231 protein-coding genes, 2 tRNA genes and 1 other RNA gene (1 of these 234 cut by a window edge) are annotated in these 230,181 nt (G+C 49.1%); 135 read left to right on the forward strand and 99 right to left on the reverse strand.

All coding sequences use genetic code 11. The features are described 5' to 3' along the window. The 3 genes in view from EV12_RS10790 to dnaK are tightly spaced (at most 51 nt apart) and all read right to left on the reverse strand, a layout consistent with a single transcriptional unit that may run on beyond the window. Window positions 1-27, reverse strand: the start of a protein-coding gene (locus EV12_RS10790) for a DUF3110 domain-containing protein (RefSeq protein ID WP_036915189.1). 384 nt of this gene lie to the left of the window's left edge; the window shows 27 of its 411 coding nt (coding positions 1-27); its start codon is at window positions 25-27; its stop codon lies off the left edge, out of view. A 51-nt stretch (window positions 28-78) separates the two neighbouring features. Further along, entirely contained in the window at window positions 79-981 is a 903-nt protein-coding gene (locus tag EV12_RS10795) for a DnaJ domain-containing protein (RefSeq protein WP_036915191.1), read from the reverse strand. After that, window positions 965-2,959, reverse strand: coding sequence for a molecular chaperone DnaK (dnaK, locus tag EV12_RS10800; protein ID WP_036915193.1), 1,995 nt, complete (start codon window positions 2,957-2,959; stop codon window positions 965-967). Before dnaK ends, EV12_RS10795 begins: the two co-directional genes overlap by 17 nt. A 147-nt stretch (window positions 2,960-3,106) precedes the next feature. On the opposite strand from dnaK, the gene pstC reads away from it, so the two are divergent. The 3 genes from pstC to pstB all read left to right on the forward strand — a co-directional run bounded on the left by pstC (window position 3,107) and on the right by pstB (window position 5,869). Beyond that, window positions 3,107-4,060, forward strand: coding sequence for a phosphate ABC transporter permease subunit PstC (gene pstC, locus EV12_RS10805; RefSeq protein WP_036915195.1), 954 nt, complete (start codon window positions 3,107-3,109; stop codon window positions 4,058-4,060). 1 nt (window position 4,061) lies between these two features. Next, window positions 4,062-4,982 carry a phosphate ABC transporter permease PstA gene (pstA, locus tag EV12_RS10810; RefSeq protein WP_036915197.1) on the forward strand — a complete coding sequence of 307 codons (921 nt, stop codon included), beginning with the start codon at window positions 4,062-4,064 and terminating at the stop codon, window positions 4,980-4,982. Between the two features lie 68 nt (window positions 4,983-5,050). Next, entirely contained in the window at window positions 5,051-5,869 is an 819-nt protein-coding gene (pstB, locus tag EV12_RS10815; RefSeq protein ID WP_036915199.1) for a phosphate ABC transporter ATP-binding protein PstB, read from the forward strand. A 362-nt stretch (window positions 5,870-6,231) separates the two neighbouring features. Here pstB and EV12_RS10820 read toward each other — a convergent pair. Then, window positions 6,232-6,318: transfer RNA gene (locus EV12_RS10820), tRNA-Ser, on the reverse strand. 238 nt (window positions 6,319-6,556) lie between these two features. Between EV12_RS10820 and EV12_RS10825 the strand changes: the two genes are divergently transcribed. The 9 genes from EV12_RS10825 (at window position 6,557) to EV12_RS10865 (ending at window position 15,318) form a co-directional block, all read left to right on the forward strand. Next, on the forward strand, window positions 6,557-7,444 hold the full coding sequence (locus EV12_RS10825) for an inositol monophosphatase family protein (RefSeq protein WP_036915201.1): 888 nt from the start codon (window positions 6,557-6,559) through the stop codon (window positions 7,442-7,444). A gap of 22 nt (window positions 7,445-7,466) precedes the next feature. Further along, entirely contained in the window at window positions 7,467-8,645 is a 1,179-nt protein-coding gene (locus EV12_RS10830; RefSeq protein ID WP_036915203.1) for an ATP phosphoribosyltransferase regulatory subunit, read from the forward strand. A gap of 35 nt (window positions 8,646-8,680) precedes the next feature. Then, a complete protein-coding gene (locus EV12_RS10835; protein WP_036915204.1) occupies window positions 8,681-8,905 on the forward strand; it encodes an indolepyruvate ferredoxin oxidoreductase subunit alpha in 225 nt (74 codons plus the stop codon). Window positions 8,906-8,995: 90 nt separating this feature from the next. Beyond that, window positions 8,996-10,906, forward strand: coding sequence for a molecular chaperone HtpG (htpG, locus tag EV12_RS10840; RefSeq protein ID WP_036915206.1), 1,911 nt, complete (start codon window positions 8,996-8,998; stop codon window positions 10,904-10,906). 66 nt (window positions 10,907-10,972) lie between these two features. Continuing rightward, the gene (gene rpmB / locus EV12_RS10845) at window positions 10,973-11,209 is read left to right on the forward strand and encodes a 50S ribosomal protein L28 (RefSeq protein WP_011130073.1); all 237 of its coding nucleotides are present in this window, start codon (window positions 10,973-10,975) and stop codon (window positions 11,207-11,209) included. Window positions 11,210-11,406: 197 nt separating this feature from the next. Beyond that, window positions 11,407-12,675 (forward strand): ABC transporter substrate-binding protein, encoded by a 1,269-nt coding sequence (locus EV12_RS10850; protein ID WP_036915207.1) that lies wholly within the window; start codon window positions 11,407-11,409, stop codon window positions 12,673-12,675. After that, entirely contained in the window at window positions 12,672-13,538 is an 867-nt protein-coding gene (locus EV12_RS10855; protein ID WP_036915208.1) for a carbohydrate ABC transporter permease, read from the forward strand. Before EV12_RS10850 ends, EV12_RS10855 begins: the two co-directional genes overlap by 4 nt. Then, window positions 13,535-14,353, forward strand: a complete 819-nt coding sequence (locus EV12_RS10860) for a carbohydrate ABC transporter permease (protein WP_036915209.1) — start codon at window positions 13,535-13,537, stop codon at window positions 14,351-14,353. Before EV12_RS10855 ends, EV12_RS10860 begins: the two co-directional genes overlap by 4 nt. Then, window positions 14,350-15,318, forward strand: coding sequence for an ABC transporter ATP-binding protein (locus EV12_RS10865; protein WP_036915211.1), 969 nt, complete (start codon window positions 14,350-14,352; stop codon window positions 15,316-15,318). Before EV12_RS10860 ends, EV12_RS10865 begins: the two co-directional genes overlap by 4 nt. 109 nt (window positions 15,319-15,427) lie before the next feature. Here the strand turns inward: EV12_RS10865 and csaB are convergent, their stop codons facing one another. Beyond that, the gene (csaB, locus tag EV12_RS10870) at window positions 15,428-16,492 is read right to left on the reverse strand and encodes a polysaccharide pyruvyl transferase CsaB (RefSeq protein WP_036915212.1); all 1,065 of its coding nucleotides are present in this window, start codon (window positions 16,490-16,492) and stop codon (window positions 15,428-15,430) included. Between the two features lie 72 nt (window positions 16,493-16,564). Between csaB and EV12_RS10875 the strand changes: the two genes are divergently transcribed. The 3 genes from EV12_RS10875 (at window position 16,565) to psaK (ending at window position 17,531) form a co-directional block, all read left to right on the forward strand. Then, entirely contained in the window at window positions 16,565-16,867 is a 303-nt protein-coding gene (locus EV12_RS10875; RefSeq protein ID WP_036915213.1) for a DUF2499 domain-containing protein, read from the forward strand. Beyond that, window positions 16,864-17,202 carry a DUF3593 domain-containing protein gene (locus EV12_RS10880; protein WP_036915214.1) on the forward strand — a complete coding sequence of 113 codons (339 nt, stop codon included), beginning with the start codon at window positions 16,864-16,866 and terminating at the stop codon, window positions 17,200-17,202. Before EV12_RS10875 ends, EV12_RS10880 begins: the two co-directional genes overlap by 4 nt. Window positions 17,203-17,270: 68 nt before the next feature. After that, a complete protein-coding gene (gene psaK, locus EV12_RS10885) occupies window positions 17,271-17,531 on the forward strand; it encodes a photosystem I reaction center subunit PsaK (RefSeq protein ID WP_011130065.1) in 261 nt (86 codons plus the stop codon). Between the two features lie 21 nt (window positions 17,532-17,552). On the opposite strand, the gene EV12_RS10890 is transcribed toward psaK, so the two are convergent. Further along, window positions 17,553-18,770, reverse strand: a complete 1,218-nt coding sequence (locus EV12_RS10890) for an NAD(P)/FAD-dependent oxidoreductase (protein WP_036915737.1) — start codon at window positions 18,768-18,770, stop codon at window positions 17,553-17,555. 4 nt (window positions 18,771-18,774) lie between these two features. Beyond that, a complete protein-coding gene (gene dxs / locus EV12_RS10895) occupies window positions 18,775-20,709 on the reverse strand; it encodes a 1-deoxy-D-xylulose-5-phosphate synthase (RefSeq protein ID WP_036915217.1) in 1,935 nt (644 codons plus the stop codon). 117 nt (window positions 20,710-20,826) lie between these two features. On the opposite strand from dxs, the gene ilvA reads away from it, so the two are divergent. Genes ilvA through EV12_RS10910 form a run of 3 tightly spaced genes read left to right on the forward strand, consistent with a single transcriptional unit; the run spans window position 20,827 to window position 23,268 of the window. Continuing rightward, window positions 20,827-22,371 (forward strand): threonine ammonia-lyase, biosynthetic, encoded by a 1,545-nt coding sequence (gene ilvA / locus EV12_RS10900; RefSeq protein ID WP_036915218.1) that lies wholly within the window; start codon window positions 20,827-20,829, stop codon window positions 22,369-22,371. Between the two features lie 37 nt (window positions 22,372-22,408). After that, the gene (gene scpB, locus EV12_RS10905; protein WP_036915219.1) at window positions 22,409-22,942 is read left to right on the forward strand and encodes an SMC-Scp complex subunit ScpB; all 534 of its coding nucleotides are present in this window, start codon (window positions 22,409-22,411) and stop codon (window positions 22,940-22,942) included. A 26-nt stretch (window positions 22,943-22,968) separates the two neighbouring features. Beyond that, window positions 22,969-23,268: a YggT family protein gene (locus tag EV12_RS10910; RefSeq protein ID WP_011826175.1), complete on the forward strand. Its 300-nt coding sequence runs from the start codon at window positions 22,969-22,971 to the stop codon at window positions 23,266-23,268. Here EV12_RS10910 and EV12_RS10915 read toward each other — a convergent pair. Both EV12_RS10915 and EV12_RS10920 read right to left on the reverse strand, forming a co-directional pair. Continuing rightward, a complete protein-coding gene (locus tag EV12_RS10915; protein ID WP_036915220.1) occupies window positions 23,259-23,807 on the reverse strand; it encodes a hypothetical protein in 549 nt (182 codons plus the stop codon). The genes EV12_RS10910 and EV12_RS10915 overlap by 10 nt on opposite strands. Then, window positions 23,804-24,133 carry a nucleoside triphosphate pyrophosphohydrolase family protein gene (locus EV12_RS10920; protein WP_036915221.1) on the reverse strand — a complete coding sequence of 110 codons (330 nt, stop codon included), beginning with the start codon at window positions 24,131-24,133 and terminating at the stop codon, window positions 23,804-23,806. The genes EV12_RS10915 and EV12_RS10920 overlap by 4 nt, the downstream gene beginning before the upstream one ends. Before the next feature lie 79 nt (window positions 24,134-24,212). On the opposite strand from EV12_RS10920, the gene pyk reads away from it, so the two are divergent. The 3 genes from pyk to ftsH all read left to right on the forward strand — a co-directional run bounded on the left by pyk (window position 24,213) and on the right by ftsH (window position 29,462). Further along, window positions 24,213-25,997, forward strand: coding sequence for a pyruvate kinase (gene pyk, locus EV12_RS10925; protein ID WP_036915738.1), 1,785 nt, complete (start codon window positions 24,213-24,215; stop codon window positions 25,995-25,997). A gap of 6 nt (window positions 25,998-26,003) precedes the next feature. Next, window positions 26,004-27,233, forward strand: coding sequence for an ABC transporter permease (locus EV12_RS10930; protein ID WP_036915225.1), 1,230 nt, complete (start codon window positions 26,004-26,006; stop codon window positions 27,231-27,233). A 312-nt stretch (window positions 27,234-27,545) separates the two neighbouring features. After that, complete coding sequence (gene ftsH, locus EV12_RS10935) at window positions 27,546-29,462, forward strand: ATP-dependent zinc metalloprotease FtsH (RefSeq protein ID WP_036915227.1); 1,917 nt, start codon at window positions 27,546-27,548, stop codon at window positions 29,460-29,462. A gap of 256 nt (window positions 29,463-29,718) precedes the next feature. On the opposite strand, the gene clpP is transcribed toward ftsH, so the two are convergent. Beyond that, window positions 29,719-30,441, reverse strand: a complete 723-nt coding sequence (gene clpP / locus EV12_RS10940) for an ATP-dependent Clp endopeptidase proteolytic subunit ClpP (RefSeq protein WP_413350112.1) — start codon at window positions 30,439-30,441, stop codon at window positions 29,719-29,721. Here clpP and psb29 point away from each other — a divergent pair. Further along, the gene (gene psb29, locus EV12_RS10945; RefSeq protein ID WP_036915229.1) at window positions 30,394-31,122 is read left to right on the forward strand and encodes a photosystem II biogenesis protein Psp29; all 729 of its coding nucleotides are present in this window, start codon (window positions 30,394-30,396) and stop codon (window positions 31,120-31,122) included. The two genes, clpP and psb29, sit on opposite strands and share 48 nt — an antisense overlap. Here psb29 and EV12_RS10950 read toward each other — a convergent pair. From EV12_RS10950 to petN, 3 genes are read right to left on the reverse strand one after another with little or no spacing between them, the layout of a single operon-like run. Then, the gene (locus tag EV12_RS10950) at window positions 31,089-32,549 is read right to left on the reverse strand and encodes a hypothetical protein (protein ID WP_036915231.1); all 1,461 of its coding nucleotides are present in this window, start codon (window positions 32,547-32,549) and stop codon (window positions 31,089-31,091) included. The genes psb29 and EV12_RS10950 overlap by 34 nt on opposite strands. A 31-nt stretch (window positions 32,550-32,580) precedes the next feature. Further along, window positions 32,581-32,733, reverse strand: coding sequence for a hypothetical protein (locus EV12_RS14300; protein ID WP_193742235.1), 153 nt, complete (start codon window positions 32,731-32,733; stop codon window positions 32,581-32,583). Between the two features lies 1 nt (window position 32,734). Beyond that, window positions 32,735-32,836: a cytochrome b6-f complex subunit PetN gene (petN, locus tag EV12_RS10955; protein WP_036915232.1), complete on the reverse strand. Its 102-nt coding sequence runs from the start codon at window positions 32,834-32,836 to the stop codon at window positions 32,735-32,737. A gap of 73 nt (window positions 32,837-32,909) precedes the next feature. On the opposite strand from petN, the gene clpS reads away from it, so the two are divergent. The 3 genes from clpS (at window position 32,910) to EV12_RS10970 (ending at window position 34,307) form a co-directional block, all read left to right on the forward strand. Further along, window positions 32,910-33,206 carry an ATP-dependent Clp protease adapter ClpS gene (gene clpS, locus EV12_RS10960; RefSeq protein WP_036915234.1) on the forward strand — a complete coding sequence of 99 codons (297 nt, stop codon included), beginning with the start codon at window positions 32,910-32,912 and terminating at the stop codon, window positions 33,204-33,206. Then, the gene (locus tag EV12_RS10965; RefSeq protein ID WP_036915235.1) at window positions 33,200-33,379 is read left to right on the forward strand and encodes a hypothetical protein; all 180 of its coding nucleotides are present in this window, start codon (window positions 33,200-33,202) and stop codon (window positions 33,377-33,379) included. Before clpS ends, EV12_RS10965 begins: the two co-directional genes overlap by 7 nt. A 637-nt stretch (window positions 33,380-34,016) precedes the next feature. Beyond that, window positions 34,017-34,307: a DUF2103 domain-containing protein gene (locus EV12_RS10970; protein WP_036915740.1), complete on the forward strand. Its 291-nt coding sequence runs from the start codon at window positions 34,017-34,019 to the stop codon at window positions 34,305-34,307. On the opposite strand, the gene ssrS is transcribed toward EV12_RS10970, so the two are convergent. The 3 genes from ssrS to EV12_RS10980 form a co-directional block, all read right to left on the reverse strand. Continuing rightward, window positions 34,302-34,485: non-coding RNA, 6S RNA (gene ssrS, locus EV12_RS13280), on the reverse strand. The genes EV12_RS10970 and ssrS overlap by 6 nt on opposite strands. Before the next feature lie 6 nt (window positions 34,486-34,491). After that, on the reverse strand, window positions 34,492-35,673 hold the full coding sequence (locus EV12_RS10975) for a 5-(carboxyamino)imidazole ribonucleotide synthase (RefSeq protein WP_241466607.1): 1,182 nt from the start codon (window positions 35,671-35,673) through the stop codon (window positions 34,492-34,494). A 57-nt stretch (window positions 35,674-35,730) separates the two neighbouring features. Next, the gene (locus tag EV12_RS10980) at window positions 35,731-36,639 is read right to left on the reverse strand and encodes a carbohydrate ABC transporter permease (protein ID WP_036915236.1); all 909 of its coding nucleotides are present in this window, start codon (window positions 36,637-36,639) and stop codon (window positions 35,731-35,733) included. Between the two features lie 84 nt (window positions 36,640-36,723). Between EV12_RS10980 and aroB the strand changes: the two genes are divergently transcribed. Further along, window positions 36,724-37,842 (forward strand): 3-dehydroquinate synthase, encoded by a 1,119-nt coding sequence (gene aroB, locus EV12_RS10985; protein ID WP_036915238.1) that lies wholly within the window; start codon window positions 36,724-36,726, stop codon window positions 37,840-37,842. On the opposite strand, the gene EV12_RS10990 is transcribed toward aroB, so the two are convergent. Continuing rightward, window positions 37,835-39,052 carry a class I SAM-dependent methyltransferase gene (locus tag EV12_RS10990; protein WP_036915240.1) on the reverse strand — a complete coding sequence of 406 codons (1,218 nt, stop codon included), beginning with the start codon at window positions 39,050-39,052 and terminating at the stop codon, window positions 37,835-37,837. The genes aroB and EV12_RS10990 overlap by 8 nt on opposite strands. A 31-nt stretch (window positions 39,053-39,083) precedes the next feature. On the opposite strand from EV12_RS10990, the gene EV12_RS10995 reads away from it, so the two are divergent. Then, complete coding sequence (locus EV12_RS10995; RefSeq protein WP_036915242.1) at window positions 39,084-39,893, forward strand: TPM domain-containing protein; 810 nt, start codon at window positions 39,084-39,086, stop codon at window positions 39,891-39,893. Window positions 39,894-39,905: 12 nt separating this feature from the next. Here the strand turns inward: EV12_RS10995 and EV12_RS11000 are convergent, their stop codons facing one another. The 3 genes from EV12_RS11000 to EV12_RS11010 all read right to left on the reverse strand — a co-directional run bounded on the left by EV12_RS11000 (window position 39,906) and on the right by EV12_RS11010 (window position 42,876). Beyond that, window positions 39,906-40,682, reverse strand: coding sequence for a glycoside hydrolase family 24 protein (locus EV12_RS11000; RefSeq protein ID WP_081939942.1), 777 nt, complete (start codon window positions 40,680-40,682; stop codon window positions 39,906-39,908). A gap of 278 nt (window positions 40,683-40,960) precedes the next feature. Beyond that, the gene (locus EV12_RS11005) at window positions 40,961-42,037 is read right to left on the reverse strand and encodes a hypothetical protein (protein ID WP_036915245.1); all 1,077 of its coding nucleotides are present in this window, start codon (window positions 42,035-42,037) and stop codon (window positions 40,961-40,963) included. Further along, window positions 42,031-42,876: a TIGR04168 family protein gene (locus EV12_RS11010; protein WP_081939941.1), complete on the reverse strand. Its 846-nt coding sequence runs from the start codon at window positions 42,874-42,876 to the stop codon at window positions 42,031-42,033. Before EV12_RS11010 ends, EV12_RS11005 begins: the two co-directional genes overlap by 7 nt. A 64-nt stretch (window positions 42,877-42,940) precedes the next feature. On the opposite strand from EV12_RS11010, the gene nadA reads away from it, so the two are divergent. After that, on the forward strand, window positions 42,941-43,915 hold the full coding sequence (nadA, locus tag EV12_RS11015) for a quinolinate synthase NadA (protein WP_413314799.1): 975 nt from the start codon (window positions 42,941-42,943) through the stop codon (window positions 43,913-43,915). 89 nt (window positions 43,916-44,004) lie between these two features. Here the strand turns inward: nadA and EV12_RS11020 are convergent, their stop codons facing one another. After that, window positions 44,005-44,730 carry an esterase/lipase family protein gene (locus EV12_RS11020; protein ID WP_036915249.1) on the reverse strand — a complete coding sequence of 242 codons (726 nt, stop codon included), beginning with the start codon at window positions 44,728-44,730 and terminating at the stop codon, window positions 44,005-44,007. A 921-nt stretch (window positions 44,731-45,651) separates the two neighbouring features. Between EV12_RS11020 and EV12_RS11030 the strand changes: the two genes are divergently transcribed. After that, entirely contained in the window at window positions 45,652-46,461 is an 810-nt protein-coding gene (locus EV12_RS11030) for an ABC transporter ATP-binding protein (protein ID WP_036915252.1), read from the forward strand. Window positions 46,462-47,057: 596 nt separating this feature from the next. On the opposite strand, the gene EV12_RS11035 is transcribed toward EV12_RS11030, so the two are convergent. Next, a complete protein-coding gene (locus EV12_RS11035) occupies window positions 47,058-47,369 on the reverse strand; it encodes a thioredoxin family protein (protein ID WP_193742220.1) in 312 nt (103 codons plus the stop codon). 527 nt (window positions 47,370-47,896) lie between these two features. On the opposite strand from EV12_RS11035, the gene EV12_RS13290 reads away from it, so the two are divergent. Next, window positions 47,897-48,598 carry a response regulator transcription factor gene (locus EV12_RS13290; RefSeq protein ID WP_036915253.1) on the forward strand — a complete coding sequence of 234 codons (702 nt, stop codon included), beginning with the start codon at window positions 47,897-47,899 and terminating at the stop codon, window positions 48,596-48,598. 613 nt (window positions 48,599-49,211) lie between these two features. Then, window positions 49,212-50,186, forward strand: coding sequence for a DUF7005 family protein (locus EV12_RS11045; protein ID WP_036915744.1), 975 nt, complete (start codon window positions 49,212-49,214; stop codon window positions 50,184-50,186). Window positions 50,187-51,320: 1,134 nt separating this feature from the next. Here EV12_RS11045 and EV12_RS11050 read toward each other — a convergent pair. Further along, complete coding sequence (locus EV12_RS11050) at window positions 51,321-53,072, reverse strand: ABC transporter ATP-binding protein (RefSeq protein WP_036915254.1); 1,752 nt, start codon at window positions 53,070-53,072, stop codon at window positions 51,321-51,323. Between the two features lie 500 nt (window positions 53,073-53,572). Here EV12_RS11050 and trpD point away from each other — a divergent pair, with 500 nt between their 5' ends. The 8 genes from trpD (at window position 53,573) to EV12_RS11090 (ending at window position 63,720) form a co-directional block, all read left to right on the forward strand. Next, entirely contained in the window at window positions 53,573-54,628 is a 1,056-nt protein-coding gene (gene trpD / locus EV12_RS11055; RefSeq protein WP_036915256.1) for an anthranilate phosphoribosyltransferase, read from the forward strand. Between the two features lie 30 nt (window positions 54,629-54,658). After that, a complete protein-coding gene (gene carA, locus EV12_RS11060) occupies window positions 54,659-55,798 on the forward strand; it encodes a glutamine-hydrolyzing carbamoyl-phosphate synthase small subunit (protein WP_036915258.1) in 1,140 nt (379 codons plus the stop codon). Between the two features lie 73 nt (window positions 55,799-55,871). Further along, window positions 55,872-56,228, forward strand: a complete 357-nt coding sequence (locus tag EV12_RS11065; RefSeq protein ID WP_081939940.1) for an STAS domain-containing protein — start codon at window positions 55,872-55,874, stop codon at window positions 56,226-56,228. Next, window positions 56,225-56,632, forward strand: a complete 408-nt coding sequence (locus tag EV12_RS11070; RefSeq protein WP_036915262.1) for a Mini-ribonuclease 3 — start codon at window positions 56,225-56,227, stop codon at window positions 56,630-56,632. Before EV12_RS11065 ends, EV12_RS11070 begins: the two co-directional genes overlap by 4 nt. Window positions 56,633-56,646: 14 nt before the next feature. Next, complete coding sequence (gene rlmB, locus EV12_RS11075) at window positions 56,647-58,290, forward strand: 23S rRNA (guanosine(2251)-2'-O)-methyltransferase RlmB (RefSeq protein WP_036915264.1); 1,644 nt, start codon at window positions 56,647-56,649, stop codon at window positions 58,288-58,290. 44 nt (window positions 58,291-58,334) lie between these two features. Then, entirely contained in the window at window positions 58,335-58,631 is a 297-nt protein-coding gene (locus EV12_RS11080; protein ID WP_081939939.1) for a DUF1816 domain-containing protein, read from the forward strand. Window positions 58,632-58,667: 36 nt separating this feature from the next. Continuing rightward, window positions 58,668-60,128: an Asp-tRNA(Asn)/Glu-tRNA(Gln) amidotransferase subunit GatA gene (gene gatA / locus EV12_RS11085; RefSeq protein WP_036915266.1), complete on the forward strand. Its 1,461-nt coding sequence runs from the start codon at window positions 58,668-58,670 to the stop codon at window positions 60,126-60,128. 76 nt (window positions 60,129-60,204) lie between these two features. Further along, window positions 60,205-63,720, forward strand: coding sequence for a DNA polymerase III subunit alpha (locus tag EV12_RS11090; protein ID WP_036915268.1), 3,516 nt, complete (start codon window positions 60,205-60,207; stop codon window positions 63,718-63,720). Here EV12_RS11090 and EV12_RS11095 read toward each other — a convergent pair. From EV12_RS11095 to ruvA, 3 genes are read right to left on the reverse strand one after another with little or no spacing between them, the layout of a single operon-like run. Further along, on the reverse strand, window positions 63,709-64,194 hold the full coding sequence (locus tag EV12_RS11095) for a PAM68 family protein (protein ID WP_036915270.1): 486 nt from the start codon (window positions 64,192-64,194) through the stop codon (window positions 63,709-63,711). The two genes, EV12_RS11090 and EV12_RS11095, sit on opposite strands and share 12 nt — an antisense overlap. A gap of 36 nt (window positions 64,195-64,230) precedes the next feature. Further along, window positions 64,231-64,500: a 30S ribosomal protein S15 gene (rpsO, locus tag EV12_RS11100; protein ID WP_011130024.1), complete on the reverse strand. Its 270-nt coding sequence runs from the start codon at window positions 64,498-64,500 to the stop codon at window positions 64,231-64,233. Between the two features lie 58 nt (window positions 64,501-64,558). Then, window positions 64,559-65,236, reverse strand: a complete 678-nt coding sequence (gene ruvA, locus EV12_RS11105; protein WP_036915746.1) for a Holliday junction branch migration protein RuvA — start codon at window positions 65,234-65,236, stop codon at window positions 64,559-64,561. A gap of 2,057 nt (window positions 65,237-67,293) precedes the next feature. On the opposite strand from ruvA, the gene EV12_RS13760 reads away from it, so the two are divergent. From EV12_RS13760 to EV12_RS13765, 3 genes are read left to right on the forward strand one after another with little or no spacing between them, the layout of a single operon-like run. Next, entirely contained in the window at window positions 67,294-67,515 is a 222-nt protein-coding gene (locus tag EV12_RS13760) for a bacteriocin (RefSeq protein WP_152562389.1), read from the forward strand. A 41-nt stretch (window positions 67,516-67,556) separates the two neighbouring features. Beyond that, window positions 67,557-67,802, forward strand: a complete 246-nt coding sequence (locus EV12_RS11110) for a hypothetical protein (protein WP_036915272.1) — start codon at window positions 67,557-67,559, stop codon at window positions 67,800-67,802. Window positions 67,803-67,831: 29 nt separating this feature from the next. Beyond that, the gene (locus EV12_RS13765) at window positions 67,832-68,026 is read left to right on the forward strand and encodes a hypothetical protein (RefSeq protein ID WP_152562388.1); all 195 of its coding nucleotides are present in this window, start codon (window positions 67,832-67,834) and stop codon (window positions 68,024-68,026) included. A 220-nt stretch (window positions 68,027-68,246) separates the two neighbouring features. On the opposite strand, the gene EV12_RS11115 is transcribed toward EV12_RS13765, so the two are convergent. Beyond that, entirely contained in the window at window positions 68,247-69,161 is a 915-nt protein-coding gene (locus EV12_RS11115) for a DMT family transporter (protein WP_036915274.1), read from the reverse strand. A 207-nt stretch (window positions 69,162-69,368) separates the two neighbouring features. Between EV12_RS11115 and EV12_RS11120 the strand changes: the two genes are divergently transcribed. The 4 genes from EV12_RS11120 to EV12_RS11135 all read left to right on the forward strand — a co-directional run bounded on the left by EV12_RS11120 (window position 69,369) and on the right by EV12_RS11135 (window position 73,374). Further along, window positions 69,369-70,196: a CsgG/HfaB family protein gene (locus EV12_RS11120; RefSeq protein WP_036915276.1), complete on the forward strand. Its 828-nt coding sequence runs from the start codon at window positions 69,369-69,371 to the stop codon at window positions 70,194-70,196. 185 nt (window positions 70,197-70,381) lie between these two features. Next, window positions 70,382-72,436 (forward strand): DNA primase, encoded by a 2,055-nt coding sequence (gene dnaG / locus EV12_RS11125; protein WP_036915280.1) that lies wholly within the window; start codon window positions 70,382-70,384, stop codon window positions 72,434-72,436. A 347-nt stretch (window positions 72,437-72,783) separates the two neighbouring features. Then, the gene (locus EV12_RS11130; RefSeq protein ID WP_036915281.1) at window positions 72,784-73,038 is read left to right on the forward strand and encodes a hypothetical protein; all 255 of its coding nucleotides are present in this window, start codon (window positions 72,784-72,786) and stop codon (window positions 73,036-73,038) included. A 39-nt stretch (window positions 73,039-73,077) separates the two neighbouring features. After that, window positions 73,078-73,374 carry a hypothetical protein gene (locus EV12_RS11135; protein ID WP_036915282.1) on the forward strand — a complete coding sequence of 99 codons (297 nt, stop codon included), beginning with the start codon at window positions 73,078-73,080 and terminating at the stop codon, window positions 73,372-73,374. A gap of 427 nt (window positions 73,375-73,801) precedes the next feature. Here the strand turns inward: EV12_RS11135 and EV12_RS11140 are convergent, their stop codons facing one another. Then, window positions 73,802-75,076, reverse strand: a complete 1,275-nt coding sequence (locus EV12_RS11140; protein WP_036915283.1) for a Y-family DNA polymerase — start codon at window positions 75,074-75,076, stop codon at window positions 73,802-73,804. Between the two features lie 85 nt (window positions 75,077-75,161). Between EV12_RS11140 and EV12_RS14310 the strand changes: the two genes are divergently transcribed. Then, the gene (locus EV12_RS14310; RefSeq protein ID WP_193742222.1) at window positions 75,162-75,314 is read left to right on the forward strand and encodes a hypothetical protein; all 153 of its coding nucleotides are present in this window, start codon (window positions 75,162-75,164) and stop codon (window positions 75,312-75,314) included. 127 nt (window positions 75,315-75,441) lie between these two features. Then, entirely contained in the window at window positions 75,442-76,080 is a 639-nt protein-coding gene (locus EV12_RS11145) for a hypothetical protein (protein WP_036915285.1), read from the forward strand. Window positions 76,081-76,194: 114 nt separating this feature from the next. On the opposite strand, the gene EV12_RS11150 is transcribed toward EV12_RS11145, so the two are convergent. From EV12_RS11150 to EV12_RS11165, 4 genes are all read right to left on the reverse strand, one after another. Beyond that, window positions 76,195-76,689 (reverse strand): LexA family protein, encoded by a 495-nt coding sequence (locus EV12_RS11150; RefSeq protein WP_193742223.1) that lies wholly within the window; start codon window positions 76,687-76,689, stop codon window positions 76,195-76,197. 162 nt (window positions 76,690-76,851) lie between these two features. Next, window positions 76,852-77,190, reverse strand: coding sequence for a cupin domain-containing protein (locus EV12_RS11155; RefSeq protein ID WP_241466606.1), 339 nt, complete (start codon window positions 77,188-77,190; stop codon window positions 76,852-76,854). 367 nt (window positions 77,191-77,557) lie between these two features. Continuing rightward, window positions 77,558-77,818 carry a 2TM domain-containing protein gene (locus tag EV12_RS11160; RefSeq protein WP_036915287.1) on the reverse strand — a complete coding sequence of 87 codons (261 nt, stop codon included), beginning with the start codon at window positions 77,816-77,818 and terminating at the stop codon, window positions 77,558-77,560. Window positions 77,819-78,193: 375 nt separating this feature from the next. Further along, window positions 78,194-78,646 (reverse strand): 23S rRNA (pseudouridine(1915)-N(3))-methyltransferase RlmH, encoded by a 453-nt coding sequence (locus EV12_RS11165; protein ID WP_052039587.1) that lies wholly within the window; start codon window positions 78,644-78,646, stop codon window positions 78,194-78,196. A 23-nt stretch (window positions 78,647-78,669) separates the two neighbouring features. Between EV12_RS11165 and EV12_RS14315 the strand changes: the two genes are divergently transcribed. From EV12_RS14315 to EV12_RS11180, 3 genes are all read left to right on the forward strand, one after another. Further along, a complete protein-coding gene (locus EV12_RS14315; protein ID WP_193742224.1) occupies window positions 78,670-78,843 on the forward strand; it encodes a hypothetical protein in 174 nt (57 codons plus the stop codon). Then, window positions 78,840-79,061 carry a hypothetical protein gene (locus EV12_RS11170; protein WP_036931257.1) on the forward strand — a complete coding sequence of 74 codons (222 nt, stop codon included), beginning with the start codon at window positions 78,840-78,842 and terminating at the stop codon, window positions 79,059-79,061. Before EV12_RS14315 ends, EV12_RS11170 begins: the two co-directional genes overlap by 4 nt. 813 nt (window positions 79,062-79,874) lie before the next feature. After that, on the forward strand, window positions 79,875-80,507 hold the full coding sequence (locus tag EV12_RS11180; protein ID WP_036915290.1) for a hypothetical protein: 633 nt from the start codon (window positions 79,875-79,877) through the stop codon (window positions 80,505-80,507). Window positions 80,508-81,056: 549 nt separating this feature from the next. Here EV12_RS11180 and EV12_RS11185 read toward each other — a convergent pair. Continuing rightward, window positions 81,057-81,428: a DoxX family protein gene (locus tag EV12_RS11185; RefSeq protein WP_036915291.1), complete on the reverse strand. Its 372-nt coding sequence runs from the start codon at window positions 81,426-81,428 to the stop codon at window positions 81,057-81,059. Between the two features lie 532 nt (window positions 81,429-81,960). Here EV12_RS11185 and EV12_RS11190 point away from each other — a divergent pair. Beyond that, window positions 81,961-82,314: a rhodanese-like domain-containing protein gene (locus EV12_RS11190; protein ID WP_036915749.1), complete on the forward strand. Its 354-nt coding sequence runs from the start codon at window positions 81,961-81,963 to the stop codon at window positions 82,312-82,314. 8 nt (window positions 82,315-82,322) lie between these two features. Here the strand turns inward: EV12_RS11190 and EV12_RS11195 are convergent, their stop codons facing one another. The 5 genes from EV12_RS11195 to EV12_RS11215 form a co-directional block, all read right to left on the reverse strand. Then, complete coding sequence (locus EV12_RS11195; RefSeq protein ID WP_193742225.1) at window positions 82,323-82,784, reverse strand: hypothetical protein; 462 nt, start codon at window positions 82,782-82,784, stop codon at window positions 82,323-82,325. 265 nt (window positions 82,785-83,049) lie between these two features. Then, window positions 83,050-83,244: a hypothetical protein gene (locus EV12_RS14320; protein ID WP_036915294.1), complete on the reverse strand. Its 195-nt coding sequence runs from the start codon at window positions 83,242-83,244 to the stop codon at window positions 83,050-83,052. 269 nt (window positions 83,245-83,513) lie between these two features. Further along, window positions 83,514-83,939: a hypothetical protein gene (locus EV12_RS11205; RefSeq protein WP_036915296.1), complete on the reverse strand. Its 426-nt coding sequence runs from the start codon at window positions 83,937-83,939 to the stop codon at window positions 83,514-83,516. Window positions 83,940-83,961: 22 nt separating this feature from the next. After that, a complete protein-coding gene (locus tag EV12_RS11210; RefSeq protein WP_011826245.1) occupies window positions 83,962-84,438 on the reverse strand; it encodes a pentapeptide repeat-containing protein in 477 nt (158 codons plus the stop codon). A 231-nt stretch (window positions 84,439-84,669) separates the two neighbouring features. Beyond that, entirely contained in the window at window positions 84,670-85,602 is a 933-nt protein-coding gene (locus EV12_RS11215; protein ID WP_036915299.1) for a DMT family transporter, read from the reverse strand. Window positions 85,603-86,244: 642 nt separating this feature from the next. Between EV12_RS11215 and EV12_RS11220 the strand changes: the two genes are divergently transcribed. After that, entirely contained in the window at window positions 86,245-86,664 is a 420-nt protein-coding gene (locus EV12_RS11220) for a YraN family protein (protein ID WP_052039600.1), read from the forward strand. 208 nt (window positions 86,665-86,872) lie between these two features. Beyond that, the gene (gene gdhA / locus EV12_RS11225; RefSeq protein ID WP_036915300.1) at window positions 86,873-88,228 is read left to right on the forward strand and encodes an NADP-specific glutamate dehydrogenase; all 1,356 of its coding nucleotides are present in this window, start codon (window positions 86,873-86,875) and stop codon (window positions 88,226-88,228) included. Between the two features lie 314 nt (window positions 88,229-88,542). On the opposite strand, the gene EV12_RS11230 is transcribed toward gdhA, so the two are convergent. After that, window positions 88,543-88,899, reverse strand: a complete 357-nt coding sequence (locus EV12_RS11230; protein ID WP_036915303.1) for an autotransporter outer membrane beta-barrel domain-containing protein — start codon at window positions 88,897-88,899, stop codon at window positions 88,543-88,545. A gap of 39 nt (window positions 88,900-88,938) precedes the next feature. On the opposite strand from EV12_RS11230, the gene rsmA reads away from it, so the two are divergent. The 13 genes from rsmA (at window position 88,939) to EV12_RS11285 (ending at window position 98,558) form a co-directional block, all read left to right on the forward strand. Then, a complete protein-coding gene (rsmA, locus tag EV12_RS11235) occupies window positions 88,939-89,781 on the forward strand; it encodes a 16S rRNA (adenine(1518)-N(6)/adenine(1519)-N(6))-dimethyltransferase RsmA (RefSeq protein ID WP_036915304.1) in 843 nt (280 codons plus the stop codon). Continuing rightward, complete coding sequence (ispE, locus tag EV12_RS11240) at window positions 89,778-90,737, forward strand: 4-(cytidine 5'-diphospho)-2-C-methyl-D-erythritol kinase (protein WP_036915305.1); 960 nt, start codon at window positions 89,778-89,780, stop codon at window positions 90,735-90,737. The genes rsmA and ispE overlap by 4 nt, the downstream gene beginning before the upstream one ends. Then, entirely contained in the window at window positions 90,734-91,090 is a 357-nt protein-coding gene (locus EV12_RS11245; RefSeq protein ID WP_036915308.1) for a DUF3082 domain-containing protein, read from the forward strand. The genes ispE and EV12_RS11245 overlap by 4 nt, the downstream gene beginning before the upstream one ends. Before the next feature lie 6 nt (window positions 91,091-91,096). Further along, window positions 91,097-91,231 carry a hypothetical protein gene (locus tag EV12_RS14860; RefSeq protein WP_255327657.1) on the forward strand — a complete coding sequence of 45 codons (135 nt, stop codon included), beginning with the start codon at window positions 91,097-91,099 and terminating at the stop codon, window positions 91,229-91,231. Window positions 91,232-91,293: 62 nt separating this feature from the next. Then, window positions 91,294-92,277 (forward strand): pyruvate dehydrogenase complex E1 component subunit beta, encoded by a 984-nt coding sequence (locus tag EV12_RS11250; RefSeq protein ID WP_036915310.1) that lies wholly within the window; start codon window positions 91,294-91,296, stop codon window positions 92,275-92,277. Window positions 92,278-92,280: 3 nt separating this feature from the next. Further along, window positions 92,281-93,768 carry a protein translocase subunit SecD gene (gene secD, locus EV12_RS11255; RefSeq protein WP_036915314.1) on the forward strand — a complete coding sequence of 496 codons (1,488 nt, stop codon included), beginning with the start codon at window positions 92,281-92,283 and terminating at the stop codon, window positions 93,766-93,768. A 3-nt stretch (window positions 93,769-93,771) separates the two neighbouring features. After that, entirely contained in the window at window positions 93,772-94,851 is a 1,080-nt protein-coding gene (gene secF / locus EV12_RS11260) for a protein translocase subunit SecF (RefSeq protein WP_036915317.1), read from the forward strand. Beyond that, window positions 94,844-95,104 carry a hypothetical protein gene (locus tag EV12_RS11265; protein WP_036915319.1) on the forward strand — a complete coding sequence of 87 codons (261 nt, stop codon included), beginning with the start codon at window positions 94,844-94,846 and terminating at the stop codon, window positions 95,102-95,104. The genes secF and EV12_RS11265 overlap by 8 nt, the downstream gene beginning before the upstream one ends. An 84-nt stretch (window positions 95,105-95,188) precedes the next feature. Then, window positions 95,189-95,446 carry a hypothetical protein gene (locus EV12_RS11270; protein ID WP_193742311.1) on the forward strand — a complete coding sequence of 86 codons (258 nt, stop codon included), beginning with the start codon at window positions 95,189-95,191 and terminating at the stop codon, window positions 95,444-95,446. Between the two features lie 252 nt (window positions 95,447-95,698). Next, window positions 95,699-95,857 (forward strand): hypothetical protein, encoded by a 159-nt coding sequence (locus EV12_RS14325; RefSeq protein WP_193742226.1) that lies wholly within the window; start codon window positions 95,699-95,701, stop codon window positions 95,855-95,857. Window positions 95,858-96,301: 444 nt separating this feature from the next. Beyond that, window positions 96,302-96,541 (forward strand): Nif11-like leader peptide family natural product precursor, encoded by a 240-nt coding sequence (locus tag EV12_RS11275; protein WP_036915325.1) that lies wholly within the window; start codon window positions 96,302-96,304, stop codon window positions 96,539-96,541. 525 nt (window positions 96,542-97,066) lie between these two features. Next, complete coding sequence (locus tag EV12_RS11280; RefSeq protein WP_036915328.1) at window positions 97,067-98,140, forward strand: class I SAM-dependent methyltransferase; 1,074 nt, start codon at window positions 97,067-97,069, stop codon at window positions 98,138-98,140. Window positions 98,141-98,237: 97 nt separating this feature from the next. After that, window positions 98,238-98,558, forward strand: a complete 321-nt coding sequence (locus tag EV12_RS11285; RefSeq protein WP_036915331.1) for a hypothetical protein — start codon at window positions 98,238-98,240, stop codon at window positions 98,556-98,558. Window positions 98,559-98,577: 19 nt separating this feature from the next. On the opposite strand, the gene EV12_RS11290 is transcribed toward EV12_RS11285, so the two are convergent. After that, window positions 98,578-98,847: a hypothetical protein gene (locus tag EV12_RS11290; protein WP_036915332.1), complete on the reverse strand. Its 270-nt coding sequence runs from the start codon at window positions 98,845-98,847 to the stop codon at window positions 98,578-98,580. 55 nt (window positions 98,848-98,902) lie between these two features. Here EV12_RS11290 and EV12_RS11295 point away from each other — a divergent pair, with 55 nt between their 5' ends. Beyond that, the gene (locus tag EV12_RS11295; protein WP_036915335.1) at window positions 98,903-99,157 is read left to right on the forward strand and encodes a DUF6439 family protein; all 255 of its coding nucleotides are present in this window, start codon (window positions 98,903-98,905) and stop codon (window positions 99,155-99,157) included. Window positions 99,158-99,165: 8 nt separating this feature from the next. After that, window positions 99,166-99,657: a DUF3104 domain-containing protein gene (locus EV12_RS14710; RefSeq protein ID WP_241466603.1), complete on the forward strand. Its 492-nt coding sequence runs from the start codon at window positions 99,166-99,168 to the stop codon at window positions 99,655-99,657. Between the two features lie 619 nt (window positions 99,658-100,276). Here the strand turns inward: EV12_RS14710 and EV12_RS11305 are convergent. Both EV12_RS11305 and EV12_RS11310 read right to left on the reverse strand, forming a co-directional pair. Further along, window positions 100,277-100,771, reverse strand: coding sequence for an ATP-binding protein (locus EV12_RS11305; RefSeq protein ID WP_036915337.1), 495 nt, complete (start codon window positions 100,769-100,771; stop codon window positions 100,277-100,279). A 64-nt stretch (window positions 100,772-100,835) separates the two neighbouring features. Continuing rightward, window positions 100,836-101,552, reverse strand: coding sequence for a GUN4 domain-containing protein (locus tag EV12_RS11310; protein ID WP_036915339.1), 717 nt, complete (start codon window positions 101,550-101,552; stop codon window positions 100,836-100,838). Between the two features lie 39 nt (window positions 101,553-101,591). On the opposite strand from EV12_RS11310, the gene mnmH reads away from it, so the two are divergent. The 4 genes from mnmH to EV12_RS11330 are packed head-to-tail and all read left to right on the forward strand — an operon-like array spanning window position 101,592 to window position 105,185. Continuing rightward, window positions 101,592-102,692 (forward strand): tRNA 2-selenouridine(34) synthase MnmH, encoded by a 1,101-nt coding sequence (gene mnmH, locus EV12_RS11315; RefSeq protein ID WP_036915341.1) that lies wholly within the window; start codon window positions 101,592-101,594, stop codon window positions 102,690-102,692. A gap of 25 nt (window positions 102,693-102,717) precedes the next feature. Further along, window positions 102,718-103,071, forward strand: coding sequence for a photosystem II reaction center protein Psb28 (psb28, locus tag EV12_RS11320; RefSeq protein ID WP_036915343.1), 354 nt, complete (start codon window positions 102,718-102,720; stop codon window positions 103,069-103,071). A 33-nt stretch (window positions 103,072-103,104) separates the two neighbouring features. Beyond that, a complete protein-coding gene (locus EV12_RS11325) occupies window positions 103,105-104,187 on the forward strand; it encodes an AI-2E family transporter (protein ID WP_036915352.1) in 1,083 nt (360 codons plus the stop codon). Continuing rightward, window positions 104,184-105,185: an AI-2E family transporter gene (locus tag EV12_RS11330; protein ID WP_036915355.1), complete on the forward strand. Its 1,002-nt coding sequence runs from the start codon at window positions 104,184-104,186 to the stop codon at window positions 105,183-105,185. Before EV12_RS11325 ends, EV12_RS11330 begins: the two co-directional genes overlap by 4 nt. A 587-nt stretch (window positions 105,186-105,772) precedes the next feature. On the opposite strand, the gene glnA is transcribed toward EV12_RS11330, so the two are convergent. Continuing rightward, a complete protein-coding gene (gene glnA, locus EV12_RS11335) occupies window positions 105,773-107,194 on the reverse strand; it encodes a type I glutamate--ammonia ligase (protein ID WP_036915357.1) in 1,422 nt (473 codons plus the stop codon). Between the two features lie 571 nt (window positions 107,195-107,765). On the opposite strand from glnA, the gene EV12_RS11340 reads away from it, so the two are divergent. Then, entirely contained in the window at window positions 107,766-108,950 is a 1,185-nt protein-coding gene (locus EV12_RS11340; RefSeq protein WP_036915358.1) for a pyridoxal-phosphate-dependent aminotransferase family protein, read from the forward strand. Here EV12_RS11340 and EV12_RS11345 read toward each other — a convergent pair. Continuing rightward, window positions 108,892-109,365, reverse strand: coding sequence for a nucleoside deaminase (locus EV12_RS11345; protein ID WP_036915754.1), 474 nt, complete (start codon window positions 109,363-109,365; stop codon window positions 108,892-108,894). The genes EV12_RS11340 and EV12_RS11345 overlap by 59 nt on opposite strands. A 120-nt stretch (window positions 109,366-109,485) precedes the next feature. On the opposite strand from EV12_RS11345, the gene EV12_RS11350 reads away from it, so the two are divergent. Next, complete coding sequence (locus EV12_RS11350; protein WP_036915360.1) at window positions 109,486-110,898, forward strand: pyridoxal phosphate-dependent decarboxylase family protein; 1,413 nt, start codon at window positions 109,486-109,488, stop codon at window positions 110,896-110,898. Between the two features lie 87 nt (window positions 110,899-110,985). Here EV12_RS11350 and EV12_RS11355 read toward each other — a convergent pair whose 3' ends face one another. The 3 genes from EV12_RS11355 to EV12_RS11365 all read right to left on the reverse strand — a co-directional run bounded on the left by EV12_RS11355 (window position 110,986) and on the right by EV12_RS11365 (window position 113,970). Further along, window positions 110,986-112,584, reverse strand: coding sequence for a YcjF family protein (locus EV12_RS11355; protein ID WP_036915362.1), 1,599 nt, complete (start codon window positions 112,582-112,584; stop codon window positions 110,986-110,988). A 337-nt stretch (window positions 112,585-112,921) separates the two neighbouring features. Further along, on the reverse strand, window positions 112,922-113,401 hold the full coding sequence (gene lspA, locus EV12_RS11360; protein ID WP_036915363.1) for a signal peptidase II: 480 nt from the start codon (window positions 113,399-113,401) through the stop codon (window positions 112,922-112,924). Then, window positions 113,398-113,970, reverse strand: coding sequence for a biotin transporter BioY (locus EV12_RS11365; protein WP_036915364.1), 573 nt, complete (start codon window positions 113,968-113,970; stop codon window positions 113,398-113,400). Before EV12_RS11365 ends, lspA begins: the two co-directional genes overlap by 4 nt. A gap of 56 nt (window positions 113,971-114,026) precedes the next feature. Here EV12_RS11365 and EV12_RS11370 point away from each other — a divergent pair, with 56 nt between their 5' ends. Further along, window positions 114,027-114,266 (forward strand): NAD(P)H dehydrogenase assembly family protein, encoded by a 240-nt coding sequence (locus tag EV12_RS11370; protein ID WP_036915366.1) that lies wholly within the window; start codon window positions 114,027-114,029, stop codon window positions 114,264-114,266. Here EV12_RS11370 and EV12_RS11375 read toward each other — a convergent pair. Beyond that, complete coding sequence (locus tag EV12_RS11375) at window positions 114,263-115,630, reverse strand: M16 family metallopeptidase (RefSeq protein WP_036915367.1); 1,368 nt, start codon at window positions 115,628-115,630, stop codon at window positions 114,263-114,265. The genes EV12_RS11370 and EV12_RS11375 overlap by 4 nt on opposite strands. After that, window positions 115,534-116,730, reverse strand: a complete 1,197-nt coding sequence (locus tag EV12_RS11380; protein ID WP_036915368.1) for a M16 family metallopeptidase — start codon at window positions 116,728-116,730, stop codon at window positions 115,534-115,536. Before EV12_RS11380 ends, EV12_RS11375 begins: the two co-directional genes overlap by 97 nt. A gap of 61 nt (window positions 116,731-116,791) precedes the next feature. On the opposite strand from EV12_RS11380, the gene EV12_RS11385 reads away from it, so the two are divergent. From EV12_RS11385 to EV12_RS11435, 11 genes are all read left to right on the forward strand, one after another. Then, window positions 116,792-117,586: a phycocyanobilin:ferredoxin oxidoreductase gene (locus tag EV12_RS11385; protein WP_036915369.1), complete on the forward strand. Its 795-nt coding sequence runs from the start codon at window positions 116,792-116,794 to the stop codon at window positions 117,584-117,586. A gap of 20 nt (window positions 117,587-117,606) precedes the next feature. Then, a complete protein-coding gene (locus EV12_RS11390; protein WP_036915372.1) occupies window positions 117,607-118,491 on the forward strand; it encodes an HlyD family efflux transporter periplasmic adaptor subunit in 885 nt (294 codons plus the stop codon). Next, window positions 118,491-119,660: an ABC transporter permease DevC gene (devC, locus tag EV12_RS11395; RefSeq protein WP_036915373.1), complete on the forward strand. Its 1,170-nt coding sequence runs from the start codon at window positions 118,491-118,493 to the stop codon at window positions 119,658-119,660. Before EV12_RS11390 ends, devC begins: the two co-directional genes overlap by 1 nt. 42 nt (window positions 119,661-119,702) lie before the next feature. Continuing rightward, the gene (locus EV12_RS11400; RefSeq protein WP_036915376.1) at window positions 119,703-120,392 is read left to right on the forward strand and encodes a DevA family ABC transporter ATP-binding protein; all 690 of its coding nucleotides are present in this window, start codon (window positions 119,703-119,705) and stop codon (window positions 120,390-120,392) included. A 37-nt stretch (window positions 120,393-120,429) separates the two neighbouring features. Beyond that, window positions 120,430-120,585: a hypothetical protein gene (locus EV12_RS13775; RefSeq protein ID WP_011129965.1), complete on the forward strand. Its 156-nt coding sequence runs from the start codon at window positions 120,430-120,432 to the stop codon at window positions 120,583-120,585. Between the two features lie 102 nt (window positions 120,586-120,687). Then, window positions 120,688-121,620: a glycosyltransferase family 2 protein gene (locus EV12_RS11405; protein ID WP_193742227.1), complete on the forward strand. Its 933-nt coding sequence runs from the start codon at window positions 120,688-120,690 to the stop codon at window positions 121,618-121,620. 140 nt (window positions 121,621-121,760) lie between these two features. After that, window positions 121,761-122,480, forward strand: a complete 720-nt coding sequence (rpsB, locus tag EV12_RS11410; protein WP_011129963.1) for a 30S ribosomal protein S2 — start codon at window positions 121,761-121,763, stop codon at window positions 122,478-122,480. A gap of 82 nt (window positions 122,481-122,562) precedes the next feature. Beyond that, on the forward strand, window positions 122,563-123,219 hold the full coding sequence (gene tsf / locus EV12_RS11415) for a translation elongation factor Ts (RefSeq protein WP_036915382.1): 657 nt from the start codon (window positions 122,563-122,565) through the stop codon (window positions 123,217-123,219). 23 nt (window positions 123,220-123,242) lie between these two features. Beyond that, on the forward strand, window positions 123,243-124,454 hold the full coding sequence (locus tag EV12_RS11420) for a hypothetical protein (RefSeq protein WP_036915385.1): 1,212 nt from the start codon (window positions 123,243-123,245) through the stop codon (window positions 124,452-124,454). Beyond that, window positions 124,403-126,943, forward strand: a complete 2,541-nt coding sequence (recG, locus tag EV12_RS11425) for an ATP-dependent DNA helicase RecG (protein ID WP_036915388.1) — start codon at window positions 124,403-124,405, stop codon at window positions 126,941-126,943. Before EV12_RS11420 ends, recG begins: the two co-directional genes overlap by 52 nt. 325 nt (window positions 126,944-127,268) lie before the next feature. Continuing rightward, complete coding sequence (locus tag EV12_RS11435; RefSeq protein ID WP_193742228.1) at window positions 127,269-128,027, forward strand: M15 family metallopeptidase; 759 nt, start codon at window positions 127,269-127,271, stop codon at window positions 128,025-128,027. On the opposite strand, the gene EV12_RS11440 is transcribed toward EV12_RS11435, so the two are convergent. After that, window positions 127,982-129,778 (reverse strand): NADPH-dependent assimilatory sulfite reductase hemoprotein subunit, encoded by a 1,797-nt coding sequence (locus EV12_RS11440; protein ID WP_036915394.1) that lies wholly within the window; start codon window positions 129,776-129,778, stop codon window positions 127,982-127,984. The genes EV12_RS11435 and EV12_RS11440 overlap by 46 nt on opposite strands. Before the next feature lie 95 nt (window positions 129,779-129,873). Here EV12_RS11440 and glyS point away from each other — a divergent pair, with 95 nt between their 5' ends. Next, on the forward strand, window positions 129,874-132,039 hold the full coding sequence (glyS, locus tag EV12_RS11445) for a glycine--tRNA ligase subunit beta (protein WP_036915396.1): 2,166 nt from the start codon (window positions 129,874-129,876) through the stop codon (window positions 132,037-132,039). A 15-nt stretch (window positions 132,040-132,054) separates the two neighbouring features. On the opposite strand, the gene chlP is transcribed toward glyS, so the two are convergent. Further along, window positions 132,055-133,461: a geranylgeranyl reductase gene (chlP, locus tag EV12_RS11450; RefSeq protein ID WP_036915398.1), complete on the reverse strand. Its 1,407-nt coding sequence runs from the start codon at window positions 133,459-133,461 to the stop codon at window positions 132,055-132,057. Between the two features lie 109 nt (window positions 133,462-133,570). On the opposite strand from chlP, the gene EV12_RS11455 reads away from it, so the two are divergent. The 7 genes from EV12_RS11455 (at window position 133,571) to ccsB (ending at window position 140,067) form a co-directional block, all read left to right on the forward strand. Then, window positions 133,571-134,302, forward strand: a complete 732-nt coding sequence (locus tag EV12_RS11455; protein ID WP_036915399.1) for a M15 family metallopeptidase — start codon at window positions 133,571-133,573, stop codon at window positions 134,300-134,302. 146 nt (window positions 134,303-134,448) lie between these two features. Beyond that, window positions 134,449-136,251 (forward strand): translational GTPase TypA, encoded by a 1,803-nt coding sequence (gene typA / locus EV12_RS11460; RefSeq protein WP_036915401.1) that lies wholly within the window; start codon window positions 134,449-134,451, stop codon window positions 136,249-136,251. A gap of 8 nt (window positions 136,252-136,259) precedes the next feature. Further along, window positions 136,260-136,649: a DUF309 domain-containing protein gene (locus EV12_RS11465; RefSeq protein WP_036915403.1), complete on the forward strand. Its 390-nt coding sequence runs from the start codon at window positions 136,260-136,262 to the stop codon at window positions 136,647-136,649. 51 nt (window positions 136,650-136,700) lie between these two features. Continuing rightward, window positions 136,701-137,138 (forward strand): LptA/OstA family protein, encoded by a 438-nt coding sequence (locus EV12_RS11470; protein ID WP_036915405.1) that lies wholly within the window; start codon window positions 136,701-136,703, stop codon window positions 137,136-137,138. Then, on the forward strand, window positions 137,135-137,863 hold the full coding sequence (gene lptB / locus EV12_RS11475) for an LPS export ABC transporter ATP-binding protein (RefSeq protein ID WP_036915406.1): 729 nt from the start codon (window positions 137,135-137,137) through the stop codon (window positions 137,861-137,863). Before EV12_RS11470 ends, lptB begins: the two co-directional genes overlap by 4 nt. Beyond that, window positions 137,860-139,071: an LptF/LptG family permease gene (locus EV12_RS11480; RefSeq protein ID WP_036915407.1), complete on the forward strand. Its 1,212-nt coding sequence runs from the start codon at window positions 137,860-137,862 to the stop codon at window positions 139,069-139,071. Before lptB ends, EV12_RS11480 begins: the two co-directional genes overlap by 4 nt. A gap of 39 nt (window positions 139,072-139,110) precedes the next feature. After that, the gene (ccsB, locus tag EV12_RS11485) at window positions 139,111-140,067 is read left to right on the forward strand and encodes a c-type cytochrome biogenesis protein CcsB (protein WP_036915410.1); all 957 of its coding nucleotides are present in this window, start codon (window positions 139,111-139,113) and stop codon (window positions 140,065-140,067) included. 101 nt (window positions 140,068-140,168) lie between these two features. Here ccsB and rpe read toward each other — a convergent pair whose 3' ends face one another. Then, on the reverse strand, window positions 140,169-140,837 hold the full coding sequence (gene rpe, locus EV12_RS11490; protein ID WP_036915413.1) for a ribulose-phosphate 3-epimerase: 669 nt from the start codon (window positions 140,835-140,837) through the stop codon (window positions 140,169-140,171). 212 nt (window positions 140,838-141,049) lie between these two features. On the opposite strand from rpe, the gene glpX reads away from it, so the two are divergent. The 7 genes from glpX to EV12_RS11525 all read left to right on the forward strand — a co-directional run bounded on the left by glpX (window position 141,050) and on the right by EV12_RS11525 (window position 149,010). After that, on the forward strand, window positions 141,050-142,054 hold the full coding sequence (gene glpX / locus EV12_RS11495; RefSeq protein ID WP_036915416.1) for a class II fructose-bisphosphatase: 1,005 nt from the start codon (window positions 141,050-141,052) through the stop codon (window positions 142,052-142,054). Window positions 142,055-142,085: 31 nt separating this feature from the next. Then, window positions 142,086-143,396, forward strand: coding sequence for a glutamyl-tRNA reductase (locus EV12_RS11500; protein ID WP_036915418.1), 1,311 nt, complete (start codon window positions 142,086-142,088; stop codon window positions 143,394-143,396). 123 nt (window positions 143,397-143,519) lie between these two features. Beyond that, window positions 143,520-144,815, forward strand: a complete 1,296-nt coding sequence (locus EV12_RS11505) for a glucose-1-phosphate adenylyltransferase (protein WP_036915421.1) — start codon at window positions 143,520-143,522, stop codon at window positions 144,813-144,815. Window positions 144,816-144,991: 176 nt separating this feature from the next. Further along, the gene (gene gndA, locus EV12_RS11510; protein WP_036915423.1) at window positions 144,992-146,410 is read left to right on the forward strand and encodes an NADP-dependent phosphogluconate dehydrogenase; all 1,419 of its coding nucleotides are present in this window, start codon (window positions 144,992-144,994) and stop codon (window positions 146,408-146,410) included. Between the two features lie 10 nt (window positions 146,411-146,420). Beyond that, on the forward strand, window positions 146,421-147,134 hold the full coding sequence (gene pgl / locus EV12_RS11515; protein ID WP_036915424.1) for a 6-phosphogluconolactonase: 714 nt from the start codon (window positions 146,421-146,423) through the stop codon (window positions 147,132-147,134). Window positions 147,135-147,800: 666 nt separating this feature from the next. Beyond that, a complete protein-coding gene (locus tag EV12_RS11520; RefSeq protein WP_036915426.1) occupies window positions 147,801-148,370 on the forward strand; it encodes a CIA30 family protein in 570 nt (189 codons plus the stop codon). 196 nt (window positions 148,371-148,566) lie between these two features. Further along, the gene (locus EV12_RS11525) at window positions 148,567-149,010 is read left to right on the forward strand and encodes a hypothetical protein (RefSeq protein ID WP_081939938.1); all 444 of its coding nucleotides are present in this window, start codon (window positions 148,567-148,569) and stop codon (window positions 149,008-149,010) included. 11 nt (window positions 149,011-149,021) lie between these two features. On the opposite strand, the gene ilvD is transcribed toward EV12_RS11525, so the two are convergent. From ilvD to EV12_RS11540, 3 genes are read right to left on the reverse strand one after another with little or no spacing between them, the layout of a single operon-like run. Further along, entirely contained in the window at window positions 149,022-150,692 is a 1,671-nt protein-coding gene (gene ilvD, locus EV12_RS11530) for a dihydroxy-acid dehydratase (RefSeq protein WP_036915428.1), read from the reverse strand. A 40-nt stretch (window positions 150,693-150,732) separates the two neighbouring features. After that, complete coding sequence (locus tag EV12_RS11535) at window positions 150,733-151,026, reverse strand: hypothetical protein (protein ID WP_036915430.1); 294 nt, start codon at window positions 151,024-151,026, stop codon at window positions 150,733-150,735. Between the two features lie 24 nt (window positions 151,027-151,050). After that, entirely contained in the window at window positions 151,051-151,668 is a 618-nt protein-coding gene (locus EV12_RS11540; RefSeq protein WP_036915432.1) for a uracil phosphoribosyltransferase, read from the reverse strand. A 73-nt stretch (window positions 151,669-151,741) separates the two neighbouring features. Between EV12_RS11540 and EV12_RS11545 the strand changes: the two genes are divergently transcribed. Continuing rightward, window positions 151,742-152,263, forward strand: a complete 522-nt coding sequence (locus EV12_RS11545; protein WP_036915433.1) for a pentapeptide repeat-containing protein — start codon at window positions 151,742-151,744, stop codon at window positions 152,261-152,263. Between the two features lie 26 nt (window positions 152,264-152,289). After that, a complete protein-coding gene (locus EV12_RS11550; RefSeq protein ID WP_036915761.1) occupies window positions 152,290-153,408 on the forward strand; it encodes a GTP-binding protein in 1,119 nt (372 codons plus the stop codon). Window positions 153,409-153,450: 42 nt separating this feature from the next. On the opposite strand, the gene EV12_RS11555 is transcribed toward EV12_RS11550, so the two are convergent. Genes EV12_RS11555 through EV12_RS11565 form a run of 3 tightly spaced genes read right to left on the reverse strand, consistent with a single transcriptional unit; the run spans window position 153,451 to window position 156,415 of the window. Next, window positions 153,451-154,359 carry a glycine betaine ABC transporter substrate-binding protein gene (locus tag EV12_RS11555; RefSeq protein WP_036915436.1) on the reverse strand — a complete coding sequence of 303 codons (909 nt, stop codon included), beginning with the start codon at window positions 154,357-154,359 and terminating at the stop codon, window positions 153,451-153,453. Then, complete coding sequence (locus EV12_RS11560; RefSeq protein ID WP_036915438.1) at window positions 154,356-155,270, reverse strand: ABC transporter permease; 915 nt, start codon at window positions 155,268-155,270, stop codon at window positions 154,356-154,358. The genes EV12_RS11555 and EV12_RS11560 overlap by 4 nt, the downstream gene beginning before the upstream one ends. Beyond that, window positions 155,267-156,415, reverse strand: coding sequence for a quaternary amine ABC transporter ATP-binding protein (locus tag EV12_RS11565; RefSeq protein WP_052039586.1), 1,149 nt, complete (start codon window positions 156,413-156,415; stop codon window positions 155,267-155,269). The genes EV12_RS11560 and EV12_RS11565 overlap by 4 nt, the downstream gene beginning before the upstream one ends. 324 nt (window positions 156,416-156,739) lie before the next feature. On the opposite strand from EV12_RS11565, the gene bsmA reads away from it, so the two are divergent. The 6 genes from bsmA (at window position 156,740) to EV12_RS11595 (ending at window position 161,653) form a co-directional block, all read left to right on the forward strand. Further along, a complete protein-coding gene (bsmA, locus tag EV12_RS11570) occupies window positions 156,740-157,588 on the forward strand; it encodes a glycine/sarcosine N-methyltransferase (protein ID WP_036915440.1) in 849 nt (282 codons plus the stop codon). A gap of 37 nt (window positions 157,589-157,625) precedes the next feature. Next, window positions 157,626-158,456 carry a methyltransferase domain-containing protein gene (locus tag EV12_RS11575; protein ID WP_036915441.1) on the forward strand — a complete coding sequence of 277 codons (831 nt, stop codon included), beginning with the start codon at window positions 157,626-157,628 and terminating at the stop codon, window positions 158,454-158,456. A gap of 479 nt (window positions 158,457-158,935) precedes the next feature. Continuing rightward, the gene (locus EV12_RS11580; RefSeq protein ID WP_241466600.1) at window positions 158,936-159,313 is read left to right on the forward strand and encodes a hypothetical protein; all 378 of its coding nucleotides are present in this window, start codon (window positions 158,936-158,938) and stop codon (window positions 159,311-159,313) included. Between the two features lie 479 nt (window positions 159,314-159,792). Beyond that, a complete protein-coding gene (locus EV12_RS11585) occupies window positions 159,793-160,341 on the forward strand; it encodes an MAPEG family protein (RefSeq protein ID WP_036915443.1) in 549 nt (182 codons plus the stop codon). A gap of 357 nt (window positions 160,342-160,698) precedes the next feature. Next, window positions 160,699-160,890 (forward strand): hypothetical protein, encoded by a 192-nt coding sequence (locus tag EV12_RS11590; RefSeq protein ID WP_036915445.1) that lies wholly within the window; start codon window positions 160,699-160,701, stop codon window positions 160,888-160,890. Window positions 160,891-160,942: 52 nt separating this feature from the next. Beyond that, complete coding sequence (locus EV12_RS11595) at window positions 160,943-161,653, forward strand: SDR family NAD(P)-dependent oxidoreductase (RefSeq protein WP_036915447.1); 711 nt, start codon at window positions 160,943-160,945, stop codon at window positions 161,651-161,653. A 409-nt stretch (window positions 161,654-162,062) separates the two neighbouring features. Here EV12_RS11595 and EV12_RS11600 read toward each other — a convergent pair whose 3' ends face one another. Together EV12_RS11600 and EV12_RS11605 are read right to left on the reverse strand one after the other, a co-directional pair. Continuing rightward, entirely contained in the window at window positions 162,063-162,575 is a 513-nt protein-coding gene (locus EV12_RS11600; RefSeq protein WP_036915448.1) for a hypothetical protein, read from the reverse strand. 554 nt (window positions 162,576-163,129) lie between these two features. Further along, window positions 163,130-163,909 carry an SIMPL domain-containing protein gene (locus EV12_RS11605; protein WP_036915450.1) on the reverse strand — a complete coding sequence of 260 codons (780 nt, stop codon included), beginning with the start codon at window positions 163,907-163,909 and terminating at the stop codon, window positions 163,130-163,132. Between the two features lie 1,087 nt (window positions 163,910-164,996). Between EV12_RS11605 and EV12_RS13300 the strand changes: the two genes are divergently transcribed. Together EV12_RS13300 and EV12_RS11615 are read left to right on the forward strand one after the other, a co-directional pair. Next, window positions 164,997-165,164 (forward strand): DUF4278 domain-containing protein, encoded by a 168-nt coding sequence (locus EV12_RS13300; protein WP_072014315.1) that lies wholly within the window; start codon window positions 164,997-164,999, stop codon window positions 165,162-165,164. A 256-nt stretch (window positions 165,165-165,420) separates the two neighbouring features. Further along, entirely contained in the window at window positions 165,421-165,831 is a 411-nt protein-coding gene (locus EV12_RS11615; protein WP_241466599.1) for a hypothetical protein, read from the forward strand. Window positions 165,832-166,598: 767 nt separating this feature from the next. On the opposite strand, the gene EV12_RS14715 is transcribed toward EV12_RS11615, so the two are convergent. Further along, entirely contained in the window at window positions 166,599-166,997 is a 399-nt protein-coding gene (locus EV12_RS14715; RefSeq protein ID WP_052039596.1) for a hypothetical protein, read from the reverse strand. A 223-nt stretch (window positions 166,998-167,220) separates the two neighbouring features. Continuing rightward, window positions 167,221-167,415: a hypothetical protein gene (locus EV12_RS11630; RefSeq protein ID WP_152562385.1), complete on the reverse strand. Its 195-nt coding sequence runs from the start codon at window positions 167,413-167,415 to the stop codon at window positions 167,221-167,223. A gap of 198 nt (window positions 167,416-167,613) precedes the next feature. Here EV12_RS11630 and EV12_RS11635 point away from each other — a divergent pair, with 198 nt between their 5' ends. Next, entirely contained in the window at window positions 167,614-168,834 is a 1,221-nt protein-coding gene (locus EV12_RS11635) for a glycosyltransferase (RefSeq protein ID WP_036915456.1), read from the forward strand. A gap of 1,640 nt (window positions 168,835-170,474) precedes the next feature. Here EV12_RS11635 and EV12_RS11645 read toward each other — a convergent pair. Further along, on the reverse strand, window positions 170,475-171,704 hold the full coding sequence (locus tag EV12_RS11645; protein ID WP_241466597.1) for a cation:proton antiporter: 1,230 nt from the start codon (window positions 171,702-171,704) through the stop codon (window positions 170,475-170,477). 672 nt (window positions 171,705-172,376) lie between these two features. Between EV12_RS11645 and EV12_RS11650 the strand changes: the two genes are divergently transcribed. The 4 genes from EV12_RS11650 to EV12_RS11665 all read left to right on the forward strand — a co-directional run bounded on the left by EV12_RS11650 (window position 172,377) and on the right by EV12_RS11665 (window position 179,630). Then, window positions 172,377-177,113, forward strand: coding sequence for a 2-oxoacid:acceptor oxidoreductase family protein (locus EV12_RS11650; protein ID WP_036915461.1), 4,737 nt, complete (start codon window positions 172,377-172,379; stop codon window positions 177,111-177,113). Window positions 177,114-177,715: 602 nt separating this feature from the next. After that, window positions 177,716-177,985 (forward strand): phosphoribosylformylglycinamidine synthase subunit PurS, encoded by a 270-nt coding sequence (gene purS, locus EV12_RS11655; RefSeq protein WP_036915462.1) that lies wholly within the window; start codon window positions 177,716-177,718, stop codon window positions 177,983-177,985. 7 nt (window positions 177,986-177,992) lie between these two features. Further along, window positions 177,993-178,646, forward strand: coding sequence for a phosphoribosylformylglycinamidine synthase subunit PurQ (gene purQ / locus EV12_RS11660; RefSeq protein WP_036915465.1), 654 nt, complete (start codon window positions 177,993-177,995; stop codon window positions 178,644-178,646). 6 nt (window positions 178,647-178,652) lie between these two features. Beyond that, entirely contained in the window at window positions 178,653-179,630 is a 978-nt protein-coding gene (locus tag EV12_RS11665) for a S66 peptidase family protein (protein WP_036915468.1), read from the forward strand. A gap of 56 nt (window positions 179,631-179,686) precedes the next feature. Here EV12_RS11665 and fba read toward each other — a convergent pair whose 3' ends face one another. The 18 genes from fba to hisA all read right to left on the reverse strand — a co-directional run bounded on the left by fba (window position 179,687) and on the right by hisA (window position 196,510). After that, window positions 179,687-180,760: a class II fructose-bisphosphate aldolase gene (fba, locus tag EV12_RS11670; RefSeq protein WP_036915471.1), complete on the reverse strand. Its 1,074-nt coding sequence runs from the start codon at window positions 180,758-180,760 to the stop codon at window positions 179,687-179,689. A 120-nt stretch (window positions 180,761-180,880) separates the two neighbouring features. Further along, window positions 180,881-181,990: a Gfo/Idh/MocA family protein gene (locus tag EV12_RS11675; RefSeq protein WP_036915473.1), complete on the reverse strand. Its 1,110-nt coding sequence runs from the start codon at window positions 181,988-181,990 to the stop codon at window positions 180,881-180,883. 9 nt (window positions 181,991-181,999) lie between these two features. After that, window positions 182,000-182,368, reverse strand: coding sequence for a hypothetical protein (locus EV12_RS11680; RefSeq protein ID WP_036915771.1), 369 nt, complete (start codon window positions 182,366-182,368; stop codon window positions 182,000-182,002). Between the two features lie 44 nt (window positions 182,369-182,412). Beyond that, complete coding sequence (gene accD, locus EV12_RS11685) at window positions 182,413-183,294, reverse strand: acetyl-CoA carboxylase, carboxyltransferase subunit beta (protein ID WP_036915476.1); 882 nt, start codon at window positions 183,292-183,294, stop codon at window positions 182,413-182,415. Window positions 183,295-183,480: 186 nt separating this feature from the next. Then, complete coding sequence (locus EV12_RS11690; RefSeq protein WP_036915479.1) at window positions 183,481-184,293, reverse strand: prepilin peptidase; 813 nt, start codon at window positions 184,291-184,293, stop codon at window positions 183,481-183,483. Window positions 184,294-184,678: 385 nt separating this feature from the next. Further along, window positions 184,679-185,581, reverse strand: a complete 903-nt coding sequence (locus tag EV12_RS11695; protein ID WP_036915481.1) for a phosphoribulokinase — start codon at window positions 185,579-185,581, stop codon at window positions 184,679-184,681. Between the two features lie 97 nt (window positions 185,582-185,678). After that, window positions 185,679-186,752 carry a 3-isopropylmalate dehydrogenase gene (gene leuB / locus EV12_RS11700; protein ID WP_036915484.1) on the reverse strand — a complete coding sequence of 358 codons (1,074 nt, stop codon included), beginning with the start codon at window positions 186,750-186,752 and terminating at the stop codon, window positions 185,679-185,681. 37 nt (window positions 186,753-186,789) lie between these two features. Continuing rightward, window positions 186,790-187,833, reverse strand: coding sequence for a UDP-3-O-(3-hydroxymyristoyl)glucosamine N-acyltransferase (gene lpxD / locus EV12_RS11705; protein WP_036915486.1), 1,044 nt, complete (start codon window positions 187,831-187,833; stop codon window positions 186,790-186,792). A gap of 56 nt (window positions 187,834-187,889) precedes the next feature. After that, window positions 187,890-188,975: a glutamate 5-kinase gene (proB, locus tag EV12_RS11710; protein WP_036915489.1), complete on the reverse strand. Its 1,086-nt coding sequence runs from the start codon at window positions 188,973-188,975 to the stop codon at window positions 187,890-187,892. Beyond that, window positions 188,972-189,481, reverse strand: a complete 510-nt coding sequence (locus EV12_RS11715; protein WP_036915492.1) for a YqeG family HAD IIIA-type phosphatase — start codon at window positions 189,479-189,481, stop codon at window positions 188,972-188,974. Before EV12_RS11715 ends, proB begins: the two co-directional genes overlap by 4 nt. Window positions 189,482-189,486: 5 nt before the next feature. Continuing rightward, on the reverse strand, window positions 189,487-190,023 hold the full coding sequence (locus EV12_RS11720; protein WP_011826367.1) for a DUF3727 domain-containing protein: 537 nt from the start codon (window positions 190,021-190,023) through the stop codon (window positions 189,487-189,489). A gap of 20 nt (window positions 190,024-190,043) precedes the next feature. After that, entirely contained in the window at window positions 190,044-190,529 is a 486-nt protein-coding gene (gene ruvX, locus EV12_RS11725; RefSeq protein WP_036915496.1) for a Holliday junction resolvase RuvX, read from the reverse strand. Then, the gene (locus EV12_RS11730; protein WP_241466544.1) at window positions 190,529-191,563 is read right to left on the reverse strand and encodes a hypothetical protein; all 1,035 of its coding nucleotides are present in this window, start codon (window positions 191,561-191,563) and stop codon (window positions 190,529-190,531) included. The genes ruvX and EV12_RS11730 overlap by 1 nt, the downstream gene beginning before the upstream one ends. 58 nt (window positions 191,564-191,621) lie before the next feature. Beyond that, complete coding sequence (locus EV12_RS11735) at window positions 191,622-192,788, reverse strand: F420-0--gamma-glutamyl ligase (RefSeq protein ID WP_036915499.1); 1,167 nt, start codon at window positions 192,786-192,788, stop codon at window positions 191,622-191,624. 80 nt (window positions 192,789-192,868) lie between these two features. Then, window positions 192,869-193,438 (reverse strand): thylakoid membrane photosystem I accumulation factor, encoded by a 570-nt coding sequence (locus EV12_RS11740; protein WP_036915501.1) that lies wholly within the window; start codon window positions 193,436-193,438, stop codon window positions 192,869-192,871. 32 nt (window positions 193,439-193,470) lie between these two features. Next, on the reverse strand, window positions 193,471-195,141 hold the full coding sequence (locus tag EV12_RS11745) for a DUF3685 domain-containing protein (RefSeq protein WP_036915504.1): 1,671 nt from the start codon (window positions 195,139-195,141) through the stop codon (window positions 193,471-193,473). Window positions 195,142-195,212: 71 nt separating this feature from the next. Then, on the reverse strand, window positions 195,213-195,587 hold the full coding sequence (locus EV12_RS11750; RefSeq protein WP_241466555.1) for a Fur family transcriptional regulator: 375 nt from the start codon (window positions 195,585-195,587) through the stop codon (window positions 195,213-195,215). A 155-nt stretch (window positions 195,588-195,742) separates the two neighbouring features. After that, window positions 195,743-196,510: a 1-(5-phosphoribosyl)-5-[(5-phosphoribosylamino)methylideneamino]imidazole-4-carboxamide isomerase gene (gene hisA / locus EV12_RS11755; protein ID WP_036915507.1), complete on the reverse strand. Its 768-nt coding sequence runs from the start codon at window positions 196,508-196,510 to the stop codon at window positions 195,743-195,745. Here hisA and EV12_RS11760 point away from each other — a divergent pair. Continuing rightward, window positions 196,509-197,534 (forward strand): NAD-dependent epimerase/dehydratase family protein, encoded by a 1,026-nt coding sequence (locus EV12_RS11760; RefSeq protein ID WP_036915776.1) that lies wholly within the window; start codon window positions 196,509-196,511, stop codon window positions 197,532-197,534. The genes hisA and EV12_RS11760 overlap by 2 nt on opposite strands. Here the strand turns inward: EV12_RS11760 and EV12_RS11765 are convergent. Continuing rightward, window positions 197,503-198,072 carry a CDP-alcohol phosphatidyltransferase family protein gene (locus tag EV12_RS11765; RefSeq protein WP_036915511.1) on the reverse strand — a complete coding sequence of 190 codons (570 nt, stop codon included), beginning with the start codon at window positions 198,070-198,072 and terminating at the stop codon, window positions 197,503-197,505. The two genes, EV12_RS11760 and EV12_RS11765, sit on opposite strands and share 32 nt — an antisense overlap. 32 nt (window positions 198,073-198,104) lie before the next feature. Here EV12_RS11765 and EV12_RS11770 point away from each other — a divergent pair, with 32 nt between their 5' ends. Then, window positions 198,105-198,575 (forward strand): CBS domain-containing protein, encoded by a 471-nt coding sequence (locus tag EV12_RS11770; RefSeq protein ID WP_036915514.1) that lies wholly within the window; start codon window positions 198,105-198,107, stop codon window positions 198,573-198,575. 118 nt (window positions 198,576-198,693) lie between these two features. Here EV12_RS11770 and EV12_RS11775 read toward each other — a convergent pair whose 3' ends face one another. Then, window positions 198,694-200,247, reverse strand: a complete 1,554-nt coding sequence (locus EV12_RS11775; RefSeq protein WP_036915516.1) for a hypothetical protein — start codon at window positions 200,245-200,247, stop codon at window positions 198,694-198,696. Between the two features lie 715 nt (window positions 200,248-200,962). Between EV12_RS11775 and EV12_RS11780 the strand changes: the two genes are divergently transcribed. After that, a complete protein-coding gene (locus EV12_RS11780; RefSeq protein WP_036915518.1) occupies window positions 200,963-202,042 on the forward strand; it encodes a transporter substrate-binding domain-containing protein in 1,080 nt (359 codons plus the stop codon). Window positions 202,043-202,069: 27 nt separating this feature from the next. On the opposite strand, the gene EV12_RS11785 is transcribed toward EV12_RS11780, so the two are convergent. Together EV12_RS11785 and EV12_RS11790 are read right to left on the reverse strand one after the other, a co-directional pair. Then, window positions 202,070-202,618, reverse strand: a complete 549-nt coding sequence (locus tag EV12_RS11785) for a hypothetical protein (RefSeq protein ID WP_036915777.1) — start codon at window positions 202,616-202,618, stop codon at window positions 202,070-202,072. A gap of 381 nt (window positions 202,619-202,999) precedes the next feature. Then, on the reverse strand, window positions 203,000-203,218 hold the full coding sequence (locus EV12_RS11790; protein WP_241466546.1) for a ribbon-helix-helix domain-containing protein: 219 nt from the start codon (window positions 203,216-203,218) through the stop codon (window positions 203,000-203,002). A gap of 176 nt (window positions 203,219-203,394) precedes the next feature. On the opposite strand from EV12_RS11790, the gene EV12_RS11795 reads away from it, so the two are divergent. The 3 genes from EV12_RS11795 (at window position 203,395) to EV12_RS11805 (ending at window position 205,229) form a co-directional block, all read left to right on the forward strand. Further along, entirely contained in the window at window positions 203,395-204,000 is a 606-nt protein-coding gene (locus EV12_RS11795) for a PCC domain-containing protein (protein WP_036915522.1), read from the forward strand. Then, window positions 203,997-204,254 (forward strand): DUF6737 family protein, encoded by a 258-nt coding sequence (locus EV12_RS11800; RefSeq protein ID WP_036915524.1) that lies wholly within the window; start codon window positions 203,997-203,999, stop codon window positions 204,252-204,254. Before EV12_RS11795 ends, EV12_RS11800 begins: the two co-directional genes overlap by 4 nt. A 90-nt stretch (window positions 204,255-204,344) precedes the next feature. Further along, window positions 204,345-205,229: a GNAT family N-acetyltransferase gene (locus EV12_RS11805; protein ID WP_036915780.1), complete on the forward strand. Its 885-nt coding sequence runs from the start codon at window positions 204,345-204,347 to the stop codon at window positions 205,227-205,229. Window positions 205,230-205,305: 76 nt separating this feature from the next. On the opposite strand, the gene EV12_RS11810 is transcribed toward EV12_RS11805, so the two are convergent. After that, a complete protein-coding gene (locus EV12_RS11810) occupies window positions 205,306-205,644 on the reverse strand; it encodes a c-type cytochrome (protein WP_036915526.1) in 339 nt (112 codons plus the stop codon). A 350-nt stretch (window positions 205,645-205,994) separates the two neighbouring features. Here EV12_RS11810 and pstS point away from each other — a divergent pair, with 350 nt between their 5' ends. After that, window positions 205,995-206,978 (forward strand): phosphate ABC transporter substrate-binding protein PstS, encoded by a 984-nt coding sequence (gene pstS, locus EV12_RS11815; protein WP_036915528.1) that lies wholly within the window; start codon window positions 205,995-205,997, stop codon window positions 206,976-206,978. 163 nt (window positions 206,979-207,141) lie between these two features. Here pstS and EV12_RS11820 read toward each other — a convergent pair whose 3' ends face one another. After that, window positions 207,142-207,351, reverse strand: coding sequence for a hypothetical protein (locus tag EV12_RS11820; protein WP_036915530.1), 210 nt, complete (start codon window positions 207,349-207,351; stop codon window positions 207,142-207,144). 28 nt (window positions 207,352-207,379) lie between these two features. After that, window positions 207,380-208,063, reverse strand: a complete 684-nt coding sequence (locus EV12_RS11825; protein ID WP_036915532.1) for an SDR family oxidoreductase — start codon at window positions 208,061-208,063, stop codon at window positions 207,380-207,382. Window positions 208,064-208,423: 360 nt separating this feature from the next. On the opposite strand from EV12_RS11825, the gene EV12_RS11835 reads away from it, so the two are divergent. Beyond that, on the forward strand, window positions 208,424-208,939 hold the full coding sequence (locus EV12_RS11835) for a rhomboid family intramembrane serine protease (protein WP_241477281.1): 516 nt from the start codon (window positions 208,424-208,426) through the stop codon (window positions 208,937-208,939). Between the two features lie 102 nt (window positions 208,940-209,041). On the opposite strand, the gene nth is transcribed toward EV12_RS11835, so the two are convergent. The 3 genes from nth to EV12_RS11850 all read right to left on the reverse strand — a co-directional run bounded on the left by nth (window position 209,042) and on the right by EV12_RS11850 (window position 211,939). Beyond that, a complete protein-coding gene (gene nth, locus EV12_RS11840; protein WP_036915537.1) occupies window positions 209,042-209,695 on the reverse strand; it encodes an endonuclease III in 654 nt (217 codons plus the stop codon). 767 nt (window positions 209,696-210,462) lie between these two features. Continuing rightward, window positions 210,463-210,810, reverse strand: coding sequence for a phenylpyruvate tautomerase MIF-related protein (locus EV12_RS11845; protein ID WP_036915785.1), 348 nt, complete (start codon window positions 210,808-210,810; stop codon window positions 210,463-210,465). 460 nt (window positions 210,811-211,270) lie between these two features. Then, entirely contained in the window at window positions 211,271-211,939 is a 669-nt protein-coding gene (locus tag EV12_RS11850; RefSeq protein WP_036915540.1) for a TVP38/TMEM64 family protein, read from the reverse strand. 925 nt (window positions 211,940-212,864) lie between these two features. Between EV12_RS11850 and EV12_RS11855 the strand changes: the two genes are divergently transcribed. The 3 genes from EV12_RS11855 (at window position 212,865) to EV12_RS11865 (ending at window position 215,731) form a co-directional block, all read left to right on the forward strand. After that, the gene (locus EV12_RS11855) at window positions 212,865-213,647 is read left to right on the forward strand and encodes a helix-turn-helix domain-containing protein (RefSeq protein WP_036915543.1); all 783 of its coding nucleotides are present in this window, start codon (window positions 212,865-212,867) and stop codon (window positions 213,645-213,647) included. Then, complete coding sequence (locus EV12_RS11860; RefSeq protein ID WP_036915788.1) at window positions 213,647-214,705, forward strand: ABC transporter ATP-binding protein; 1,059 nt, start codon at window positions 213,647-213,649, stop codon at window positions 214,703-214,705. The genes EV12_RS11855 and EV12_RS11860 overlap by 1 nt, the downstream gene beginning before the upstream one ends. A 447-nt stretch (window positions 214,706-215,152) precedes the next feature. Next, window positions 215,153-215,731: a ferritin gene (locus EV12_RS11865; protein WP_036915789.1), complete on the forward strand. Its 579-nt coding sequence runs from the start codon at window positions 215,153-215,155 to the stop codon at window positions 215,729-215,731. Between the two features lie 116 nt (window positions 215,732-215,847). Here the strand turns inward: EV12_RS11865 and EV12_RS11870 are convergent, their stop codons facing one another. Further along, entirely contained in the window at window positions 215,848-216,120 is a 273-nt protein-coding gene (locus tag EV12_RS11870; protein ID WP_036915546.1) for a hypothetical protein, read from the reverse strand. Window positions 216,121-216,133: 13 nt separating this feature from the next. Next, window positions 216,134-216,727, reverse strand: a complete 594-nt coding sequence (locus EV12_RS11875; RefSeq protein ID WP_036915549.1) for a Crp/Fnr family transcriptional regulator — start codon at window positions 216,725-216,727, stop codon at window positions 216,134-216,136. A gap of 775 nt (window positions 216,728-217,502) precedes the next feature. Between EV12_RS11875 and EV12_RS14330 the strand changes: the two genes are divergently transcribed. Further along, window positions 217,503-217,673 carry a hypothetical protein gene (locus EV12_RS14330; protein ID WP_193742230.1) on the forward strand — a complete coding sequence of 57 codons (171 nt, stop codon included), beginning with the start codon at window positions 217,503-217,505 and terminating at the stop codon, window positions 217,671-217,673. Window positions 217,674-218,144: 471 nt separating this feature from the next. On the opposite strand, the gene EV12_RS11880 is transcribed toward EV12_RS14330, so the two are convergent. The 3 genes from EV12_RS11880 to EV12_RS11890 form a co-directional block, all read right to left on the reverse strand. Further along, window positions 218,145-219,254 carry a chlorophyll a/b binding light-harvesting protein gene (locus EV12_RS11880; RefSeq protein ID WP_036915551.1) on the reverse strand — a complete coding sequence of 370 codons (1,110 nt, stop codon included), beginning with the start codon at window positions 219,252-219,254 and terminating at the stop codon, window positions 218,145-218,147. A gap of 1,022 nt (window positions 219,255-220,276) precedes the next feature. After that, the gene (locus EV12_RS11885; protein WP_036915553.1) at window positions 220,277-220,810 is read right to left on the reverse strand and encodes a ferritin; all 534 of its coding nucleotides are present in this window, start codon (window positions 220,808-220,810) and stop codon (window positions 220,277-220,279) included. 538 nt (window positions 220,811-221,348) lie between these two features. After that, entirely contained in the window at window positions 221,349-222,032 is a 684-nt protein-coding gene (locus EV12_RS11890; protein ID WP_052039533.1) for a peroxiredoxin-like family protein, read from the reverse strand. Between the two features lie 472 nt (window positions 222,033-222,504). Between EV12_RS11890 and EV12_RS11895 the strand changes: the two genes are divergently transcribed. Together EV12_RS11895 and msrA are read left to right on the forward strand one after the other, a co-directional pair. Further along, entirely contained in the window at window positions 222,505-222,756 is a 252-nt protein-coding gene (locus EV12_RS11895; protein ID WP_036915559.1) for a hypothetical protein, read from the forward strand. A 1,097-nt stretch (window positions 222,757-223,853) separates the two neighbouring features. After that, window positions 223,854-224,573 carry a peptide-methionine (S)-S-oxide reductase MsrA gene (gene msrA, locus EV12_RS11900; RefSeq protein ID WP_036915561.1) on the forward strand — a complete coding sequence of 240 codons (720 nt, stop codon included), beginning with the start codon at window positions 223,854-223,856 and terminating at the stop codon, window positions 224,571-224,573. Between the two features lie 332 nt (window positions 224,574-224,905). Here msrA and EV12_RS11905 read toward each other — a convergent pair whose 3' ends face one another. Continuing rightward, window positions 224,906-226,330, reverse strand: a complete 1,425-nt coding sequence (locus tag EV12_RS11905; RefSeq protein WP_241466547.1) for an alpha/beta hydrolase family protein — start codon at window positions 226,328-226,330, stop codon at window positions 224,906-224,908. Window positions 226,331-226,486: 156 nt separating this feature from the next. On the opposite strand from EV12_RS11905, the gene EV12_RS14865 reads away from it, so the two are divergent. The 4 genes from EV12_RS14865 (at window position 226,487) to EV12_RS11920 (ending at window position 227,781) form a co-directional block, all read left to right on the forward strand. Continuing rightward, window positions 226,487-226,615, forward strand: a complete 129-nt coding sequence (locus tag EV12_RS14865) for a hypothetical protein (protein ID WP_255327646.1) — start codon at window positions 226,487-226,489, stop codon at window positions 226,613-226,615. Between the two features lie 466 nt (window positions 226,616-227,081). Then, window positions 227,082-227,249, forward strand: coding sequence for a hypothetical protein (locus EV12_RS14335; RefSeq protein WP_193742231.1), 168 nt, complete (start codon window positions 227,082-227,084; stop codon window positions 227,247-227,249). A gap of 66 nt (window positions 227,250-227,315) precedes the next feature. Beyond that, a complete protein-coding gene (locus EV12_RS11915; RefSeq protein ID WP_052039534.1) occupies window positions 227,316-227,693 on the forward strand; it encodes a hypothetical protein in 378 nt (125 codons plus the stop codon). Window positions 227,694-227,707: 14 nt separating this feature from the next. Beyond that, window positions 227,708-227,781, forward strand: a tRNA-Pro gene (locus EV12_RS11920). 582 nt (window positions 227,782-228,363) lie between these two features. Here the strand turns inward: EV12_RS11920 and EV12_RS11925 are convergent. Beyond that, a complete protein-coding gene (locus tag EV12_RS11925; RefSeq protein ID WP_241466548.1) occupies window positions 228,364-228,681 on the reverse strand; it encodes a hypothetical protein in 318 nt (105 codons plus the stop codon). A gap of 868 nt (window positions 228,682-229,549) precedes the next feature. Next, a complete protein-coding gene (locus tag EV12_RS11930) occupies window positions 229,550-229,882 on the reverse strand; it encodes a DNA polymerase III subunit beta (RefSeq protein ID WP_241466549.1) in 333 nt (110 codons plus the stop codon). Window positions 229,883-230,181 lie beyond the last annotated feature (299 nt).

Consider the following 230,181-nt stretch of genomic DNA (forward strand, 5'->3'; position numbering starts at 1 on the left):
GTCATAGAGAAGGACGAACACGCGCATGTGGATCAGGCCAGACCTATGGGCTCTCTCATTTGATTATCTAATTCGGCTTCATAGATTATCCGGATCAAGAGCCAATTCTTGAAGTCGTCGGTAGAGGGCTCGTTCGGCTTCAGCAAGTTCAGCAGGAATAACCACCACAATTTCAACCAATTGATCGCCTCTGCGTCCATCAAGCTCAAGTCCCCGTCCGCGAAGTCGCAATAAACGACCACTTGATGATGCTGGAGGCACTTGGAGTGTGACAGGACCAGAGAGAGTTGGGACATCCACAGCACAGCCAAGAGCTGCATCAGGTGGAAACAACTCAAGGCGATAAAGCACACGAAGTCCGTCAATCCTGAGTCTGTCTTCTGTTTGAACGCGTAACTGAAGGAAGTGGTCACGTCCTCCAGGTGCTACGCCTACAAGACGTAACCGCCAGCCATCGCCAGCCAAAGGCGGTGTATCAACCTCTACAAGAGTTCCGTCATCGAGCTCAAGATCCACGGAAGTTCCATAGAGGGCTTGCTCAGGAGTCAGCTCGACCAACGTCTCGAGATCATCAGTGGCCTGTACGGGAGGCGGAGGAGGAGGTGGAGACGTCGCAGGCCAGTCGACTTGAGTTGAGGGGAAAGGGTCAGCAACGTCAACAGGCTGTTCGTCTGTGCGCTCCAAGCCGAGGACCACTTCCAGATACTCATCGAAAGTTGGAAAACCAACTGCGAATGGATCAGAAAAGGCTTGCTCTGTCGACAACGATCCCTGCCAAGCAGCGCGACGTCGTGGATCACTAAGAACGGCATAGGCCTCATTAACCAATTTGAAGCGTTCCTCGGCATGGCTGTCATTGCCATTGAGGTCTGGATGCCATCGCCGTGCTTCGCGACGAAATGCCCTTTTGAGCTGGGAAGCGTCACTGTCTGGAGAGACACCTAGCAATGACCAGTAATCCGGTTTAGCGGTAGAAGTCATCGTCCCAGGGATTTAGCTCACGTCCCCTGTAGCTGCGTCGGCCGTCGGACGACCGAGTAGGGCTATTCCAAGGATCTTCATCCCAGTCATCATCTGAGAAGAGCTCATCTTTCAACGAGCCAAGAGTGTTACGTATGCCCTGGAGTGGATTGGCGTCAGTACGCCGTTCTGATGAAATGCTTCGGTTCAAGCCAAAAAGGGCTTCCTGTAGTGAAGCAACAGCAAGCTCAAGTTCCTGTAAATCATTCTGCTCAAGCAGGTCCTGCACATCGCGCATAGCAGTCTCTACAGCCCGCTGCTGCCGCTCAGCCCCATAGGGGCCCAGCTCCAAAGCTGCATCACGAAGTCTTCGTTCAGCTTGACCAACAAGTGTGAGTGCACCATTGCGACGATCAATTGATGCACGACGACGACGATCTTCTCCTGCCTTCGCTTCGGCTTCGGCAAGCAAGGCTTGCAATTCCTCTTCGTTAAGGGTGGAACCTCCCTGAATATTCACAGATTGCTTGCGGCCTGTGGTGCGATCAGTTGCACTTACTTGCAAGAGACCATTGGCATCGATATCAAAGGCCACCTGCACCTGGGGAACACCTCTTGGTGCAGGAGGAATGCCAGACAGGCGAAAGCGACCCAGAGACTTGTTATCTTCTGCCAACTGACGTTCACCCTGCCAGACGTGAATTTCAACTGACGATTGGTTGGCCTCTGAGGTGCTGAACACGTCGGATTGGCGCACTGGTATAGGTGTATTTCTTGGGATCAGCACTTTCATCAACCCACCAACGGTTTCAAGCCCAAGTGAAAGCGGTGTGACATCGTTGAGCATCAGATCTCGAAGCTCACCGGTAAGGATTCCGGCCTGAACAGCTCCGCCAACAGCAACGACTTCGTCAGGGTTGACTGATTGACAAGGTTCACTGGCAACGAGGGTTCGCAGCAATTGCTGAACCATCGGCATTCTGGTGCCACCCCCAACAAGCACAACATCATCAACATCATCAGCAGACCAGCCAGAATCACGAAGAGCGGTCTGCACCGGATTCAGAAGACGATCGAGAAGGTCGGGGCAAAGGCCTTCAAAAGTGGGGCGATCAAGGCTGGTCTCGATATGAAGAGGGCCATCTGGCCCCGTTGCGATAAAAGGCAGAGAAATCGGAGTACTAAGCACACCAGAGAGTTCCTGCTTCGCTTTTTCTGCTGCTTCAATCAATCGTTGCAGTGCCTGGCGATCACGGCGTAAATCCAGGCCATGCTTCGTATTAAAAGCTTCAGCGAGCCAATCAACAATGCGCTGATCGAAATCATTGCCCCCAAGTTGGGTATCACCACATGTGGCCTTGACATCAAAAACACCATTGGCGACACGCATCAGTGAGACATCAAAAGTCCCGCCACCCAGATCGAACACAAGAACACGGCGAGCGGCACTGCGATCAAAGCCATAGGCCAGTGCAGCAGCAGTGGGTTCGTTGAGGATCCGTTCAACTGTGATTCCAGCGAGCCTGCCGGCGTCACGAGTCGCCTGACGTTGAGCATCATTGAAATAGGCCGGAACTGTCACTACAGCAGCTTCAACAGGCTCTCCTAGGTATGTCGCAGCATCATCCACAAGCTTGCGAATGATGCTGGCCACAAGTTCTTCGGGTGCATATTCACGCTCCGTCACTTGACAGGAGACACGCACGTTTCCCTGTTCATTGGCCCGGACGGTGTATGGAACAGAGAGACTGCTGTCCTCCATTTCATCCCAGGCCCGTCCCACGAAGCGCTTGAGATTGGCAAAGGTATTTCTTGGATTGAGAACCAACTGGCGACGTGCCAACTGACCGACAAGAAGCTCTGATTCTTTGCTGTAACCAACAACTGAGGGTGTCGTGCGACTCCCCTCCGCATTAGCGATCACTTGAGGGCGACCAGCCTCAAGCACCGCAACAACGGAGTTTGTTGTCCCTAGGTCTATGCCAACAATCCGCCCCATGGCCGCGTTTACTGAAGCTCCAAGGTAACGGCGAAAAGCACCCTAAACCAAGCCTTTTTAGCAGTGTGGATGGCTGACTGTTAATGGCCTGTTAATGCAAAAGCGCCCCTCTCAGGATTAGGTTTCTTGTGTCTGTATTGCTGTGGTATGCCAACTGGTGTGCAGAAGGAGCTGTACGTGCTCAGAAGACGTCCGGCTTATGAAAAATTCGTCGACAGCAGCTTTAGAAATATCGCCATATCAATGGCATCCATGGTTGCACTGATCCTTGTAGCGATTCTGATCGTTGTCTTTTGGGGGTCACTTGAATCGATGGGGCGCTATGGGTGGAAGTTTCTAGTGACATCAAATTGGAACCCTGTTGATGATGAGTACGGCGTGTTAACCGCCATCTATGGAACAGCGATAACCTCATTTCTTTCACTATTAATTGCTATACCGCTAGGTGTAGGAACAGCAATTTTTATAACCGAAAGCTTCATACCTAGAAGAGCTAAAAACATCATAGGAGTAATGATTGAACTACTTGCGGCCATTCCATCTGTGGTACTTGGCCTATGGGCAATCTTTGTAATGGAGCCGTTCCTAAGACCCTTGCTGTCATCCCTGTATATATATTTTGGCTGGATTCCATTTTTTAGTACTCAGCCAATGGGCCCTGGAATGACCCCAGCAATCTTGATACTTGTCGTGATGATACTGCCTATAATTACAGCTATTTCAAGAGACTCACTCAATCAAGTTCCAATTAGCCTTCGTCAAGCAGCTTACGGGGTTGGAGCAACCCGTTGGAGCACAATCATTAATGTCATTCTACCAGCGGCGATTTCGGGCATTGCAGGGGGCGTACTACTTGCGCTGGGACGAGCCATGGGTGAAACAATGGCAGTAACAATGATTATAGGAAATTCTAATAACTTTAGCTGGTCATTGCTTGGACCAGGCAACACAATCGCTGCGATGCTAGCCAACCAGTTTGGAGAAGCCGATGGAACTCAAGTCTCATCACTTTATTATGCAGCATTTATTCTTATGGTGATTACGCTTGCGGTAAATATCGTTTCGCAATGGATGGTCAAACGACTAAGTCTTAAGTACTAACATGAAATCTATGACTAGCCAAGCAACTTCAACAAGTGGGGCTCTATCCTCCAGTCTTCATTACAATCCTGGCTTGAGACGTAATAGAATTAATAGAATTTTTACAATATTATCAGGGCTATTTTCCTTTGTAGCCATTCTGCCACTAATTCTTGTCTTGACCTATGTAATTTTCAAAGGAGCAACCAGGTTAAGTATCTCTCTTTTTACTATGCTTCCGCCTCCACCGGGACTCGATGGCGGAGGTATTGGCAATGCCATCTTGGGAACTATTATTGTCACTTGCATAGCCGGACTAATTGCTATACCTATTGGAGTTGGTGGAGGCATCTACCTTGCCGAATATGCACGTGAAGGACCATTCTCTAGATTTATACGTTTTGGCACCAATGTTCTTTCCGGTGTTCCATCAATTATTACTGGCGTCTTTGTCTACGATATAATTGTATCTTCACGGGTTATCCTTGGCAGTTCATATAGTGCTATAGCTGGCGGAGTAGCACTCTCAATACTGATGTTGCCAACAGTGATAAAAACGACTGATGAAGGCCTAAAACTAGTACCAGACAATCTACGCAAAGGTGCACTTGGAGTAGGCGCCTCTAAATTCGTAACCATCACCCACATCACATTGCCTATGGCATTTACTCCAATCGCTACAGGGGTTGTTCTTTCAGTTGCTCGAGCAGCTGGTGAAACAGCACCATTGATTTTTACAGCACTCTTTTCATATTTTTGGCCAACGGGGTCAGATGCTTTCCTCAATCCAATCGCGACACTTTCGGTCTTGATTTATAATTTTTCAACTCAACCTTACCAAGTCCAGAATGAATTGGCTTGGGCAGCTTCATTTGTTCTTGTAGTATTTATTCTCGCCATGAATATCCTTTCACGCTGGATTGGTCACGTAACCTCAAAATGAGACACATACACAACACTATTTCTATCTTGACGACTGAACCGCCTTCATTATTACTCGCGCGTTGAGCCATGACAGTCACTTCCTCTCCTGGCAAAAAGCAGTTATCAACTGATCCCTGCATATCACTACAGAACGTCACTATAAGTTACAATGAATTTGAAGCCGTACGACATGTTTACTGCGAGATACCCCGCGGCAAAATCACAGCTTTAATCGGACCATCTGGATGTGGTAAATCAACAATTCTGCGATCTCTAAATCGCATGAATGACTTAATAGAAGGATGTTCTCTCACCGGTCGAGTGATGTTTGATGGAGACGACTTATATTCCCCAAATATCGATCCAGTTGAAGTTCGTCGACGCATCGGAATGGTATTTCAGCAACCCAATCCATTCCCTAAAAGTATCTATGAAAATATTGCATTTGGAGCGAGAATTAATGGATTCAAAGGTGATATGAATGAGCTTGTTGAACGCTCCCTTCGTCAAGCAGCTGTATGGGATGAATGCAAGGATAAGCTTAAGGAGAGTGGATGTTCTCTGTCGGGTGGCCAACAACAAAGGCTGTGCATAGCACGGACAATCGCTATTGAACCAGAAGTCATTTTAATGGATGAACCCTGTTCAGCTCTTGATCCTATTTCTACACTTAAGATCGAAGAGACTATGCATGAATTGAAAAATAGATTTACCATTGTAATCGTCACTCATAATATGCAACAGGCTGTTCGAGTCAGTGATTTTACAGCTTTCTTCAATGCTGAGGCACAAGAAGGTGGATCAGGAAAAGTTGGTTATCTTGTTGAGTTCAATGAAACAGAGAAAATCTTCCATTCACCTGCTCAGGAGGCTACTCAGAATTATATTTCCGGCCGCTTTGGTTGAAGGGGTGATGGATAATTGAGAGGATAAGAGGATTTATTAGAGCTAGTAATCTGATGTCTTGCTTTGTAATGGCGAGTGATAGTTATCAACTAATCTCTAGAAACAAATAAAATTAAAACCTACATTAATAGAAGGCATTAATACCAAAGTTGCACGCGATCGATTACGTAATTTTCGTAGCCCGTGCACAAATGCCTTGGTCTTCGTGCCGACACGCTACGACTATAAAACCAAAAAGCCATTCAGAAACTACGAGACGGCATCAGACGGATGACAGCCAGAAAGTGCCCGAAAACGACTGATATAAGAGCGTTCCAAAAGGAAGCCCATACCGCATCAGACGGTATGAGACTTCCCGGAAACGGAGAGGGAGGGATTCGAACCCTCGATAGAGTTGCCCCTATACAGCATTTCCAGTGCTGCGCCTTCGACCACTCGGCCACCTCTCCAGCAGCTTTCAGGCCCTCGTGAATGTAGCAGGGCTCTCCAGTTGACCCATACATGACACCAAAACACAGAATCCCAGTCCACTAGCGACAAACGAGATGTCCTAACTTTGTGAGCACAAAGCAATCACTCCACTGGAAACGGAAACTCAGGATCAAGAGCCGCTCTATGGACTGAGGTTCAGAGGATCATTCAATCTATAAATTCCTGATGGCATACCAAATTGATAGGTAGTGACGCTTGACACCTCTGAACTGTTCCCTTGCTGCTGAGCAAGCTGGCTTGAACGATGAAGATCTGGCTGGCCTTGCAGCGGTAGCGCGTAAGGCCTCTGAATGTGGTGGTGCCATTTTGATGGACCACTATGGACATCTTGAAAGCATCGAAAATAAGGGTCGTATTGGCGATCTTGTCACCAATGCAGATCTAGCCGCTGAGAAGTCTGTACTCGAATTTCTCCAGCAGGAAACTCCTAACATTGCCGTTCTCGCAGAAGAAAGCGGATCATTTGCTGGCCAAGGCTCGCTTTGTTGGTGTGTTGACCCACTAGATGGAACAACCAACTTCGCTCATGGCTATCCGTTCTTCGCTACGTCAATTGGACTCACTTGGCGGCATACACCAATCCTTGGCGCCATAGCTGTGCCTTTCCTTGAAGAGATCTACTGGGCAGCCCCAAGCCTGGGTGCATTTTGCAATCAAAAACCGATCAAGGTTTCATCATGCAAAAGCCTGGTTGATTCCTTGCTTGTGACTGGTTTTGCCTATGACAGGCAAAACCGCTTAGACAACAACTACGCCGAATTCTGCTGGATGACACACCGAACACGTGGCGTGCGACGTGGTGGTGCAGCAGCAGTGGACATGGCCTTTGTAGCAGCTGGACGACTCGATGGTTATTGGGAACGCGGTCTTGCTCCATGGGATCTTGCTGCTGGAGTAGCCCTGGTGGAGCTGGCTGGAGGGCAGGTGACTGATTACCGCGGTGACACATTTGATCTGAATAGTGGCAGGGTGCTGGCCTGTCCGCCTGGAATGCAGAAGCTGCTTGTTGATCAACTCAGCAAAGTAAAACCCCTTGAAGCCGATTCATTTGGCGCTCCCGAACTCGGGGTCATGGGATCCTGAAGTCACTCCGAGAAAATCAGGGATGGCCCTGCAACCGGCAGCGGGTGCTCGCGATCTGAACCCACAGCAGGTCGAGCTAAACCAAAAACTTAACCAGCGACTAGCCAAGGTTTATCGACTATGGGGCTACGACGAAGTCTCTCCTCCAAGGGTCGAGCGACTCGAAACCTTGAAAGCTGGTGGTGCTATTGCCAGTCAGGACATCGTGCGATTGGTGGCCGATGAACCCCTTGGTCTACGACCAGAGATGACAGCATCAATCGCCCGCGCCGCTTGTACAAGGCTTAGACAAAGACCTCGTCCTTTGAGGCTATGGGCTGCAGGAACAATTTTTGAAAGCCGTATTGCTGATGAAGGAAGCCTTTGCATCGAAGAAAACCTGCAAAGCGGTGTAGAGCTCTTCGGGGTCGAACCCATCAATGCGGAAATGGAGCTTCTTTCTCTGCTGTTTTCAGCAGTGGAGACTCTCGAACTGAGTAAACGACATAAGCCTCGTTTACTGGTTGGCCACACAGCATTGATGGACCTCATCATGCTGCCATTTCAAAACGATCTGCGCGAAAAAATAAGAACGGCATTGATCCACTACGACCGCCTTGCTCTTGAAAACCTGCAACTGCCTAACGATCAATTCGAGCGCCTACTCCATCACTTGGAGTGCCGTGGTGAACCTCTAGACGTGCTCGAACGCTTATCAGGCCAGTTTGGAACTCAGCAAGCACTCAATAACCTGCAAAGGCTATTTGAGCAGATGGGTCCACTTGCCGCTGATCAGGGGATCGACTTGCAACTGGATCCAACCTTTCAACCCCATTTTGAGCTCTACACCGGGTTGGTGTTTCAGTTGGTATGTCAAAGCGATGCTGCACCTGTCGTGATTGCTCGAGGGGGGCGTTACGACAACCTTGTGGCTCGTTGCGGTGCAAAAGGGCTTCAAGCCGCAGGGGTGGGATTTAGCTTCGCTATAGACGACATTCGTGAACTGCTTACCAAGGAGATCAGAGCGTCTGAAGCTGTGGAATCAACCCTTGTTGCCTACGGGGATCAAACATCACTGGAACATGCACTCAAGCGTCAGCGTCACTGGCACAAACAAGGCCAGCGTGCCGTTGTTGAACTTGAAGCCTGTCGCGATCGTGAAGAAGCCTTCAGCCGTCTAGCAGATCGGGGCTGTAGCACGCTGGACTGGTTAGATCATTAGGATCTCGAGAATCTCGTCGTCCGATCTGCAAGGCCATGCCACACAGCATCGTGACAGAAATTTGTGAAGGGGTTGCTGACTGTGCGCAGGCATGCCCGGTCGGCTGCATTCAGCCTGGTCAAGGCAAAAACGACAAAGGAAGAGATTTCTATTTGATTAATTTCGACATCTGCATTGATTGCGGTATCTGCCTCCAGGTCTGCCCAGTAGAAGGAGCTGTCCTTGCTGAGGAGCGACGTGACCTACAGCGAAGCAGCTGAAATAATCACTAGGTACGGTCACCCCACCTAAAACCAGCTTGAGACCTGAGGCAATGACTACCTAAGGTCAAATCCTAAACAGTGAAACCAATGACTGTGCTGGAAGAAGGTCAGATCCAGATTCATACCGAGAATATTTTCCCAATCATCAAGAAAGCCGTTTATTCCGGCCACGAGGTTTTCTTGAGGGAGCTAGTCAGCAATGGCGTTGATGCAATAAGCAAACGACGCATGGCTGCCATAGCAGGTGACTGCACTGAAGTTGAAGAAGGAGTCATTGATATCAAGATTGACCGAGAAGCAAAGACACTCACTATTTCTGACAACGGAATCGGCATGACAACCGATGAAGTTAAGAAGTACATTAATCAGGTTGCATTCTCAAGTGCAGAAGACTTCCTTGAAAAATACAAGCAGGAAAGTGACGGAATTATTGGTCATTTTGGGCTTGGTTTTTATTCGTCTTTCATGGTATCGAAACATGTAGAGCTAGTCACTAAGTCTGCTTGTTCCGATAGCAAAGCTATTCGTTGGAGTTGTGATGGCTCACCAAAATTTAACATCCAAGAGGCCGAACGCAATGAGGCAGGAACCGATGTCATCCTTCATCTAATGGATGAAGAGTTGGAATATATTGAGCCAACTCGAATCCGTACTCTGATCACAAAATACTGTGACTTTATGCCTATTGAGGTAAAACTCGAAGGCGAGTCAATTAATAAACGAAATCCACTTTGGAGACGCAACCCAAGAGAAATCACTGATCAGGAGTATATTGATCTCTATAATTATCTATATCCATTCCAGGGTGATCCTCTTCTATGGGTACACCTGAATACTGATTATCCCTATAACCTTCAAGGTATTCTCTATTTTCCCAGAATTGGTGGTCGCGCAGATTGGGAGAAAGGTGAGATAAAACTCTACTGCAATCAAGTATTTGTCAGTGATTCAATTAAAGAAGTAGTACCCCACTACCTCCTTCCCCTAAGAGGCGTGATCGACTCACCTGATATTCCGCTTAATGTCAGTCGTAGCGCATTACAAACAGACAGACGCGTTAGATCTATTGGCAATTTTGTTGCAAAGAAAGTTGCCGATCGGCTGCGAGGGTTAAAGGCGGAGCAACCTCTTTTTTATGCTGAAGCATGGGATGCGTTAGCACCCTTCGTCAAAATAGGATCAATGGAAGATGAAAAGTTTGCTGATCAAGTAGCCGATCTAATCATGTTTGGCACGACTGCTCTGCCTTCAACAGAACCAGATGGGGCCACTCCAGATCCAATTCCTTGTGGGGAAAAAGCCTTCACTACGCTGAGTGGATACCAAAGTCGTCTGAGTACAGAAGCAAACAATCGCATTCTTTACTGCACGGATGAAGTGGCCCAAGCGAGTGCCCTCAGCTTATGGACTTCACAGGGTGCTGAAATTCTTAAAACCGAAACGTTTATAGACAGCCAATTCCTGCCATGGCTTGAAGCTCGCCATAACGACCTTCGATTCCAGCGCGTTGATGCCGAACTGGATGACACTCTTAAAGACGACAAACCTGAACTGACTGATCAGGAAGGAGAGACCAAGTCTGAAAGCCTGAGAACTCTACTGAAGCAAGCCCTAAATAACGACAAGGTGACCATACAAGTACAAGCCCTTAAGGGTGATAACGCACCTCCAGCAATGATTTTGTTACCAGAACAGATGAGACGTATGAACGACATTGGAGCTCTCATGGATCAAAGGCTGCCAGGTCTTCCCGAGCATCATGTCCTTCTTGTTAATCGTCGTCATCCACTTGTGGAAGGACTTTTGAAACTCAAATCTGGATCCGTGCTGGTCAGCACCTCAGGTGTGTCCCCAACCGAAACCTTGGCACAAGGCTTAGCCCGTCACCTATACGACATGGCTCGCCTCGGAGTAGGAGGTTTGGAGCCCAATGAACTTGCTGGATTCCAAAGCCGTAGTGCTGAGTTAATGGGACAGCTAATGGATCGAGCTTTTTAAAGGAGCAGAGGGTTTGATAAAATCTTTGTTTGGGTTCAGCGCCCTAGCTCTGTAGAGGATCAAGACATGTCCCGGGTGTGTCAGCTCACTGGAACTCGCGCCAACAACGGCATGGCTGTGAGCCATTCCCACATCCGCACAAAGAAGCTGCAACAGGCCAACCTGCAACAGCGGCGCCTCTGGTGGGCTGAAGGGAACCGTTGGTTGAAACTACGTGTAAGCACCCGTGCACTGAAAACAATCCAAAAAAAGGGTCTTGGTGTCTATGCCAAATCGCTAGGGATTGACCTGAACAAGATCTAATCACTAAATAATTCAACAAACTAGTTACCATCAAGATGCTGGGGCATGGCATTAACTTGTCTGATATTGCTAAGCATGCACAGAAGAGAAGAAAATAAGCATGTGATAATGATTGCTACTTTCGACTCATACACAGTCAAGGATTGGACAGCGGAGCAAACAAAAAGTTTGGTTGACAAAATAGAAACTACGCAACCATGATGAGAAGGATATTTTCGAAAATAGCTCTTCTGTTCTCTTTGACCAGCGTTGCACTATTTGCAAGCTGGGCCCTGAGCTCTCACCCTATTCAGATCAACATCTTGATGCCAGCTCCATTTGCTGAGTCAACAACTGATCTTGTCCAACAATTCAACAATGATCAACACGGCAAGATCAAACTTCAGGTGACTCGAGGTCCACTTGAAACAGAATCAGTCTCTGATTTAGCAATCAGCAGTCTGCTTTTAGGTAAAAGTCCATTCGATGCACTTTTAATTGATGTGACTTGGTTGCCGAAATACGCCGCCGCAGGATGGCTTACACCCTTGAATCCATGGATCGATCAACAAGAGATTGATTCCATTGCCCCGGGGGCAATGCTTGGAAATCATTTCGACGGGAAACTTTATCGATGGCCGCTTGTGGCTGACATGGGATTGCTTTATTGGCGGACTGATTTGATGAGTGAACCACCGCGCACCCCTGAGGAACTCATTAAGGTTAGTCTTAAACTCCAAAAAGAAGGCCGTGTTGCTAATGGCTATGTCTGGCAAGGCCGCCAATATGAAGGCCTAAGTTGCGTATTTCTAGAAGTTCTTGATGGATTTGGAGGACAATGGCTTGAACCCGGAACCGATAATGTTGGCCTTGACAGCTCCGCAAGTCTTAAGGCTGCAAGTTGGTTGCGTGAACTGATTAGCAGTGGAGTCAGCCCCGAAGCAGTGATCAACTATGCCGAAAATGAAGCTCTTCAAGCCTTTAAGTCTGGAGATGTTGCGCTAATGCGTAACTGGCCTTATGCCTGGGGAGAACTTCAGAAGCCTAACAGCGATGTTAGAGGCAATGTTGGCGTAACCACGATGGTTGCTAGCGATCACAATCGATCCACATCAACCCTAGGCAGCTGGGGCTTCTCGATCCTCAAGGGCTCATCGAATCCTGAAGCTGCAGCTGAGGCCATTGCCTTTCTCACATCAACATCAGCACAAAAAAAACTATTCACCAACGACAGTTATACCCCAACCAAAACAGAACTATTCAAAGACCAAGAGCTGCTCTCAAAATCACAAATTCTTCCGGAGCTTGCTAAAGCCTTACAAAGCACTGATCAACGTCCAGCAACCCCTCTTTATGCGCAGATCAGTGATGTATTACAACGAAATTTAAGTTCAATTTTAACAGGCCAATCCAGCGTCAGCTATGCAATGGCCAACGCCCAAGCAAACACCGAGAAGATTCTTATGGCGGCAAGAGAAACTAAATGATCCAATTGCTTCTAATCCCGGCAGCTCTATTAATTGCGTTGGTCTTTGGTCTCCCTCTAGTTCGTTATTCCTGGTTGAGCTTCCATGCTGATTCAGTCCTGACAGGCTTAGTTGCGATTCCCAATCATGGTGCGAATTGGCTTCGCCTACTGCACGACCAACGCTTCTGGCAAGACACCTATCAGACAGCCCGCTTCGCAACCGTTTCAGTCAGCTTAGAACTATTACTTGCTATAGCGATAGCGCTTTTACTCGATCAGCGTTGGCGTGGTCGAGGTGTAGTAAGGGCCATAAGTTTGCTCCCATGGGCACTGCCAACTACTGTTATGGCTCTTGGCTGGCGTTGGATCTTTAATACTCCTTACGGCCCTATTGAGCAGTTCGCAGAACTGATTGGATTACAACCTCTAAACATCCTTTCGAATCCAAATATCACCTGGCTTGCCACGGTTGTTGGCGATGTCTGGAAGACCACGCCATTTGCTGCTCTGATTCTTTTGGCTGGCTTGCAAACCATTCCCAATGATCTCTACGAAGCTTTCTATCTCGAAGGTGGCCATCCACGTGCCGCACTATTTCAGATCACCTTGCCGCTCTTGCAGCCTTATTTACTCCTTAGTCTTTTATTTCGCCTCGCTCAGGCCTTCGGCATCTTCGACTTGATTCAGGTGATGACTGGTGGGGGTCCTGCAGGAAGCACGGAAAGCCTTGCTTTATATGCTTATTTAAACGCAATGCGCTTCCTCGATTTTGGCTATAGCGCAACAGTAATGATCAGCGGGTTTCTTCTTCTAGTTCTTGCCTGTCTGCTTGTTTGGCTGATCTTCCAACAGGCCAGCCATTGGCGAGAGGCAATTAAATGATGCGTCAGCGAAAGCTTTGGATCACTGTTCTCCTGCTTTGGTCGTTAGCGCCTCTGCTTTGGCAGCTCTACACATCCTTTTGCACCCATGAAGCTCTTCTGCAACCATTGGCTGAGCACAATCAGCGTTGGACTCTTGACAACTATCGCCAGGTATTGACAGCTAACCCTCCCTTCTGGCGTTATCTATTGAACAGTGTCATCGTTGGCATCGGCTCAACATCATTAACACTACTAATAGCCATTCCAGCCGCCTATTCTCTTTCAAAAGTCTCGCAGAATGTTGCCAGAGTGGCCAAATTTATACTCCTTGGTGCGGCTCTATTTCCATATGTTCTGCTTTTTTTGGCGTTATTAGAACTTGCAAGGAGTTTCAACCTCGGAAACAATTTGCTTGCGCTCAGTTTTCCCTACGCTGGCTTGTCGATGCCCTTGGCTGTGTTGCTGCTTTTATCAGCCTTCCGCGATCTACCTTCTGAACTAGAAGAAGCCGCGAGGCTTGAGGGTTTGGACCTATGGCAGAGATTGCGCTGGGTATTGATTCCCCTAATAGGTCCTGCAACCGCAAGCACTGCCATCTTGGTCTTTCTCTTCTCCTGGAACGAATATCCAATCGCATTGACCTGGATTAGTAGAGCAGATCTGCTCACACTTCCGGTTGCTATAGCACGAATTGCAGGTTCATCGGTCTACTCAATTCCCTATGGCGCTTATGCAGCTGCCACCGTTCTAGGTGCTCTGCCACTGTTATTACTCGTGCTCATCTTTCAGCGACAGATCGTTTCCGGTCTGACACAGGGAGCGATTAAAGGATGAATCTTATTCTACAAAACATCGGTCGCCGTTTCGGTAGTAAATGGATTGTTCGTCATCTAGACCTTGAAGTGGGCGAGGGTGAATGCCTTGCCCTACTTGGCCCAAGTGGATGTGGCAAGAGCACAACTCTCAGGCTGATAGCTGGACTCGACCAGCCCAATGAAGGTTCGATCACTATCGCTGGCGAGGATGTCACGACGGTGTCACCAGTTGACCGCCGCATCGGCATGGTCTTTCAGAGCTATGCATTATTTCCCCATCTCACAGTTTTCGCCAATCTTGCGCTTGGTCTTCAGGTTCGTGGAATAGCAGCCAGTGATCGCAAGCGACGAGTGGCATCTGTTCTGGCATTAATGCAATTAGAGGATCTTGCAGAGCGACATCCGGCAGAACTCTCAGGTGGTCAACGTCAAAGAGTGGCCCTCGCCAGGGCTCTGCTCAGAGACCCTCTGGTCTATTTACTCGATGAGCCAATGAGCAATTTGGATGCTCAGCTGCGCGAAGACCTACGACCTCAGTTACGCCATTTGATCCTTAAAGGCAGTCAGCCCGTTGTCTACGTCACACACGATCAACATGAAGCAATGGCAATGGCACATCGAATTGCCGTAATGCGAGACGGAAAGATAGAGCAAATCGGTACTCCCCAAGAGCTCTACCACAATCCATCATCACTCTTTGTTGCCAGCTTTATAGGACGCCCCCAGATCAATCTTCTGCCAGCAGAATCAGGCATTATCAAAGCAATTCGACCAGAACATCTTCAACTAAGTTCAGAAGGGATACCTTGCCGTCTTGTCTATAAGGAATGGCTGGGAACATCCCAGTTGCTCATTCTTGAGAGCAACAGAGGTCCACTAAGGATGCTTTGCGCTAGCGAGATCTCAATTCCTGAGACCATTAAGATCAATTGGCCCCCAGAAAAGGAGCATCAATTTGATGCTAGTTCAGGAGAACGATACTGACAATAGCTCACAAAACCTAATTAGAAAAAATATACATAATTATGTTGATCATTATTGTTCACATGTCATTGTTATGGCTAATAATAATCAAACAAGTGAAACTTAAACGTTAATCAAAGATCTTATTTAGTGTCATACTGTGTTGAGAAGCTTGTTTGCGGATTGCTTCGATCTTTCCAAGGTCAGGAGAAACATCTAAGGCCTGCCTCCATAGTCCAGAAAGCAAACGAATATCAGGTAACGATTGCAAATCAGTAAATGGCACATTTGCCATCACAGCTGCAGATGACACCTTCGGGTCGTAGCTCAGTGCCACTGTGGGACTACCAGCCAATTGGGCCAGGATGAGTGCATGCAATCGCATAGGCAGCACCAATCTGGCCATCGTGAACTGATTCATAACCTCTGTTAGTGAATCAAATGCAAAGGATTGACTTCGTGATCTCAAGCTGGAACTGATCAATCCTTGCCTATCTAGTTGTCGGAATAGCTGTTCATCCTGACGTTGATGAAAAGCAAGCCAATGAACTGGAGCATCAATATCTCTGAGAGTCATCTCAAGGGCTTGGAGCAAATGCTGCCAGCCAAAGCGATCAAGCATTGACGTGGGACGCCAACAAAGCACAACAGCTTGGCCACCCTCCCAGTTCCTAGAGGGAAGTTGCCAGACTGGATCTGGTGCCATCAGCATCGGAGAGGGTAGGCACCATTGCTGAGCAAGCTGAAAAGAGTCTGGGTCTCTCCAACTGATCGCCTGCACCCTACGTAGAACGCTCTTAACCATCCATCGACTCAAGCGATGACGGAATGGCCCCAGGCCCTGGCCCCAAAGCACAACAGGACCCCCACGTTGTTGGGCTATCACAATCAAGATCAGGTAATAGATCAGGCTCTTAAAACTCGTGCTGTCCTGCAGCAAGCTGCCGCCACCAAGAATCAAACCCTGAACTTGAAAAAGTGCCCTAATGGTCTCGAGCAATGAGCGTCGGTTAATGACTTGAGCCTTCGGAGCTAAGGCCTTAATGGCATTTGAATCATTTGCCGTGATCCAAGGCTGCAAATGTGAGGGAAGCTCCTGAAGTAAAACCTGCAAAAGAGCATCATCGCCAAGGTTGTGCTCGCCGTAGTAGCCGCATAACAGCACTGCCTTGCTTTGCTTTGCCTGAACTGCCATAGCCAAGCAATAGCTGAACTAAACATTAACGGCGACCAAGCCTCCCTAGGCTGCTGCCATCGAGCGAATCATGTGCACGCCCTATCTCTAGGCACCTGGTGGATCCACCTCGCATCCTTGTTCGAATGGATGCTTGCGATTGTGCTGGTGGTGCAATGGGGGAAAAGGAACCAAAGCAGGGCAATGTCATGGTTGGCTCTAGCAATGCTCCCCAACTTGGTGAGTGCCATGACAGCCATCACCTGGCATATTTTTGACAACAGCAAAGCCCTTAGCGGAATTGTTGTGCTTCAAGCTTGGCTAACGCTGATTGGTAACTGCTGTTTGGCCGCAGCAACCTGGAATTTGGTGCGTTCAGAACGACAGCAATCATGATTTTTGCCACTTCTACTGAGATTTTGAACGCCTTCATTGATATGGACCCAGGACCTCTATATGGCCTTTCGTTAATTCCCTATCTCGCTTTCCTGTGGTGGGCTCAACAGAGCAAGAGCTTGCCACGACTATCCATCTGGGGATTCCGGCTCACTCTTCTTTTTGTGTTTATGACAATCATTTTTGCGATCCTGGCTGATCAAATTTATGGACTTGAACTGGTTGAAGTTGATGCTTTCCATGGGGCAGCAGAAGCCTTTCTGGTGCTAAGCGATGCCCTCGTGGTTTTGGGATTTATTCGTGCTGGCCAGCGACAGGTGGTGAAAAACTCTTAAGAGGTATGGCTTGTGTGCCAAGAACTCCGATCAATGTCGCACAATAAGGCGTCGCTTCCACGGTCTAAATGTTCACGCACCTCCTGGCTGCAGCTGCTCCTTCCACATTCACCTGGTCGCCTGCGGTGGGCATGGTGATGATCGCTTGCAACGTGCTCGCATTTGTCATTGCTAAGGCCAACATCGAACACCAAAATGAAGGGTTCGACATGCCTAATAACAAATTCTATGGAGGCATGAGCCACGCCTCCGTTGTCGGATCCCAATGCTTAGGCCACATCCTTGGCATGGGCACAATCCTCGGATTAGCTTCACGCGGCGTTCTCTGAACAGCACTAGGGCTGGCGAATTCATCGCCAGCCCATTAAATAAGGAAGAAGGCGGAGTCCGTAGCGCTCAAAGCGGTATTCGAACAACAATCGGCTCAGATCTTCAGCGCTGACTCGCATTGACAGCCCATTGATCAATCGTGCAAGGCGTCGATCGCCTTTTTGATCGCATAAACCCCACCATGTTCGCTTTGCCAAGCGACCTGAAAGATTCCAGCGCCAACCCAAACGAAGACGCAGGAGCCGTTCAAATTGCATCAAGACCTTGTTGTCTTTGTCTTGATTTGAACTGCATGGGTGACAGCAGGCTTCAACAAGCAAAGGAGTAAGCACCTCTGCACTAACGAGAGCATGACGGATGCCTTCTCCGCCAAGCAAATTGGCAGTACTAATAGCGTCGCCAACTCCAACAATCCTGCCAACAACGTGCGCTTCACTGCGCCTTAAACTGCTGCGCAAGATTCCGCCATGTCTATCGATCACTGGTAGCTCATCAAGCTGGTTCTTGATAAGCAGGCGGTTCAAGATGCTGCTCATCGGTTCGAGGCACTCCTTCAGTGGTGGAGGCAGACGACAAACTCCTACCTTCAACTGATTACCGGCCATGGGAAAAATCCAGCCATAACCATGTTGAATCCACTGGCATCCCAAAAAAAAACAAACCCGGTCACGCCAGAGAGCTGTTGTTTTTTCATCACCCTGCAGGATCCACTCAACGCCAGCCCCTTCAAGCATGCCATCGGTATCAGAAGGCTTGGATGCTGCAGTTGAACCCAATAAAAGGCGACGATGACCGGTGGCATCAACCACCCAGCTCACTCTCCTTGTCTGACACAACCCATTTGGACCAATCAATTCAACGTTTGCGCCGTCATTGACCGTAAGAACGGAGTGAACACGCCAACCCAATAAAAATTCAACACCTGCTTCTATAGCTTGCTGCCAGAGCTGGTGACGTAGCGAGCCGAAGTTGAGAACCACGCCAAGGTCATGTTGAGACCACCATTGATGTTGTATTCCGTCTGGATCCACCAACTGCCAACCATGCCAATGGCTGGCAATCGCTTCAGCAGGTATGCAGAGATCAGAGACCGCCTGGATAGGGATGGCAGCACTAGAAAAAGCATTCTGATTGGCTGCTCTTAAGCGTTCAACAAGAGTGACCGCAATCCCTTGGCTAGCGAGTCGTTGTGCAAGCCGAGCTCCTGCTGGCCCTGCACCTGCCACCAAAACAGTCAATTGATCAGGTTGACAAGGCCTGCGATGCTTCCTGCCCAACAAGAGAAGGCTTCGAATTCAAGCAAAAGTGTTCTTGAATCCGTTCAGACATCTGTGTTGGTGTGAGACCCAGCGCTTCCCGGCTCTGTTGGGGACTGGCATGGTCAACCAATTGATCAGGAATTCCAATTCTGAACGTTGGGACCAAAACATCTTGATCACTAAGGGACTCAACAACAGCGGCACCAAAACCACCCGCAAGAGCACCCTCCTCCATCGTGACAACACGACCAATGCGACGGGCTAAAGGATGAATCAAGGATTGGTCAAGTGGTCTTAGGAACCGAGCATTAATTACGGTGGCCTTTACGCCTGCTTCCTGCAACAACTGAGCTGTGATCATGGCAGCAGGCACCATCACTCCATAAGCAACGATTAAAAGATCATCACCTTCACAAAGCACTTCACCTCGGCCAATTGTCAAAGGCTCCCAGCCTTCATCAAGCAGAGGTACACCCTCGCCTGATCCCCTTGGAATACGCAGAGCAGTAGGGCCTTGATGCTGAAGACATGTCACCAACATGCGTTGAAGTTCAGCCTCATCCTTGGGCGCCATCACGGTGAAATTGGGAATAGCGCGGAAATAACTGATGTCGTACTGACCCTGATGGGTCGGTCCATCAGCGCCAACAATGCCTGCGCGATCCATCACAAAGGTGACTGGAAGGTTCTGAATACCCACGTCGTGGATCAATTGGTCGAAGGCTCGCTGCAGGAATGTGCTGTAAATCGCCAGCACAGGCTTGAGACCCTCGCAAGCCATCCCAGCAGCAAGAGTTACAGCATGCTGTTCAGCGATACCTACATCGATGTATTGCTCAGGAACAGCCTTTTGTAGTAGGTCAAGACCGGTACCTGTGGCCATCGCAGCTGTGATCCCAACGACAGTGCTGTCCTGCTGACAAAGCTTGATGAGCGTCTCGCCAAACACCTTGCTGTAACTCGGTGGTTTCTTTCCTTTTGAGGGAAGAGCCTTACCGGTAATGAGATCAAACGCTGATTGGGCGTGATAGCCAACTTGATCTGCTTCGGCATAGGGATAGCCCTTGCCTTTGGTCGTAACAACATGAACGAGTACAGGGCCACCAACCTTGTGAGCCGTCTCAAAGGTTCGAACCATCCGTTCAATGTCATGGCCATCAATAGGGCCCATGTAGGTAAAGCCAAGCTCCTCAAAAACAGCCCCTACCTTCGGCACGGACAATCGACGCATACTGCCCTTGAGTAGATCGAGTTCAGCAGGCAGTTCGCCTCCCATGAAAGGGAGACTCTTAACCCTCTCCTCGACGCTGTCCGAGATGAACTGCACAGGCGCACTGTGGCGCATGCGATTTAGATGGGTCGACAACGCTCCTACTGGCGGAGAAATCGACATGTCGTTGTCGTTGAGAACAACCAAAAAAGGTGTGTTCGGCATATGGCCGGCATGATTAATCGCTTCTAGAGCTATGCCGCCAGTAAGAGCCCCATCACCAATGACAGCTACGCATTTGAACGATTCACCACGACGCTCACGAGCAACGGCCATGCCGAGTGCCGCTGATATCGAAGTACTGGCATGGCCAGCACCAAAATGATCGAAAGAACTTTCACAACGCTTCAGATAGCCAGCGACACCACCCTGCTGACGCAAGGTATTGAAGTCGCCATATCGACCAGTAATCAGCTTGTGGGGATAAGCCTGATGGCCGACGTCCCATACAACTCGATCATGATCTAGATCAAGAGTTTGATAAAGAGCAAGGGTGAGTTCAACAACACCTAGCCCAGGCCCCAAATGACCTCCACTGGTGGACACCACCTCAAGATGGCGTTCCCGTATCTGACGTGCTACATCCTCAAGCTCAGCAATGCTCAAGCCATGAAGCTGATTCGGATGGGTTAACTCGCTCAGACGCATTCGCGTTCCTGTCCCACTCCAACCCATTCAATCTAGGTCTTCTCAGCTATAGAACGGCGTAAGCAACCCTGGCAAGTGCAAACAGTTGCCGGATCTGAATATTGCAAGACTGGCGTGATGGACGATTATCTACAGAGGATTCTTAGGGCACGTGTCTATGACGTAGCTCATGAAACCCCCCTGGAACTGGCCAAAAACCTCAGTCGGCGTCTTAAGAACAAGATCTGGTTGAAACGTGAGGACCTACAGCCAGTCTTCTCATTCAAGCTTCGTGGTGCGTATAACCGCATGTCTCTTCTCAGCCAAGAGGAGTTGCAGCGTGGCGTGATTGCTTCAAGTGCTGGAAACCACGCTCAGGGAGTGGCACTGAGCGCCTCTTATCTCAATTGCAGAGCTGTGATTGTGATGCCGATTACCACACCCGAAATGAAGGTACGGGCAGTCCGTGCTCTTGGCGCTGAAGTCGCACTTCATGGAGAGACCTACGACGAGGCCTATCAAGAGGCCATGCGTCGAAGTGAAAAAGATGGACTCACGTTTATCCACCCGTTTGATGATCCAGAGGTGATTGCTGGGCAAGGGACGATTGCTCTGGAAATCCTGCGCCAGATCCAAGATCCACCAGATGCAATTTATGTCGCAGTTGGCGGTGGCGGACTGATCGGCGGGATTGCTACCTATGTCAAAAGCTTGTGGCCACAAGTCGAAATTATCGGTGTCGAGCCCCACGACGCTGCAGCCATGACGCTCTCGCTTGAAGCTGGTGAACGTATTGAGCTGGCAAAAGTTGGCCTATTTGCGGACGGAGTCGCTGTACGTCAGGTAGGAAAACACACCTTCTCATTAGCTCAGATGCACGTAGACGCGATGGTGACGGTAAGCACTGATGAAATCTGTGCAGCGATCAAAGATGTTTTTGAAGATACCCGCTCAATTCTTGAACCAGCTGGCGCACTAGCAATTGCTGGCATGAAGGCAGATATCGCCAAACGTGATCTTCAAGACCGCAGTCTTGTGGCCGTGGCCTGTGGCGCAAACATGAACTTTGAACGGCTCCGTTTTGTCGCCGAAAGAGCAGAGCTAGGGGAAGAAAGGGAAGCAATCCTCGCGGTGGAGATCCCAGAGCAGGCAGGCAGCCTGCGAAAGCTCTGCAACGTCCTAGCGGGGAAAAACCTTACTGAATTCAGTTACCGAATGGCGGAAGGGGATAGAGCCCAAATTTTCATCGGGGTACAGGTTTTAGACCTCAATGATCGAAGCAAACTTTTGACGCTACTTCAGTCGTCAGGATTCCCATGCCTTGATCTCAGCAACGACGAGCTGACCAAAGGGCACCTTCGTCACATGGTGGGTGGTCGGCTTCCTGCCTCAGCAAAAACCCTTTGCCGAGATGGATGTCGCGAACTGCTCTATCGCTTTGAGTTCCCTGAGCGTCCAGGAGCTCTTATGACCTTTGTCAGTGCCCTTCACCCCGAATGGAGTATCAGCATCTTCCACTACCGCAATCACGGAGCCGATGTCGGCAGGATCGTTGTAGGTGTGTTGGTTCAAGACAACGAAATGGAAAGTTGGCAGCGCTTTCTTAATGATCTGGGCTACCCAAACTGGGAAGAAACCAACAACCCCGCCTACTGCTTATTTCTGGGTGCACAGACCGTTTGATCGCGGTAACTTGGCATATTCCATAGCAGGGCCTGCCATGGCCACCGATTCCCCAGCTCAAGAGAGGGATGAGGTCTCCAGCTTCTCCTTACCAGCACGTTTAGAGGCCATTCTTTATTTGAAGGGTCGCCCTGTAACGCTCAAAGAGATGGCAGAGCTAGCCAATGAGACTGAGGATCTGATTGAGCAAGCTCTTCTTGCACTGATGGCAGGTTATGCACAGAGAGATACAGCCTTAGAGATCCAAGAGAACAATGGTCGATATAGCCTTCAATTGTGTCCAGGCCTTGGCGAGCTAGTCCACAACCTTTTACCCGTTGATCTTTCCATCGCAACACTCAGAACCCTTGCCACCATTGCCCTGAAAAAAAGAATTCTTCAATCGGAGCTGGTCGATTTACGGGGATCAGGCGCCTACGACCACATCAAAGAACTCGTTGCTCAGAACTTCATCGAACGCAAACGACAGAGCGAGGGCAGGTCTTATTGGCTCACGCTCTCTGAAAAGTTCCATCGAACCTTCTCAGTACTTCCTGATTTAGGTTCAGCCGAACCTTCTCAGGTTGCATAGAGTTCTCAGAATAGTTGTCTTCACCCATGCAAATCCTGGCCACGTTGCTACAGGTACTAGCCCAGACACTTGAGATCTACTCACTAGTGCTTATCGTGCGCGTGTTGCTGAGCTGGTTCCCTAATCTGGACTGGGCGAATCCAGTGCTGAGCACCGTTAGCTCAATCACAGACCCCTACCTCAATGCTTTTCGTGGTTTGATTCCTCCCCTTGGAGGATTAGATCTCTCAGCGATCCTGGCGTTAGTAGCCCTGAGTCTTTTACAACAAATGCTCAATAGCGCAAGTGTGGCGATCTTGAATAGTGGAATGAGCTATTACAGCTGATCAAGTGGTTGTTCCAAAGGGATCACTGCCTTGGTTCCCCATAAAAGACCAGGGTCTACAGCCTGTTCAAGCGGTAGCAGCTCATCATCGTCTCCAGCACGAGTACGAACAGGAGCCTTGAATCCCTTTGCCTTTGCCCCCTTCACTTGTAAAGGCCCTGGCGTTCCTGCCGGAATCGCCAACCGCACTGCAAAAGTACTTACGCCAGGTTGCACGTCGCCAATAGAACCAAGGCGAGCACGGTTTGGCAAAACAGGTTCACCACTTGGATCCAAGATCTGAGCAAAGACATCACTATCAATCACGGCAAAGTTGCCTGGATTGGTCACCTCACCTGAAAGCACATAGCAACTTGCGCCGATAGGCCTAGTCAGGCTGGGCTGCGCACCTGGATCTGTTTGCTCACAAGCATCGATACTCAACTGATCCAAGCTGAGGGTTGCCGCTAAGGCTTGATCACTGAAAACCAGATTAAAAACCAGAAAAACTGCAGTTAGAACTGCCTTCCATAAGGAGCTTTGCAAAAAATTCATCTTCATCGTTGATCACCGCTCCCTGAGATCTGGCCACGTGATGCCCTGCTAGCCAGCTTATCGAGATTGGCTTGTGCGACATCTTCTAAGTCAAAGCCCAGCTCACTAGCCAACTGGGCTACATACCAAAGCACATCTCCCAACTCAAGCTTGATTGCTTGGCGCGTATCCAGGTCAAAAACACCTTGTTGATCGCGAAGAACCTTCTTGACCTTGTCAGCGACTTCACCTGCCTCACCTGTGAGCCCAAGGGTTGGATAAATCGGGTTCTGACCCACATTCGGATAGCTGGCCGTAGCTCGAGCTCCATGCTGGTAATGATTAATGTCCATAGAAAATCACTGGCAACGCTGTCAACAACTACGTGTTGATGCCTGGATGGTAGTTTCCGCGATGTTTCAGGTCCCGTTGATGGCCCAGATCGATCTGACACGACGGACCAAAATCGTTGCCACAATAGGTCCGGCAACCGAGACGACTGAACGAATCCGAGAACTCGTTCAGGCAGGTGCTACCACCTTCCGGCTGAATTTCTCACACGGCGACCATGACGAGCACGCCAAGCGCATCTCCACCATCCGTCAGGTATCTGATGAATTGGGGATGCACATCGGCATTCTTCAAGACTTGCAAGGCCCCAAAATTCGCCTGGGTCGTTTTGATAAAGGGCCTATCACTTTGGCCAATGGCGATCCCTTCGCCCTGACCTCCAAACAAGTTCAATGCAATCAGTCAGTGGCTACGGTCACTTACGACAAGCTTGCAGACGAAGTCACTACCGGCAGTCGAATCCTGCTTGATGACGGTCGAGTGGAGATGAAAGTAGTAAAAATCGATCAAAGCGAACAAACCTTGCACTGCATCGTCACAGTGGGAGGGGTGCTCTCAAATAACAAGGGAGTGAATTTCCCTGATGTACAGCTATCGGTTCGTGCCCTCACAGAGAAAGATCGCCAAGATCTCGCCTTTGGCCTCCAGCAAGGTGTGGATTGGGTCGCACTGAGCTTTGTGCGCAACCCTTCGGACATGAAAGAGATTCGCAAACTGATCGGGGAACAAGGGCACAGCACCCCAGTCATCGCGAAGATCGAGAAATTTGAGGCGATTGATCAAATCGATTCAATCCTTCCTCTCTGTGATGGAGTCATGGTTGCTAGGGGTGACCTAGGCGTGGAGATGCCAGCCGAAGAGGTGCCTCTACTGCAAAAGGACTTGATTCGCAAGGCCAACAGCCTTGGGATTCCAATCATCACAGCCACCCAGATGCTCGACTCGATGGCCTCAAGCCCGAGACCCACCAGAGCAGAAGTCAGTGATGTAGCAAATGCAATCCTTGACGGCACTGATGCAGTGATGCTCTCGAACGAAACCGCTGTAGGGGACTATCCAGTGGAGGCGGTTCAAACGATGGCCACCATCGCCAGACGGATTGAACGGGACTATCCAAAGCGTCCAATCGAAACTTATCTGGCCAGCACGATTTCCAACGCTATTAGTTCAGCTGTAAGTAGCATCGCCAGTCATCTCAATGCGGCAGCGATCGTGCCACTCACCAAAAGTGGTGCAACCGCACACAACGTCAGCAAGTTCCGCCCAGCAGCACCAATCCTGGCCGTGACCAATGAATTGGCTGTGGCCAGAAAACTTCAATTGGTCTGGGGTGTCACCCCACTTCTTATCCCAACTCAGAAAAGCACCACAGCAACCTTCAGTGCTGCAATTGCTGTTGCCCAGGAAATGGGTCTTCTCAAAGAAGGAGATCTAACAATACAAACTGCTGGAACTCTTGCTGGAGTTAGCGGATCCACAGATCTGGTCAAAGTAGGAATTGTCAGTGCAGTGCTTGGCCAAGGAATCGGGATTGGCAATGGAACCGTTAGCGGCAAAGTCAGACTTGCCCTCTCCCCGAGCGACTCAGCCAGGATCGAACCAGGGGAGATTCTGGTCATTCGAGAAACAAGCGATGACTATCTCGATGCAATCAAAAAGTCTGCAGGAGTGATTACAGAACAGGAAGGAGAGGAAGACCACGCAGCCTTGATCTCAAAACGCCTAGAGGTTCCGTTCATCATTGGGGTAGAACATGCCACTAGAAACCTCCTTGAGGGAGAGCTCGTAACAATGCAGCTAAGTAATGGCACAGTCCATCGCGGCACAGGCGGCAATCTGCCAATGAAGCTCGACACAATGCTCTGAGGGCTCATGGCCAGCACACTTCCGCTCATCGAAACGGTGAGCATGGCTTTCTCAACCCTCAAAGCCAATCGCCTACGAAGTCTCCTGACAATGCTCGGCATTGTGATCGGCAATGCTTCTGTCATCACCCTGGTAGGGGTTGGCAGGGGGGCTCAGAATCTGGCTGAGGCTCAACTAAGCAACCTGGGCGCAAATGTGCTGTTTGTGGTGCCTGGCAACAACGACACTCGTCGTCGCGGTGTGGCCTTCCCACGAAATCTCGTCATCGAAGATTCAGATGCAATCGCTGAGCAAGTTCCCAGCGTGAAAAAAGTCGCACCACAGATCAGCTCAAGCGAAGTAATTCAAGCGGGTGCCCGAAGTGCGACCAGTTCAATCTCCGGGGTTACGCCAGCGTTTCTACCAGTGCGCAACTTCGAAGTGGCCCGTGGAAGATTTATTAGTGATCTTGATCTTCGTGGTGCACGCAATGTGGTTGTAATTGGTCCCGACCTTGTCAACAAACTCTTCCCAACGAGTGCTGCAGTTGGTCAGAGCCTACGAATTAAGGATCAATCTTTTGAAGTGATCGGTGTAATGGCTCCGAAAGGAGCGGTGTTTGGAAACAATCAAGATGAAAACGCTTACATTCCTCTCACAACAATGGTGAGCCGGCTCACAGGCAGAGATCCAACGTATGGCGTCAGCCTTAGTTTTATCAGTGTGGAAGCAAAGAATGAAGAAAGTACGGGGGCTGCAAAATTCCAGATCACCAATCTGCTCCGTCAGCGACATCGAATCCTGCGAGATGACGACTTTGCAGTTCGATCACAGAAAGATGCCCTCAGCATCGTCAACACAATCAGCGGAGGACTAACCCTCATGTTGGCAGCAATCGGAGGGATATCGCTGCTGGTAGGAGGCATCGGAATCATGAATATCATGCTGGTTGCGGTCAGTGAACGCACTGAGGAGATCGGACTAAGGAAGGCCCTTGGAGCTCGCAATAGCGATGTATTGAGCCAATTCCTGATCGAATCACTTGTTCTTGCAAGCTTTGGTGGCGTCATTGGCACAGCCGTCGGTATTGGCGCCGTCACAACAATCGGAGTTTTAACCCCTCTCCCGGCAGCAATCGGAATAAGCGTCGTTCTAGTCACCGTGAGTCTCTCTGGATCAATTGGTTTGATCTTCGGTGTTTTACCCGCCAGGCGTGCAGCAAGGCTTGACCCAATCGTTGCCCTACGACGCCTGTAAATTCATTTCGATTTTCAGAGAATATGCAAAGCAAAAAGTTTCTAGCAATAACAACTCCCACCTGAGAAGACCATCAAGTCATGGGCCTAACGCAAGCAACGCAGGTTGATGGGGATAAATGACTGAATCAGCCAACTCGTTCTTACTTTAAAAAACGGTTTTTAGCTAAAAATGCTGCTTGATCAAAGCAGCATCTAAAGCGGAAGTGGGAATCTCAGCTCAAACGCTGAGCAAGATGGAGCCAGAAGACCATCTAGCGGCCAACGACCTAACCATCAACACCGTTACAGTCAGTGAACCATCCACTAGCAGATGAATCAACGCTGGCGTCTCATTGCTCTCTGGCTGCTGCCGATCGGTGTTGCCTTACTGCTCGCCTGGCAAATTTTAGGAAATGGCAAGCTCACAGGAGAGCAGACAACCAACACAACTCTGGCTCCGCGCAATGCTGCGGTTACGCGGATGAGCTACGGCCGCTTCCTCGACTATGTGGAAGCAGGAAGGGTCACCGCCGTGGATATTTACGACGGTGGACGAAATGCAGTAGTGGAGGCCGTCGATCCCGAACTCGACAATCGCGTACAGCGACTACGAGTTGATCTCCCAGGTCTTGCCCCAGAGTTAATCAACACACTCAAGACCGAGGGGATCAGTTTCGATATTCATCCTGCTCGTACCACTCCGCCGGCGCTTGGCTTATTAGGCAATCTTCTCTTCCCTCTACTGCTCATTGGCGGCCTAATTCTGCTGGCCCGTCGCTCCAGCTCAATGCCTGGCGGCCCCGGACAGGCAATGCAGTTCGGCAAGACAAAAGCCCGCTTCGCAATGGAAGCTGAAACTGGAGTCAAGTTTGATGATGTTGCAGGTGTAACTGAAGCAAAACAGGATCTTGAGGAAGTGGTGACATTCCTGAAGCAACCCGAACGCTTTACCTCGGTAGGTGCTCAAATCCCAAGAGGTGTTCTGCTGGTAGGGCCTCCAGGTACTGGCAAAACACTGCTTGCCAAAGCAATTGCAGGAGAAGCAGGTGTTCCCTTCTTCTCACTCTCTGGCTCAGAATTTGTAGAGATGTTCGTTGGTGTCGGTGCGAGTCGTGTCCGAGACTTATTTAAGCGGGCAAAAGAGAACACACCCTGCCTAATCTTTATTGATGAAATTGATGCCGTAGGCCGACAACGTGGTGCCGGAATAGGTGGTGGGAATGATGAGCGTGAACAAACTCTTAACCAGCTTTTAACAGAAATGGATGGATTTGAAGGTAATAGCGGAATCATCATTATTGCAGCAACAAACCGTCCTGATGTACTTGATTCTGCGCTGATGAGACCAGGGCGTTTTGATAGGCAAGTCAGTGTGGATGCACCAGACATCAAAGGACGACTTGCGATTCTTGAAGTGCATGCACGTGACAAGAAACTTGAAGAAGATCTTTCCTTAAATAATGTAGCCCGACGGACACCTGGATTCACCGGGGCAGACCTTGCCAACCTACTTAATGAGGCCGCAATCCTCACAGCTCGACGTCGTAAAAAGGCTATCAGCCTTGATGAAATTGACGATGCCGTTGACAGAATCATCGCGGGCATGGAAGGCCGCCCACTCACTGATGGACGTAGCAAGAGATTGATCGCTTACCACGAAGTTGGTCATGCCCTAATAGGAACATTAGTTAAAGATCATGACCCTGTTCAAAAAGTGACTCTGATACCACGAGGTCAGGCTCAGGGTCTTACATGGTTCTCTCCGGACGAAGAGCAAATGCTGGTGACTCGTGCCCAACTCAAAGCTCGAATCATGGGAGCACTAGGAGGCAGGGCAGCAGAAGATGTTGTTTTTGGCGATGCAGAGATCACAACGGGTGCAGGTGGTGACATCCAGCAGGTTGCATCCATGGCACGCCAAATGGTGACACGTTTTGGCATGAGCGATTTAGGCCCAGTCTCTCTGGAGAGCGGAAATCAAGAAGTATTCATTGGACGTGACCTGATGACTCGAAGCGAGATCTCAGATGCAATATCCCGCCAAATAGACGAGGCCGTTCGAGAAATGGTTAAGCATTGCTATAGCGAAACTGTAAAAATCGTCAAGCAACATCGGGAAGCTATGGATAGACTCGTTGAAATCCTCATCGAAAAGGAAACCATAGACGGAGAAGAATTCCTTTCAGTAGTAGCAGAGTTTACATCTGTTCCAGAAAAGGAAAGAAGCATACCTATCCTCCAGAACTAATAGAGCTAGCACCTAAACAATAATCATTCATAAATTAACCAAAAGGGAATGGATCATGACAATGGATTATTGGTCCTCATTGTAAGAGGATTCTTTATTTTTAGAATAAAAAGGTTTTTAGATCAAGCTTAGGTTGGAATGATATTTTTTTTAAATCATAACAAGTCAATCGATTCATTCAGGCTGAATGCATTGATAAGTATCCATTAGAAAATAATTTTCCCTTGCAATACTTACATATCACAAGGCGCCCTTGTCATTTGACTGAATGAACAGGACGCTTATCGATCACAGTATCGACAAGGCCATAACCAATAGCTTCTTTGGGAGACATGAAAAAGTCTCGATCGGTATCCTCTTGAATTCTCTCTAGAGGTTGACCTGTCCGATCTGCTAATACTCGGTTCAATCGATCCTTAAGGAACAGAATCTCATCAGCCTGAATACGAATATCACTCGCTTGCCCTCTGGCACCACCAAGCGGCTGATGAATCATAATTCTAGAATGCTGCAAACTACTGCGTTTACCCATTGCTCCTGCGCAGAGTAGGAACGCTCCCATACTTGCGGCAAGCCCTACACATACGGTTTGAACATCTGGCTTGACATGCTGCATCGTGTCATATATACCGAGGCCGTCATAGACTGAACCTCCTGGTGAATTGATATACAAATAGATATCTTTTTCAGGATCTTCCGCCTCTAAAAATAACATCTGAGCGACAATTCGATTTGCCGAATCGCTTGTCACAGGCTCGCCAAGAAAGATGATTCTTTCACGCAAGAGGCGCGAATAAATATCGAAGGCCCTTTCCCCACGGCCCGACTCTTCAATCACAATCGGGATCATGCTGCTCTGCTCGGTTTTCACGATCTTAACGGCGCCATCAGCAGCGCTATGGTCAGATGCGAAAAAGGTCGGGCCAAGCACTTGAGTGACCGAAAGACCATTGCTGACAGCAAACGTGCGTTTAATCATGATTTCCCTCATGTCATCCCCTCGCTCTACAGACGTACAACCGATGAACTGCTTGTCGAGCTTCATCTCCTGAGCCACCAGAAGCATTTCCACCCTGACGGACTCTTTGCTATTGGCCTTAGCCAAGTTTTTGATGTCTTCACCCGTGGTTACCGACCAGAAGCTCACGTCAAGACCTTGTTCGATGCACTATGTCGAAGCTGCGGCTTCGACCCTAATGCTTTGCGCAAGCTGGCCCACAAAACACTTGAGTCCGTCCGTGGGCACAATCTTGAGGAGGTCCAAGGCTGGATCCAACAACAAGGCAAAGGGGCTCCTGAAGCTCTGGCACAGGGATTGCGTAATACTGGCAACACCAGCTTTCATTACTCACGTCTAATGGCCGTGGGCTTGCTCAGCCTGCTCGCATCTGCCCAAGGTGATGAATCCTCTGATCCCGAAAGACTGAGCCAAATCGCCCATGAACTAAGTGAATCAGTTGGATTCTCCAAAACCAGAGTTGAAAAAGATCTGAACCTCTACAAGTCCAACCTCGAGAAGATGGCCCAGGCTGTAGAACTAACCGAACAAATTCTTGAATCAGAACGTCGCAAACGGGAACAAAAAGAATCTGCAAAACTCAACACTGGATCATCAGATCAAATGTCTCAGGGGGTTGAAGCTTGTTCCAATATCAGCTGACCTGACATCCACCACCAGTGTGTTTTTTTGAGTTTGGTGCCCCGCAAATAACTTAGGTTCATATTTAACATTCTGGCCTGTTTTACGGGGGCAGACCAAAGTTCATTAAGTAAACCTAAACGATACAAAGCCGCTGTATCAGCAGACAATTTTATGACATCAGAATCAACTAGATCGATAGGTTCATTAGAGATCTCAGTCAGCATGGGTGAGTCGCCAAGAGCAATACCAAAACGGATAGGTTTTCCATTTTTTTGTTGCCAAACCCATCCACCAACAACTTTCTCACCGTCTACATAAGGTTGGCGCCAGAGCGTAAGTCCAGAGAAGTCAACATCAATCTTTTGATCTTTTTGGACAACAGCGTTAGCTTCTTTAATGAAATCACGCTGCTGCAGGCGTTGACTAACAGTATCGATGACTGGTTGCCATCGTGAGGAGCCCTCTGGTAGTTCAAGTTGGATCTGAATGCTGGCTTGAAAAGGGCCTTTAGGCTGCTTGTCTAAGCTAAATGCAAGTGGTGCTGAAGCGAGTCTCAACCTCAATTTCTGATTTATGCCATAGTTCTTATCAAGGGAATCCTGAATAATCTGCTTAGAAAGCAAACTGCCAAAAAGCAAGTCCATACTCTTCACTTGCATATTCAGAAGAGCCTGATCTGAATCACGTCTCGGCGACAATTTGATCGCCATAGGGCGATGCTGAATAGGGCTAGCATCGATGCCAACTGGAGCCAAACCAAAAGGACGATAACCAACAACTCCTTGCCATTTGAGTTGATTACGTTCAAATCGCAATGACAAACATCCATAGCGTGAACTCTGCAGGAGAGGTGCCATTGCTCCACTCACTGAAGCCAAACCATCGGGACTCCAGGTCACCGCTGGCCCATGTACTAGAACAGAACTGCAATAACTCTGTAAAGACGATTGACCAGCAGAAGAATGAACAAACCCTTTACCAAGGCTTTGAACTAGCTGTTGACGATGCAAGCCATCTGAAGCGATGACAACCATCTCATCAAGATGCTTAAAAGCAATGTTTGAAGTAACACTCATCGGCCAAAGGATCTCTGGCAGAAGCAAATAAGCCTCGCCATCATTTGCCCACGCCTGCCACCAGAGACCCCGCCCCTGACGTCGCCAAAGGTCCTTGGCCAGGTTGATCCCAAGGCGGTCCTGCCATAGACGCGGGGCTTGGCGTTGCGGATCTCCTCGAAAACTCTGGATCAACGTCATCTCTGTCATCAAGCGAGAAAGTGTCCCTAACCTGTCTGTGCGGGTTGACGACAGATGCCCCTTTAAAAGCAGGATGACGATCGTTGGGATCAAAAGCAGCGAGAAAATCCCCGCCGAACTGACAGGAAAGCGAAGAGGGATGTAGACAATCTTCTTCAGCCTTAAGAGGCCTAGGGAATGCTTAGACATCCAATCACCCTTTCCCTATGGCAGCTGGGGATCACACTTTCTCATTTGTCTTATTGCGACGACGACGATCAAGCCGATCAACGACTGAAAGATAGATAACCGAAATGGTCACAAAGCCCAAAAGGATTACGGCTGCTCCGGCGAGAAGCTGATTGGTCCCTGTGATTTGGAAAGCCTCAGGCACCTCAGAAGTTCAGTGAGCCGTCGCCATTACGTCCCCACACGACCATGGCGATAGAGAGACTGAACACAGCCGCCAGTGAGGCCCAGGCGATAGTGAACAACATAGAAGACGCAATTCAGATTGACTTAGCCTATTAAGGCTTGAACCATTTTACACGTCAAAGCCATTCATCAGTCATGACGTTCGCGACTCCTGGTACTACGCCACTTCTTGAACGTGCCAAGCAAACTCAGAGGTATCCGCAAGCCCGCGTGATCGTGCTCAACGATGAAGTAAACACCTTTCAACACGTCGTCGATTGTCTGCGAAGGATCATTCCAGGCATGAGCGAGGAGAGAGCCTGGAATCTTGCGCATCAAATTGACGGTCAAGGTTCAGCTGAGGTCTGGTGTGGGCCACTTGAGCAGGCCGAGCTCTACCACCAGCAACTGTCTGGGGAGGGCCTGACGATGGCACCACTTGAACGGTGCTGAAACAGACCAAAGCTGATCAAGGTTCAATGCAGCTCAGTGAACTTGTTCTTTTTTGGAAGATTGAAAAAAAAGACTTTTCTAGCAGCAACGGCAAAACATTGAGAGCTAAATGCCTAGGGGAATATGCATTGAGCAAAATCTTTGAAGCGTTAATATACAAAACTAACGATTGATCAACTTAAAAGGAACACATCCTGCCAGACAGAGAAAAGGGTCGACAAGCTAAAGGACATAGTTAATTCGACTTCCATCATCAAATACAAGCAAAATTAGCGAAGACTCTTTTCTAAAAACCCAAAAATAGCAAGGCTCTAATAACACCATGACCCATAATCGATAGTCATCAACAAATAGTGAAGCAAATCAAACTCTCTAGTCTGAAATGCTTATTTTGGCCAGTAGAAAATGAATCAATCCTATACACTAAGTCGTAATACAGTTATTGAAGGCTTGCTAAAAAAAGGCCTATCCATAGCTTTTAGGTTGATAGTTTACCCAGAAAATATCCAGGCTTTGAATGAACATACTAGAAAGAGCGAGGAAGATGAGACTGCGTCGATAGGTTCAATTAAAACGTTTAGCCCCCCTCCGGCACATACAACACAAGCTCGCAAGGGTGGATAGATAACACGTGAATCTGATCGCCATAAACCTCGTGGGGAGGGCCTTGACCTGGAAGCTAAAAGTAGACTGCTGGGAGTCGAAACCGCCGCAAGCAAAAATCAAGGGTTTAAGTATCGCGTCTCATACAGAGCTGCTGTCACCTTGAAACTATGGCTGGTTTCGATCAATTACAGCGAAAAAGTTGCGATGGGCCGAGTTGTAATCACGCACAGCACCTACGTAGAGGGTCTAATTCCTTGGTTAAAGGCCCTTGCAGAGGAGAAGAACATTCAAACCATTACACCAGCCGTAATCCGACGCGTCAAAGGTCATTGCCCAGAACTTCGACTCAGAATCACCACGCCGATCAAGGGTGGTTTCAAATTGGTTGCCAGACTTGGCAGTTCAGCTCAGGAGGTTTTTGTAGTCACAAAACTGGACGAAGCATCATTACTGAAACGACTTAATCACAGCCGTCCAGGCGTTCAAAAGAGGTGAACCGCCATGCCGTGCGAGCCCCAGTGTTCGACCTGGAAGAACCAGAAGGGGAGGCAAAGTGGGGCTTCGTTTCCGGAAGCAAGTCCGGTTTACGTCACCTTCACGACAGCCTCCCCAAATCGAAAGAGAGTCAGATCAGAGCACTAGAAAAAGGCCGTCACCAACACAGCAGTTCAAGAAGAATTTAAGCGCAAACGGTGTTCTGCGTCGGCCAGATTGAGCGAATATGCTCTAAGGCACTTTCCGCCTCCAGCCGACGGCTAAGCGCATCGACACCATTAAGCAGCACGGTCACATGACCGAGCTTGCGTCCTGGAGTTTCACAATCTTTTCCATACCAGTGAAGATGGAACCGATCACAACTGCGCAGCTTCGCTAGGCGCTCATCTAGAGAGGACTCTGCCCCTTTTTGCAAACCCAGAAGATTCACCATTAAGGCACCAGGTGCATGGAGCTCAGGAGCAGGCACTGGCAAGCCAGCCGCGATACAGAGTTGTTGATCAAACTGGCTGCTGCTACAGGCTTCGATCGAAAAATGTGCGGAATTATGAGTGCGAGGTGCAACCTCATTGACCTGTAGTCCGTCTGGTCCGTAGAAAAATTCAACAGCAAGCACGCCCACGTAATTGAGCTCTGTTAGAAGAGAAGCTGCCATGTTGTAGGCCATCGCTTCCACGGCATGATCAACGCTCGCAGGTGCAATCACCCAATCACACACCTGTTGGAGCTGATGAGTCTCAGCAAGCGGCAGGCTACGAACACGGCCCTGAGCATCTCGGCTAACAACAATGGCTAATTCCTTTTCGAACGTCACCCAGCGCTCAAGCAACCATTGACCCGGATCCACTGATCGAAGAAGTTGGTATAAATCATCGACACTCTTGAGAACCTTGGTTCCTTTGCCGTCATATCCCCAGCGGCTTGACTTGGCCATCACCGGGAAATTCCACTCAGCAGGAAGTTCGGGCTGATCAAAGGAAATCGAACTCAGCAAAGTCCAATCAGGGCTAGGAAGATCCATCTCGCGAAGCAACTGACGCTGCGAGATTTTGTCGACCAATGGAGCAAGCGCAGCAAGAGACGGAGAAAAACACACCCCTTGTTGTTCAAGGGGAATCAGAGCTTCAATATCGACCCATTCGTTCTCAAAAGTGACGCCACAACAGCCCTGCACGAGCTTGCTAGTAGCTTCTACATCCACTGGGTCGGCCAAGACAAGTCGAGTCGCTTCAACAGCAGCGGGATCGGTTATCGATCCCGACTGCACGACAACATCCACAGCGCGTCTTTTTGCAGCTTGCGCCAACATCTGAGCCAACTGACCACCACCGACGACCCCAATCATTGGGCTTTTAACGCTGCTCATGCAGAGAGAATTAACCACGCAATCCTGCAAGCATTGCATCCCAACAAAATTGAGATTTCACAGCAAGCCCTGATCGCCAGCGAAGGCCAAACGCACAGCAGTCAGCAACAAGACCAAAAGGAAAAGCGCCAAGCCCACCGTGCAGGCATAACTGATCTCAAGCTCAGCAAATGCCTGGTCGTAAACGTAGTAGACAAGGGTTCGAGTGGTGTCGGCGGGTCCCCCCTGAGTCATCAAGAACACCTCTTCGAACACTTTTGTAGCCGCAATCGAGGAGACCACCGCCACCAAGGTCACGTAAGGCCGCAACAACGGAAGTGTGATGTCGAGGTGTTTGCGCAAGCCATCACTGCCATCGAGTTCGGCTGCCTCATAAAGCTCTTTAGGAATTCCTTGGAGGCCGGCAAGAAATATCACCATGTAATAGCCAAGCCCCTTCCACAGGGTTACAAGCATCACTGCCGGGAGTGCCAAGAATGGATTCGTGAGAAAGCCAATCGGCACGAAATCTGTGCCAACAAAGGCGGAAAGCCAGCCATTGATAAGACCGTTCTCTGCATAAAGCCAACGGAATGCGATGGCCGCAACCACAATCGACACGAGTACAGGTGTGTAGAACGCACCGCGTAAAAAATGAATACCTGGCAAAGAGCGGTTTAACAACACCGCCAGTGCAAGTGAACCCAAAACAATCGGAGGGACCACCCCAACCAGGTAGATCAAAGTATTGATCAGCACCTTAAAAAACATCGGATCACCAGCAAGACGTCGCAGGTTGGCCAAACCCACAAAGACAAGGGGTTCTGTAACGTCGAGACCTGTTTTGGTGAAGCTCATCACAAGAGCCATCAGCGCTGGTATCAGCACGGACAAGCTGAGCAGGACGAGCGCAGGCAAGAGGAATACCCATGCCGTGAGAGTGGTCCTCCAAGACTGTCTTAATCCCCGAAACAGAGGACCAGCCATCACCACAATGCCTGTACTGACAAGAGATTACGTGGGAGCGTGTGATACCGCCCGGCAAACTGAGATAAGCAGACTTGCTCTTTGATGTCCGCTCTTGTGAGTATCGACGCCCAACGGATCCCGGTAGCACTGAGCCACCAGCCCTACGAGGTGGTCATTGGAGGTGAAGGCTTGCGGGGGGTTGGCAAGGAGCTTCGCCGCGCTGGGCTGGAAGAAGGCATCAAGGTATTGGTTGTCAGCAATGCTGATGTTGCTGAGCCATATGGTGATCTTTGCCTCCAAAGCCTTAGAGAGAGCGGTTACAGGCCCACTCTGCTGGTGATCGAGGCCGGAGAAGATCAAAAGACGCCAGTGAGCGTGGCGTTAATTCACGATGCAGCCTATGAAGCACAGCTAGAAAGAGGATCCTTGATGGTTGCTCTTGGCGGTGGGGTCGTGGGCGACATGACTGGATTTGCAGCAGCTACTTGGCTAAGAGGTATCTCGGTGGTGCAACTTCCTACAACCCTTCTGGCAATGGTGGATGCCGCGATTGGTGGCAAGACAGGCGTTAATCACCCGGGCGGGAAAAATCTGATCGGAGCATTTCACCAACCAAGGCTTGTATTAATCGATCCCTCAACCCTGAACACATTGCCGGAACGTGAATTCCGAGCAGGGATGGCCGAGGTGATCAAATACGGGGTGATCGGTGATGCAGCACTTTTTCAACTCCTAGAAGGCATTCAAGAACTGAACACACCATCACAACTCCATCAAGGCCTACTGGAGAAAATTCTCGAACGTTCAGCACTCGCGAAGTCGAGAGTGGTGAGCTCAGATGAACGAGAGGGCGGGCTGCGCGCCATCCTTAACTACGGGCACACCTTCGGGCATGTGGTGGAAACCCTCTGCGGCTATGGAACCTGGCTGCATGGTGAAGCTGTCGCCATCGGCATGGTGGCGGTTGGGGAGCTGGCGGTGTTGCGACAGAGCTGGAACAGGGATGATGCCAACCGGCAAAAGTCTCTGATCGCAAAGGCAGGGCTGCCGATTGCTTGGCCCAAACTTGATCCAGAGGAGGTGCTGTTTACCCTGCAAGGGGATAAGAAGGTCAAAGATGGAAAGCTTCGCTTTGTGATTCCCACCGGCATTGGCAACGTCGAAATCAAAAACGACGTAAGCAGAGAGGAAATCCGAAAATGCCTATCAGAGCTCAGCTAACCGGTTCCTCAAGGAACCGACAGCGAAGTTCACCGACCTCGACATCAACAGAAGGTTTGTGCCTCAACTCGAACGCCAACCAACGAAACTCTCCCAAACCCGCTGGATCAACAAGACGCAACAGTGCTTCCCTTCTGTTGAGGGCAGCAGAGAGCTGACTGGTAGGAAGACTTTGGAGAGCATGAAGCCTCTCTGCCAAGCCAAGTGCCAAGAGTGCCTGCCCCTGTCGAGACTCGCCGAGAAAGGTCCAACCCTGCTGTTCGGCCTGGTGCTGAAGAGTTTCGATACACAGATGTGCAGTGAGATCCCACCGACCTGGATCTTGAAGTAATTCGCCACTAGCTCTCTGCTGGCGATAAGCCATCAGAGTTCCGCAAGGTCTCATCGCGCTGTAATAACGACGGGCCTCGAGGGCATAATCGATGACAAGTAAGGGACCGCAACACAGAGCAGAGGCTGCCTGGCCCAACCACGACTTCAGCTCAGAATGCCATTCACTGCACCAACCATCAGCAGCATCAGGAGGGGGGATCTGAATGCCTAAACACATTCGGGCCTCAGTCAAAGCTGAATGCAAAGCGTCTGTAAGAGAAAGCTCAGTGAAGCGGAGATGAGCAACCGAATCGACGTTCTCAAGACAAACACCCTGCCGCCATAGACGTTGATCGCGCCACACCAACCGCTCCACAGGCAGAGCATCCAACATTTCATGAGCAAGCATCACGCCAATAGCGGGAGCTTGAGCCAACTCATCAAGACTTCGCCAGTGAATCGGCACAGTGGTGACAGATTCCAGTCGCTCTCGTTGTCGCTGGGCCATGGCCTTATTGCTCTCCACCAAAACCAGCTGCAGCCTTGGCAACAGTGCTGGGCATAGATCCTCCAGGGCTGAGATCAGATCAGCACTTAAATCGCCTTCACCAGGACCCACCTCTATCAACGATAGGGACCTTCCCTTGTCAACACGCGGCTGAAGTTGCTGGAACCAATCAACCAGTTGTATGGCCAAAAGTTGGGCAAAGTCAGCTCCTAAGGAAGGCGAAGTCGTGAAATCACCCTGCCGACCAATACGAAGCTGACCGGAGGCATAGGCCCCATAGTCCTGGTCATGCAAAGCCCAGTCCATGTACTGATGGAAGCTGATGCTTCCTCCAGCCTGATCCAATCGATTGGCCAACCAAGCTGGACAAGGCACAGAGCAGCGATCCATTGGAGAGAATGCCTGTCACTGAGACAGGCCCATGGGAGCACATCAGAGGCAAAGACCCTTTAAAAACCTGCTGGCATGTTTGCTTTGCTTGCTGTGTTGCGCAGGATCGGTTTACGCCTACGACAACCCTGAACTGCTTCCACAGCAGCAAACACCAGTGGTTGATCTGGCGAAGGCCTTCAGCGAAAACCAACTCACCAACCTGGAAAAATCACTGGACGAGTTTGAAACGAGAACAGGCTGGAAATTACGTGTACTGACCCAGTACGAACGAACTCCTGGACTTGCAGTTCGAGAGTTCTGGGGGCTTGATGAACGTAGTTTGCTTGTTGTCGCCGACCCACGCGGTGGAAATCTGCTCAACTTCAACGTGGGTGATGCGTTATATGCACTGATGCCTCGTACCTACTGGGTAGAGCTGCAAACCCGCTATGGAAACCAGTTTTACGTGAAGGATCACGGCGAGGACATCGCCATCCTCGATTCACTCAATGCCGTAGAAACCTGCTTGGATCGAGGTGGTTGTCAATTTGTACCTGGGCTGCCATTAGAGCAATGGTTATTGACATTCACCACATCACTACTTGGTGGTGTGGTTGCTGGCCTTGCTTCCTACCCCAGGAAAGAAGGAGAACTGATCGCTTGGCCTTGGCTATTGCTCGCCTCCCCGCTATGGATCATGTTGTTTGGAATCTTCGGGATTGCCCCTGTCGTGTCGCGAACTAGTGATCTTCTACCGCTACTGCGCAATGGGCTGGGTTTTTTGGGTGGAGCTGTAGCGGCATACCTCTTTGCTCAAGCAACATTGGGAGATAGGCAAAAGCGAGAGTCAGAGCCTTAGCTTCAATTGATATCAGCGACTTTGAATGCTGCAAAGAATTGTGGGGGGTTTGCAGACAGGTCTCCTAGCTGCGTCAGTACCAGGTTCAGCAAGATCTTGACGGCGCTGATCCCTGATCAACCTGAGTTGCGCCAAGTTGAACTTGTAGAAACCAAGCAAGCGGGAAAAGCGTTTCACAGGCTGGCCGTAGTAACTCCTGCCGCTCAGAGTGGGGAATGAAGCCCATTCAGGCGCAAGTTTTGCTGCTAATAGAGGGGTCATAAACCCTGAATCGGTAAGCCCTAAAGCCTTGCGACGTTGAACAAGAAAGAGAGCCCCCTGGTCCTGAACTTCTGGACCGAAACCACGAAAACCAAGACTGCGCGTCACCATGTCCCAGGTAAAAGGCATGAATTGATAAGCCCCTGCAGCTGCACTTGCGTAACGAGAGGAGTAAATGACTCGATTGGGATGACGATCTAATGAAGCCATGAGGCCTCCACCAAACATCACTCGATAACCAAGGTCATGTCCATTCTTCCAAGTACCTTCAGCAAAGCGAATGGTGTTGAGAAGGGCCCGACGCTCCGGGGTGATCACAAATGGAAAGGCCGCTGAGGGAACCTGTTCTGGAGTACTTAGCGACTGGGAACGGGCTGTTAGCTCAAGAGATGGAAGTGCAGGGGGGTGAGGGATATGGGTATTGGTTGCTTGCGCTGCTCCAGCTGCTATTGAGAAAGGGAGAAAACCAGCTGCGACTGCTGAGATAAGACGATAGACAGTCGGTGCGGGAGCGATCATTCGTTGCATTCAGAGAACAAAAACCCTTGGAATGGGGGAAAGGTTCGGGCAATTCCCAGAAGCGAATGGGAGATGCCGATGAGCCAAGGATGACTATTAAACCAAATTATTTAACAATCGCGTTGACTTTGACGAAGCTGGCCAAAAGGGACAGCCCGCTTGTGGCGGTGCGAGAATCGTCCACTCGAGGCGAGAATTCAGTTGAGCCCAAATATCTCTGAGATCCAAGTTGAAGAATCAGCGTTGTACAAATTGAACTATCTAAGTTTTTTGATTAGTAATTCTGATTAAGCGACGAGTTCAACTACAGCTCGTGCTGCCGCCAAGGATCCATCGACAGCCAGCGGTTCATGCGCCGCTGGTATCAGGGGTTGATCTAACTCCCATTCTCCAAGCTCGAGGGCCTCGCGCTCAAGCAGCCGATGGGCTGCATGGCTTTGCAAACCGTTGATCAGTGCCATGGACTCCGCAAAGCCATCTCGAAGAACCACATGAAGACCGACGCCCAAGCTGATGGCTTCACAGAAGCTGCTGTAACCAGGCTTTCCAAGGTGCCTAGAGCAGTAAGGAAGAGCATCGACAACTCGAATTGAGCTGGGTAGATAGAAAACATTCTCAGGTGATTGCATGCTCAGGCAAGTGTCAGCAAATCGTGGTTTAGGCATTAAAAAGAGGTGATCAGGCCAGCGTTGGAACAACGCTGAGTCGAGTGCTAAACCCAGTCCGCCAAATCCCACCATCACGATTGGACCTTTAAAAGATTCAAGTTTCTGCTGGAGTTCTAGCGGTAGTGATCGAGGTGAAGGCGCAGTTATGCCAAGGCTCTGTTCAGGCAGCCCCCAGTTCATTGCAAGTGAGAATGGGCAACGTAACAACTTCTGACCACGTGAGTATTCAACTGCCGCAGCTTCAGCGTGGGTAAGAAAAAAATCTCCGAGAGGGGCGTAGATCTCATCCCAACCAAAGTTGCCCATCCAAACCAAAGGAACACCAAGCTGATCAGCTAACTCAGCAGCAGCAGGTGGAATGTCAGCAAGTACAAGCACCGACATGCGTTGAGACTGGATCCAAGAGACCTCAACCGCAATCTGGGCAGGAATGTCTTGTTCAAGTTCCTGCAAAGCCTTGAGAGTGGCTATTTGGTCAATGGCTAAGGCATTCGCCTGAACCATGCCCACATCCCAGCGCAGTTTGCGGTGTTCGAAAGGGACACCTTGAAGCGCAAGGTTGAGGAATTGGGAGTCCACATCCGTGCTCACTACCAAGCGCCATTGCGGCTGAAGGCGATGCAGTTCTATAAGTACAGCAGCCTGTCGTGCTGCATGGCCATAGCCATGGCTGCTCAAGCAGAGGTAAATCAGCACTGTTTCACCAATGGTGTTGCTCTCTCAAACAGAGTCTGTTCATAGGCCAAGGATGAATCTGGAAGAAACCAACGGTGGCTTACCTGGCTTAGCTGTCCATCAAGGAACTCGACCCAGGAAAAGTGACACAACTGACGACCAGAGGAATCACTGCCACGCCGAGGTACACAAGCAGCATTGAGAAAAACAGTGCCAAAGCGATCCTGAACACAGGTTTGCCGCAAACCTGTTCCGCGTTTGAGATCGTGATGCATGTGGCCAAAGACAACCAGATCTGGCACCCGATCCTTACGGATCCGATCAAGGGCCATCGCAAGATCTTGATCGCCCCAATCGAGAGCGGGAACTTTCCAATCACGACCACAAGGGCTCTGAGCATCTGAGCCGAGGCCCGTCGGACCGGAATGAGCCAATATGACTAATGGCCATTGGGGTGGTGCCTGCTTTGCAGCCGCTTCAATCCGGTCTGCAGATTCACTTACCGACATCGGGCCAAAGATCGCCTGAACGGCTTTGGCGAGATGAAAGCCACCTCCAGCACTACAAGGGCGTGCGCCAACGACAGCAATCGGTGGAGACTGCCATTGGCGCAAACTCCAACCGCAATGACGGTCGCCTAACAACGTCAATTGACGTCGGAGGACTTCGCCACTGTGATCACGTCCGTGGTCATGATTACCAAGAATGACAGCTGTCGGCAGGGGAAGCTGTTGTATTGCTTTGACCAACTTGAGATCTCCTTCGCTGAGATCACCTACAAACAAAACAGCGTCTGGCTGAAGTTCAGTCAGTAAGTACTGATCATCAGGTACCCATACACCATGGAGGTCTCCAACTATGGCGAGGCTCTGGCGTGACAGGGCAAATGTCTAGGCTATGGCCATACTGCCCTAGATGGTCCGAATGACCGCTGTTTGCACCGCCAAGACGGTCTCTCCAGTGCCATCAACTAAAAAAGAATTAAAGGGTGCCATTGCTGAGCTCCGCAAAAAACTCAATGCCGTGATCCTGGCTCACTACTACCAGGATCCAGAGATACAAGACATAGCCGATTTCATTGGTGACTCCCTTGAACTCTCACGTAGAGCTGCTAGCACAAATGCAGATGTGATCGTGTTCTGCGGGGTGCACTTCATGGCAGAAACAGCAAAGATTCTCAGCCCGGAAAAAATGGTATTGCTACCAGATCTCGAAGCGGGATGCTCCCTTGCTGATGACTGCCCAGCGGATGAGTTTGCTGCTTTCAGAGACAAGCACCCAGATCACATTGTGGTGAGCTATATCAACTGCACTGCTGCGGTTAAAGCCCAAAGCGATCTGATCTGCACGAGTAGCAATGCTGTAGCTCTTGTAAGCCAATTACCAAAGGATCGACCGATCCTATTTGCACCGGATCAAAACCTGGGAAGGTGGGTTCAAAAGCAGAGCGGAAGAGAACTGACGATCTGGCCTGGACGCTGCATGGTGCATGAAACATTCAGCGAAGAAGCTCTGCTAAAACTAAAAATGATGCACCCCGAAGCTAAAGTAATAGCTCATCCGGAGTGCCTAGAAAATCTACTAGAATTAGCGGATTATGTTGGCTCAACGAGCAAATTGCTTGAATATACAGAAACAAACCCTGGCACAAAGTTCATCGTACTAACAGAGCCAGGCATCCTGCACCAGATGAAACAGAGGATGCCAAACAAAGAATTTATGGATGTTCCAGGTATTGACGGTTGCAGCTGCAATGAATGCCCTTATATGAGACTAAATACACTAGAAAAACTCTGGAGATGCTTAAGCACAATGAAGCCATCAATAGAAATTGAAGAGGGAGTACGGCAAAAGGCGCTTATTCCGATTCAACGCATGTTAAACATGAAAGCAAAATAAATTACGACACGATACAAACAAAATAATTAAAGTCTAAAGTAACAAGAAAGATATTAGATATTGAGAATAAATGCGTTTAATGCATAAACTTAAGCATTGATCCCTTGATTAAATCCCATGGCGATAGGCCACCATTGTTCTATTCGATCTGGAGATCCATACCAGGAGTTCCCAAATAGACCACCATGGGCTGTATGTTCAAGGATTAGTTTTCGTGATTGAAGAAGCAATGCGGAACTAAGCGGTACTAATCCATCCCCAGGCGATTGAGGATCACCTGAGATACTCTGGTAAGAATTTGCTGCGCTACGCTTTGCAAACTGGCTAGCATATGGAGTGTCTAGTAATAAGCGGCCAGCGACTGAAATATAATCGACTTCATGTGAGAAATAACAAGCCGGATAGCGTTTATCAACAAGGGCGCGTAGAGGTGTAGCACGAACAGCTTGATGAGGACTGCCAAGCATCACTAAGCGATTACATCTTAGATGACCTGCATAGACACGACCAGAAAAGGGTTGATCTCCAAGATAGAGACGTAGCATTACACCTCCAGAACTATGACCAATAAGTGTCACCTTTCCGGTATGGGATAGAGACTGAAGATCTTGAACAATTGCATCAACACGATCAAGGAGTCTTCGCCAGCCTATGGCCCATGAAGTGAGCAGCCAATCAAATTTGGATGAAGGTACGACCCTTACAATCGAACCTTGATGGTTCTGAATCCAGCCAGCCAAGGATGCATAGGCCTCATCTGTGATCAAGAAGCCGCCAAGGATTAAAACAGGTTGATTAGGATCGACAGCTTGCATGGAGTAACTTAATTAGGGAGAGGAGCGATGATTGAGATAAGGTGCCTGTTGCAAGATGCATAAAAGTATTTAAACAGATGCAGATAGTATAAAAAATGAAAAGTTAGTAATAATCATGAAAAATCAAAGGTGATCAAATCTGATCTTGGTAAATACCGAGTGTTACTCCTCCAAATATTAATATAGCGATAAGTAGGGGGAAAATCATAAAGCTCTTATCATTAATTGGTAGTTGCAAAATTATAATCGTAAACCCAACTAAAGCTGAAGTGAAATATCCAATGGCAGAGGAGGTGAGAAGGAAATCTGAGATTGGGAGACTCAAGCCAGGCACGATTAGAATCCTGCGAACAGACTTTAAACCAAAAATCAATGTTATCATTGTAACAAGTAACATTAGCCCTAGCAAGACCCACCAAAGAGACTGTTGATTATAAAGAAGCCACCATGAATAACAAGACAGCAAAAAGGTTATCGAAGCAATGAGGCGAAAGAAAATAGATTGCTTCATTCCTTCACTTTATAATAAATTACTCTATACGGAAGAGGTTTTTTATTCAAATGCAAATCAAATTTAACAGAGTAGAATCATCGCGATGTTAACGCACGGGTAAGCCGTCAAAGGGGCATGGATAAAGCTACTAGGATTAGGAAAGACATCATGAAATATATTCTGAAGCCTGAACAATATTGGATGGAATATTAATGAACAATTGACTATGGAAAGAAGGAAAAGGTATGATCTGTTAAATGCTAGGTTATCTACATTATAGGATATATGACTAACAGGAGAGAGCAAGAAGCATGAGTGAAAATTTTGTTATTGCATATTTATAATCAAGTCAGCAGTTGCTTGACTGTATAGAAAGAAAGATAATAATATACGTGCATAGGAATTGTAAAAATTCTGGTCTTAAGCTAATGACAGACGAAACACCATGGCTAGACATAAAGAACGTAGAGGCCTGGCTTGGACCTACCCAGGTTTTCAGAAACCTAACATTAAGATTGATTCAAGGAGAAAACACGGCAATCTTAGGGCCTAATGGATCTGGTAAAACAGCACTTGTAAAATTAATCAGTCGCAATATATATCCCATAGTCAAAACCGATTCTATGATAAATATCTTCGGAAATCAAACAATTAAAGTCAATCAGCTACGTTCACGTATTGGAGTGGTTTCGACTGACCTGGAGGTACGCACCCAAGACTTTATTAGAGCTAAGGATGTAGTTTTATCTGGATTTTATGGGTCAATAGGAATCAACATTAACCGTATACAAAAAGAGGAAGAGATCAAAAAAGTGCAGAAGCTAATGTCAGAGCTAGGGTTGCAAAAGATATATTCGAGACCATTCGGTCAATTATCAGATGGAGAAAAACGTCGTTTATTAATTGCCAGAGCAATGATACACAAGCCGGAAATATTAGTATTGGATGAACCCACAAATGGACTCGATCTGAAATCACGACACCAGTTACTGGCATGTATTCGCATGTTGTGTAAAGGCAAAACAACGATAATTTTAATAACACATCGTGTTGAAGATATAGTAGAGGAAATGCAACGAGTCGTATTCCTAAAGAAAGGAGAAATCATTCGGGATGGCGCACCTAATGATCTACTAAAATCAGAACCACTAGGAAATCTATATGAAACACCACTAGAAATTATTTTTGTCAATGGACATTATCAGGTAATGCCTGGACAGTTAAAAAGCCTTCCATAGGAACTCAAGCCAAAAACATTATTAACTATCAAGAATAATTATATAAGATTTTATTTGCGAATGTATATACTCAAAGCAATCGTAAGGCACTAAAATAATCATGTTCACATTAAAACAATCAATAAACTTATGGCAAAGATTGCTAGAATAATCAGCCATCGCAACTTCAATTTCGAACTTAATTGGAACTTTCTTGATGACATGCTTTGTCGCCTACGAACATTAGGCCCTAATGGTGCTCCACAGCTGTTGCAAACCAACCGTCCGGCAAGAGAACGGTCAGCTCTGAACATTCTTCCACCACAATAACTACAGGATCTAGAGCTCATAAACTTATAGAATAGAGTACATAACAAAGGTTATCAACGGAAGAAGAGAAATGCGGCAAAGGGAAATTTTCGGACAGAGGGAGAAAGATAAATGAAATGGCTACAACATACAAGAATGAAGAGTACGTCCAAAGGATTAGACTAAGTATGATGTGGGGTTATTAATGATAAGCAATAAATCAAACAAAAGCTCTAAATATAATGCAAGGTAAATATATATCTAAGTAAGTAAAGGATAAAAATCAAACATTAACAAGAGTAGAGATGTTAGTTGATTTCTATTGAGGACAGTCTGTTGCGAAAATCTCCCTTTGGCATGCCTCCTTTAAGTTCACCATGGATTGTAAATTCACCTTCTGGATCACTAACGATCAGGTAAGTAGGCCAACCCATACCTACTTTATTTGGGTATTGGGCAAGAAGCAATCGCCGGTAGCGGCGATAAACATCTGTATCCTGAAGCATAACATTCACAAATGAATAGCCAAGCTCTTTACTGACTGTCTCATCATAATGACTCATACGGTGACAAGTACCACAATCCTCTGAGCTGAACTTTAAAACTGTGATTGATCCCATGGGTTCGTCTGAAAAAATTATTTGTATAGTATGTTAGCATAAAATGTAATCAATAAAGAAAAAGCATAATCGTCAACAATTAATGACTTTGATTAAAAAGATTATTGATTTGAATGAAAAACATGAACTACAATTGATTTGATTATCATGATATCCTAAGGAATGACGAAGATCAAACTCTCTCTAGTTGGGAAGAAAGTTGTATTAGAATAAGGATATCATCAGAGAACAATCTAGACTTTATAAAATAGTATACTTACAACGAAAGCAATGATGAAAAGATAATGGCAATGACCCAATAAAATCCCTTTCAATACATAAAGAATTATAGATATTGGGAAAGGAAGTTGACGGAGCTATTGATAAAATACAACGCATAATTGCAGGCAAAGCCTGAGAAGTTTAAATAATGAGCCAACTAAAGCATCCCTTATTAAGGAAATAATATCCTATTTTACATAACGATTAACGATCTCACAATAACTGCTTTTACTAGCTAAAATAAATATAAGAACTGGTTAGATTAAATGATCTACCTTTTTGATCAAGAATTTCAAACTCTAAGTCTGCAGATCAACAAAATAATACCTAACCACAGAATTTTAGTATGCTCGCCACGCCGATCGATTGCTATATCACTTGCAACCACTTTTGCATTAATACACACTGACGCACAAAATCAAATCCTTGGAGTATGTACGAGGAGTGAAGAAGCTTTGTCAATATTAGAGGGAAATGAAGAATCAATAATTGCTTTGATCGATGAAAGACTTGATGATGGCTCTGGTATTTTACTATCACATAATATAAAACAAGTAAATGTAGATTCATCTTGCTATATCTTATTGACTCTTCATTCTCTGGAACCAAAACTACTGCAAGAAGCTATAGAAAGCCCTAGCAACGCAATTCTAACTGCCAGAGGCTTTCAACCATATGTGCTAAATTTGGCCTTAAAGGCTATCCTGTCAGGAGAATATTTTGTTGACCCGATTATAGGTTATGTGCTCAAACAGAAAAAATCATATGATCATCCAGATTTAACGAATAGAGAATCTTCAGTCCTTGAGTTGGTCTGTGAAGGTCTAACGAATAAGGAGATCGGTGATCAACTCCACATTGCAGAAACGACAGCTCGTGGACATGTTCAACATATTATCAGGAAATTGCATGTACGCAATCGCACAGCTGGAGCAGCTGAAGCAGTGCGAAGACATTTGGTAGACTAATATATATGTCTTAATAGGCTATTGTCTATCCTCAAAAAATATTTTAAAAAATCAAACATAGCCCGTTGACTAAATAATTCATTCAAACTACAAAATTTAAAGCTCTTGATTCGTTATATTTCGAAGGAAAGGTTAATAGCAAAAATGGAACCCAATCAATATATAGATATTATTGTCTAAGGTTGATTTGACATCAAGAGGTAGAGATAATAAGGAGTATTAAGGTTCTAAAGTACTAAGATTATTCGTCATTATACAACATAATAAATCTTAGTGTGGAAAGAAATAATCATGACTTAATAATACATATATTCATTTGTTTACCAAAACATGATGGAAGTATGTGTCAATCGTATTTTGTCACTTATCTCTGTTACTATAGATAACAACTTTTATTGCTAATGAAGGTAATCTCTTGGGATTCTTCAAAATACTTGTAAGCACTGATAATTCTGCACGAGATAAAACTTCCTCCAGTCCTATAGCTTCCAAAAAAACTGGCATTGGGAAGGCCTGTGTGGGATGAGAGTTGATCTGAAGATTTTTTCAATAGACAAGCATTCTTTTTTAGATTAAGTTTATATTTGTGAACATGGTAGTGAGCTTACAGGATATGGATTCCCGCTCACATATTTCACTTCAAGAGTACTGCAGACCATTCATTGGGTCAGACAATCAATGGCCTAATCTTCCACTACCAACCCAGCCAGCTATTGAATGGTGGCAGAAATGGATGGAAGTTACTGCCATCGAACAACAATATGAGAGTTTACGATATTTTCTCCCACAGCTATGGATCATTCCGCATGATGGAGCCTGTAAATCCGAAATTTACAAACGATTAGTACTACGTGGTGAAACAAATATTGAAACAGAGATTAAAACCTATCTTAAACTTGAAGACCGACTGGGGTTTTCGATCCGACTAACCGATCACCCTTGCGGAACATTCCCAGTAATAGAGATGAAAAACAGGAATGATTTCATTGATGTGGTGCGATGCTTAGCATACCGCTGTGAACTAGCACAAATCCAATCATCAGTTCATGCCCAAGCTGTAAGTGGCTTAATACACTGGGGCTTGATACGAAAAACAAATAATCTGGAACGTGCACAATTGATTATCCTCCATCATTCTCCTTATAGCTCACTACCTGCAAGCTCTATCCCAGGAAAACCAACAAATGATGAATGGGTTGAGATTTCACAGCGATGGCGGCTTGAACATGAGCTCACCCATCTAGCTACGCAACGATTAGTAGGGGAGATGAGACTAAATCTATTTGATGAACTGGTTGCAGATGCCCTAGGTATGCTAAAGGGTCTAAAATTCTTTTCAGCGGAATTATTTAGGCAAGGCCTTGGCCTGAATAACGATGCTTCAACAAGACCAACTGGACGAGTTCATACATACTTAAAAGGCTTGAATGAGAATGATAGCAAAACTGCCTGTCAATATGTTCTCCAACGTGCTAATGAGCTAGAGATATTATTAGAAAAGGGAGTTATAGCAAATGAGCGACTTACTCTGCTAAGGTATCTCACTAAACAGAAACTTGATCAACCATTTGTAGCCAATAAATGCTGAAAACTGTAACTAAGTTAACTCGTAAAATTATATTTGACAAGACAGACAATGGACTAGATAAACCACTATTTTAATACTGTGCAAATATGCTTAAGGATAGACCAAAAGATAAACAGCTGACTATAGACAAGGTATATATATTCATGTCGTATCAGAACGAAGCTTCGCAGTTAGCTTATGAGGAATTATTGGAATAGTGAATTAATAGAAGTAAGAGATATAATTGACGGGGGAATGATAATTAACAATGCCAATGAGATGGTTTTAATAATGTATTATTATGGGGAGTTGGGGATTTTATTATTCACGCATATCCTAGATGAAACCGTTAATTGAAACCTCAATCCAAGTACCTTGCTGCTCTGTTATGCCATTATTGATAACGGTTATATGATCTGCTTGCTGAATAGTGGGTAATCGATGTTCAACACTGATTGCTAAATATACCCATCGAATTGACAACATTAGTAATTTCTTCTTGAGATTTTGCGTCTAATGCGCTTGTGGCCTCGTCAAATATCAACACTTTAGGATTACCCATGAGAGCCCTTGCGAATGCGAGACGTTGTGCTTAACTACCAGATAAAATCATACCGCCTTCAACTAGTACAGTCTCTAGTTTATAGGCATTTCATTAAAATCATCTGCAATAGAAGCCTTCTCCAGTGCATCCCAGACAATAGATTGATCCTATTCCAATCCACCACAAACAATGCCACAAATAGACTTGCATTAAATATATTGATTTATAATAACTTAGACCAAGAAGACCTTTGAATTTTCGCTAACATCACCTTTAAGCAGACCCTCTTGCTCCTTTCAACTCCTGATTAATCTATATTAAGCCCTCATTTTTATTGGCGACAGCCTTTGAATACCTTTTGCCTTCGTTCTTGATTCTTGATTCTTGATTATGCTCCTTATCTATCCGGCAATCACTTAGCGTAAGTCCTTAAATATAATAACCAATATATCCCTGGTCGTTGAAGGCATTAGCCATGCTATTCTTAAGCGATGTTGCTAATCTAAAGCTTGGCCCTCGGCTCTTTAAGTATAGTTAGATTTATATAATTCAAAAGAAAATTGCCCTTCCATTATTATCAACCCAACTCATTGATAATAACTTTGATTTGCTTAGGCAACGGCTTCCAGCTGATCACTGGCTTGCTCCCGTTCCCAAAGCCGGCGGTATGGTCCCTGGACAGCAAGTAACTCAGTGTGATGCCCCTGTTGGACCAGGCGTCCTTGTTCGATAACCAGAATCCGATCGCAGGCGGCAGCCGCAGAAAGCTGATGGCTAATCATCAGGATTGTCTGATTCTGTTGGGCACGAATCGAGCTCAGGATTGCCGCAGCTGTTTTGTTGTCCACGCTTGCTAGCGCATCATCAAGAACCACCACAGGAGCCTCCACTAGAAGAGCTCTGCCGAGAGCAGTGCGTTGACGCTGTCCGCCGCTGAGAGTGATGCCTCTTTCCCCCACAAGCGTTTCCAATCCATCCGGGAAGCCCCTGATGTCATCCATCAGCCGGGCCTGCCTTGCAGATGTTTCTACTCGCTCCATGGAGGCCTGAGGATCACCGTAGCGAAGGTTGTCGGCGAGGCTACTGGTGAAGAGATATCCCTCTTGTGGAACAAGTGCCACATTGCTACGCAGATCCTCGAGCAGCAAATCATTGACATCATGATTGTCAATAAAAAGTTGGCCCCTTGGAACTTCCACCATCCTTCCCAGAGCTCTTGCCAGAGTCGTTTTCCCACATCCCACTGGCCCCACCACGGCGACGAGTTCACCTGGATTGATCACAAAGTTCAACCCCGACAGTGAGTCGTTCTTGCTTTTGTCGTAGCGAATCCGCAGTTCACGTGCCTCGATTCGCCCTTGTAGCGGCGTCTCCAGAATCAAAGGTGTGGTTGGATTGCGAATCATGGGTACACGCTGAAGCAGCTCTTCCACACGCTCCAAGCTCACCTGGCCTGTCTGAAAGGTATTGAGGGTGAAACCAAGAAGTGCAGTAGGAAAAACTAAACGCTCCACAAAAAGGATCAACGCCACCAATCCGCCGATGCTGAGGGTGCCTTGTTCCAATTGGCCGCTGCCAAGTGCCAAAAGTAGGAGTAGTGAAACCGAGGAGATTCCCCCCAGCAAAGGGAATAGGGTGCTGCGAGTGCGTGCCAGGCGAATAGCACTGTCTTTGTAGGTGTTGTTTCGCTCAGCAAAGGCATCCTGTTCAGGTTGCTCCTGGCCATAGATCTTGATGGCACTTATGCCTGAGAGGTCCTCCTGGATCAGTTCACTGAGACTTGAGAGAGCTTCCTGCTGGCGTTTTTGTTGCCGCATCATTCGCCCACCAAACAGGCGCACAGTGCCCAGCATTAATGGGTAGAGAGAGATCGCAGCCAGGGTTAGCCCTGGGTCGATGGCCAGCATGGCTGGAAGAGTGAAGCAGTAAGCCAATACCGTGTTGGTAAGGCTAAGAATCGAAAATCCAAGTAGGCGGCGAATGTTTTCCACATCGCTGGTTGCTCGGCTGATGACTTCACCACTACCGGTCTCCTGCACCCACCCGGGCTCCTGTCTAAGCATGTGGTCAAAGATGCGCTGGCGCAGGTCCACCTCCACTTGGCGACCAACTCCGAAAACCAGTTGCCTAGACACCAAACGCACGATGCCCATGATGCTGGCGAGAATCACAATCCAGCTGGCCTGACGCATCACATCAGTGATGGCAAAGCCCTCTTGAAGATCATCAATGATGCGCCTCACCTCTAGGGGGATGAGAACACTGACAATGTTCACCACCACGAGGGCCATTGCACCCATCAGCACAGTGCGGCGATGGGGCTTTAGGTAACGGCCAATGAGGTCGAGGCGAAATGCGGCCATGCAGGTATCGCTACATGGTTCAACCTATGCAGCCAGTGTGCAGGGCGAGCCTAGAGGGATTCTTGCAACGTTGCGATCACAAACCCTTAGCTGAACAGCATTAGAACCATCTAATCCAAGTGAATGCTTGCGATTAAGTTGAGATGTTGCTCGCTAATGAATGACTTGCGGTTATCGATCGGGGGTACCTGCACTGGTTCTTAATTCGGATCATCGTTCTTGAGGGGTGCCAGGTTTTTAGAGTGAATTTCTCAAGATCCTGAAGTGTTCGGGGTTCAATTACATAGAGCTCAATTCAAGAGACCTTTTGTCTTGGCCCTAAGACCACCGCTTAGAAGGTCGTTCCTATCCAGCTTCAATACCGCCGTTTGGATGGGCCAGAGATCTTTCTTGCTGTTCTCTTGTGGTGATTCTCGCCAGTAGCAAAGTTTTAGGGGATAGTGGTGTTGTCCCCATCACCCGGCCCGGAGTGCTTTGCACCCGGGTTTTTTTCTGCTCCGATGCCTACTTCAGCTACTGCCTCTTCCTCTTGGTCGCAAATCCTAGAGATGCTGCTCGAGGGACAAAACCTTCCTGAGGTCGAAGCAACTGCCTTGATGGAGGCTTGGTTGGCGGAACAACTAACCCCTGTGCAGACCGGTGCGTTTCTAGCAGCTTTGCGAGCCAAGGGGGTAACCGGAAGTGAGTTGTCAGGCATGGCCCAGGTGTTGCGAAGTGCTTGTCCTTTGCCTTGCCCATTGCCGTCAATCCCTATGGTCGACACCTGTGGAACAGGTGGCGACGGTGCAGATACCTTCAACATCTCAACCGCAGTGGCATTTACTGCTGCCGCCTGCGGGGCGAATGTGGCTAAGCATGGCAATCGCAGTGCAAGTGGCAAAGTCGGTTCAGCCGATGTTCTCGAGGGCCTGGGTCTGCAGCTCAAGGCCCCTCTTGTCTCTGTGGTGGAGGCCCTGGCTGAGGTAGGCGTCACATTTTTATTTGCCCCGGCCTGGCACCCCGCTTTGGTCAACTTGGCCCCGTTGCGACGCAGCCTTGGAGTGCGCACCGTGTTCAATCTTCTGGGTCCACTGGTGAATCCTTTGCAACCGAATGCCCAGGTTCTCGGGGTCGCTAAGGCTGAGCTGCTCAATCCAATGGCAGAAGCATTGCAAAGGCTTGGCTTGCAGCGAGCCGTTGTTGTCCATGGCGCCGGTGGCCTTGATGAAGCCTCGTTGGAGGGAGTCAATGCAATGCGTTTGCTTGAGGATGGTCACTTGCGACAAGCATCGATCGATTCAGCAGAACTCGGACTTACTAGAGCTCCTTTACAGGCTCTCCAAGGTGGTGATTTGGCAACAAATCAAGCGATTCTTTCCGCTGTACTTCAAGGAGGTGGCACCGCCCCTCAGAAGGATGTGGTGGCATTGAACACAGCCCTAGTGCTCTGGGCTGCTGGCCTACAAGATGATTTACAAGTAGGTGTTTCTACTGCAAAAACTTGTCTGCAGGAGGGCCGCCCCTGGCAGCGCCTAGAAGGGCTCCGCATGGCACTTGATCATCAAATTGGAGAATGAGAATGCGATGACTTCGGGACCCTTCTGCTGATGATTGCTTCATCGCGAAATTCGGCGCTCTTGGTGCTTGCTGATGGCACGGTGCTTGAGGGGGAGGCCTTTGGTCATCGCGGTGACGCGATGGGCGAGGTGGTTTTCAACACCGGCATGACGGGTTACCAGGAAGTACTTACGGATCCCAGTTACTCCGGTCAGTTGGTCACATTCACCTATCCAGAGTTGGGCAACACAGGCGTAAATCTTGATGATCAAGAAGCATCCCGGCCTCATGCAAGAGGTGTCATCGCCCGTCAACTCTCCCCAAGGCCGAGCAGTTGGCGCTGCCAACAGGCGCTGCAGACTTGGCTTGAGGAGCAAAGAGTTGTGGGCATCTCAGGTGTTGATACCAGGGCGCTTGTGAGACATCTGCGCGAGGTCGGAGCCATGAATGGTGTCATAAGCAGCGATGGTTCAACCCCTAAGCAAATGATGGAACTGTTGCAGCAGGCTCCATCGATGGAGGGATTAAACCTTGCAGATCAGGTCTCAACGAAAGATCCATACAGTTGGACATCGACTTGTGCTGTGCGCTTTGATCAAAGGCTGAAGAGACAAATTGATGCGCCCTATCGCGTTGTCGCGATTGATTTCGGCATCAAGCGAGCCATCCTCGACCGTTTGGTCGCTCACGGTTGTGAGGTCACCGTCCTGCCGGCCAGTTCCGATTTAGCCACGGTGTTGAGTTCTCACCCTGAGGGCGTGTTTCTCTCTAATGGACCTGGTGACCCTGCTGCCGTGACTGGTGGTATTGCACTGGTTAGAGATCTTCTCAATAAGGTTGATATACCCCTGTTTGGCATTTGCCTGGGTCATCAGATTATTGGGCTTGCCATGGGTGGCCGTACTTTCAAATTGGCCTATGGCCATCGCGGGCTCAACCATCCCTGCGGCACAACGGGGCAGGTGGAGATCACCAGTCAGAACCATGGATTCGCACTTGACGCCTCGTCTCTGTCACAGGTCGGTGTGGTTGTAACCCATCTCAATCTCAATGACCGAACTGTTGCGGCGATAGCTCATCAGGATCGACCTGTTTTTGGTGTGCAATACCACCCGGAGGCGAGTCCTGGTCCTCATGATGCAGACCACCACTTCGCTCACTTTGTTGACCTGATGGCAGATCGTCGCTGAAGCGTGGTGCGGATCACTCAGTATCACTACACTTCGTGCCATTGCGTCCCGGGGGACTGGTCCCATCACCGAATTGCAGCGACTGACCGTTTCTCTAAGAGGGGGGTTTGAACGGCGGCAGGGTTGTCTGGTGTTCCAGTTCACTGGCCAGCTAGACGCTTATTCCGAGAAGCAGTTCATCACCTACATAGAGGATGTGCTCCTGGCCAATGCTGCTCCTTTGGTTATTGACCTGAACAAGATTGACTTTCTTGACTCTTCTGGCCTAGGCGCTTTGGTTCAAACTGCCAAGAAATGCACCGATGCCAAACGGTCATTTGCCCTTGTGGGCAATGCAAGGGTCGTCCAAACTGTGAAACTTGTGAGGCTTGAGGATTTTCTCCACCTGGCAGTTGATCTGCGTACGGCTTTAAATCAGTTGAAAGCTTGAACAATTGGATTCGCAGTCAGTCAGCGATTGGTGGTGCTAATGAACTGGGGCCGTTGCAACTGGCTTGGCTTGGTGATGCTGTTTGGGAATTGCACCAGCGACTGCGTCATTGTTACCAACCTGGCAGATCTGAAGATCTACATCGAGCTGTTGTTGACGAGGTGAAGGCCGCTGCTCAGGCAGATGCTCTACTTCGCTTAGATGCGCATCTTTCAGATCTTGAGAAGGATTTGGTACGGCGAGGTCGTAACAAATCCGGACGAGGACCACGCCGTGGAGATGCAGCGACCTACGGCAAGGCCACAGGATTTGAGACAATGGTTGGCTGGCTCTTTTTGCAGAATCCGGCGCGGCTTGCGCAGCTCTTGGATCAACTGGAAGAAACAGAACACGACTTGCTATAGCTTCTTCTCTTCTTATGAGCTCCCGCTTTGATCGCCGTTCAGGAAACCCCCCTCGCGGTGGTCGTCCTAGAGGAGGGCGCCCTGGTGGCATCCGACGGGATGGCGATGGGGACTCTGGTCGATCTGCTTACGGAAGCCGCTCTTCCGGCAGCCGCCCTTCGGGTGGTCGTTCCTCTGGACCGCGAGGGGTGTATCGCTCCAAGCCTGATGGAGAAGCTGGTGATAGCCCTTCAAAAGTATTCAATGGTGAGAGCTCTGGGCAGGGCCGTTTCAACCAGGACCGTCCTCGATCTGAGCAGGGTCGTTTTAGCCGGGATCGTCCTCGCTCTGAGCAGGGCCGTTTTAGCCGGGATCGTCCTCGCTCTGAGCAGGGCCGTTCAAGTGGCACTGACAGAAAAGAGGCTCGTCGATTTCGTAATGAGAGACCATTACGACGTAGTAGCGATGAACGGTTAGGGCGACGTCCCTCTTTGGGAGAACGTTCACGTCCTGCAGAAAGGCAGTTGCCTTCAAAAAGATTAGATCCATCTACTTCGGATCGTGTTCCAGAGGCAGAAGCTTTCGGACCGGCTGCTGCCGATGATTTGCTTTGGGGACGTCATGCCAGCCAAGCTGCTCTGGAAGCTGGGCGTCCGATTCATCGCATCTGGTGCACATCAGATTTACGAAGCGCACCAAGGTTTTTGCAATTGCTTCGTGAGGCCAAATCCTCAGGAGTACTTGTGGAAGAGGTCACCTGGGCTCGCCTCGGTCAACTCACAGGTGGTGCTGTGCATCAAGGAATTGTTCTGCAGACTGCTGCAGCGGAGACCCTTGATTTGCAAAGTCTGATCGAGGGATGTACGGGTCTAGGGGAATCGCCCCTTTTGCTTGCCCTCGATGGCTTAACGGATCCCCACAATCTCGGCGCCATTATTCGTTCTGCAGAGGCTCTTGGCGCCCATGGGGTTGTTCTCCCACAACGACGAAGTGCTGGTCTCACTGGTTCGGTGGCCAAGGTTGCAGCAGGCGCTTTGGAACATCTACCAGTAGCGCGTGTCGTGAATCTCAATCGCTCTCTAGAAGCGATGAAGCAGGCGGGATATCGAGTTATTGGCCTGGCGGAGGAAGGGGACGTCACCCTTCCTGATGTCGATCTAGACGGACCTTTAGTGATCGTGACGGGATCCGAGAAGCAGGGGATCTCTCTGCTGACTCGTCGCCATTGCGATCAGCTTGTACGCGTTCCATTACGCGGGGTTACTCCCAGCCTGAATGCCTCTGTTGCTACTGCGATGTGTTTATACGAGGTTGCTCGTCGTGGCTGGATGAAGGGGGTTCATGGCCAAACTCCCTCTCCCAGGATCGTGCGGCCTCAATGCCCTTTGCCGGCCATCTCTTGCGACTCCATTTCCGTGGAGTCAGAACCCATTGCCAAGTCCAATAATTCCCCAATCCATCAGCCCGATGAGATTGAGCGGTTTGGTGAGGCTTTGCCGTCCAGCTTGGCTACCCAGCAACTTTGTTCCAAAGATGTTCAGCCGCCGATGGATCCCCAAATAGGGGATTTGCAGGCAGAAAGAACTTCGATTGAGGATGAGGATTTGCTGACCAGTCAGCATTGCAATTTTGACGTTCGTGAGGATCAGTCACCTGATGATGAGAGTGTTCAGCGTTGATCCAAAAGTTCCGTTGCAGCCGTCAGCGGAACACCAATTGGAACATGACGAGGCAAAATAAGGGTCATCCGCAAACCTCAATCATGGGCTCATTGATTAGGCCGCTGCGTAGCCTCGTCAATGGCTTTGGTTTGGCTTGGTGGGCCAGGGTTGAAACCCGTGAACCAAATGTCACCTATTGGTTCGGCCCTTTTGTGACTCGAAAGAGTCTTGAGGTCAAGCTATCGACCTTCGTTGCGGATCTCTCTTTAGAGGGACCTGCGTCTGTGAATCACACCCTCTTGCGTTGCCGTCGCGTTGAGCCGCTGACGATCACAGTCGAAGGCTGGTCAGACGACTGATAGCGTCGCTTCTGCACAGCACAGCACCGCAAGCCGATGGCGATCGCTGAATGGCGTCAGCAACTAAAGCTCGGCGAGGTTTCCGCCAGGGAACTCACAGATCACCAACTCGCTCGTATCGCAGTGGTGGATCCCACGCTGCACGCTTTTCTGGATATCACAGCAGAGCGAGCTCGGGCCGATGCCGATCGCATCGATGAGGCCTTGGCTGCGGGTGAGTCTCTGCCACCGCTGGCTGGTGTTCCTTTGGCAATTAAGGACAACCTCTGCACGAAAGGAATACGGACCACATGTTCCAGTCGAATGCTGGAAACCTTTGTGCCGCCCTATGAATCCACCGTCACTGAGCGCCTCTGGCAGGCCGGTGCTGTGCTTCTCGGGAAAACAAATCTCGATGAGTTCGCCATGGGTAGCTCGACCGAGACATCTGCGTTTGGGGCTACGTCCAATCCCTGGGATGTCAGCCGTGTGCCGGGTGGCAGTTCTGGTGGCAGTGCAGCAGCTGTTGCGGCAGGTGAATGCATGGCTGCCTTGGGTTCAGATACTGGGGGCTCAATCCGTCAGCCCGCTTCATTTTGTGGGGTCGTAGGCCTTAAACCCACCTATGGCCGTGTCAGTCGTTGGGGTTTGGTGGCTTTTGCCAGTTCTCTTGATCAGGTTGGACCATTCACGACCAACGTGGCCGATGCTGCTGAGCTTTTGCAAGTGATCGCAGGATCTGATCCTCGAGACTCAACTTGTCTCAATGTTGCTGTTCCCGATTATTGCGCTGCCCTTTCGCAACCAATGTCTGGTGTACGCATCGGCTTGATTCGAGAGTGCTTTGATCAGAACGGCTTGGATGCGCAAGTGAAGAGAACAGTTTTGGAAGCTGCAGAGAAGCTGCAATCCTTGGGAGCGGAACTCGTTGAGGTGAGTTGTCCACGCTTTAGCGATGGCATCGCCACGTATTACGTCATTGCCCCGTCAGAGGCTTCAGCCAACTTGGCGCGGTACGACGGTGTGAAATACGGCTACCGAGCTGAAGGAGCTGATGCTCTAGCCGCGATGACAGCCCGAAGTCGCGCAGAGGGTTTTGGTAGCGAGGTGCAGCGACGCATCCTGATCGGCACCTATGCCCTTTCGGCTGGTTACATGGATGCTTACTACAAAAAAGCCCAGCAGGTCCGCACATTGATCCGTCAGGATTTTGATGCTGCCTTCCAAACGGTCGATGTGCTGCTGACACCCACATCACCTACCACTGCATTCCAAGTCGGGGCCCACGCTGATGATCCACTTGCCATGTACCTGGCTGACCTGCTGACCATTCCAGCCAACCTGGCTGGCTTGCCTGCTATCAGTCTTCCCTGTGGATTCGATGACGATGGCCTTCCAATCGGGGTGCAGTTGATTGCCAATGTGCTGGAGGAGTCGCGCCTCCTACAAGTGGCTTTTCACTATGAGCAAGCAGCAAACGTGATGGCAAATCACCCGCAGGGCAACTTCATTCCCTAAAAGATCTCTTGCGCTAGATGCAGCGTTTAGCGACTTGACTAACCCTGCATCTTGCGCCTCCTCCTAGGCTGGGGGCATGGCATTCGTTCCTCTTCACAACCACAGCGACTACAGCCTTCTGGACGGAGCCACACAGCTCCCCCAGATGGTGAAGCGAGCCAAGGAGCTAGGCATGCCTGCTCTGGCGCTCACCGACCACGGTGTGATGTATGGCGCCATTGAACTGCTGAAGCTTTGCAAGAACGCTGAGATCAAACCGATCATCGGCAATGAGATGTATGTGATCAACGGGTCCATTGAGGATCCGCAACCGAAGAAGGAGCGTCGTTATCACCTGGTGGTGCTTGCAAAAAACGCTGTTGGCTATCGCAATCTTGTGAAACTCACCAGCATTAGCCATCTGCGCGGTATGCGCGGCCGGGGCATCTTTGCCAGGCCATGCATTGATAAAGAACAGCTCAAGGCCTATAGCGAGGGATTAATGGTTGCCACCGCTTGTCTTGGTGGGGAGATCCCCCAGGCCATCTTGCGCGGTCGCACTGATGTAGCAAGGGATGTGGCCCGTTGGTACCAGGAGGTCTTTGGCAAAGACTTCTATCTCGAAGTTCAGGATCACGGCTCGCCGGAAGACCGAATCGTCAATGTAGAGATTGTGAACATCGCCAAGGAGCTAGGGATTGACCTGATTGCGACCAATGACGCCCATTACCTCAGCAAGAACGATGTAGAGGCCCATGACGCCCTGCTTTGTGTGCTTACAGGCAAGTTGATCAGTGATGAGAAGCGTCTGCGCTACACAGGTACTGAATACATCAAGTCTGAACAGGAGATGGGACGGCTGTTCGCCGATCATCTCGAGCCTGATGTGCTGCAAGAGGCTATTGCTAACACAGCAGCCGTTGCCGAAAAGGTTGAGGAATACTCAATCCTCGGTAGTTATCAGATGCCTCGTTTCCCGATTCCTGAAGGACATAGCGCCGTGAGTTACCTACAGGAGGTCTCTGAGCAGGGGCTACGGCAACGGTTGGGACTGGCATCGGCAGATCCAATTGATGACCAGTACGGCGAAAGGCTCACTTATGAGCTGGGTGTGATGGAACAAATGGGCTTTCCCACCTATTTCCTGGTGGTATGGGATTACATCCGCTTTGCACGTGAACAGGGCATTCCAGTAGGACCAGGGAGGGGGTCAGCCGCTGGCTCACTAGTGGCATATGCCCTTGGCATCACCAACATTGACCCTGTTCAAAACGGATTGTTATTTGAGCGATTCCTTAATCCTGAGCGTAAGTCGATGCCTGATATTGACACTGATTTCTGTATTGAACGTCGTGGTGAGGTGATCGACTATGTGACGCGTCGTTATGGCGAAGACAAGGTTGCTCAAATTATCACTTTTAACCGGATGACCTCCAAGGCCGTCTTGAAGGATGTCGCCCGGGTGCTTGATATTCCCTATGGAGATGCCGATCGACTTGCCAAGCTTATTCCCGTAGTAAGGGGAAAACCTACAAAGCTAGCTGCGATGATCGGAAGCGATTCGCCGAATGCTGAATTCCGTGAGAAGTATCAGAACGATCCAGTAGTTACTAAATGGGTCGATATGGCGATGCGCATTGAAGGTACAAATAAAACCTTTGGTGTTCATGCCGCTGGAGTCGTCATTGCTGCTGAGCCCCTGGATGATCTTGTACCCCTTCAGCGTAATAACGATGGACAGGTGATTACTCAATACTTCATGGAGGATGTGGAGTCGATGGGGTTATTAAAGATGGATTTTCTTGGGCTCAAGAATCTCACCATGATTGACAAAACACTTGAGCTTGTTGAAGTCAGCAGTGGAGAGAGAATTGATCCTGACCAATTGCCACCAGAGGATCCTGAAACCTTTGCATTACTTGCAAGAGGAGATCTTGAGGGCATTTTTCAACTTGAATCAAGTGGGATGAGACAGATTGTGCGCGACCTTCGCCCCTCATCTCTTGAAGATATCTCCTCAATTTTAGCTTTGTACAGACCAGGTCCTTTGGATGCCGGATTAATTCCAAAGTTTATCAATCGGAAACATGGGCGAGAGGCAATTGATTTTGCTCATGCTGCCCTTGAACCAATCCTTAAGGAGACTTACGGGATCATGGTTTATCAGGAACAGATCATGAAGATTGCCCAGGATCTTGCTGGTTATTCTCTGGGCGAAGCTGACTTGCTACGGCGTGCAATGGGCAAGAAGAAGGTTTCAGAGATGCAGAAACATCGCAGTATTTTTGTTGAAGGTGCAAGTCGAAGTGGTGTTGATCAGAAGGTCGCCGATGAGCTTTTCGACCAAATGGTTTTATTCGCCGAATATTGCTTCAACAAGAGTCACTCGACGGCTTATGGCGCTGTTACTTATCAAACTGCCTATTTAAAGGCACATTATCCAGTTGCCTATATGGCGTCATTACTGACAGTAAATGCTGGCGCTAGTGACAAGGTGCAGCGCTATATCTCGAATTGCAATGCGATGGGGATTGAAGTGATGCCGCCAGATGTGAATGCTTCTGGGATTGATTTCACCCCTGCTGGTGATCGCATCTTGTTTGGTCTTTCTGCTGTGCGAAATCTTGGCGATGGTGCAATCAGGCAGCTAATTGCCAATCGAGATGGTGATGGCCCCTTTATCTCCCTTGCCGATCTCTGTGATCGTCTGCCCTCCAATGTTCTGAATCGTCGCGGGTTGGAATCTCTTATTCATTGCGGAGCCCTGGATGCCATAGACCCTGAATCGAACCGGGCCCAGTTAATTGCCGACTTGGAGCTTCTAATTAACTGGGCTGCTTCTCGTGCCCGTGATCGACTGAGTGGTCAGGGGAACCTATTTGATCTTGTGGCTGCAGCAGCAGACGAGCAAACTTCTGATGAGCTGAGCACTGCACCCAAGGCAGCACCGGTTCCCGACTACCCACCGACTGAAAAGCTGAGACTTGAAAAAGAGTTGGTTGGTTTCTACCTTTCTGATCACCCTCTCAAGCAGCTCACTGCTCCAGCTCAATTGCTGGCGCCCATTGGTCTTGCCAGCCTTGAGGATCAGCCTGACAAGGCGAAGATCAGTGTAATCACGATGCTGACGGAGATGCGCCAAGTCACAACCCGCAAGGGCGATCGCATGGCAGTTCTCAAGATTGAGGATCTCACCGGTGGTTGCGAAGCCGTGGTGTTCCCCAAGAGCTATGCCCGTCTATCAGATCACCTCATGCTGGAAGCGCGACTGCTCATCTGGGCCTCTGTTGATCGTCGCGACGACCGTACCCAATTAATCATTGATGATTGCCGCGCCATCGATGACCTACGACTGCTGTTGGTGGAGTTAATGCCGGATGAAGCCTGTGACATCACAGTGCAGCACAGGCTTCGGGAATGTTTGCATCAGCATCGCCCAGCCAAGGATGAATTTGGCGTGCGGGTACCCGTGGTGGCAGCGGTTCGTCAGGGACCCCAGGTGCGTTACGTATGCCTAGGTCATCAGTTCTGCGTTCGTGACGCTTCTGCTGCACTCAGTTCACTTCAACAGCAAGCTTTCAAAGCTCGATGCAGCGACCGACTATTTGTCTGATGTTTGTCCTGATTCCTTTGGCTTGATCTCTGATTTTGAGGCTGGTTGATTAGCTTTGATTGAATCGCGCATTCTTCCTATGTTGCGACGAATGTGTTCCAGTCCAAGCAGGCTGCCTGGGGCATCTTCCCAACTAGCAGATAGAACCCCATAACTCAGTCCTATCAGGCCAAAGAGGAAGCAGGCTCCTGAGCTGATCAGCGTGATCAATGGTGAGATATCAGCAATGCCGCGGCTCACAATCAGATAACTAGCGACAAAAACGCCCATCCCTGCAGCAGTAGGCAGACCGGAAGCGAAGATCACGCGCCGCAGCATGCGATTGGCCACCGGCTTTGGAATGGCCTGCTGACTGCTGGAGGTCGCTTTTGCTTTCTTGATCTTTGGCGATTTGGATCCCATTTGCGGCAGGCTTTTGTTGGCCGTTCCGCTCTTTTCTGGCCCGAAAGGCATAGCTTTGCTTCGTTCGGCCATCTGCTTAAGAATTAGAGGGAAATCGCCAAAAGGGATTTAACCGCGGATGCCTAGTTTGGTGATCAGGCCGTTGTAGCGCTGTTCACTTTTTCCGCGTACATAACTGAGCAGGCGCTTGCGACGACCAATCATCTTGAGCAGTCCCTGCCGGGATGAGAAGTCGTGCTTGTTCTCCTGCAGGTGCGAGCTGAGCTTTGTAATCCGCTCGCTAAGCATTGCCACTTGCACTTCCACAGACCCCGTATCGGTGCCATGGGTTTGGTTGGCGTTGATTAGCTGTTGCTTTTCTGTTGTATCGAGCGACATGCTTGGCGTTTTGCCCTAAGAGACCAAAAAAACAATCTAACTCTTTGAGGACCATTGTTTAGGCAGCTTCCTGACTGAGCCAGCGCAGGCATGCTCTCAGCCAGGCGTCAGTGTCGTCGATGGAGGGGACAGGCTCAGGCGCTTCCCTGGCTCCTATTGCAACACCACTGGCCACAGCCCTTATGGCACGGCGTATTTCAAGATCTTCGTAACCAAGGCCCCCGAGGGTGATCTGTAGCTCATGCAGACTTGAATCCTTGAGCTGATGCGAATCGTTGACGTCGTTTTCCACCAGGGACATTCCTGGATCAAGACAACTAAATTCAGCCAACTTTGTGCGTAATTCCACCGCAAGACGTTCGGCTGTGCGTTTGCCTACCCCTTGAGCCTGACAAAGCTTGCGTAGGTCTCCCTGCACAATGGCCTCTACAAGTTCTCCGGTCTGACATTCCTCTAGAAGGGCTAGAGCCATCTGGGGCCCTACTCCGCTAACACCGATCAAGGTACGAAACAAGTCGCGTTCTCGTCGTTCCGGGAAGCCAAACAAGCTGGATCCATCATCACGCTGCACCTGATGGATCCAGAGGATGAATGTGTTTTGCCCGTGCTCCATTTCGCTGAGATGGCGCGGTGCAATCTGAACCTCGTAGCCAACACCAGCACATGCCAGAACGACTCCTTGCCGAGTCCCTTGCTGCCAGGCTTCTACTTTTTGCCCTTGCAGCCAGCCGATCATGAGATTGCTCTTGATGTCATCCATGCTGCCTGATCTGTCCAGCCTCTGCTTGATCGTTCGAAGTCCTGCTCAGAGCTTCTAGAGCTTGTTTTGCTTTTCGTGAGCGGTCTAAAACTCAATTCCTGCAATAGTTATCAGTAGCCTCGCCAATGACTGTCCGCCAGAAACCCTGGCCACTACAGATTGAGTTATTGCAAACGGCTATTACCAGTCCCCTAGATCTTGAGACGGAGCGTTCAGCAGATAGGAGTCGAGTGCATGTTGAAAAGCGAGATAAAAGTCATCTCGGCAAGAATTAGATCTTCTGGGTAATGAGTCCGTGTGACTAGCAGCTACCTGGTGATTCACTGCCTGTAGAAAGTTTGTTTGAATATTATCTAGAGCATTTTCCAACAAGGGTGAGTTGCATTTACCTGTCTATTTATGACCATCTTCAGAAGAGAAAAGCTAACTATCTACTCAAAGAAAAACTAAAACCTGGACACCTCGTTGTCTATACGTTTGACAAGATTAGACCTCATCCACTTACAAAAGCGAGGAGTTCACGAACTCAGCCCTCAGTTAGACAGTCAACAGCAACGGACCTTCTCTAAGGCATATACAATGGATAGATTTTTGCTCAAAGTTTTATTTCTTTCGCCAATCTTTCATGTTTTAATTGTTTGGATGTCTCATCATCCCCTCACGATCCAATCAAAACGGCTACCTATTGACTGACGACATCTATTAATCCTATAGTCGTTCAGGAAAGCAGGGATTCGTGAGTTCCATTCAATACAACAAAGAGACCCATGAAGATTCCGTCTCTTTTAGATACAGGTGACTTCATTACTTCTTCATAGGGTCTAGCATTACAATACCTAGTACAAACACCTAATGACTGACGAAGAAACGAGGAACTCTCAGTACTGGGAAGAAAGATCCGAGGAACTCTCAACTGAACAGTTGAAGGATGTAAGTGGTGGGATTGCCTCAAAGGACATACAACACTCTCTAAAACCCAAGGATGGTTGGAAGGATAAAGAGAAGGATGGGTTTAACTAAAGCATCTTGACTGAACAGATTTGATAGTTAGGACAACCTATTAGATCAATATTTTTCATAATACTATTTGCTTAAACCATTATGACTGACCCCAAAGAATACGAAGGCATCAACGAGGAACTCTCCGTTGAAGAGTCTTAGTGGTGGCTTTGCAGGGAGTAACGAAAATATTTTATTACCAGAAGACAAAAGAGCTGGAAGTAGCGCTAGGCTTATCAAAGGCTAACGCGGACCAGCTGTAGAAAATTTACAGGCGCTATTAAATTCAAACTCTACCGAATTAGATGCAAAATGTATATTCTCCGATAATTGCGAAAAGACTCCCCTCAATAAAGAAAGCTATGACTGACTTCAAAGAAAGCAAAGAAGAAATCAACGAAGAACTCTCAACAGACGAGTTGAAGTGTGTTAGTGGTGGGAGGAGATATGAAAATAGTGATTTTCCATTGGATTTAGATGGAGACTCGTCGTTATTTAAATGTTGACAACCATAATACCCATGTGAACACAGACTTAACCCTCGAGGGTTAGGTGGGGGGAATGTCCTGACCCTCCCTCCAGACACCGAAGGAGGATAATCTATTTGTCTCAAGAGTTAACTGGGTATCAGCTTAACTCTGGAAAGGGTATGAGGAAGCTTCGAGCAGGTGTTCGGTAGGTGAGCTCTACGAACCCATAGAAACCTACGACCTAGGACACTACACCCCTACCCCTTACGGGTTCTATATATCAACACATTATCAGATTCAAGACCTAGAACGTCTCGACATTGATAGACCTCTCGATAATCTCTTTTACTATACTTCCTGTCTTTATATTTCTTATAAAGTGAATGATTATAGGTCTCTATCTTATCTCTACAAACATTTATCTTGTGGTCCTTTACTGACGTTGGGATTTGAGTGACAATCAACACAACAAAGAGACCTATAAAGATTCCATCTCTTTTTGATACAGGTGAGTTCATTACTTCCAGAGGGTTCTATCATTACAATACCTAGTATAAACAACTAATGGCTGAACCCAACGAAGACATCAACGAAGAACTCTCAACAGATGAATTGAAGAGTGTGAGTGGTGGAGTCTCAGGTGTAGGTGTTGAGATCCCAAGAGTAGCTAACAGACAAAAGAAAGGTAGGAATCCTAATGACCCAACAAGTTCTGGTTCTGGGATGACACTAAAAGATTGGAAGAAGAGAAATATAGGAATTGAAATTGGGGAATCAGTGTTTTGAACGACATTGTAATCAGGTAATCCATTAACTTCTCCCTAACCATGACTGAAGCCAACGAGACCAACAAAACAAACGAAGACCTCAATGAGGAACTATCAAGTGATGAGTTGAAGAGTTTTAGTGGTGGAGTATCTGGTGCGGGAATTGAGATTCCAAGAGTAACTAACAGACAAAAGAAAGGTAGGAATCCTAATGACCCAAAAGGTTCTGGTTCTGGGATGTCACTCAAAGATTGGGAGAAGTCAAGTGATGGAACAGTTTCTGGTGGGGAACGTTGGATGACTTGATTTTTCTTTCATTCAGTTTCTAAACCACTATGACTAATCCAAAAGATAACGAGAACGAGGAACTCTCAACCGATGAGTTGAAGGGTGTAAGTGGAGGTTTCCCTGGACCTGTGTCCCAGAAAGGTCCACATGGTGAAGACAGACTTAACCCTCGAGGGTTAGGTGGTGGGAATGTCCTGACCCTCCCTCCAGACACCGAAGGAGGAGAACCTATAACTACTTGAGTCGGAAACACTACGTTCTTCACCTGTTTTAAGACCAGGAAGGGGGTTGAAAGACTCCCTTCCGTCCTGGACTAGCTTCGACATGTTTCAACGTCCTACAACTGACGAGATCTAGTTCTCATCCGGCGCTCCTACGGGTGCCCTTTTAAGGATTTTTTACAGAAATTACCATACGATCATTTACAACTCGATCAACAAGATTGAGGTCGCAATCTTTTTTTCATGTTGATTGCTTTTGGATATTGTCTTGTCTGCTGCTGAAGCTGATGAGTGTTGCTCCTAGTACCATCAGAGCTCCAAGTACGAACCAGCCATCAACGGGTTCAGCAAACAGCAGTACACCCCAGAGAGTTGCGAACAAAACTTGGAAATAGCCAATTGAACCTGCTGTGGCTGCTGGCAAAAGAGTTAATCCCTCGGTAATCCAGATTTGACCAAGTTGGGTAAATAGGCCGATACCCAGTATCCAGAGCCAATCGATTCCAAGTGGCAAGACTCCCTGATTCCCGAGGAAGAGCAGGGCTATTGGTATTGATGTCAATGGAAAGTAGAAAACGATCACGAGTTGATGTTCCTGTTTGGAAAGCTCACGTACGCAGACGTAGGCCAGAGCTGTAAATAGAGCACCTGAAAGTGCAATGAAGACGGATAAAGGGGAGTAACCGGTGAAGCTTGTGCCAAGCCATTCTGGTTTTAAAACCAGGGAGATCCCCAACCAACCGAGAATTACTGCTATGCCAATAAGACGATGGATTCTTTCTCTTAAAAATATCCATGCCGCTAACGCAATAAATGTTGGATAGGTGTATTGCAGAACAGTTGCGGTAGCAAGGGGTAAGGACGCCAGGGCGTCAAATACACAGAACAATGCCGCTGTGCCCAGTAGCCCGCGCAATAACAGCAACCTTTTACGGTGTCCCCAGGGGGAAACCCCAACCCGACTGAGCATGAAACGAGTAATTGCCAGGCTGATCAGAGATCTTGCGAACAAAATTTCTGCGACAGGTAAACGACCACCAAGGTGTTTGACGCAAACGGTCATCAAGCTGAAGGCCAAAGCGGCGAGCAGGAGTGATTTGAACCCACGCCATTGGCTGTTTGTCTGCAGTTGTTTGTTGCCCTGCATTGACATCATTCATCTCATCCGCAGAACTGAGGCAATGGCATAGTCAACAACACAAGAGAAGAGGCCATCCCTGAAAGCCTTTGCAGCAAGGAAAAACCAGCAACAGGATTGAGATCGCCATGACGTTCCAAATTGGTGATAGCAAGTCGCGTTGCTTTACGAGAAGCAACCCACTCTCCTAATTCTTTTTAAATTGCCCGACTGTAGAAATCTCTAATGGATTCAAAAGCCGTGAAACTTTTCTCCTTTGGTGTTGCAGCAGCATTGGCTTCCTTTGTGTTTGTTCCAGTAGCCGCCTGGGCTGGCCCAACGGTTTCTGTGCCTGACTTTAAAAACCAGGTGGGAAGGTTGTCTTGGTGGAGCCCGCGTGTGAGCCGTCAGCTCGCGGATGCTCTCTCCAATGAATTAGCCCTTGCTGGTGGACTAACAGTGGTGGAACGGCAGAATCTCAAGGCCGTCCTCTCTGAGCAAGAGCTTGCCGAGTTGGGGATTGTGCGAAACGACGGAGACGCTGCACGTAGCCGTCAAATGCGTGGCGCCCGCTATTTGATTATGGGGCGTGTGAGTGGCTACGAGGATGGGGTTGAAACAAAGCAATCCGGAAGTGGGATGCGCTTCATGGGTTTTGGAGGCTCGAAGACTGTTTCGGAATCCAAGGCTTATGTTTCCATCGACCTACGGGTGGTGGATTCCTCCACTGGAGAGGTTGTCGGTGCGCGAACAGTAGAGGGGCGTGCGACCAGCACAGCTAAGCAAAAAGGATCCGGCGGATCTTTGGCTCCCTTGGCTGGGCTTGTAGGAGGTGCAACCGGTGCAAGAGGGGCAGGGGCCTATGGCCTTGCGGCTGCAGGCACTTTTAGTTATGAAGAATCATCCAGCGAAAGTAATCGCACTCCCGCATCAAAAGCCATTCGCGCAGCTCTGATTGATGGTGCTGATTATGTGAATTGCCTATTGGTGATTCGTGATGGCTGTTTAGCGTCTTATCAGCAGCAGGAAAGAATTCGTCGCTCTAATACACGTGATGTGCTGCAACTCGATTGATATCGATCAAAGTTTTGTCATTTGGCGTCAGGCTCTGATTGCGTCGTTTGCGTTCCCAATACAGAAAGGACGATTTTGAAAAGATCTTGAGCTCTTATTGATCTAGGCCTTGCTTGTCGTATGGATTAATTTTCTGATCATGTTGTCTTCTCGACCACTCGCGGCGCAACCAGCAAAATAAGGTCATGCCCGTCCCCCGTCTTCACCCGCGCACGATCGAGGCCGTCAAGGAGCGTGCCGACATTGTTGATGTCGTCGGCGAACATGTGGTTCTAAAGAAAAAGGGCCGTGAATTCGTAGGGATCTGTCCGTTCCATGACGACAGCAAACCATCGATGACGGTCTCGCCAGCGAAGCAGTTTTATTACTGCTTTTCTTGTGGAGCTGGTGGAAACTCGATCAAGTTCCTGATGGAGTTTCAGCGCCAGAGTTTTGGTGATGTAGTGCTGGAGCTTGCTCGCAAGTATCAACTTCCTGTTGAGACAGTCGAGGGGCCCCAGCAGGAACGATTACGTCAGCAGCTCTCTCGTCGAGACAAGCTTCATCGTGCGCTTGCATTGGCGGCCGGTTGGTTTCGTGGCCAGCTGCGTACGCCAGTTGGCGCAACTGCGCTGAATTACCTCACTGAGAAGCGGGGCCTTAGTGAAGTCACCCTGGAATCCTTCGAGCTTGGCTATGCCCCTGAGCAATGGGATGGTTTGCTCAAGCACCTCCAGCAGGTGGAAGGTTTATCTGCTGAATTACTGGAAGCCGCTGGGCTTGTTGTGGCGCGCAAGGGGGGAGGAGGTTTTTACGATCGCTTTCGTCATCGTGTGATGGTGCCGATCCGCGACCGCCAGGGACGGGTGATTGGTTTCGGCGGACGCAGTCTTGATGGCTCAGAGCCGAAGTACCTCAACTCTCCTGAGACAGACGTGTTCGAGAAAGGCAAGCATTTGTTTGGACTGGATCGGGCGGCGAATGCCATCCGTAAGGATGACCGGGCTGTGGTAGTCGAAGGATATTTCGATGTCATTGCATTGCATGCCGCAGGTGTCACCAATTCAGTGGCCTCCTTAGGCACTGCTTTGAGTAGTCAGCAGATCACCCAGATCTGCCGTTGCAGCGAAGGGAAACGGATCGTGCTTAATTTCGATGCTGATGGAGCCGGTGTGCGTGCTGCGAACCGGGCCATTGGCGAAGTTGAGCAACTGGCTCTGCAGGGCCAGTTGGAATTACGAGTGCTTCATTTGCCTTCTGGCAAAGACCCCGATGAGTTTCTCAAAGATCATGGTGCTGGCGATTACAGGGCTCTATTAGATCAGTCCCCTCTTTGGCTTGATTGGCAGATTCAACAGGTGTTGGAGGGCCGTGATTTAAGTCAAGCGGATCAGTTTCAGCAGGCAGTGACTGGCCTGGTTGCATTGCTCGGCAAGTTGCCCCAGTCGGCCGTACGGACCCACTACCTGCAACAGGTTGCCGAACGCTTGAGCGGTGGGCAGGGCCGTTTGGCCTTGCAGTTGGAGGAAGATCTGCGCCAGCAAGTGAAAGGGCAGCGCTGGCATGGCCGCTCTAGTCGCCATGAGCAACCTGGCGAGGCCAGTCAACGGGAGCGCAGCGAGGCGGAAATCCTGAGGTTATATCTCCATTGCTCAAATCATCGGGCTGCGATTCGCAGGGAGTTGCGACAGCGAGAGCTGGAGGATTTTGCCTTGCAACATCACCGTTTGCTTTGGGCGGCGATCACTGATTTGGAGGAAACCAATCTTGGTGCAGGACGTTTGGAGGCAATCAGTCGAGGAACTGACTCTGGTCATGATTTGGAGGATATTGAGTTACCACGTCTGCTTACCGATCAGTTGCTCCTGGATAACAGTGCTCTAGTCGCACGTCTTACCCCTTTGTTAGAGCCTGGCGAGGTTCATTTGGCTGCTATGGCTAAGCCACTGCTTCAGCTCCGGGGCACAGCAGCGGCTCTAGAACGCCAGAAATGCCTCAAGCGTTGTCGTCATCTTCTTGAGGCCTGGGGTGGTCAGCGCCTTGAAACCCTTGAGCGTTGTATTGCTGTATTGATTGAAGAAGAGCGACAGCAACCTACTGAATCGGTAGATATGGAAATGCGTATCGAAGCGATGTTCGAGGAGCTCAACAGCGATGCGTTGCGTTTCCAGGAGCTTTATTACAGCGAACGCAAACACATTGGTCACTTAGATCAGCAGCGTTGTGGTGGCTTCTCAGGCCAGGATGTCATTCCGGCTTAGGTCATCAGTCTGTTGATGCGCTTCACAAGCCAATCGGCGATATCCAAGAAACTTGTTGTCGTGATTGACCATCACGATTCCTGCTTGCATCTTCTCGCCCCATCTTGTCTAGCTTTTTAATGCAGCGCTCATCGAGGCTTGATCGTCTACGTTTCAGCCCATTAGCAACAGCTCCGGAGCTCACCTAATCCTTTGTAGAGCTGTCAGATAAGGCATCAAGTTGTGGAGCTTATAGATGAAACTCACTTGTCATTCGAAGCAGATGGTTGTCTCTAAGGAGGTGTACTAAGGCCCTTTAACTGCACCATGGCTCTTTAAACTGATGATCTCTTCTTAAATTTGATGGCATGAGCTTCTACGAAGCGATTTGGCACGGTGAGGGCATTGGTGACGGAGGTGATTTAGAGGAATCTCTCCAGGCTTATGTCGTGGTAAAGCCTGAAGACGGCGACTGGACAGAAGCCTGTGCGAAGGACGGTGCCAATCCTCATGTGGATCACTACTCTTCCTTCGACGCTTATCTTGATAACGCCGATGCAATCGAGACGATTCCGGTAACCCCGGCGATGATTGCAGGAGCTGTTCAACAACTTTCCTCATGAGCGCTGTTTTAATCCGAAGGTTGCTGCAATTAGCATCTGATGAGTGACTTCCCTATTGCCTTTGCTGGTTGCACGCCGGTGAATCATCTCTGGCCTCAGCTTGTTGAGCGGCTAGGAATGGATAAATCAAAACGCGCAGTGCGTCAGGCGCTTGATTTGCAGGGCATGCAAGGTCATGCTGCAACTCTGCCGGTGCTTTTGGTTGAGACTTGCGGGGTGGCATTGGCTAGTACTGAACTACTGCGTCATCAGACCGGCCTCGCTTGTCATGGTGAGCGCATGGTATTGCTGTTGAATCGTCGCGAAGAGGAGGTGCAGCTTCTGCAGCAATTTTAAAATGCATGCACCCCTGATGATTAAATAACAAAACCTCTCTTCTCCATTGTATATCTGTAGACCAGTTATTCTGCATTGAGATTATTTTAATGGCGTTCAGTCACCTTTGCAGACTTTGCGGTAAATCTGTTGGGATTACTGAAGCATTTGCCAAGAGTATTCAGCGAACGGGAGGGTCATCAATAATTTGCTCTACTTGCCTGGCTCATGAATCAACTCACTTGTTGCCTTCTAGGCCATCAGCCAGGCTCTCAGCTGTTCGCCTAATGACCAAGACTTTTTTCATAGTAACTTTTCTATTTATTCTCACTTCTTTCTTCTCTGCATGGCGCATTCTTTATGGATTGGAGATGTGGATGGAACCGAGCAAATCAAATCCAGCCCAATACCCTAACTAATGAGATCTGTTGAAATTCAATTCTAAGTTTCAGGCCAGCACCAACGGCACGTCATTGAGACGAGTTGTGGCCGCGCGGCTGAGTTGATGACGACGCATGCTCCATCCTGGCTGCATGCCACAAACTGCCCAACTCACGGTTCCGCTGCCGTAACGGTGATTGAGTCGGTCGATGGTGTTCATTAGTCGATCGCGGCGATGCTGCTCATCGGCATGAACTGCTACCAGCAGATGTTGTTGCAGATGGTCTGCGCTCTGTAGGTTTTGCATCAGCACCCCGGCTTTGTTTAAGCGGCGATGGGGCCGATAGATTCGCTCTACTAGTGGCAAGGCTGCTGCTAGCAAGATTGCAGTGTCGTTGCTTGGCAGATCCAATTGGATGGTAGCGGCTTGGCTGTAAAACGATGGTGCAAATGGGCTGCTACGTGTGAATACGGTGAGGGCCCCGGCCCGTTGCTGTTGTCGTCGCAGTTTTTCACTGGCGCGCACCACATAGGTTGCGATTGCCTGGCGTAATTCCTCTAGGTTGGCGATTGGTCGGCTAAAACTGCGGCTAACGCAGGTTTCCTGTTTTGATGTTGGGGCTAGGGCTAGAGGAAGGCAGACATGACCTTGTAATTCTCGTTGTAGGCGTATGCCTACAACGCCGCAGCGGGCATGAAGTTTGCTACGTGGCATATCGCGCAATTGCCGGGCATTGGTTACGCCTCTAAGTCGGCACCAGTGGGCTAACTTGCGACCGATGCCCCATACATTTTCGATAGCGACGCTCTCGAGCCATGTATCTGGATCACTAGCGGTGAGTAGATCGAATACTCCAGCGTGAGCCGGTATGGCCTTGGCTAGGTGGTTGGCGAGTTTGGCCTGACCTTTGCTGGCGCCAAGTCCGATCGCTATCGGTAGGCCCAGGTTGCGATGCACCTGGGCCCGTAGTTGACGGGCCCAGGGTTTTAGGTTGTCATCAGAGGGGCCATTGATGTAGGCAAAGGCTTCATCAATGGAGTAGATCTCCAGCTCCTCACAATGGGCTTCCAGCAGGCTCATCAGTCGTTGGCTCATATCGCCGTAGAGGGCGTAGTTGGAGCTGCGCACGACAACGCCAAGTCGCTCCAATTTGTGACGGACCTTGAAATAGGGCGTGCCCATGCTGATACCGAGAGCACGCGCTTCGGAGCTGCGCGCAACAATGCAGCCATCGTTGTTAGAGAGCACGACCAGAGGACGACCGATTAACGAGGCGTCAAGGCTTTGCTCACAGGAGGCATAGAAATTGTTGCCGTCGATCAGGGCCGTGACCCGAGACATGTCGCTGGAGGAAAGCTAGCGAAACCATGCCTCACCCTAGTACAAGCGCACTAGCCTCTGCCTGATAGCGAGATCATGCTTTGCTGTGACAGCCAGTCGCAATGGTTGTCGTCAATGTGGCGAGGAGAATGCCAATGCAGACTTACGGCCAATCATCACTTTGATTGGTTGTTTGGCTGTGTTGGTAGTACTTAGCTGCATCAAGGTTTCCAACCTCAAGCCTGTCGTTGTGGCCTAGAAACCTTTTGGAATAGAGGGTGCTGACTCAATGGCCGGCTAGGCGTAGCTTAATCCCCAACAATGTCTACAAATAAGTCGTCTATGACGTCTTAGCAGGACCTAGCCGCATAGGTTGATTCCATGTTATGAGCAACCGCGTCGGTCGGGTCTTTTGTAAAACCAACAAGACAAAAGGATTTGCAATGGCACCAACTCTAAGCAAGCATCAGCAAAATATTATTCAGAGGATCAATAAGGAAAGTTTTTCTGAATGGCTATCTAGAGGAGACAAGCAAGAGATTAAAGAGCTGATGGAAGAAGTCTGGATCGAATGGCTTTGCAAGGAAGATTATCAGTTCCGCCAACGTTACTATGACCTTCAATCAAAGGGTGATTGCGAATGGCTCAATATCAGAGAAGAAATCTTAGCTGTGTATGGCCATATTGAGTCTCCAGAAGGAGCATCAGAGCTTCAGCAAAAAGCTATTAAAGCCAATGGTATTAAACACTTGCATGATTGGTTTGTATTTGTAGATGAATGTGTTCATGACTATCTAGCAGATCTTGGCTGGTCAAGGGGACCGGAGGAGAAATCCCTGGATTCTTCCCACATCTCTGTTTCTGCTTGGGTTTCCGATCAAGAGGCAAATGAACAACAAGAAAGGCGCCAATGGCTTGGACAGTTGGCCGACACGTTATGGGATCTCAAAGGCTCCTCTCATTGTTATTGGTCTGATCGCATCCTTGCCTTGCGCGATCTGGGTGAACAACAGTCAGCCACTTAATCTATCAAACTTGTCTATCTCCATATAGCGATTTAAAGGCAATATCTTTAAATATTAGCAACAACACTGTTGCTATGCCGGGCAGTCTTATTGATCGTCTTGCCTATTTTGAGACTATTCATGTAGGCATTGTGTTGAGTGGGATATTTGCTGCGCAGGGTTGAGGCTATGAATGGAATGCACTGCCACACCCCAGATTTGCACGTCACCGAAGCGAGCCAGATCCAGCGGTGGGTAATTGGAATGAGCGGCCTCTAGGCGCAGTACACCACGGTGGCGGACAAGTTGCTTGAGCGTGAAGGCACCATCAAGAATCGCCACCACGATGTGACCGGGCCGTGGATCTAGGCCGCGGTCTACAACCAATAGGTCGCCATTGTGGATGCCAACACCTGTCATTGAGTGGCCGCTAACACGCAGGAAGAAGGTGCTAGCCGGATGACGAATCAACTGTTCGTTGAGATCGATGCCGATCTCGATGTAGTCCTCAGCAGGGGAGGGGAAGCCTGCCGCCACGTGCTCACTCGCTAATGGCAGGATCTGCTGCTTCCGCTCGGAGCGCAAATAAAGAAGAGGCTCGCTGAACTCCATCGCGACATCGAATGCCATCCCAATAGTACACCTGTTCCATCAGGACAGTTTTCTGATTTGGCTTGATAGGGGCGTGCCCGCAGGCGGTAGCAACCTCTTTACAAGATTGCTTGTGCTTGATCGAGTGCTGTGTTGCACCTGCCACCTTTTACGTTTTAAGCGCTGCCTAAGGAGCCTTTATCAAAGTGCTTTCGCATTCACCTGAACAGTCATAGGAAGATGCTTACTGCCGGCATAAAAAACAAGAACAACAGCGTCTTTTGGGCCAAGACTTTTGCCTGTATGAACTGTATTCACTGTCTCAATCAGCGCAGCCCCCTGATTGAAAAGGCGTGTCGTTCCATCTTGAAGGCTTAACTGAAGCTTGCCTTGGAGGATCACTCCTGCACTGATGACTGGGTGGGTATGCAATGGCAGGGTGACTCCGGCGGGAATCGTGATCTTAAGAACTGTAATCTCAGCGTTGCTGGTTGGGTAATGCGGAAGCAAATCCCCATCCCATTGCTTGGTACTTTGCACAAGTGTTTCAATCTTAATTCCAAGATCCTTGCTATATTTAGCATTATCATGTGCATTTAAGGCCGTTGATGAAATGGTCGAAATCGCAATAATTGCTAGTGGTGCAAGCAATAGTCTTTGCATGGTCATTTGACAACGTATTGAAGAAAGCAAGCTAGAAGCTTAGTTCAACCGTCTTCCTTAACAGAATACCCTTGACAGCCATTAATGTGACTGAACAAGATTCAAGCTTTAGCAATATTTAAACCCTAAACTTATGCCTTAATACTCCTAAAATAGCAATTGCTTACATCTCGCCTGACAAGCATGAATTCAATTAACTTAGACTTTCTTACAATGGAGGCGTATGCAATATTTCCAACTTAAGTCAACTGCGACGCATCTCAGCCTCGATCTCTTCTGTGCTGAAGTCTCTCTCTGGATGAGCAAGCTTCCAAGACTGAACAGCAAGAGAGATGCCCCATCCCAAAATAGGCCAGATGGGCCAGAAGTAGCCCATACCAGTGACCAACCAAATCACTATCAGAGCAAGGTTCACAGTGAGGTAGGTCTGAACCTGTCTCCTCAGCATCCTTTTCTTCCTGAGTTGTGATAGCGCTTTTTTGCGCAAAACTTCATCATCAGGCATATCCAAAAGGCCTCGATTGATCAGCTTGCGGACAATAAGCAGTTTAAAGGCAACTGTGATCTCAGTCAGCTGATAGTTATTATTAGTGATATGAGCTTAATCAGCATCCTATTTTAAGGTTCGAGCATTGATTGCTTAACTAAGAAGTAACAGTTGCCCAGGTTAGTAACTCATAAAGACTAGGAGGATGGCTGAATTACATTCTGCAGAAAGTGTTCTGGCAAATGTTGTTGAAGAAGGCTGACTTTTGAGCATCATCATTGCCTTGACCTGATTTCCTTTTCAGTGTGCTCAAGCGTTATCGCATTGATCGAATGCAGATGTTTTATCAGTGATCGCAATTCAGATCTGTTGAATCGTTAGCTCCTGTGGTATTTAGCTCCTGTGGTATTTACCTCCTTGCAGGATGGTCTGTGCTCGGTAGAGCTGCTCCACAAGCAACAGGCGAGCAAGTTCATGGGGAAACGTAAGCGGAGACAAGCTGAGTTGCCAGTGGGCTGAGTTTTTCAGCTCTGCTGATAGGCCATCAGCGCCACCAATCACAAAGGCAAGACGTTGAGAGCCATATTTTTCAAGGCGTTTAGCAAAGGACACTGAGGCCAGCGCTTCCCCTTCTTCGCTGAGAGCAACCAGCGTTTCATTGCTATTAAGTGCGGCACGGATCGCTTCCGCTTCTCGCTGCAGAGATGCATCACGAACCTCTGTGATCATCAAGCCTGGTAGGCGTTTTTGATATATCGCTAGGCCGTCTTGGATCCAGCCTTTGCGTACCTTGCCAACGGCGATAATTCTAAAGGCACAGTTTCTCAAGAAGCACTGCAGCAACATCCCTCTCCATGATGCTCGCTTAGATGCACTGTTCAACAGATCCCCAGAAGAGAATTTTGATTGAAGTCCTGCAGGCGGAATACCGCAGAGCGAAGCAGCGCATAGAAGGCAGGCAATGGCGGGATCGATTAAGACAGGTCATAACAGCATCCAATGGTTTGCTAACACGTCAATATCGTCAACGAGGAGAAGGGTGAGAAAGCTCTGGGTGCAGTGGCAGGAGCTCTATGCGAGGGAGTGGTCACAATGGTTGGCCTGGCCTTTATTTGCACTTGGGATCTGGGGGATGCTCGCCGGAGGCAGCACTGGCTGGTTTTTGCCTAGTTTTTTATTGTGGTGGGTCGCTTGTGATCACATCGTGCCTCCCTGGAGGAGATGGCGAAAGAAGCAACTGGCAAAGAAGGAAAGGAAGTAGACAGCCACATCAATCACTCTCCGTTCGCCAGCGATCTATTCCCTGGAGTTAGAAATCTATGAGCAAGCTCACACTTGCGTTTGAGCCAGATCACCTCCTGAGCGAGTGATCAGCGAGAAGCTAACTGCATCGAAGGCAAACAACCTTCTCCACCAGAGTAAATCAATGACCATTGAACGCCACGATCAAGAACTAAGCCTTGATCAACTTGGAGCCATCTCTGCTGGTATCCGTGTTGGCTTTATCGTTGGACCTGTTAGCACTCAAGGCAACGCTAGAAGGCCAATTTGGGTTAGGCCAACTAGATTGGATGTCGGGCCTATTAGCACTCCACGCCGCAATTTTATTTAAATGAGACAACACTACGCGGGGGATTGAAAAGACTAAGAGAACAACTGCAGCGAGTTACGCTGCAGTTGTTTGGGCTTTGTAGTAGCAGTTAAAGATGAATCGAATGATCAACTAATCTTGAACAGTTGAATGCCTGAGAACAATGCTTCGACCTTTTCCTGGCACTTAAAGCTTCTACTTAAGAAGAAAGCAAAGCTAAGAGCCGAGCGGCGATAGAGATCAAGCTCAAAGATATTGTTCTCGACAACAGATTAATTGTAGAGGTTAGTAAGCTTGGGACAAACATTCGATAGGGTTGATATTCATGACAGCAATAGCAACCTTTTATCTTACATTTCTATAAAAGGTGATAGTAATAGGCCTAAGTGATAGCGTGAATTGCTAGGCTATAATCCCTAGGCTTCACCTTTTACAGGTCGAGGTACAGGCGCTCTAATCTATTGACAAGTTAAAATCGACCTTATGACAGCTAACGGCAACAAACAAGAGGACTACCTAGACGAACACTTCAGTCTTAGTCAACAACAATTGATCTCATATAAGGTTTTCTGGGTTGATAGTTGGCTAAATCACTGTTGGGAAGATGTGCAGGGAAGGATAAGTAGACTTGACCTTCCTTCTGTTGGCAGAGCCTATAAATCACCCCCTCCAGCACAACTATTGCTTTTGTCGAACGGCCAGAAAATAGAATTTTTCGACCGAAATAAAGACTACCTCTTGAGGTCTATTCTTGAGGATAGCAAAGGAGATATAGGCGCTAGTGGTTTCAATAAGCAGTGGCTTTCTGAAAACTCTAATAATAAGGAATTGGAAGAGATTGCAAAGCAATGGGATGCTTTTCTAGAAGAAGAGTGTGATCACGTGATTGAAGCTCAGAAAAGTGAGAGCATCAGACTAATCACATCCTCATTGCCTGTAACAGTAAGAAATTTAGAGTTTGCCAAGCAAGAAAAAGAACAACACTGGGATTGGGAAATAAGCAACGGATTCATCATGCTGACTTGTAGCGAAGATGACTTCAATAACACGCTTAAGCCTTATTTGGAGAGTGGTCAGGCAGACTACCTGGATTCTAATTCAGGTCCTTTATCTTAGGTTGATTTGACTGATCTGGAAAACCAAACCAATAGCATTAGTATTTATCATGATATCAAGTCAATAACAAAGGAGCGATCAAAACCGCGAAGCATTTTCTAAATGCCTAAAAGAGTGGTTAAAATTGAAGATCTTCATGCCAAAATAAGGAGTGGATCAACAATGAATGGAGTGGCATATGGGTTAAGCATGTAGTCGTAGCATTAGAATAAGCCTTTTAAATGAAGAAAACAGATCCCAATAGCTAAATTAGATAGAAACAAGATTCATCTAGAAAAAATTCATGTTAATAGTGCTTAAACTTGTTGGTGTCGAGTTGATCTTGAGGCAGACCAAACAGCATTAAAATCCAATTAGCTTGTCAAGTCTGGCAAGGCTGGAACTATTAATAAGGCAGGCTGATGTTGTCTTTAAAGCTATTGGATAATTGCCATTCAACAAAATTCTACTAGCATTGATGTTACCTTGCCAGACAAAGAAGAATTATGGCTATGAATAATAGATGAACAATAGAGAACACCTATTCTTTACTATTTATCGCCAACCTTCTCATTCGATAAATTTTGGCCTGGTCAAGGCAAGAGTAAGGCCACCAATCAATCCAAGATTCATAAATAGTGCTTTAGGCTGGAAGGGGAATGCGTGGAAGATGATTGTTGTAGGCACAAGAAAAATGAGTAATAGTGATGCTCCAAGTTTTTGATTCTTGCCAAATACAAGAAGTACTGATCCAACAACGAGGCAGGCAATTGCTGCCAACAACAAGAAGGGTGCCAGTGGAGCTGGGATCCCTTGGCCTGATATTGCTTCAACTACTGATGAGAACTTGGTAATCTTTGAAGGTACTGCGACAACAAAAACAGCGGTCAAACAAAGCCTGCCGATGAAATCAACTGACTTCCATACATGTGGTTGATGCATTGTTCTGATTGGTTCTCTGCCAATTATCAACGAATGATGTTGTGCAGGCCCAAATGGTCTTGATTCCTTACCAAAATGGCATTGATAAAAGCAATCCTGATGGATTGATAGCTATCTGCAATGAAGATAAGCGAGTCCAATCTTGAGGGCGCTACTGGTTTCGATCAGCCAAAGCGTTTGGTCATCAGAGCCAGCCAAAGCTTTGATGAAGCACCCACTAGATCCATTGTCTGCTCTTGCCATGGTCTGATAGCAGCAATAGGGCTGGAAGGAGTATTCTCAGCAGAACTATGCATAACCTACAGGCTGTCAAGAGGCACAGTACTGTCATGAATATCATCTTCATTGACTTGACCGTGAGACATTCAGGTGATTACCTCTAAGTATTAGCCATGATCTCTGGGGCAAGCCTTGGTACGGCTGATTCATAGTCATTGCGTTACATCAAAATGCAATGCAGGATCATCCGTACCAATGGCGATCAAGGTGGATCGTGACGAACAAAGCTCACATCGAAAGCCAATCATTAACGATGAATCAGCCCACTCCAACCCCTATTTCTGCAAAGGATCTGCATCGCTGGCTGAGCAACTCGTCCTCTCTGCCAATCTGTGTGGATGTGAGAGAAGACCAGGAGCTTGAGTTAGCCCGATTCCCAGCAGATGTATTGCATTTGCCGCTGAGCCGATCTTCTGATTGGATGGAAACTCTGCCTCAACTATTACCAAATGACCGGCCTGTCGTCGTGATTTGCCATGCTGGCATACGCAGTTGGAACTTCGGGAGCTGGCTTTTAGAGCAGGATAATGGTTATCAGGTCTGGAATCTAGAAGGCGGAATCGACGCTTGGAGCATCAATGTCGACTCAAGCGTGCCCCGCTATTAAGCAAGGGTTCAAAACACATGCAAAGCTCCAGATTGATCTAAAACTAAGCCGACATTTATTCTAATGTAGAAATCAACTAAAGAATTGTCAGCTTGCTCGATCTGTTCTGAGGTTGAACAGTTAAAACTAGGCCTGATCACGAGACGTAGTTTTGATGGCAAGGCAATAAAGACGCAAAAAAAACAATGGCTCTTCTCGAGAGCAGGGCAGCCATCAAATGCAAAGTTGCTAGATAAGATCAGATCAAATGCTCGATCATGGCAGACAAAATAATTTTGACCGAACAGAGAAATCTGCTTTGAGGAAGGAGTGCTTGATTGAGTGAGATTGAGGGCCTGAGAAAGAGCCGACCCGCTCACAAAGCCTGAAGATGAAGAGCTTACAAGTATTATATGTAAATAAAGAGTGTGAATAGATAAAAGCATCGTTATGCTTGCAATATCACCAGAAATTGTTACCAGCTTGCGCAAATTTTGGCTATTTATATAAATAAAACCGTTCTAGTCTTCTAGCAACCTAAGAGGATAAGATCCTAGAGGGAGGTAGTTAAATCTCACCATTACGCAGCAACCTTGCTATTACAGAATAGAGTTTGAACTCTATCTATTGCATGATCTGATTGCCAAGCATTCCCACCAATAGCAAGAATTGCCCGCCTTTGCAGATTGGTATCTCCACAGGCAAGTGTTGCTGCTTTGAGGATGGGAGCAGCTAAAAGACTTAAAGAAACTAGAATTAGTCTTGATTCCACTTCTTGATCAAACTGCCGAAAAACTCTCTTTGGCCTGTGGTGAGTTCAAATTGGTTTTTTACGGGGTTTGCTAGGGACATCCGCATTGATGGAATTGCTGTTACCGCTAAAACTGCAGCAAGAACTACACGAAGCAATCCAGTGGAAACCAAAACAATCAAACCACTGTTGTACTTCATCGGTAAGGGTTCAAATGATCAGAGTTAAAGGAAAGTCTCCAACCAAAGGTTCTGGAGTTAACAATTCAGATCTAAACCCTTTTCTGCTCTAGCACAACCCTTCAAATGAAGGATTCTACCGTTGAATGTTGCCTTCTCTCGTTAATGAAACTTTTACCTAAACCCTCTTTGCAGATGCCCTTTACATCGATCGTTGTCTTAAGAAAAGCCATCCAGGCTAAGCACTTTCATCACGTGGCTTGATCAAGCGGGATTCAGATCTAAGACGATCAAATCTCGTCTTCGTGTTCGAGAAGCAGCTGCCCGAAAGCAACATAGAGACTTTCCTCTGTGCTGCCAGGCGTCAGCGGGGGTGTCTTGGCAACGGTCGTTTTACCTTTTCTGGCGGGGGAGGATCTGTCGAGAGGGTTCATTTCGCCTTGTTGTTGGCGAACTCCTTCAGGCTGCTCCTGGCTCTGTCGCTTTGCTTCGGCATCCTTCAGGCGGGCCATCAAGTGGGGAGGAACTGTGCCATCAGGGCTCACCTGCATCAATTCCTGGAAGAGGGCCTGGGGATTGTCTTCAGTTTCAATGCGGTGGCGACGTTTGCTTGCCCGGGGCTCTGCTGTACTTGGAGCATCTGGCGTTGGCAAGGGCCGGGGTAACTGACGACCCAGTTCACGTAGACGTTCAAGACTGCGGGGATCAAAACTCATCGGAGTGGTTGGCGTGGAGTATTTAGCTGCAGCCCAGGCTGTCTGCCGTGTTGCGACCTGTGATCGGGTTGGTTCCCTCCGCCACCTCACACAGCGTTGTGAGCGCATCGCCTCGCAGAGGCACATTGGTGAAGTCGGCACCTGTAATGGTCACGTTTTTGAAGCGGGTGTTGAAAGCGAAGGCGTCCTCAAGGACTGCATTGGTGAGGTCAGTTCCATCAAATATGGCGGAATCAAGGGTGGAGTCGCGCAAGTTGGTGTTGCTGAGGTTGGCATCGTGAAGCTTGGCTCCAAAAAGGGTGGATCCTTCTAGATCACTCCCAGATAGATTGGCCTCGCGCAGGTTGGCAAGATTAAATGTGTCGCCTCGCAGATCTTGGTTCGAGAAATCTGCATTGACCAACACCTGTTGGGAATGATTCATGATTGCCCAGCTTGGTTGCAGTGGCAATAGAAGTAGAAGGACAGCAGCAGCAAAGCCAAGTAGACGGGCGAACATTGGGATAGGGGTTAAATAGTTAAACCATAGGTCTATAGGTAGAGGAATGATGGCTCATGAGGAAGAAGTTTGCTGAGCTACGCATCCGCATCCCCATGAACGCTTCTACGAGATCTATCAACAGTTACTCATGAATCATCCAAGCAGATAATTTGTCATGTTAATTACATAACAATAAACTCTACTATCAATATAAAAACCAAAGGGCTGATTCAGGATTTGTCAGGGAGATTATTGCCTGCCTACTAACTTACGAGTTGGCTTCCACTCACTCGCAAAGACTGCAAGCGCTAGAATCACCAGAGAAATATAGGCACTTGCTGAAAGCTTATTCTGCAGGAAAACAACTCCTAGGAAAACTCCTACTAAAGGAACTAGATAGTTAACGAAGCCTGCAAATGAAGCTCCAGCAAGACCAACAAGACGAACATATAATACATAAACCAGACCTCCAGCAAAAGCACCCTGAGCAACCATTGCAAGCATGGCATTACTCTCTAGAGGATGGTGCGTTAAAGGTTGGCCAAGCAAAAGCAGTAGAGCACCTAGCTCGACGGCACCACAAAGAAGTATATCTCTTGCAATTTTTATCGGAATACCCATCTCTGGCAGGGTTCTAATCAATACAAGACTAATCGAAAAGCTAAGTGCAGCGGTTAGAATTGCAGCACTTCCAAGTAGGCTATTGCCTTGTTGAGACTGGCTAACCTGCGGCCATAGCAAGATAACAACACCTGCAAAACCCAGAGCAATGCCAATAAACTTTCCTCTCGTAACTGGCTCACTGCGAACAAAAACAACAACTAAGATTAGTGTAAAGATTGCCACGAGTGACATCAGGATCGCCGCAATAGCACTGTTGACATGTTGCTGACCCCAGGCAACAAGGAAGAAAGGAAGAGTTGCTTCAAAGAAGCCAATCATAATGATACGACGCCAATAACTGATCTTTGAAACCGTATTATCGTGAGCTTCAGGCAAGATAAATAAGAATCCACTCAGTGTTAGGAAGCCAATCGTCGCTCTAAGCCATGAAACTGCTTGAGGAGTAAAGACCTCTAGGGCAAGATAATTAAGTAAGAACTGAGACCCCCAGATTAGAGCAATCAAGATGAGAAGTACATATCGAGATCTAGATCCCTGGATTTGATTTGTCTGTCCCATCGATTTTCTAGCTATATGTTTTTTCACTCTAATGCCATAAGAAGCATCTTAGTTATTGTGGTTAAGGAAGCTTAGCTCAATCATCTGAGCATGATCTATTGGGTCATCTGCAAACAATTTACTTATTCGTTAGGCATGTAACTCCAACAACCGTGAAAATCTACTTGTTCAACTTCTCTTGTTCACAGATTGGCTGTTGAGGTTCTTTCATGTAGCTCTGTATTTAAAGCCAACTCTGGGCTGCGACGAATAACATATGGGGCCAGATGCTTAAGCCTGGCAATTTCGAAATACAAATAATCAGCTAAGGTTAAATACTTTAATACATTCACTAATCATTGTTTGCCTGCAAATAGGGTCCAAGCACCTATTCTACCAAGCAAGGCCATCAACCTCTTCATTTAAAAGTATGTTGACAACATTTGGAGAAAGCCTCATATAAACTTTAGGCCCAATAAAAATTACTAGATTCAAGCTATCTCCTTGATGTTAGTTCTAAAATGGTGAATCTATTTGTGACTGAAGCAAGCAAAGATTGAAGTGACATTCTCTGAGACCTCATGGTGTTAAGCACAACCTACTGTTTTGTGGGGTGATACAAAATCGATGAATGGGGGAATTCTTATCTGAGTGCAGCAGCAAATGATGGAGTCAACTCGGAAGGGGTGTTGGGGCGAAGAACGGGTGTTGCGCCTGCTACGAAGACGCGGATGGCAGTTGGTGAGTCAACGCTGGTCATGTCGCTATGGGGAGTTAGATCTTGTGCTTGAGAAGCAGCAACGGCTGTTGGTTGTGGAGGTGAAGTCTCGACGTTGTCGTGGATTAGATCAATGGGGATTAAGGGCCTTTAACAAGAGAAAGCAGCTGCGATTGATGCGTGCGATTGCATGTTGGCAGGAAACTCATCCTTACTTTGCGGAACACAGCTTGGAGTTGGTGTTGGCGTTGGTGCCCTTGCCACCGAGTCGCAACACACTCGATTGGATTCGAGTTGACGACCTTGACATTGATGCTGCTGATGAAAACAACTCAATTCTTCATCTCTTGAAGATAGATTGCTGACAGTTTCTTAACTCAATTACTTACTATGCAGATAAAATGCATCATAAAACTGGATCAGGCTGTTGTCTGTTTATTGCCAAGTTTTTCAGGATTCCTGGGAATGCCTTGGTCATACTTATAAGCTGATCTGGATAACATTCTGTATTAAAGACACTTTACGCGCTTGCCATGACATCATACTAAATAACTTCTTGAGAAAGGTCAGCTGATGTCTGATGATACTAGCCATGAGATAGATCATTTCATGAAAGGCCTGATGAAGAGAAATCCTGGAGAGCCTGAGTTTCATCAAGCCGTCCATGAATTTGTTGAAACTCTAATTCCATTTATTCTTTCCAACCGTGTTTACAAAGATGCACAGATTCTGGAGCGGATGACGGAACCTGACCGCGTTGTCATCTTCCGAGTCTGCTGGGAAGATGATGCAGGCAATATCCGCACAAATCGAGCGTGGCGTGTACAGTTTAATAATTCCATTGGCCCTTATAAAGGTGGAATACGTTTCCATCCCAATGTCACCTTGAGTGTCCTGAAATTTTTAGGTTTCGAACAGACCTTCAAAAACAGTCTTACTGGTCTGCCGATGGGTGGAGGGAAGGGTGGATCTAACTTTAATCCTAAAGGTAAAAGTGACCGGGAAATAATGCGATTCTGTCAATCTCTGATGATTGAACTCCACAGACATATTGGTGAAGACACAGATGTACCTGCCGGTGATATCGGAGTCGGTTCTCGTGAAATTAGTTATATGTTCGGTCAGTACAAGCGCCTTGAAAATCGGTTTAGTGGAATCTTGACTGGCAAGGGGCTGTCGTTCGGTGGAAGTCTTGTTCGTACTGAAGCGACGGGTTACGGATGTGCTTATTTCTGTGAAAATATGCTCAATCATATAGAGGACTCTCTCGTTGACAAAATATGTTCCATCTCCGGTTCTGGAAACGTAGCACTCCACGCAGTTGAAAAGGCCATTGAGCTAGGAGCCAAAGTGGTTACTCTTTCTGACTCAGATGGTTTTGTACACGTCCCAAACGGCATTAATCTCGATATGCTTGCGTTTGTCAAGGAGCTAAAGGCTGTTCGCCGTGGGCGAATCCATGAATTTGCTAACCACTACGAAGGCGTTGATTTTTACGCAGGAAAGCGTCCATGGAATGTTCCCTGTGATATTGCCTTCCCTTGTGCTACTCAAAATGAGATTAACCGTGCAGATTCACAGGAACTGATTAACAATGGTGTTAAGGCTGTTGTTGAAGGTGCGAACATGCCAACCAATCTTGACGGTATTCATGAATTTCGTCATGCAAAAGTAATACTTGCTCCTGCCAAGGCTGCAAATGCTGGGGGTGTCGCAGTCTCTGGCCTTGAGCAGAGTCAGAATGCATTGCGTCTGTCTTGGAGTCGTGAAGAGGTCGATCAACGATTAAAGTCAATTATGATGGAAATTCACTCCAAATGTGTTCAGCATAGTCATAAATTCGAAGATTACACTGATTACATTACAGGAGCCAATATTGCAGGATTTACTAAGGTTGCTGATGCAATGCTGGCTTATGGAGTTGTTTGATTTTATATCAGGGGATATATATGATTATGTTCGGCTGAAGTCGAATCAAGAGGGACAGGCCCAGTTTCATGATTTTGACACTCTGTGTATGGGGTTGATGATGATAGAACTATGATAATCTCTCTTTTTCATTGTGCCTGCATAGATTGCAAAAAACCAATATAAAATACAAATTCTCTTGAAGTCGCTATTAGATGTGACCGTTAATGTCGCAACACACTCGATTGGATTCGAGTTGACAACCTTGACATTGATGCTGCTGATTAAAGCAGCATCAATGGATCAAAAGGGTTGTGTTGATTTTTTGGCTTGAATCAGAATTGGAAGGTAAAACCACCAGACGCCCTCCAATCGGTGTCTCGGTTGGATGAATCCCAGATTTCAACGCCACCACGTGCATAGACCTTGAATGATGTGGAGCCAATGTTGTGAGTGGTGTAATCGAGCCCAGCTTCCAAAAGCACACCATTTTGATCGTCTTGATGGGATGAGTAGGAAACGGTGTTATCGGTGTAGCTGAAGCCAATTGTTTGAGCTGGGTTGTTTTGATCCCAATCACGTAGCCATGCGGAGCGCAGACTTGGAACAATCAGGGATCTATCGCCTGTTTTGATTGGAACAGCGAGTTTGACTCCTAGTTCTGTCTGCAGCTTTTTTTGATCTTCAATCAATTGCGTCGGCGTCTGTGCCGATTGGTGCAAAGTTGAGTGATGGCCTTTTCCGGACATCACACTCGCAAACGCTTTGCTCAACACTGGTTGATCGATGCCGCTGTGTTGACTCGGATTCTCGATGCAGCTGATGTTCAACCAGATGATCGTCTGCTGGAGGTAGGCCCTGGTCGTGGAGCACTCACTGAAAGGTTGTTGGCTTCTTCTGCCTCTGCTGTTCATGCTGTTGAACTTGATCGTGATCTTGTCTCTGGATTGAGGCAGCGTTTTGCGGATCAAGCCCGCTTCAGCTTGCAAGAAGGTGATGTGTTGTCTGTTCCATTGACTCTTGCTGATGGCAGTGCTGCGACCAAAGTGGTAGCCAATATTCCCTATAACATCACCGGCCCTCTGCTTGAGCGTCTTCTCGGTCGCTTGGATCGCCCTTTTGAACATCCCTATCAACGCCTAGTGCTTCTTTTGCAAAAGGAAGTCGCTCAACGGATTCGTGCCTTGCCCGGGCAGAGCTGTTTTAGTGCTCTAAGCGTGCGCCTGCAGTTGCTCGCTCATTGCACAACTGTTTGCCCAGTGCCACCCAGCTGTTTTAAACCGCCGCCGAAAGTTCATTCTGAGGTCATCTTGATTGAACCTTTTGCGCCTGAACAGCGCCTTGAACCACTGCTCGCCAAACGTGTTGAGTCTTTACTGCGTCAGGCCTTTTTGGCCAGGCGCAAGATGCTGCGCAACACTCTTGCCAAGGTTCTTCCTGCTGCTGAACTGAATGCTCTTGCTGAGGATATTGGCATCAGCCTTCAGCAACGCCCCCAAGAACTGTCCCCTGCTACTTGGGTGGAATTGGCCAGGGGTTTAAATCGGGCGGATCTTGTTGACCCTGAGCCATGAGCATATCTAACCCTTCTGCTGCTTCAGGGCATCTGGTTAGCGTCTCGGCGCCGGCCAAGATCAATCTCCATCTTGAGGTGCTTGGCCTCAGGTCTGATGGTTTTCATGAACTAGCGATGGTGATGCAAAGCATCGAACTCGCTGATCAACTCCATTTCCGCAATACGGCTGATGGCACCATCAGCCTTCGCTGCGATGATTCCAGCCTCAGCACTGCTGGCGATAATTTGATCGTGCGAGCTGCGCATCTATTACGTGAGCGCTCAGGGTTCTCTGAACTTGGTGCCGCGATTGAATTGCAAAAACGCATCCCAATTGGAGCTGGTCTTGCAGGCGGCTCAAGTGATGGTGCAGCAACACTGGTGGGGTTAAACGATCTCTGGAATCTCAATTTTTCTCAGGTTCAACTTGAAGGTTTTGCCGCTGAGCTTGGCTCCGACATGCCCTTTTGCCTGGCAGGTGGCAGCCAATTGTGTTTCGGCCGTGGGGAAAGGTTGGAATCGCTAGCAGCGATGAAAGCATCAATGGCCGTGGTGTTGGTGAAGGATCCATCAGTGAGCGTTTCAACCCCCTGGGCTTATGGACGCTGTAAGGAGCTTTTTAGTAGTCGGTATCTTTCACAGGAATCTGATTTTGAGCAACGTCGTCAGCAGCTCAGGGAATCGTCGTGGCTAAATCCTTTGCGAGCTGATGATCCGCCACCTCTGCGCAACGACCTTCAGGAGGTGGTTGCACCCGAAGTGTCGGCTGTGCAAACCACATTGAAGTTGCTCAATGATTTGCCTGGTTCTCTTGCAGTAGCGATGAGTGGATCTGGTCCAAGCTGTTTTGCCCTTTTTGCTGACTTTGCTTCAGCTCAGGCTGCCCTTCAGCGGCAACAGCCTGCCTTCGCCGCAGCTGGGCTAAGCAGTTGGTGCTGCTCATTCCGCTCTGAAGGCATCAAACTGGAAGCATGAGCGATTCCAAAAACAGCTCTTTCGAGACGGCAGATGCAGAATCAGCCACAACATCATTGGCAGATACGCCTGCAACACCACGCAAGGGCCCGCTGAGTTTTCTTTCTGGGGCGATCACCAGTGGACTTTTTGCCTGGCTTTGCCTGATTTTGAGCCAGAAGACAGTGACTTATTTCGCTCTTCATTCGCCTAATTACAGCTCTCCGATTGCCCAAAGCATTGCGTCGGGGTTTAAAACCCTGGTGATCGGCATGTGTTTTCTGGCCACATTCAGCTTTGCCTTCATTGGTTTTGGACTAACCCTTGTGTTTATTCGCAGTTTGTTTGCTGGTAAGGAGCCAGATGCTGCCTAGCTTTTGTTGATTGACAGCCTGATTGCCGATTCAGGACTTCTACAGATGACGCCTCACGATCTTGGTCAGTTAGTGCTGTTGCTCTCTCCTGGTCTGTTGCTGTCCGTTTTGCTGCTTTCAGCATTTGCCGCAGGAGGCTAATGCTGCTCAGGCTGAGATAGCTTGGCCTCTTCCACCGGCATGGCCGGGATTGCAACGAAAACGTGGCAGGGACGCTTCTCTTTAATGCTCTTCGAGATGCCATCGATGAAGAGATGGCCAGAGATTCACTTGTTTGTGTGATGGGAGAGGACGTCGGCCAATACGGCGGCTCCTACAAGGTCACCAAGGATCTCTACGAGAAATATGGCGAGTTGCGGGTGTTGGATACACCGATTGCCGAGAACAGTTTTACGGGTATGGCCGTTGGCGCCGCCATGACGGGCCTGCGCCCGATTGTGGAGGGCATGAACATGGGTTTTCTGCTGCTTGCTTTCAACCAGATCTCCAACAACATGGGGATGCTTCGTTACACCAGTGGCGGAAATTTCACAATCCCCACCGTGGTGCGTGGGCCTGGTGGCGTGGGACGTCAGCTCGGAGCTGAACATAGTCAGCGACTTGAGGCCTATTTTCACGCTGTGCCTGGGATCAAGATCGTTGCTTGCAGCACGCCAACCAATGCCAAGGGCTTGATGAAAGCCGCTATCCGAGACAACAATCCAGTTCTCTTTTTCGAGCATGTGTTGCTCTACAACCTGATTGAGGAGCTCCCAGAAGGTGATTATGTCTGTGCCCTAGATCAAGCAGATCTTGTTCGTGAGGGTAAGGACGTCACGATTCTCACCTATTCCCGTATGCGTCAACACTGTCTCAAGGCTGTTGAACAGTTGGAAACGGACGGCATCGATGTGGAATTGATCGATTTGATTAGTCTCAAGCCCTTCGATATGGAGACCATTGTTCGCTCCATCCGTAAAACCCATCGGGTAATTGTGGTGGAGGAGTGTATGAAAACTGGTGGGATTGGTGCTGAGTTGATTGCGCTGATTACTGAGCAGTGTTTTGACGAACTCGATGCTCGCCCAATTCGCCTCTCCAGTCAGGACATTCCCACTCCCTATAACGGCAAATTGGAGAATTTCACGATCATTCAGCCTCATCAGATTGTTGAAGCGGCTCAGCAGATTGTTCTTAAGGGGCTTTGATTGATGGCACGTCAACAGGGCTGGTTTGCGCTCATTCTTGCTCTTGCCATTGCGGCAGGTTCTGTCACTGCAAGCTTTCCGCTTGAGTTGGGCCTTGATCTTCGTGGTGGCAGTCAGCTCACTCTTGAAGTGCAGCCCGCTGGTGAGATCACTCGCGTGAAATCGGAGCAGCTAGAGGCGGTCAAAGCTGTTTTGGATCGTCGCGTCAATGGCTTGGGTGTTGCCGAATCCACCCTGCAGACCATTGGTGACGATCAGCTGGTGTTGCAGCTTCCAGGAGAACAGGATCCCTCCAGGGCTGCCAAGGTGCTTGGCGAGACGGCCTTACTTGAGTTTCGAGCTCAGAAACCTGGCACAGAACAGGAGATTCGCAGCCTTCAGCGCCTAAAGCGACAGGTGGAGAGGATTCTCAAATCCAAGCAAGAGCGCGCGCTATCAGGAGAATCTCCCTCTAATGATGAACTCGACAAACAGCAACTTGTTGAAGCGCAGCAGGCCTTTGGTTTGCAAGGCAGTGTTGGCAGTGAGGTCGAGCAGCTGGAACAGTTGAATGAGAAAGTCAGCATCAAGATCGCTGAACTCTTCGAGCCCACGTCCTTAACAGGTAAGGATCTGGTCACAGCTGGGCGTCAGCAGCAGCAGAACGTTCCTGACAGCTGGGAGGTGACGCTTAGCTTCAACCGAGAAGGCGGAGATCAATTCGCTGAGCTAACACAATCGATTGCTGGCACAGGTCGTCTACTTGGCATCGTTCTTGATGGAAGGTCGATCAGTGAAGCCAGCGTCGGGGACCAGTTCAGAGCCGCTGGTATTACTGGTGGTGCGGCCACGATCAGCGGTAATTTCAATGCTGAGGATGCCCGCGACCTGGAAGTTCAGTTGCGAGGTGGCTCGTTGCCATTACCAGTGGAAATTCTCGAGGTTCGAACCATTGGTCCCACCCTTGGTGCTGAGAACATTCGCCGCAGCTTGATCGCCGCTCTCTCTGGTCTCGCCTTGGTGGCTGTTTTCATGGTGGTGGCCTATCGCCTTGCGGGCTTGGTGGCGGTGTTGGCGTTGAGTCTTTATGCCCTGTTCAATCTCGCTATGTATGCTCTGATTCCAGTCATCCTTACCCTGCCGGGGATTGCGGGATTCATCCTCAGTATTGGCATGGCAGTGGATGCCAATGTGCTGATCTTTGAGCGTGTCAAAGATGAATTGCGGCGTGGCAACACCTTGATTCGCTCTATCGAGACTGGGTTTTCCCAGGCTTTGTCATCGATCGTTGACGGCCATCTCACAACACTGATTAGCTGCGCAGCGCTCTTTTTTCTGGGTACGGGTTTGGTCAAAGGTTTTGCCGCCACCCTCGGGATTGGCGTCGTACTCAGTTTGTTTACGGCATTGAGCTGCACTCGCACTCTGCTGCGTTTTTTGATGGGCTATCAGGCTTTGAGGCGACCTACCAACTTTTTGCCTGCCAAACAGTTGCCTTCTTCTCTCGCCTGATCCATGGCTGTTTCATCATCTTCAGGAACTCCTCAACGCCCACTGAGATTTCAACTTTGTCGTCAACGACGACGCGTTTGGGGAATCTCAGGCCTGGTTGTGGTTTTCAGTTTGGTGGGCTTGATCCTCTGTTGGCTCAACCCTTCGATTGGGGCTCCCCTTCGTCCAGGGCTTGATTTCACTGGTGGAACTCAAATCCAGCTGGAGCGGAGCTGTAATAAGAGCTGTCAGTCGCTGAAAACCACAAGTGTTGAAGAGGTTTTAGGGGCTCTTGACTTACCTGCAGACAAAGACAAGGCTGCGCCAAACCTCTCCCGAGCCAGGGTGCAACTGCTTGATGGTGGTCAGTCTCTGGTCTTGAGGTTGCCCTTTCTCTCTGCTGCTCAAGGACAGGCTGTCATCAAGTCAATGGATTCTGTAGCGGGTCCGTTTCAGAGTGGTGGTCAGTCTGTCGACACCATTGGCCCAAGTCTGGGAGGCCAATTGCTGCGCAGCAGCTTGATTTCTCTTTTGGTGGCATTCACGGGAATCGCTATCTACATCAGCCTCCGTTACGACCGTCGCTATGCCCTTCTGGCCCTTGTGGCCCTTGCCCATGACGTGATCATTGTTTGTGGGGTATTCGCTTGGCTGGGCCTGCTGATAACGCTTGAGGTGGATAGCCTCTTCGCTGTAGCGCTGCTCACCATTGCCGGCTACTCGGTCAATGACACTGTGGTGGTCTTTGACCGGATCCGTGAGCGCAGTCGCGAAGATGACTCACTGCCACTGACGGAACAGGTTGATCGTGCCGTATCCGCGACCCTCACAAGGACCCTCTACACCAGCGGTACGACCCTGCTTCCTCTGCTCGCTCTGATCATCTTTGGCGGTGCAACGCTCTACTGGTTCGCGGTTGCACTTGCTCTTGGAGTTGTGGTTGGTAGCTGGTCGAGTATTGCCCTAGCCCCTTCATTGTTGAGCCTGTGGCAAGGCAGTGGTCCTCCGTCAAAGCCTTTATCTGCCCCTGCTGCTGCTCCACAACCGCCGTTGTCTTCCTCCCAGCCTCCGCTTGAGGGAGGAGATGTGATTTCAGATGGCTGAAACGGCACGCTCCCGTGGCCTATCTGGCGATCGTTGGTTGCCCATCCTTCTTTTGGGTCTGTCTCTCTGGGATTTGCGAACAGAGTTTCTCTTGCTCTGGGAGCATTTCACCTTTACGCAGTTGATTTTTGCTGTTCGCCATCACTGCCTTGCTGTGATGGTGCTGTTTTGCAGTCCTTCGCTTTGGCGGCGATATGGGGTCTCGCGGCGGCGTTCAGATGCTGGCGGAAACATTAACCGGCCAATTGAATGATGCAGAGATGGAGTCTTGGATGGTCTCTTCGCGAGGTTGTTGATACTGCTTAGAATTCCTGTTGACGAGCTGAGAAGGGGAATAATGTCCTCAATGAAAAGACTGATGTTGCAACCTTTGGATCTCACTCTGAAAGCTCCACTGCTGGCAACAGTTTTTTTAATCGGTGCGCTTGTTGTCCCATTGAGTAGGGCCGACAGTATTACCGCTGAATCAGGTTGGAATCAGAACAACGCCATCCAGCTCGCCAGGCAACAGATACCTCCAAATGCCACGATACCGGGGAGAAATGCACCACAATTGAAGTCGAGCTTGGCAACACTCGTTATCGCTGAGGGGTGAACTTTACCGATCCTAAATGAAGAGAAACTAATGTTATCTGAAATGTCGATGATCATTTCAGGTTGAGATCATTAAGTTGAGGAAAAAGAAGGCATGGATAGTAATGGCATTTTGAGCATATGCAGCTGCATTAATCGTTTAGCCATGGAGCTAGAAGGGGCTCTTGTGTTTTTTCTATTTCGGGTTAGCAACTCAAAGAGGTTTTGATCCCCACAGGTATTGGCCAGTGAACTGCCGGTCTGACTTACCAGCTTGATCGATGGGGCCCGTGAGATGCCCCTCTACGTGATCTCGCCTCTCTCGCCAAACCAGAAACGGCGCGTTCTGCACCGATGGGCTTGCGTAGCAATTCAGATCTGGCTTGAGAGCGCAGTGATGGCTGGAGTTGACAACGACACGCTGGGTCGCTAGTACATGTGTACCGCTTTCGATTCATGGCGCCTGTTTCGTCTCCATATGCCACCTTCAAAGCTGAAGATTGGTCGTATGCATCACCTCAGCCAATTTCTCAGTGCGCAAGAATCGTTGGCAACAAAATCCATAAACGCCTAACTGCAAACGTTTCTCCTGCAACCACAAGAATAGGAAATGAGCCCCAATGGTGTTCTTTCATTCAAGGCGACCTATTTCAGGACAGCATTCAGCATTGAAAAGGGATGAAATCCACAGAAGCTGAACTACAGAGCTTTGCAGGAAGCTAAGCAAAGCAGGTTTGCACTATTTCTAAGCATATTGGCCAGCTAAGCGCGATATCTATAGCATAATTCTCTGTAATCATGAATGACTTATATGATTCTCTTCGAGATTATTTCCAACTTATAGTAAAATAATTGTCGACTTCATTCTTTGATCAGCATGCCAGAGGAGGATCTGAAAGCGTTGCTTTCCAAGGTTGCATCAGATCCGGCGCTTCAGCAGAAGCTTGAGGCACAACGTGTTGACACTCATTGGTTTGTGGTGCTTGCCAAAGAAGCTGGATTCTCTATCACAGTGGACAACCTCAAGAAACAAGCTCAGGCTTTAGAAAGTAAGGACCTTCAGCAGGCAAATGGAGAGCGCAATAAGCAAACTGCAGATGAGCGTCCCTGGCTATAAAAATTATAGACGAGTAGCAATTTAAACTGATCTGGCCAAAGAACCTTTCGTGAGATGGTTCATACCTTCATTCCTTCTCATGTCAACTGAATGTTCTCTATATAAGCTTGCAAATTTATTCATTGCGAAGCATCACAGGGATGCTGATATGGCCTTTCATTTGAATGGCTCTTTAATATCAAGATGTCGTGGCTTTGACATACATCTGGATCGCCTATAATCCTTCCACTAGCATCAATCTCAAAGGCCAATTAATTACTAGTAGATCAAAAGATCTTCCCAATGATTATCATGGAGTATCCTTATTATTAGACCTTTAGCCAGTAATCTTTCTTCGCAATTAGGCTCTGTCCTGTTGGATTTATCAACAAAAAATTAGGCTTAAAACAATAACAAGCGAAGGCTTCGCGAAGCATTTCATATGCATTGTCATAGATCCGTAATTGAATAGGCAAGGCTTATAATCTGAAATGGCAGCAATAGCAAGGCTGATCCGCTGACATAGAACACACCCAAATCAGGTTCATGGCGCAGCCAAGCCTCACCAAGTTCGCTTATCAAACCCTTCAGCAGAGCAAGACTCTGGCGGGCCTGGCCCACAAGGAATTGAGCACAAAGCTGATGGAATTGCTGGCACCTGATGCGATGCCAAGCATTGAACCGATTCCGCGAGAATTGCTGATGGAGCTGCGCAGCTCAATGTCGGCTCTCGAGCAACTTGACTGGCATGAAGCTGAACAAGGCATTTATCCAAAAACGCAGCTCTTTGAAGCTCCTTGGTTGGAATGGGCTAGCCGTTACCCCTTGGTCTGGTTAGATCTTCCCTCGACATGGCAGCGGCGCAAGGCACGCAATATTCATGATCTGCCGAATGATGTCGATTCAGAGATCTATCCCGATTACTACCTGCAAAACTTTCATCATCAAACCGATGGCTATCTAAGCGATCACTCTGCAGAGCTTTATGACCTGCAGGTAGAGATTCTCTTTAACGGCACGGCAGACTCCATGCGGCGCAGGGTTTTAGCGCCTCTCAAGCGCGGGCTGAAACGCTTCCAAAACCGCAGCTCCGCCAGTCTTCGGGTGTTGGATGTCGCAACCGGAACCGGTCGAACCCTGCAACAGATTCGCAGCGCCCTACCCAAAGTTGAACTGCTGGGGTTGGATCTATCAGCAGCTTATTTACGTCAGGCCAGCCGCTCGCTCAACAGCCGCAATGGAGAACTCGCCCAACTGGTGCGCGGTAATGCTGAACAGCTGCCGTTTGCTAATCAAAGTGTGCAAGGCGTCACGTGCGTTTTCCTGTTTCACGAATTGCCGAGCTCGGCGCGGCAGAATGTTCTTGACGAATGCTGGCGCGTGCTCGAACCAGGCGGGGTTTTGGTCCTGGCAGATTCTGTACAAATGGAAGACTCGCCCAAGTTCATCCCTGCCATGGAGAACTTCCGGCGAATATTTCATGAGCCGTACTACCGCGATTACATCTCCGACAACATTGAGGCACGTTTCCAAGCAAGCGGTTTTGAGGGCATTGCTGCCGAGTCTCACTTCATGACACGAGTTTGGACTGCTTTCAAACCGCTCAATGAGAAATCGTAAACGGGTTTCCTGACACTCGGTAGTGCAATGGAGACTTACACATAGGGTGCTCTTAATTAGATGCACAATCCGGTGTATTTTTTCCAGAAGGGACAACATGAGTAATCCCTTCCACGTGCGCTGGTTACAGGGCTGGACCTTCCAAACTGTCTTAATGGAAGGCAAGGTGCAAGTCGAGGCTCAAGGGTTTGGTATTTGCCTGCGAACGCCATTACTTCACGGTGAAAGCCCCTCTGCCGCTGCAGACCGACTTGTCCTTGCAGAAGATCAACGACGGCGAGCCCTACGCAAGGCCTGGATTCGCGGCGAAGGATCTCGACAACCTGCCAACATGCCAATTCCTGCACTTGAGAGAGCCACTCCTGAGGTCTCTAGATCCCTGGTGGTGGTCCATCAGGCTGTGCCAGTGGCAGTTTGATTCAACTAAAACGACATGATTAGCGTTGGCTGAGCCACCAACCAAGGGCAACTCCAGGTCCACCCCAACGCAGGGCCCGCCAAGTCCACTCGCCAGACGACTTAGACCGCAACAATTGCTCTGAAGGTATTTCCAGTATCTGACGCGCGAGATGCCTCCTCTGTTTGCTCCGTCTTGCTGCCACCATCTTGGGAGATCGTTTAAGTCTGTCCTGACGCTGCCCCAAAAGCATCAGCCTTGACAGCCCATGCAGCCAACGGAGTTGAACCTGACGTGGCCGTATCACCATTCAGACGGCTGCTTACTATCACAAGCAAAATAGACCAAGTGATCCGCTGATAAAGATGGGAATCAAACAAGCTGAGTGGCCAATTGAGGTCCAACGTCAGGCCATGGAGCTTCATGCTCAGTTAAGCCTCAATGATCACAACTGGCATCAACAAAAAGGAGATGCCGACCGCAGAGCTGCAGAGCTTCTTGCTGGAGCCTTAGTCCAGCTGCTTCAAGGTGGAGAACGCTCTGATGTTGAGGCCCTTACCGATCAAAGCCTGCGCTGGCTAAGGCGCGAACTGAAAGCTCCTGGTTGCGGCAGGGATTAAGACGGTAGTTGCAACAGGCATGGCCTTTGCAGCAATGGCCCTACTTCACCCTCAAACCTTCACCCTCAAACTTTCCATCAGCAATTCCCATTCAGACCGTTTGCTGGGCCTGCAGCGATCGCAGCAACCCACAATCACTCAACCAGGCAAAGCGCGATAACCATGCTAGGACAGATGTACCAACATGGGGCAGGTTGGCTTCGCTATCGAGGACGGCAGAAGTAGGCCCAGGCTTTTTGACAGAGGAGGCAATCTTCCTTGCTGTTACCCGTGGAGATGTAGTGATCGTTCAGGAGAGTGAAGGTCCTGCAGCAGAGAACTGGTGGATGGGAGAAATTATCCATATCGTCTCTGGAGCCAGGAGCCTGGAACCGTCCCTCTTCCAGGTGGCATGTATCGATACAGGTGTAATTAAAACCGTCAATGCTGATCAAGTCACAAAGGTGGTCCGATCAGTTAGCTCTCAGCATCAACAAAACGCATGCATCAGCGAGAAGTGAGCCACTTGATGAAACAGCAGGCGTTATGACTTTATCTCTTTTAGAAAGGAAAAAATAAGATGAAATAACGTTGGATCATTTTGCTTATGTTATTGAGGAGATCATTTTGATAAACCTTGGCGAATTGAATCATGAAGGCGCTATTTCATGCTGAATGATCGAAGTTTTGCTTAGGCACTTTTTGAATTCATACGGCTCTATGGAAACGGTCATAGAAGAGATGATTACTTTGCTTTTTGCCGATTAGGAGTAACAAAAGCAAGGATTGGACAGAGAAAATAGTTCTCTATTTGAAAATAGAGGCAGATCACTTGTCAACGTCAAGATCACTTTCAAGAAGTCCACTAAGTCCATGCTTGGTCTCCTAGAAGAAAAGCTTTCAGTCGGCTATAGCCTTGTAAAAATACCGATTGGCTACAGGTAAGACCTGCTTCAAGTAGAAGTGATCTATCGATGAATGAAGCTGTTGAAGCGCTGAAATGCTGATTAAAAGTGAGAATCTTTTAACAGTACTTACGATCTCAATTTAAACAATGAATTGATCCACTTTCTTGTTTGATCAAAAGGCAAATACATCTCAGCTTCGCCTCTAATTATTAGTTCATATAATTGATAGCATTCAAGTTTGTACGCTGTCAGCAGTCTTAGGTGCTTTGGGACGTCGACAGGCAAGTTGTAAGCGATTGCCGCGCTGGCTCCAGCGCACATCATCAAAACACTGATGAATCAAAAACATTCCACGTCCACTATTTGCCTCAATTTGAGCTGGAAGGCAACCAACTCGAGCATTGAGCGGTACACCGATCCCTTCATCCTGGATCTGCCAGATCATCCAGTTAGGCGTAAAGATTCGACGAACTCGCAGGGATTTGCCTGGATCTCCGCAATTGCCATGCTGCACTGCATTCACCAAGGCCTCCTGCAATCCCAGCTGAAGGCGATAGCTGGTGTCCTGACAGGCAACCGGTTCAAGCAGGATCTCCAGCAAAGGAGTGAGCTGCAGGGTTGAAGGAAGAATGAAATCAGCCCAACGAAACAGCGGGGCCACCCCTTGGGGGCTAACGCTGAATAGAAGCCTAGAAGCTGCCCGTGACCAGGAAGGCATCAGGACCATTCAGACCTGTTTTGACCATAACCGTTCGCGTGCTCTAGGCCGGTGACTCAAGCTGAAATCTGCTCTAACGGCGGGCTGCAAGTGATGGATGATGCAGCACCGCATCCATTAAGCGGACACCCCGTAGCTGATTAATTAAAGGCATATGCCCCTCAGGGGCAGAGAGAGACCAAGTAAAGGAGCCTGGATAACGTGTCCATGTTCCCTCCTGTTTCCAACCAATACGAGCCCAGAGACTGTGATATCTGCCATCGAGAGCGTTCAGCAAGCGCGCTTGAGTCGTAAAGCCAAACCTTCCTTGTGAATATGCAGTCCAGAGGCGATCCATTGTGACCAGGTCGAGGCCATTGATCGCAGGCACCTCACTGAAGTACACGTAACCGCGCTGCTCGGCTCCAGGTCCTGCGAGCTTGCGCAGCATTGCACTGGTGAAGCGATCAGCCTCCTCAAAGTTTTCGGCTAGTAGGTCACGTTGCAAAGGCTCATAGTCGATCCCCACAGCTGATGGGGTCGAGAACCAGCCACTCGACTCGCTGCTCAACAGGCTGGGCAAAACCTGCGGCTGATGACGCTGAAAAACCTGCAGAATCCATCCTGCCGCCCAGTCGTCTCCGTCTGGGTCAAAAGAGGCAAGAGCTGCTTGAGCTAATGCAGCCAGCTCTTCTGCCCGTTCTTCAATCGTTTTCACCAAGCTGAGCCGTTGACGCTTTGAACCACTGGTGAATCGTTCCAGTAGTTCTTCAACGCTCTGGTTGGTGGAGGGGGGTGGACCGGAGATCATGGATCGAAACCGGCTCTTCTGGCTCGGCGCTGGCCCACTATGTCAGGAATGGGTACCCATACTCCTTACTCGATCGAAAGATTCCGTCAGGCCAATGGTCCTGTTGTGGACGTGCGCAGTCCAGCTGAATTCAATAAGGGACATTGGCCAGGTGCGATCAATCTTGCTCTCTTCAGCGATGAGCAACGGGCAGCGGTCGGCATCACTTACAAAAAAAAAGGTCGTCAGCAAGCGATCAAGCTAGGTCTTGAGTTCACAGGTCCAAAGCTGTCAGATCTTGCTGAAGCCCTGGCGAAACTCAGCAGAGATCCAACCACTGAATCAGAAGACGCCTCTGCATCTGATCTACGCATTTACTGCTGGCGAGGAGGCATGCGCTCCGCGAGTGTTGCTTGGCTAGCTGGTCTTCTGGATCTCAAGCCTGTGCTTCTGGAGGGTGGATACAAGACCTATCGGCGATGGGTGCTGGAACAATTTGAGAAAACCTGGCCTTTGCGATTACTCGGTGGACGCACTGGCACGGGCAAGACTGATCTGCTCATTGCCATGGCACAACGAGGGGTCGCTGTAGTCAATCTTGAAGGTTTGGCGAACCATCGGGGCAGCAGCTTTGGGGGCTTGGGCTTACCAGCACAACCAAGCAGTGAACATTACGAGAATCTCCTTGCCGAAGGTTTACAGCGTTGTCAAAACAGTTCTGCTGATGAAATCTGGCTGGAAGCGGAAAGTTCACAGGTGGGTCGCTGCAGGATCCCCCGAGCACTTTTCCATCAGATGCAAATAGCACCAGTGCTGGAGATCAACCGTTCACTTGATGAACGGGTTGCTCAACTGGTTGATGTCTATGGCCAGCATGGACGTGAGGCTTTGCAGGAAGCGACCCAACGCATCAGCCGTCGTTTAGGCCCACAGCGCACACAGCAAGCCTTGGATGCAATCGCACTTGAGAACTGGGACCAGGCCTGTCGCGCCATGCTGGATTACTACGACCGTTGCTATGACTACGAATTGAGCAGGACCCCTCAAAGACAAAGCGTGGATCTTTGCGGACTGAACACAATCAAAGCCGCTGAGATGTTGATTGAACGAGAGCTTGTCAGATCAAGCCCCAAGCCACAGCTGGTTATGAGCTCAACGTAAGATCCATATCTTGTCGTAGAGATCAATGGCTAAAGCGAACAAAACTGCGGCAATTCAGTTCACACGTGGTGTTGATGAACCTGTCGTTCCCGACATCAAACTCACACGCAGTAGTGACGGCCGCACCGGCAGAGCTCTTTTTCTCTTTGATCAGCCAGAGATCATGGCCCCGGAAACGTGGGCAGGTATCACCGGCATGTTCATGATCGACGAAGAAGGCGAACTCGTGACGCGTGAGGTGAATGCACGTTTTGTGAATGGCAAACCAAGCGCACTTGAAGTCACCTACATCTGGAAATCAGAAGAGGATTTTGAACGCTTCATGCGTTTTGCCAAACGTTATGCAGCTTGCAACGGTCTGGGCTACTCCCAAAACTAAGGCGAGAATGCAAAGGCTGCCGCCTGAAGACGGGTGAAATTCTCCCAATGGCTTGCTCTGGCTGCACTGATGGCCGTGGGTGTGCTGTTTTGGAGCCTTAGGGAGGTGCTGATCCACCTCTTTGCAGGCGTTGTTCTTGCCATGGCTCTCTGCACTCTGGTGGGTGAGCTGCGCTCAAGGAAACCGATGCCTCGCAGCATGGCCCTCCTGATCTGCTTGGTCGGTCTTGTGCTTGTCGTGAGTATGGCGACCGCCATTGTGGTGCCCCCCTTTACAGAGCAGTTCCACCAATTGCTTTTACAACTTCCTTCAGCAGCTAAGGAACTCTGGAAGCTGGCCATCGGCGCCATCAACCAAACCTCTGAAATGGTCTACGGAGTTGACAACAGCAAGGGTGGCTGGGAAGAACAGCTATTTGCAAATGGATTAAACGCATTACCAGATGGTTCAAGCTTGGCCTCAGGAGTAAGGGAAGGCCTTCAAGGCCTTCTGGGCCTTGCAGGCAACCTCGGCAGCGGCTTGGTGCAACTCCTGTTTGTGTTGGCGATGAGCTTGATGGTGGCGGTGCAACCGACGGCATACAGAGATGTAGCCATCTCGTTATTACCTTCGTTTTATAGGCGGCGAGCCCGCTCGATCCTGAGCCAATGCGGAGATGCGCTGAGCAGCTGGATGGTGGGTGTGCTGATCAGTTCCTTTTGCGTGGCCCTGCTTGCCGCAATCGGCCTTTCTCTGCTTGGGATAAAGCTGGTGATGGCGAATGCCTTGCTTGCTGGGATGCTCAACGTGATCCCAAATGTGGGGCCTACCTTGAGCACAATCTTTCCGATGTCGGTAGCGCTACTTGATGCACCCTGGAAAGCAGTCGCTGTACTTGGGCTCTATGTGGTGATTCAGAACCTGGAAAGTTATGTGATCACTCCATCAGTGATGCATCACCAAGTGAAATTGTTGCCTGGGCTGACTCTCACAGCCCAGTTTGTATTCACAGTGGTGTTTGGTCCTCTCGGCCTGCTGTTGGCGCTGCCACTCGCCGTCGTGCTGCAAGTGTTAATTCGCGAGGTGGTCATCCATGATTTGCTTGATCCCTGGAAGAAAAAGCGATTGGCGCCATGAATGCCCGCACCCTTCTTGTCGCACTCACTCTGGTGGTGCTGGCTTTGCTCACCTGGCAGCTGCGTTGGGTGTTGTTGGTGTTGTTTGGAGCAGTGGTACTAGCAGTAGCACTTGATGTCCTCATTGAAAAACTTCAGGACCACCTCTCCTGGCCTCGTCCCCTTTCTCTAGCAGTGGTGCTGGTGGTGCTGCTGCTTGGCGGTGCCTTGGTTTTCCAGCTGCTGGTGCCTGAGTTGATCACCCAGGTTCAAGAGCTAGGCAACCTCGTGCCCACGCTGGTGACCAAGCTGAAATCGATGCTGGTCAGCAACCCGCGGCTGATGAATCTGGAAGAGTCTTTTACCGAACAGTTCAGCTGGGATCGGATCCAACCCTTGGGCTCTCAATTGCTTGGTGTTGCAGGCGGAGCCGCCAACAGCCTTATTCAGTTGTTATTGATGAGCCTGCTGGCTGTCTTGCTAGCGCTAGACCCTGCATCCCATCGCCAAATGGTGATTGCTGCAACACCTCGTCCTGCGCGACAGGAGATGGCTGAATTGCTTGATCAATGCCGTTTGGCTCTTGGTGGCTGGCTGGCTGGGATGACGATCTCAGCCAGCAGCGTGTTTGTGCTCACTTGGGCAGGGCTTGCACTGCTCAAGGTTCCTCTGGCTCTCTTGAGTGCATTGGTCTGTGGCTTGCTGACCTTCGTCCCCACCATTGGGCCAACGGCCGCAACCCTGCTGCCATTGGCCATGGCCCTGCTTGTTTCACCCCTACTGATGCTGCAAGTGCTGGTGTTGCGGCTGATTTTGCAGAATCTTGAGGCGTTTTTGCTTACCCCGCTGTTATTGCGGCGTACGGTCAACCTGCTTCCCACCGTGGCATTAATGGCTCAACTGAGCTTGGGCGCCTTATTGGGTCTTCCAGGGGTGTTATTGGCCCTGCCACTTGTCGTGGTTTTGCAGGTGGGAATGGAGCAGGTGGTTGTTAAGCAGATCATGGATCGTTGGGCATAACAATTCGTCAACCTTTATTAGATTTTATAATAAGTTTTATAGACAGTCATCAGAGTTAAACGCAATTTAAATAATGACAATCCAACAGACTAAACCTATCTTTTCAAATAAGAAATAGCGCTATTCCGTAGTATCTTGATAATTTGCTTGCGGTTTTTACCAGCGATCAAGATATCGGTTCTTCTTGAAATTGGCAATTACTTAACGGCTGCAAACCATGAGAGTTCATGAGACTCTTCTTTGTTACTTAGTGCAAACTCTTGAAATTCACATTCCATCTAAAAGTCTATTTTACTGAGCACTTTTCATTGCACCCGGAAGGCTTCCTGTTTAAAGGATAATGCTGACAATCACGCCTGACATTATTATATTCATGCATGTTTACCCTGATACATTTTTTGCCATTAGTTTCTAAGCTGTTTTCATAGTCAAGGTGACTCTGGGAACACTTCTCATGCAACAAGTTACTCTTCCCTGAATCTCAAGCCATTAAAAAGTCCCCGCTTAGTTGCGGGGACATAAAAGTTATTTTAAACGTATAACTTTGGCTATTTTTTTCAAACAGCTGGTGGTCTTTTCGCCTAACCTCAAGCGTCGTAGTACATAGTGAACTCATGGGGATGAGGCCGTTGGCGCAATTGCTGCACCTCTTCGTATTTGATATCAATCCAGTTGTCAATGAAGTCTTCAGTGAAGACTCCCCCTTCCATCAGATAATTCTTATCTGCATTTAACGCTTCGAGCGCACCATTGAGTGAAGCTGGCACTGTGGGGATGCTGGCAAGGCGTTCTGCTGGCAGTTCAAATAGGTCCTCATCAAAACCATCGCCAGGGTCAATTTGGTTTTTAATGCCGTCAACACCAGCCATCATCATTGCGCTGAAAGCTAGATAAGGATTGGCCAAGGCATCGCCTGGGCGAAATTCAAGGCGCTTGGCTTTCGGGTTTGGGCCAGTGAGTGGAATGCGAACAGCTGCAGATCGGTTGCCCTGGGAATAAACAAGGTTTACAGGAGCTTCAAAACCTGGCACCAAACGCTTGTAGCTGTTGGTGGTGGGGTTTGTGAAAGCTAGGAAAGATGGAGCATGCTTAAGGATGCCGCCGATATACCAGCGAGCAGTCTGTGACAAGTTGGCGTAGGTGCCTTCTCCAAAGAACAAGGGCTGGCCTCCTTTAAAGAGGCTCTGGTGAACATGCATGCCGGTGCCGTTGTCGTTGAAAACCGGCTTGGGCATAAACGTTGCCGTTTTGCCGTACTTACGTGCAACATTCCTAACGATGTACTTGTAAATCATCACGTTGTCCGCAGCTTCAATCAGCTCAGCGAACTTCATCCCCAATTCATGTTGGCCAGCACCAGCAACTTCATGGTGGTGCTTCTCCATCGGGATTCCTAGTTGCCCCATCATCAGCAGCATTTCGGAACGGATGTCCTGGGCGGTGTCATTGGGTGGAACCGGGAAGTAGCCCTCCTTCAGTTGGATCTTGTAGGCAAGGTTGCCGCCTTCTTCGATGCGACCGCTATTCCAAGGGGCCTCAATCGTGTCAACGCTGTAGAAGCAACCGCCTTCCCCGGAGTTGTAGCGGACGTCGTCAAAGATGAAAAACTCTGGCTCAGGACCAAAAAAGGCTGTATCGGCTAGGCCGGTGCCGGCTAAGTAGCCGAGGGCTTTTTGGGCAAGCGCCCTGGGGCATCTGGCATAGGGCTCGCCGCTACGAGGTTCCCGAATGGAACAGATCAAGCTAAGAGTCTTGTGGCGGTAAAAGGGGTCGATCCAGGCCGTACTTGCGTCGGGCACCATATCCATGTCTGATTCGTTAATGGCCTTCCATCCACGGATGGAAGATCCGTCGAAAGCCAAGCCATTAGTGAAGGCTTCCTCATCAATCAAGTCCGAACAAACGGTGAGGTGCTGCCACTTGCCGTGTAGATCAGTGAACTTGAGGTCAATCAGTTCAATGCCCTCGTCCTTGATCTGGCGGAGGACGTCTTGGGGTGATTTGCCCATGGCGAAGATAAGGCCGAGCCGGCGATAAGAGAGCGACCGTAATCAGCCGCATGGCCTTCTTTTTGTAGCAACAGGTACCTTCTGCTGAAACCTTGTCTTCTTTCAGGGTGGATTCCGTAACCGTTTCTGTCAGCTTCAGCTGATCTAAGGCTGGGAGAGCTTTATGGCTGGATCACTGATTTTTGATTGTTTAGCTTCTATATCGCTCAACTCGTCCAAGTCGTCCATACGTCCTCAATGGCTGATCTCATCACAGGGTTGACTGGTTGCTACAACCATCTTCTTTCAACCTTCGCTCGATCTGCATGAACGATTTTCAAGCCTGCTTTCAGTCAATCGGGATCAGTGTTGAGCCAATGACTGAAAGCGGCTTAAAGGGACTTTGCAAGACGAGCCAGCGTTTTTTGACTTACTTCCCTTCTGCTGCCAAGAGATTCAAAAAAAAATCAGATTTTTTTAATTGCTGACGCCATTGATTGGCCTGCTTGGTTGCCGTTGCAATCCCTCAAAAAAAGCCCCGGTTATGAAGGTTGACTGCTTAGGCTCTAAACAATTGAACTAACCAAGGGCCTTGGCGACGACGCAAACCCTTCCCCAGGTTGACCAATCTCATAAGACGGTTCTCGAACCGATTTCCACGCCTACCCGCTTGCTGTTTGGGCCTGGACCCTCAAATGCCGATCCCAAGGTGCTTCAGGCACTTGCGCGTTCTCCGATTGGCCACCTTGATCCCCTTTATCTGGAATTGATGGGGGAGGTTCAGGAGTTGCTCCGCTACACCTGGCAGACCGATAACCGTTTCACACTGCCGATGAGCGGTACTGGTAGTGCCGCCATGGAGGCGACCTTGACCAATACCGTTGAACCTGGTGACACGGTCTTGGTTGCGGTAAACGGTTATTTCGGCAATCGCCTTGCCGATATGGCTGCTCGATATCGAGCCAATGTTCAGTTGATTGAAAAACCCTGGGGAGAAGCCTTTTCCCTTGCAGAGCTAGAAGCAGCTTTAATCGAGCATCGCCCAGCAATTCTGGCTCTAGTGCATGCAGAAACATCCACTGGCGTTTGTCAGCCAATGGATGGTGTCGGCGATCTTTGCCGCAAACACGATTGTCTCTTATTGCTAGATACGGTCACATCCTTAGGGGCTGTGCCGGTTTTTCTGGATGAATGGAAGGTTGATCTCTCTTACAGCTGCAGCCAGAAGGGACTCAGCTGCCCTCCTGGTCTTGGTCCTTTCACCATGGGGCCCCGTGCCGAGAAGAAGCTTGCGGCCCGTAGTGGCAAGGTGCCCAATTGGTATCTAGACGTCTCGTTGCTTAATCAGTATTGGGGAAGCGACAGGGTTTATCACCACACTGCGCCGGTAAATATGAACTTTGGGATGCGTGAAGCCCTGCGATTACTTGCAGATGAGGGCCTTGAAAACGCTTGGGATCGTCATCGCTGCAATGCCGAAGCGCTCTGGACAGGGCTCGAGAGTCTTGGTTTGGAATTGCATGTACCAAAGGCCTTGCGTTTGCCCACACTCACAACTGTTTGCATTCCTAATGGAGTGGATGGCAATGCCTTCCGCTTGCATTTGCTGAATGAGCACGGCATTGAAATCGGCGGCGGATTAGGCAGCCTGGCTGGCAAAATCTGGAGGATTGGTTTGATGGGATACAACTCCACCCCAAAAAACGTTGAGCGTTTGCTCAATCTGTTCGAGTCAGAGTTACCTCGTTTTCGTGAAAACTTTGCCGTTGCTGCTTGAACCAGGCTTCTAGCTGCTGCCTGGCTTCAACTTCCATCACACCGCCTATTACACGCATTTTGTGATGCGCACTGAGGTGTTCCCCCAGATTGATTGTGCTACCAAGCCCGCCTCGCTTGGGATCGTATGCAGCAAAGATTACCTGGCCCATGCGCGCCTGTGTTAATGCTCCAGCACACATCGGGCAGGGTTCCAGAGTGACAATCAAGGTGCAGTCATTGAATCGCCAATCACCTCTTAACCAAGCAGCCTGTCGGAGTGCGATCAGTTCTGCATGGCCTAATGGATCTCGTCCTCGATGCCTTTGATTGCTGCCATGACCGATACAGCGGCCATCGGCATCCAGTACTACGGCGCTCACAGGAACTTCTCCAAGACCGCCAAGTTGTTTTGCTCGAGTCAGTAGCCGCAACATCCAACAGCGGCATTGCCTGTTGGTTAGTTCAAGAGGTTTCGCTAAAGGCACCGCTAGGTGGCAGCTCCTGATCAAACAATGCCATCAGGAGGGAGAATGGAACTTGTATGACGAGCGTTTTTGGCTGGCACTCCCCAGATAAGGCCAACTGCGACCTTGGCGCCCTTTGCCAAGCCTGACCATTTCGATCCAGAACTGCAGGCTTTTCTAGAGCAAGCCAGTACTCGACTTTGTCAGTGGTTCGCAACAGCAAGCAATCGAGGCCCCTTACCAGCGCTGAGTGCTTTGCCTGATGTGGCACCGCCGCCTCAAGGCCTTTCAGTTGATGCCTTGCTGGACGATTTGCAGTTGGTGATGGAAGGGGCTTATCAGCCTTCCCATCCAGGTGCTTTGGCTCATCTCGATCCGCCGCCTCTAACGGCATCCATCGCTGCTGATTTGATCTGCGCAGGACTAAACAACAATCTTTTGGCCGAGGAGTTGTCACCCAGTCTTTCGCGTTTAGAGCGAGAGATGTGCCGCTGGTTTGCTGAGCGCTTGGGACTGCCCTTGACGGCTGGTGGTGTGGCAGCCAGTGGTGGCAGCCTCAGCAACCTTATGGCGATGGTGATCGCTCGCCAACAGGCAGATCTTCAAGATGATCCCAGGGCAGTGGTGCTTGCAAGTGTCGACGCTCATGTGTCGCTCGCTAAGGCCATGCGGGTAATGGGACTGGCTAGCGATGCCTTGCAGACGGTGCCTGTCGATCACGAAGGGTGCATGAATCTCGATGCCCTAGAGAATCAACTCAAGGCTCTCCGCGCAGAAGGAAGACCATGCTTAGCCGTTGTCGCTACAGCAGGCACGACTGTCCATGGAGCTGTAGATCCCTTGGTAGCGATGGCAGAGCTATGCAGCCGCGAGCGGGTCTGGCTGCATGTCGATGGAGCCATTGGAGGGGTCTTTGCTCTAGCAACAGCCACTGCTTCTGTGGTTAAAGGAATTTCTCAAGCCGATTCGATCACAGTGAATCCTCAAAAGTTGCTTGGGATCACGAAGACATCATCCCTATTGCTAGTCGCGAACCAATCCCATCTTGCTTCAGCCTTCTCGACTGGCTTGCCCTATATGGAACCAGCCTGGGGAGACGGTCATGGCAGTGAAATTGGCCTTCAAGGAACTCGGCCGGCAGAGGTGCTCAAGCTGTGGTTGGGTCTGCGTCAACTCGGGGAACAGGGAATTCAGAGCTTGCTGGAGGGGGCGATTCAGCGTCGTCAGTCTCTTGCGCGTCAACTCGATGCATCCAGGTTCATTCTTCTCAGCGGACCATTGCATCTCATTGCCTGTAGCCCTAAGAACGCCGATGCAGATCAAGCATCAGTCTGGTCATTAGCTACTCGGCAAAGCCTGCTCGAACAGCAATTGATGGTGTCAAGACCCTTGCATCATGGTCGTCATTTCCTCAAGGTGGTCTTGGGCAACCCCCATACGCAATCGATGCATCTCAATCGGTTGGCAACTCTGATGAATCAATCTTTGCTGGGTTTGCGCTAATGGCTTCATCACCCCCGCGAGGTCGCTGGGTGGCGATTGTCACGACTGTTTTGTCAGTAGCGATTGGTTTGTTCTACCTGGCTTTGATCACAGTTCTGGATGCCCGTGGTCCGATGCGTCCTCCACCCCCCGAGGCCCTGGGCGTGGAGGGAGCTGTCGCCGTTTCTCCCGCTGTAGAGGCTCCACCACCCGCCGCAGGGCTGTCGTGAGAAAACGTTCCAGCGAAGATTCTCGTCGGTTGAGATCGTAGTGACGTTGCACCACTTCCTGCATACCCCCATCCCCCCAGTCTTGATCCTGCTGGAAGTAGGTAATGAAGCTAGCTCCCGCAACGCGTGTGAGCCAGGCAGCAGCGACCCCCTGTACCGCTCGGCCCAGCAACAGGGTGGGCAAGTTGACACTGAGAGCTGTGCCGATGATCGCCACCCCACCTTTAACAATGCCGAGTCCTGCCAAAGTGCGACCTACTGATACCGCCAGTTCTTGTGCTCGGGTGCGAGTGAGTTGAACTCCATAAACCCGAGCTACCTCCATCACCATTTGGGCATTCACCGCTGCCGTCCCCAATAGATCCACGCCTGGAAGGGGTGTTGCAGCGACGACACCACCACTGATCCAGCTGTAACGATCAACACACTGACGCGCTTCCTGTTGTCGTTGTCGATCCAGCAGCTGGCGACCGGTATCTCCCAAATGGCGACATTGCAGCAGAATGTTGTCTGCCAGTAGTTCTTCACCATCGGCGTGAAGCACTAACGCAAGACGACGCAGCAGGTTGTCGACCTCAGCAGGAGGCTGCAAAGGTCGTTTGCCCGGACGCGGCACTGACTGGGGTGCAGCGCTACACGACATCACATCCTCAGATCCAAGTAAGCCCTTGCATCGCCCACGCAACTGCGCCAACAGCCGTCGCTCCTCTTCTTCACCGCGTAGATCGCATTTATTCAGAACTAGAAGCAATCGTTTGCCCAGATTGGCAAGGCTACTGATGACCTCCAGCTCTGAAGCGCGTAGATCACAGTCCACGACCACCACCATCAGGTCAGCTCTACTGGCTCGTTGCCTTGCTTCCTTCTCTCGGCTTAAACCGGCTCTGCCTGCTTCAAGAATTCCTGGGGTGTCAGCCAGTTGAAGGCCTCGATCAAGTCCCTTTAAACGCAGCCGATAAATCTGGCTACTGGTTGTGGATCCCATGGGTGCACCAACCTCGCCCACCATTTCGTTCAGTAGTGCTCGGATCAGAGATGTCTTGCCACTGGAACCAGTACCGAACACCACCACCATCAGATCACCACGGGCCAGTTCATCCGCCACCCTTTCTCTCTCTTGCCTAAGCCCTTCTCGAGTGACCTCGTCTTGGAGGCGTTCGAGCAGGCGATCAATGCTTTCAAGACTTTGCTTGGCTGCTTGATGACGGCTACTTGGAGGGGAAATGGGCCGTTGATTGTTTTGAGCAGTTTCTAAGTTCTGACGCTTAAAAGCCTTCCACCAGGGCCATCCAACTTGATAGATCATCAAGATGATGAGGCCTGCTGTTAGCAACAACACCGGACCTAGCAACCAGGAAGGTAGTAGGTAACTCAAATCCCAGAGCAGGTTCCTCGCCACTTGCACTAGAGCTCCGATCACGAGCAAGACCACCAGCGCGCAGGCGGTCCATAGGAGCAGCCGCTGACGGGAGATCATTTGTTTGTCATGCTTCCGCTGCCTGCAGGTTGGATGATCTTTGACCAGAGAGACACCGTCAGGGCTCTGAAACTGTTTGAGCGACTGTTGGCATCATTGCTGAGCCAGAGACTAAGAATTTGTATCTGCAAGGCTCATGGCCGATCAATAGCAGATCGCTACGAAAGTGCATTGGTGGGTTTGAGATCATCTAGAGACCAATACTTGTCTTGATGATCAAGTAAGGCAAGCTCCATCTTTTCGTTTCCACTAAAGCGTCAGTGATCGATTTAAAGAACAACTTTTCGATCGGGTTGACAGCGCTTGATTGATGATCACTCGAGTCATGGCAAACCTCTTAGGTGTGTTGTTGTCCATGGCGTCTTGTCAGGGCATCGATTCCGAAGCAGATCACGGCCAAATTGATCGCCACATCGGCTCCATTGAAAATCGGAAAGTCCACCGGTACAAGTTGCAGAAAGTCGGTGACGTGTCCTAGACGCCATCGGTCCAAGCCATTGCCGATGGTTCCGCCGAGCAGAAAGGACACTGCAAGGCCTTGCCATATGGGCATTTGCCCTGCTCTCCATATCCAGACCATCAAACCAATGGTCACAGCCAGGCTGAGCAGCCCTAAGAGGAATGTTGCTCCATTGAAAAGATTAAAGGCTGCGCCTGTGTTGCTGATCAGACGCAACTGCAATAGCCCAGGAACAAAAGGGATTACGAAGCCTGCGCTGAGTTGTTGACGGGCCCAGCTTTTGCTGATCTGATCAATCAGCATCAGCAGGATGCTGATTAGCAGCATTGCCCGGCGTGATATTTGACGTTGATTCATTCGACAAACAGCAGATTTCGTAATGGCAAGGCGAGTACGCCAACACCTGCACAGAGGACTAGTTGAGCGGGTAGGGGGCCAAAGGTATAGCTAAATAGAAGTTCTGGAATGCGATCAGGCCATTGGTATAGGGCAGATCCGAGCAGCAGATTGAGTACGCCGCAGAGTTGAAGCATGATCAACCCCGCGATCGCTGCAATGGTCAGGCTGAGGACATCATTCATGCCTGTTTGCTGGGCCAGACGACCACTGAGCCAGGCGGCCGGAACAAATCCAGCCAGGTAGCCAAACCCTGGCGTCAGCACATAATTAAGACCTCCACCACCATGAAATACGGGTAGGTCAACGAGGCCAATGGTGAGATAAGCAACTGCAGCGATGACTCCAGCACGCGGACCGCATACGAGTGCACAGAGCAATAGAGCTGGTACCTGCCAAGTGCTTGGAAGGGTTAACACGTGCGGTTGTAAGTCAAGGCCAGGCAAGAGCAGCGCAGCAGGGATCAACCCTCCTACAAGGATCATCATCAGGCCGGCGAGGGCGCCGCTCCAGGTGGCCAGGGCTCGCACAAAGGGTTTTCAGCTTGCTCCATCCTGCAGTAGGAGAGTGGCATTGCTCCGTTCTCATGGAACCGGTTATTGGTCAACAGGTCCGTTTAAAGGTGCCCTTGCCTTATCTAAAGACCGCGGATCCCATGCCAATGCTACGGCCACCGGATTTGATCTCCCCAGAAGAGCTTGGCGAGATCGTTGGCCTGCGTGCCAAGGACATTGCTGTTGTGCGATTTCGTCATGGCAGCTTTCTGATCCCACTGGATCGCCTGGTCTTGGACCTTTCAGATGTTGATGGGGCAAAGGGGGATTAAGAACTTTGAACCACTTGCTGTTGCCAGTCCTTGGCAAGGATTTGAAGGCTGGTTTCTGGGCCACAGAGACTTAGCAAGGGCATTCTTAGATGTCGTTGAGCTGCCTTTTGCAGAGCGCTTCCATCAAGATTTTTGATTGTCTCCAAGCTGTGCTGGTCATAGTTACCTGGCAGTCCTAGTCCCCGCAATTGGGCTCGGCGTTCTGCCCGTTGTCCGGTGGTTTGGGCTCCATGGGCGAGTTGACCATGGAATTTTGCGCGTGCCAGTTCAATGTCTTCTTCTGATATCGCTTGCTGGCTGAGTTCCCACCAGCTGTCTAGAAGCAACTGAAGGGTGAGTTTTGCCTTGTCTTCGCTTGTCGAGGCATGTAATACAAATGGAGCGGCACACTCACGTACCGGGTGATGAGTGCCTACGTCGTAGGCCACCCCGTGTTCCTCTCGTAGACGTCTGAACAGCAGGCTCGACATGCCTAATCCCAGGTGGCAGTTCAGTAGACGCAGCGCCAGATCGTCTTCATGGCCATGCGCAAGGGTTGGCTGTCCAAGCATCATGACCACCTGACTTGTGGGTTCAGGCTGAAGAAAAATGTTGGATTCGCTCAGAATGTTCTCTGTTGAGATCTTGCTCGATGCAGACTTTCTCGCTTGCTGAGGTGGCTGATTGGGCCAGCGCTGGAAGGATTCCATTGCCTCCAGGCGCTGTTCAAGATCCTCTGGAAGGGTCCCAGCGAGGGCAAGCACAGGTGATTTTGCTGTTAGCCCTTCGATTAGAGAAATTAATTGCTGACGACCAAGTTGCTTCAAGTCCTCGCTAAGGCCAAGGGGATCGTGGCCGTAGGGGCCACTGCCGTAAGCCATATGCCGCCAGCCGTCAAAAGCCAAGTGAAATGGGTCTTCTCTTTGTCTATACAAGGCCTGAAGACTGAGATCCCTTTCCAGCGTTACTTGACTTGAATCCAGATGCGGATCGATCAGCATCCAGCCAAGTAAATCAAGCAGTCGTTCGGCATCGCGATCAGCACATTTGAGGCTAATTAGCAATCCGTCTTCGTGGGTATCGCAGCGCAACCCTGCCCCGCAGCCTTCAACGAGATCGGCTAGAGCAAGGTGGTCATAGGGTCCACAGCCCCTTGTCAAGAGGGCTCCGAGCAGTTGGTGAACTCCCCGTTGCCCTTTTGGGTCAGCACCACTGCCGCCTTTAATCCAAAGCTTGGCAGCGATGACTCCCGGTGCGGCGATTGGATCTAAAACCACATCAAGAGGATTCATTCGTCTGCTTCCATCGGTCTGGCAACAAGGGTGAAGCTGCGCTCTGGTTGCAGTAATGGAAGCATTTGCTCGAGCAGTCGAGTCGGCGTCCATGCAGGCAGATGATCAAGTGGTGCCAACAAGGATTGAGGACGATTCCAAAGAGCTTGATTCCCTGCCAGGCCAGCTACTTGACTGGGAGCTTCAAGGCTGAAACACAGTCCATTTGACACCAGTTGGCTAGCTCGTTCGATCTCCTGATTCTTGGGGGTTGATTCGAGGCTGGTCTGCAATAAATGGTGGATTTCCTTTTCCACCCTGTCCAGCTGCTTCTCGTTGCAGCAGGCTTCTAGCAATACAAGGCTGCCTTGTTCCAACACGGTTACATCCATATCGATCGATTCCACGATTTGCAATTCCTCTCTGAGGTGATGAACCAGTCGACTGCGACGTCCTTCCGCAAGCAGGGTGGTCGCTAGGTCAGCTCCCATCACCATCTCTTGGTTTGAGGCAGGGGGCATCGGCCAGGTCATCAATAGCCGGGTGGATTCCAGCCTGGGGACTTGAATTTCTCGTCGCCCTTTTTGGAAGCTGAAAGTTGGAGAAATGGCAGGATCAATGTCCTCCATCGCTTGGTGATTCAGCTCAGCCAAACGGCTGTTGTTCAAGATGTCTTCCAGGCCTATAGGAATGGCGCCCGCAATTGCTAGGCAACAGTTCGGGCCTCGATAGCGGCGGCTGTGGAACTCCCTCATTTGCTCGGGAGTACTTGTTTTTAGGCTTGCTTCAAAGCCAAGGATGGCTCGACCGTACGGATGGTCTTCGCAGCAGGCTTCGAGAAGGTGTTGGAGGACTTGATCATCAGGTTGATCTCGATATTGGGCAATTTCCTCCAATACGACGTCTCGCTCCATGGCATAGGCCTCTGAGCGCAGAGCTGGAGTTAGAACGAGATTGAGCAGCAGATCAAGTGCTTCCCTGGCAGCCGTTGGTGGTACCAAAACGTGAAAGTGGACGTCATCGAAACCTGTGGCGGCATTACTGCTGCCTCCAAGCGCTTCAATTTTTCGATCGAATTCTCCAGCCTCCATCTGTGAGCTTCCCTTGAACACCATGTGTTCAAGAAAGTGGGCTAATCCTTCCTCTCCTTTTTGTTCGCTTGAACTGCCTGCTTTGCACCAGAGGTCTAAACAAGTCAGTGGTGCATCTGGCATGGATGCCATCACGCAGCGGGTCTTGTTCTTTAGAGCCCAGTGTTGAAGATTGGGTTTAGGGGTGGAGCGTGTCAGAGGTGCGTGTCAAAGTCCCATTCTGAGCCTTCTTGCCATCGTGCTGCCTTTTCCCTCAACAAGCGGCCCGGCAATTCACCCGTTGATCGAGTCGTTGGCAGCGCGAATCAGGCAGCGCAGGGCGCAGTTGCCGGAGCTCAGTCCATTTGCGCTGGATTCAGTGATGGAGTCAATCAGCGGGCAGCTTGACGGAGAGGAGCTGCTGATAAGCAATGAATTGCATCGTTGTCGGGGGCTGCGCAAGTTGCATTTGGAGATAGCCAGGCTGGGAGGGGGGCTGCAAATACTCCATTGCGTCTTCTTTCCCGATCCTCGCTTTGATCTACCAATTTTTGGAGCCGATATTGTTGCTAGTCCTGCCGGTATTTCGGCGGCCATCGTAGATCTTTCGCCTGTAGGCCTATCAATGCCAGTGGCCCTAGTTGATGGCCTTGAGTCACTGCCCATTCCTGCGTTTCAACAGGTGAGGGAATTGCCTGCATGGGGATCCATCTTCTCTCCGTTTGTCCAGTTCATCCGTCCAGCTAGTAGCCAGGAGGAAAGCTGGTTCGTGGATTTGGCAGATGGCTATCTCCAAGCTCTTATCTCTACCGTCATTGACGCGACTCCCGATGCTTCTGATGCGGCATCTACGATCCAAAGGCATAAGAGCCAACTCTCCTATTGCATCCAACAGAAACGCAACGACAAGACACGCGGAGTGCTGGAGAAGGCCTTCAATCCTCAATGGGCGGATCGATACATCGAGGAGATGTTGTTCGAGGATCCACCTCCCCTTTAAGCAGCAAAACCTGGCGATGGTTGATAACCGGAGGAATCTGCCTTGTTGTAGCTATTGGTGTCTGGAGCCTTACGCGTCGGCCTGAGACACCTCCAGAAAGTCCTGTGCTGCTTCCAGCAGCCAGACCAGTTGAAGCTGTTGCGGCCTTGGGACAACTTGAGCCCGCTGGTGATGTCCGTCGCTTGGCCGCCCCTGCTGGCGGGTTTGGTGGCACTCCACGGGTTGCCAAGCTCAGTGTTCGTGAAGGTGATGAAGTTAAGCGTGGTCAGGTTCTAGCAGAGTTCGACAACCGACCTAAAGCTTTTGCTGATCTGGCAGCCGTCCAAGCTCGACTGAAGACTCTCGAGGTTCAGTTGCGAATGCAGCAGCGGGAGGTAACTCGTTATCAAAAAGCTGCCATGGTTGGAGCTTCATCTCTGGTGGATTTGGAGGAAAAACAGGAAGAACTCGTCAAAATCGATGGCAAACGTCGGGAGGCTTTGGCTGAACTCAGCGGACTTGAGGCTGATCTCGCTGATAGTCAATTGAAGTCTCCCCTCGATGGTGTGGTGTTAAGGGTGCACACTCGCGTCGGGGAGCGTCCAGGTAGTGATGGCGTGATCGAAGTTGGCGCCAATCAGACCATGGAAGCCTTGATCGAAGTTTATGAGTCGGATGTGAATCGAGTGAATGTTGGTCAGGTTGTTCGCTTAACCAGTGAAAACGGTGGATTTGATGGGACTTTGATGGGTCGTGTGGAGCGCATTAGCCCCCAGGTTCGTCAGCGCAATGTGCTCTCAACTGATCCCACTGGTGATGCAGATGCCCGCGTGGTTGAAGTTCGGGTCAGTCTTGACCCGAACTCAGCTGCTCGGGTGAGAAGTCTCGCGGGTATGAAGGTGATAGCTCGCTTTCAGCCCTCGTGATGTCTGGCTTTTGGCAACGGCGGAGGATCCCTCTGGCTTGGTTGCTACTGAGTCGTCAACCTTTACGGCTTTTGGTTGCTCTGGCAGGAATCTGCTTCGCCGGAATCCTGATGTTCATGCAATTGGGTTTCCGAGATGGTTTGTTCGATGCCAGTGTCACCGTGCATCGTCTCTTTGATGCTGACCTGGTGTTGATGAGCCCTCGCTCGATGAGCTCGATCAGCATGAGTGGGTTTCCACGGCGTCGGTTGGTGCAGTCCATGGCACATCCAGACGTCCAGGGCATCACACCTGTGAACTGGAATTTTTTGCTTTGGAGAAATCCGCAAACACTCTCGACTCGCCAGATTCTTGCCTTGGGTTTTGAACCGGGGGATTCGCTGTTCACAGATCCTGAGCTTGCAGCCAAGGCAAAAGCGCTCACAAGTCGTGGCCGTGTTTTGTTTGATCAGCGTTCTCGAAATGAATTCGGACCTATTTCAAAGTGGTTTGATGAGGGCCGCATTGTTGAGACTGAGCTCGCCGGCAAAAGGGTTCGAGTAGCGGGGTTAGTCAGCCTGGGGCCATCGTTTGGAGCTGACGGCAATCTGCTCACCAGCAGGGAGACATTCCTTGAGCTGTTACCCAGCAATCCGCCTGGGAGCATTGAAATCGGTTTGCTAAGGCTGCGGCCAGGGGCAGATCCAGATGCTGTGGTTCGATCTCTCACGGCGAGTTTGCCCAACGATGTGAAGGTCTTTACCAAGCAGGCTTTCATTGAGTTTGAGAAGAATTACTGGCGAAGCAGTACTTCCATTGGCTTCATTTTCAGCCTCGGTGCAGCAATGGGTTTTGTTGTGGGGTGCGTGATTGTCTATCAAATCCTCTACACCGATGTCAGCGATCATCTGCCTGAGTACGCCACTCTGATGGCGATGGGTTATCGCTTGAAGACTCTTCTAGGCGTGGTGGCTCGCGAAGGGATCTTCCTTGCAGTGATGGGGTATGTGCCGGCCTATGCCGCCGGCCAGGCCCTATACGCCTTGGTACGCAGTTCGACAAAACTTCCTGTGGCGATGGATCTTCCGCGGGCCGTGCTTGTTTTCAGCCTGATCCTGGCGATGTGCATGGGCTCAGCGGTGCTGGCGATGCGCCGATTGGTCGATGCCGATCCTGCAGAGATTTTCTGATGGGTCTGTTCTCTTTCAATCATTCGATCAGAAGACATCGCCATGAATGAAAAGCTCATGGTTGAAGTTCAGGATCTCAGCCACTGGTTTGGCATTGGTGCAATGCGACGTCAGGTGTTGCAGTCCATTTCTCTGCAAATAGCCCCTGGCGAGGTGGTGTTGCTCAGCGGGCCTTCAGGCTGTGGCAAAACCACCCTGCTCACTTTGATCGGAGCGCTCCGCACAGTTCAAGAGGGAGATGTATGGGTGTTCGGCCATCAGTTACGTGGATCAGATCGTCGCCTTCGCCAACAGCTTCGATGTCATATCGGCATGATTATTCAGGGCCACAATCTTTTGCGGTGTCTCACGGCTGAGCAAAACGTGCAGATGGGAGCTGATTTGTTGCCAGGTCTCTCTTATCGGGCTCGCCGTGATCAGGCTCGCTATTGGTTGCGGGCTGTGGGGCTAGACGATCACCTAAGCAAACTGCCCCATGATCTTTCTGGTGGCCAAAAACAACGGGTCGCAATTGCACGTGCGCTGGCGGCTCGACCTCAGTTATTGCTAGCCGATGAACCCACGGCAGCCCTGGATAGCGTCACAGGTAGGGAAGTGGTAGAGCTGCTTCAACGATTGGCCCGAGAACAGTCTTGTGCGGTGTTAATGGTGACCCATGATCCCCGCATTGTTGATATCGCGGATCGATTGGTGCAGATGGAAGATGGTCGCCTGATCTCCTCTCTTGGTTAGGTTGGTTACAGATCTCTAGTTTGGAAGTTTTAACAGCATGGCCAAGCGCAGAAACCTCAAGAAAGAAAAGCAAGAGCGGAATCGCTCCTATGCCCGCAAATTCAAGAAGCGCAAGCTACGCAATGACGGCCGAGGTGAGGGCGCTGGTAATGGTGTAACCGGAACTGCCAACAACGGTGGTGCTGCCGACTAATCCCATCGACAGACTCTTTAAATCAACAGATGGGGGGCTTTGATGGCCCCCCTTTTTTCATGTCTCTAGGCTGTTGATTGTCAGCAGCAGATGTGGTTGCGAATGTTCGCAAGCGTCGTGATACCCACCTACAACCGTCGATCGATCCTTGAGAAGTGTCTGTTGGCTCTCGAGCAACAGGTCCTTATCTCTGAGCTAGATGGTTATGAGGTGGTCGTGGTGGATGACGGCTCCACGGATGGCACACCGAGCTGGCTGAGGGATGAGGCGTCTCGCTTTCCACATGTGCGCATGGTCGAGCAAGAGCATGGGGGCCCGGCAGAGGGGCGTAATCGCGGGGTAGGCAATGCCCGAGGTGATCTAATTGTTTTTATCGACAGTGATCTAGTTGTAACCGAGTCGTTTCTCGCCTGTCATACGAGAGCTTTGCGAAAAAGTTGGCAGCAACGCGGTAATCGACTTTCTTTCACCTATGGCGCGGTGATCAACACGGCAAATTTCGAGCAACCCACTACAGAACCTCACAAATTCCAGGACAACTCATGGGCCTACTTCGCGACAGGCAATGTGGCCATTGATCGTGAGGTGCTTGAACGTTCTGGACTATTCGATACCAATTTCCGTCTGTATGGCTGGGAGGATCTAGAGCTGGGGGAACGACTTCGACAGATGGATGTTGAGTTGGTGAAATGTCCCGAAGCAGTTGGTTATCACTGGCATCCTGCCCTGCGTCTTGACCAAGTTCCTGACCTGATCAGAGTTGAGCGGGAGCGGGCCAAAATGGGCCTGGTCTTTTATCGCAAGCACCCGACGCGACGAGTGCGTTTCATCATCCAATTCACCTGGCTTCATCGGTTGTTATGGGAGTTGCTTACGCTCGGTGGCTTACTGAATGAGCGCAGTCTCAGGCCTTTACTTGGCTGGTTGATTCGCAACGGCCATCAAGGCTTGGCAATGGAGCTGTTGCGTTTACCCCTGAACCGAATCGGGGTACGAGCGCTCTTCATGGAAGCAGCCCTGGCAGGGCTGCGCTGAGCTGTCGCTTTGATAAATTTCATAGGTTCTTTCATTCCGCACACCTGTCCGTTTCGGGTGATGAATGAGTCGACCCATGCCTTTTGGCTGAATCGTCTCGCATACCTGGCAGGTGGAGGCGAACCCGAAACCTAAAAACTATGGCTGTTGTCACTCTTTCAGAAATGATGGAGGCGGGCGCCCACTTTGGGCATCAAACCCGTCGCTGGAATCCCAAAATGTCGCGCTACATCTACTGCGCGCGTAATGGAGTCCATATCATTGACCTGGTGCAGACCGCGATCTGCATGAACAATGCCTACAAATGGACTCGTTCTTCCGCCCGAAGTGGCAAGCGATTTCTTTTTGTTGGTACCAAAAAGCAGGCCTCTGAGGTGGTGGCGTTGGAAGCCACTCGCTGCGGAGCTTCCTATGTGAATCAACGTTGGCTTGGTGGCATGCTCACCAACTGGACCACGATGAAGGCTCGAATTGATCGATTGAAGGATCTGGAGCGTATGGAATCCAGTGGTGCTATTGCCATGCGACCCAAGAAAGAAGCTTCCGTTTTGCGTCGCGAGCTTGAGCGACTGCAGAAGTACCTCGGTGGTCTCAAAGGGATGAGACGGTTGCCGGATGTCGTGGTGCTAGTTGATCAACGCCGTGAAACCAACGCTGTGCTTGAAGCCCGCAAGTTGGATATTCCATTGGTGTCCATGCTTGACACCAATTGCGATCCTGACCTTTGCGAGGTTCCGATCCCTTGTAATGACGATGCCGTTCGCTCTGTGCAGCTTGTGCTGGGTCGACTGGCTGATGCCATCAACGAAGGCCGTCATGGCACTAATGACCAAAGAGGTGCTGACGACAGCGACGATTGAGTCCATTTACAGCGCTAAGTTCTCGCCGCCGTCCTACTTATCTGGTCGGCAGCATCCCTAATACTCCTCACCCCGATTACCCATGGCGGACATATCAGCCAAGCTTGTCAAGGACCTACGCGACAAGACCGGCGCGGGAATGATGGACTGCAAGAAAGCCCTTGCAGAGAGTGACGGCGATATGATCAAGGCGAGCGAATGGCTGCGACAGAAGGGTATTGCCAGTGCAGAGAAGAAATCTTCTCGCATTGCTGCTGAAGGTGCCATTGGTACTTACATCCACACCGGAGCCAGGGTCGGGGTACTTCTGGAGTTGAACTGTGAAACTGATTTTGTTGCTCGTGGTGATTTGTTCCAAGAGCTTTTAAAGGATGTCGCTATGCAGGTGGCGGCCTGCCCGAATGTCGAATACGTGAGCACAGAAGAGATTCCTGTTGATATCGTTGAAAAGGAGAGATCTATTGAGATGGGTCGCGATGATCTTTCTGGCAAGCCTGAGCAGATGAAGGCAAAGATCGTTGAAGGACGAATTGGCAAGCGCCTTAAGGAACTTGTCTTGCTTGAGCAACCCTTTATCCGTGACAGCTCCATGACAGTCGCGGAACTCGTCAAGCAGGTCGCTGGCAAGATTGGAGAGAATGTCAAGGTTCGCCGCTTCACCCGCTACACGCTTGGGGAGGGGATTGAAGTGGACCAGACTGATTTCGCTACGGAAGTGGCGTCCATGACGACTGCTTAATTTTGGCTGCGGAGAAGTAGAGATTGCAACGCTTCGAGCCCGATCAACAAATTGCCTCACTAAAAAAGCAGAGTCAGCGCTTGTCGCTGACTCTCTACCGCGATTTAGCTCTCTACCTGCAATTGTTACGTAGGGAACTGCTCAATGTTGTCCGTCAGGCCCTTTTCCTGTTGATAACTGATCGGGATCAGAATCTTCTAAGTGGGCTTTCGGACGAGACAAGGGCAGCTTTTCAAGATCAGGTTGAGCAATTGGTCTGTCACTGCTGTTCCTTATTGACTGTCGAACAGTTGATGGATCTGGTTCGCCAGATGGAACGTGAACGACAGAGAAAGAGCGATCAAAACAGGCGTGAGCTGTTGATGGCTTTTCGTTCTGAACAGGACTCCATGCAAGAAGCTGAGGGGTCCATTCACCTAAGCCTTGATCCTCCACTCGAGCATCCTGATCGTCTCGGCAGCATGTTGACTTTTGATAATGATCCCCAAAACGATGGTTTCAGCGCAGGGTGGGCTGTTAATGAGGATGTCGATGAGCCTGATTTAGGCAAGGATGATCAACCTCAGCTTGCCTCTCAGGAGTTGGAGTTGGCGTCAGAGGACTCAGAACCGATTGGCGGGCAGAAGGGTGATCTTGATGTGCTTCGCTCTCTCTTTGTCATGGCTGGCGAGACCATGGCTACAGAGAATGTCTTGGCCAGTGAATTCAGCGATTTGCAGCATGGTGACAGCACCCGGCTTAACAGTGGTCTTGATGAGGAGCAGGTTTTTTTGCCCGTGAGCCCTCTTGAACTAGCACGTTGGATGGAATCTCTTGATCGTGCTCTCGCCCGTAGATTGCGCAATCTTTCCCATGCTCTCAACGTGGAACTGTTGCGAGCCGGAATTGTTAACAGCCTCTTACCAATCAGCTTTCTTGATGCTGTGTTGAATGGTCAGTTGGAATCTGAACCTGTGGCATCCAATTTGCTGAGATTGCGCGTACCGGTATCAACCAATCCAATGGTCTTAGAGGGCATGGAGATCATTTGCGTTCTTCTGCGCCCATCCGAATTGGAGTTTGACGACCCGCGTTTGCGACGTTGTCGGGCTCAACTCAAGCAACATCGCCGTACCTTGCTCAAAATGGTTCGACAACAGCGGCACTGGCAACGTCGCGCCATGGCTCAGGAGGTAAAGCAACAGTGGTGGCAGAGCCCTTCCGCCAATCCTCCAACCAGTCCACCCAAGGCCTGAGTACGGATCAGTTGCAGCATCTACTGAGCTGGATGCGCACTCTGCAGCAAGCGTTAACCCTGGAGGCTGAGAACGGTTTCAACAATCTTGAGGGGCGTCAGGAGAATTTTCATGCATTCTTGGTGCGCCAGTTAGCAGAACCACCCTCTGGATTGCTGCCTACTAAAAGTCAGGCTCGTCTCTGCCAGTTAGCTGAAGCCTTTGCGAGTTATCCAGACAGCTCTGAATCGGCGCGACGTCGATTGGTGACGGACTCAAGACAGCTTCTACATGGCATTCGCCAGCGATTAGAACCTCCAACGCCAATAGGCCCTCCCAGACTCAAGCAGGGGGGGGCTGAAACGCAGCGGCAGATGGCTTTGCCTAGTGGGAACCGCTCTCTGAAGTTGGAAAGCCCACTGTCAGAGGTGAAGGGAATCGGCCCAAAACTTGCTGAACGCTTGGCCGGGCTTGGATTACTGCTCGTAAAAGATTTGCTGCAGTACTACCCCAGGGACTATGTGGATTATTCCTCGCTGCGGCGTATCCAGGCCCTAGAGGCAGGGGAGGCGGCCACGATTGTGGCCACAGTGAGGCGTTGTCATGGCTTCACCAGTCCACGCAACCCAAATTTGTCCATTCTTGAGCTGCAGCTTCAGGACCCAACTGGTCGGCTCAAAGTGAGGAGATTTTTCGCTGGTCGGCGTTTCAGCAGTCCTGCTTACCTCAAAAGCCAGTCACGCCTTTACCCGCCTGGAGTCACTGTGGCCGTCAGTGGATTGGTCAAAGAGGGTCCTTACGGCATGAGTTTTCAAGACCCTTTGATTGAGGTCATGGAGAGTCCGCATTCGCCGTTGCGATCGCAAAGCATTGGCCGGTTATTGCCTGTGTATGCCCTCACTGAAGGCCTTACGGCTGACCGTTTTCGTGATCTGGTACGGCTGATTTTACCTTTAGCAGCAAGTTGGCCTGAATCACTGCCTGAACCGCGTCGTCAGGCATTGCGTTTACCCAGTAGAAGCGATGCCTTGGTCGCAATTCATCATCCAGACGATCAGCACACATTGCAGTCTGCTCGCCGTCGGCTGGTCTTTGACGAGTTTCTTCTATTGCAGTTGGGGTTGCTGAAACGGCGAGCAGAGTTGCGCAGTTGTTCTGCTCCTGTGTTGCAGACGGCAGGGCAGCGAGATGGCCTTGTAGCTCGCTTCCTAGAGCTTTTGCCATTCCCCCTCACAGGAGCTCAGGAGCGTGTGTTGACGGAGATCGAGGCTGACTTGGTGCTATCGGAACCAATGGCGCGTCTCATTCAGGGAGATGTTGGTAGTGGCAAGACAGTTGTCGCAATAGCAGCCCTGCTTACAGCGGTAGAGGCCGGCTGGCAAGGCGCTTTTATGGCACCCACGGAGGTCCTTGCCGAGCAGCACTACCGCACACTGTGTTGTTGGTTGCCTCAGTTGCATGTCAGCGTCGAGCTGCTTACGGGGGCAACCACTCGTATACGTCGCCGTCAGATCCTTGATGACCTCATCAATGGATCCTTGAAAATCCTGGTAGGCACCCATGCCTTAATCGAAGATCCAGTTGCCTTTTCAAGACTGGGGCTGGTGGTGGTTGATGAACAGCATCGATTTGGCGTGAAGCAGCGCAACAGATTGTTGAACAAGGGGCTCCAGCCACATCTGCTGACCATGACGGCAACGCCCATTCCTCGCACACTGGCACTTTCGTTGCATGGGGATTTGGATGTGAGTCAGATCGATGAATTGCCTCCCGGTCGTACCCCCATTCAGACTCAGATGATTAGGGGCTGCGATCGGGATCAGGCCTATCAACTCATCCGTGATGAAGTGTCTCGTGGCCAGCGCGCTTATGTGGTGTTACCGCTGATCGAGGACTCCGAGAAACTTGATCTGCGATCAGCAGTTAAGGTTCACAGCCAATTATCAGAGCAGGTATTTTCGGAGTTCACGGTTGGATTACTACATGGACGTTTGAGTAGCCCAGAGAAGCAGGGAGTAATTCAGTCCTTCGCAGCGGGTGATTGCCAGGTGCTGGTATCTACCACTGTGGTGGAGGTTGGCGTGGATGTACCTCAAGCAAGTGTGATGGTGATCGACCACGCGGATCGTTTTGGTCTAGCCCAATTGCATCAACTGCGAGGTCGTGTGGGACGTGGCGCAGCGGCGTCCCATTGTGTGCTGATCAATGACAGCACAAACCCTTTAGCAAGGCAGCGACTTGAAGTACTTGTGCGCTCCAATGATGGCTTTGAGATTGCTGAGATTGACTTACGCTTGCGAGGGCCCGGGCAGGTACTTGGCACAAAACAGTCTGGATTGCCTGATTTGGCCCTGGCCAGCCTGGCGGATGATGGGTCTGTGCTTGAAGAGGCTCGCAATGAGGCTCAAAGACTGCTCAGCGTTGATCCGGACCTGATTGACCACTCTCGGCTAAAGGAATTGTTGGAGGCTCAGTGGCAGCGCCTGAGTGGAACAGCCCATCTCAATTGAGCCCATTGATTTTTTCCACACACTTGAGACTCGTTTGAGTCTTAATACTCAGAAATGACGAGTCGATGTGCCTTCTGCTACCTCGGTTGCCGAGCTGGCTGCTGGTGCCGTCGTTATCGTTAGTACCTATTTTTTTTTGCCAGTGCTGCAAAGGCACTGTGCTGCAAGCGATCTCACTGGGTTGTTTCCAATAAATTTTTCCATTTCTCATTTTTCAAATGTTTGTCAAGGTTTTACTAGCTTGATGTTGGTTGGTTGTACCAATTTCAAATCTCGCAGCATCAACGAGATTTGCTTTGTGGAAAACTAGGTTGTCGCTGTGGAAATGTTGTCGGCGCGAACTTTTTTCCTGTTGCGCCCTTGGAGTGATAGGCCCATTCGTGATTGCGAGGAGTCCCTCAATCAAATCCCTCTTTCGTTGCACCGATTGGAGCCACATCCCTATGCATCCTTAGGTGCTCCCTATGGTGTAAATGCTGATCCCTTTCGGCTGCGTCAGGGTGTGGTTGATCGTCTGCTGAGGGCTCAAGATGAGCTGCAGCAAGAGCATCCAGAACTTTTCTTGGCCATTTTTGATGCCTGGCGACCGATCCCTGTTCAAGCTTTTATGGTCGAGCATGCCATCGCTGAAGAGTGCCGCAAACGCAAACTAAAGCGCGATGAACGCTGTCATGCCGAGGAGCTACAAAGGGTTATTGATGATGTTGGCAGGTTTTGGGCACCGCCCAGCCTCGATCCTTGCACTCCACCTCCTCATAGCACTGGAGCTGCAGTGGATCTCACCCTTGCTGATAGCCAGGGAACACCTCTGAATATGGGTGGCGAGATCGATGCTATTGGCACCATTTCAGAACCGGATCACTACCGCGAAGCTGCGAACGATCAAACTCAATCAGAGGCTTACCTCTGGCACAACAGGCGCCAAGCTTTAGCTAAAGCCATGGGTAAAGCTGGGTTTTCTCAGCACCCGAATGAGTGGTGGCATTTCAGCTATGGAGATCAACTCTGGGCGTGGAGAACGGGTGTCGCTGAAGCAATCTATGGAGCCTGGCCAGTACCAGACAGCAAACCAAGGACGGCTTGATCGCCAAGTTTGTTGACATGATCTCCAAGGCTGCGTCGCCCACCCGCTTGCTTCCAGCTCAGCAATAGGGGCTCAATTGTGCTCTCAAGTTGATCGAGGGGCATCCGCTGTAGATAGGGTTTGGCAAGACGTTGCAGGTTTGGGGTGCCTCCCAGCCAGAGTTGATATTGATCGACACCACTTCCCACTAGAGCAAGCTCGGCCATGTAGGGCCGAGCGCATCCATTGGGACAACCTGTCATGCGGATCAGGATCGATTTAGTAATTTCAAGACGTCGCAGCTGAGCATCAATTCGCTCAAGCAAGACAGGCAGCGTTCTCTCTGCTTCGGTTACCGCCAAACCACATAAGGGCAAAGCAGGGCAAGCGATTGCATGCCGTGCCAGCATCGCCGGAGCCTCGGGGGCACGAATGCCTAGAGCCGCTAGACCTTTGCGCACACTGGATCGTTGTGACGTCCCGATATTGCAGAGCAGTAGATCCTGATTCGGTGTTAGGCGAATTTCAAGTTGAAAGGTCTCCACCAGTTGGCGGAGTCCTTTCTTTAGATCTCCTTCCAGGCGACCAGAGAGCAGTGGCAAACCAACAAACCATTGGCCAACGCTTTGCTGATGCCAGCCCAGATAGTCCTCAAGTTTGCTCTTTGGTTCAGGCCTTAACGCTTTGATTGGGTGAAGGAAGTATTTGCTCTTGAGTTCCTGTTTAAACCAGCTAATCCCCTGATCATTGAGAAGATATTTCATGCGGGCATGACGCCTTGTCTTGCGGTCTCCGTAGTCGCGTTGCAAGGCCAAAATCGACTGCACCAAATCCAATACATGCTCTGCAGCCACATAGCCAAGAGGATCAGCTGTGCGGGCGAATGTCTGTTCATTGTTGTGGGTTCGACCCATGCCACCACCCACGTAGACATTGCAACCTTTCATGTCACCGTTTGGAGCAGTAAAGACAACTAGACCGATGTCATTGGTAAGTAGATCAACTGAGTTATCGCCTGGCACGGTGACGGCGCACTTAAACTTGCGGGGCAAGTAGGTCGTGCCATAAAGAGGTTCCTTGGCATCTCCACTGAAGACGTTCCCCTGCTGCTGGCGGGTACGAACTTTTTTCACTCGCCTGGAGGGGCGGATGCGGTAAGTCGCACTTCCATTCACCCATAGGTCCAGATAGGAACCCTCCGCTGCCGTTGGGCTAAGAACATCGGCGATTTCATTGGCAAGTTGTCGAGCAGCTGGATAACCACCTTTCTCATAGGGAGCTGCTGGTGACATAACGTTGCGAGTGATATCACCACAAGCCGCCAGGGTTGATCCCATTGATCGGATAATTGTGCTGATAACTTCGTGCAGGGCCTCTTTACGGACCCCATGAATCTGGAACGCCTGGCGGGTAGTGGCCCTCAAGCTCCCATTGCCAAGGCGATTGGACAGATCATCTAAGGCCAGAAACAGTGATGGTGGGATGTATCCGCCAGGACTGCGCAGACGCAGCATCATTTGCCAATCCTTACCCTCTCCTTTCTGGCGGTTATCTCGGTTGTCCTGTTGATAGCTTCCGTGGAATTTGAGCAGCTGGACGGCGTCGTTGCTGAAGTGATCACTGCTGTTCTCAAGTTCAGCGGCAAGGGGGTCTAATAAGTAGCTGCTGTCAGCCTTGAATTGTTCAAATTTGCTCAGTTCAGCCCCGCTGGCGAGACAAGCTGCGAGCTTGGGATCTGCCGCTTGGCCAGATGCTGTCTGCCCTTCGGTCACGGCGTCAAAATTTTCCTAATACACCGTAGCGAAATGCACACGACATGTTGAGCTGCTCCCTTCAATACAGTGGGCGGTCTTGATAGCTGGCCTCCGTGTCGACCCTTCTAGTGGAGATTGGGACTGAGGAGCTGCCTGCAGATTTTGCCAGGCTTGCCTTGCCCCAGCTGGAGCAGATAGTCAATCGTGATTTGCATGGTCTACGTCTTAGCTACGGCATGATCCAGTGCACGAGTACACCAAGGCGACTTGTCGTGCTGGTGGAAGACTTGGCCAGCGCTACTGCTGATCTAGAGGAAGTACGCAAGGGACCACCGGCTGGCCAAGCCTTCAAAAATGGTGTGCCAACCCAGGCAGCCTTTGGCTTTGCCAAGCGCTGTGGGCTGAGACCAGAGGATCTCGAGATTCGGGAGACCCCGAAGGGACCTTTTGTGTTTGCAACCGTGCTTGAGCAAGGACGTTCTGCAATGGAACTGCTAACAGACCAGATCCCTGAGTGGATAGGTAGTCTTCAAGGCCGACGTTTCATGCGCTGGGGCGAAGGTGAAAGGCGTTTTTCTCGTCCTATTCGTTGGCTTGTGGCCCTGCTCGATGAGCAGATCATCCCTGTTTGCCTTGACGGCAGCGACCCAGAGATTTGTGCAGCGAACCTGAGTCGAGGCCATCGACTTCACGATCAAGCTGTCAGCATTCCTTCTGCAGGCAGTTACGTACAAACCCTCGCCGATGTTGGTGTAGAGGTCGATCGGCAAAAACGTGGCACCTTGATCCGTCAGGCAATTAATAAGGCTGCTGCTGGTCTTGAAGCATGCCCTGATTGTCCTGATGATCTTTTCGAAGAGCTCACCGACCTAGTGGAAGCACCTCTGCTTTTAGAGGGAGCCATGGCTGAGTCATATCTAGATCTACCCGCTGAAGTGCTCAGCACCGTAATGAGAGTGCATCAGCGCTATGTGCCCCTTTACCGTCTTGATGCTGTCAAAGACCCTCTTGCTCTCGATGCCAAGAGCAGCCTTCTGCCCAGATTCCTTTGCATCAGCAATGGGCTCGCTGACGCAAGCGATCCTGTAAGACGCGGCAATGAGCGGGTGCTCAAAGCAAGGCTGGCTGATGCAGAATTCTTTGTCGAGGCCGATCGCTCTTTGGCCAGCATCGAGCGACGCAAAAAGCTAGCGCATGTGACCTTTGCCGAGGGCCTTGGTTCTCTGCTCGATCGAGTTGAGCGCATGGAATGGCTCACTGATGTACTTGTTGAGCTGCTCGATCTTTCTGCTGAAATTTCTGTACAAGTGCGTCGAGCCGTCCATCTCTGTAAACACGATCTGGTCAGTCAGATGGTGGGCGAATTCCCTGAGCTACAGGGCGTGATGGGAGCGAAATATTTGTTAGCGGAAGGAGAGCCTCGAGAAGTAGCCCTTGCTGTTTTGGAGCATTACCTGCCACGTGGGGCAGGGGATGCTTTGCCCGAGTCAGAATCGGGAGCAGTGCTTGCCCTGGCCGAACGCCTGGAATTGCTGCTCAGCATCTATGCCAAGGGTGACCGTCCTAGTGGCTCCTCAGACCCCTATGCCTTACGCAGGGCCGGTAACGGTCTTTTGCAAATCCTTTGGTCGAAGGGTTGGCAGCTGAATCTGCTCGCCTTATTGCAACGAGCGACGAACCATTGGAGCAAGCTCCTACCGCATCTCAAGGTCACACCTTCCAACTTGGCGGCTGAGATGGGTGAGTTTCTTCGCCAGCGGATGCTCAGCCTGTTGGAGGAGGCAGGAACCGATATTGATCTGGCCCAAGCGGTAGCTGGTGAAACAGTTTTGATCGATCGTCTTCTTTCTGACCCTACTGATGCACGTCTGCGAGTGGATCTACTCGTGGGGATGCGCCAGACGGGTAAGTTGCTGGCGGTTCAGGCCGTTGTTACCAGAGCGGCACGCTTAGCAGAGAAAGGGGACTTACCAGCAACCGTGCTGAGTGCTGCTGAGGTCGTTGATCCTGGTTTGTTTGAAAAGCCTAGTGAGTTGGAGATGTTGAATGTGCTTAATGCTCTTGAACCAATCACCAAGGAGTCCTCAAGTGAGCGCTACCGCCATTTGGCGGATGGCCTGATTGCTGGCTCCGAAGCTCTCGCCGCTTTTTTTGATGGTGATCAGAGTGTGATGGTCATGAGTGAAGATCTCGCTATACGTGCCAACCGTCTCAATCTGCTTAGCCTTTTGCGAAACCAAGCTGGTGAACTGGCCGATTTCAGCCAAATCAGCGGTTAAGTGGTTATTTCAGGCTTAGGATTTGTTTGAAACAGCAGGGTCACGTTCTCCTTGCTCTGATGCCAAATTTTGCTTTAAGGCATCTTTGTTGTTGTCAACCTTGATACCGCCGGTGATGGTTTTGATCGCCAGCATGGCATTCACTTCTTCGTCGCTACGCACAGCACTGGGAACAGGTTTATAGCTTGTTGGATTACGGAAAATTCCCCGTGCGAGAGCATCCACAGTTAGCAGTGTGAGTTTGATCTGTTGCCATGGATTCATCGCAACAACTTTTTTGTAGAGGTAACTATCGAAGGTGAGGCGTTGCACGTCCATGTCATCGCACATGGCGACAAAGGCTTCTCTAGCAGTGTCATTCGAGTAGAAAATGGCTTGGAGTATTGACAGAACTGTGTAAGTGGCACCGTATTTACGATCCCACTTTTTCAGATATTTCTTGAGATCGGCTTCGGAGGGGATTAATTCACCTGACCGACTCGATTCCACGATCTGTTCAGCACACATACGGCCACTTTTGGCAGCAAAGTAGATCCCTTCTCCAGAACTTTTGGTGACGTAGCCCGCTGCATCTCCAACAAGGGCCATACGGCCAACAACCCTGCGTGGACGAGGATGCTCAGGAATCGGGTGGGCTTCAACTTTGATCACCTCTCCATGAACAAGTCGTTTCTTAGCTCGTTCACGTACTCCTTTTTGTAAGCTTTTTATTAGGGTTTGATTTTTTTGCATGGTTCCTGTTCCCACTGCAACATGGTCATACTTGGGGAACACCCAGCCGTAGAAATCTGGCGATACATCAGTGCCTACATACATTTCAGCAAGGTCTTCGTAGTAAGCCATTTCTTCATTTGGCAACTTGATGCGCTCTTGGAATGCGATGGCGACGTTGTAGTCACCGGCATCCATAGCTGTTGCTACACGGCTATTGGCTCCATCAGCTCCAATAATGAGGTCAACCTCGAGGCTTTTGGCTTCACCAGTGGATTTGCCAGTTGAATAGTCGGAGTAGGTGATTGTGTATGGACCTTGACGATTAGAGCCAGTGTCGATTTTGGTGACTAGTCCATTAATCAAGTTAGTTCCGAGGCTGGCGGCGCGATCTCGCATAAAGGCATCCATGACCTCTCTGCGGCACATACCTATGTATTCACTCTTGTCTTCTGCGCTGTAAACCTTGTCCAGAGTGATGTCTACCTCACGGTTTGATGGAGAGATCATTCTCATGTTGCGAACCTTGCGGTCGATGATCGACTCGGGCAGGTCGAATTCATCCACCATGCAAAGAGGAATCGCTCCACCACAAGGCTTGGCATTATCGAGTTTGCGTTCGAATAGCCAGGTCTGGATACCTGCTTTGGCAAGAACTTCTGCGGCGCAGGATCCACTTGGACCACCACCGACAACGGCAACACGCAGCATGTTCAGATCCGCCCCGCGGAATCACTTAAGTAAAACTTACTTCCCTGAAAGAGATTTTGGGGCCCCCTGGCGCCCCCCCTTACGATCTAGATAACACTGCATCAACTTCGTGGCTCGAGCAATCAACGCTCGACGCATCAGCCGAGATGACATTCCCGTTGCTCGTCGGTCGCGTCCTCAGAGACGGGCAAGGGGTGGCTCATTGGGATTATTGGTGGCTTGTTTGATGGTGTTTGGAGGTTTCATCACAGCTGTGTTGTTCGGCCCATGGCTATTTGCTGGGCTTATGGGTCCAGCTCCTGTTGAGGGAATTCAGGATCGTCCTACTGCTGACGGACGTCTGCTCGGACATTTCCCTTATCCAGAAGCCTCAGTGCAGAATCGAATTCTCATGCAGCCTGGGATTGAGCTGCATCAGGAAGCGGCTGATGCATTGAGTTCCATGCGTGCTGCGGCTTCAGCAGATGGTGTTGATTTGAGGCTGTTGAGTGGCTACCGCTCTCAGGACCTACAAGAACAAATCTTTTTTGAAATCAAATCAGACCGAAACCAGACGGCAGCCGAACGGGCCAAGGTCTCTGCACCTCCAGGTTATTCCGAACACAGCACTGGCTATGCCATTGATCTTGGTGACGGGACGATTCCTGAAGCGAATCTGTCTGAGAGCTTCGAAGCCACTAGGGCGTTCCGCTGGCTGCAGGATCATGCAGCTAGTTATCACTTTGTCCTTTCCTTTCCCCTTGATAACCCACAGGGGGTGACATATGAGCCTTGGCATTGGCGATTTGAGGGTTCAGCTTCTGCTCTGAGACTCTTTGAAGCGGCGCATCAACTGAAATGAATGAACTGAAGAAGGATTTTTTCGGTCTTAGAAGTTTTGATTAGCTAGCGGAAGGGGCCTAGAAGTTAAGTCGAATCTCATATTGAGATAGCCTTCCGCCACTACGCCTGTGTGCGTTCCCTTTTCCTTTTGAAAGTCTCTGACCCATGAGTGCCCAGGCCAAGGCGATCCGCAACATTGCAATTATCGCTCACGTGGATCACGGCAAAACAACCTTGGTGGATGCCCTGTTGACTCAGTCCGGGATCTTCCGAGATAACGAGGCTATCCCCACATGTGTCATGGACTCCAATGATTTGGAAAGGGAACGGGGCATTACGATCCTTTCAAAGAACACGGCAGTTACCTACGACGAGACTCGGATCAACATTGTTGATACCCCTGGGCATGCCGATTTTGGCGGTGAGGTTGAGCGGGTGCTTGGCATGGTTGATGGCTGTTTGCTGATCGTTGACGCCAACGAGGGGCCTATGCCACAGACGCGTTTCGTCCTCAAGAAGGCGCTTGAGCAGGGCCTGCGGCCGATTGTGTTCGTGAACAAGATTGATCGTGCGCGGGTGGATCCTGAAACCGCTGTCAACAAGGTCCTCGATCTGTTTGTTGAACTCGGTGCAGATGATGACCAATGTGATTTCCCGTACTTGTTCGGCAGTGGCATGGGTGGTTTTGCCAAGCCGGATATGGCAACTGAAAGTCGAACAATGAAGCCACTATTTGATGCCATCCTGCGTCATGTTCCACCACCAGTTGGGGATGAGAGCAAACCTCTTCAGCTACAGATCACTACTCTCGATTATTCAGACTTCCTGGGCAGGATTGTGATTGGCCGGGTTCATAACGGAGTTATCCGTAATGGTCAGAGTGCTTCGTTAATCAAGGATGATGGCAGCATTAAGCGTGGCCGGATTAGCAAACTACTCGGTTTCGAAGGGTTGCAACGGATTGAGATCCAACAAGCTGGAGCCGGTGATCTCGTTGCTTTAGCCGGTTTCGATCAAGTCAATATTGGCGAGACCATTGCCTGTCCAGATGAACCAAAGGCTTTACCTCTAATCAAGGTGGATGAACCCACTTTGCAGATGACATTTGTCGTCAATGATTCACCCTTTGCTGGGAAAGAAGGCAAATTCGTCACTAGCCGGCAGCTGCGAGATCGTTTACGCAAGGAATTACTCACCAATGTTGCCTTACGGGTTGAGGACACTGATTCTCCTGATCGTTTTGCGGTTAGCGGACGTGGTGAGCTACACCTGGGCATCCTGATTGAGACCATGCGCCGCGAGGGGTTTGAGTTTCAGGTAACCCAGCCTCAGGTGATCTTCCGAACGATTGACGGCACTCCCTGCGAGCCCGTTGAGACCTTGGTCATGGATGTACCAGAGGCAGCCGTTGGCTCCTGCATTGAGAAGTTGGGTGTGCGTCGGGGTGAAATGCAGAACATGGAAGCCGGTAACGACGGTCGCACCCAGCTTGAATTTGTTGTTCCTTCTCGAGGGTTGATCGGTTTCCGTGGTGAGTTTGTACGTGCTACCAGGGGTGAAGGAATTATGAGCCACTCTTTTTTTGAATATCGCCCAATGTTGGGTGAGTTTGATGCTCGTCGGAATGGTGTTCTGATTGCTTTTGAGCAGGGCACTGCGACCTTCTACGCACTCAAGAATGCTGAGGGTCGAGGTCAGTTCTTCATCTCTCCGGGTATCAAGGTTTATAAGGGGATGATCGTTGGCGAAAACAATCGGCCTCAGGATCTGGAGTTAAACGTTTGCAAGGCCAAACAACTCACAAATATTCGCTCTGCTGGTGCAGAAGAACTCGATACCTTGCAGACACCTGTACAGATGACCCTTGAACGTGCTCTTGAGTACATCGGTCCAGACGAGATGCTTGAGGTCACCCCAGAGTCCATTCGCTTGCGCAAGTTGCCTGCCAAGAAGATGGCCAAACGCTGAGGCTCTTGATGGAGAGATTCCAGCCTACTGATCTGATCAATGATCCACGTTTTCAACTAGGCGTGGAGCTTTTTAATAATGCCGATTGGTACCCCGCTCATGACGCCTTTGAGGAGCTTTGGCATGAGACATCCGGTCAAGCACGCCAGACCATCCAAGGGGTACTTCAGGTTGCTGTTGCCCAACTTCACTTGCAGCGCGGAAATCGTCGCGGGGCAACCCTTCTTTATGGTGAAGGCCTCGGGCGTCTAAAAGCTCTAGGAACTCCAAACCTGGGTCTTGACCTTGATCAGCTCTGCGCCTGTGTGGAGAATCGCTTGCAACGGCTTCAGCAGGGACAGGATCCCGACGAGTGCACTGTCCCAGGCCTGATCTATTACAGCTCAGTTCCTGAGTAAATTAACCATCAAGATTTCGATCGTTCCGCTTTGGCTGCTCTTGTTCACGTCATGGCCAGGAGTTTGCAAGTTCATCTCGCCATAGCGACAGCGTTGGTTGGAATGTCTACCCCTGCCGTTTTAAGCCAGGAGGGCAGCCCTTCTGCTCCGGTAGAAGATGGCGGTTTGATCACAATCGAATCAGATATCCAAAACGCAGACAGCGTCACAGGGGTTTTCACCGCCATCGGCAACGTTCGCATCATTTATCCAGCCCGAGGAATCGTTGCTACCTCTAGACAGGCTCAATACTTCAGCAAAGAAGATCGTGTGGTCCTTACCGGAGATGTTGATGTGATTCGGGACGGTGAAAATTCCATGCAGGCTGAGCGAGTTGTTTATCTTCTCGAGGAGGAACAAGCGGTAGCCGACCCACGGCCTGGTGCTCAAGTGTTCACTTCTGTGCAACTTGATTCCAACAATCAGTCAGAGGCACCCTTGGCCCAATGAGTCTTTGTTTAGAGCAGGTGGCGCTCACCGTGGGAGGGCGTCACCTGGTAAAAGATGTCTCCTTGCGCCTTGATCCAGGCGAAGTTGTTGGCTTACTCGGTCCCAATGGTGCCGGCAAGACCACAACATTCAATCTTGTAATCGGCTTGTTGCGTCCTGATTACGGGCAGGTGCAACTTGATGGACAGCCAGTGGCGGATTTACCGATGCCCAATCGAGTTCGTCTAGGTATCGGTTATCTCCCTCAGGAACCAAGTGTGTTCCGGCAGCTCAGCGTGCGACAAAACCTTGAGCTTGCTCTCTCTCAGAGTCATTTAACAACTCATCAGCGTCGGGAGCGTCTCGAACAGTTAGTTGAAGACTTTCATCTCAACATGTTCTTGGACCGTCGTGGCTATCAGCTTTCCGGCGGCGAACGACGTCGCTGCGAGGTAGCACGTGCCTTGGCGGTAGGACTAGAAGGTCCGACCTACCTCTTGCTTGATGAACCCTTCGCAGGTGTTGACCCCATGGCAGTAGCGGACCTCCAGGTTTTGATTCATACCCTCCGGGAGCGTGGCATGGGCATCCTGATCACTGATCACAATGTCCGTGAAACCCTCGCCATCACTGACCGCTCTTACATTCTTACTGAAGGCAGCATTCTTGCTTCAGGCCGTTCTGAAGAAGTGGCAATCAACCCCTTGGTGCGGCGTCACTATCTCGGGGAGGGTTTTCAGCTTTGAGCAAATGGCGCCTTGGAAAGTTGAAAGACGTTGATTCTTGGCCATGGAAGTGGTGGCGCTGGGCTTCGTCCAAGTGGAGGCTGATACCACTGCTGGATCGATGGCTTTTAGGAGAGTTGATACCCGTATTGCTGTTTGCCATAGCAGCCTTCACGGTGGTTTCCGTCTCAGTGGGGGTGATGTTTGATTTGGTGCGCAAGATTGTTGAGTTTGGATTGCCTCTGCATTTTGCATTGCAGGTTTTTAGCTTGAAGTTGCCTTTCTTTCTGGTGATTTCTTTTCCGATGGCCACTTTGTTGGCCACCTTGTTGGCCTATAGCCGTCTTTCTTCTAACAGCGAATTCACGGCTTTGCGCAGCCTCGGTGTAAGCACCAGACGAATCGTTGCTCCAGCATTGGCATTGGCATTATTGATGACAGGGCTAACTTTTATCTTCAATGATGTCATTGTTCCAAGAACAAATAGTAGTGCTGAGGTGACGGTAAAGCGAGCTCTTGGTAAAGCAATTGCTACAGAGAAAGGCAAACATGTTGTTTATTCCCGATTCGGAACGATTACTGGTGCAGAAGCTGAAGATAGGAATCAAGGGCTTTCTCAGTTGTTTTATGCAAGGGAATTCCTTAAGGGAGAAATGGAGGATGTCACAGTGCTTGATTTGTCTCGTCTTGGTTTTACTCAGATGTTGAAGGCCGAGCGGGCTATTTGGAATGAGCGGGAGGCGATGTGGGAATTTTTTGACGGCAATATCCTTACTCTCACGCCAAGTGGGAGTACCACTTCAGTTGAATTTGATCGCTATCTCTACCCCCTAACATCAGGACCAATTCGTGTGGCCAAACTCCCTAAAGATGCCAACAACATGACGGTCGCACAGGCAATGGAGGCCGTAAGTATTTATACCGACGCAGGTAACCGTAAAGAGGCAAGGCGTTTGAAGGTGCGTATCCAAGAAAAATTCACTTTCCCGATGTCATGCCTGGTGTTTGGCCTGATTGGCAGCAGCCTTGGAGCAAAACCTAATTCTCGGACCAGTCGGACCCAGGGATTTGGCATCAGTCTCTTATTAATTCTTGCTTATTACACGCTTAGTTTCAGCTTCAGTTCTCTAGGGGTTAAGGGCACTTTGACACCCCTGCTGGCAGCCTGGACCCCTGTTTTTATCTCTTTGGCAGGTGGCGGTCTGTTGCTGCGTCAGGCCAGTCGATGAACTGCAACGGCAGAATAAGAGAGTTGTCGCAAGGCCCTGGTGTTTGGAGTGACGTTGGCTGAGCTTTCCGCCTCGCTAGGGGATCCTGTTTTGGCTCTTGGTTTGGCTGCATTTGCCCTACTTCTGTTGGCCATCCCAATCTCTTTTTGGATGGTTTCAGGAGGTAGCAATTCTGCTGTTGTCACACTTTTGGTGGCTCTTGCCAATTTGGTTCTTACCGCTCAATTGGTTTTGAGGTGGTGGCAGTCGGGTCACTTCCCGATCAGCAACCTTTATGAATCCCTCTGCTTTCTGGCTTGGGCTTGCACACTTGCGCAGCTATTGGTGGAGCGTTCCTTGTCTTCACCGATTGTTTCTGCTGCTGCTACACCAATGGCTTTGCTTTGTGTGGCTTTTGCCAGCTTTGCATTACCAGAAACTCTTCAGGAGGCGTCTCCTCTGGTACCGGCTCTTCGATCCAGTTGGCTTGTAATGCACGTGAGCGTGATCATGTGCAGTTACGCGGCCCTGCTTGTTGGTTCTTTCTTATCAATGGCGGTTCTATTTACTGATCGCCAGCAAACTTTGGAGCTACGCAGCAGTTCAATTGGCACGGGTGGCTTTCGTCAGGCAAAGCTCGCCACATCTGCTATGGATCAGAATGATGGCCTGCGCCTGAGTTCAATCAACTTGAGCCGCACTGAACAGTTAGACAGCCTTAGTTATCGCACGATTACGGTTGGCTTTTTGTTGCTCACGCTTGGCTTGATCAGTGGTGCCGTTTGGGCCAATGAGGCCTGGGGGAGCTGGTGGAGTTGGGATCCAAAGGAAACGTGGGCTCTAATTTGTTGGATGGTTTACGCGGCCTATCTGCATACACGTTTCAGCCGTGGCTGGAGCGGGCGACGTCCGGCTTTAGTTGCCGTAGCTGGAATCGTTGTGATCGTTGTTTGTTATATCGGTGTGAATCTGTTAGGAATTGGTTTGCACAGCTACGGCTGGTTCTTTGAAGCCTAATCTTCTAATGTTGATCTATTCTTTTTAACAACAAATCCCCGCAAAACTAATACGCAGGAGATGCAGTTGTTGCTGCATCTTTTGCTTCAGACAAGAACACCCTAAGGACGTTTGCTGTTACGGATGCCTCGGATAGCTTCGGCGTAGTCGGGCTGATTGAACACGCCAGATCCGCTCACAATTGCATTGGCGCCAGCTTCGATCACTTTCCAGGCATTGTCGGCCTTGATCCCTCCATCGACTTCGATCCAGGGATCGAGACCCTGTTCGTCGCAAATGCGACGCAGGTCGCGGATCTTCTGCACTTGATTGTCGATGAAGCTTTGCCCACCGAAGCCTGGGTTTACGCTCATGATCAGTACTAGATCACATAGCTCCAGGCAGTACTCAAGGGTGTCCAGAGGTGTGCTTGGGTTGAGTACTGCTCCTGCTTTCTTGCCGAGATCCTTGATTTGCGCAAGGTTGCGGTGAAGGTGTGGGCAGGCTTCAACCTGCACATAGATGTGATCTGCACCAGCTTTTGCGAAATCTCCTACATACCTTTCTGGTTCCACGATCATCAGGTGGACATCTAGGGGCTTACTGGTCACAGGCCTTAGTGCTTCAACGATCAGAGGACCAATCGTGATATTTGGCACGAATCGGCCGTCCATGACATCCACATGAATCCAGTCTGCGCCGGCTTGATCTACAGCCTTAACGTCTTCGCCTAGGCGGGAGAAATCGGCAGAGAGGATCGAAGGTGCAATTACCAGGGGCTTCGTGCTCATCGATCTGAGTTGAGGAGTGGGCGATTCTAGGAATCGACTGTATGGGCATTCTCGTTGTTGCCTGCACTGATACAGTGAGCAGCGCTTTAGAGCCGAGAACCCCTGCGGCATCGGGTCCTTTCACATGATCAGCGTATAACGCTGACCCGTGAATTCAGTCCAGCCCTGCTCGTTTCTTTGGTCTTCACACCCATCCCCACCGCCGCATACCAGTGGATCGCACTCTTATTCAGGAAATTCTCGAGGTCGTTGAGCAAGCGGCCATTGCGTCTGCACATCTGACTGGTCTCGGCAAGAAAGACGAAGCCGATGCAGCAGCTGTGGAAGCCATGCGCAAGCGGATGGGCCAAATCGAAATGCAAGGTCGCATCGTCATCGGTGAGGGGGAGCGCGACGAAGCCCCGATGCTTTATATCGGCGAAGAGGTTGGCAGCGGCAGCGGCCCAGGCGTTGACTTTGCTGTGGATCCCTGCGAAGGCACCAATCTTTGCGCCAACAACCAGCGAGGTTCGATGGCTGTACTGGCCGCCTCTGATCGCGGTGGCCTTTTCAATGCTCCTGACTTTTACATGAAAAAGTTGGCGGCCCCCCCATCAGCGAAAGGCAAGGTGGACATTCGCAAATCTGCCACCGAGAACATCAACATCCTTAGCCAGTGTCTTGGGCTTGCCGTGAGTGAACTCACCATTGTCGTAATGGATCGAGCTCGTCACAAAGGTCTGATCTCTGAGATACGTGCCACTGGTGCACGTGTTCAACCCATCTCAGATGGGGATGTTCAAGCCGCCATTGCCTGTGGTTTTGCCGGCACCGGAACCCACTGTCTAATGGGCATCGGTGCTGCTCCTGAGGGTGTGATTTCAGCTGCCGCAATGCGTGCTCTTGGTGGTCATTTTCAGGGCCAGCTGGTGTATGACCCTGCCATTGCTCAAACCAGTGAGTGGGCCGATTACACCAAGGAAGGCAACATTGCCCGCCTCAATGAGATGGGCATTACTGATGTTGACAAGATCTATGAAGCCGAAGAACTGGCTTCCGGTAACAATGTTGTTTTTGCGGGTAGTGGGATCACTGATGGACTGTTGTTCCATGGCGTTAAGTTCGAACCTGACTGCACACGCACTAGCAGCTTGGTGATCAGCACTCTTGACAACACAGCTCGGTTTACCAATACCGTGCATATCAAGGATGGAGCCAAGAGCATCGCTCTGAGCTAACCATCCAAGACAAGATCTAAGGGACGTCTCCATGCACATTGCCGTCGTCGGCTTGAGTCATCGCACGGCGCCGGTGGAAATCCGTGAAAAGCTCAGCATCCCTGAGCAAACCATGGAGACCTCCCTGCAAACTCTTCGCGGCAACGATCAAGTCCTTGAGGTTTCGATCCTTAGCACCTGCAATCGGCTTGAGATTTACACCTTGGTACGTCACCCTGAACGGGGTATCTCAGCCATCAGTGATTTTCTAGGCCAACATTCTGGTTTGGCAAAGGAAGATCTTTCCCCCCATCTGTTCAACTTTCATCACGATGAAGCAGTCGCCCACTTAATGAGGGTGGCTGCCGGTCTGGACAGTCTTGTTTTAGGAGAAGGGCAGATCCTTTCCCAGGTGAAGAAGATGGTGCGCTTGGGGCAGGAGCACAAGTCCATGGGCCCGATTCTTAACCGTCTGCTCACTCAGGCAGTGAGTACTGGCAAACGAGTTCGTAGTGAAACCAATCTGGGTACGGGGGCTGTCTCAATTAGTTCTGCGGCTGTGGAGTTAGCCCAACTGAAACTTGGCCAGGCGCAAGGGGAAGATCAGTTGATGACTCTGGAATCTGAGTTGGTCGCAGTGGTGGGTGCGGGCAGGATGAGCCGACTACTGCTTCAACATCTGCAGGCGAAAGGTTGTTCTGGGGTGATGTTGCTGAACCGCACACTGCAACGAGCTGAGGATCTATCGGCTGATTTCCCTGAGCTCCCCGTTGAGTGTCGCCCCCTTGATGATTTGAACCATTGCCTAAGTACCTGTTCACTGGTATTCACCAGTACGGCTGCTGACGATCCGATTGTTGATGCATCTCTGCTCAAGCAGCTCAAGCGCCGCAGTTTTCTTCGTCTGATTGACATCGGCGTGCCGCGCAACATCGCCTCAGATGTTGTCGATGTACCCGGTGTTGAGTCCCATGATGTGGATGATTTGCATGAGGTGGTGTCTCGTAATCAGGAGGCCCGTCAGCAGATGGCCAAAGAAGCAGAGGTTGTGCTCCAGGAAGAGACGCGTCTGTTTTTAGAGTGGTGGGACAGTCTGGAAGCTGTGCCAACCATTAATCGCTTGAGGGCAACCCTTGAGGCGATTCGTGCAGAGGAATTACAAAAAGCACTCAGTCGTATGGGGCCTGATTTCTCTGCTCGTGAGCGCAAAGTAGTTGAGGCTTTAAGCAAAGGAATCATTAACAAAATTCTCCATACCCCCGTCACTCAGCTACGCGCTCCTCAGGCTCGTCCAGAGCGGCAAGAGGCTCTGCGTGTGGTGGCGTGTTTGTTTGAGTTAGATCCACCACTAGAGGATGGTTAGTTCTATGCCAAATGCTGGTTGCGTCTTGATTTGCAGAAGTCTTGTTGGATCTTCGCAGCAGACAGCTTTAGATGGCCAACCGTCCGGTAAGTTTGCTGCGCAACGCCGATTTGCGGGGGCGGCATGAAGCGTGTTTTGGCCATCATTCTCGGGGGAGGAGCTGGAACGCGCCTCTACCCCCTCACCAAGATGCGGGCCAAGCCGGCCGTACCTCTTGCAGGCAAATATCGTCTGATTGACATCCCAATCAGCAACTGCATTAACTCCAGCATCAACAAGATGTATGTGTTGACGCAGTTCAACAGCGCTTCTCTGAATCGACACCTTGGACAGAGCTACAACCTCAGTGCTGCCTTTGGTCAAGGTTTCGTAGAAGTTCTTGCCGCACAGCAGACCCCAGAAAGTCCTTCATGGTTTGAGGGGACTGCGGATGCAGTTCGTAAATATCAGTGGTTGTTTCAGGAATGGGATGTTGATGAATATCTGATCCTCTCTGGTGATCAGCTCTACCGTATGGATTACAGCCTTTTTGTGGAGCACCATCGTCGCTCAGGTGCTGATCTCACAGTGGCGGCTCTTCCAGTTGATGCAGAGCAGGCTGAGGGATTTGGTCTAATGCGCACGGATAGCGATGGCCACATCCAGGAGTTCCGTGAAAAGCCCAAGGGTGAATCCCTGAAGGCCATGGCCGTCGACACCTCTCGCTTTGGCTTGTCAGCTGAGTCAGCAAGGAACAAGCCCTATCTCGCCTCGATGGGGATCTATGTCTTCAGTCGCGCCACTCTCTTCGATTTGCTGCATAAGAACCCTTCTCACAAGGATTTTGGCAAGGAGGTGATCCCTGAGGCCCTGGCTCGAGGTGACCGGCTTCAAAGCTATGTGTTCGATGAGTACTGGGAAGACATCGGCACGATAGGAGCTTTTTATGAGGCGAATCTGGCCCTTACCCAGCAGCCCAATCCACCTTTCAGTTTCTATGACGAGAAGTTCCCGATCTATACACGACCCCGCTATCTACCGCCGACCAAACTGGTCGATGCGCAAATCACGGAATCGATTATTGGAGAGGGATCCATCCTCAAATCCTGCAGCATTCACCATTGCGTCCTTGGTGTGCGTAGCCGAGTTGAGAGCGATGTGGTCTTGCAAGATTCCCTAGTAATGGGCTCTGATTTCTATGAATCATCCGAGGAACGCACTCTCCTAAGGCAAGGAGGAGGCATCCCGCTCGGCGTTGGCCAAGGCACCACCGTCAAGGGTGCGATCCTCGACAAGAACACACGCATCGGCAACAAAGTCACGATCGTCAACAAGGACCACGTTGAGGAAGCCGATCGTGCTGATGAGGGCTTCTACATCCGCAATGGGATCGTTGTAGTGGTCAAAAATGCCACCATTTCTGATGGCACCGTGATTTGATGCTTCCCGAGGCTGAATCAACACAAGATCCAAGAAGTTTTTTTGGAAATTTTGGTGTTGATCTCTACTGTTTCTTATTTACAACAAGGATGGTTCAACCCTGACATAGCCCTACAGATCACAGCAGATTGGAGTTGCTGTGGTCACACTGACGCCAGTTGATCGTTTCACTGGCCATGTCCAAGGCACATTTCGGTTTGATCGGTCTTGGCGTGATGGGCGAAAACCTTGTGCTCAATGCAGAGCGCAATGGTTTCTCTAGTGTCGTTTACAACCGCACCTACGCCAAAACAGAGGAGTTCCTCAAAGGGCGTGGAGCGGATAGAGCCATTCAGGGTGCCAAGGACCTTCAAGATTTCGTCGACAAGCTCGAACGACCCCGTCGAATTCTGATGATGATCAAGGCAGGTTCGGCTATTGATGCCGTTATTGAGCAGATCTCCCCTTATCTGCAGGAGGGTGATCTACTCATCGATGGTGGAAATTCCGAATTTCGTGATACCGAGCGACGTGTCGCCGAGTTAGAGAGCAAAAGCTTTGGATATATCGGGATGGGTGTCTCCGGTGGGGCTAAGGGAGCACTTGAAGGGCCGAGCATGATGCCAGGCGGAACAAAAACCTCCTATGAGGCGATTGAGAGCCTTGTTTGCAAGATGGCTGCCCAAGTGGAGGATGGTCCCTGTGTGACCTACATCGGTCCTGGAGGTTCTGGGCATTTCGTTAAAACCGTCCACAACGGTATCGAGTACGGCATTGAGCAGATTCTTGCCGAGGCCTATGACCTGATGAAGCGTGTTGGAGGCATGACCGGTACCCAGATGGCTGATGTCTTTGCGCATTGGAATGCCACAGAAGAGCTCTCTTCTTATCTGGTTGAGATCACCGAAGTGTGTTTGCGCACCAAGGATCCTGACGATGGAACTGACCTTGTTGAGAGAATTATGGATCAGGCAGGCCAGAAGGGAACTGGTCTATGGACCGTTGTCAGTGCCTTGGAGTTAGGAGCTTCAGTGCCAACCATTTACGCCTCTCTTAATGGCCGTGTGATGAGCTCGATGAAGCCTCAGAGGATGGCCGCTGAGCAGATTTTGCATGGGTCAGCGATCAGACCATTTGATCTTGGCAGTTCCGCAGATGGCATGGCGCCGCTCATGGACGCCGTCGTGTTGTCTTGCATGGCTAGTTACGCGCAGGGCATGGAGCTACTGCGTATAGCTTCTGCTGAATACAACTACAACTTGCATTTACCCTCCATCGCGCAGATTTGGAAGGGTGGCTGCATCATCAGATCCCGTCTGCTGAAGCGCATCCAGGATGCCTTTAATGCAGACCCTCAGCTTTCCAACTTGTTAATCGATCCTTGGTTTGCCGAGCAAGTGAACCGTCGCCTACCGGGACTAGCAAAGGTGGTAGCCGGCGCAGCTGAAGCTGGTATCCCAGTGCCTTGCTTAAGCAGCACGCTCGATTACATCAATAGCTATCGCACGGCACGATTACCACAGAATTTGGTGCAAGCCATGCGCGATTGCTTCGGCTCACATACCTACCAGCGGGTTGACAAAGAAGGAAGCTTCCATACTGAGTGGCTGGACTGAAGAGATCGTGATGACGACCTACAAAGTTGAGCGAGCGAGCGACCCAGAGGCTCTGGCACGTCGCGCCGCCCAGAGCATCGCATCTCATATTGATCTGGTACTTGATCAGCGTGATCGCGTTCAGATCGCTCTCTCGGGAGGGAGCACCCCAGCTATTGCCTATAGGTTGCTTGGTCAGGAGCGACTGCCCTGGGATCGTGTTGATGTTTTCCTTGGCGATGAGCGCTGGGTTGATGCCATTGATGACGCCAGTAACGCCCGCATGCTTCGTAGGACACTTCTTGCTGAAGGCCCTGGATCCCAGGCTGCTTTTCATCCCGTGCCAACGGTGGAGCTGCCAGACCCTGAGGCCAGTGCCGAGGCCTACGCGAAGCTCGTGCAGGAAACCTGTGCAGGTGATCCGCCGGTGTTTGATCTAATGGTTTTAGGACTTGGTGAAGATGGCCATACAGCCTCTCTTTTTCCAGGAACGGATGCCCCCACCGTTGTTGATCGCTGGGCGACTGTCGGCAGAGGAAAGGGACTAGAGAGAATCACTCTCACCGCACCGGTGCTCAGCTCCGCACGCCAAGTGATCTTTCTTGTAAGTGGTGCAGGGAAGCAGGTTGCCCTGAAGCGCTTATTGGATTCTGCTGAATCAGCTGAACGCACGCCTGCCCGTTTGGTTCAACCTCGTTCACCGATTTTGGTCTTGGCAGATGAGGCGGCTGCGGCTGACTTGTAAGCGGTGAGAACTGTTGCTTGTATTAGTTCAGTTCTACCTAGCATTCTTCTGTCTTCTTAGGAAGACTGACTCAAAGCAGGGAGCCAGTATGCAAACATTAAAACAATTATATGCCTTTCTAAAATATAGAATTCAGATTAGATGCATCTTACTTTCAAGGCAATGAGGTTCCTGACTTGATAAAAAGAACAAGGGTAAAACAATATCAGCAGAATGGAAGGCAGAGTATGAATGGGGTACAGATGGAGGAGATTTCTTGCTCAAATGGAAGAAGGACAGGATCTCAGCGAGTTATGAATGGAGCCTTGAAGTAGACAAGAAAGGTTACATGAAAGGTGTAGTATATTATGATAACGATAATAATGGCGAGTCCAATAAAGATACGACGAAAAAATTGGCAAGCCAAAAGGAGATTACTGGGAAATAGCCGAACTTCTCGATAACTCTTTTGGTGATGCGAAAATATATACAAGATCAGGCAAGTTGTCTCTCTGGGATGAGGATGGAGACAAAATTGCTACGGGGGAGTTTTGCGACCCTGGTGACTTTTTCTAAATAAACTGTCGTTTAAAACCTGAGGTTATCTAAAAATAATCAAATATTTTCAGGTTCTCTTTCAATTCAATCATTTACTCTTGCTTTTGAAGAAAAGATGTAATCCTCACCATGGAGCTGCCGCCGCAAGCCTCCGTTCAGGTTCAACTAAACGACTTCAGCGCCTGGTCTAGCTTGAACGACACAATCATGGGCGGCTCCAGCCAGGCAGCCTGTCGATTGACATCCGAGGGCCTGGTCCTAGAAGGAGAACTTGTTGAACAGGATGGCGGCTTTGTTAGTTGCCGTTCACCCCTGTTGAGCACTCCTCTTGATCTTTCCAGCTATAGAGCCTTACAGGTGGAGGTGGATGGCGAAGGGCGCACCCTCAAGCTTGCACTCGGCTCTCGCAATGGGCTGGTTGGCCTCACTGAACGTTTTTATGGTGGTTTGCGATGGGTCGCTCAGTTGCCGACCAAGGCTTCTGGTACAACAACCATTGAAATCCCATTTAGCAGCCTAAAACCTACGGTGCTTGCCCAACCTTTGGCCATGCCTCTGCGCTTGATTCGCTTTAATGCATCAAGTATCAACCAAGTGCAATTATTGCATTCTAAGTTTGGTGAACCAGGAGAACTGAACCCAGAATTTCGCCCTGGCCCGATTCGAGTTTTACTGCGCTCTTTCAAAGCAATTCACTGATTCATTATAGATTTTTAACTTCTACAATGGCCATATACCTTAAGGGGCTTTGGTCTTTTATTCCTAATTAAATGTATAATTAAATCTATTGGGTATACATTATCAATCCGGCTTTGCAATTGACTTCCTATCAATAGTCAAATCTTACTTAGAAATAACCTAAAATGTTTTCACCTCCTAGATTCAGCTGAGAGCCTTGACAGGCAATGAAATCCAACAGACTGCACAGAATTGGTCGGTCCTCGTGGCCTCAGCGGCTGATGTCTGTTTGAAGCCCTGGCTTCATGCTGTTGTGCTCACAGATGTTGCTGATGTCGATGATCAGAAGCATGGATCTACGCCCGATCTAATAACGGCTAGATCTATTGATCTCATTGTTCGTATTGAATGCCGAAACCGAGAAGGTGACCGGCTTCCTGAGCACGACCTTGAACTTGAGATCTATCGCAGCGGCAACGATCTCAATCTGATGTTGACTTGGTGTGATCAGCCTGATCGGCCAATGCTTTGGCAAGGGCAGCATCCCGTGTGGATGGATGGCACCAGTGGCCAACGCTGTCAGCCACCTGAGGATGGAGCACCATTGGAATCGTTTGCTCGTAGGTTGAGAGCACTGCTGGTATTGCCTGAGCAGAGCTAGTTGATCAGAGCTCAGGGCTGGTCGGTGACAGCACCATTGCTGGCGCTACTCACCATTCGGGCATATTTACCGAGAACACCTGTTTGATAACGCGGCTGTGGTTGTTGCCATGCGCTTTGGCGACGGTCCAATTCATCCTTCTCCACATTGAGTTGGATCAGCAGTTGATGGGCATCGATAGTGATGCTGTCGCCTTCCTGCACAAGGCCAATCATGCCGCCTACGGCTGCTTCCGGTGCCACATGGCCCACCACCAAACCATAGGTACCTCCGCTGAAGCGTCCATCTGTGATCAGGGCCACCTTGTCGCCAAGGTCTGCACCGACGATGGCGGATGTGGGAGCAAGCATCTCGCGCATTCCAGGCCCGCCAACCGGACCTTCGTTGCGGATAACGACGACATCTCCAGCCTTCACCTTGTTGTTGAGGATGGCAGCAAGGCAGGCCTCCTCGCTTTCAAAAACCCTGGCAGGCCCTGTGAGTACAGGCGTTTTGATCCCGCTGATCTTGGCCACACATCCTTCACTGGCCAGGTTGCCTTTGAGGATCGCCAAATGCCCCTTGGCATAGACCGGTTTCGAGAGGGGATGAATGACGTCTTGCTCTGCTGAAGGCTCTGATGGCAAATCTTTGAGCAGTTCTCTCAAAGTTTTACCTTCCACATTGCGGCAGTCTCCATGAAGTAAGCCTGCATCGAGCAGCTGTTTCATGACTTGGGGAATGCCGCCAGCTTTATGCAGATCAACAGTCACGTAACGGCCACTGGGTTTGAGATCACAAATCACCGGTACACGCTGGCGGATGCGCTCGAAGTCGTCGATGCAAAGGTCTACACCTGCGCTACGGGCAATCGCAAGCAGATGCAGAACTGCATTGGTGGAGCCGCCCACGGCCATGATGACGCTAATTGCGTTTTCAAATGCGTTCTTGGTGAGTAGATCGAGAGGACAGATATTTGCCTTGATGGCATCCACAAGCACTTCAGCACTACGGGCTGCGCTGTTTGCTTTTTCCTCATCCTCTGCAGCCATCGTTGAGCTGTAAGGCAAACTCAATCCCAATGTTTCAATTGCGGCTGACATTGTGTTGGCGGTGAACATGCCACCGCAACTTCCCGCTCCTGGGCAAGCGTTCTTCTCGATAGCGATGAGTTGCTCTTCGTTAATCTTGCCGCTGGCATGCTGACCAACAGCTTCAAAGGCGCTTACTACCGTGAGGTCGCAGTCAGCCAATTTGCCTGGTTTGATCGTTCCGCCATAGACGAAGACACCTGGGATGTTCATTCGAGCCAGGGCGATCATGGCTCCAGGCATGTTTTTGTCACAGCCACCGATTGCTAGGACCCCATCCATGCTTTGGCCGTTGCAGGCTGTCTCGATCGAATCAGCAATCACCTCGCGACTTACAAGGGAGTATTTCATCCCCTCAGTGCCCATAGAGATCCCATCACTGACGGTGATGGTGCCGAACATCTGAGGCATTGCACCGGCCTGGCGGGCTGCTTCTTCTGAACGTCGAGCCAGGTCATTAAGACCGATGTTGCAAGGAGTGATCGTGCTGTAACCGTTGGCTATACCGATGATTGGTTTATTGAAATCTTCGTCACCAAAGCCCACTGCGCGAAGCATGGCTCGGTTGGGAGAGCGCTGATTCCCCTTTGTGATGGCGGCAGATCTGAGCATGGTTGCGACTGGGGCACTCAGTCGCCAACCTAACGACCACTCAGGTCCTCGCTCCTAGATCTTCAAGCTGTTTGCGCACATCTGCAATGGCGGCATTGAGTTGTTCCACTCGATGTTCCAGGTGCTGGCTGTTGTTCTGGGGATGAGAGATGGCCTCCAGGGCCTCTGATCCGTCCTGCATGCGAGGAGCATGAAGCATGGCTCGTTGGTGGCGACTGCGTTGGCGGCGTTCTGCCTCAGAAAAAAGCCACCAGGCAAGTCCTGCAGCACCGAGTACGGCACCGCTGATCAGAGAGGTGAGGCTGCCGGTTGCCGGCTCACGATGCTGGCCCATAGATGCTGGATCAGTCTTTAAATTCTAGGTCTTGCCTTCAGTTCTGGTGTTTAGTCGCAAAACAGGATTACCAATACCTGGGCTGATCTCACCATCATCTGTCAGGTCGGGGTCAATGCAAGCGGTGTGAATCGTGAGGTTTGGCATCATTTCGCCAAGTTGTTTAAGGCCTGGACTTGATGCCAGAACAGTGATCACCCTTAGCCGGCGGGCCTCGATTTCTTGTGCCTGCAGAAGCTTCAGGATGCCTACTAAACGTTCACCACTAGCAATCTGGTCAACAAAAACAATCACTCCGGCATTGGTTTCAATGTTGTCGGGCACCCCCCCAAGACATAGTTGTGAACTGGGTAACACCCGTCGTGCTCCTTGCCAAAGATCAAGCCCCCCGGGCAGCAAGGGAATGCTCAGCAATGGCACGTTGTACTCGACTAGCGTGCCTTCTGTCTCTGCTTGAGATGTGATTACCGTTTCACGGCGGTGGGGCAACCAATCCCGCAGGGCTTCATAGGTAAGCCAGCGACCAAGTTCCTCCAAGCCTGTGGCATAGAGGGCTGGCGGTGTTGTGGTGTTGCGCAGCAATGTGAGCCAGTGGGCGATCAGTGGATGGGGGGGGACCACTACCCTTAGGGTCATTGGCATGACGCGTGGATTGGCCGGCAATTGCCATAACGTGACTGCTCAAACTACTGGCTCATAGCAATTTTCTAGTTTCATGAATCTCTCTCCCTGTTGGTGGAACCGTTATCAAGCAGTGTTGATTAGCGGCCTTTTGATTCTTGTGTTGGGTTTAACAGAGTCTCCTGTGATGGCAATCATCCCTCCTGAATTCAGAGGAGGCCAGGCCATTGAAGAGATCTCTAAAGACATGCACGGACGGGACCTCAAAGAGCAGAACTTTCTCAAGGCTGACCTGCGCGGTGTTGATCTCAGTGAGGCCGACCTGCGTGGAGCAGTGTTTAACAGCAGCCAGCTGCAAGAAGCTGATCTGCAAGGAGCTGATTTGGAAAATGTGGTGGCTTTTGCTAGTCGCTTCGATGGAGCCGATCTCAGGGGCGCCAACTTCACCAACGCCATGCTGATGCAGAGCCAATTTAAAGATGCCCTTATTGAAGGAGCTGATTTCAGCAATGCTGTGCTTGATCGTCGCCAGCAGAATGAGCTTTGCACCAGAGCAAATGGCACCAATGCCGCTAGCGGCTCCAACACTCTTGACAGCCTTGGCTGTCGTTCTTGATCCCCAACCTGCATAGGCCTGCCTTGATTTCAAAGCGTCTGCCCGTCACGGTTTTGACTGGTTTCCTTGGAGCTGGAAAGACCACCCTGCTACGTCATCTGCTCACTCATGGGGGGCAGCGTTTAGCGGTCATGGTCAATGAATTTGGCACGATTGGTCTTGATGGCGATTTAATCCGTAGCTGTGGCTTTTGTCCGGAGGAGGAGTTGGATGGTCGAGTCGTTGAACTCAATAACGGTTGTCTCTGCTGCACGGTGCAGGAAGACTTTTTACCCACCATGGAGATCTTGCTGAAACAGGCGGATAAGTTGGATGGAATTATCGTTGAAACCAGTGGCCTTGCTCTTCCTCGCCCCCTCTTGAAAGCGCTCGACTGGCCTGCCGTACGAACTCGAGTTTATGTAAATGGAGTGGTCACAATGGTGGATGGTGAAGCCCTCGCAGCGGGTAGCCCCGTTGGGGATCCTGCCGGGCTGGAACGGCAGCGACAGGAGGATCCAAGCCTTGATCATCTCAGTGCTGTTGAGGACTTGTTCACTGATCAGTTGGAAGCTGCTGATTTGGTGTTGATCAGTCGAGCGGATGTTGTCTCCAATGTCGACCTCCACAAGCTCAAGAGCGAACTTGCTGAACAGGTACGCCTTGGCACGTCAATGATGCCCATCAGTCATGGCCAAGTTGATCCGGCGGTGGTGTTGGGTCTCAGTACTGCAGACAATGGCTACCAACAAAAGAGCTCGCCCAAACCAGTTGACGATGAGCTAATTGACGATAGTCATATTGATGGCGATCACAATAAAGATGATCATCATCATCATGACCACAACCATGTAGAGATGGTGAGTGGCAATGTACGTTTTGAAGGTTCTGTTGATCGGGCTACGGTTGAAGCACTTCTGCCTGAGTTGGCAACATTGCATCAGGTTGTACGCCTAAAAGGTCGCTTATGGCTACCGGGCAAAGCCTTACCCCTTCAGGTGCAGATGGTTGGCCCAAGGCTTAGCAGTTGGTTTGAGGCTGCTCCAGAGAACGCCTGGAATCCTGAGGAGGCGGGCGTTGATCTGATGGTGCTTAGTTTTGAAGAGCAAGCAGCTGAGGCGATTCGCTTTGGTCTTGAAAGCTCTTTGATGTCAGATATTGTCTAAGGGAAGTCAACTGATTAAGCAGCTCAAGAGCTTAGCGGGTTGTTATGGTTTGACTTTTCTTTCTTTCGGCTCTTGCATAGTGCCGTTCATCCAGTAGTCGATTTGCTTGCGATTGTTGGCTATGTAATTGTCAACGGCTTGATCTGTTGAGGTCTCCTGAGCATCCAATAGCATGGCATCCAGCTGACCATCGGACAGCTTGAAGCGGGTGAAAAAGGCGACCACTTTGGGATGGTCTTTGTCCAGCCCTAGGCGTGCAATGGCATGGATGCCTTCTTGCCCACCAAAGACACTCTTGGGATCCTTCAAAAAGCGGAGTTTATAGCGGGCAAACATCCAGTGAGGGGTCCAACCAGTTACCACGACCCATCGATCGTCTTTGATAGCCCGATCGAGAACGGCTGTCATTGCGGCACCACTCGCTGAAATCAGTTTCAGATCCGATAGGTCATAGACAGTTAGCGCTTTCTCAGATGCCTGCATCAGCCCTGATCCAGGGTCTATCCCTTGCACTGTGTTGTTGAATTCGTTAGCAATTTTTGGGTCGCTCAGATCGCTAATGGAGCCAATACGTTGTTTTGGCACATAGTCAGGGACTACCCAGCCAATGCGACCTGAGTACATCGTGCCAAGATCTACAACTCGATCGCTTACTTTTTGCCAGTATTTATCGTGTGTTTTTGGCAGCCATGCCATTAACATCAGATCGAGCTTCCCGCGAGCAACAGAGTCGTACTGAATACCGATATCTGCCATAACTCGTTCGACAGGCTGCTCATAGTGGCTTTCGATTAGTTTTTCAGCCATCAGGCTTACTACGTCAGCATCAGCCCAGGCAGTCCAGCCGATGCGCAATTGATCTGGTTTGGCGTTCGAACATCCCGATAACCCAGTCATCAGCACTCCAGCGATAACAAGGCTTAGATTGCGCAACTTGTTAGACATTTTCATGAGGAAGTCCAGAGGTTAGTAAAGGCTTTAAAGCGCTGCGGCAATGACTTTCTCGAAAAGTTTGAGGCAGCCAGGCTTTGTGTGAGTCGATCCAGGATTACAGCCAGAATTACCACGGCGAGCCCCCCCTCGAAGCCAAGGCCTACGTCAAGTTGTTGGATGCCTCTTAGCACCACATCACCTAGGCCGCCACCACCAATCATTGATGCGATAACAACCATCGATAGAGCGAGCATGATGGTTTGATTAACACCAGCCATCAAGGTTGGTAGAGCGTTTGGAAGTTGCACTTTCCAGAGCAGCTGTCGTTCTGAGCAACCGAAGGCGCGCCCGGCTTCGATTAGATCGACAGGGACTTGTCGTATGCCCAGGTACGTCAGGCGTACTACGGGTGGCATCGAGAAGATCAGCGTTGCGATAGTGGATGGGACAAGCCCTGTGCCAAAAAACATCACTGCCGGAATGAGATAAACGAATGCCGGCATGGTTTGCATCAGATCCAAGACTGGGCGGGTAATCGCCCAGATGTGTTGGCGACGGGCAGAAAAAATGCCGATCGGGATGCCAATTAGTAGTGCCAGTAATGAGGCTGCAATAACTAGGGCCAGGGTTGAAATCATTGGCTGCCAAAGCCCCATGAACAAAACCAGGTTCAGACCAAGAAGGCTGAGAATGGCGAAGCTCAAACTCACTCGCCAACCTGCGAGTACGGCGATCAGGGGAGCTAGCAGCCAGGGCGCTGGCACGGAGAGTATCTGTTCGATTGCTCCGGCTAGCCCATTAATTGCATAATCAATCACTAGGAAAATTGGTTGCGCATGATTGAGCAACCATTCCACGCATCTGCTCATGCCCTCGCCTACGGGGCCGGTGCTGACGGTTGCAAAAACTTGGTCAATCACATCCATTATCTCAGGATCATCGAGCGCAAAAGTCGACGTGGACTAATCACGCCAATGAGGCGCTGATCTGATCCAATCACTGGAATTGGATATGGGACGTTGGCCACAAGCTCCATGGCATCGCGGATGGTTGTCTCGGCTGTTAAAGCAGGTCCTTTCTCTGCAGAGATGATTTCACCATTCTTCTGAAGGACGCCTTTGAAGAGATTGTGTTCATCAATGATGCAGGCCATTTTCTGTACTTTTGAGCATTCGTCAGTTTGTTGCAGCAGCTCTGCTTGATTAATCACGCAAGCAGGTGATTCGGCAACGGTATCAACCGTGATGACAGAGGCGGCATCAACATCTTGGAAGAAATGACGCACTTGCTCATTGGCGGGTTTGCAGAGCAGCTCACGTGGCGTTCCACATTGCAGAACTTTGCCTTCTTTCATCAGAGCGATGCGATCACCAAGCCTTACAGCTTCGTCTAGATCATGGGAGATAAATACAATCGTGCGGGGACTCTCGGCCTGAAGTTCCAGCAGTTGTTCTTGCATCTCGCGCCGAATCAGAGGATCAAGAGCAGAGAAGGCCTCATCCATGAGCAGGATTGGAGGATCAAGTGCCAGGGCTCTGGCTAGGCCAACTCTCTGTTGCATGCCGCCAGAGAGCTGTTGAGGCAGCCTGTCGAGATCCTTACCAAGACCAACACGCTCAAGTGCTTCCCTGGCCTTTTCCAGCCTTTTTTGTCGCGGGACTCCCGCGACCTCAAGGCCGAAGGCAGCATTCTCGAGTGCAGTTCGCTGGGGGAAGAGCGCAAAAGATTGGAAAACCATGGCCATTTTGTTGCTGCGTAGCTTTTGCAGTTCTGCAGCTGCCAGCTGACTGATCGGCTTGCCGTCAACGGTCACCTCACCTGCAGTTGGGAGGATTAGGCCATTGATCATGCGTAGCAGCGTGGACTTTCCTGAACCCGAAAGGCCCATGACCACAAAAATCTCGCCACTAGAGATCGACAGCGTTACATCGCGTACGGCAGCCTTGAGTCCGGTTCGAGCATTGAGCTGCTCAGCATCCATGCTTTGACAAAGATCTTCCAGTGCACGTTCAGGACGCTCACCAAAAACCTTCCAGAGTTGGTCGATGCTGATCTGGGGCGTCATGTCTGACATCGACTGTATTTAGAGACTATGACTGCTTGCAGGCCTTACCAAGGCACCTATGAAGTCAAATGAATTGCCTATATTGAATCATCGGCTGAAAGTACTTATTGCCAAAGGGATTGGATGAATTTTCAGGCGTTATGGGAACTGATGTGATGTCGTTAGATTTTGATTAACAGACATCCTTAGAATCATTCGCTATGATGTCGACTGGGAATTGCATAAGCTGTAATGCAGCCTTGCTCAGACCAATGCCTTTCTAGCTGATTCGGGCCTTTCCCGACCTCAAAGACATGGCGGCATCAAGAAAATCTTCGGGAAGTTTGAATCTGCATGACTTTGACTCAACATTCGCAAAAACCCTGCCAAGACGATCTGCAAAACTTTGGTGATGATCCAGAGCAAGTACGTGATACAGACCATTATCAGCAGGAATATGTTGAGGACTTCACCGACCGATGGGATCGACTGATTGATTGGAAGGCGAGGGCCCAAGCTGAAGGCGATTTTTATATTCGAATCCTTCGTGAACATGGAGCACGTTCCGTGCTCGACGTTGCTACCGGAACGGGATTTCATTCGGTTAGTTTGTTGAAGGAAGGGTTTGACGTCATCAGTGCAGATGGAAGCCCGAATATGTTGGCGAGGGCATTTCAGAATGCTCGTGATCATGGTCAGTTATTACGCACAGCTCAGGCTGATTGGCGCTTTCTAAATAGAGATATTCATGGCGAATTTGATGCTGTGATCTGCTTGGGAAATTCCTTTACACATCTCTTTCGAGAAACTGACCGACGCAAGTCCCTGGCTGAGTATTATGCTGTTCTTAAGCATAATGGGTTACTGATTCTTGACCACCGTAACTATGATCGGCTTCTCGATCAAGGTGTAGCGATACGTTCTGGAAAGGGAAATGTTTATTGTGGTAAGGATGTCAACGTAAGCCCTGAGCATGTTGACGAAGGACTAGCTCGATTCCAATATGCCTTCAGTGATGGCAGCACTTATCACTTGAATATGTTCCCTCTACGTCATGGCTACGTTCGCCGACTTATGAATGAAGTTGGATTCCAGAAGATCACATCTTTTGGAGATTATTTACCTGGCCATCATGACCCAGATTTTTATGTACATGTAGCCGAAAAGGAATACAAAGTCGACATTGACAAAACTGATACATGAGAATAAAAATTTCAGCAAAATACAATCCTAATCAATCATGAATTCATCATCAGCATCTGTTGCTGCTACTTATTACGACAGCAGCGACGCAGATCGTTTTTATGCCGAGATTTGGGGAGGTGAAGACATCCATATCGGACTTTATGACAATGCTGATCAAGCCATCGCTTCCGCGAGTGAGAGTACCGTTAAGGCGCTTATGGAGCTTGCAACTCGACCGCCAGCCGAAGAAGGGTGCGTCGTTGACCTTGGTTCAGGTTATGGAGGAGCGGCACGCCGTATCGCCCAGCAATGGCAGGTCAATGTGCATGCTGTCAATATCTCTGCCGTAGAGAATATGCGCCATCGAGATCTCAACAATGCTGCTGGGTTGGCGAGTCTAATTACGGTACATGATGCGTCATTCGAGGAGGTGCCATTGCCCGATGGCATAGCAGATTTGGTTTGGAGTCAAGACGCCATTCTTCATTCCAGCAATCGCCTTCAGGTAATGAATGAAGTGTCAAGGCTTCTTAAGCCAGGGGGTGTATTTGTCTTGACCGATCCAATGGCATGCGACGGCATCGAAGCCAACGCCCTTCAACCGATTCTTGATCGTATCCACCTATCTGATTTGGCATCTCCTGATCGTTACCGAATCTGGGCAGAGGCTTCAGGGATGACTAGAGATGTATGGAAAGAACGCACAGAAATGCTTGTGAGGCATTACACGCGTGTTCGAGAGGAACTACGTCGACGTCATCAAGAGCTTGCGAGTGTGATTAGTACGGATTATTTGAGCCGCATGGATGCAGGCCTTGGTCATTGGATTGAAGGTGGGAGTCAGGGAAGACTTTGCTGGGGCCTAATGCGCTTTACAAAGCACTAACTTAGACCTTAATATCACTTCCCCCTATGGTTCTTAGTGAGTCATATTAAGAATCTATCTTGATGATTAATCGATACGCCAGCCAGTCATCCTTACGTGCGTTAATTCCATCATTGATTTATCAGAAGTGTCCCTTTAAATCCTCCAGATAGTTAAAGGTATATTGAATACAATTATCCAGTCTGATCAGACCATTATGGAAAAAATCGAAGCGGTCGAGGCGATGAAGCATACAGATCTTTTTAGGTAGCAACCTCTTTTTAGCACCAATCTCCATTGTCGAGATGGGCGAGTGATGTTTAATGGTTATTGATGGTCTATGGATCCTTCTCTACGTCTAACGATGCATTAGAAGAGCTAGATTTTCCTGAATGGGACGACGAGCAATGCCATCCTCTCCACACCCTATCGAGTTGGCCATTGTGTTTGTCAATGGTCTGATAGTGCCCATACAACGCTTCTCGAGGGTTTTCAGGCCCTTGCCAATCATCCTTCGTCCGGTTTGGTTAACCTTACTTCCTCTGTTCTTGATTCTGCACCTACTCCTGGTGTATTCGATGGCTCTGGTTATAGTCCTGGCCGAATGGCTGCTTGGATTCTCATTCACAGTCGATAGCAGTAATGGTCAAAGCGTTGAATCGACACCAAAGCAGGGAGAGATGTCACAATCAATGGTGCTTGGCATTCATCCATCAGAGTTAAATACGCAAGACACCTCTCGACATGAGATCGATCGGGGTAACCATCCTGGTGAAAATGAGTTCGCACCTGGCTCTTTTCATCCTGAAAAAAACCCCTTCTTCTTAAACCTGGAAATCAAGAGGAGAGGACATACTTTAATGATTATCAGAAGTTAAATTATCCATAGCTGTAAAATACAGGAGCTCCTCTACGTAAGAGCGAATAGAAAAACATAACCTTTAGCCAAGGGAAGAAAGTCTCCAAAACCAGTTTCAACTCTGGCAAGAAACGAAACTCCAGGGTTCAAACACATATAAGATAATAATAATTGAAAGAGCAAGACCAGAACTACTCCTAAAAGCCTGTCCCGGCAGTTAATCGAGCCAACATCTTGTTGCTCTGCTGTGAAACATCTAGGGCATAAGTAGAATAAGATTGATTCAATATTTTGCTAAAAGTAAGTAGCTTTCCTCTTGCTCAGTCATCGTCTTAGGCCCTATCCAACTTGGGACTTCGGGCCAAGATTAAGCACGTGCTCTGTTGATCCTTAATTACTCCTCCAGAATTAGCTTTAAATGATTTCTTCAGATCATGGCAATAGACTCTAGATATATTGAGTTGATACCACTATATGAATACTAATCGGAAGCTAACAATGGGATTTTCAATTAAACAGCGTGGTGTCCTTCATGGAATGCTCACTGGGGCATCAATTTCCATAGGTCTCATTATCTTCGGAATTTTGCTTAATCCTTTTAATTTCCAGTCCACTCTTACACTCTTAGAAAAAAGTTCTGTTCTGTTTAAATCCCTGATCCCTCTTGCTCTCTGCCTTGCTTTTTCTATTGGCCGTCTTGCTAAGCATCGCTTCTTCAGCCAAGACGAGATTGATGGAAGAGGGCTCAGAGCAGATTCTGATCGTGCCATCTTCCTCCAGTCTCTTCTTCAGAACACCCTTGAGCAGTCGGTCCTGGCGGCTTTCGTTTATGGAACTTGGACATTCCTTATGCCCTCAGCATGGTTGTCTGTCGTACCGCTAGCAGCATTGTCTTTTGCACTAGGGAGAGTTCTCTTCTTTGCGGGCTATCGGCGTGGTGCAGAAGGACGAGCAGTTGGTTTCACGATGGCATTCTATCCGTCGGTTTTGATGTTGATCTGCTCTATCTGTGTCGTGCTCCTATCTGGCGTTGGTGGTGGTTCTTAAGATGAAACTGTCACTACTCTGAGCCTTAGTAAAACGAACTAGTGTGATTCCCATATGATGCTCTTGATTCAGTAGCCGATAAACATAAGTAGCACTTTTATCATCTCTGTTTCTGCATCAAGTTAGTGAATGCAAGGATCTTCTTAAGCTAAGTTTCGCTATCTCATCATTAGAGGAGAGTGAAGCATTTGACTCAATCCTGGACTTTGTGGCTTCAATGTTTAGCCTCTTAGTCATCAGAGTTTATTGATCTAGCCTACTCATGGCAGCATCAAACCCTTTCGAAGTTAGACCAACTGTCCACTCCCTATATGGGTTGGCTTATTACTCGGTATTATTAAAGGGGAAGATAAACTAATGAACAACCAACTTCTGCGATTCTCACGTTTTGGACTTCGGGCATTAGCCATAACAGCAAGCACGGTTGCGCTTATCGACCTGATTAAACAACAATGGATCCCCGCGACCGCTTGCTCCGTTGCATGGGTTCTGATTGCCTGGGTGGAGCGGGATTTCATCAAAAGGTTCTCAGATTCTGCAGAGTCATGAGCATCACTAGAACTCCCAGCAATAATGTTTTTGGATTTGCAACCATGCAGGAATGATGCGCACCATCTTGATCAGTGGTGCCAGTCGAGGCATCGGCCGAGCAATTGCCGAACGAATGTTGGCGGATGGCCATCGTCTTAGCCTTGGCCTGCGGGACCCTAAATGCCTGATTGGTAGCTCACTTGACCCGGCAATCGCTGGTTCTGAACAAGTGTTCCTACATCCCTATGAAGCCCAGGACGTTAACGCTGCCGAAAGCTGGGTATCAGCAAGCTTGGCTCATTTCAGTGGCTTCGATAGTTTGATTCATTGTGCAGGTGTGTTTCATCGCACACCCATAAAGTTTACTGATAATCAGCAGCATGAGATTGATCAGCTCTGGCAGGTGAATGTAATGGGCCCATGGTTGCTCAGTCGCGCTGCTTGGTCTCAGCTTGAATGCCATTCTGAGGCGCGAATCATTGTGTTGGTGTCAATGAGTGGCAAGCGCTCCAAGGGACGCTTGGCTGGCTACACCGTTAGTAAGTTTGCTCTGATGGGCCTATGTAAGACCATGCGTAACGAAGGTTGGGAGCAAGGCATCCGCGTGACGGCGATTTGTCCTGGCTGGGTCAATACCGATATGTCTGCCAGGGTTAAGTCTTTTCCAAAAGAGGCGATGACTCAGCCTGATGACATCGCCTCTTTGAGCTCTCATTTACTACAGCTACCTAACAGTTGTGTACCGTTTGAACTGAGCATGAATTGCACACATGAGATCTAAATCCTTAGTTGAGTTAATGAGACTTTATTGTTGGCAGATAAATTGCAAGCTAAACTTTCCAAAGTCCTTCGATAACACTGATTCTTTACTATGAAAACAGTAGACATAAGGATAAGAACAGGAATACCCTCCAATTGATTAGCCATCATTAAATATGACAAAGTGGCTAAACAAGCTAATCCTTACTTCAATTGGGCTTGTCATTGTTTTTACTTGTCTATTTACATTTGCCAATTACTTATCCTGAAAGAGTTCCGGTTGTCGCGGATTAGACATGGCGGCAAAAGAAAGATCAATGCGACTAGCCAACTTGTCTTCATTAAAGCTGTCTTGGCAGGAGGTTCCTGAGGGTGAAACTTTTGCAGAATCGCTGACAAATGAAAGGTTGCGTAGAAGTATTTGATTTGATTTAAAAAATTTGAACTTCTGGCTGATCACCATTCAGAAAGCGACGTAGATTCACTCCGGCTTCCATTGATGCAGCGTGAAGCTCAGCACGCTGCATTGCGTCAAGACCATCCCAGAACGCGTTGAACAATTCAATGGAGGCAACACCCATGCCAACCATCCCCATAATTGAGAGTGGGATGCTCAGCCAAGGGAACACAAGTAGCAATACACCCAGCAAGACACTGATTGCGGCACCCTGTTTAACTGATTCCCAGACGGTTGTGCTGATCATTTTGATTTGTACTGCGCGGCTGATCGCACCCCGCTTGCGCAATGCTTCGGTTCTTAATCCGCTCAGAAGAGTTTGGTAGATGGCATAGACGGCCATCCCGCCGAGCGTTGACTCGACCACGATTTCACCACCATTGATGGCTCCTCCATTGAGGTTGATATCAATCGAAGTAAGACCTGCAATCGCCGCGATCTCTAGTCCTGCTCGGGGAATGCGGAAGGGATCTAGTTCGCGGGTCATCGTCGTAGCAATAAGGTAGAAATGCTTTGCATCAGTGTAGGTAGCTGATGATGCACCCAATCACCATTGGGATTGATTCATCCTGCACCATATTGTCGTGTGATTTCAATATCTTCATCATTAGATTTAATCAAATTCTCTGAATTTGGCCGGGATGGACGCTGGGGGCAATGATTTAAAGCCTATTGGCAATTGGCTAGCAATGGATGCTTTGCCTTTGAGTAGGTTCTCTTTTCTTATCAAGTTCATTTGGTCGAGACGTTGTAAACGGGGCTAGCTGCTTTTATCTAAGCCATGATCTATTCCCCCCCAAAAAAGGGGGGCTGGGATTCAATTCATGGCAATACTTACTCAGATTATGCCATAATAAATTGTTTATCAGGCATGAAAGAGCTTTAGCAAGGCCCTTAAAATAAAATCACACTATCAATGCTATGATTTTAAAATCATCAGCAATATAGAACCAATATTCATTGAGAGATGCTCTACTCAATCCAATCAATAATCATATTATTTTGAAGGTAAAGCAGAAATTTCAAAGTCTTATTCAGACTTTATTCAACCCGAAAAGTGACTCCCATAACTGCGGTGATGTCTTTTTTAATTGTACTGGTGTCGTATGAACCATAACTACTCATTTGTGTTGAATTTGGCACTGTGATCTGGAATGTGCCGGTATCGGCGTTGGTGATTGCGCCAATACTCGAGCCAGCTTCCCGGGCAATAGCCTTTGCCCGTTTCCGTGCATCACGAGTAGCTTTTGCGAGCATGTCGACACGCTTGGCTGCAAGCTTTGTAAAGGTGTAGGAGGGTCGATTAATTGAAAGAGGCACCCCTTCACCAATTAGGGCACTGATCTTTCCTGAAATCCCATGGATTTTTTTAACATCCCAACTTCCGATCAAAACAGCCTGAGTTGTCGTCCAAGTTGTTGATAGAAGCTCTCCCGTTTTGGGGTTACGAACTTGATCTTTATTGGACCTAACAGTCCCTAACTCCATCTCGTCAGATTTGACCCCATTGGCTTTTAGAAAGAGAATCGTTTTTTCTAACGATGGTTTTAACCGCTGATAGGAAGCCTGCTGGTTGTAACCTGTTTGTTTAACAGTTACAGACCAGTCGACGTAGTCACTATTGATGCGCTCGGTACTGGCTCCGGTGACCGTGATTGTGTCATTGCTACTGCGGATTCCCTTCACCAAAATTGACGATGCTGCGACGATGCCGCAAACGAAAACGGCCGTAGCAAAAACCAGCGGGGGAGTACGTCGCAGCAGCTGCCAGCTGTCATGACCCCACGCGCTTAGCAAGCCTCGACTTTGCTGTGGGGTCATAACTGGCCTACTTAATGGAACAATCCTAGTAATTAATGCTGTGCATGGCTAGTCAATTTCCTATTAAATTAACCTTGTCAGACTTGCACGAGAATGAAGATTTTCACAGGAATTCAATTGGCTTGTTCATGTTTTATTTTCTGTAATCCAATCCCCTGCAATGCCCATCTTCTTTCTTGAGGGATTAGATGCATGAAAAGCTATCGTTAGATATTTGATTCCATTTTACAGACGCACTTTCGAGTACTCTTTTCATTATCTGTTTGTTCAGTTTGTTTAAACTTTTCTGTGTTTATGGTTCGTGATATTTAGATTTTCAGCAAGCCCAAAACTTTAAAATAAGTCCGTGAGTCGAAGGAATAGTAAGTACTGATCAGGGTGATCGATACATTCGACACGTGGCTTGGTGCCTTGATTACAGCTTCTGCCCCAAGCAGATGCGAAGTTAGCCATGGACGGCGTCCAATCCCCTGGGTCCGGAACTCAAGGGGATTTTTTATTGTCATTCTCAGTTTTTTTGTCGTCTCATTTAGGGGAGATGCTCATTAGGACTGAGCTAAATGCCGACCACGCTGAGCTAGGGCAAAGAGCCTCACGCCTCCTTGACGGCTTTGAGTATTTCTACTGATTAATCTTGTCGCAGATGCTTTTGATTGAAATATGCCAAGTTTGCATTTGCTCTGATTACCCCCACTTCAGAGCCAGTCCCCTTTCGCTCAAGCAATCAATCGCGTCAGTTGACTTTCGTCCTGTAGGGATATTTACTCCCTGACCAACCATAACTGTAAAGACTTATTGCGGGTACGGCTTGATGAAGGTCTTGAATGGGGCCTTGGTCAACGACAGCTTTAGGGCGGATTCAATACGAGTGTAGATGGCTTCAACAGCCTCATCATCTTTGCAATACAAAGCGAACAGGCGTGATCCATGCAGGATTTTGTATCGGCATGAACGACCAACCCTGCCCCGCCAAGTGCATAATTGATTTGTAGCGTTAGCTACCAAAACGTTCACCCTGACAATGATAGGGCGCAGTTCGAGCCAAGCCATGGAACGGGGACTTGGACATCATTTCGGACTCTGAATCATGACGACTCTTCTCTATCGCGGCCAGCAGTATGCCCAGCACAAAGAAGCTGCACCTAAGCAACTCGTTGAGCTGACCTACCGCCGCAGTGTCTACGCAAACAACAGTCAGCAAGCAACCCAGTCCCATCCTGTGCTCACCTATCGCGGACATGAGTACCAGAAGTGATTCATTTGGCAATCACTGCTTAGAAACGCTTTCGCCTCGCCCCGCTGGTCGGGGCTTTTTTGTGGCCTGAGCTTGTCTCTAACATCTCAACTGTTTTTAGCTTTGTTGCAGAGCTTTTTCGCGATCATCAAATCATCTTGTTTCTAGATCTCAGTACGGGACTTGTGGATGCCAGGATTGTTTGGAGTTGTTCTGCTGCCACTCACTGCGATTGTCATCAGAACCTGCTATCTCCAGAGGATGTTCCTACGAAGCCATGAGTCGTCAACTCGCCGCAGGTCTAACCGTCATATTCCTGCTAGCACTACTGGCCGCCAACCCCTCATTGAGCGGTATCCCCATCTATGGAGATACATCTCTGCTTGAGTTCTGGGTGAAGAACATCGCTTTGGCCATGCCCCCAGCCTTCACCCTTGGCATGTGCACTGTTCTGCTCTACAAAGCCTTCCGCTATCCCAGAGGAACAGTTTTCACCATTCTTGGCCTTCTTCAACTTGTATTTGTGGGATGGCTTATTTGGCTAACGTTTCAAGCAGGAGTTGTCTGGGTGTCCTTACCAATCCTTCTTGTTGCTGCCTTTGTGGGACCGAAGTCCGCTAAAGCAACTTGGCAGTGGCTCGGCGTTGATCGCTATTACAGAATCAAAACGGAGTCAGATGGCGATTGATTGACCTTCTTTTTAACCTTTTGGAGTGGCTAGGCATTCGCCACTATCACTGGGGCCCCTGTCCAGAGATGGCCGCCCTAAGATATCCAAATGAGCAAGGCTCGTATCTCCTCCTACAAACAAGCTGATTCGCAATACAGCAATGAGTATTCCTAACGAGGGCACAAGGCTTTTGGCCGCGTTTTGATCTCAAGTGAGCAAGTTATGCAGGCCTCCAGACCGACAACTGGGGCCTTTTTTTTGACTAACCACTACAGCTGGTAGCTAACAGGCCGCTTGGTGGGTTATGAATGGTCCTGGGTAAGCTCTTGGCGAAATGCTGTTTGGCTTTACTAAAAAGCAGATCTTTGGCTGGTGGCTTTTAACAACTGGTGCAAAGGTCACCTTGGGCATTTGGCTATTTGGTCATATGGGCTGGGATTTGCCCTGGTGAAAGAGCATCGATAGGCCTACAAAGGCTTTTCAGATCTGCTGATTCATCAACACAGGTTTTGGCTGTATCCATTCGATGTGAGTGGCAAATTTCTGCCTCGTTAACTAAATTGCCATAATCTTTTTTCATTCTCAAAGACTGAATAAAGAAGAATGCCGTAATTAGTTCGGCACTTAAACCAAAGTCTTATTTCATCTTTGGTACAAGCATTGTTCCTTAGTAGCTCCTCAGGTTTTTATCAGATCAGCCAGGAAGGATCGTGATTCTACTTTTTTAGTTTTTGACAAATACTTCTACTTGACTTAATCACAAGGAATGATTTTTTGATCAGACCTTAGCTATTTAACTCAACGATGTCATAATATTCTCTTTCATCCTCATCAGAACAGCTGAGATCAGCATAATATCTTTCCAAAACAGTATGTGCCTCATCGTAGCTGGAAAAATACCTCCCAGCGATCTCATCTGATTGGCCGTCAGTTCGTATAATTTGGAAAGTTTTGGCCAGCTTGTTTTCGATACTCATCTCTGCAACGAGTGCTCTACATTCAGCATCAACTCCTTTTTTTGTTGCCCACTCGGCAATTGCACTTTTTTTCTCGTGAAGTTGCAACAATTCCATTGCGATGCCACGTAGGGTTTTTATGTCCTGACACTCCTGAATTGTTCGACGCAGTTTCTCGGTCTGAAACTGCGTCACAGTGCTTGGCTCAATGGGCTTCTCGAGTGACAATGCGGGACCCCCCTGCGCAAAGGAACCGTAGCCATTGTGGCACCTGCTTGTACGTGCATGCATAGAAACTTGGGGATATAGGCAAGCTCTAATAAAAATGGGCATTGATGATTACTAACAAAAGTTTTTTGAATCAAATACACCTAATATTAGTAAATAATAATTTCGCTTTGCTCATAAAAGCAATCAGCAATTATGGATAGTAAGACTGAACAAGGCAATGTCAGTTCTTAGCCTTGACAGCGGCATCCAATTTGCTAAAAACAAGGGCTCCAGCTTTTGAGTTGGTGTTCAACTGCGCTTTGAATTCTGTAAAAGCTGATGTAGCAACAGTCGTTACAAAGCCAATCACAAGACTGAGTGTAATGATCTTCTCGATCTCTAATGCGAATTTATTTGTTGTCATGAGTTTAGCCAAATGATGATCATTCCTTCATTGATTTAGTAATAATCTCTCACTTTTATCAGTTAGGGAGTGACTGTGCTCAAGATGACCTGTGATTTTAATTACAGCGTTGACTAGTCATTCCAGCTGCCACCGCGAATGCTTATAGAACTGATTTCCGCGATTAGTCCTTGAGATGATTTGATAGAAGGACTTTTTAGGGAAACAATTTTGTTGATCCTTACTTGGATCTTGATTATCTTTGCTGCTGGAGCAGCGCTCGGCTTGTTACTGCTGCTGTTCAGTCTTGTAAGTGTGTTCCAAAATGCTCCAACCTTAAATTCCAGGCAGTTTCAGCCTGGGCAGCTGCCTAGCAATGAGGAACCCCTCAAGAAGACTGAGCTCACAGTGGTTGTCCCTGCTTATAACGAGGCCGCCAACATCAAGGTGTGCCTAAGAAGCATTTTGGCCAGTGATCCACCCTGCAACAACTGGAGAGTGTTGTTGGTTGATGACGGGAGTACTGATGAAACTGTCCAGGTTGCAAGCGATGTTGCCTCAGCCTTAAAGCTGGAGGAGGGTCGCTTTAGAATTTTCAACGCCGCACCAAGACCCTTGGCGCAACGTTGGGTGGGCAAGAACTGGGCCTGCTCGCGCGCAATGGAGCTTGTGAGTAGCACCTGGGTGCTGTTTGTAGATGCAGATGTGGAGCTTGACCCAGCAACCCTCAAGCGTGCACTGACTCAGGCGATTGAGGAAGAAGCAGATCTGCTGAGCCTGGTTCCACGTATTAACTGCAGCTGCTCTGCTGAATGGATGGTACAACCGATCATGGCCTGTCTTTTGGCTGTAGGTTTTCCGATTAAAGCCGCCAATGATCCAGCTGAATCAACGGCATTTGCCGCTGGGCCATTTATGTTATTTCGCCGTTCAACGTATGAGGAGATTGGCGGACATCGCGCACTGGCTGATGTGGTGATAGAGGATCTTGCTCTAGCTCGTCGAATTAAAGGTGCGGGATTTCGACTTCGTTATCTGCTGGGGTTAGATGCATTGCAATTGCAGATGTACGACAATTTTCCTGCGCTTTGGGAAGGCTGGAGCAAGAATTGGTTTCTTGGTCTAGATAGCAATATAGTCAAAGCAATCGGAGCATCAACACTAGTATTCTGGATGTTCACAGGCCCCTGGCTAGTATTGTTTATTATCATAGTTAGCCTGCTCTGGATCCCTTTTTACGGGGCCCTATTAATTGCCTTTGGTTTGTCGATCATTGGTGTATTGCTTCAGTTCATTCTACGTCTTTGGACACGTCAGAAATTTGAGGTGCCACTAACGAATTGGTGGTTGATGAGTGCAGGCGGCATCCTCGTTGGCTTACTTGGGCCAACTTCGGTTTGGAGAACACTGACTGGACGCGATTGGACCTGGAAAGGCCGTTCCTTGGCTTAAAGAGTATTAGCCATCCATGAGTTAGACCAGTCGAATGAACTGTCAATTAATGCTAGAATTAAGTTCATTCATCTTCCAATAGAACCCTCTATAGGCTCATATTTCTATCATTCTTGATCTTTAAAAGCTCCAAATACTAACAATATAAACAGGCATGTCATTAAACCATCTTTGGGCCTAATCCTGAGCATCATCAATAAGAAGGATTTGTGTCAACATTTTTTGTGTCGGCTTCAATCCCGTAAATCGATGATAAAGGTCAACCGTAAGTCCGCAAGAGAATTTCACTGTAAAGCAAGCAGCTTCATTCTTCACCTCACAAGCAATCCCAGGAAGACTTAACTGGCTTAAGTGAAAAAGCTATAGCCAAAATTTGCATAGACAAGCAATAGAAACTGTCCAAGGGAGAAGATAGATCTATCTTTGTCACTGGAATTGATCTATTGAAAGGCAGGGATTTTAATAGCTAGACATATCACATGCTTAGGCAAGCATATCTTTAGTTGAAGCCATAAGTCTCAATTATTTTCTTTATGCTTTCTTGGCAAGATGCATTTAGATGCCTACTCAAAGAGCTGCTATAAGTTTCGAGTTTTGACAGTATATAGACTTCTAAGGATTCCGAAATAGCCGCAGTATCGTCTTTCAAATCATTATCGGGACATCTTTTAATACCTATATCTGTCAGTATAGATATTTTGAGGCTCCAACCATTACTTGCCCTATGAGAGCTCCTGCGAATGACTACTATGTTATCTACTTGCCGAGGTCATCATGAGCCAAAAAAGAGACAATCTTATCGTTAAATGTGGAATCCTCTTGGGAATTGCATTGTCCATTTCAGTGTTGATGCTGTCCTTTCATTTCTTACCAAATCTTGACCATAAGCCAGGCCTGCTTATGCGCCTGAAGTTTGGAGTTAAGAGCTTGGTTTTTCCGGCTCTCCTTTTTCTTATAATGATCATTCGCATTGGAGCTCAGCGCTTTGGGAACCCTGCAGAAGACCCGACGCGGGGAGTAGCGAACTCTCATGTGCCATGCAAGTCGACCTTCGGGTCCTTGCCAACACCCATAAGCAGTTGATCTTGTTCATGATTAATGCAATGGCTCTAGCTGTTCCGTTGCCATTTGCATGCTTGGCGCTAGTGACAGTCTATTCAGCAATATTTGTTATCGGACGCATTCTTTTATAGGCTTGATATCGGCACAATGTGCTTTGGCGGGCGCATGGCTTTGGGATGACCCTATTTCAAGCCATCATCGGGATTATCTATTCTGCGATAGCACTTTTAATAACTTCTGCATGAGCCAACTTCCTTTTTCCATGTTTTAAAATAAAAACTATATATTTGAGTTCAATTGTTCGAATCTGGTTTCGTCTGCTTCTTGAATAACCTTGCAATAAAGACCAGAAAGATTCTCCATCATGCTATCAACTAGCAATCAATACAGAACAAAATATTTTACATTGTTAATGAATAATGGCTCTTGCATTTTTCAGATGTACTAGTTATTAAAAAACTTTCCCGATCATCATTAAAGCAAATATTTTAATTTCAATATATCGTTCATTTAACTGGCTTGTCTTTTCGGGTTTTCATCTTTTTTGTATTGTCTTTATAAAGTCAATCTTCTTTATTTCACCCTGCATGACTTCGTTCCCAGCGGCCGTAGGACATCGAAAACCGGTTAGCTGTAATGCCATGGGCAATCACACTCAAAACAATGGTGACCGTTGTCGTAGTAAGGATCGCTTGTGCGTTTGGAAGTGCCGCGTCTACCACCATCACAACAAACACAATGCTGGCTAAACCTCTTGGCCCAAACCAACCAACGAAGAGTTTCGTCCAGTGATCAAGTCCAAGGCCGCTGGTTGCTAAGGCAACCGGAAGAATGCGCACTAGTGTCAGGCTTAAAACTCCATACAACACACTTGCGACTGTGATGTGGTTCCAGGCATCGGGCACCATGGCACTGCCAAATAGAACCCAGGTCAATAGAGCCAGCATGTCACCCATGGCCAGAGAAGCCACCATCTCGCCGTCCTTGAGTTCTTTGCGACTGCAGATCCCATAGAGAAGACCAGCGATGAAACAGGATATGAATCCGCTCCCATGAAGAGTTTGGGCAAGGGTGTAGGCACTCAGGGCTAGGGCCACCGTGATCAAAGGCCTCCAATCCTCAGCAATCCATTTGCGTTGTTCTGCCTGATCCCTTAACCAACTACCCAATAATCCAACACATCCTCCTATCACGAGGCCGATACCTATTTCACTGACGAGCAGCTGGGCGAAGCTCTGCAATGCATCCTTTGGTCCATTGATCTGGTCCAGATGACCAGTTGAGACACCAAGAAAGCACAACAACATAGGAACACAAATTCCGTCATTGAGGCCGCTTTCAACATTGAGGTCTTCGCGGATGGCTTCTGGTACCTCGAGGTTGGTGGTCACCGCCTCGCCAAGTGCCGCATCTGTTGGTGCGAGCACCACAGCAAGCAGGGCAGCTTCAATCAGGCCTAGTTCAGGCAATATCAATCGGGCCACAACAAAACCCATGAGAATGCTGAGTGGCAGTCCGAGCAGCAGCAGACGCATTGGCAGGCGTGCACTGTTGCGTAACACTGGCCAGTCCAAGGCTGCTGCATCGGTAAACAACACGAGACCCAATGTGATCTCTGCCAGACGCCTTAGCAGCTCTGAATCCAGTGAGATGTTGAGCCAGCCAAGGTTGGCAGGGCCAAGGACTAAACCCAGCGAAACAAAGACCAGTGGTCCAGAGACTGCTGTCCTGGACAATCGTCTTGAAAGCAGGCAATAGGCGAAGATCACTAAACTGATCACTGCCAGGTCAAGGTCGCTGTGGAGCACGGCTAGTGGAGAGCTTGAGTCCCCATGATGCTGACCATAATTAGGATGTAGATCTCGAAATCCACCATCCATGTTCAGATCTTGTTGATGGAATTTCTGTGAAACCGATTCATCTCCCGTTGAACGGTTGACTTCGAGGCTTTGCTACTGATCTTCAAAAGAGGTGGTCTGTTTCAACCAATGAATCAATAGGCCCTTCAAGAGGACGCTATTGCGCAGGCAAGGAACGACAGAAAGGTTGATAGCTATAGGGTTTTGTCGGGATACAAGCAAGCACCGGACTCTGTGCTTATACATGCCATCTAGGCCTATTTCCTAGTCATACCAGGTGGTCTCATGGTGTGGTGTACATAAAATCAACGAAGTCTCTACCTGAGACCCGGCAAAACAGATTGTTGCAACATCCGCTGTGCTCCCAGGTTATGCAGCCAGAAAGAACCGTTCACTATCTTTAGTGGTTGATAGCAGAAACCCCAGCTCTTACAAAAATCGAGGCAGGCCTCAAGGCTGGCATTTGCTAGACGGGTGAGGCTTAAACTTTTTTTTATGATCGACTTCTTGAAGACTGGGCTTAGGTGTTCTTTCGCTCTCTTTGATCAAGTGCTGCAATCTCTTCACAGATTTCAGTAGATTTTACGCTCACAGCAGATGTTCCTTCGTTGATTTCTACGTATGGCAGATCAAACCGTAGAACAGGAGATGATTCCAGCAGTACTTGGGGGTGATAACCCCAAGTATCCTGGAGTCCCAGTGACTTGTAATGGCAATCATCTTGTCACCAAATGGGTAGAAACGCGCATTACGGAAGGGGGGGTCTATTACCCGATTACACCCTCAACAGAGGGTGGTGAAATATATCAACAATCTTTTGCAGAAGGGGCTCTTGATGTATGGGGAAACCAAAAGTTATCGATTGAGGCAGAAGGTGAACATGCAGCGCAAGGTGGTGCTACTGCGGTAGCGATGACTGGTAAGCGCACAGTTAACTTCACCTCTGGTCAGGGAATTGTATATGCAATGGAGCAGTATTACCACGCACCAGGCAAGCTATCGACAATGGTTTTGGAGGTTGGGGCTCGGGCCCTGACCAAGCATGCTCTTAATGTTCACTGTGGCCATGATGATTTTAATGCGGCACTAGATACTGGATGGACAATGTTAATTGCCCGTGATGCCCAGCAAGCTGCAGATCAAGCCATTATTCTGCGTAAATGTAATGAATTAGCCTTAAATCCAGGAATGAATATTCAAGATGGGATGTTGACGACCCATTCTGAACGTACTTATCGAGCCCCAGAAGCCGATCTACTACGTGAATATCTAGGTGCACCAGATGACCAGATAGATTGCCCTACTCAAGCTCAAAGAGAACTGTTCGGAGTTCGGCGTCGCCGAGTTCCCGAAATGTTGGATTTAAAGAATCCGGTGCTTTTAGGACCGGTTCAAAATCAAGAGCACCATATGAATGGTGTGATAGCACGTCGTGATAATTTCAATGAACCAATCCTTGACTTCCTTGAGCAATGCTATCTAGAGTTTAGTCAATTAACAGGCCGCAACTACGGGCTTATTCAAGAATATAAAACCGAGGGCGCGGATACAGTCTTTATTTCTCTTGGTTGTGCAGCTGAAAACATTGAAGCGGCATGCGATTACCTAAGTGAGAAACGCAATGTCAAGGTTGGCTCTATTCATATAAATGTTTTACGTCCCTTCCCTGAAGCGGCATTAATCAATGCTTTGCGTGGCAAAAAGAATGTGATTATTTTAGAACGAACAGATGAGGGCTTGGCTGGGGATAATCCATTAGGTCGTGACATCCGTACTGCTCTAAGCAAAGGACAGGAGTCTGCAAGATATGGAGGAATTATACCTGCAATAACAGTTGAGCAAACACCAAGAATCTTTCGCGGAAGTTATGGGCTTGGCTCTAGAGATTTTCGTCCAGAACATATCATAGGAGCTTTTGAATATGCCACTGGGGGCATTGCCCGGAAAGACGGAAAAAGTGCAGCTGATGGCGAAGCTTATTTCACACTAGGTATTGATCACCCCTATAGCGTGGTTTCTAAAGACACACCATCGCTATTGCCGAATGGAGCGATTGCTGTTCGATTCCATTCGATTGGAGGCTGGGGAATGATCACCACGGGTAAAAACCTTGGTGAAATTATCGGTAAGTTTGGGCAAATGATTTCCGAACGTGATTCAACCTATGATCAACATGGCCAATTAGAAGAAAAGCTCTTCATTATGGCCAACCCCAAGTATGGCTCCGAAAAGAAAGGAGCCCCTACTAATTATTTCCTAACAGTTGCGGCTGAAAAGATACAAGTGAATTGTGAGCTCAATCATGTTGATGTGGTGCTCTGCTGTGACCCCAAAGCATTCACACATACGAATCCGCTGGCGGGTTTAAATAAAGGCGGTTGCCTTGTATGGGAATCAAGTGAGCCCGCGACTGAAGCTTGGGAGCGAATTCCCTCAAAGCATCGCAAATTCATCAAGGATAACGGCATTCGTGTATTTATTCTGCCTGGATTCGAAATCGCTCGAGAAGCAACAACTCGAACTGATCTGCAATTAAGGATGCAAGGCAATTCCTTCCTTGGTGCATTCTTCAAAGTTTCAACCTTTCTGCAGGATCACGAAATTAGTGATGCAGCGTATAAGGAAGTTGTTCGCAACCAATATCAAAAGAAGTTCGGACGCTTTGGTGACGCGGTAGTTGATTCAAATATGAAAGTTATGGCTGGTGGCTATGAACGGGTTGAGGAAATTACTTATGGAAAAAATAAGGATGTAGATACTTCAAGCATGCGCAACCCCATGCTTGCACCAAAGGATTCTGCTCTCATTGAGATTCCAGCAACTGCAGGTTGTGCTGCTAGTGGTTGTTCGTCTTGTTCGATGCCTGATGGACAAGCCAATAGGTCACCATTCCAAACACTGCAGAAATTTGATTCAGAATTCCGAAACGACTTGGGCTATCACCAACCATCAGGTGCTTTTGCAAGCTTATCTGTTATGGGACCTGCCAGTGGCTCGACACAAAGTAAATATGTAGCCAGGCGCGAAACCCCAATTTACATCGCAGAGAATTGCACTCAATGCATGGAATGTATCGCTGCGTGTCCTGATACTGCCTTGCCTAATACAGCACAGGATGTAAGTACAATTCTTGTCACTGCCATACGCAATTATGTCATTGATGAGAATGCATCGAAGCAACTTTTGAAGGAGGTGCCTGGATTAGATCAACGTTGCCACGAAAAAATGAATGACAATGTTGCATCCAAAACCAAACAGCCATTTAAAACTATTCTAAGTAATGAGTTGGATGAGCTTAAATCAATCGATGAAGCTTCCCGTAGGCAGCTAATTGATATTGTTGACAAGTTACCACTTGCTTATAACAACACCCCTAGTATTTACAAAAGTCTTGAGAAGAAGAATCCTGGTAGTGGGGGTATCTTTTCTATTTTTGTTAGCGACCTCTGCAAAGGATGTGGGGAGTGTGTTCAGGTTTGTGGCGAACATGATGCCCTGCGAATGAAGCAGGATACGCCTGAACTTAATGCCGATCTTACAACTGCCCAAGTTTTTAGCCGCTTATTACCAGATACCAGTCAAAAGTTTCTTGGGCAGTATCAGTCTGAATCACCAGAGTCTTCACTTGAATCAGCTCTGCGAAAACACTTGATGGTGCGGAGTAATTACGAGTCTCTTGTCTCTGGAGACGGAGCTTGTGCAGGCTGTGGCGAGAAAAGTGTGTTGAGGGCTGCTGCTTCGATCACGGAGGCATACATGCGACCGATTTATCACCAAAAAGCAGAGCGTTTACGCAAGAAAGCACAGCTATTAGAACAATGTGGTGTCGCACGATTGGCGACTCTAAAGGCTCAAGATGATGATGAATATAGTTGGTTTAAGCGTTCTGTTGCCCATGCAGTGATGGGTCTTGGTGGTGAAAACGATCAAGATACGACTCTTCGGCTCAATAAATTTGGTGAGGTCACTGATCAAGAAGTCATCACTGCACTGGTGACAGTCCTCAATCAGGATGCCTTTAATCACTGTGATTTACAGGCAGTTGATGGACGCATGGCCAATGGAATGTGCACGATGTATATGGGTGCTCATACTGGTTGCAATACGGTTTACGGATCTACTCCTCCATCCAATCCTCATCCGTACCCGTGGATGAACTCCTTATTTCAGGATGGCGCAACCATTAGTTGGTTGATAGGAGAATCTGCTGTCCTCAATCATGCACGTCGATCTGTAACGCCGGAACGACTTGCTACAGCACTTCTCGATCGTGACATCAATGTTTGTAGTGAACGTGAATACTTCGAGCTAACTCATCTTGATGACTCGCTGATGACTGATCAGGAAATACGTGAGTTACCTAAGGTTTGGGCTATTGGTGGAGATGGCGCTATGGGCGATATAGGTTTCCAAAACGTTTCTAAGGTCGTCTTGCAAAACCGTCCAAATGTGAAATTACTGATGCTTGATACGCAGGTCTATTCCAACACCGGTGGTCAAAACTCCGACAGCTCTAACATGTTGGGTGGATATGACATGAACCAATTTGGTGTTGCTTCGCAGGGTAAGCTCGTAGAGAAGAAAAGTGTTGCAGAAGCATTTACATCTGGCCATGGTTCGCCCTTCATTGCCCAAGTTTCCATGGCAAATTCAGGGAAAATGTATAAGGCCATGCTTGATGGACTTGAATATCGTGGTACTGCCTTTTTCCAATGCTATACATCTTGTCAACCGGAGCATGGAATTGGTGATGACATGAGTGCATATCAGGCTCGTATGATTCGCGATAGTCGTGGAATGCCTGAGTTTATCTATAATCCTCGCGCTGGCGAAACCATCCAAGAAACTTTTGAGCTCAAGGGTAATCCTTCAATCAATCGAGACTGGAGGGTAGCTAAATATCAATCAGATGGAAAGACATATAATCTCACAGTAGCTCACTGGGCTCTTACCGAAGCACGTTTTCGCAGACACCTCAAAGAGATTCCTGAAGCACAAGTCGACGAGTTTATACATATCGACGATATGCTTACTCTAATTACGCAGCAAGATGTTATTTATAGAAGTGTTTTTGATGAGAATCATCATGCTTATGTGCCTGATTGGGGTGTGTATTTCAAGGCTGAGATCAATGGCAAGTTTAAATATTATGCGGTTAGCCGTCAGATGGTTCTCTTCCATGTAGAGCGCCGTAAATCATGGCGGATGATGCAAAGCCGTGCTGGATTACACAATGAAGACTATGCAGCACAGAAGGTCTTATTGCAGAGGCTTGATTCTAGTGAGTTCACTCGAGATGACTTTATTAGTCGAGGCAGAGAATTGATGGATCAACAAATCAAACAAGCTATCCACTAGCTAAACTCACTTCAGCCAATTCTTATCTATATTATTGGCGCAATAGAGCCTCAGAGAGTATTTCTAAGCCATTGTTTTGCTAGGGATTTGTCTCATGCTTAGCAAAACAATCTATATCCTCTTATAAGTTAAGATTTCATCAGAGAGTCTTGCTGACCATCAGCCAGACAACTAACAACCAGGGGCAGCACAGTCCATTCGGCTCATCTTTACTTTAGCGGCATATTTATACTCAGATAACTATAATTTTTGTGTTATATTTTTGCTATTCCCGCATCTATTTATTCGCTATGTTGTTGGCGTCGAACCAGCATCTTGCTCTTCTCTGCCCCACGTCCATAGAAGCCAGTCAATGAAATCCTCTGGCAATTTCACTCCCCTATGACCACCGCTCTTATCAGTTCTGCTTGCAGCATTCATCACTAGCATTAACAATGCCCAGCTCTGTAATGACAATCAGCATTGTTTTGATCGTTGAATCAACCATCACAATTCACCTCACAAGCAGTGTGGGCCTAGTGCCCTAGGTTTTAAACGCGCTTTCAGCCTGTAAAGCGGGTGCCTTGAGCTGCGAAGATTTAACAATCCACTTCCTACAGACCGTGCCGCGATTTCATGCCCGCGTTCTTATCAGTCTGCGTCCTTCAGTGCTTGACCCGGCTGGGGAGGCTGCTCGTTCTGCTGCCAATCGCCTTGGGGTGGAAGGCATCAGCAAACTGCGGATCGGAAAGGTTGTTGATCTTGAGCTCGAGGCTGATGATGAAGCTGAAGCACGCAAGCAGTTGGAACTGCTCAGTGATCGCCTGTTTGCTAATCCCGTGATTGAAGATTGGAGCCTTGAGCTTCAGTCGGTTGCTACTACCACCGCTTAATGCAGCCATGAGTATTGGTGTTGTTGTCTTCCCTGGCTCAAATTGTGATCGCGATGTGCGCTGGGCAGCGCAAGGATGCTTGGACATTCCAACGCGCTTTCTCTGGCATGAGAGCCGTGATTTAAATGGTCTTGATGCTGTGGTGCTTCCAGGCGGGTTTAGTTATGGCGACTACCTCCGTTGTGGTGCAATTGCCCGTTTTGCGCCGGTGCTTGAGTCGCTGGTGGAATTTGTTGCACGTGGCGGCAGGGTGCTCGGCATCTGCAATGGCTTTCAGGTTCTGACTGAACTAGGTCTGCTCCCTGGAGCTCTCACCCGCAATCGAAGCCTTCATTTCATCTGTGAGGATGCTTTGCTCACTGTGGAAAGCAACCGCACTCCCTGGCTAAAGGGTCATCAACGCAAGGATGCTCTCACCCTGCCCATTGCCCATGGTGAGGGTCGATATCAGTGCAGTGACCAAACCCTTTGCCAGCTACAGGACGACGACGCTATCGCCTTGCGCTATGTCAATAATCCCAATGGTTCAGTGGCTGATATCGCTGGAATTACAAACAAGACAGGCAATGTGCTTGGCTTGATGCCCCATCCGGAGCGGGCTTGTGATCCTGTGATTGGTGGTGTGGATGGCAGAGGATTGCTGCAGTCACTGCTTGGCTGATTCACGATGCGACGGCGTTCGCTGCTTATGGGGGTTCCGGCTGCCTTGGCAGCAACCTTGGCTTCGCCAAAGCTGGGTAGAACGTTGCCCCCAGCTTTTAATGCATCGAAACCTTTGGCGGCGCCAGCACCACTTCGAGATGGTTCAAGGATTCGGGCGGTCAATACTGGTTGCTGGATCGATCCTCAAACAGACTTTTCTCTTTTAGTTGAGCGTTGCAAGCAGCAGGGGTGGCAGCTTGAATTACCTCCATCGTTGCATCGCCAATGGCAGTGGTTTTCTGGAACTGATGCCCAGCGCCGCGCTGAACTAGAGGCCGCCTGGAGTGATCCTCATGTTGATGGAATTGTCTACATAGGCTCTGGTTGGGGTAGCGCAAGGGTTTTGGAGGAAGGGTTCCATTTTCCACGACGCTCCCTTTGGAGTCTCGGCTTCTCAGACTCCAGTTCTCTGCTATTAGCCCAGTGGGTTGTGGGATCTCGCGGCGCCATCCATGGATCGATTACTGGATCTGACGAACAGTGGCAACGAACAGTTGATCTGTTGTCTTGTCAATCTGTAGCTCCGATATCAGGCATGGGGGTCAGTCCAGGCATTGCTGTAGGTCCTTTAGTGGTGACCAATCTCACCGTGGCTACGCATTTAATCGGAACACCCTGGTTCCCTGATTTGCGGGGTGCAGTATTGGTGCTCGAGGATGTAGGCGAGGCACCCTATAGGGTTGATCGCATGCTCACGCAATGGCGCAGTGCAGGTCTGCTACGTGGTGTTGCGGCTGTGGCTACAGGCCGTTTCAGCTGGGAAGGGGAGCTTGCCCCTGGAGACTTCTCTATGATCGGCATCCTTGAGGAGCGTCTTTCTGCTCTTGGCGTGCCATTGGTGAGTGATCTTCCTGTTGGTCATGGCCAACCGAATCTTGCCTTGCCTCTTGGAGCAATAGCGCGCCTCGACGGACGCAATGGATCTCTGATGTTGCTGTCCTGAGCCCTATTGATTAAAAGGGAGGCCTCAGCCCCCCTCAGCGATTCCTTCAGCCTGAATCAGGCGGCAACAGCGGTTTTGGGATCGAGCTTCCCTTTTTCATAAAGGGCTGCGTAATAGTTGATATCACGTTGCTTGATTTTACTGGCATTGCCAGCACACCAAAACTGCTGATAGCGATCAAGACAGACCTGCTTCATATATTTCCGCGCAGGCTTGTTGAAGTGGCGTGGATCGAAGTTGGCAGGATCAGCGACAGCTGCTTCACGCACAGCGGCGGTGAAAGCCAGACGATTATCTGTGTCGATATTGACCTTTCGCACGCCATTGCGGATCCCTTCTTGAATCTCTTCGACAGGAACGCCATAGGTCTCGGGAATGGCACCACCGTATTTATTGATCATCTGCAGCCATTCCTGGGGAACGGAGGAGGAACCGTGCATGACTAAATGAGTGTTAGGGATAGCCTTATGGATTTCTGCAATTCGACTAATCGCTAAGACTTCACCAGTGGGTTTGCGCGTGAATTTGTAGGCGCCGTGGCTGGTTCCAATCGCGATTGCTAAAGCGTCAACTTTGGTTTTGGCGACGAAGTCGGAGGCCTCAGCTGGGTCAGTGAGAAGTTGGCTGTGGTCGAGCTTGCCTTCAAATCCATGACCGTCTTCGGCTTCCCCCATACCTGTTTCCAAGGAGCCCAGGCAGCCCAATTCACCCTCTACGCTCACGCCGATGGCATGGGCCACGCCTACGACTTCTTTTGTGACCGCAACGTTGTACTCATAGCTGGCAGGTGTCTTGGCGTCTGCCTCAAGAGAGCCATCCATCATCACAGAGGTGAACCCATTCGCGGCAGCACCAAAGCATGTTGAGGGGCTATTCCCGTGGTCTTGATGCATCACAACCGGGATGTCTGGATAGGTCTCAACGGCGGCGATGATCAGATGTCGTAAGAAGATTTCACCTGCATAGCTTCGAGCACCGCGGGAGGCCTGCAGGATCACTGGGCTGTCAGTCTCGTCAGCCGCTTCCATGATGGACTGCACCTGCTCGAGGTTGTTCACGTTGAATGCAGGGATGCCATAGCCGTTTTCTGCGGCATGGTCAAGCAGAAGCCTTAGCGGAACGAGGGCCATAGAGATCTCCGTAGTGTCAGTAGGGGCCAGTTCTCAAGCAAAGAGTCCTGGACCTGCGACCCCGGACTTTATAAGACGATGGTCAGAAATGTCACCCACCCATATTTGCCTCAGTTGTTTTCAGATTGTCGATTGGATCGTCAACCGCTGGCCCAACATGGATGAATCCCTCAACTTGTCGCACACCTGTTGACTGGCCCATCCTTCCGCCAGCCCTGGCACCATCGGTTGACCACTGCGAATGCTCTCGGCCCACCAACCTTGAAGCCTCGCTACAGGGGCGATGCGACCATCAGTCCATGTGGTGGCGAAGGCTAAATCCAAATCAGCGCTGATGCTGCGTAGTGGCTCTCCGGCAGCAGCGACCCAGAGGCCAAAACCATGCACATAGTCTTTCTGGTTGTCACTGCCAAGCAAGAGGCTTCCGTTGCTGCCGTAGATCTCCAGCCAGCACCCTCTTCCCTGGAGGGCAATTGCCGTGAGACTCACCTGTGCAGGTATTTCAGGCCTCTCAATTCCGCCCAGCTTTAACTGGGCCAGAGTTACGTCTTCACTGCTCACCTCACAAGGTTTGCCAGTGCTTGGATCAGGCCTTGTCTGGATCGAGGTGGATAACAGTGCACTCACATGGCGCGTTGGTCCACACAACCAATGCAGCATGTCGATGGCATGAGTGCCTAGCGCCCCAATCACGCCGCCACCTGCCCCGGATTGGGAATACCAGTTCCATGGTCTTGAAGCATTGGCGCGACTGCTCATCAACCAGTCAAGTTTCACCAGCCATGGCGTTCCGACGATCCCTTGATCAAGCAAACGCTTGGCTTGCATGAACAAAGGCACCGCACGGTATTCAAAGTCCACAGCCACGCTCAGTAAGTTCTTCATGGCAAGTCGTTGCAGTTCAGCGACTTGATCGGCATGCAACGCCACTGGTTTCTCCAACAGCAAATGTTTTCCTGCTTTTAGAGCTTCGAGGGCCAATTCAAAACGCGGGCCTGGGGGTGTTGCCAATATCACGGCCTCGACCTTTGGATCAGCCAATAAGGCTGACCAGTCGCTGTGGCCGATAAGTTCATGCTCCTTGCAGGCTATTTCTAGTCGCTCTCTGCGTGGATGCCATAGAGCAACAGGCTGTAGGTCTGGGTTCGCTTTTAATGCCGGAAGATGAACGCTTTCACCGAAGCCAAGGCCGGCAATAGCAACACCAATTGGAGGGCTGATTGGATTCATGCTTGATATTTACGTCACCTCTGCAGTGCAAACATCATCGATGACTGCATCGATGAGGGCATCGCCATCAGAGGGTTTCCATTGTGCGCGGAAACGATGCAAACCATTCACCGAGGTGTCCCTGAAGAGCTTTTGATCGCAGTCCACATGCATCAAATAAAGGCTGCCATTTTGCTGCTTCTCGCCTTCTCTGACAGCTGGATAGAAGCGACTCAGCACGCTGAGATTGCCATCCTTGTCATAGTGAAGGCTGCCTATATCCCACCATTGCTGCCCATCCTCAGTGGCGGGGACTTCCTTCCATTCCACTGGCCCAGCGCTTGCTATTCCTGCTTCAAGAAAGCCACAAGGAATAAAAAGGGTGAGCAGTAGGAGCATTACACCCTGACCCAGCCAGCGGCTAAATCTAAGTAGACATGTGCTCATCTGCCTGCAGCCTTCTTCGCTTTGCAGCCATGCAGGCGTAAGAGTGAGGCAAGCGTTTTGCGTAGTTGCGTGCGAGGCACGATCGTGTCTACGAAGCCATGCTCTTGCAGGTATTCGGCGGTCTGGAAATTATCTGGCAACTTTTCACGTAAGGTCTGCTCAATGACCCGGCGTCCAGCGAAGCCAATCAGGGCCTTAGGTTCCGCCAGAATCAGATCGCCGAGCATGGCGAAACTGGCAGTCACACCACCGGTAGTTGGGTGAGTGAGCAGTGGCATGTAGAGCAGTTCAGCCTCTCGATGCCGCTCAAGAGCACCGGATATTTTGGCCATTTGCATCAAGCTGAGCATTCCTTCTTGCATTCGGGCTCCGCCTGAGGCGCAAATGATCAATAGGGGCAGGCGTTGGGCTGTGGCCCGCTCCACCAGCCGGGTGATCTTTTCGCCCACGACTGATCCCATAGAACCGCCCATGAAGCGGAAATCCATCACCGCCATTGCCATAGGCATGTTTTCAATTTGGCAAAGGCCTGTTACTACCCCGTCCTTCATGCCCGTTGAAGCCTGGCTTTCTCTCAGTCGATCGGCATAGGTACGGCGATCTTTGAATCCGAGTGGATCTGTAGGGCTGAGGTTTCGATCCAGTGGTTTAAAACTTCCTTGATCAGCGATCAGGGCGATCCGTTCTTCGCTGTTGATGCGGTGGTGGTGGCCGCAACTATTGCAAACACTGGCATTAGCTTGAAGATCCTTGCGGTAAACAACCTGACTGCATTCGGGGCACTTGCCCCAAAGCCCATCGCTTTCTTCAGTTTCCTGGCTCACCTTGCCAACGAACTGACCCTTGCGACGATCAGCAAACCAGTCGAATAAACTCATCCTTTAACTCAGTGTGAGGACGGGTGACTTCTCAACTGGCACAAGGCTTCTCGGGTAGAGATAAGGATGGACCAAGTATCCATGCTTATGTCTAATACCGCAAATTAAGAAGTGGTGAATCATCCAAATCTAAAGCGCGTTTCACGCACTGACAGTTGGCATTTTTTTCTAGCAGCATTTGGTCCATTAAAGACCCATTAGGTTTGCCCAATGTTGCCACCACCATTCTGATCCACAAAGCCATACACCCCAGACTCCAAAAGCAATGAAAGGTCCGAAGGGGAATGGCTGGCGAGGTTTTAGCTGACCAGTAAGCCGACCGATGAGACCAACCGTTGCACCGCTGATGATGGCCAGGGTCATGGCCATTGCTACGCCATTCAGTCCTAACCATGCTCCAGCCAAGGCCGCCAATTTGGCATCACCAAGACCAAGGGCTGGCTGACCAATAAGCTCCTTGGCAAGGAAGCTAAGCGCTTCCATAGCAATTAATGCTGCTGTTGCGGCTAGTAAATGATCGAGCAGCAGGGCTGATCCCTTACCCCAGCCGAGTAACACTGCCGCTGTCGCTGTAAAAGCCAGCCCTAACAAAAGACCAGCCCGACAGAGTGGTTCTGGCAACCACATGTGATCGAGATCGATGAGGACCAGTGGCAACAGCACACTGACAAGCACCACTCCAGCAAAGAGATTGAACAAGGAAGGCAACTCACCCATGCTGGTTGGCGCTGCTATAGCGGCTGATAGCCAAAGCCCGGCGCTGAGACTTTCCACAGCTGGATAACGCACTGGAATGAAGGCTCTGCAATCACGACAGCGACCGCCCAGTTGAAGCCATGCCACCACAGGCAAATTGTCGTGCCAACGCACACCACATCCGCAACGTGGGCAATGACTACCAGGCCAAATCAATGATTCCTTTCGGGGAAGCCGCCAGGCCATCACATTGATGAAGCTGCCCATACAAGCTCCGATGATCGCTAGATAGATCCAGAGCATTAGCTGCGCCTAGGCATAGCGATGTTTCTTGCACGGGTTTGGCGGGAGCGCATAGGAAGGGTGCGCAGGAGCTCTAGCTTGAGAAACTTTTCTTTTGGAAGCAGAACGGGAAGATCAAAGACAACGCGTCCTTTCCCATTGTTTTCATTCAGAACAACACCACTGGGTTCCGTGCCAGTGATGGTGTTGGAGAGATAGTTGAAATAAATTTGTCGTGCTTTCTCAATCAGTTGGCCGCTGTTGATCCGATCCCAGCGTGCTGCCTCGGTTGATCGGGAAGCGGCTGTTGCAATTACAAATGAGAGGTTAGAAATAGAAATAGGATTAACTGATTACTCAGATAATCCCATCATAGTTGTTTATTGAGGCAACTAAATTATTTTGTTTAGGAGAGGTTATGTTTGTCTTCAATCAAGCGATGAATGATCGGGGTCAGAATTAATTCCATTGCAAAACCCATCTTGCCTCCGTTCACCACGATGCTTGTCGGACTCGACATAAACGAGTCATTAATCATGTTGAGCAGATCTCCGAAGTCGATGCCCCATTTTTCGCGAGCACCTTTACGGAAGTGAATGATCACAAAGCTTTCATCCGGCGTAGGGATGTTCCTACAAATGAATGGGTTGGAGGTGTCCACAGTGGGCACTCTCTGGAAGTTGATGTCTGTGCGGCTGAATTGTGGACAGATGTGGTTGATGTAATCAGGCATGCGGCGCAGGATTGTATCCACAATTGCTTCTGCGGAATAGCCTCGCTCGGCATTGTCGCGGTGGATTTTTTGTATCCACTCAAGGTTGGTGATTGGTACCACGCCAACCAGTAGGTCGGCGCAGGCTGCTACGTCGTAGCCATCACCAACGACACCACCATGCAGACCTTCATAGAAGAGGACATCAGTCTTGGTTGGAATTTCCTCCCAAGGGGTGAACTGACCGGGATCAAGTTTCGTGCCTAGGCGGCTGTTGTGTTCTGCTGCCTCTTCAGTGCTATGCAAGTAATAACGCTTCTTGCCACCCCCTGTTTCACCGTAGGTGCGGAAGAGCTCTTCGAGCTTGTCGAATAAGTTCGCTTCTGGGCCAAAGTGGGAGAAATTTTCACCCTTGGCCAAGGCATCAGCCATGGCTTCCTTCATGGCCATCCGCTCGAAGCGGTGGTAGCTATCGCCCTCGACAACAGCAGGCGTGATTTTTTCGCGGGAAAAAATGTGCTCGAAGGCCCGCTTTACGGTGCTGGTTCCGGCTCCGGAGGACCCTGTAACGGCGACAACCGGGTGACGCTTCGACATCGACGCAGGCAGGACAGGCCTAGAGATTTTGGCAGGTCATGCGGCAAACAGATCAATTTGGCAACATCAGCATTTGCTCATCAGGGTTTTAAATCCTTTAAAGCGCTTGCAGCAATTGCTCACCCATGCCTGCACAGCCCAGTTGAGTACAGCCCTCACTCATTAAGTCACCTGTACGGAAACCTGCCGCGAGAACACGCTCTACTGATCGTTCAAGAGCAGTGGCGGCATCGTTTTCCTTTAAGCCAATTCTCAGCATCATTGCTGCGCAAAGCACCATTGCCATTGGATTGGCCAGGTCTTGTCCTGCAATATCGGGTGCGGAACCATGCACCGGTTCGAACAGTCCTGGTCCTTCGCTGCCGAGCGAAGCTGAAGGCAGCATGCCAATCGAGCCTGTAAGCATGGCTGCTTCGTCACTAAGGATGTCTCCGAACAGGTTGCCGGTGAGCAGCACGTCAAATTGCCTGGGGTTGCGCACCAATTGCATCGCGGCATTGTCCACATACATGTGGCTGAGCTCTACATCTCCATAGTTGGCAGCCAAAGCATCGACACGATCACGCCACAGTTGACTGACATCAAGCACGTTTGCCTTATCTACCGAACAAAGCTTTCCGCTGCGATCGCGGGCGAGCTCGAAAGCGACCTTGGCGATTCGGTCCACCTCTGTTCTGGAGTAGGTCATTGTGTTGAAAGCGCGCTCATCCCCATCGGCCTCAATCCGCCCTTTCGGTTGGCCGAAATAAATCCCGCCTGTGAGCTCCCGCACCACCATTAGATCAACTCCTTTGATCACCTTTGCTTTCAGGCTGCTGGCATCGATCAAGGCCGGCAGGATCGTCACCGGCCTGAGGTTCGCAAATAGTTTCAGTCCTGCACGAAGGCGTAGCAAGCCTGTTTCCGGCCGTTGCTCCCTGGGCAGCGCATCAAAACGAGGGCTACCAATAGCTGCAAGGAGCACCGCATCACTGGCTCGACATGCCTCAAGGGTGCTGGCGGGCAACGGCGATCCGCTTGCGTCTATGGCAACACCACCTATGGGGTGTTGCTCGAAATTCAGCTTGAAACCGTGTTGTTCGCCTGCTGCATCAAGTAACAACTTTGCTACAGCAGTGATTTCAGGACCGATACCATCACCAGGCAGCAGAACGATGCGGTGCTGGCGCATGTGGGGTACTCCAAAATGGCTTTTGCCTTCTGTGAGGTTACCGAGGGATATCTCTTGTCAGCTTCTTCAACGTTTTGGCCATCTCCGGTAATTTGCTGAAGGTGGCGGAACAGCGCAACCAGAGGCGATTTGGAATCGCGGGATAGCCGCTTACGACTTCCCCCGCTTCAACTTCGCCATGAATACCGCTCTTCGAGCTAGCGATGGCACGATCTCCGATTACAGCGCGATTAGCGACCCCAACCTGACCGGCAAGGATCACACCATCACCCAAGCGAGCACCGCCGGCAATCCCCACCTGTGAGGCAAGGGCACATCCTTTGCCCGTAACTACCCCGTGGCCGATTTGGACGAGGTTGTCAATTTTGGTGCCAGCACCGATGCGAGTCTCACCCACCGATGGGCGATCGATGGTCGACCCGCAGCCCACTTCTACACCGTCTTCAAGAACCACCAAACCGGTTTGGGGCATCTTTCGCCATCCATTAGCGGTGGGCACGAAGCCGAAACCTTCTGATCCCACAACGGCATTGGAGTGCACAACGCAGTTCAGACCGAGCCTGGAACCGGGCTGAAGAACGGCATTGGCGTGAAGTTCATTAGCTTCCCCCACCACCACATCTTCGTAAATCACTACGCCTGGATGGACCACGCTATAGGCACCAATTCGGCTGCCATCTCCGATGACGACGTGCGCTCCGATTGAGATCCCTTGGCCAAGATGAACTTGATCTCCAATCACGGCTGTGGGGTGAACACCTGCCTTGGGCCGCGGGCGTGGATGCAATTGTTCCAAGGCTTCAGCGAATGCCAGGCGTGGATCTCGCAACACCGCAAAGGCCAGCCCTCTTTGTTCAGCAATGACACGTAGATCATCCTGAGGTGGAATCAATATGGCGCCAACCTTGCTGTGGCTCAGCTCTGTGGTTAGTGCATTGCCCTGTTCCAGAAAACTGAGTTGATTGGCCTTTGCTTGCTCGAGAGATGCGCCGCTAAGGAGTTCAGGATCTTCCGCTAACTGGTGGTCCTGCAGCCCAGCGCTTCCTTGTTGGAGGGAGGCGATTAACTGGCTGAAGCGCATGTCAAATCACTTTTCGGCGGATCGTAGGCGTGATGTGTTGTTGATGTTCGCTCAAATCACGCGTTGCGGAGAACTAACACGTCCCTATGCACCACGACCGGTGAACGATTCGTGTTCATTTGGGTCTTAATGGCCTCAAGCAGTTCTTTGCTACTAAAGGAACACAAGCCTCGAGCGAGCTCGTTACCTTCGGGATTGATCAGTCTTACCGGCTGGTTGGCTTCAAAGTTTCCGTCCACCTCTTTAACCCCCACCAACAGTAGGGAAGCGCCACGATGTTGAAGGGCATCGCAAGCGCCTTCATCCAGCTGAAGGGTTCCTAAGGGCTTCAGGGCATGGGCCAGCCAGCTCTTGCGATTGCCGAGAGGTTGAGGATGAGGATGAAACACCGTGCCGCTCCGTCTTCCTTGCAGCAACCCATCAAGCACTTGAGGATCGCGGCCATCAGCAAGAAGAACGGTGATGCCACTTGCGGTAGCGATGCGAGCTGCTGCAAGTTTTGTGGCCATGCCCCCAGTGCCCCAGGGCCCTCCCTCCCCTGCTGCGACTTCCAGGGCAGTCAGTTCATGGGGATGGTAAACATCTGAAATCGGTTCGGCAGAGGCATTAATGCGGGGGTCTGAGGAATAAAGACGATCCACGTCGGTGAGCATGATCAGCTGATCAGCCTCCACTGCGGTTGCAACGAGAGCTGAAAGGGTGTCGTTGTCGCCGTAACGCAATTCTTCCGGAGAAAGGGCGTCGTTCTCATTCACCACCGGCAGCACGCCCCAGTCGAGCAGTTGCTTCAAGGTGCTTGAGGCATTGCGGTAACGGTGCCTCGAGCCAAGATCGGAGCGGGTGAGCAATACCTGAGCCACGGTGTAGCCCCTTCGGCTCATGGCAGCCTCATAGAGAGCCATGAGTTGTCCTTGACCGATAGCCGCCGTCGCTTGGAGAGCCACCTCATCGACCGGCCGTTGGCTTAGCCCTAGACGATTGCAACCCAGGCCTACGGCGCCACTTGTTACGAGGACAACATGATCCCCCCGCTTGAGGCTTGCTGAAAGGCAGGCGCTGTAGCTCTCAATCACTTCGGCGGTGGATTGCTTCTCATTGCCTCTCAGCAGGCTGGTTCCCACCTTCACCACCCACAGACTCATGTCTGAGGGGCCCCTAGCCATGCGGCAAGTTTTTGTTCAAGACGCTGCACTCGGTTGTTGTTGCAGGGGTAGCCATCAGCGCGTAGTGGTCGAACTAGAACGGTATAGAGATCAAGACGATTTCCGGCTAGCACGTCAGTGAAGATTCGATCTCCGACAATGGCGATCTCTGTAGGTTTGCACTGGATCTGATTGAGTACCTTTCTCAGTCGGGCTCTACGAGGTTTCGCTGCACTGCAGGTGAAGGTGAGATCTAGTTGCTCAGCGACCGAACCGATACGTTTTCGAGAGGGATTGTTGCTGAAAAGGTGAAGTAATAGATGGTGTTGGGCTTCTTTAACCCAGCTTGTAACGGATAGAGGTAGTTCAATCTCACGCCCGGGCAGCAAGGTGCGATCAACGTCAAGGATCAGCGCCTGCAGGCCCTGATCCAGCAAGTGCTGGATCGGCAGATGGGGGAGGGTCAGGCCGGGTTCCCAGTTGGGCTGAAGCCAGTGTTGGCTCATCAGATCTAAAGCTCCCTATCTTCGAGCTCGACTTCAATACGTGGCTGGATTTGATCGAATTCCTCTCCTTCTACAAGCTTTGCTTGACCGTCGGTCATGCGAGCCACAACGAAGAAGGGATCCAGAGGGATATAAAGGCCGTACTCCTGCTCTTGGACCATAAAACTAACGAGCAATTCGTATGTCTCGGAGTCATCATCGGTTTCCTCATCTTCCAATTCCTCTGGATCGGGTTCGTCTAGTTCACCGTTCACAGTGAGTGTTACGGCTGAGCGAACAAGAGTGAGGTCGTGTTCTTGAAGAACGACATCGGCCACTGAAAGGATTGGTTCACTGCTGGCAATGGTTTCGATCAGTTCAGGATCGTTGCCTTCGATGAGGCGGAAGAGGGAGACGGGGGTGTCGACCGGTGTAAGTAGGGCGTAATCCTTGTCATCAAGGGGGATGAGTTGCTCGAGAAAACAGAGCAGATCCCTCCCTTCATCATCTCTTACTAGGACCGTTGGCACCTCGCCATTGATGTTTGGACCCGGGGCAGTCATTGGAGCTGAGGTTGATTTGCTCAGGATCCACTATCGCTGTTCACCTGACTCACTGGATGGGCCGCCACGTGGACCGGTTTCAGTTCAGGGCCTTCTCGCAACCACTGCTCAAGCAGAAGTGCTGCCGCAGCGCTATCGAGCTGGCCACTGCGATCGCCTTGCAAGTTGTAGCGTTCCGCAGCAGCCCAACTACTGCTGTGTTCATTGACCAAAGCGAGAGGCAGCTTGAGAGCTCTCGCCAAGCGTTGTCCATAACGCTCATAGTGCCGTGCTTGATCTGTGGGCAGACCTTTGGCATCGAGCGGCAAACCCACCACCAGACCTTCAACTTTGCGACTAGTGCAGTGCCGCTGCAATGTTTTTAGGTCTCGGTCGAAGCTTTTTCTCTGCAGAGGTGGTAGAGGACTCACCGTGATGCCAAGTGGATCGCAGCCTGCTAGGCCGATGCGTCTTTTCCCCAAATCCAAACTAAGGATGGATTTGGGGCTGGGTTTTGTTGCCGTCATTAGCGTCGGCCCAGGCTTGGAGTAGGGAGGGGTGGTTGCTGTGGTTGCAGTCGCCCCAACATCGATTGCAATGGTCGTGCTCCAAGAAGCAACTTATTGCTTGCCTGGCGACGCCAAAGACTGCGACCAAGCAGCAACTCTTCTCCCGCCCGTTTCCATCTCAATTGTTCAAGCAGAGTATTAAGGGGCTCGTCTTCGCTGGTGGTGATCAAACGGAATTTTTTGGACATGCTCGTAAGGTCGGCCAAAACTTTTGGCAGAGCTTGTGACAGTCGGGGGTCCCAGCCGACATCGCGCATGAGTTCAAGCACTGTCTCTGAGCTTGTTCCAGGATGGCTGACCAAACCGGCAATGGCCGTAATCGTTGCGCCGCCCTGGGTAAGCAACACGCCACTGCCCGTTTGGTTTTGGTCAAGTAGGTCGATCCATTGTCGATCGACGATCTGGCGGAGATGGCCAGAGCCTCCGGCTTTTTCCAGTGGCCAAAGCAAAGAGGCTGTTCGACGGGTTAGCTGTTGCCAGCTGAGCTCATTAGGCCAAGTTGGTATCGACTGAGGCAACAGGGATGGAGGTGTCCAACACTGGAAGAGCTTGAGAGGCTGAAAACCGAGCACTCGGGCTAGTGCCAGCTGATCTGTGTCATTGGCAGGGCAGCGCAAAACCCAGCTTTGTGCACGCCTACTGCCTTGCTGAATGGCATTTTTTAAAAGGTCATGGCTCACGCATTGGTTGCTGCACTGCCGCGGCGACGTTATTAGCTCCGGTGAGCTCACTGACCAGCAGGTACCACGGCGGTTGTAAGGCCTAATTACAACGAGGCCGACCAGACTTTTCTGCTCAAGAGCAACTAAGCAGCTTGGTTGCCTGGCTGGCAGGAAGCTTGGAAGTTGTTGTTCAGCTCGTGCAAGCCAACCGCGCCAAAGCATGATTTCTAGCCAGTGCATCCGACCGGCGTGTTCGCTGGCATTCAGCATGGGGAAGTGGCTCGCTCTGAGGGGCTTCACCTGAAGGGGGCTGCTGGATGCCTCGATCACGCCTCGACCAATGCCTTCATTTGAATCTTATCCAGCTTGACCGTGTCTTCCAGTGTGGTCAATTGGGGCGCACCAATACCAGAGGCGTGCGTTCATTGGCATTACCGGCTGGATTCGGACGCAGAGCTTTCTTGAGAAGAGTTTCATCGCAACCACCACTAGAGGCCAGTATCTTGACGCGGCCCAGATCATTGACATCAACGATGGCCACACCAACTCCCAGCTCAGCGGCTGCTTGTCTGCAGAGCTTTGTTGGCTCGAGAGGCCCAAGCACGATTGTTTGGTCGTATGGAGGAGTGGTTCCTGTGATGTCATCAATTAGACGTGCCTGTTCGCCAGCAAGTCGGTAAAAGGCACCTTTGATACCTAACGTTTTCAGCATTAGGCCAACGATCCAGGCAAATAGCACTCTGGTTGGCCCTACCAAATTAATTAAGCTCTGTAGCCCACAAGCCGTAGCAAGACTGCTTGTGGGATGAAAGGCTCGGCAAAGGAACCGCGCGAGCCATCCAGGGTTCACGGTGCTGGGGTGGTGATAGCGCCCTTGCATAATCGCCACCGGGGTTTCCCCGATCGTGAGGACATCTCCCGGGCGTAGATGCGGTTTGGCGTAGTAACGCAAGATCTCAACGGTGTTGTCGAGGCTGCCAAGCAAATGGGTTTTCAGAGGCAACACCTCACAGCAATCGCCCGCCAGGAAGCTCACTTCAGAGGGCTTGAGGGGTTCAGGCTGATGGAGTGGCACAAGGACACCTTGTCGACGCTTCAGCCGGCCAAAGGGGCCGTAGTTCACCCAGTGCACATCCACCCAAATACTGTCAGCACTGGTTTCCAGATCGCTGCTTTTGCTGTTCTGCAGGTGCAGGTTCAGCTGCACCCTCGTGCTTTTGTGGCCTTTAACGATGTAAGCCGCCCAGTAACCATCATCGCGAGCCTTTTCATCCGGATGATGTGGGGTGATCTTTGTACTCAAATTGACTTCACTTAGATCGGCTTTACCAAGCAGAACAGGGTTGATTTGCAGCTCAGGCACCATCACTTCCATGCGCGGATGGGGGTTGCTGATCTCCAGCCAGACCTCTATATCAAGATCAGAGTTGCTTTGCTTGACCTTGAAGTCGAGAGCCTTGAGTCGCAGAGGGGAGGCGGGCCTCAGGCGATGCCTCAGTTCGAGCCAGGAGACAAAAAGCCCCAGCAATAGGAGCAGCTCTAGCAGGCAAGTCATTCGAGCAGCCGGCTTCTTAACCGGGGAACCTGGCGCGCAGCGTAAGGCGTGGTTGCTGGTGATACCAGTGCTTTAGCGCCTCATTCTTTCACCATAAAGCTGTTGTACTCATTGAAGCTGTCAATTTTGAGAGAATCAGTTGGTTTGCTAAGACCTGTCGAGGCACTGATTACATCATTGATTTCATCGAGTGAAACTTGGCCTTCTTGATCGAGCAGAATCTCGCCTTGACCATCGATCACCACCACTTGGGGGATGCGTCCATGCCAGTAATAAGAAGCTTCTTGGGGATCATTACTTGTCCGTCCTTGAAACGCGTCTGTGGTGTTGAGGATCAGATCGATAGCATTACCCCAGATTAATTGAATTGCCGATACCACAGGCGAATAAGCCTTGCTGACGGCGCTGTCATCGAGGTAGAACACAAGCACGCTGGTGCGTTTCTGCCTAAGGGCTTCGGAAAGGCTTGGTCCTTGCCCATAACCCAATGAACCGTTGCCTGCATAGATCGGAAAGATGTTGCCGTCATAGGTGTCGTCATCTCGGATGGCATGGGCTGGGGACACCATCAGAAGAATGGTCAGACCCAAGCTCAGGAGTGCTTTGAGCAGATGGGTCATGGGCAGTACACGGAGATGTTTAATCCTCATTTTGACGGTTGATTGCCTCGAAAGTGTGGGAGTTAGCCACCTCTCAGGCTGCGACCCATTCCCTGCGCGATTCCTCGTCCAACCAGACCGATAGCACGGCCTAATACCTGAGTAAGCACTACCACCATGAGATCACCGATGCGTTTGATCAGAGATTGCATTGAGGGTGCCAGAGCATCGCGGGCTTCGAGCAATAGAGCAACTTGCTGCTGCCACCAACCAAGCTGGCTGAGTTCTTCGTCGCGAGGTTCGGTGAGCAGTAATGGTTCGATAATTCCGTCTCTCAACCTGTAGAGGAGGCGTTTGCTTTCGTAGAGCTGGATTGGTCTTTGAATCCAGTTTTGCCAACGGGCCTGACCATTGAGCTGATTACGCAATCGCTCAAGTTCTCGTGTGGAGATCAAGTGCTGGTTAAGTAGGAATCGGCGTAGTTCAGGCCACTCACCACAGGTTCCGAGAACTTCGGCACTGATGATTTCAGCGGTTCTTACGAGCCAGTTACCCACCAGCATTTCTAGTTGCAGTAAGGCACGGGGGGCATCTGCCGGCAGCAGCTGGCCATCAACAAGCACGGGTCTGTCGAGCAGCAATGGAGCAAGCATTCTCTGGGGATCTGGAAGTTCTTGATCAATTCCCTTGAGATCGGCAGTGGCAAGCAATTGGTCTGCAACTGGTTTGAGTTCACCACCTCGAGGAAGTCTGACGTAATTACCTGCCATAGATCGCAGGGCTTGTTCACGCAGTTCAGATTCGAGCGTCAGCCAGGATTCATTGAGTGGGGTCTCGACGCTGTTGGCGTGACGCAGCCTTTTCATCACTTGATCCAATTGGTTTAAAAGGGCAAGGAGTAGATCACGACGTCGCTCAGGATTGAGGCTTTCAATCGCCAGCAGGCTGCCTGTTGAATTTTTGAGCCCTCGTTCGACGGAATCGCTAAGGCGCTGACGGATCGCTCCCCATACCGCCACTGCGTTCCGTTCACTGAGGCAGATAACCGTTCCAGCAGCTTCTGCTGAAATCTGTCTTGAAGCATCGAAATTGATGTGTGCCTTTTGAGCTGGCCGGTTTTGGGGGAAAGGGTTGCGTAGTCCCACTTGCAGCGGACCCCAAATCCATAACAAAAAATCTCTTGCACTGCGGAGTTCCCGCTGGCGCCCTTCCATCAAAAGACGAAACAGTTCATTTTTGGGCGGTGGGTTGAGGAAGGCCTCGATCAACCTCAGATCGTTGTCGATCTGCTGGAGACCACTCACCAACAGCCACTGACCAAGTCCCATCGTTGCTTGGGGAATGCTGTCTGGGGAGACGGGGGCTGCATTGAGTCTCACAACTCTGCCCCCGCCACAAAGTGTGGTGATGGCAGCCTGCAATGTGGCCAGATCGGGGTCTTGAAGTAGGCCTGGACAATCGAGGCTCAACAACTCGTTTGCATTGAAGCGAAGCTGGGCCGGAAGTATCAGCATTACTGGCGCAGGTTGCCAATGCTCCTGAAGTCTTTTGAGTTCCAGTTGCAATGTGCTGAGAGTTTCGAGACTCTCCACCGACAAGATCACTAGGACTGGATGACGGCTCAACTGGTCCGTCCGCAGAATGACATCCAGTTCTGGGTTTGCACTGCTGAGCTGCAACGCTAAGGATTCACCGAGCAGATCGGGAGCCAGCAACAGGATCTGAGTGGATGTGCTGTCCGCCAAATTCACCACGGCACAAGGCTTATGTCATCAAGGTAACGAGCGTTAGGCAAATCCTCCAGTCCGGTGAAATCTTGATGTTTTTAGTCCTGGTTATTACATGCTGGCCGACCGCTGAGTTGAAGGGTGTAGGAGTGAATGCAGTAACCAGTTTTGGCCTCGATTTGATCGAGCAAATCCTCAGGGAGTTCTATATCAAGGTCTGTGATATTGCCGGTCTCTATACAGGTGAGATGGCTATGAGGATCGCTTCGGTAGCTGTATAGGCGACCATTGGCGCGATCGAGACATTCGATCAGTCCTGCTGATTGAAGTGCCTCCAGGTTCTGATAAACGGATGTGTGACCAATAGACCGACCACAGGCGTTGAGCTTTTGAAAGATATCGCGAGCACTGAGATGAGTGGCTTCGCTCCAGAGGAGATCCAGCACCATGCGCCGCTGACGGCTTAGTCGCATCCCGAGACGCCGGCAGCGTTCGAAGGCTCCCTGCACTCCATCTTCATCTCGCCCACCACTTGAGCCGCTGATTTTGGGAGCGGTGTGCGTCACAACTGAAGTGATAATGAATTCAATTTACGGCTCCAGCAAGGTCAATTCATATTCCAAGGTCCTCATGCCATCAGTGATTTGCTGCTTGGTGGGTCCTGAAGTCGGCCATCACCAATGGCTCGGGTTGCTTCTTGTAGATCCACCTTGCCGTCGTAGAGAGCTCTTCCCACAATCACCCCTGTCACTCCATAGGGTTCAAGAGCCAGCAGACTAAGTAGATCGGCCATGCAACCCACGCCTCCGGAGGCGATTACTGGAACGCTGCTGGCGTTTGCCATTGCGCGTAGTGAATCTAGGTTCGGCCCTTCAAGGGTTCCATCGGTTGCAATGTCTGTGCTGATGATTGCGGCGATGCCGGCAGCATTGAAATCAGCGGCTAAGTCTGTTGCATTCACCTCGCTTTGACTAATCCATCCTCGTGTTGCCACCTTGCCGTTTTTGGCATCGATGCCGACGATTATTCGACCGGGATTCCTTTGGGCCAGCTGTTTCACTAGCTGGGGTTGCTCTATTGCCACGGTGCCAAGGATGACTTTTTCAAGGCCGTAGGCGAGGAGTTCTTCAGCTCGTTCGAGAGTTCGCACACCACCCCCGAGCTGTACAGGAATATTGAGGGCAGAGGTAATCGCTCGCACACAGGAATCGTTGACCGGCTCACCAGATTTGGCGCCATCGAGATCCACCAGGTGTAGACGGGTTGCCCCCTGCTGCTGCCAGCTAAGGGCTTGAGCAACGGGGTCCTCGCTGAAGCGAGTCACCTTCTCGTAGTCCCCCTGGTGAAGTCGCACGCAAGCGCTGTCCAGTAGGTCGATGGCTGGGATGATCTCCATGATTGGCAAAGAACGTTGCCTTAGGCCTCCATCCTGCAGGGCGAAGGGCCTTCAGTTGCTGATCGAACGCGCTTCAATATGCGCGTTTGATGATTCAGCTGTTTTGAAGATTCTGATCATGGGGGGAACCCGATTTGTCGGCAAGCCTCTGGTTACTCAACTTCAGGCCCAAGGCCATGCACTCACGTTGTTCACTCGTGGCCGCCATCCTGTGCCAGATGGTGTGGAACATCTCAGTGGTGATCGAGCCACCACTGAGGGACTGAGTTGTCTTCAAGGCCGAAGCTTCGATGTCATCGTCGACAGCTCAGGGCGCAAGCTTGAGGACAGCCAAAGAGTGGTGGCCTGTACAGGAGAGCCAAAGCATCGTTTTCTCTATGTCAGTTCCGCTGGCGTCTATGCCGATTCCGAACAGTGGCCACTAAATGAGGAGAGTGCCACCGACCCGGACAGTCGTCATGCCGGCAAGGCTCAGACTGAATCATGGCTGCTTCAGCAGGGAATTCCATTTACCAGTTTCCGACCTACATATATCTATGGTCCCGGTAATTACAACCCAATTGAACGTTGGTTTTTCGATCGTATTGTTCATAATCGACCGATTCCGTTGCCACGAGATGGCACCACCATCACCCAATTGGGTCATGTTGTTGATCTGGCTGATGCCATGGTTCGTTCCCTTGAGGTGGAGACAGCAACGAATCGCGTTTACAACTGTTCCAGCAAGCGTGGTATCACCTTCAGGGGCTTGATTGCAGCGGCAGCAAGGGCTTGTGGCAAAGATCCAAATGCAGTTGAGCTTCGTTCTTTTGATCCCTCAGGCCTGAATCCCAAAGCTCGTAAGGCATTCCCGCTGCGGCTGAGTCATTTCCTTACCGATATCACCAGGGTGGAGCGGGAATTGGCCTGGCAGCCACGCTTTGACCTTGAGACTGGCCTCGAAGATAGCTACTGCAACGACTACTCCTTGAACCCAACGGCTGAACCAGATTTCAGTGCCGATCAATCCTTGATCGGGGTTTGATGTATGCCACCGCAGAGCTAAGGGCCAGGATCAGAGATGGCCAGAACAACCACCAACCCAGTTGCTGCACATTTAGGCAAAAGTTGTGGCTTCCCCAACTAGGCGGCCACAACAACAGCAGCATGCTTAGGAACTGAAGGATTGTCTTTGCTTTACCTCCCCAAGAAGCAGGAGCACCAGATGAGGATTGAGCACGCCAACCGGAAATCAGTAGTTCCCTGGCCAGCAGTAGCCAGATCGACCAAACAGGCAAGACCTCGTTGCTGGCCAGCCAGATCATCGGTGCTGCAAGAAGGAGCTTGTCAGCAAGCGGGTCCAGACGGGCACCCCAACTACTACCACCACCCGCTCTGCGGGCCAGCCAGCCATCGGCGGCGTCGCTAAGCCCTGCTAGCAGCAACAACATCCATGCCAGAGCAGGCTGTCCAAATTGAAGGAACAACACCAGGGGGAGGCCTGCGGCGGAACGCCCCACGGTTAGAGCATTTGCCGATCTTCTCAGTGTTGATGGTGAACCGAGGCGGGATGGTGCACTCACAGGCTCAGAATGAATGAACTTGCATGTGATTCATGGTGCTCCAGCAGACGGTGAAGGATGTCATGTCAACGCCTGTGCTCAGTGTCGTGCCAGCCACATCTCTGCAGGAGGCTGTACAACTGCTAACTGATCACCACATCAGTGGCCTGCCAGTCATCAACGACGATGGCACGCTTGTGGGGGAACTCACTGAGCAAGATCTAATGGTGCGCGAGAGCGGCGTTGATGCTGGTCCCTATGTGTTGCTGCTCGACAGTGTTATCTACTTGCGGAACCCCCTTAACTGGGACAAGCAAGTTCACCAGGTGCTTGGTACCAGCGTCAACGACTTGATGCGCAGCGACACCCATACCTGCAATGAAACACTGCCATTACCAAGGGCCGCCGCCATGCTTCATGACCGCAGTACCCAGCGCTTATTTGTGATCAACGATCAGCGCAAACTTGTTGGGGTGATTACTCGGGGTGATGTTGTTCGGGCTTTATCGATGCAGGGTGAATAGTGCCTAGCAAAGCTCTCAAATATGCAATATCCAATCTTGAGGCATCGTGAATTGAACACGATCCAAATTGGTAACGCCTTATGGCTAAGGCCTGCTATGAAAACGATTTATTTGACTGTTAGTTGATCAGTCCTACCTCTGATGTGGACAGCGGTGGTGGAGGTAATAGCGGTAGTGGTGGAGCTCCAATAAGTGGGGGAGGTTCGATTTCGGCCGGATTTTCATGGATCGGGCCTTTTCGTTGATTGGTCTGTTGGGCTGTAGGCAGGGCCTCGCCTTCCCGAAGCAACAAAGGTGGTGGCAGATCCGGTGGAAGCAGGGTGTTGCCCCATTCCAGATCCGTTCTCAAGGGACTCTTATCTTTGCGATTCAAGGGTGAATCCAACTTTTCGTGCGTTTCGAGCAATACAAGTGGATCTGCCGTAATCGGCGGTTCCCGTAGAGGGGCTCGATCACTATTACGAGCCACAAAAGTACGTTGGCTATCGCTGGGAATGGTAGGGCCGGGCTTTGGCGCCCAGATCATCCTGGCGATGGGCTCCACACCTTGCTCTATCAATCGATTAAGTCCAGCTAGGGCTCGGTCGAATAGTTTTCCGCCCGGCCATTGTTGGCAATTAACTCCATTGCAGTCTTGGGCCCCATCAATCCTGGGGCTGAGAGAAGCTGCCAAGGTTCCCTGAAGTTGGAAGCGCCGTTCACTGAGCCTCAGGAGATAGGGAACATGCACAAAGCTTGTGACACCACCGCTAATCCAATTGGCGTCATCCTCCGTGAATCCCTTGACGCCTGGAATGATCAAACGACTCTTGGAGGCATGGTCTGGCATGTAAGCCGCCACAAGGCCACGGCTGCGGGCTAAATCCTTGCTCTGTTCAAGGGTTAACCCATCTCTGCTCATTAATACCTCCATACGCCCGTCTTGTCGCAGGCCCATGATCATCCTGATGCGAGGAAGGTAGTAGCGGATCCGCTGGCCCATGCTGATGCTGTATGCGCCCTTGTAACGAGGAGGAGGCGCTTCCAGATCGTTGTAAATGCTGTGTAGGCCTCCGATAAAGGTGTCGTAGTTGGAGGCACGATTGGGTGTTAGTTCTCCGTAACCGAAGTCCACTCTGCCGTTGTAGCGAATGCCTATGTAGGCGCGTTGGACGGAGGCAGCGCGATTACGACTACTCCAGACGCGTTGACCCAGCTTGAGATCTCCAAGGGGAACTGTGATCTCTTGGCCGCCAATGTCAACATGCCGCTCGTACATCGGACCAGAGACAAATGCCAGTGAAGAAGAGTCCTGGAAAGCGTCCTGTTCTCTATCCCAGCCTTCAAGAAGGCCGAACTTCACTTTACGTGGATCAAAATCGAGTGCGTAGACCTCATCGTTTGGTCGATAGCGAAAGGGAGCATGTACTTGTCTGTTAATGCTCTCTTGGGCGACTTGACTTGGGTTGAAGCGTTCAGGTGCTTTCGGAGCCAGAGCCACAAGACCAGCAAAAACTGTGAGCGGTACCCCGATCACAAGTAAGCGTTTGGATAGCTGAGAGCGCCTGCGCTGAGGCCGTCGCCGCCGCCTTGGCGGGGAGGCTGTGCGGCCAGCACGTCTAAGTGGAGCTGCCTTTGCTTTGGTTGTAGCTGTTTTCGTTCGGGGCAAGTAAGAAATGGCTACCTTCACCATCAGCAAATTCAGCTAAAGCTCACTGCATCAATGGCTTCCCGTCAACTCCCTAGAGGAAGGAAATCGTTAGTGAATGGCTTCTTGCTGAAAATGAAGCAGGTAAAGATGATATAAATTCGAACCTTTCGCAGAAAAATTATCACCTCCTCTTCGGTCCAAAAGGGCTTCGAGGCGGGATTTTGATCAATTTCAAATCTTTTCATAGTCAATGATTGTTAGCCGTATTTTCGCTGCGTCCGTTACGTATTCCTAGCTACATCAATATTGCTTAAGGAAGAATTTTGCTTGGTTTGGTTTGTTATGTGATCGTGACGCGGTCAATGTGTTTGATCTAGTTGTCCCGTCAGATGCTGTCTTATTCAAAGGTTATGGTTATATTCGAAAAACGACGCAACTCTTGCAAGCACTTAAGCCATTACAGATGGAAACAGAAAAACGCTCTTAAGGGCTGTTGATCGCAATCTAAGATGGACTTTTCAGTTGTAGCCTCTAGATGACTCTTTTTCTTGTTAGTGCCTTGGTTGGATCCGTTCTGGCAATGATTTTGATCGTTCGTCGCCTAGAACAGAAATAAGCTTTTGCTTGTCTCTCCTCTGAAGTTCTTGCTCAGACTGGTCTTTCAACCTTTCTTGTCGTGGTGGTGTGGAGAAAATCGTCCGCAGCCCTATGACAGCCTTAGGTTAGATGGGCTTTTCAGTTCGTGTGTTGGCGATTGATGGGCGGCATGAATCTAAAGAGAAGGCTCTCCGTTGTTGCCTTGATCGTCATGGCGACTCCGTCTCCCCTTCAGGCAATGGCTTTGAGGGTTGGAGTGAGTGGTTCGCCACCATTTGTTGACAAGAGGGCTGGTGTATATGAGGGCATTAGTGTTGAAGTTTGGCGTCAGATTGCTAATGCAAAAGAACTTGAGTACATTCTCATTCAATACCCCAACGTAGATTCGAATATCAAGGCGGTAGCTGATGGAAAGATTGACCTAGCTATCGGACCGATCAGCATTACGCCAGATCGGGTGGCAAATAATCGGATTGAATTCACCCAACCTTATTTCTATGCAGAGGAGGGTGTTTTAGTACCCTCACAACCACCCGGATTGTGGAAGAGGATTAAACCTCTCTTTGGTGTCGCTGCTTTATCTTCTATCACTTTTTTGTTGTTTACACTTTTCTGTGTAGGCAATTTGATTTGGCTTGCAGAACGCAAACGCAACCCTGAACATTTTCCTCCTCAATACATACAAGGTGTAGGGAATGGGATTTGGTTTGCGTTGGTTACACTCACAACCGTAGGCTACGGAGACCGTGCACCTTTAACTAAAGCTGGACGCAGCATAGCAGGGGTCTGGATGGTAATTTCACTAGTATCAGTGTCGACAATTACTGCAGGATTGGCTTCAGCATTTACCGTCTCTCTATCTCAGACGCGATTGTCTGGCGTCATGAAACCATCGGATTTGGATGGTGAATTAATTGGTGTAGTTGCTGGCACCACAGGTGCATCTTTAGCCAGATCATATGGTGCACGGCCATTTCCAGTACCAACCCTTAAGGATGCTATTAATCTAATCAAGAAAAACAATGTCTCAGGAGTGATCTCCGACAAACCTATCTTGAGTTATTACATGAAAAATAATCCAGATAAATCTCTGAAATTAGCACCTTTTAGGCTTTCCCTTCAGACCTATGGATTTGTCTTACCTAGTGATAGTCCATTTGAACGTTTAATTAATATTGAACTCCTTCGTCTTGAACGCAGTCGTCAGGTTAGAGCGATAACCGACAGGCTTTTGAAATAATCCCTCTGATCTAATGCTCACAAACATTTAGTTTTGCAGCTGACACTTCAACACTGCTAGCGCTTCATCGGGTAGTCCCAAAAATTGATCCAGCCATGCGGCTCCACTGAGTGGCACGGTCGCGACTCCCACAAGTACGGCATTGCCATCCGCATCAAGTGCCTGTCCTTTTACATGATGGCGCTGACTCTCAACCTTTCCACTGCTGAGGCATGTGTTCACAGTCAGGTCAGGAGCAGTGAGCCAACTGCCAACTGTGAAACAGAATTGCGCTTCAAACTGAAGTGATAGTTCACCACTATCGGGCGCGAAAGACCCTTCAAGCTTTTGGGTTGCAATGCTGATGTTCAAACCTGGAGGCATTGGCAAGCCAAGTATCTGTGTTGTGCGCCAGCTGAGAGCAGGAATGATCAGGGTTTTTGGATCAAAGCGAAGACTTCTCAGACCATCTTGACTTAAAGGCCCTAGAAGGCCGTCTCCACCCCCACCTCTAGCGTCATAACTAAAGGCTGGATAAGCACCGATAGCTAGACGACATCCTTTCTGACTGGTCAGATGCATTACGGACGACAACATAACAACTTGGCCGATACCCACGTTGACAGAGGCTAAGCGCAGGTGTATTCAGATCAACTTATAAAACCAAATAAGCTTTGCCTAAACAGACTCTCTATAGATGCAGTATTTAATTAGAATTATTTGACACTAGATGTCTAGGATAATCAACGATCGACTGGAAAGATTCGAAACAAATCCTTGCCGCAGACGACATAAAGATACTTTTATCTAGATAATGTTTTGACAGAGGTTGAGACTGTAAATATCGAGTGAATCGCCCCTCCAGCTCATCAATGCAGCAAAGATGAACCATTAACACTATTTAGTCAACCTTCTAATACTGCGCCAACATCAGCATCTAAATAGTCAAGACACTTACCATTCAGCAGGACTGGCCTGCTACCCGTCCAACTGACAATGACGACGCAATCCATCTTCAATCAAGAATGACGCAAGGCTGCTACAGCTACGCCTTTCTGCAAGGGCATGCTGCTTGAGCCGATTCATCAAACCCGCAGGCAGGGTCACATTTAGGCGTTCCGATTCAGCAGAATCGGCCACCATTGCTGCACTTGGAGCCTCTTGAGGCAATCGTTGGCGCTCTTGCAGCTCGTCCATTAGGTTCTGCAGTGACGACACTTTGACGTCTTAGCTTGGCAGAAATATTTCAGCAATAAATTGCCATTCGTGCTCAAAAGCTCTCTATGGCAATCTTCGAGTCGTCTATCGATCAGGTCTGAGGATCAGCATTTATTATTGACTACTTAATCTCTGTTTTCACTGAGGAGAACTCCATGCGATCGCTGCCATTGAAGCTTGCTCCAGGCAGCGACCTGCTCATAAGCCTTCAGAAAATGGCTCAGGAACAGAACAGCTCAGGTTTCGTTCTTGGTGTGGTTGGCAATCTTTCGCGTGCAGCATTTCAGTGTCCTGGTCAGTCAGGGCCCACTGTCCTCGAGGGAAACTTGGAGATCATCACTCTTAATGGCACGGTTTCTCCCAATAGTGTGCATCTGCATCTAAGCCTCTCTGATAGTGCCTGTCAGGTATGGGGAGGCCATCTTGAACCAGGCACCCTTGTCCTCAAGGGTGCTGATCTGTTGGTGGGTTTGTTGGATCAGTCTCTCCCACAAGACTCTCCTGACTCTTCTCAGACACCAAGGGTGGAAATTGCTGTTCTGCCTGGTTGCCCTTGGTCTACCAGAGCTCTGAGGATGCTTCGTTCTCTTTCAATTCCGCACACCGTTAAGAGCATCGACAATGATGCCTCTTTCAAGGAGTTCAATCACCTTAGTGAGCTCAATACTTTCCCTCAGGTGTTCATCGATGGTGAGTTGATTGGCGGGTACGATGAACTCTCAAAGATGCATGCTTCTGGCCAACTAGAGACACTGCGATGAGTAGTGATCAAGGCAAAGCAACCAATGCAAGCTTTTGGGATGAAAAACCCTGGTGGTGTCAACCCTGGAGCATTCTGCTCACAGGTGTTGCTTTTGTTGCTTTCAGTTGGTGGTGGCCCAATCTGCTTTGGTTTACTGTTCTGATCGCTATAGGCGTGATCGGATGGTGGGGCCTATTTCTAGTGCTAGCCCCAGCGGTCTATCGCCAGCAGATTCAGCAGCAACTTTCGGAACAGGATCAAATCTCATCCTGATGGAAATAAGTCTTTGAATATCACGCCCCATCATTGGATCAATCTCCAAACCAGCTGGGCCTTGCAAAACATCTCGTCAATTGCTTCGTTATGGCCTCGCTGCTAAAGATCCAGCCGCTGCAACGCAATGACATCGACAGGGTTACGCAGTGGGCCAGGGCAGAGGGTTTTGCTCCTGGTGTTGGTGATGTGAGTATTTATCGTCATGCCGACCGCCAGGGACTATGGGTAGGTTGGCTCGGCAATCAGCCTGTCGGTTGCATTGCCGGAGTTCGCTACAACGCCGCCTATGGCTTCATCGGATTGTTCCTTGTCATTCCGGAACATCGAGGTCATGGGTATGGAGTTCAGCTATGGGAACATGCTCTCGAGCATCTCGTTGATCTTCCTTGCGTTGGTTTAGAGGCTGCGTACGATCGAATTGACGACTATGCCGGATGGGGCTTTGTAACTGCATCGCCGACAACTCGCTGGCAAAGAATTTGTGATGGCAACCTAATTGGCGACGATGATGATTCCAATGGCGAAGGGTTGCAACTGCTTGAGGGTGATTCGATCCCCGCGATGGCTGTACAGTCTTATGACGCCATACGTGAACCAAGCCCCCGCCCGCACTTCCTTTCCGATTGGCTTCAGCATCCTGCCGGTAATGTGTTGGCCCTGGTAGATGGCAATGATTGTTGCCATGGATTTGGCAGGATTCGTCCTTGTCTATTACGTGATGGGGAAGGCTGGCGGATTGGGCCGCTATTAGCTGATAGTCCTCAACTAGCTGAGCTGTTGTTGAAGCGTTTGATCCAACGCCATCCAGGTGTGGTGCTCTTGGACGCACCTGGAGGCAACTCTTCAGCAGAGCCCCTGCTTCAGCAACTTGGCTTCAAGGCTGTCTCTCAGACTTTGCGTATGTATCGCGGAGAACAACCCTCTATTCCTTTAGACGAGGTTTATGGTTTGGCCTGCTTGGAATTGGGCTAAAAATAGAAAATCCCTCAGTCAAGCTGGTTAAAAACCAGGGTTGACTGAGGGATTTAAAACTATTGATTTACTTTAACTACCAACCACTGCTGGCTTGAGCCTCTACATAGGCTGCTACATCGGCAATATCTGCTGCACTGAGGACGTCTGCAAAGGAAGGCATGCCGCCTTTACCATTGGTGACCTGGGCCATAATTGCTTCTTCATGACCTGAGCCATAGTTGCTTAAGGTAGCTTCTAGAGCGGCTTTTTGAAGGGTCTTGGCAGGATCTACGATGTTTCCGCCGCCAGCATGGCATGCGGCACAAGTAGACGAGAAGACTTGTCCTCCATGGGCTGAGTCAGCAGCCATCACCCAAGAAGGAGCTGCAAAGCATACGGTGATAGCAAGGAGAGCTGAAAGTAGCCTACGCATCAGAAGCAGGTATCAAAGCTCACTATTATTGGTTATCGAATGGTCTGAGAACTCTTTTGGATGGAAGCTGTTATTAATTCAAATATTCGCCAAAAGGCCTACGCCTTATTGATCTTTGGAGATCAAGACCAAGCCTGACTTTGCTAAGCAAGGGGGCAGGAAGCTCCCTTTGCTGCTCGGTTGCTCGGCTTTTGCCTAGAGAAAAAAACAAGGGTCTAGTGGGAAGAACGTTCTTATCTCCCTGAACCACTGACCAATTCATCAAGATCTCCTAGTCAATTGCTGTCTTTTTCCCATCAAGGGGCATTTCTTATCTAGTTATGGGTTCATGAAATTCTTTAAGGGGCCCCATGTCGTTCTCAAAGAAGGCCCTCTTGCTCTTTTCTGTGGTTGTTCTTAGTGCTGGCATTACTGCTTGCAGCACCTCAGGATCATCCGGCCGTCTCAGCGGAGCTGGTGCGACCTTCCCTGCGAAGATCTATACCCGCTGGTTTAGTGATCTCTCGGTGGCTGGGGGGCCGCAGGTCAACTATCAGGCTGTGGGTTCTGGATCTGGTCGCAAAGCCTTCATTGATCAAACTCTGAACTTCGCTGCTTCGGATGATCCGATGAAGCAAGAAGATATTCAGAAGGTCAAGCGTGGGTTGGTGCAAATCCCGATGGTTGGAGGCACAATTGCCTTTGGTTACAACTGGAACTGCGATCTACAGTTGACCCAAAAGCAAGCAGTCCAGGTCGCACTTGGAACGATCACTGATTGGGATCAGCTCAATTGCCCTGCAGGCAAGATCACTTGGGTGCATCGTTCAGATGGCTCAGGCACAACCAAGGCATTTACCAATTCCATGCAGGCCTTCTCCAAAGAATGGACACTTGGCATAGGCAAATCAGTCGATTGGCCTGCAGGAGTGGGTGCCAAAGGTAATTCGGGTGTTGCTGGTGTAATTACAAACACACCAGGTGCCATCGGCTATGTGAATCAGTCATACATTAAAGGAAAGGTTAAAGCTGCTGCACTTGAAAATCTCTCTGGAGAGTTCCTCACGCCAAGTGTGGAAACAGGAGCAGCTGCCCTCAATGGCATCAAGCTAGACGCCAATCTCGCTGGTACAAATCCAAATCCCACGGCGAAAGGTGCTTATCCGATTGCCACTCTCACCTGGTTGTTGGCATACAAAACCGGTAATGGCAGCAACCTTGACGCACTCAAAACGACATTTGACTATATGTTGAGTGATCAGGCTCAGGCCCAAGCTGATGGCTTGGGATTTGTTCCCCTTCAGGGCGAGATTCTCGACAAGTCACGTGCTGCCGTTGGCATGGTCGGCAAGTGATCAAATCACTTGCCTCGTTTAAGTCGTCTTATTGAAATTATCAAAAGGGAAGCTAATAATTCCTTTAAATATCTCCCTCTTCTATTAGCCTATATTGCTTGTCGCTTAGGAACCAACATGTTGTAATCCATTAGTCTTTAAATGGGTTTAACCCTGGCAAGTATCAATAACCAGAGGTCTGGTTTCCATGTTTTCGCTGACGTTGTTTCTCCTCAAGAAGTTCGCTTTCGAGCTGTTCAATCAGCTTGGTAACTAGTGCGTGAAACTCAGGCTGACAACCTCGAAATGCCGCCTTGTGACGAATGGGTTCGTTACGAGTACGCAGGTCGGTAAGCATCAGCTGTAGGGCATCAATTCTGGCATTGGTGTTCATGACCAGACACACTCCTCATTTGAAGACACTATGACGCCAGAGCATTGATGTTTTTGAGCGCTTGTTGCATTGTGATTCGCTTCAGATCAGGATCGCTCGTGACCTCGATGATACGGCCAATTGACGATGGAGTCTTAAGGGCTTCAATGCAGCAGCGCGCCACTAATCGTCGAGGAATTCTAGCGTCTTCCTGACAATCGGCCGCTGTATAAAGGATCCCTTCTTTCTCTAGGTTCTCTTCTCGATCGTTCAGGCCACCCGGTCTAATCACAGTCCAATCGAGACCGCTTTGCCCTAGTGCCTGTTCCCCTAGGCGTTTCCAAACCAAGATTAGGCCAAAAAGATTGAGTGGATGCAACCATCGTCCGGCACAGAGCGAACTAACCAGCACAACCCTTTTGACGCCAACCCTTTTGCAACTGGCGATTTGCTGTCTTACCCCTAAGGCATCAACCCGCGCGGGTCCGGTGAGATCTGCAGAGGGTCTGGCACCGGTTGCGAGCACAAGGGCTTCGCAGCCTTCTAGTGCTGCATCCAGCGCTTTTTCATCCCCCAATGACAAGCGTCGCTGATCACAATTGCTCAAGTCATCCGGCAAAAGGGAATTGGGACGAAGCAACAGGCGGACCTGATTCCCTTCTTTTAGGGCTTCCTCAGCAACTCGATAGCCGGTTTTGCCAGAAGCTCCACTGATGGCAAGCTTGATCCCCATGTGGTTTTGCAGATTATTTTGACAGGTCTAACGAAAATGTGAACAACACTGTTGGTTCTTTAATGATCTATTGTCAGCACCGATGCCGTTCAGCCTTAGCAGTGGCGATTCATCACTGGAAGCGACGCCTTTAAAGCCTTCTGATCAACCTTGTTGTTTTCAAAATGTCAGGAACATCAGATTGCGTCCCACGGTATTGATCACCACCACTCGTTATTACTGCGATGACTTGGTGGAATTGAAGGGACTTAAGCATAATAAAATAGTGAATCATGCAATTGTCATTTCAAATCATCATTAGTGAACCAATCCAAACGCAAACAGATACTTACCTTTCGGTTATGCCTGCCTCTGTTCTTTGTGGGGATTGCTTGGCTCCAGGAGATTATTGATCAGCTATTTTTTTCGGGCAGATGGAATCTACCGTTAGGGCCTGGTGTTCCTTGGTGGGGTCTACTTACTGCTCCATTTAGCCATGCGGGCTTTGGTCACTTGATCTCTAATACGGTTATATTTATACCTCTCAGCTGGTTGGTACTTACCAAGGGTATTCGTGACTATATTGCTGTGTTAATTGCTGTTGTTGTGATGGAAATACCTGTTTGGTTGTTTTGGCCTAGAGGAAGCCATGGCATGTCGGGTGTCTTGTATGGACTGCTCGGCTATCTGTTGTTGATTGGATTTCTGGAACGCAGATTTATGCCCATTTTATTGTCAATCTTGTGCTTGATTCTTTTTGGAAATGCACTTCCGGCTTTGATCCCAGGAGTATCTCCCGCTGGGGTGAGCTGGATCGGGCACGCCAGTGGGTTTCTGGGAGGTCTTTTTGCAGCACTTGCTATTTCGCGGGAGTCAGAGAGGCTGGATAAGCCTTAGGATTGATCAACGACAACTTATTCTGGCTATCAATGAGTTCTTTTAATTCTTATTATCGTTTGTACTTACAAAAGTATCATATTATATCTTAATTTTGAGGGATTATGCTTTGGTACACATCACTGGATGTCGTCGTTTTGGATATAGCTCTCTACACAAAGCACAGGTTGTTCCATCACAACCTCTTGCTGAACAGTATTCACGCCCATAATAAATAATCTGGAGATGAAGCTTATTCCATGCTGATTTCGGGAATAGCTTTTTGAGATCTTTTTCTGTCTGAACAACGCTGCTTCCTTTAGATAATCCCCATCTTTGGGCTAAACGATGGATATGTGTGTCAACTGGAAATGCAGACACGCCAAAAGCTTGCGCCATGACAACACTTGCTGTTTTATGTCCAACTCCTGGGAGTGATTCTAGACCTTCGAAATTCTGTGGAACAGAGGAATGGAAGCATTGAACAATCATTTCAGAAAGTCTATAAATATTTTTGGCTTTTTGGTTTGAAAGACCTACTTGTCGAATGAATCCCAGAATCCTCTTCTCACCTAATTGAACCATAGCTTCTGGTGTCGGTGCAGTTTTAAATAGTGCTGGGGTGATTTCGTTCACCTTTTTATCAGTGCATTGAGCACTCAGTAAGACTGCAATCAATAAGGTGTAAACATTGGTATGGGTGAGAGGAATTTCCGGATCGGGATAAAGCTCGTTCAAGCGAAGCATGACTGTTGTTGCTCGTTCAAGTTTGTTCATTCGTCTTTCAAAGCTAAACAGATTTGGTTTTCATCTGAGATTGACTTCCATTATGCTGGAATCACAAGGTTTTAGCTTTTGAAGGGTACACCTCTGAACTGATGGTGTAGTCCTAGAATAGTTATTGTAAGAGGATGGCAGGGCTGACACCTTCTCCTCTAGGTATTATTGAAGAAATTGCTTCGATGGATGTTTGATGTCCGGCATTGCGTTGAGCAGTTGGACGTTCCTTCCATTAAGGCATTATCCATCAAGCCAAAGTGGTCTGGATTGCAAATGGATAGAATATAAATCAAAATAGCATTAGAGATGGTTCATAATCTTTGCCTATTTTGATTCTTATTAATTATTGCACAAGTCTAAGATCAAAACATCAGCATTATTATTGATAGCAGCTGCTTTCTGGTTGGATGGGGCGATTCGAATCAACGACATAGATCATTTCACAAGAGCAGTTTTTGGGTTGTTTGTTTAAATCAATACTTGGGGGATGATTGATGATATACATGGCTTTAGCTTCACAAGTGTTTTGCACATTCACCTACCATAATTAAACTTAAAGCAGATGCAAATCAACTACTTAAAAGTTATCAGATTAAGAGCATAATCGCAATTATTATTCTTCAGATCATGGGATTGTCGAGCTATTCTACATTGTTACTTGGCACTTCTTTAACTCATGCTGTACAGAAAAGACAGGGGGGGATGACCAAGAATTTAAGAGATTTTGTAAGCAGTTCTGCTAAGGGTGTTGCCTGTCGATCACTTCAACCGAAGGTGCTTCCGTTCCAACCCCAGAGTCGAGCAGGGACATCCTCAAAGACTATATAAGTGCGATCAGCTGGAATACCGAGCTTTTGCTCCATGTGGCTACACACTAGTTCACTCACTTCATGCGTCCGGCTACCATCGAGAGCTCCGATGCTTTTTACCTCCACGTAGCAGGTTGAGGAAAGATCTCCGGCAAAGGTCATCGGGACACCACATTGAAGGGATGTCATCACATAGCGCTCAGGTTTTCCGAGCAGATTTGCTAGTTTGCTTGAAAGCTCCTGCAATATTGAATTGGCATCAGCTACAGCTGGGACTGATGCTTGGATGTTGATCAAGGGCATGGAGACAATTTTTAAGAAGTCTGCTGCAAAGTATGCCATTTAGCTCCATACTTAGCTGCTAACAGCTGCAGCATTTACTAAATGTTGAACTGCAGTGCAGCTAGCACGACATTTTAACTGCAGAATCGAAATCTACCGTAGAACAACAACGAATTGATCGATGAAGTGGCATATTTGATTCTTCTGATTCCGTATCGATAATCATTGACATTCGTTTACAGTGATTGTCAGATTTACAATCCGTCAACTCTAATGTCAAAGCATTTTCCCATGGCTGATTAGAGCCATAGCTAACAAGCGTGTGAGTACTAGCATCGCCTACCAATAGAAGCTTATTACATTCCATTTGGCCACTTTACCTACATTTTATTTTCTGAAGCCATCAACACTCCCAACATGTAGACAAGGCAAGCTAAAACTTACACTCTATAAATCATGAGTAAGAAGAGTATAGAGATACCTATAGTGGCTTTTTGCGTTGTAGCAGACCTGTCACCATTGCCAGCCCAAATATACCAAGAATAGCTATCAATACCAGTATGATTTTATTGCCAGAATCAAGTAAACCTGCTCCTAATGCTACGGTAAATGGATTGGATAGTAAAATCCCAATCATTAGTGCTGGCACAAATCTAATCCAAGCAACCTTTGTCAATCCCATACCGTAGGATACAAAATCGAAGAATCCGGTCATAAGAAATCCAGTCATCAAAAAAAAGTTAGATTCCAGATGCCTTTGGCTCAAGTCTTCGACTCGAGCCATGAATTGATCACCCACAAGCTTCCTAATAAGCCTCTGACCGTAGCGCCTAGACAAGAAAAATGACAGGCAACATGACAAGGTATCGGCTAGACATATCACAATTAATCCCTTATTAAATCCCAGCAGTGCCCCAGACAAAACCGAGTAAGCAGTCCCGGGCAAAGCAGGTATAACGACACTTGTGAATCTTAAAATGAAGATGCCAAGAGGGACCCAAGCGCCCAACCCTGATACCCAGAGTCTTAGTTGATCGCCTCCTCCAAATAACTTTAGAAGGTAAATAGCTATCGCTACAGAAAGAATAAAAGCAATGATTCTTAGGCCCTTAAATGAACGTGAGTATTTTGAAAGTAAAGGGTTAGCCATGCAGAACTCTCATATCTTTAAATTCAATCTGTAGTTGACTTGACTCTCATTTGGATGAGGCTACAATGATTCCATCCATGCAACAAACATGCATGGGAAATTGTAATTATTACTACTATTGCTAGTCATCCCTACCCTTGCGTTAAGCGCAAAGAACTTTCCAAGTAAGGATATTTACCGTTACTTGGCATCACTCTCTGGCAAGAAGTAATAATTCAATGCTAATAAGCAAATCCCCCAAAACCAACTCTTTCTTTTTCAAAGCTTGAGTTGGCTGATCTATTCACTATTTTCCTATTAAGCCAGATTTGTGTATTTGACAGCTATCAAAGTCAAATCCTTTATTCGCCAAGTTCGTCACAATAAAGCTAGAAAATAGACATTCTGTCCATATTAATAAATATTTTAAGCCTTGTCTTCAGTGCCAACGATACACAAGCCCATCCAAGGAGACCGGTTTTGCATATCGTGTTCAAACCAGTTGGTTACTTTTTATGGAACCAATTTTATCCAGCAACCTTTATGCCAGGCTTCAGGTGAACTGATCATTATTCTCCAGTAGTTCATGGTAGATAGAGGCCTGAAATTACACCTATCTTTAATTTCTTCTCTAGAAATAAAATTCTTGTGTAGATCATACATTCTGTTCACTATAAGTTATTTCTTAGCGATAGCTTTTGAATCTATGCGTCTTGAGTTGAATTCAAGCAGATCCATGCGCAGGATGGTGGTTCTTTTATTTGAACCATAACCTGACTTCAGACAAAAATACCAACATGCTCTTTTTTCAGCCTTGTTTTGCCACGACCCCCCCTGAACCAAGCACCCTGAATCAATGGCTACCTCTAAATGTGATATTTATCACATGCTAAGCAAGCATCGATCTGTGCTCGATGGGTGAAAATGATTCATCCGCTTGTGACAATTGTCATCTATTGGAGTTGTTGTTGAATCAAAAATCTCTAGTAGGTGCTCAGGTCTATGTGATAGCAATGGATCTCGGAAAGATGCCACACAGATCACCCTTGATTCTGCGAGCAACAGTTATGGCAATGAAGAGTTCCCTTTCCTCCTTCAACCATTACACAATGCGTCTTGTCCGAAAACAGTCAGTAGTCAACTGGAATCGCTGGAATCACTTCAACTCACAATAGGACAGAGCATTCTGCTGTCCTCTCCGACGCATCAATCTCGCTACGTGCGGCTGTCGTTTCAGCAGGGTATTGCCAGGCTTTCAGGGTCTTTCGGAGATCATTTTCCTGATATCACTTTGGCTTTTTGCGGTGATACTGAATCTAGTTGGCTTCGATTACCCGACGGCAGTAACTTTTTGCTTGAGGCACTCACTAATAGTTCAATTGGCCTTCATTACGCAGACAACTGCCCAAAAGAGCAGGATCTCCTATGGGAGTGGCTGTTTGATTTTCATCTTGTCAGGCATCCGGTAGGAGCTGAAGCAAGGCTAGTTGCTCTTTTAAAGCTGCTCATTGGTCGCTTTGGCATCCGTAGAAGTGACGGTTATGAATTGCCCTTTCCACTTGGCCATGCCCGCATGGCCGAACTTATTGGGGCCACGCGCTCCACTGTTACGCGTCAGATCACCTTGTTTCGGAGCAAGAATGATCTTCAGCTGATTGAACCTGGCGGAACTTTTCTGCTCTCGGCACGACTTATCGAATCCACACCAGCTATGGATATACGCTTGTGATTACTAACCACTTGCAAATCAAGGGCGTCTGGCATCACTACGGTGATGGCTCAGCAGAGGGCTGGACACTGCAATCCATCAATATGAATCTCCAGCGAGGTGAGCTTGTTGGCCTATTGGGACCTTCGGGTTGTGGCAAAACAACCTTGCTTCGATTGATTGCTGGATTTGAAAAGCCTGTGCGAGGGACTATCTGCATCGATGGTCACGAGGTCGCAAGCTCAAGGAGCATGCTGCCGCCCGAGCGCAGAGGCATAGGCATGGTGTTTCAGGATTACGCCCTTTTCCCCCATCTCGATGCCTGGCGCAATAGCTGTTTTGGTTTACGCCGCGGCCAAGACACCAGCAGAGCGCAATGGCTGCTTGAGATGCTTGGCCTAGCGGATCTTCGTCACCGTTATCCGCATCAGCTGTCTGGAGGCCAACGCCAACGATTGGCGCTGGCAAGAGCACTGGCACCAGAACCCTCACTCGTACTTCTTGATGAACCCTTTTCCAACCTTGATGTTGAGGTACGTCTGCGCTTGCGCAGCGAACTTTCAGGAGTTCTTCAAACATGTGGTGCCAGTGGTCTACTTGTGACACATGATCCTCAAGAAGCCCTGGCAATCTGCGATCGGGTTGCAGTACTGCGTGATGGTGAACTCCATCAGTGCGCAACACCCAATGATCTTGTCCACAAACCAGCCACACCTTTTGTTGGTCGGTTTGTACTTCAAGGAAACCTGCTTCCTCTCAACATGGGTGGCGAGCATTGGCTGACGCCTGTTGGTCCTATCTCAAAACCCCAGGAGCCGAACGCCGCTAAGGCAACTGAGTTAATGGTCGATGATCAGGCACTGCAGATTCAGCAGGATCCCAGAGGCGAGGCTCTAATTCAAGGTCGGGAGTTTCTTGGTAGTCACTGGTTGTTGCGTGTGGAGCTTGGGAATCACATGTTGCGTGTACGGCAACCACTCGAACGTCCTGTCAAGACAGGTGATCGCTGCTTCGTCGCCTTTCGCGCTGGCCAAAAGGGCCTTCTTTTCCCCGGAGCGATTCCATGTCCACTCAGTTGAGAAGAATGTTTAAACGCCATGACTTAGCTAGTCAGGCTCTCAAACCCTCAACAGACATTAGACCTACAATCTTATGTTGATACAGCTATATTTGCAATCAACATGCCTGATTGCAAATGATTGGCTAATCAGTCCCGGCTGCATACGCATTTTCCACCTTTCCACTTAGAGCACTTCCGCTTTTTGCAGGCTTTTTTCTTGCTTTGAACTGGACCATGGCGTCGCAGGCGACTGTCTGAAAAGTCATTCCCCAAGGACTTGGCCATAACGACCTGCGGTCGACTCCGCAACTGAGATTGATTCTCATTCTACAGGGTCCATATCGCACCTGAAGAGATCTTTTCAAGATGTACAAGGGCTTGTAGCATTCGCTACATCACTATCTGCACCTCAGATTGGCTGGTAATCCATCACCGCCACTTTGTGCAGACTCATCAAAACAAAATCATGGCATTCCCTACAAGTACGAAAGCTGTAGCCCTTACGACCGGTCCTGCAGGACGTGCAATAGCTCAATCGATGGAGGCTTCTCTGGTTGAGGCTCTCCATCAGCATCTAACCATGGAGCGAAATGCTAGCGCTGCTTACTTTGCTATCGCGATTTGGTTTGCTGAACGCGAGTTGCGTGGCTTTTCCCATTACTTCAAGCAAGAAGCTATTCAAGAACAGGAACATGCAGCCCATTTTGCCGATTACCTGATTGCTCGTGGACAAGCTGTTGTTCTACAGGATGTGCCTTCACCCCGTCAGGAATGGATGTCTACAGATGAAATCATGGCTGCATCATTCCAGATGGAAGCAGACGTGACCACCTCACTTCATCAGCTTTATGCAATGGCTGAGCGAGCTTCTGATATGCGGACCACAGTTTTCCTTGACCCACTTGTCGATAATCAAGTCAACTCTGAAAATGAGCTTGCTCACCTCTTAGGGCGTGTACGCTTTGCCCAGGATCAGCCCTCTGCAATGTTGATAATTGACGGCGAACTTAGTGATGGCAAGCATTCGCCTGCGAAGTTGGCCTAGAGATAGCAATAGAAAGCCAATAGATAGACGTAACTATTTTTTCAAAATAGAGACTTAAGGGCTCTATTAATAGCTAAGAATATTGTTAGATTTATCATCTTGATGCTAATTAGTTCTTATAACGCTAGTGGTCTGCTGCTGATCTCAATTAGAAATGCAATAGAGAGTTTATCTTCGATACCTTTACTTTGCATGTCTTTTGCTGTTTCGAGTAATACAATGCGTCGATTGCTTAGCTGTTGAAATTCTCTTTTTAGACGGCAAGAGAGGCTTTCATCATTACATTTGGCCATCGCCTCCAGCAAAGATCTGCAGCGATGGCGGATCCCATCAACCTCTCTGCACAGACTGCCGATGACGGTGTCTGAAGTCGTAACTAAGTCTTTCATTTGCGTACAAGTATCAGGCGGCCAGAGGCGCTGATTCGATTAAGGCTGGAGACAAACGCAAGATGGGCTCTCCGCTGGGAACATTTAAAAGATCAGCGGTCCGTAGTCTGGAGATCAATCGCGTGGAGGTCACACGCGTGGAGCCGATCAGTTCGCCGATTCGCTCATGGGTGAGTCGGAATGGGAGATCACACCATTCGCCGCAGCGTCTTCCTAAACGGTTAACAAGCAGGGCAAACAACGCTTGGAGACGTTGTTCTGCATTGCCCAAGTGTCGTATCCGAAGCAACTGCAGGGTCCATTCGTTCACGGCATCAAAGTCATGCCCATCACGGATTTCTGCATCGCTACGAAAACATAGTGGCGTAAGCGCTTCGACACAGACCCCTTCGCTGCACAAGCGGTCGGTGCGTAGTTGATCGCCTTCCTGAAGAAAAGCGAGAGTCATCCCTTCAGTCTCTTCGCATGGGCAGTAAACGCGGGCTATGCCCTCAACGACTTCTATACACGCGCCACCTGATCGGGCGGCTGGATCGATCAGGATGGATTGCCCTGTTGGCATCCGCACTGCTGGTATTGGATCATCGGGGAGGAATCGGAAGCTCATTTGAAGCCTCTCAAGTGCTTTTTGAGAACTCTTCGCAACCTATACGCTCAACAGGGCCTTTTGCAAGCGATTCTCAATAGCAATAGGGTTGTTGCGAGGCTTACGTGTTGCTGATTGGTGCATATGTTAATTCCGTTACATATAGGCGTGCTGTTTGGGCACGTGGGGGCACCCAGTCATTACTTGCTGACTTGCGCTTGGTGAAATTTGTGGCAAAAAACGGCAACCCGAATGGACCTCTAGGCGCCATGGCCTCCTGGGCTGTGAATTTATCGAGTAATGGGCATCCTGGCTTTCGGGGGAGAACTTCATAGTGAGCATGGAATCAATGATGCAAGGACGTAGCAATGGCTAATAAAATTCCAATCTATTTGACAGAGTTTGATCTATTGAATCAATGCAGGGAAGTAAAATACTTTTTCTTGTCGTGAAATATGCCGTTCTAACTGCTCTCTCTTAGCCTAGGCTAATTTTATATCGTTGACATTTTCCAGCCAATGTGATTATAAGCGTATAGAAGGTATGTCATTATGATCGTCAACAATTACAATTCAGGAGAAGCGTTATCTTCAAAACCCATGAATGTCGTCATTATAGAGGCAAGACAGGCTTAACCATTAACGCACCTACAAGACAATCATCGGAAGACGACGTGCATACTAAAAAGCTCAACAGAGGAGGAGCTTTTCAACCAATTAAGTTGGTTTAGGATTAATGATATTTGTAGCCCAAAAATGCTAATTCTAGCTATATTAGATTGCGTCTAGAGCCAGCGATGTTTACAGCTCCCTTTGCCGCAGCAGTGGAACTTACACCAATAACCATTGGTGGAGTTATTTTGCTTGGTGTTTTGGTATTGGCAGCCGATATTCATTTGCTCATACGACAACAGCAACGAAGCCGCGTAAGGGAAGTGGCAGCAAGTACTGAACCTCAAGACAAATGAGTCCCCCAGATATTCGTCACCAACCCTTGGGGCCTGTCGGTCTATTACTCATAGATGGCATCAAGGGCATATAAGCAATTTATTGAAGTTGTTATTATGAGTGAAATTATAAAAATGACTGCAACCCGAGTATTTTTCTATAAGACATAGCTCATGGATGATTTATATTCCAAGATTCAATCGCTATATGGATTTGTTTTTTATCGATAGTCTCACCATGAAGGGTCGGCACCTCAGAGTCATTCATTTAACCTTACAGCTTAATAATTGAAATATATATCATCATGTTATATGGTCCTAGCAGACAATGTGCTAACAATCCGTATTTAGACGAAACGGATGTGATTCACATCTTTAATGAATTAAGCATAAGTTGATATTTAACTCTAGTAAGCTGTGGACTTAATAAAAAAGCCCTGCTTTCGCAGGGCTTACTCTATTCAGGAAGAGTTGTATTAATTTGGGGTTGGTTTATGTGGCGTTGTCGGTCGATGTTGACGGCATGGACGTAGTTTCACCTGGATTCAAGCTGATTTCATTACTTTCTAATTGATCAAACAATTTCTCAACACGCTTGAAGTCAAAACCCATCGCTCTCAATCCATGCCAGAGATGACCTTGAAGATAGAAGAAGCCAAGGTAGAAATGGAAGTTGGACAGCCATGCTCGAGCGGAATGTACATCTGCTCCTCCAAAGAGAGGATCTGTATCAGAAAAATATGGTGCGAAGCTCAATTCAATATTGAGAGGACCACCATAAAGCTCTGTTGGATAAATTGTCGTGTTCATAGACGCCCAGAAGGCTGCTACAAAGGCTATGTAAGCAGCACCTGCCAATGATGTTGAAAGAACAAACTCTGCTGATAGAAGCCCTTTACCCTTGAATTCTGTATATTCACCAAATGGCTTACTAAAGATATGCCATATAGCTCCTGCACTCAGGAAGAAAGCCAAGAAGGCGTGCCCGCCCATAACATCTTCCAAGCTATTGACGGTAAGCCAATCAATTTGGTGGTTCCATACCATTTGCAAGTCAAGGTTGTATTCAACCTTGCGTACTGCTCCCAGTGCTGGATCATAGATTCCGTGGTATTTAGCCCATTCAACAAATTGAACACAGCCAAGACCAAGGAATAACAGGTGATGTCCAAGGATGAAGGTGAGTCTGTCAGGATCCCCCCAGCTGAAATCGAATTTGTTAGGTCTGGAGTCTTTCGGGTACTCACCGAGATCCTCCTTGTATCTAAAGGAGTGAAGCATCGCCCCACCGGCATACACGGCTGAGAAAATCAGGTGTAAGACTGCGACTACAAGCATTCCGTAGGAATCAGTAATCACGCCGTTCTCTATTCCACCAATTCCAAGTCCCGCTAAATGCGGAAGGCTTACAAGGCCTTGATCACCGATGGGTAATGCGGAATCGTAACGGGCTAGCTCAAATAGGGTGTTGGCACCAGCACCGAAGCAAATCAATCCTGTATGGCCGATATGAGAGGCAATGAATCTGCCTGAGCGGTTGGTCACTCCACTGTTACCCGCGTACCACGCGTAGGTAACGTTGGATTTCCCGTAGGTTTGCACGAGAATGAACTTGTTAAGGGCTATAGAAATATATTTGCACCATGGTAGTTCGACATTCTGTGTACACAGAACTCTACATATTGAAGGCAATTAAGTGTGATTTAGACATCAAAATGTGCCGTAGTAAATGAATGCTTGCATGCGATCATTGGTTACATCATTGATCCGTCAGATGATACTCTCCAACAAAATCATTGATCACGTCACCAAGCAGTTAGAGGCACAATACAAGGTTACATTTCATACTCTTATTCAAGGGGTGATCATGGTGCAGCTGATACTGAAAGCTGTACTTCACTTGGCATTACTAGGCTTAGGGCTCTACTGACTACAAATGAGGAACTATTGTTGTGGCATTGTTGTATCTAAGAATTTGGCACAAGGGATTGACTTGCCTAGGATTAAGTCTCATTTCGAATTGAGCAAAGCCATCCTGTGATTGGGATTACTTGGGCTAGTGATATATGGACTTTGTCTGGATTCATCAATGGATTTTGGAACCCTCTCTGCAGTGGTGTGTGGAATCATTGGCTCGGCCTGCATTGCTATTTTTATTATCGGCGGCAAAGCCGATAATGATGGTCAAGGAACCAACATGACGTGAACTCTGGATTAGCACATTTTCAAACGAAGGGCAGAGTTTTCACTCTGCCCTTTTTTAATATTATTTTAAGTTGTAATTGAGAGGGGAAATCTTGTGCCAAGCGATTATATATACCGCCTGATCGAGATTGCTATGAATATCCTGGTCAATAGATATGGAATTAAAATAACCAAGTTAATTAGAATATAGCACCTCTATTCAAAACATAGATGCCAATATTCTAATCTGAATACAAGTTCTAGCGTTTGAGGATGAGGCCTGACAAGGCCAGGTCTTATTCTAGGCAGATAAATATCATTGCTGAATATTTAGCAATGCATCATAACTAAAAAAGCATTAGTTTTTGCGGAAAACTACAAAGAAGAGGTGGCGATAGATATTTCTTGCTATTATTGTAAAATGAAACTAAAGCTTGCAATTAATTCTCGGATTGTCTTAATCCAGTGAGACCACCTTTGACAGTTGTCAAGGCTGTTCCATCAAGGAACTGTTGATCTAAAAGAAGTAGAGCCGCTGTGTTGTCACCAGCCAGGCGAAGGCGCTTACGAACAAAGCGTGCTTCCGCTTCCTCTTGTAACTGTTCGGCAATGAACCAATCGAGCATGGCGGTCGCACTACGCTCACCAGCTTGTTCGGCAATGGAATAAATGCGATTGATTGATGCTGTTACATCTTTTTCCAGGTCATAGACCTGATCAAAGAGATCCTGGGTGGATCCCCAGTTGCGTTGTGGTGCTTCAACAGCGGGGAGCTCCACCTGTTCATCGCAATCGACAAGATAGGCAATAAGTCGATCTGCATGACCACGTTCCTCTTGGCTCTTAATTTGCATGTATGAGGAAAATCCAGCTAAATCCTTCTCGCGAAGCCATATTGACATGGCTAGGTAGGTATGACTTGCCTGAAACTCACAAGCCAAATGACAATTGATCGCCTTGGTTAGGTCATTCATGGTCTGCTTTACCGATTAAGGCCATCATTGGCGAAATGAACTTCTGCAGTCGAAACTGCCTATGCATGCTAATGGAGACGTGCTGAAGTGCAGCCGCAGACTTGAGTAGTTGATTTATAGTATACATTCCCTTGTCCTGCTAAAAGTGAGCCACCTTCTTTAAATTCCAAATATTTTCTTCTAAGCGATAGCACCCTTGCGGGCTTTAAATTAATAAATTAGTTCAATAAAAACCTTCTGGTATCACCGATTAAATCAGAAGAGTAGGGGGCATGATTAAAGAATTAATACTTGCACCTTATGGAACTTATGCATAAAGGGGATGTTGACTTGGTGCTAATCTGGGCTGTGTCTTAAGCCGTCAAAACGTCTATTGATTTGGACTAGTTACTCTAAATACTTATCAAGCTTGCATCATAGTTGGCCACATTAATCATATTAACATGGAATTCATTTGTCTCTATACTCGTGCCTAAATCAGTAACTACTTAACAAGTGAGCATGATTGAAATATTTTTCTTTGCTATTTTATTTAATATTAGTTCTTGCCTAGATATTTGCCTAAGAAAGAAAGGGGTTTGGCCATGGTTTCTGAGAAACCAAGGATCCCCTTGTCTTGGTGGCTATATAAGAGTGTGTCATCACCATCCAGTAGATAAGTACCGCCCCGTTGTGTAATGAAGTCATCACGAGGTAAGTAAGTACGTAAGTTACTTAGCACTTCAATCATGTTTCGCAGTCGAATAGTGGCGAGCTCAAATGGTCTTTGAAAGCCCTCACCACCGGCAAGCGAGAAAAATGATCCTGTTACGGATGGGAATGGGGAGATGTTGATGGTTTCGTTGTTGGCGATTCGCTGGGGTGCACTACGATCTCCTGTGTAGCCACGAAGGACTTCGAAAAGGGTACCTGGAGATCCAATTCCTGCGCACATTAAAAACAATGCAGGCCAAGGACCTCCAGGTGTTTGTAGTCCGCCATAGAGACCCAAAGCTCTGTGAAGTGTCGGTTCTTCATCGACCAACATACTTTGCTTAGGAAACCCCGTGAAGGTGCAGAATCGTGCGGCACTGTCAGAATTTCCTATGCCTATGGCCAGAGTGGTGATCCCAGCAGCCCTTAGCCTTGGCATATCAGCTACTAGCGCTTGAGCGTATTCAAGGCTGTCAAAGTCACCTAACTGGGGAAGCAAGACAATGAGTCTATATTTTCCTTTTTCCATCCCTGGCACTTGCCTGAGTCTTTGAAGCAGTGGAAGGGGTGCTTTTACTGTGCACACGTCGTTAGGATTCTTAGATTAGTTTGCTCCTCAATAAGCTTACTACTTGTTGTTCATTCGAGAAGCATCCTTCTAATTACATTAAGCAGGAAGGGTTGCTGTCATTTCTGAGATTTCACTAGTACCTTAATCAGATATCCATAGATTCTATGGGGAAATCGTAAATTCGGAACTTATAGCAGAGAAGTACTGGATGTTTAAATAACGATAAGGGCCATTATTCTAAATATTAAAAGCATATCTATCACTTAATCTATTAAACAGTGAAAGCAAAGATGGTCACTAACACCCACCTTCTCACTGCCTAGAATCATTGCTATTAAAGGGGTCTTGCCTCTCAATATGATATGTGTCAATCACAAGACAAGTGGGGGTTAAGGGGCTTAGCTATAACTATGCGCATAAAGACAATGGCATGACAACCAACACTCCATACTCCTTGCGTTGCACCCTCACCTTTGGCGACATCTATGGCCAAGTCTTGGCCTGGATGGCCGTGATCTTCGTAAGCCTTGCAGCAGGTCTTGGTCTTATGGGCTCGAGCAGGCCTCTGTTCGCTCTAGTTGGCGTTGGCTTGATCTTGGTATTAAGCCTGCCCTTCCTCCTGTTCGCCTTCGTAACAACCCTGCTCAACCACATCTCTCTCGAGCCAAAAGAAGCTTCCTAGATTTAACGATATTTGGGAATGTGATAGTGCCAACCTGATCAACTTAGAGACTTATAAAGATGAGCCTATTAATTTTGTGCCTGACCCGGAAAATTTTCTAGGTATCATGATATGAGCCCATTATCGAATGGACCTATCAAGAGCTCTACTTAGATCTCACTGGAAACACCAAAGCCTATCAAATCGTCCAAAGGAAGTCCTCTAATGACTTCAGCAAAGCTGATCTAGCCCTACAATCTATTCAGGGTAATTAGGTTTCATACCACTGGAAAACCGATTACAGAAATGCTTTTACCATGACAAATTTCTAATCAGTATTCTAACTCTTCACTAGCAATAGTCCTTCTAAATATATTAACAGCATCAAAGAAGTGCGTATGAATTATTACCACAATCTCTAATCAGAAATGACTAGAAAACTGGACAAGCCAAGTCACAAAGATGAAGCCATATAAAAACTCTGTTCAGCGAAGAATTGAATGGGAATCAAAAAGATCAATCAATGTAGATCACGCAATATCAATCTGTGATGCAAGTCAACCTAGGAGCGGAGACAAAGATGGTGTAATCTAAAATATATCAGATCAAAATATCAATCCCAAGAGGCAGCTATCAACAGAACTCCTGACTTCAAGAATGTGCGTGCGGCTTCCTATTATAGTGGAAACTGATTTGCCTATTTCATACATTTAACCCACAATAGCATGCATTTAATATGAATCCCAACTCACATCAGAGGTTCCTTGCTGTCCAACAAGAAGATTCTCTCAACCAAATTGTAGTTAGATCGCAGTTTGCAGAAATTTTTTTGCGGTCTGATCAAAGATCCTTCAACTTTGTGTAATAATAAAAGTCAATCTGCTCTATATATATAAGGCTAAAAAACGGCTAAATAAGAAATTGTTTCTCCCCATTAATGTGGTAGGGATCGGTATACTAAATAGGTTTAACCAAACCGCTATTTGATCTGGCCTATTTGAAAGTGATCCTTGTTTTAGACCTGCCACCTCCTATTGAGCTTGCTGACAGCGCTACATAACCACATGCATCTAAATCCCAAAGAAACTACCTATGATTAGCAATCTTGCCTGAATTTAATGTTGCCATCCTGGTTAACCCCAAAAGCTTCAAAAGAGGCTCCAATTCCCTCAAAAACTGAGCAGCACGCCGTTCTAGGTACAGCGCTGCAGAACCCGCTAACCACAGATCAGGAAGATGCTCTTTTTGCTTGTGGCTGCTTTTGGGGAGCCGAAAAGGGTTTCTGGAAATTGCCTGGGATCACCACCACGGCAGTGGGTTACGCCGGCGGCCATCGACAGCAACCGACCTATCAGGAGGTCTGCTCAGGACGTAGCGGACACACGGAGATCGTTCGGGTGGTGTGGAACAAATCCGTTATTGACTTCAGCGACCTCCTTAAATTGTTCTGGGAATGCCACGATCCCACGCAAGGAAATCGCCAGGGCAATGATCAAGGGAGTCAATATAGATCGGCGATTTACACGACAACAATTAAACAGATGGAGCTCGCGCAGGCCAGTCGAGACAGCTTTCAGCAACTCTTAAGCAAGGCTGGATTTGGGGAAATCACAACTGAAATCAAAGCTGATCAAGAATTCCATTATGCCGAGTCATATCATCAGCAATACCTAGCAAAACCAGGAAGTAGGCCATACTGTTCTGCAATGCCAACTCAAGTCATTCTAGGTGATTTCCCAGGTGCAAACTTTAAATTACCAGTAAGTGTCTGGCAAGAATATGATTGGTCAGTTAGCCATTGTGTTCTAAGATCTGGAAACGAAATAATCATGCTCTAATAAATAGTAAGCCAAAAATCACAAGCTCAACCCAAATCAATCAAGGATGTGCAAGCAAAGGTTCAATAATACTTAAAGGAAGACATAGACCTGGGCAATCTTATCTTGTTAACAAAAAATCTTCGCCTGCGACAAGAAGTTAATCATTGTCAACTTTCTGTCGAGTAAAGAGATAAGGCTAAATAAATACCAAAATCAATAAAGTAGCAAGAAGGTAGGCAGCGAATACTTGTATATATTTACATGATTGCAATTAACAGAGCAACAACAACTCGCCAGGGACTCTAGTGCTATAAACCATGGGACTCCGAGAAACTTACTAGTGACTCAATTTACTTATTGCCAATACTTCCAGTAGCAGACTTGCTTTGCCATTGCATAGATGAATCTTTAATTGCCCCTCCAATTGGTTCAAACCTTCCTCCAAGTTGTTTAGCAAGAAATTCCTCAATAACTGCATAAAGGGCTAGTGAGTTTCTCGGGTCTTCAATCCCATGGCCTTCGTCTGGAAAGACAATGAAGTCAACTGGTAAATCATTGGCATGCATAGCTGCCACAATAGATTCACTCTCAGACAACTTAACGCGTACATCATTAGCACCATGTACAATCAACAAAGGGCTCTGAATACGGTTGGCATAAGTTAATGGTGAAATAGCTTCCAAATCAACCCTACCAACACCTACCATTCTCTCCCAAGGTTTACGGATTGGCTCCCAATAAGGAGGAATAGACTCCAATAAAGTTTCTACATTAGAAGGCCCAACTATATCCACAGCAGCAGCAAATACTTCTGGGTCACGCGTAAGTCCAGCCAACGCAGCATAACCACCATAAGAGCCCCCCATAATCACAATCTTCTTGGGGTCAGCAATACCTTCATCAACAGCCCATTGAACAGCATCAACAAGGTCATCCTGCATAGCGGCATACCACTGACCTTCACCAGCCAGCAAATGACTTTGGCCGAAACCAGTCGAACCTCTGTAATTGACACTCAATACATGGTAACCGCGATTTGCTAAAAGTTGATGAATTGAATTAAGACCCCAATAATCACGAGCCTGAGGGCCACCATGCACCAACAGCACAAAAGGTTGTGGGCCCGATTGATTTAGAGTTGAGCGTGTTAGGTAAGAAGGGAGACGCAAACCATCACGTGCGCGTAATTCAAGGCTTTCCATTGCTGAAAGCTTATATTTATCAAGCAAAGGGTTAATTGAGAAGAGTTTTCGGCCTTTTTTTTGATTACGATTCCATATCCAATACTGTGGTGAGTGGGTATCGGAATATAAACTTACTAGCCATATCATTGAATCAAGATCATCATCAACGATGTAGAATTCACGATCTTTGGCAAGTTGTTTAAGAGCACTCAGATCATTCAAAAGTTCCTGATCTATGATAATCTTGCGACTTCGTAAGTCAGTTTCAATCAGAATTTGGGGAGCATCAGTTTCAGGGTCTGACAGTTCAACTCCCAGTGCTCCACTTTTAGACTGGTAAACCAGCTCGTTAGGGCAATCGTCTGTACAACTATGCAGATCTTCAGTGCGCCAGCGCACCAAGCGAGGTAAACCATCTTTGATCAGCAACCCATACAACCAAGTTGCATTTCTATCGAACCCAAGAGGTGTTGATCCAGCCTGACTTTCTTCAAAGCTGAAACTTAAAAATGGTTTCCAACCTTTTTGGCCAGGCAGACGAAGGTCGTAAGCATTGCCGCCATCTGGTTTTATCCGTGTTCGAAGAACCAACTGCCAACTACCGTCAATCCAGTCGACAGAGACCGAATGGCCATCATTGGCTTCATACAGTAAACGGCGCTCACCAGTCTCTAGATTGAGTACCCAGAGATCGTGATAGCGGGGATCGCGATCATTTAGGCCGATGATCAGCTCATCTGGGACGTCTTGGTCATCACCCCAGATAGCAGCTTTGACACCCTTCCCTGGTGTGAGATCAATCTCCTCACCAGTCGTTGGATTGATTCGAATCAGAACAGTATTTTCATCGCCATAGCTATCGCGGCTAGTGATTAGATATCGCCCATCAATGCTCCAACTAGCAGGCCTAGTGGGACGATTCGTGCTGTTTGTAAGCAGGCGTGGTTTAGATCCCTCTTCAAGCGCTTGAACCCAAAGATTCAGCACTCCCCGATGGGGTGCCAAAAAAACAATCTGGCTGCCATCTGGACTCAAGGCAACCCCACTCACCTCAGGGTTGCCAAACAACACTGCACGTGGAATAAGCGGAACCGCACCCTTAGAGAGGGTATCTGCGAAAACAGGGGAGGAAAGTCTTATCGGTAAAGCAAAAATGGTTAACAGGCATGGCAGAGCTAAAGTTGCTACACGCAAAGAAAATCTTCCCATTGATCATTAATCGATTTTTGATAAGTGTGACCAGAATTACTCTTAAAGGAAAGCAGCTGCTTTCAAATAACTTTTGCCACTGCAAACTTCCTCTAACCTACAACTCAAGCAAGCAGATCATCAACATGCAGCTATGAAGACACCCTGGCCAGATCGATTGGTAATGCTTGCCTTAGCTGCCACTCTGCTGATTGTCTTCTGCCTGATCTTCTCCTTGAGGCCTGCCGGGCAGCAGGGGAAAGAGCCAGCTCTACAGTGGCGAGAGACACCTGAGGCAACCTCAGGAGCCTTACAGATCTAACCACCCCTGCCCATCTGAGCCCTTGTAGAAGTGGCAAAGTGGTCAGGATTCAGCATCAGGTTGCTGATCTTGCCCTCACCATCAGACCCACAGCGGCCAAGAAGGTTGCTTCCGCTCCCTAAGGGCTTGGTTGAGCTCTATGGGCTAATCGCAGTACTGATGGTGGTCATTCCCGAGTGGCTTGCTGAGGTCAGCTTGAACATGAGCAACAGCGCCAGCGAAGCTCAGCTGCCAATGAGGGCGCGCGCCTGGAGAACATTGCCGGAGCTGCAATTGGCAGCGATGAACCTTTCTGAATTGAGACAACTGGCGCATCAGCTCAAGCTCTGGGGCTACGCAAGCGAAAGCCGTGATCAGCTATCAAGGCGTCTACTAAGGCGATTGAGCAGAAGATCACCTTCAAAACGGATTAGATCGGCAAGTAGGCAACGCAATACCCTGTGATAACTTGCCTACGCCGGGGCGTGGCGCAGCTTGGTAGCGCACTACTTTGGGGTAGTAGGGGTCGTGGGTTCAAATCCCGCCGCTCCGATTCCGTGCATGACTGAGATCTCAGTCAAAAGGCCACTTCTCATTAGAGAGGTGGCTTTTTTGATTCATCAATATCGAAATAGATCTTGTCAATGAGATTATTTAAGAGTCAATGAGGAATCTAAGCAAAAAAGCCATAGAGTCAGCGGCCAATAAAAAGCATTAAAAGCCACACTTATTCTGCTGCCTAGATACTTGCTGGCCTATTAGTTATTAAGCTGCAATAGCCAGCTGCCACAGCAAGCAAAAAATCCACGATTCGACCTATAGCTAATGCTGCGATGACAAACTGTAGGATACATCTAAGTCTTGATAAATAATAACCTAGCAAGAAGCTAATAAAAGGCTTGATTATGCATCAACTCAGCACGAAGAAAAGACAAGAAGATATTTCTCAAGGCATTTATGTCTATAAACTGAAAAAAAGAGTATGTCTAATCGTTCGATTTTATCGAGAACGTCACGTCATCCCCAAAGTCTCAGTTCAAATTTATCTTAAAAACGTTTTTTCCAACTGGTGTTGAACACTAAAACAAACCAAAAGAATTGCCAACAAAGGTTTTGCTGGCAAAACATCAAGGATTCATGACCGTTCAGAACAATTGGGCTCCAAATCACTTGATTGGAACCTGGTTGCAACTGAATAGCGATGCAACCAACGATTAACCCGTCCCCGCTGGTTAGGTGGAACCTCCTCAAGCAACTGGGACAACTCCAAGGCTCCCAAACGTCTGAGTTCCCTCACATCCACATGCCAAAGGGCCTCCGCCTCACGGATCAAACGCGCCCAAGTTCGTACCTGCTGCCACTGACGCAATCTCGATCGCAGTGGGTCACTTAGAAGTGAGCGATTGAAGGTCCACTGCCTCGAGGGTTGATGGTGGCTAGGTAAAGCATCCATGTGACCACCTTGACGAATTCAAAGCCAATCCATGCAAAATCACCAGTGCGCTTCGGAGTTCTGAAGCAAATCAGCTCTTTCCTTTCCTACAAGCAGCCTCGATTCAGATTCCCTGGCTTAAGAGGGTGGGACAAGATCACCACCAGCGCCCCAATCCACAGGCGATAAACGGGAAAAGCGGTTGTGACAACAGGGTAAAAGTTTCCACACCACCATTTAATACAAGGGCAAGAAGTTCGCAATTGTCATATCGCGCAAGCTAGAAGTGTTGATTGCGGTGCTCAGAGAAGCCCAACAGAAGTTCGCCGTTAAGGCCTATGGGCTGAGCAGCTTGTAATCAAAGAATTCGTCAACTTGTTGATAGGTCAGCTGTAGCTGATGATCAAGCAGATCAAAAAAGCGGTCTAAGCAGAGCTTTTCTTATTCGTTTCACACTCAGTAGCGATGAAAATTTGATAGGTATACTGTAAATTGTTGTGTTTAGTTTACTGCAGAGTAGAAGGAAATACAGTGTGATTGCGTAATGCAAGCGAAATGATGAGTACTTTTTTAAAAAGGGCGAGCGAACTCTACTTAGGCCAGTCAGTCAATACATTAAGAGGGAAGCCGAGCTTGCAGCGTTAGATATTCCGAATAATTAATTAAAGGTAAGCTAGTGATATGCAAGGAATTTAATACTGAACAGAAAGCAGAAAATCATCTGCAGACGCTAAATACACCTGCTAAACAGGAACCTTGAACCTTGGCAGCGCCAGTGAGCCGCGAACAAGAGTATAAATCAAATCATTAACAACCAGTGGAGTATGACATTTTAGATGTAGGAGTCGCGCCTAAAAGGATATCTGCTTATCATATGGAGCCAAAAGTTTCATTTACGTATGACATTTTTGAGGTAGTTTGCGATGGCAAAATTAATCACGATTGCATGGTTCCTTTCGTCTTTGTTTAATCCTGAAAAAGCTAGATCAGAAGAAAGATCCGCAAAGACCATTTCCAGTGCTACCTGGACCCCTGGACGCTGCTGAAAATCGCGAAATTCATCAATAGCAGTACTTATCAATTTATCGACATCGGTAGACAAGCCCATTGATTGACGTTGGCGGAGATAGTTCTGTATCTGCTCATAAATTTTTACTGAAATTGGAACATTTCCCCAGGAAGCACGCTGACTATCCTTGCTAATTATCAACTCTTTATCCATAGACATTTTAGGCTCCTCTAGCGATTCTATGTTCAAATATAGGAGCAATGCTTCCTATGTCCGATAGATGATTTTCTGATTCCATAATAGCAGCCTATTTGTCAGTCCAGGCGGAATTCAAAGTCCTTGCGAAGATTGAACCTACAAGCAAGTAAAACAATGGGGTTATCCGATTCTGCCAACATGGACAGTAAAGATTGTGAGACTGCAATTCATAGATGATTTCATACTTCTAATCAGAATTCCCCACTTTCTTTATCTTTATTGATCTAGCCTAATAGCCGAGCCTGATCGAAGAT

It is taken from the genome of Prochlorococcus sp. MIT 0701, from assembly GCF_000760295.1.
Classification (GTDB): Bacteria; Cyanobacteriota; Cyanobacteriia; order PCC-6307; family Cyanobiaceae; genus Prochlorococcus.

Excerpts from the sequence above, each read along its gene's own strand:
- EV12_RS11605 (WP_036915450.1), bottom strand. The coding sequence starts at position 163,909 with ATGACCCCACAGCAAAGTCGAGGCTTGCTAAGCGCGTGGGGTCATGAC.
- EV12_RS11140 (WP_036915283.1), bottom strand. The coding sequence starts at position 75,076 with ATGTCTCGGGTCACGGCCCTGATCGACGGCAACAATTTCTATGCCTCC.
- EV12_RS11030 (WP_036915252.1), top strand. The coding sequence starts at position 45,652 with ATGACAGACGAAACACCATGGCTAGACATAAAGAACGTAGAGGCCTGG.
- EV12_RS11505 (WP_036915421.1), top strand. The coding sequence starts at position 143,520 with ATGAAGCGTGTTTTGGCCATCATTCTCGGGGGAGGAGCTGGAACGCGC.
- EV12_RS11615 (WP_241466599.1), top strand. The coding sequence starts at position 165,421 with ATGAGTCGTCAACTCGCCGCAGGTCTAACCGTCATATTCCTGCTAGCA.
- clpS (WP_036915234.1), top strand. The coding sequence starts at position 32,910 with ATGACGTTCGCGACTCCTGGTACTACGCCACTTCTTGAACGTGCCAAG.
- EV12_RS11035 (WP_193742220.1), bottom strand. The coding sequence starts at position 47,369 with ATGGGATCAATCACAGTTTTAAAGTTCAGCTCAGAGGATTGTGGTACT.
- gndA (WP_036915423.1), top strand. The coding sequence starts at position 144,992 with ATGTCCAAGGCACATTTCGGTTTGATCGGTCTTGGCGTGATGGGCGAA.
- EV12_RS11600 (WP_036915448.1), bottom strand. The coding sequence starts at position 162,575 with ATGACCCGCGAACTAGATCCCTTCCGCATTCCCCGAGCAGGACTAGAG.
- ilvA (WP_036915218.1), top strand. The coding sequence starts at position 20,827 with ATGGACGATTATCTACAGAGGATTCTTAGGGCACGTGTCTATGACGTA.
- pstB (WP_036915199.1), top strand. The coding sequence starts at position 5,051 with ATGACAGTCACTTCCTCTCCTGGCAAAAAGCAGTTATCAACTGATCCC.
- EV12_RS11865 (WP_036915789.1), top strand. The coding sequence starts at position 215,153 with ATGGCATTCCCTACAAGTACGAAAGCTGTAGCCCTTACGACCGGTCCT.
- EV12_RS11185 (WP_036915291.1), bottom strand. The coding sequence starts at position 81,428 with ATGCATCAACCACATGTATGGAAGTCAGTTGATTTCATCGGCAGGCTT.
- purQ (WP_036915465.1), top strand. The coding sequence starts at position 177,993 with ATGAGTATTGGTGTTGTTGTCTTCCCTGGCTCAAATTGTGATCGCGAT.
- pgl (WP_036915424.1), top strand. The coding sequence starts at position 146,421 with ATGACGACCTACAAAGTTGAGCGAGCGAGCGACCCAGAGGCTCTGGCA.
- EV12_RS11165 (WP_052039587.1), bottom strand. The coding sequence starts at position 78,646 with ATGTTGCTGCAGTGCTTCTTGAGAAACTGTGCCTTTAGAATTATCGCC.
- gatA (WP_036915266.1), top strand. The coding sequence starts at position 58,668 with ATGGCGATCGCTGAATGGCGTCAGCAACTAAAGCTCGGCGAGGTTTCC.
- ruvA (WP_036915746.1), bottom strand. The coding sequence starts at position 65,236 with ATGATCGGCTGGCTGCAAGGGCAAAAAGTAGAAGCCTGGCAGCAAGGG.
- typA (WP_036915401.1), top strand. The coding sequence starts at position 134,449 with ATGAGTGCCCAGGCCAAGGCGATCCGCAACATTGCAATTATCGCTCAC.
- EV12_RS11245 (WP_036915308.1), top strand. The coding sequence starts at position 90,734 with ATGAGCGATTCCAAAAACAGCTCTTTCGAGACGGCAGATGCAGAATCA.
- EV12_RS13765 (WP_152562388.1), top strand. The coding sequence starts at position 67,832 with ATGACTAATCCAAAAGATAACGAGAACGAGGAACTCTCAACCGATGAG.
- EV12_RS11045 (WP_036915744.1), top strand. The coding sequence starts at position 49,212 with ATGGATTCCCGCTCACATATTTCACTTCAAGAGTACTGCAGACCATTC.
- EV12_RS11310 (WP_036915339.1), bottom strand. The coding sequence starts at position 101,552 with ATGATCTCCGGTCCACCCCCCTCCACCAACCAGAGCGTTGAAGAACTA.
- EV12_RS13300 (WP_072014315.1), top strand. The coding sequence starts at position 164,997 with ATGACGACTCTTCTCTATCGCGGCCAGCAGTATGCCCAGCACAAAGAA.
- ftsH (WP_036915227.1), top strand. The coding sequence starts at position 27,546 with ATGAATCAACGCTGGCGTCTCATTGCTCTCTGGCTGCTGCCGATCGGT.
- leuB (WP_036915484.1), bottom strand. The coding sequence starts at position 186,752 with ATGCGCCAGCACCGCATCGTTCTGCTGCCTGGTGATGGTATCGGTCCT.
- EV12_RS11760 (WP_036915776.1), top strand. The coding sequence starts at position 196,509 with ATGATTGGCAAAGAACGTTGCCTTAGGCCTCCATCCTGCAGGGCGAAG.
- petN (WP_036915232.1), bottom strand. The coding sequence starts at position 32,836 with ATGTTGTTCACTATCGCCTGGGCCTCACTGGCGGCTGTGTTCAGTCTC.
- EV12_RS11875 (WP_036915549.1), bottom strand. The coding sequence starts at position 216,727 with ATGAGCTTCCGATTCCTCCCCGATGATCCAATACCAGCAGTGCGGATG.
- mnmH (WP_036915341.1), top strand. The coding sequence starts at position 101,592 with ATGTCAGGAATGGGTACCCATACTCCTTACTCGATCGAAAGATTCCGT.
- EV12_RS11180 (WP_036915290.1), top strand. The coding sequence starts at position 79,875 with ATGACAGCTAACGGCAACAAACAAGAGGACTACCTAGACGAACACTTC.
- EV12_RS11790 (WP_241466546.1), bottom strand. The coding sequence starts at position 203,218 with ATGGACGAGCTGCAAGAGCGCCAACGATTGCCTCAAGAGGCTCCAAGT.
- EV12_RS11305 (WP_036915337.1), bottom strand. The coding sequence starts at position 100,771 with ATGGTCCTGATGCCTTCCTGGTCACGGGCAGCTTCTAGGCTTCTATTC.
- EV12_RS10995 (WP_036915242.1), top strand. The coding sequence starts at position 39,084 with ATGGGAGCACATCAGAGGCAAAGACCCTTTAAAAACCTGCTGGCATGT.
- EV12_RS11545 (WP_036915433.1), top strand. The coding sequence starts at position 151,742 with ATGAATCTCTCTCCCTGTTGGTGGAACCGTTATCAAGCAGTGTTGATT.
- EV12_RS10835 (WP_036915204.1), top strand. The coding sequence starts at position 8,681 with ATGCCACACAGCATCGTGACAGAAATTTGTGAAGGGGTTGCTGACTGT.
- EV12_RS11295 (WP_036915335.1), top strand. The coding sequence starts at position 98,903 with ATGGGAATCAAACAAGCTGAGTGGCCAATTGAGGTCCAACGTCAGGCC.
- rpe (WP_036915413.1), bottom strand. The coding sequence starts at position 140,837 with ATGAGCACGAAGCCCCTGGTAATTGCACCTTCGATCCTCTCTGCCGAT.
- glnA (WP_036915357.1), bottom strand. The coding sequence starts at position 107,194 with ATGGGCAAATCACCCCAAGACGTCCTCCGCCAGATCAAGGACGAGGGC.
- lpxD (WP_036915486.1), bottom strand. The coding sequence starts at position 187,833 with ATGCGCTTCAGCCAGTTAATCGCCTCCCTCCAACAAGGAAGCGCTGGG.
- EV12_RS11800 (WP_036915524.1), top strand. The coding sequence starts at position 203,997 with ATGAGTAGTGATCAAGGCAAAGCAACCAATGCAAGCTTTTGGGATGAA.
- EV12_RS13290 (WP_036915253.1), top strand. The coding sequence starts at position 47,897 with ATGATCTACCTTTTTGATCAAGAATTTCAAACTCTAAGTCTGCAGATC.
- EV12_RS11890 (WP_052039533.1), bottom strand. The coding sequence starts at position 222,032 with ATGGAAAAAGGAAAATATAGACTCATTGTCTTGCTTCCCCAGTTAGGT.
- EV12_RS11370 (WP_036915366.1), top strand. The coding sequence starts at position 114,027 with ATGGAACCGGTTATTGGTCAACAGGTCCGTTTAAAGGTGCCCTTGCCT.
- csaB (WP_036915212.1), bottom strand. The coding sequence starts at position 16,492 with ATGGCAGTTCAGGCAAAGCAAAGCAAGGCAGTGCTGTTATGCGGCTAC.
- accD (WP_036915476.1), bottom strand. The coding sequence starts at position 183,294 with ATGAGTTTATTCGACTGGTTTGCTGATCGTCGCAAGGGTCAGTTCGTT.
- fba (WP_036915471.1), bottom strand. The coding sequence starts at position 180,760 with ATGGCCCTCGTTCCGCTAAGGCTTCTGCTTGACCATGCCGCAGAAAAC.
- EV12_RS11285 (WP_036915331.1), top strand. The coding sequence starts at position 98,238 with ATGAGTAATCCCTTCCACGTGCGCTGGTTACAGGGCTGGACCTTCCAA.
- dnaK (WP_036915193.1), bottom strand. The coding sequence starts at position 2,959 with ATGGGGCGGATTGTTGGCATAGACCTAGGGACAACAAACTCCGTTGTT.
- EV12_RS11925 (WP_241466548.1), bottom strand. The coding sequence starts at position 228,681 with ATGGATGCTTTACCTAGCCACCATCAACCCTCGAGGCAGTGGACCTTC.
- rpsB (WP_011129963.1), top strand. The coding sequence starts at position 121,761 with ATGGCTGTTGTCACTCTTTCAGAAATGATGGAGGCGGGCGCCCACTTT.
- EV12_RS11780 (WP_036915518.1), top strand. The coding sequence starts at position 200,963 with ATGGGCGGCATGAATCTAAAGAGAAGGCTCTCCGTTGTTGCCTTGATC.
- EV12_RS11275 (WP_036915325.1), top strand. The coding sequence starts at position 96,302 with ATGCCAGAGGAGGATCTGAAAGCGTTGCTTTCCAAGGTTGCATCAGAT.
- EV12_RS11470 (WP_036915405.1), top strand. The coding sequence starts at position 136,701 with ATGGCCAGGAGTTTGCAAGTTCATCTCGCCATAGCGACAGCGTTGGTT.
- EV12_RS11885 (WP_036915553.1), bottom strand. The coding sequence starts at position 220,810 with ATGAATGACCTAACCAAGGCGATCAATTGTCATTTGGCTTGTGAGTTT.
- ilvD (WP_036915428.1), bottom strand. The coding sequence starts at position 150,692 with ATGCTCAGATCTGCCGCCATCACAAAGGGGAATCAGCGCTCTCCCAAC.
- EV12_RS11930 (WP_241466549.1), bottom strand. The coding sequence starts at position 229,882 with ATGGATAAAGAGTTGATAATTAGCAAGGATAGTCAGCGTGCTTCCTGG.
- EV12_RS11405 (WP_193742227.1), top strand. The coding sequence starts at position 120,688 with ATGTTCGCAAGCGTCGTGATACCCACCTACAACCGTCGATCGATCCTT.
- EV12_RS11775 (WP_036915516.1), bottom strand. The coding sequence starts at position 200,247 with ATGGTGAAGGTAGCCATTTCTTACTTGCCCCGAACGAAAACAGCTACA.
- EV12_RS11750 (WP_241466555.1), bottom strand. The coding sequence starts at position 195,587 with ATGCGACTAAGCCGTCAGCGGCGCATGGTGCTGGATCTCCTCTGGAGC.
- EV12_RS11720 (WP_011826367.1), bottom strand. The coding sequence starts at position 190,023 with ATGACTGCCCCGGGTCCAAACATCAATGGCGAGGTGCCAACGGTCCTA.
- EV12_RS11465 (WP_036915403.1), top strand. The coding sequence starts at position 136,260 with ATGGAGAGATTCCAGCCTACTGATCTGATCAATGATCCACGTTTTCAA.
- EV12_RS11080 (WP_081939939.1), top strand. The coding sequence starts at position 58,335 with ATGACGAGGCAAAATAAGGGTCATCCGCAAACCTCAATCATGGGCTCA.
- ruvX (WP_036915496.1), bottom strand. The coding sequence starts at position 190,529 with ATGACGGCAACAAAACCCAGCCCCAAATCCATCCTTAGTTTGGATTTG.
- EV12_RS10830 (WP_036915203.1), top strand. The coding sequence starts at position 7,467 with ATGGCCCTGCAACCGGCAGCGGGTGCTCGCGATCTGAACCCACAGCAG.
- EV12_RS11215 (WP_036915299.1), bottom strand. The coding sequence starts at position 85,602 with ATGGGACAGACAAATCAAATCCAGGGATCTAGATCTCGATATGTACTT.
- carA (WP_036915258.1), top strand. The coding sequence starts at position 54,659 with ATGATTGCTTCATCGCGAAATTCGGCGCTCTTGGTGCTTGCTGATGGC.
- EV12_RS11270 (WP_193742311.1), top strand. The coding sequence starts at position 95,189 with ATGTCCTCAATGAAAAGACTGATGTTGCAACCTTTGGATCTCACTCTG.
- EV12_RS11520 (WP_036915426.1), top strand. The coding sequence starts at position 147,801 with ATGGAGCTGCCGCCGCAAGCCTCCGTTCAGGTTCAACTAAACGACTTC.
- pstS (WP_036915528.1), top strand. The coding sequence starts at position 205,995 with ATGTCGTTCTCAAAGAAGGCCCTCTTGCTCTTTTCTGTGGTTGTTCTT.
- dxs (WP_036915217.1), bottom strand. The coding sequence starts at position 20,709 with ATGCGTCTGAGCGAGTTAACCCATCCGAATCAGCTTCATGGCTTGAGC.
- pyk (WP_036915738.1), top strand. The coding sequence starts at position 24,213 with ATGGCCCAGATCGATCTGACACGACGGACCAAAATCGTTGCCACAATA.
- EV12_RS10980 (WP_036915236.1), bottom strand. The coding sequence starts at position 36,639 with ATGGCTGGTCCTCTGTTTCGGGGATTAAGACAGTCTTGGAGGACCACT.
- EV12_RS11345 (WP_036915754.1), bottom strand. The coding sequence starts at position 109,365 with ATGTTGCGGCTACTGACTCGAGCAAAACAACTTGGCGGTCTTGGAGAA.
- EV12_RS11110 (WP_036915272.1), top strand. The coding sequence starts at position 67,557 with ATGACTGAAGCCAACGAGACCAACAAAACAAACGAAGACCTCAATGAG.
- EV12_RS11500 (WP_036915418.1), top strand. The coding sequence starts at position 142,086 with ATGCACATTGCCGTCGTCGGCTTGAGTCATCGCACGGCGCCGGTGGAA.
- EV12_RS14315 (WP_193742224.1), top strand. The coding sequence starts at position 78,670 with ATGCACTGTTCAACAGATCCCCAGAAGAGAATTTTGATTGAAGTCCTG.
- EV12_RS14320 (WP_036915294.1), bottom strand. The coding sequence starts at position 83,244 with ATGAAGTACAACAGTGGTTTGATTGTTTTGGTTTCCACTGGATTGCTT.
- EV12_RS11050 (WP_036915254.1), bottom strand. The coding sequence starts at position 53,072 with ATGGCCGCATTTCGCCTCGACCTCATTGGCCGTTACCTAAAGCCCCAT.
- EV12_RS11435 (WP_193742228.1), top strand. The coding sequence starts at position 127,269 with ATGTTGTCGGCGCGAACTTTTTTCCTGTTGCGCCCTTGGAGTGATAGG.
- EV12_RS10970 (WP_036915740.1), top strand. The coding sequence starts at position 34,017 with ATGGGCCGAGTTGTAATCACGCACAGCACCTACGTAGAGGGTCTAATT.
- tsf (WP_036915382.1), top strand. The coding sequence starts at position 122,563 with ATGGCGGACATATCAGCCAAGCTTGTCAAGGACCTACGCGACAAGACC.
- EV12_RS11265 (WP_036915319.1), top strand. The coding sequence starts at position 94,844 with ATGGCTGAAACGGCACGCTCCCGTGGCCTATCTGGCGATCGTTGGTTG.
- rsmA (WP_036915304.1), top strand. The coding sequence starts at position 88,939 with ATGGCCTTTTCCGGACATCACACTCGCAAACGCTTTGCTCAACACTGG.
- psaK (WP_011130065.1), top strand. The coding sequence starts at position 17,271 with ATGTTCACGCACCTCCTGGCTGCAGCTGCTCCTTCCACATTCACCTGG.
- EV12_RS11845 (WP_036915785.1), bottom strand. The coding sequence starts at position 210,810 with ATGCCCTTGATCAACATCCAAGCATCAGTCCCAGCTGTAGCTGATGCC.
- devC (WP_036915373.1), top strand. The coding sequence starts at position 118,491 with ATGTCTGGCTTTTGGCAACGGCGGAGGATCCCTCTGGCTTGGTTGCTA.
- EV12_RS11160 (WP_036915287.1), bottom strand. The coding sequence starts at position 77,818 with ATGCCTGATGATGAAGTTTTGCGCAAAAAAGCGCTATCACAACTCAGG.
- EV12_RS11090 (WP_036915268.1), top strand. The coding sequence starts at position 60,205 with ATGGCATTCGTTCCTCTTCACAACCACAGCGACTACAGCCTTCTGGAC.
- proB (WP_036915489.1), bottom strand. The coding sequence starts at position 188,975 with ATGAGTCTGTGGGTGGTGAAGGTGGGAACCAGCCTGCTGAGAGGCAAT.
- EV12_RS11205 (WP_036915296.1), bottom strand. The coding sequence starts at position 83,939 with ATGAGTTTTGATCCCCGCAGTCTTGAACGTCTACGTGAACTGGGTCGT.
- clpP (WP_413350112.1), bottom strand. The coding sequence starts at position 30,441 with ATGATTAAACGCACGTTTGCTGTCAGCAATGGTCTTTCGGTCACTCAA.
- EV12_RS11280 (WP_036915328.1), top strand. The coding sequence starts at position 97,067 with ATGGCGCAGCCAAGCCTCACCAAGTTCGCTTATCAAACCCTTCAGCAG.
- EV12_RS11355 (WP_036915362.1), bottom strand. The coding sequence starts at position 112,584 with ATGATCTCCCGTCAGCGGCTGCTCCTATGGACCGCCTGCGCGCTGGTG.
- EV12_RS11680 (WP_036915771.1), bottom strand. The coding sequence starts at position 182,368 with ATGCTCCTACTGCTCACCCTTTTTATTCCTTGTGGCTTTCTTGAAGCA.
- rpsO (WP_011130024.1), bottom strand. The coding sequence starts at position 64,500 with ATGTCGCTCGATACAACAGAAAAGCAACAGCTAATCAACGCCAACCAA.
- aroB (WP_036915238.1), top strand. The coding sequence starts at position 36,724 with ATGTCCGCTCTTGTGAGTATCGACGCCCAACGGATCCCGGTAGCACTG.
- EV12_RS11850 (WP_036915540.1), bottom strand. The coding sequence starts at position 211,939 with ATGGCTAACCCTTTACTTTCAAAATACTCACGTTCATTTAAGGGCCTA.
- EV12_RS10865 (WP_036915211.1), top strand. The coding sequence starts at position 14,350 with ATGAATCTTATTCTACAAAACATCGGTCGCCGTTTCGGTAGTAAATGG.
- EV12_RS11210 (WP_011826245.1), bottom strand. The coding sequence starts at position 84,438 with ATGTTCGCCCGTCTACTTGGCTTTGCTGCTGCTGTCCTTCTACTTCTA.
- EV12_RS11675 (WP_036915473.1), bottom strand. The coding sequence starts at position 181,990 with ATGAATCCAATCAGCCCTCCAATTGGTGTTGCTATTGCCGGCCTTGGC.
- rlmB (WP_036915264.1), top strand. The coding sequence starts at position 56,647 with ATGAGCTCCCGCTTTGATCGCCGTTCAGGAAACCCCCCTCGCGGTGGT.
- EV12_RS11805 (WP_036915780.1), top strand. The coding sequence starts at position 204,345 with ATGGCCTCGCTGCTAAAGATCCAGCCGCTGCAACGCAATGACATCGAC.
- EV12_RS11330 (WP_036915355.1), top strand. The coding sequence starts at position 104,184 with ATGAATGCCCGCACCCTTCTTGTCGCACTCACTCTGGTGGTGCTGGCT.
- EV12_RS10910 (WP_011826175.1), top strand. The coding sequence starts at position 22,969 with ATGCAAATCCTGGCCACGTTGCTACAGGTACTAGCCCAGACACTTGAG.
- EV12_RS11785 (WP_036915777.1), bottom strand. The coding sequence starts at position 202,618 with ATGTTGTCGTCCGTAATGCATCTGACCAGTCAGAAAGGATGTCGTCTA.
- EV12_RS10990 (WP_036915240.1), bottom strand. The coding sequence starts at position 39,052 with ATGGATCGCTGCTCTGTGCCTTGTCCAGCTTGGTTGGCCAATCGATTG.
- EV12_RS11565 (WP_052039586.1), bottom strand. The coding sequence starts at position 156,415 with ATGTCAGACATGACGCCCCAGATCAGCATCGACCAACTCTGGAAGGTT.
- EV12_RS14335 (WP_193742231.1), top strand. The coding sequence starts at position 227,082 with ATGAAGACACCCTGGCCAGATCGATTGGTAATGCTTGCCTTAGCTGCC.
- EV12_RS11095 (WP_036915270.1), bottom strand. The coding sequence starts at position 64,194 with ATGGCCGAACGAAGCAAAGCTATGCCTTTCGGGCCAGAAAAGAGCGGA.
- EV12_RS11380 (WP_036915368.1), bottom strand. The coding sequence starts at position 116,730 with ATGCCAGATGCACCACTGACTTGTTTAGACCTCTGGTGCAAAGCAGGC.
- dnaG (WP_036915280.1), top strand. The coding sequence starts at position 70,382 with ATGCCCGTCCCCCGTCTTCACCCGCGCACGATCGAGGCCGTCAAGGAG.
- EV12_RS11375 (WP_036915367.1), bottom strand. The coding sequence starts at position 115,630 with ATGGACGCCGACTCGACTGCTCGAGCAAATGCTTCCATTACTGCAACC.
- EV12_RS10850 (WP_036915207.1), top strand. The coding sequence starts at position 11,407 with ATGATGAGAAGGATATTTTCGAAAATAGCTCTTCTGTTCTCTTTGACC.
- EV12_RS11220 (WP_052039600.1), top strand. The coding sequence starts at position 86,245 with ATGATGGAGTCAACTCGGAAGGGGTGTTGGGGCGAAGAACGGGTGTTG.
- EV12_RS11825 (WP_036915532.1), bottom strand. The coding sequence starts at position 208,063 with ATGGGGATCAAGCTTGCCATCAGTGGAGCTTCTGGCAAAACCGGCTAT.
- EV12_RS11770 (WP_036915514.1), top strand. The coding sequence starts at position 198,105 with ATGGTGCTCCAGCAGACGGTGAAGGATGTCATGTCAACGCCTGTGCTC.
- EV12_RS11820 (WP_036915530.1), bottom strand. The coding sequence starts at position 207,351 with ATGAACACCAATGCCAGAATTGATGCCCTACAGCTGATGCTTACCGAC.
- EV12_RS13760 (WP_152562389.1), top strand. The coding sequence starts at position 67,294 with ATGGCTGAACCCAACGAAGACATCAACGAAGAACTCTCAACAGATGAA.
- EV12_RS11120 (WP_036915276.1), top strand. The coding sequence starts at position 69,369 with ATGGATTCAAAAGCCGTGAAACTTTTCTCCTTTGGTGTTGCAGCAGCA.
- EV12_RS11690 (WP_036915479.1), bottom strand. The coding sequence starts at position 184,293 with ATGCTCTGGATCTATCTAGCGATCATCGGAGCTTGTATGGGCAGCTTC.
- chlP (WP_036915398.1), bottom strand. The coding sequence starts at position 133,461 with ATGCTGCGTGTTGCCGTTGTCGGTGGTGGTCCAAGTGGATCCTGCGCC.
- EV12_RS11535 (WP_036915430.1), bottom strand. The coding sequence starts at position 151,026 with ATGGGCCAGCATCGTGAGCCGGCAACCGGCAGCCTCACCTCTCTGATC.
- EV12_RS11135 (WP_036915282.1), top strand. The coding sequence starts at position 73,078 with ATGAGTGACTTCCCTATTGCCTTTGCTGGTTGCACGCCGGTGAATCAT.
- EV12_RS11895 (WP_036915559.1), top strand. The coding sequence starts at position 222,505 with ATGACAACCAACACTCCATACTCCTTGCGTTGCACCCTCACCTTTGGC.
- EV12_RS10855 (WP_036915208.1), top strand. The coding sequence starts at position 12,672 with ATGATCCAATTGCTTCTAATCCCGGCAGCTCTATTAATTGCGTTGGTC.
- EV12_RS11540 (WP_036915432.1), bottom strand. The coding sequence starts at position 151,668 with ATGCCAATGACCCTAAGGGTAGTGGTCCCCCCCCATCCACTGATCGCC.
- EV12_RS10880 (WP_036915214.1), top strand. The coding sequence starts at position 16,864 with ATGATTTTTGCCACTTCTACTGAGATTTTGAACGCCTTCATTGATATG.
- ispE (WP_036915305.1), top strand. The coding sequence starts at position 89,778 with ATGAGCATATCTAACCCTTCTGCTGCTTCAGGGCATCTGGTTAGCGTC.
- EV12_RS11665 (WP_036915468.1), top strand. The coding sequence starts at position 178,653 with ATGCGACGGCGTTCGCTGCTTATGGGGGTTCCGGCTGCCTTGGCAGCA.
- EV12_RS11585 (WP_036915443.1), top strand. The coding sequence starts at position 159,793 with ATGGGATTTTCAATTAAACAGCGTGGTGTCCTTCATGGAATGCTCACT.
- EV12_RS11870 (WP_036915546.1), bottom strand. The coding sequence starts at position 216,120 with ATGAAAGACTTAGTTACGACTTCAGACACCGTCATCGGCAGTCTGTGC.
- EV12_RS11795 (WP_036915522.1), top strand. The coding sequence starts at position 203,395 with ATGCGATCGCTGCCATTGAAGCTTGCTCCAGGCAGCGACCTGCTCATA.
- EV12_RS10915 (WP_036915220.1), bottom strand. The coding sequence starts at position 23,807 with ATGAAGATGAATTTTTTGCAAAGCTCCTTATGGAAGGCAGTTCTAACT.
- scpB (WP_036915219.1), top strand. The coding sequence starts at position 22,409 with ATGGCCACCGATTCCCCAGCTCAAGAGAGGGATGAGGTCTCCAGCTTC.
- msrA (WP_036915561.1), top strand. The coding sequence starts at position 223,854 with ATGTTGCCATCCTGGTTAACCCCAAAAGCTTCAAAAGAGGCTCCAATT.
- EV12_RS11715 (WP_036915492.1), bottom strand. The coding sequence starts at position 189,481 with ATGAGCCAACACTGGCTTCAGCCCAACTGGGAACCCGGCCTGACCCTC.
- lspA (WP_036915363.1), bottom strand. The coding sequence starts at position 113,401 with ATGAATCAACGTCAAATATCACGCCGGGCAATGCTGCTAATCAGCATC.
- EV12_RS11555 (WP_036915436.1), bottom strand. The coding sequence starts at position 154,359 with ATGAAAATGTCTAACAAGTTGCGCAATCTAAGCCTTGTTATCGCTGGA.
- EV12_RS11400 (WP_036915376.1), top strand. The coding sequence starts at position 119,703 with ATGAATGAAAAGCTCATGGTTGAAGTTCAGGATCTCAGCCACTGGTTT.
- nadA (WP_413314799.1), top strand. The coding sequence starts at position 42,941 with ATGACCGCTGTTTGCACCGCCAAGACGGTCTCTCCAGTGCCATCAACT.
- EV12_RS13775 (WP_011129965.1), top strand. The coding sequence starts at position 120,430 with ATGGCCAAGCGCAGAAACCTCAAGAAAGAAAAGCAAGAGCGGAATCGC.
- lptB (WP_036915406.1), top strand. The coding sequence starts at position 137,135 with ATGAGTCTTTGTTTAGAGCAGGTGGCGCTCACCGTGGGAGGGCGTCAC.
- EV12_RS11145 (WP_036915285.1), top strand. The coding sequence starts at position 75,442 with ATGAGCAACCGCGTCGGTCGGGTCTTTTGTAAAACCAACAAGACAAAA.
- nth (WP_036915537.1), bottom strand. The coding sequence starts at position 209,695 with ATGAACAAACTTGAACGAGCAACAACAGTCATGCTTCGCTTGAACGAG.
- EV12_RS14330 (WP_193742230.1), top strand. The coding sequence starts at position 217,503 with ATGTTTACAGCTCCCTTTGCCGCAGCAGTGGAACTTACACCAATAACC.
- EV12_RS11595 (WP_036915447.1), top strand. The coding sequence starts at position 160,943 with ATGATGCGCACCATCTTGATCAGTGGTGCCAGTCGAGGCATCGGCCGA.
- EV12_RS10920 (WP_036915221.1), bottom strand. The coding sequence starts at position 24,133 with ATGGACATTAATCATTACCAGCATGGAGCTCGAGCTACGGCCAGCTAT.
- rpmB (WP_011130073.1), top strand. The coding sequence starts at position 10,973 with ATGTCCCGGGTGTGTCAGCTCACTGGAACTCGCGCCAACAACGGCATG.
- hisA (WP_036915507.1), bottom strand. The coding sequence starts at position 196,510 with ATGGAGATCATCCCAGCCATCGACCTACTGGACAGCGCTTGCGTGCGA.
- EV12_RS11590 (WP_036915445.1), top strand. The coding sequence starts at position 160,699 with ATGAACAACCAACTTCTGCGATTCTCACGTTTTGGACTTCGGGCATTA.
- secF (WP_036915317.1), top strand. The coding sequence starts at position 93,772 with ATGGCTGTTTCATCATCTTCAGGAACTCCTCAACGCCCACTGAGATTT.
- secD (WP_036915314.1), top strand. The coding sequence starts at position 92,281 with ATGGCACGTCAACAGGGCTGGTTTGCGCTCATTCTTGCTCTTGCCATT.
- trpD (WP_036915256.1), top strand. The coding sequence starts at position 53,573 with ATGCCTACTTCAGCTACTGCCTCTTCCTCTTGGTCGCAAATCCTAGAG.
- EV12_RS11650 (WP_036915461.1), top strand. The coding sequence starts at position 172,377 with ATGGCAGATCAAACCGTAGAACAGGAGATGATTCCAGCAGTACTTGGG.
- EV12_RS10950 (WP_036915231.1), bottom strand. The coding sequence starts at position 32,549 with ATGTCTAAGCATTCCCTAGGCCTCTTAAGGCTGAAGAAGATTGTCTAC.
- gdhA (WP_036915300.1), top strand. The coding sequence starts at position 86,873 with ATGTCTGATGATACTAGCCATGAGATAGATCATTTCATGAAAGGCCTG.
- pstC (WP_036915195.1), top strand. The coding sequence starts at position 3,107 with ATGCCAACTGGTGTGCAGAAGGAGCTGTACGTGCTCAGAAGACGTCCG.
- EV12_RS11115 (WP_036915274.1), bottom strand. The coding sequence starts at position 69,161 with ATGATGTCAATGCAGGGCAACAAACAACTGCAGACAAACAGCCAATGG.
- EV12_RS11740 (WP_036915501.1), bottom strand. The coding sequence starts at position 193,438 with ATGAGGATTAAACATCTCCGTGTACTGCCCATGACCCATCTGCTCAAA.
- EV12_RS11735 (WP_036915499.1), bottom strand. The coding sequence starts at position 192,788 with ATGACTTGCCTGCTAGAGCTGCTCCTATTGCTGGGGCTTTTTGTCTCC.
- bsmA (WP_036915440.1), top strand. The coding sequence starts at position 156,740 with ATGACTTTGACTCAACATTCGCAAAAACCCTGCCAAGACGATCTGCAA.
- pstA (WP_036915197.1), top strand. The coding sequence starts at position 4,062 with ATGAAATCTATGACTAGCCAAGCAACTTCAACAAGTGGGGCTCTATCC.
- EV12_RS11575 (WP_036915441.1), top strand. The coding sequence starts at position 157,626 with ATGAATTCATCATCAGCATCTGTTGCTGCTACTTATTACGACAGCAGC.
- psb28 (WP_036915343.1), top strand. The coding sequence starts at position 102,718 with ATGGCTAAAGCGAACAAAACTGCGGCAATTCAGTTCACACGTGGTGTT.
- EV12_RS10930 (WP_036915225.1), top strand. The coding sequence starts at position 26,004 with ATGGCCAGCACACTTCCGCTCATCGAAACGGTGAGCATGGCTTTCTCA.
- htpG (WP_036915206.1), top strand. The coding sequence starts at position 8,996 with ATGACTGTGCTGGAAGAAGGTCAGATCCAGATTCATACCGAGAATATT.
- EV12_RS11810 (WP_036915526.1), bottom strand. The coding sequence starts at position 205,644 with ATGCGTAGGCTACTTTCAGCTCTCCTTGCTATCACCGTATGCTTTGCA.
- EV12_RS11290 (WP_036915332.1), bottom strand. The coding sequence starts at position 98,847 with ATGGTGATACGGCCACGTCAGGTTCAACTCCGTTGGCTGCATGGGCTG.
- EV12_RS11150 (WP_193742223.1), bottom strand. The coding sequence starts at position 76,689 with ATGGCATTCGATGTCGCGATGGAGTTCAGCGAGCCTCTTCTTTATTTG.
- EV12_RS11000 (WP_081939942.1), bottom strand. The coding sequence starts at position 40,682 with ATGCAACGAATGATCGCTCCCGCACCGACTGTCTATCGTCTTATCTCA.
- EV12_RS11130 (WP_036915281.1), top strand. The coding sequence starts at position 72,784 with ATGAGCTTCTACGAAGCGATTTGGCACGGTGAGGGCATTGGTGACGGA.
- EV12_RS11190 (WP_036915749.1), top strand. The coding sequence starts at position 81,961 with ATGAATCAGCCCACTCCAACCCCTATTTCTGCAAAGGATCTGCATCGC.
- EV12_RS11020 (WP_036915249.1), bottom strand. The coding sequence starts at position 44,730 with ATGCAAGCTGTCGATCCTAATCAACCTGTTTTAATCCTTGGCGGCTTC.
- EV12_RS10795 (WP_036915191.1), bottom strand. The coding sequence starts at position 981 with ATGACTTCTACCGCTAAACCGGATTACTGGTCATTGCTAGGTGTCTCT.
- EV12_RS11695 (WP_036915481.1), bottom strand. The coding sequence starts at position 185,581 with ATGTCGAAGCGTCACCCGGTTGTCGCCGTTACAGGGTCCTCCGGAGCC.
- EV12_RS10975 (WP_241466607.1), bottom strand. The coding sequence starts at position 35,673 with ATGAGCAGCGTTAAAAGCCCAATGATTGGGGTCGTCGGTGGTGGTCAG.
- EV12_RS10860 (WP_036915209.1), top strand. The coding sequence starts at position 13,535 with ATGATGCGTCAGCGAAAGCTTTGGATCACTGTTCTCCTGCTTTGGTCG.